Source organism: Aminobacter sp. BE322, assembly GCF_050433525.1.
Taxonomy (GTDB): Bacteria; Pseudomonadota; Alphaproteobacteria; order Rhizobiales; family Rhizobiaceae; genus Aminobacter.
In genome coordinates this window covers 1-226,297 of sequence record NZ_JBNPXB010000002.1, presented here as the reverse complement: position 1 = coordinate 226,297, position 226,297 = coordinate 1, and the positions used below count along the sequence as shown (strand labels likewise).

214 protein-coding genes, 1 tRNA gene and 3 riboswitches (1 of these 218 cut by a window edge) are annotated in these 226,297 nt (G+C 66.6%); of the genes, 86 read left to right on the top strand and 129 right to left on the bottom strand.

The features are described from left to right. Window positions 1-320: the 3' portion of an Hsp20 family protein gene (locus tag J2X50_RS05125; RefSeq protein ID WP_429092365.1), read on the top strand. Its footprint begins 148 nt before the window's first position; only the last 320 of its 468 coding nucleotides appear in the window; its start codon lies off the left edge, out of view; the stop codon is at window positions 318-320. A gap of 73 nt (window positions 321-393) precedes the next feature. On the opposite strand, the gene J2X50_RS05120 is transcribed toward J2X50_RS05125, so the two are convergent. Next, window positions 394-1,446, bottom strand: a complete 1,053-nt coding sequence (locus J2X50_RS05120) for a threonine aldolase family protein (protein ID WP_429092362.1) — start codon at window positions 1,444-1,446, stop codon at window positions 394-396. A 487-nt stretch (window positions 1,447-1,933) separates the two neighbouring features. On the opposite strand from J2X50_RS05120, the gene gltB reads away from it, so the two are divergent. Together gltB and J2X50_RS05110 are read left to right on the top strand one after the other, a co-directional pair. Further along, entirely contained in the window at window positions 1,934-6,664 is a 4,731-nt protein-coding gene (gltB, locus tag J2X50_RS05115; RefSeq protein ID WP_429092360.1) for a glutamate synthase large subunit, read from the top strand. 115 nt (window positions 6,665-6,779) lie between these two features. Continuing rightward, window positions 6,780-8,234, top strand: coding sequence for a glutamate synthase subunit beta (locus tag J2X50_RS05110; RefSeq protein WP_429092357.1), 1,455 nt, complete (start codon window positions 6,780-6,782; stop codon window positions 8,232-8,234). Between the two features lie 67 nt (window positions 8,235-8,301). Here the strand turns inward: J2X50_RS05110 and J2X50_RS05105 are convergent, their stop codons facing one another. Both J2X50_RS05105 and J2X50_RS05100 read right to left on the bottom strand, forming a co-directional pair. Next, the gene (locus tag J2X50_RS05105) at window positions 8,302-9,534 is read right to left on the bottom strand and encodes an SGNH/GDSL hydrolase family protein (protein ID WP_429092355.1); all 1,233 of its coding nucleotides are present in this window, start codon (window positions 9,532-9,534) and stop codon (window positions 8,302-8,304) included. 16 nt (window positions 9,535-9,550) lie between these two features. Then, window positions 9,551-10,777 (bottom strand): lytic murein transglycosylase, encoded by a 1,227-nt coding sequence (locus J2X50_RS05100; RefSeq protein WP_429092352.1) that lies wholly within the window; start codon window positions 10,775-10,777, stop codon window positions 9,551-9,553. A gap of 245 nt (window positions 10,778-11,022) precedes the next feature. Between J2X50_RS05100 and galU the strand changes: the two genes are divergently transcribed. Both galU and bluB read left to right on the top strand, forming a co-directional pair. Continuing rightward, a complete protein-coding gene (gene galU / locus J2X50_RS05095; protein ID WP_429092349.1) occupies window positions 11,023-11,910 on the top strand; it encodes a UTP--glucose-1-phosphate uridylyltransferase GalU in 888 nt (295 codons plus the stop codon). Window positions 11,911-11,979: 69 nt separating this feature from the next. Continuing rightward, window positions 11,980-12,162, top strand: a riboswitch (cobalamin riboswitch). 47 nt (window positions 12,163-12,209) lie between these two features. Beyond that, window positions 12,210-12,941, top strand: coding sequence for a 5,6-dimethylbenzimidazole synthase (gene bluB / locus J2X50_RS05090; protein WP_429092833.1), 732 nt, complete (start codon window positions 12,210-12,212; stop codon window positions 12,939-12,941). Here the strand turns inward: bluB and J2X50_RS05085 are convergent. After that, window positions 12,938-14,584 carry an outer membrane beta-barrel protein gene (locus J2X50_RS05085; protein WP_429092346.1) on the bottom strand — a complete coding sequence of 549 codons (1,647 nt, stop codon included), beginning with the start codon at window positions 14,582-14,584 and terminating at the stop codon, window positions 12,938-12,940. The two genes, bluB and J2X50_RS05085, sit on opposite strands and share 4 nt — an antisense overlap. A gap of 205 nt (window positions 14,585-14,789) precedes the next feature. Between J2X50_RS05085 and J2X50_RS05080 the strand changes: the two genes are divergently transcribed. Beyond that, window positions 14,790-15,788 carry a KpsF/GutQ family sugar-phosphate isomerase gene (locus J2X50_RS05080; protein ID WP_429092830.1) on the top strand — a complete coding sequence of 333 codons (999 nt, stop codon included), beginning with the start codon at window positions 14,790-14,792 and terminating at the stop codon, window positions 15,786-15,788. Window positions 15,789-16,040: 252 nt separating this feature from the next. Here J2X50_RS05080 and J2X50_RS05075 read toward each other — a convergent pair whose 3' ends face one another. From J2X50_RS05075 to J2X50_RS05050, 6 genes are all read right to left on the bottom strand, one after another. Then, entirely contained in the window at window positions 16,041-16,505 is a 465-nt protein-coding gene (locus J2X50_RS05075) for an NfeD family protein (protein ID WP_429092343.1), read from the bottom strand. A gap of 25 nt (window positions 16,506-16,530) precedes the next feature. Further along, the gene (locus tag J2X50_RS05070; protein ID WP_429092340.1) at window positions 16,531-17,475 is read right to left on the bottom strand and encodes an SPFH domain-containing protein; all 945 of its coding nucleotides are present in this window, start codon (window positions 17,473-17,475) and stop codon (window positions 16,531-16,533) included. 145 nt (window positions 17,476-17,620) lie between these two features. Continuing rightward, window positions 17,621-18,679: a ferrochelatase gene (gene hemH / locus J2X50_RS05065; RefSeq protein ID WP_429092337.1), complete on the bottom strand. Its 1,059-nt coding sequence runs from the start codon at window positions 18,677-18,679 to the stop codon at window positions 17,621-17,623. A 222-nt stretch (window positions 18,680-18,901) separates the two neighbouring features. After that, window positions 18,902-20,800: a 5'-nucleotidase C-terminal domain-containing protein gene (locus tag J2X50_RS05060; RefSeq protein ID WP_429092334.1), complete on the bottom strand. Its 1,899-nt coding sequence runs from the start codon at window positions 20,798-20,800 to the stop codon at window positions 18,902-18,904. Between the two features lie 132 nt (window positions 20,801-20,932). Further along, entirely contained in the window at window positions 20,933-22,186 is a 1,254-nt protein-coding gene (locus J2X50_RS05055; protein WP_429092331.1) for a phenylacetate--CoA ligase family protein, read from the bottom strand. 141 nt (window positions 22,187-22,327) lie between these two features. Further along, on the bottom strand, window positions 22,328-22,711 hold the full coding sequence (locus J2X50_RS05050) for a hypothetical protein (RefSeq protein WP_429092328.1): 384 nt from the start codon (window positions 22,709-22,711) through the stop codon (window positions 22,328-22,330). A gap of 269 nt (window positions 22,712-22,980) precedes the next feature. Between J2X50_RS05050 and J2X50_RS05045 the strand changes: the two genes are divergently transcribed. The 3 genes from J2X50_RS05045 to J2X50_RS05035 are packed head-to-tail and all read left to right on the top strand — an operon-like array spanning window position 22,981 to window position 25,234. Further along, on the top strand, window positions 22,981-24,408 hold the full coding sequence (locus tag J2X50_RS05045) for a PTS galactitol transporter subunit IIC (protein ID WP_429092325.1): 1,428 nt from the start codon (window positions 22,981-22,983) through the stop codon (window positions 24,406-24,408). A gap of 55 nt (window positions 24,409-24,463) precedes the next feature. After that, window positions 24,464-24,925 carry a PTS sugar transporter subunit IIA gene (locus tag J2X50_RS05040; RefSeq protein ID WP_429092322.1) on the top strand — a complete coding sequence of 154 codons (462 nt, stop codon included), beginning with the start codon at window positions 24,464-24,466 and terminating at the stop codon, window positions 24,923-24,925. Window positions 24,926-24,946: 21 nt separating this feature from the next. Next, window positions 24,947-25,234, top strand: coding sequence for a PTS sugar transporter subunit IIB (locus J2X50_RS05035; RefSeq protein WP_429092319.1), 288 nt, complete (start codon window positions 24,947-24,949; stop codon window positions 25,232-25,234). A gap of 70 nt (window positions 25,235-25,304) precedes the next feature. Here the strand turns inward: J2X50_RS05035 and J2X50_RS05030 are convergent, their stop codons facing one another. From J2X50_RS05030 to J2X50_RS05000, 7 genes are all read right to left on the bottom strand, one after another. Next, window positions 25,305-26,750, bottom strand: coding sequence for a homospermidine synthase (locus tag J2X50_RS05030; RefSeq protein WP_429092318.1), 1,446 nt, complete (start codon window positions 26,748-26,750; stop codon window positions 25,305-25,307). A 139-nt stretch (window positions 26,751-26,889) separates the two neighbouring features. After that, complete coding sequence (locus J2X50_RS05025; RefSeq protein ID WP_429092316.1) at window positions 26,890-27,810, bottom strand: heme-dependent oxidative N-demethylase family protein; 921 nt, start codon at window positions 27,808-27,810, stop codon at window positions 26,890-26,892. Then, window positions 27,807-28,100 carry a type II toxin-antitoxin system RelE/ParE family toxin gene (locus tag J2X50_RS05020; RefSeq protein WP_429092313.1) on the bottom strand — a complete coding sequence of 98 codons (294 nt, stop codon included), beginning with the start codon at window positions 28,098-28,100 and terminating at the stop codon, window positions 27,807-27,809. Before J2X50_RS05020 ends, J2X50_RS05025 begins: the two co-directional genes overlap by 4 nt. Further along, window positions 28,097-28,387: a CopG family ribbon-helix-helix protein gene (locus J2X50_RS05015; RefSeq protein ID WP_429092310.1), complete on the bottom strand. Its 291-nt coding sequence runs from the start codon at window positions 28,385-28,387 to the stop codon at window positions 28,097-28,099. The genes J2X50_RS05020 and J2X50_RS05015 overlap by 4 nt, the downstream gene beginning before the upstream one ends. Window positions 28,388-28,446: 59 nt before the next feature. Then, the gene (locus J2X50_RS05010) at window positions 28,447-29,115 is read right to left on the bottom strand and encodes an aminotransferase class IV family protein (RefSeq protein ID WP_429092308.1); all 669 of its coding nucleotides are present in this window, start codon (window positions 29,113-29,115) and stop codon (window positions 28,447-28,449) included. Beyond that, the gene (locus tag J2X50_RS05005; protein WP_429092305.1) at window positions 29,064-30,218 is read right to left on the bottom strand and encodes an aminodeoxychorismate synthase component I; all 1,155 of its coding nucleotides are present in this window, start codon (window positions 30,216-30,218) and stop codon (window positions 29,064-29,066) included. Before J2X50_RS05005 ends, J2X50_RS05010 begins: the two co-directional genes overlap by 52 nt. Window positions 30,219-30,242: 24 nt before the next feature. After that, window positions 30,243-32,078 (bottom strand): M3 family oligoendopeptidase, encoded by a 1,836-nt coding sequence (locus J2X50_RS05000; protein ID WP_429092302.1) that lies wholly within the window; start codon window positions 32,076-32,078, stop codon window positions 30,243-30,245. Window positions 32,079-32,219: 141 nt separating this feature from the next. Here J2X50_RS05000 and J2X50_RS04995 point away from each other — a divergent pair, with 141 nt between their 5' ends. Together J2X50_RS04995 and J2X50_RS04990 are read left to right on the top strand one after the other, a co-directional pair. Next, the gene (locus tag J2X50_RS04995) at window positions 32,220-33,731 is read left to right on the top strand and encodes a sigma-54-dependent transcriptional regulator (protein WP_429092299.1); all 1,512 of its coding nucleotides are present in this window, start codon (window positions 32,220-32,222) and stop codon (window positions 33,729-33,731) included. A gap of 391 nt (window positions 33,732-34,122) precedes the next feature. Next, entirely contained in the window at window positions 34,123-35,802 is a 1,680-nt protein-coding gene (locus J2X50_RS04990; RefSeq protein ID WP_429092297.1) for a DUF882 domain-containing protein, read from the top strand. Between the two features lie 102 nt (window positions 35,803-35,904). Here the strand turns inward: J2X50_RS04990 and J2X50_RS04985 are convergent, their stop codons facing one another. Together J2X50_RS04985 and J2X50_RS04980 are read right to left on the bottom strand one after the other, a co-directional pair. Then, the gene (locus J2X50_RS04985; RefSeq protein WP_429092294.1) at window positions 35,905-36,543 is read right to left on the bottom strand and encodes a 2-dehydro-3-deoxy-phosphogluconate aldolase; all 639 of its coding nucleotides are present in this window, start codon (window positions 36,541-36,543) and stop codon (window positions 35,905-35,907) included. Between the two features lie 97 nt (window positions 36,544-36,640). After that, window positions 36,641-37,510, bottom strand: coding sequence for an N-acetylmuramidase domain-containing protein (locus J2X50_RS04980; RefSeq protein WP_429092293.1), 870 nt, complete (start codon window positions 37,508-37,510; stop codon window positions 36,641-36,643). Between the two features lie 171 nt (window positions 37,511-37,681). Here J2X50_RS04980 and J2X50_RS04975 point away from each other — a divergent pair, with 171 nt between their 5' ends. The 3 genes from J2X50_RS04975 to J2X50_RS04965 all read left to right on the top strand — a co-directional run bounded on the left by J2X50_RS04975 (window position 37,682) and on the right by J2X50_RS04965 (window position 40,505). Then, a complete protein-coding gene (locus J2X50_RS04975) occupies window positions 37,682-38,614 on the top strand; it encodes a rhodanese-related sulfurtransferase (RefSeq protein ID WP_429092290.1) in 933 nt (310 codons plus the stop codon). 99 nt (window positions 38,615-38,713) lie between these two features. After that, window positions 38,714-39,469, top strand: a complete 756-nt coding sequence (locus J2X50_RS04970; RefSeq protein WP_429092287.1) for a tellurite resistance TerB family protein — start codon at window positions 38,714-38,716, stop codon at window positions 39,467-39,469. 280 nt (window positions 39,470-39,749) lie between these two features. Next, window positions 39,750-40,505 carry an SDR family oxidoreductase gene (locus J2X50_RS04965; protein ID WP_429092284.1) on the top strand — a complete coding sequence of 252 codons (756 nt, stop codon included), beginning with the start codon at window positions 39,750-39,752 and terminating at the stop codon, window positions 40,503-40,505. Window positions 40,506-40,564: 59 nt separating this feature from the next. On the opposite strand, the gene J2X50_RS04960 is transcribed toward J2X50_RS04965, so the two are convergent. Continuing rightward, window positions 40,565-41,749, bottom strand: a complete 1,185-nt coding sequence (locus tag J2X50_RS04960; RefSeq protein WP_429092282.1) for a pyridoxal phosphate-dependent aminotransferase — start codon at window positions 41,747-41,749, stop codon at window positions 40,565-40,567. An 83-nt stretch (window positions 41,750-41,832) separates the two neighbouring features. Here J2X50_RS04960 and J2X50_RS04955 point away from each other — a divergent pair, with 83 nt between their 5' ends. From J2X50_RS04955 to denD, 3 genes are all read left to right on the top strand, one after another. Further along, window positions 41,833-42,519 (top strand): GNAT family N-acetyltransferase, encoded by a 687-nt coding sequence (locus tag J2X50_RS04955; protein WP_429092279.1) that lies wholly within the window; start codon window positions 41,833-41,835, stop codon window positions 42,517-42,519. A gap of 177 nt (window positions 42,520-42,696) precedes the next feature. Further along, a complete protein-coding gene (locus J2X50_RS04950; RefSeq protein ID WP_429092277.1) occupies window positions 42,697-42,903 on the top strand; it encodes a hypothetical protein in 207 nt (68 codons plus the stop codon). A gap of 1 nt (window position 42,904) precedes the next feature. Then, window positions 42,905-43,879 carry a D-erythronate dehydrogenase gene (gene denD, locus J2X50_RS04945; RefSeq protein WP_429092275.1) on the top strand — a complete coding sequence of 325 codons (975 nt, stop codon included), beginning with the start codon at window positions 42,905-42,907 and terminating at the stop codon, window positions 43,877-43,879. Here denD and J2X50_RS04940 read toward each other — a convergent pair. Together J2X50_RS04940 and J2X50_RS04935 are read right to left on the bottom strand one after the other, a co-directional pair. Beyond that, window positions 43,876-45,312 (bottom strand): ATP-binding protein, encoded by a 1,437-nt coding sequence (locus J2X50_RS04940; protein WP_429092273.1) that lies wholly within the window; start codon window positions 45,310-45,312, stop codon window positions 43,876-43,878. The two genes, denD and J2X50_RS04940, sit on opposite strands and share 4 nt — an antisense overlap. Continuing rightward, window positions 45,309-46,025, bottom strand: a complete 717-nt coding sequence (locus J2X50_RS04935) for a response regulator (RefSeq protein WP_429092271.1) — start codon at window positions 46,023-46,025, stop codon at window positions 45,309-45,311. The genes J2X50_RS04940 and J2X50_RS04935 overlap by 4 nt, the downstream gene beginning before the upstream one ends. A 90-nt stretch (window positions 46,026-46,115) precedes the next feature. Between J2X50_RS04935 and J2X50_RS04930 the strand changes: the two genes are divergently transcribed. Next, entirely contained in the window at window positions 46,116-46,538 is a 423-nt protein-coding gene (locus J2X50_RS04930; protein ID WP_429092268.1) for a hypothetical protein, read from the top strand. A gap of 41 nt (window positions 46,539-46,579) precedes the next feature. After that, window positions 46,580-46,837 (top strand): hypothetical protein, encoded by a 258-nt coding sequence (locus J2X50_RS04925; protein WP_429092265.1) that lies wholly within the window; start codon window positions 46,580-46,582, stop codon window positions 46,835-46,837. 137 nt (window positions 46,838-46,974) lie between these two features. Here the strand turns inward: J2X50_RS04925 and J2X50_RS04920 are convergent, their stop codons facing one another. The 4 genes from J2X50_RS04920 to J2X50_RS04905 all read right to left on the bottom strand — a co-directional run bounded on the left by J2X50_RS04920 (window position 46,975) and on the right by J2X50_RS04905 (window position 50,911). Beyond that, on the bottom strand, window positions 46,975-48,039 hold the full coding sequence (locus tag J2X50_RS04920; RefSeq protein WP_429092262.1) for a nickel/cobalt transporter: 1,065 nt from the start codon (window positions 48,037-48,039) through the stop codon (window positions 46,975-46,977). Window positions 48,040-48,043: 4 nt separating this feature from the next. Then, window positions 48,044-48,703 carry a DUF1007 family protein gene (locus J2X50_RS04915; protein WP_429092260.1) on the bottom strand — a complete coding sequence of 220 codons (660 nt, stop codon included), beginning with the start codon at window positions 48,701-48,703 and terminating at the stop codon, window positions 48,044-48,046. A gap of 62 nt (window positions 48,704-48,765) precedes the next feature. Beyond that, a complete protein-coding gene (locus tag J2X50_RS04910) occupies window positions 48,766-49,680 on the bottom strand; it encodes a LysR family transcriptional regulator (protein WP_429092258.1) in 915 nt (304 codons plus the stop codon). A 4-nt stretch (window positions 49,681-49,684) separates the two neighbouring features. Next, complete coding sequence (locus tag J2X50_RS04905; RefSeq protein ID WP_429092255.1) at window positions 49,685-50,911, bottom strand: amidase; 1,227 nt, start codon at window positions 50,909-50,911, stop codon at window positions 49,685-49,687. Between the two features lie 545 nt (window positions 50,912-51,456). Between J2X50_RS04905 and odc2 the strand changes: the two genes are divergently transcribed. Beyond that, complete coding sequence (odc2, locus tag J2X50_RS04900) at window positions 51,457-52,590, top strand: ornithine/lysine decarboxylase (protein WP_429092252.1); 1,134 nt, start codon at window positions 51,457-51,459, stop codon at window positions 52,588-52,590. Between the two features lie 162 nt (window positions 52,591-52,752). Next, a complete protein-coding gene (locus J2X50_RS04895) occupies window positions 52,753-53,319 on the top strand; it encodes a GNAT family N-acetyltransferase (RefSeq protein ID WP_429092250.1) in 567 nt (188 codons plus the stop codon). Between the two features lie 237 nt (window positions 53,320-53,556). On the opposite strand, the gene J2X50_RS04890 is transcribed toward J2X50_RS04895, so the two are convergent. From J2X50_RS04890 to J2X50_RS04700, 39 genes are all read right to left on the bottom strand, one after another. Beyond that, window positions 53,557-53,841, bottom strand: coding sequence for an SCP2 sterol-binding domain-containing protein (locus tag J2X50_RS04890; RefSeq protein ID WP_429092247.1), 285 nt, complete (start codon window positions 53,839-53,841; stop codon window positions 53,557-53,559). Window positions 53,842-54,005: 164 nt separating this feature from the next. Further along, window positions 54,006-54,536 (bottom strand): hypothetical protein, encoded by a 531-nt coding sequence (locus tag J2X50_RS04885; RefSeq protein ID WP_429092244.1) that lies wholly within the window; start codon window positions 54,534-54,536, stop codon window positions 54,006-54,008. After that, the gene (locus J2X50_RS04880) at window positions 54,533-54,940 is read right to left on the bottom strand and encodes a hypothetical protein (RefSeq protein ID WP_429092241.1); all 408 of its coding nucleotides are present in this window, start codon (window positions 54,938-54,940) and stop codon (window positions 54,533-54,535) included. The genes J2X50_RS04885 and J2X50_RS04880 overlap by 4 nt, the downstream gene beginning before the upstream one ends. 10 nt (window positions 54,941-54,950) lie before the next feature. After that, the gene (locus J2X50_RS04875; protein WP_429092239.1) at window positions 54,951-55,535 is read right to left on the bottom strand and encodes a rod-binding protein; all 585 of its coding nucleotides are present in this window, start codon (window positions 55,533-55,535) and stop codon (window positions 54,951-54,953) included. A 62-nt stretch (window positions 55,536-55,597) separates the two neighbouring features. After that, the gene (locus J2X50_RS04870; protein ID WP_429092237.1) at window positions 55,598-55,984 is read right to left on the bottom strand and encodes a hypothetical protein; all 387 of its coding nucleotides are present in this window, start codon (window positions 55,982-55,984) and stop codon (window positions 55,598-55,600) included. Between the two features lie 2 nt (window positions 55,985-55,986). Then, on the bottom strand, window positions 55,987-56,670 hold the full coding sequence (gene fliR / locus J2X50_RS04865) for a flagellar biosynthetic protein FliR (RefSeq protein WP_429092828.1): 684 nt from the start codon (window positions 56,668-56,670) through the stop codon (window positions 55,987-55,989). Window positions 56,671-56,735: 65 nt separating this feature from the next. Beyond that, window positions 56,736-58,826, bottom strand: a complete 2,091-nt coding sequence (gene flhA, locus J2X50_RS04860; protein WP_429092233.1) for a flagellar biosynthesis protein FlhA — start codon at window positions 58,824-58,826, stop codon at window positions 56,736-56,738. A 767-nt stretch (window positions 58,827-59,593) separates the two neighbouring features. Beyond that, window positions 59,594-60,535 carry a bifunctional helix-turn-helix transcriptional regulator/GNAT family N-acetyltransferase gene (locus J2X50_RS04855; protein ID WP_429092230.1) on the bottom strand — a complete coding sequence of 314 codons (942 nt, stop codon included), beginning with the start codon at window positions 60,533-60,535 and terminating at the stop codon, window positions 59,594-59,596. A 471-nt stretch (window positions 60,536-61,006) separates the two neighbouring features. Then, entirely contained in the window at window positions 61,007-62,647 is a 1,641-nt protein-coding gene (locus J2X50_RS04850; RefSeq protein ID WP_429092227.1) for an MFS transporter, read from the bottom strand. A 135-nt stretch (window positions 62,648-62,782) separates the two neighbouring features. After that, on the bottom strand, window positions 62,783-63,049 hold the full coding sequence (fliQ, locus tag J2X50_RS04845; protein ID WP_340036707.1) for a flagellar biosynthesis protein FliQ: 267 nt from the start codon (window positions 63,047-63,049) through the stop codon (window positions 62,783-62,785). Further along, the gene (gene flgD / locus J2X50_RS04840; RefSeq protein WP_347965981.1) at window positions 63,046-63,471 is read right to left on the bottom strand and encodes a flagellar hook assembly protein FlgD; all 426 of its coding nucleotides are present in this window, start codon (window positions 63,469-63,471) and stop codon (window positions 63,046-63,048) included. The genes fliQ and flgD overlap by 4 nt, the downstream gene beginning before the upstream one ends. Then, complete coding sequence (gene flbT, locus J2X50_RS04835; RefSeq protein WP_429092223.1) at window positions 63,471-63,911, bottom strand: flagellar biosynthesis repressor FlbT; 441 nt, start codon at window positions 63,909-63,911, stop codon at window positions 63,471-63,473. Before flbT ends, flgD begins: the two co-directional genes overlap by 1 nt. Beyond that, entirely contained in the window at window positions 63,908-64,255 is a 348-nt protein-coding gene (gene flaF / locus J2X50_RS04830; protein ID WP_340036710.1) for a flagellar biosynthesis regulator FlaF, read from the bottom strand. The genes flbT and flaF overlap by 4 nt, the downstream gene beginning before the upstream one ends. A 22-nt stretch (window positions 64,256-64,277) precedes the next feature. After that, window positions 64,278-65,324 (bottom strand): flagellar hook-associated family protein, encoded by a 1,047-nt coding sequence (locus J2X50_RS04825; RefSeq protein ID WP_429092220.1) that lies wholly within the window; start codon window positions 65,322-65,324, stop codon window positions 64,278-64,280. 3 nt (window positions 65,325-65,327) lie between these two features. Beyond that, window positions 65,328-66,782 (bottom strand): flagellar hook-associated protein FlgK, encoded by a 1,455-nt coding sequence (flgK, locus tag J2X50_RS04820; protein WP_429092217.1) that lies wholly within the window; start codon window positions 66,780-66,782, stop codon window positions 65,328-65,330. Between the two features lie 34 nt (window positions 66,783-66,816). Beyond that, a complete protein-coding gene (locus tag J2X50_RS04815) occupies window positions 66,817-68,082 on the bottom strand; it encodes a flagellar hook protein FlgE (RefSeq protein WP_340036713.1) in 1,266 nt (421 codons plus the stop codon). Window positions 68,083-68,155: 73 nt separating this feature from the next. Continuing rightward, window positions 68,156-68,824 (bottom strand): response regulator transcription factor, encoded by a 669-nt coding sequence (locus tag J2X50_RS04810; protein WP_340036714.1) that lies wholly within the window; start codon window positions 68,822-68,824, stop codon window positions 68,156-68,158. A 215-nt stretch (window positions 68,825-69,039) separates the two neighbouring features. Further along, window positions 69,040-69,624, bottom strand: a complete 585-nt coding sequence (locus J2X50_RS04805; protein WP_429092825.1) for a transglycosylase SLT domain-containing protein — start codon at window positions 69,622-69,624, stop codon at window positions 69,040-69,042. Beyond that, window positions 69,560-70,837, bottom strand: coding sequence for a flagellar hook-length control protein FliK (locus J2X50_RS04800; RefSeq protein WP_429092214.1), 1,278 nt, complete (start codon window positions 70,835-70,837; stop codon window positions 69,560-69,562). Before J2X50_RS04800 ends, J2X50_RS04805 begins: the two co-directional genes overlap by 65 nt. Next, the gene (locus tag J2X50_RS04795; protein WP_429092211.1) at window positions 70,834-72,180 is read right to left on the bottom strand and encodes a chemotaxis protein MotC; all 1,347 of its coding nucleotides are present in this window, start codon (window positions 72,178-72,180) and stop codon (window positions 70,834-70,836) included. Before J2X50_RS04795 ends, J2X50_RS04800 begins: the two co-directional genes overlap by 4 nt. Beyond that, window positions 72,177-73,514: a MotB family protein gene (locus J2X50_RS04790; RefSeq protein ID WP_429092208.1), complete on the bottom strand. Its 1,338-nt coding sequence runs from the start codon at window positions 73,512-73,514 to the stop codon at window positions 72,177-72,179. Before J2X50_RS04790 ends, J2X50_RS04795 begins: the two co-directional genes overlap by 4 nt. Continuing rightward, window positions 73,511-74,131: a hypothetical protein gene (locus tag J2X50_RS04785; protein WP_429092205.1), complete on the bottom strand. Its 621-nt coding sequence runs from the start codon at window positions 74,129-74,131 to the stop codon at window positions 73,511-73,513. Before J2X50_RS04785 ends, J2X50_RS04790 begins: the two co-directional genes overlap by 4 nt. Then, window positions 74,131-75,756, bottom strand: coding sequence for a flagellar basal-body MS-ring/collar protein FliF (gene fliF, locus J2X50_RS04780; RefSeq protein WP_347965972.1), 1,626 nt, complete (start codon window positions 75,754-75,756; stop codon window positions 74,131-74,133). The genes J2X50_RS04785 and fliF overlap by 1 nt, the downstream gene beginning before the upstream one ends. A gap of 121 nt (window positions 75,757-75,877) precedes the next feature. Further along, window positions 75,878-76,750, bottom strand: a complete 873-nt coding sequence (locus tag J2X50_RS04775) for a flagellin (RefSeq protein ID WP_429092202.1) — start codon at window positions 76,748-76,750, stop codon at window positions 75,878-75,880. Between the two features lie 412 nt (window positions 76,751-77,162). Continuing rightward, entirely contained in the window at window positions 77,163-77,945 is a 783-nt protein-coding gene (locus J2X50_RS04770) for a flagellin (protein WP_347965970.1), read from the bottom strand. A gap of 268 nt (window positions 77,946-78,213) precedes the next feature. Next, a complete protein-coding gene (gene fliP, locus J2X50_RS04765; RefSeq protein WP_429092199.1) occupies window positions 78,214-78,945 on the bottom strand; it encodes a flagellar type III secretion system pore protein FliP in 732 nt (243 codons plus the stop codon). Next, complete coding sequence (locus J2X50_RS04760; protein ID WP_429092196.1) at window positions 78,942-79,433, bottom strand: flagellar basal body-associated FliL family protein; 492 nt, start codon at window positions 79,431-79,433, stop codon at window positions 78,942-78,944. The genes fliP and J2X50_RS04760 overlap by 4 nt, the downstream gene beginning before the upstream one ends. Window positions 79,434-79,441: 8 nt before the next feature. Further along, window positions 79,442-80,149, bottom strand: a complete 708-nt coding sequence (gene flgH, locus J2X50_RS04755; protein WP_429092193.1) for a flagellar basal body L-ring protein FlgH — start codon at window positions 80,147-80,149, stop codon at window positions 79,442-79,444. Next, window positions 80,146-80,697 carry a MotE family protein gene (locus J2X50_RS04750; RefSeq protein WP_429092190.1) on the bottom strand — a complete coding sequence of 184 codons (552 nt, stop codon included), beginning with the start codon at window positions 80,695-80,697 and terminating at the stop codon, window positions 80,146-80,148. The genes flgH and J2X50_RS04750 overlap by 4 nt, the downstream gene beginning before the upstream one ends. 8 nt (window positions 80,698-80,705) lie before the next feature. Beyond that, entirely contained in the window at window positions 80,706-81,977 is a 1,272-nt protein-coding gene (locus J2X50_RS04745) for a flagellar basal body P-ring protein FlgI (protein WP_429092187.1), read from the bottom strand. Continuing rightward, window positions 81,974-82,450, bottom strand: coding sequence for a flagellar basal body P-ring formation chaperone FlgA (gene flgA / locus J2X50_RS04740; RefSeq protein WP_429092822.1), 477 nt, complete (start codon window positions 82,448-82,450; stop codon window positions 81,974-81,976). The genes J2X50_RS04745 and flgA overlap by 4 nt, the downstream gene beginning before the upstream one ends. A 2-nt stretch (window positions 82,451-82,452) precedes the next feature. After that, window positions 82,453-83,241 (bottom strand): flagellar basal-body rod protein FlgG, encoded by a 789-nt coding sequence (gene flgG / locus J2X50_RS04735; RefSeq protein WP_347965964.1) that lies wholly within the window; start codon window positions 83,239-83,241, stop codon window positions 82,453-82,455. 11 nt (window positions 83,242-83,252) lie between these two features. After that, window positions 83,253-83,564 (bottom strand): flagellar hook-basal body complex protein FliE, encoded by a 312-nt coding sequence (locus J2X50_RS04730; protein ID WP_429092185.1) that lies wholly within the window; start codon window positions 83,562-83,564, stop codon window positions 83,253-83,255. Then, window positions 83,561-83,980 (bottom strand): flagellar basal body rod protein FlgC, encoded by a 420-nt coding sequence (gene flgC / locus J2X50_RS04725; protein ID WP_340036729.1) that lies wholly within the window; start codon window positions 83,978-83,980, stop codon window positions 83,561-83,563. Before flgC ends, J2X50_RS04730 begins: the two co-directional genes overlap by 4 nt. A 5-nt stretch (window positions 83,981-83,985) precedes the next feature. Further along, complete coding sequence (gene flgB, locus J2X50_RS04720) at window positions 83,986-84,366, bottom strand: flagellar basal body rod protein FlgB (protein WP_429092182.1); 381 nt, start codon at window positions 84,364-84,366, stop codon at window positions 83,986-83,988. A gap of 82 nt (window positions 84,367-84,448) precedes the next feature. Beyond that, a complete protein-coding gene (locus J2X50_RS04715) occupies window positions 84,449-85,078 on the bottom strand; it encodes a hypothetical protein (RefSeq protein WP_429092179.1) in 630 nt (209 codons plus the stop codon). Next, window positions 85,062-86,462 (bottom strand): flagellar protein export ATPase FliI, encoded by a 1,401-nt coding sequence (gene fliI, locus J2X50_RS04710; protein WP_429092176.1) that lies wholly within the window; start codon window positions 86,460-86,462, stop codon window positions 85,062-85,064. Before fliI ends, J2X50_RS04715 begins: the two co-directional genes overlap by 17 nt. 8 nt (window positions 86,463-86,470) lie before the next feature. Next, entirely contained in the window at window positions 86,471-87,193 is a 723-nt protein-coding gene (flgF, locus tag J2X50_RS04705) for a flagellar basal-body rod protein FlgF (protein WP_429092173.1), read from the bottom strand. Window positions 87,194-87,200: 7 nt separating this feature from the next. Continuing rightward, window positions 87,201-88,322 (bottom strand): DUF1217 domain-containing protein, encoded by a 1,122-nt coding sequence (locus J2X50_RS04700; protein ID WP_429092170.1) that lies wholly within the window; start codon window positions 88,320-88,322, stop codon window positions 87,201-87,203. Window positions 88,323-88,474: 152 nt separating this feature from the next. Between J2X50_RS04700 and motA the strand changes: the two genes are divergently transcribed. Genes motA through J2X50_RS04670 form a run of 6 tightly spaced genes read left to right on the top strand, consistent with a single transcriptional unit; the run spans window position 88,475 to window position 93,343 of the window. Continuing rightward, window positions 88,475-89,350: a flagellar motor stator protein MotA gene (gene motA / locus J2X50_RS04695; protein WP_429092168.1), complete on the top strand. Its 876-nt coding sequence runs from the start codon at window positions 88,475-88,477 to the stop codon at window positions 89,348-89,350. 36 nt (window positions 89,351-89,386) lie between these two features. Continuing rightward, a complete protein-coding gene (locus tag J2X50_RS04690; protein ID WP_429092165.1) occupies window positions 89,387-90,319 on the top strand; it encodes a FliM/FliN family flagellar motor switch protein in 933 nt (310 codons plus the stop codon). 42 nt (window positions 90,320-90,361) lie between these two features. Beyond that, window positions 90,362-90,754: a flagellar motor switch protein FliN gene (fliN, locus tag J2X50_RS04685; RefSeq protein ID WP_429092162.1), complete on the top strand. Its 393-nt coding sequence runs from the start codon at window positions 90,362-90,364 to the stop codon at window positions 90,752-90,754. A gap of 44 nt (window positions 90,755-90,798) precedes the next feature. Beyond that, the gene (locus tag J2X50_RS04680) at window positions 90,799-91,809 is read left to right on the top strand and encodes a flagellar motor switch protein FliG (RefSeq protein WP_429092159.1); all 1,011 of its coding nucleotides are present in this window, start codon (window positions 90,799-90,801) and stop codon (window positions 91,807-91,809) included. A gap of 20 nt (window positions 91,810-91,829) precedes the next feature. Beyond that, window positions 91,830-92,909 carry a flagellar biosynthesis protein FlhB gene (gene flhB / locus J2X50_RS04675; RefSeq protein WP_429092156.1) on the top strand — a complete coding sequence of 360 codons (1,080 nt, stop codon included), beginning with the start codon at window positions 91,830-91,832 and terminating at the stop codon, window positions 92,907-92,909. After that, on the top strand, window positions 92,906-93,343 hold the full coding sequence (locus tag J2X50_RS04670; protein ID WP_429092154.1) for a hypothetical protein: 438 nt from the start codon (window positions 92,906-92,908) through the stop codon (window positions 93,341-93,343). The genes flhB and J2X50_RS04670 overlap by 4 nt, the downstream gene beginning before the upstream one ends. Window positions 93,344-93,447: 104 nt before the next feature. On the opposite strand, the gene J2X50_RS04665 is transcribed toward J2X50_RS04670, so the two are convergent. The 4 genes from J2X50_RS04665 to J2X50_RS04650 form a co-directional block, all read right to left on the bottom strand. Continuing rightward, window positions 93,448-94,128 carry a helix-turn-helix transcriptional regulator gene (locus J2X50_RS04665; protein WP_429092152.1) on the bottom strand — a complete coding sequence of 227 codons (681 nt, stop codon included), beginning with the start codon at window positions 94,126-94,128 and terminating at the stop codon, window positions 93,448-93,450. Window positions 94,129-94,205: 77 nt separating this feature from the next. Then, window positions 94,206-94,907: a helix-turn-helix transcriptional regulator gene (locus J2X50_RS04660; protein ID WP_429092149.1), complete on the bottom strand. Its 702-nt coding sequence runs from the start codon at window positions 94,905-94,907 to the stop codon at window positions 94,206-94,208. Between the two features lie 426 nt (window positions 94,908-95,333). Next, the gene (locus J2X50_RS04655) at window positions 95,334-96,365 is read right to left on the bottom strand and encodes a histone deacetylase family protein (RefSeq protein ID WP_429092146.1); all 1,032 of its coding nucleotides are present in this window, start codon (window positions 96,363-96,365) and stop codon (window positions 95,334-95,336) included. After that, window positions 96,362-97,036, bottom strand: a complete 675-nt coding sequence (locus J2X50_RS04650; protein ID WP_429092143.1) for a TetR/AcrR family transcriptional regulator — start codon at window positions 97,034-97,036, stop codon at window positions 96,362-96,364. Before J2X50_RS04650 ends, J2X50_RS04655 begins: the two co-directional genes overlap by 4 nt. Window positions 97,037-97,291: 255 nt before the next feature. Between J2X50_RS04650 and J2X50_RS04645 the strand changes: the two genes are divergently transcribed. The 7 genes from J2X50_RS04645 to J2X50_RS04615 all read left to right on the top strand — a co-directional run bounded on the left by J2X50_RS04645 (window position 97,292) and on the right by J2X50_RS04615 (window position 105,498). Next, the gene (locus tag J2X50_RS04645; RefSeq protein ID WP_429092141.1) at window positions 97,292-98,968 is read left to right on the top strand and encodes an amidohydrolase; all 1,677 of its coding nucleotides are present in this window, start codon (window positions 97,292-97,294) and stop codon (window positions 98,966-98,968) included. Window positions 98,969-99,091: 123 nt separating this feature from the next. Further along, window positions 99,092-100,186 carry an ABC transporter ATP-binding protein gene (locus tag J2X50_RS04640; protein WP_429092138.1) on the top strand — a complete coding sequence of 365 codons (1,095 nt, stop codon included), beginning with the start codon at window positions 99,092-99,094 and terminating at the stop codon, window positions 100,184-100,186. Between the two features lie 3 nt (window positions 100,187-100,189). Further along, entirely contained in the window at window positions 100,190-101,110 is a 921-nt protein-coding gene (locus J2X50_RS04635) for an ABC transporter permease (RefSeq protein ID WP_429092135.1), read from the top strand. After that, on the top strand, window positions 101,103-101,903 hold the full coding sequence (locus tag J2X50_RS04630; RefSeq protein ID WP_429092133.1) for an ABC transporter permease: 801 nt from the start codon (window positions 101,103-101,105) through the stop codon (window positions 101,901-101,903). Before J2X50_RS04635 ends, J2X50_RS04630 begins: the two co-directional genes overlap by 8 nt. 17 nt (window positions 101,904-101,920) lie before the next feature. Next, complete coding sequence (locus J2X50_RS04625) at window positions 101,921-102,955, top strand: extracellular solute-binding protein (RefSeq protein WP_429092131.1); 1,035 nt, start codon at window positions 101,921-101,923, stop codon at window positions 102,953-102,955. A 137-nt stretch (window positions 102,956-103,092) separates the two neighbouring features. Then, entirely contained in the window at window positions 103,093-104,289 is a 1,197-nt protein-coding gene (locus J2X50_RS04620; protein WP_429092129.1) for a serine hydrolase domain-containing protein, read from the top strand. Between the two features lie 30 nt (window positions 104,290-104,319). Continuing rightward, entirely contained in the window at window positions 104,320-105,498 is a 1,179-nt protein-coding gene (locus J2X50_RS04615; RefSeq protein ID WP_429092127.1) for a serine hydrolase domain-containing protein, read from the top strand. Between the two features lie 94 nt (window positions 105,499-105,592). On the opposite strand, the gene J2X50_RS04610 is transcribed toward J2X50_RS04615, so the two are convergent. The 4 genes from J2X50_RS04610 to J2X50_RS04595 all read right to left on the bottom strand — a co-directional run bounded on the left by J2X50_RS04610 (window position 105,593) and on the right by J2X50_RS04595 (window position 109,411). Next, window positions 105,593-106,612 carry an aldose epimerase family protein gene (locus tag J2X50_RS04610; protein ID WP_429092124.1) on the bottom strand — a complete coding sequence of 340 codons (1,020 nt, stop codon included), beginning with the start codon at window positions 106,610-106,612 and terminating at the stop codon, window positions 105,593-105,595. Between the two features lie 88 nt (window positions 106,613-106,700). Beyond that, the gene (locus J2X50_RS04605) at window positions 106,701-107,918 is read right to left on the bottom strand and encodes an NAD(P)/FAD-dependent oxidoreductase (protein ID WP_429092122.1); all 1,218 of its coding nucleotides are present in this window, start codon (window positions 107,916-107,918) and stop codon (window positions 106,701-106,703) included. A gap of 13 nt (window positions 107,919-107,931) precedes the next feature. After that, complete coding sequence (locus J2X50_RS04600) at window positions 107,932-108,249, bottom strand: MocE family 2Fe-2S type ferredoxin (RefSeq protein WP_429092120.1); 318 nt, start codon at window positions 108,247-108,249, stop codon at window positions 107,932-107,934. 73 nt (window positions 108,250-108,322) lie between these two features. After that, entirely contained in the window at window positions 108,323-109,411 is a 1,089-nt protein-coding gene (locus tag J2X50_RS04595; protein ID WP_429092117.1) for a fatty acid desaturase family protein, read from the bottom strand. A 162-nt stretch (window positions 109,412-109,573) separates the two neighbouring features. Here J2X50_RS04595 and J2X50_RS04590 point away from each other — a divergent pair, with 162 nt between their 5' ends. After that, on the top strand, window positions 109,574-110,605 hold the full coding sequence (locus J2X50_RS04590; protein ID WP_429092114.1) for a LacI family DNA-binding transcriptional regulator: 1,032 nt from the start codon (window positions 109,574-109,576) through the stop codon (window positions 110,603-110,605). 22 nt (window positions 110,606-110,627) lie between these two features. On the opposite strand, the gene J2X50_RS04585 is transcribed toward J2X50_RS04590, so the two are convergent. Together J2X50_RS04585 and J2X50_RS04580 are read right to left on the bottom strand one after the other, a co-directional pair. After that, a complete protein-coding gene (locus J2X50_RS04585; protein ID WP_429092112.1) occupies window positions 110,628-111,611 on the bottom strand; it encodes a glycosyltransferase family 2 protein in 984 nt (327 codons plus the stop codon). Then, window positions 111,605-112,177 (bottom strand): dTDP-4-dehydrorhamnose 3,5-epimerase family protein, encoded by a 573-nt coding sequence (locus J2X50_RS04580; RefSeq protein WP_429092110.1) that lies wholly within the window; start codon window positions 112,175-112,177, stop codon window positions 111,605-111,607. The genes J2X50_RS04585 and J2X50_RS04580 overlap by 7 nt, the downstream gene beginning before the upstream one ends. 225 nt (window positions 112,178-112,402) lie before the next feature. On the opposite strand from J2X50_RS04580, the gene J2X50_RS04575 reads away from it, so the two are divergent. The 11 genes from J2X50_RS04575 (at window position 112,403) to J2X50_RS04525 (ending at window position 125,570) form a co-directional block, all read left to right on the top strand. Further along, entirely contained in the window at window positions 112,403-113,224 is an 822-nt protein-coding gene (locus tag J2X50_RS04575) for a TIM barrel protein (protein WP_429092108.1), read from the top strand. 299 nt (window positions 113,225-113,523) lie between these two features. Further along, the gene (locus J2X50_RS04570; RefSeq protein WP_347965933.1) at window positions 113,524-114,462 is read left to right on the top strand and encodes a substrate-binding domain-containing protein; all 939 of its coding nucleotides are present in this window, start codon (window positions 113,524-113,526) and stop codon (window positions 114,460-114,462) included. Between the two features lie 100 nt (window positions 114,463-114,562). Beyond that, window positions 114,563-116,101 carry a sugar ABC transporter ATP-binding protein gene (locus J2X50_RS04565; RefSeq protein WP_429092106.1) on the top strand — a complete coding sequence of 513 codons (1,539 nt, stop codon included), beginning with the start codon at window positions 114,563-114,565 and terminating at the stop codon, window positions 116,099-116,101. A gap of 32 nt (window positions 116,102-116,133) precedes the next feature. Continuing rightward, complete coding sequence (locus tag J2X50_RS04560; protein WP_429092103.1) at window positions 116,134-117,177, top strand: ABC transporter permease; 1,044 nt, start codon at window positions 116,134-116,136, stop codon at window positions 117,175-117,177. Window positions 117,178-117,275: 98 nt separating this feature from the next. Further along, window positions 117,276-118,265: an inositol 2-dehydrogenase gene (iolG, locus tag J2X50_RS04555; protein WP_429092101.1), complete on the top strand. Its 990-nt coding sequence runs from the start codon at window positions 117,276-117,278 to the stop codon at window positions 118,263-118,265. Between the two features lie 170 nt (window positions 118,266-118,435). Then, entirely contained in the window at window positions 118,436-120,364 is a 1,929-nt protein-coding gene (locus J2X50_RS04550; protein ID WP_429092098.1) for a bifunctional 5-dehydro-2-deoxygluconokinase/5-dehydro-2-deoxyphosphogluconate aldolase, read from the top strand. Between the two features lie 65 nt (window positions 120,365-120,429). Continuing rightward, entirely contained in the window at window positions 120,430-122,280 is a 1,851-nt protein-coding gene (iolD, locus tag J2X50_RS04545; protein WP_429092095.1) for a 3D-(3,5/4)-trihydroxycyclohexane-1,2-dione acylhydrolase (decyclizing), read from the top strand. Window positions 122,281-122,621: 341 nt separating this feature from the next. After that, window positions 122,622-123,539, top strand: coding sequence for a myo-inosose-2 dehydratase (gene iolE, locus J2X50_RS04540; protein WP_429092092.1), 918 nt, complete (start codon window positions 122,622-122,624; stop codon window positions 123,537-123,539). Between the two features lie 160 nt (window positions 123,540-123,699). Continuing rightward, window positions 123,700-123,903, top strand: a complete 204-nt coding sequence (locus J2X50_RS04535; protein ID WP_429092090.1) for a DUF3329 domain-containing protein — start codon at window positions 123,700-123,702, stop codon at window positions 123,901-123,903. A gap of 6 nt (window positions 123,904-123,909) precedes the next feature. Continuing rightward, window positions 123,910-124,722: a 5-deoxy-glucuronate isomerase gene (gene iolB / locus J2X50_RS04530; RefSeq protein WP_429092087.1), complete on the top strand. Its 813-nt coding sequence runs from the start codon at window positions 123,910-123,912 to the stop codon at window positions 124,720-124,722. A gap of 41 nt (window positions 124,723-124,763) precedes the next feature. Continuing rightward, a complete protein-coding gene (locus tag J2X50_RS04525) occupies window positions 124,764-125,570 on the top strand; it encodes a 3-methyl-2-oxobutanoate hydroxymethyltransferase (RefSeq protein ID WP_429092084.1) in 807 nt (268 codons plus the stop codon). A 21-nt stretch (window positions 125,571-125,591) separates the two neighbouring features. Here J2X50_RS04525 and J2X50_RS04520 read toward each other — a convergent pair whose 3' ends face one another. The 5 genes from J2X50_RS04520 to J2X50_RS04500 form a co-directional block, all read right to left on the bottom strand. Beyond that, window positions 125,592-127,211 carry a GNAT family N-acetyltransferase gene (locus tag J2X50_RS04520; RefSeq protein ID WP_429092081.1) on the bottom strand — a complete coding sequence of 540 codons (1,620 nt, stop codon included), beginning with the start codon at window positions 127,209-127,211 and terminating at the stop codon, window positions 125,592-125,594. A 28-nt stretch (window positions 127,212-127,239) separates the two neighbouring features. After that, window positions 127,240-128,577, bottom strand: a complete 1,338-nt coding sequence (locus tag J2X50_RS04515; protein WP_429092079.1) for an HlyD family type I secretion periplasmic adaptor subunit — start codon at window positions 128,575-128,577, stop codon at window positions 127,240-127,242. A gap of 12 nt (window positions 128,578-128,589) precedes the next feature. Next, a complete protein-coding gene (locus J2X50_RS04510) occupies window positions 128,590-131,097 on the bottom strand; it encodes a type I secretion system permease/ATPase (protein ID WP_429092077.1) in 2,508 nt (835 codons plus the stop codon). A gap of 21 nt (window positions 131,098-131,118) precedes the next feature. Next, a complete protein-coding gene (locus J2X50_RS04505; RefSeq protein ID WP_429092075.1) occupies window positions 131,119-133,146 on the bottom strand; it encodes a type I secretion protein in 2,028 nt (675 codons plus the stop codon). A gap of 131 nt (window positions 133,147-133,277) precedes the next feature. Further along, entirely contained in the window at window positions 133,278-135,095 is a 1,818-nt protein-coding gene (locus tag J2X50_RS04500; RefSeq protein ID WP_429092072.1) for a hypothetical protein, read from the bottom strand. A gap of 828 nt (window positions 135,096-135,923) precedes the next feature. Between J2X50_RS04500 and J2X50_RS04495 the strand changes: the two genes are divergently transcribed. Together J2X50_RS04495 and J2X50_RS04490 are read left to right on the top strand one after the other, a co-directional pair. Continuing rightward, window positions 135,924-136,616, top strand: coding sequence for a helix-turn-helix transcriptional regulator (locus tag J2X50_RS04495; RefSeq protein WP_429092069.1), 693 nt, complete (start codon window positions 135,924-135,926; stop codon window positions 136,614-136,616). A gap of 7 nt (window positions 136,617-136,623) precedes the next feature. Beyond that, window positions 136,624-137,106: a hypothetical protein gene (locus J2X50_RS04490; protein ID WP_429092066.1), complete on the top strand. Its 483-nt coding sequence runs from the start codon at window positions 136,624-136,626 to the stop codon at window positions 137,104-137,106. A 50-nt stretch (window positions 137,107-137,156) separates the two neighbouring features. Here the strand turns inward: J2X50_RS04490 and J2X50_RS04485 are convergent, their stop codons facing one another. After that, window positions 137,157-137,717: a transglutaminase-like cysteine peptidase gene (locus J2X50_RS04485; RefSeq protein WP_429092063.1), complete on the bottom strand. Its 561-nt coding sequence runs from the start codon at window positions 137,715-137,717 to the stop codon at window positions 137,157-137,159. A 188-nt stretch (window positions 137,718-137,905) separates the two neighbouring features. Here J2X50_RS04485 and J2X50_RS04480 point away from each other — a divergent pair, with 188 nt between their 5' ends. Then, window positions 137,906-138,400, top strand: coding sequence for a hypothetical protein (locus tag J2X50_RS04480; RefSeq protein WP_429092060.1), 495 nt, complete (start codon window positions 137,906-137,908; stop codon window positions 138,398-138,400). Between the two features lie 106 nt (window positions 138,401-138,506). Here the strand turns inward: J2X50_RS04480 and J2X50_RS04475 are convergent, their stop codons facing one another. Further along, window positions 138,507-140,099: an ABC transporter substrate-binding protein gene (locus J2X50_RS04475; RefSeq protein WP_429092058.1), complete on the bottom strand. Its 1,593-nt coding sequence runs from the start codon at window positions 140,097-140,099 to the stop codon at window positions 138,507-138,509. A 177-nt stretch (window positions 140,100-140,276) separates the two neighbouring features. On the opposite strand from J2X50_RS04475, the gene J2X50_RS04470 reads away from it, so the two are divergent. Continuing rightward, window positions 140,277-140,546 carry a hypothetical protein gene (locus J2X50_RS04470; RefSeq protein ID WP_429092055.1) on the top strand — a complete coding sequence of 90 codons (270 nt, stop codon included), beginning with the start codon at window positions 140,277-140,279 and terminating at the stop codon, window positions 140,544-140,546. Here J2X50_RS04470 and J2X50_RS04465 read toward each other — a convergent pair. Beyond that, the gene (locus tag J2X50_RS04465) at window positions 140,529-141,452 is read right to left on the bottom strand and encodes a LysR family transcriptional regulator (RefSeq protein WP_429092052.1); all 924 of its coding nucleotides are present in this window, start codon (window positions 141,450-141,452) and stop codon (window positions 140,529-140,531) included. The genes J2X50_RS04470 and J2X50_RS04465 overlap by 18 nt on opposite strands. A gap of 100 nt (window positions 141,453-141,552) precedes the next feature. On the opposite strand from J2X50_RS04465, the gene J2X50_RS04460 reads away from it, so the two are divergent. The 16 genes from J2X50_RS04460 to J2X50_RS04385 all read left to right on the top strand — a co-directional run bounded on the left by J2X50_RS04460 (window position 141,553) and on the right by J2X50_RS04385 (window position 156,907). Further along, complete coding sequence (locus J2X50_RS04460; protein ID WP_429092050.1) at window positions 141,553-142,707, top strand: muconate/chloromuconate family cycloisomerase; 1,155 nt, start codon at window positions 141,553-141,555, stop codon at window positions 142,705-142,707. 4 nt (window positions 142,708-142,711) lie between these two features. Continuing rightward, window positions 142,712-143,002, top strand: a complete 291-nt coding sequence (gene catC / locus J2X50_RS04455) for a muconolactone Delta-isomerase (RefSeq protein ID WP_429092047.1) — start codon at window positions 142,712-142,714, stop codon at window positions 143,000-143,002. Between the two features lie 88 nt (window positions 143,003-143,090). Next, window positions 143,091-144,017, top strand: coding sequence for a catechol 1,2-dioxygenase (gene catA / locus J2X50_RS04450; RefSeq protein ID WP_429092044.1), 927 nt, complete (start codon window positions 143,091-143,093; stop codon window positions 144,015-144,017). Between the two features lie 61 nt (window positions 144,018-144,078). After that, on the top strand, window positions 144,079-145,449 hold the full coding sequence (gene benA, locus J2X50_RS04445; RefSeq protein WP_429092041.1) for a benzoate 1,2-dioxygenase large subunit: 1,371 nt from the start codon (window positions 144,079-144,081) through the stop codon (window positions 145,447-145,449). Window positions 145,450-145,542: 93 nt separating this feature from the next. Further along, a complete protein-coding gene (gene benB / locus J2X50_RS04440) occupies window positions 145,543-146,034 on the top strand; it encodes a benzoate 1,2-dioxygenase small subunit (RefSeq protein ID WP_347965907.1) in 492 nt (163 codons plus the stop codon). Between the two features lie 20 nt (window positions 146,035-146,054). Next, complete coding sequence (gene benC, locus J2X50_RS04435; RefSeq protein WP_429092039.1) at window positions 146,055-147,074, top strand: benzoate 1,2-dioxygenase electron transfer component BenC; 1,020 nt, start codon at window positions 146,055-146,057, stop codon at window positions 147,072-147,074. After that, window positions 147,071-147,859 carry a 1,6-dihydroxycyclohexa-2,4-diene-1-carboxylate dehydrogenase gene (locus tag J2X50_RS04430; protein ID WP_429092036.1) on the top strand — a complete coding sequence of 263 codons (789 nt, stop codon included), beginning with the start codon at window positions 147,071-147,073 and terminating at the stop codon, window positions 147,857-147,859. The genes benC and J2X50_RS04430 overlap by 4 nt, the downstream gene beginning before the upstream one ends. Before the next feature lie 105 nt (window positions 147,860-147,964). Beyond that, on the top strand, window positions 147,965-149,305 hold the full coding sequence (locus tag J2X50_RS04425) for an MFS transporter (RefSeq protein WP_429092034.1): 1,341 nt from the start codon (window positions 147,965-147,967) through the stop codon (window positions 149,303-149,305). Window positions 149,306-149,424: 119 nt separating this feature from the next. After that, entirely contained in the window at window positions 149,425-150,639 is a 1,215-nt protein-coding gene (locus J2X50_RS04420; RefSeq protein WP_429092031.1) for an ABC transporter substrate-binding protein, read from the top strand. 46 nt (window positions 150,640-150,685) lie between these two features. Next, window positions 150,686-151,558 carry a branched-chain amino acid ABC transporter permease gene (locus tag J2X50_RS04415; RefSeq protein WP_429092028.1) on the top strand — a complete coding sequence of 291 codons (873 nt, stop codon included), beginning with the start codon at window positions 150,686-150,688 and terminating at the stop codon, window positions 151,556-151,558. Between the two features lies 1 nt (window position 151,559). Beyond that, window positions 151,560-152,561: a branched-chain amino acid ABC transporter permease gene (locus J2X50_RS04410; RefSeq protein WP_429092025.1), complete on the top strand. Its 1,002-nt coding sequence runs from the start codon at window positions 151,560-151,562 to the stop codon at window positions 152,559-152,561. Then, window positions 152,551-153,309 (top strand): ABC transporter ATP-binding protein, encoded by a 759-nt coding sequence (locus tag J2X50_RS04405; RefSeq protein WP_429092022.1) that lies wholly within the window; start codon window positions 152,551-152,553, stop codon window positions 153,307-153,309. The genes J2X50_RS04410 and J2X50_RS04405 overlap by 11 nt, the downstream gene beginning before the upstream one ends. Beyond that, on the top strand, window positions 153,306-154,019 hold the full coding sequence (locus J2X50_RS04400; protein WP_429092019.1) for an ABC transporter ATP-binding protein: 714 nt from the start codon (window positions 153,306-153,308) through the stop codon (window positions 154,017-154,019). Before J2X50_RS04405 ends, J2X50_RS04400 begins: the two co-directional genes overlap by 4 nt. Window positions 154,020-154,029: 10 nt before the next feature. Next, window positions 154,030-154,872, top strand: a complete 843-nt coding sequence (gene pcaD, locus J2X50_RS04395) for a 3-oxoadipate enol-lactonase (protein WP_429092016.1) — start codon at window positions 154,030-154,032, stop codon at window positions 154,870-154,872. 4 nt (window positions 154,873-154,876) lie between these two features. After that, entirely contained in the window at window positions 154,877-156,352 is a 1,476-nt protein-coding gene (locus J2X50_RS04390) for a benzaldehyde dehydrogenase (protein ID WP_429092013.1), read from the top strand. Between the two features lie 75 nt (window positions 156,353-156,427). Then, window positions 156,428-156,907: an SRPBCC family protein gene (locus J2X50_RS04385; RefSeq protein WP_429092010.1), complete on the top strand. Its 480-nt coding sequence runs from the start codon at window positions 156,428-156,430 to the stop codon at window positions 156,905-156,907. Window positions 156,908-157,024: 117 nt separating this feature from the next. On the opposite strand, the gene J2X50_RS04380 is transcribed toward J2X50_RS04385, so the two are convergent. From J2X50_RS04380 to J2X50_RS04365, 4 genes are all read right to left on the bottom strand, one after another. Then, window positions 157,025-157,264 carry a hypothetical protein gene (locus J2X50_RS04380; RefSeq protein WP_429092007.1) on the bottom strand — a complete coding sequence of 80 codons (240 nt, stop codon included), beginning with the start codon at window positions 157,262-157,264 and terminating at the stop codon, window positions 157,025-157,027. Between the two features lie 203 nt (window positions 157,265-157,467). Beyond that, the gene (locus tag J2X50_RS04375) at window positions 157,468-157,884 is read right to left on the bottom strand and encodes a DUF411 domain-containing protein (protein WP_429092819.1); all 417 of its coding nucleotides are present in this window, start codon (window positions 157,882-157,884) and stop codon (window positions 157,468-157,470) included. A gap of 93 nt (window positions 157,885-157,977) precedes the next feature. After that, the gene (locus J2X50_RS04370) at window positions 157,978-159,444 is read right to left on the bottom strand and encodes a multicopper oxidase family protein (protein WP_429092004.1); all 1,467 of its coding nucleotides are present in this window, start codon (window positions 159,442-159,444) and stop codon (window positions 157,978-157,980) included. Window positions 159,445-159,576: 132 nt separating this feature from the next. Continuing rightward, window positions 159,577-159,930, bottom strand: coding sequence for a hypothetical protein (locus J2X50_RS04365; protein WP_429092002.1), 354 nt, complete (start codon window positions 159,928-159,930; stop codon window positions 159,577-159,579). A gap of 427 nt (window positions 159,931-160,357) precedes the next feature. Between J2X50_RS04365 and J2X50_RS04360 the strand changes: the two genes are divergently transcribed. The 3 genes from J2X50_RS04360 (at window position 160,358) to J2X50_RS04350 (ending at window position 163,033) form a co-directional block, all read left to right on the top strand. Then, entirely contained in the window at window positions 160,358-161,056 is a 699-nt protein-coding gene (locus J2X50_RS04360; RefSeq protein ID WP_429092000.1) for a hypothetical protein, read from the top strand. A 335-nt stretch (window positions 161,057-161,391) separates the two neighbouring features. Then, entirely contained in the window at window positions 161,392-162,456 is a 1,065-nt protein-coding gene (locus J2X50_RS04355; protein ID WP_429091998.1) for a porin, read from the top strand. Window positions 162,457-162,472: 16 nt separating this feature from the next. After that, window positions 162,473-163,033 (top strand): glycosyltransferase, encoded by a 561-nt coding sequence (locus J2X50_RS04350; protein WP_429091996.1) that lies wholly within the window; start codon window positions 162,473-162,475, stop codon window positions 163,031-163,033. Here the strand turns inward: J2X50_RS04350 and J2X50_RS04345 are convergent. The 11 genes from J2X50_RS04345 to J2X50_RS04295 form a co-directional block, all read right to left on the bottom strand. After that, window positions 162,987-163,667, bottom strand: a complete 681-nt coding sequence (locus J2X50_RS04345) for a hypothetical protein (protein WP_429091993.1) — start codon at window positions 163,665-163,667, stop codon at window positions 162,987-162,989. The genes J2X50_RS04350 and J2X50_RS04345 overlap by 47 nt on opposite strands. Beyond that, on the bottom strand, window positions 163,654-164,832 hold the full coding sequence (locus J2X50_RS04340; RefSeq protein ID WP_429091991.1) for a hypothetical protein: 1,179 nt from the start codon (window positions 164,830-164,832) through the stop codon (window positions 163,654-163,656). Before J2X50_RS04340 ends, J2X50_RS04345 begins: the two co-directional genes overlap by 14 nt. 266 nt (window positions 164,833-165,098) lie before the next feature. Then, window positions 165,099-165,269, bottom strand: a complete 171-nt coding sequence (locus J2X50_RS04335; RefSeq protein WP_429091989.1) for a hypothetical protein — start codon at window positions 165,267-165,269, stop codon at window positions 165,099-165,101. Between the two features lie 36 nt (window positions 165,270-165,305). Next, window positions 165,306-166,139 carry an ATP-binding cassette domain-containing protein gene (locus tag J2X50_RS04330; RefSeq protein ID WP_429091988.1) on the bottom strand — a complete coding sequence of 278 codons (834 nt, stop codon included), beginning with the start codon at window positions 166,137-166,139 and terminating at the stop codon, window positions 165,306-165,308. Then, a complete protein-coding gene (locus J2X50_RS04325; RefSeq protein ID WP_429091986.1) occupies window positions 166,132-167,169 on the bottom strand; it encodes an ABC transporter ATP-binding protein in 1,038 nt (345 codons plus the stop codon). Before J2X50_RS04325 ends, J2X50_RS04330 begins: the two co-directional genes overlap by 8 nt. Before the next feature lies 1 nt (window position 167,170). Further along, the gene (locus J2X50_RS04320) at window positions 167,171-168,067 is read right to left on the bottom strand and encodes an ABC transporter permease (protein WP_429091984.1); all 897 of its coding nucleotides are present in this window, start codon (window positions 168,065-168,067) and stop codon (window positions 167,171-167,173) included. Next, entirely contained in the window at window positions 168,064-169,071 is a 1,008-nt protein-coding gene (locus tag J2X50_RS04315) for an ABC transporter permease (protein WP_429091982.1), read from the bottom strand. Before J2X50_RS04315 ends, J2X50_RS04320 begins: the two co-directional genes overlap by 4 nt. Before the next feature lie 56 nt (window positions 169,072-169,127). Then, a complete protein-coding gene (locus J2X50_RS04310) occupies window positions 169,128-170,702 on the bottom strand; it encodes an ABC transporter substrate-binding protein (protein WP_429091980.1) in 1,575 nt (524 codons plus the stop codon). 79 nt (window positions 170,703-170,781) lie between these two features. After that, a complete protein-coding gene (locus J2X50_RS04305) occupies window positions 170,782-174,633 on the bottom strand; it encodes a hydantoinase B/oxoprolinase family protein (RefSeq protein WP_429091977.1) in 3,852 nt (1,283 codons plus the stop codon). Window positions 174,634-174,651: 18 nt separating this feature from the next. Further along, window positions 174,652-175,389: an IclR family transcriptional regulator gene (locus tag J2X50_RS04300; RefSeq protein WP_429091974.1), complete on the bottom strand. Its 738-nt coding sequence runs from the start codon at window positions 175,387-175,389 to the stop codon at window positions 174,652-174,654. Between the two features lie 224 nt (window positions 175,390-175,613). Beyond that, complete coding sequence (locus tag J2X50_RS04295; RefSeq protein ID WP_429091971.1) at window positions 175,614-176,768, bottom strand: M20 aminoacylase family protein; 1,155 nt, start codon at window positions 176,766-176,768, stop codon at window positions 175,614-175,616. A gap of 166 nt (window positions 176,769-176,934) precedes the next feature. Here J2X50_RS04295 and J2X50_RS04290 point away from each other — a divergent pair, with 166 nt between their 5' ends. Next, the gene (locus tag J2X50_RS04290) at window positions 176,935-178,110 is read left to right on the top strand and encodes a M20 aminoacylase family protein (protein WP_429091969.1); all 1,176 of its coding nucleotides are present in this window, start codon (window positions 176,935-176,937) and stop codon (window positions 178,108-178,110) included. A 35-nt stretch (window positions 178,111-178,145) separates the two neighbouring features. Here J2X50_RS04290 and J2X50_RS04285 read toward each other — a convergent pair whose 3' ends face one another. After that, window positions 178,146-178,994, bottom strand: coding sequence for a LysR family transcriptional regulator (locus tag J2X50_RS04285; RefSeq protein ID WP_429091967.1), 849 nt, complete (start codon window positions 178,992-178,994; stop codon window positions 178,146-178,148). A gap of 157 nt (window positions 178,995-179,151) precedes the next feature. On the opposite strand from J2X50_RS04285, the gene J2X50_RS04280 reads away from it, so the two are divergent. After that, entirely contained in the window at window positions 179,152-180,618 is a 1,467-nt protein-coding gene (locus tag J2X50_RS04280) for an MFS transporter (protein ID WP_429091964.1), read from the top strand. Window positions 180,619-180,686: 68 nt separating this feature from the next. Here J2X50_RS04280 and J2X50_RS04275 read toward each other — a convergent pair. Continuing rightward, window positions 180,687-180,763: transfer RNA gene (locus J2X50_RS04275), tRNA-Met, on the bottom strand. Between the two features lie 240 nt (window positions 180,764-181,003). Here J2X50_RS04275 and J2X50_RS04270 point away from each other — a divergent pair. Beyond that, window positions 181,004-181,960, top strand: a complete 957-nt coding sequence (locus J2X50_RS04270) for a Gfo/Idh/MocA family protein (RefSeq protein WP_429091962.1) — start codon at window positions 181,004-181,006, stop codon at window positions 181,958-181,960. An 85-nt stretch (window positions 181,961-182,045) separates the two neighbouring features. Here the strand turns inward: J2X50_RS04270 and J2X50_RS04265 are convergent, their stop codons facing one another. Beyond that, window positions 182,046-182,426, bottom strand: coding sequence for a YkvA family protein (locus tag J2X50_RS04265; protein WP_429091959.1), 381 nt, complete (start codon window positions 182,424-182,426; stop codon window positions 182,046-182,048). 11 nt (window positions 182,427-182,437) lie between these two features. Then, window positions 182,438-183,628, bottom strand: a complete 1,191-nt coding sequence (gene mnmA / locus J2X50_RS04260) for a tRNA 2-thiouridine(34) synthase MnmA (protein WP_429091956.1) — start codon at window positions 183,626-183,628, stop codon at window positions 182,438-182,440. 267 nt (window positions 183,629-183,895) lie between these two features. Here mnmA and J2X50_RS04255 point away from each other — a divergent pair, with 267 nt between their 5' ends. Continuing rightward, a complete protein-coding gene (locus J2X50_RS04255; RefSeq protein WP_019173843.1) occupies window positions 183,896-184,171 on the top strand; it encodes a DUF1153 domain-containing protein in 276 nt (91 codons plus the stop codon). 318 nt (window positions 184,172-184,489) lie between these two features. Here J2X50_RS04255 and J2X50_RS04250 read toward each other — a convergent pair whose 3' ends face one another. Beyond that, entirely contained in the window at window positions 184,490-184,867 is a 378-nt protein-coding gene (locus J2X50_RS04250; RefSeq protein WP_429091953.1) for a flagellar export protein FliJ, read from the bottom strand. A 453-nt stretch (window positions 184,868-185,320) separates the two neighbouring features. Between J2X50_RS04250 and ctrA the strand changes: the two genes are divergently transcribed. Continuing rightward, window positions 185,321-186,016: a response regulator transcription factor CtrA gene (gene ctrA, locus J2X50_RS04245; protein ID WP_340036833.1), complete on the top strand. Its 696-nt coding sequence runs from the start codon at window positions 185,321-185,323 to the stop codon at window positions 186,014-186,016. Between the two features lie 66 nt (window positions 186,017-186,082). Here the strand turns inward: ctrA and J2X50_RS04240 are convergent, their stop codons facing one another. Further along, entirely contained in the window at window positions 186,083-186,451 is a 369-nt protein-coding gene (locus tag J2X50_RS04240) for a response regulator (RefSeq protein WP_429091950.1), read from the bottom strand. A gap of 203 nt (window positions 186,452-186,654) precedes the next feature. Continuing rightward, window positions 186,655-187,284 carry a histidine phosphotransferase ChpT gene (gene chpT / locus J2X50_RS04235; RefSeq protein WP_340036835.1) on the bottom strand — a complete coding sequence of 210 codons (630 nt, stop codon included), beginning with the start codon at window positions 187,282-187,284 and terminating at the stop codon, window positions 186,655-186,657. A gap of 326 nt (window positions 187,285-187,610) precedes the next feature. Here chpT and J2X50_RS04230 point away from each other — a divergent pair, with 326 nt between their 5' ends. Together J2X50_RS04230 and J2X50_RS04225 are read left to right on the top strand one after the other, a co-directional pair. After that, a complete protein-coding gene (locus J2X50_RS04230; protein ID WP_429091948.1) occupies window positions 187,611-188,192 on the top strand; it encodes a DUF1134 domain-containing protein in 582 nt (193 codons plus the stop codon). 105 nt (window positions 188,193-188,297) lie between these two features. After that, complete coding sequence (locus tag J2X50_RS04225) at window positions 188,298-189,416, top strand: hypothetical protein (RefSeq protein WP_429091945.1); 1,119 nt, start codon at window positions 188,298-188,300, stop codon at window positions 189,414-189,416. Window position 189,417: 1 nt separating this feature from the next. Here J2X50_RS04225 and J2X50_RS04220 read toward each other — a convergent pair whose 3' ends face one another. The 5 genes from J2X50_RS04220 to J2X50_RS04200 form a co-directional block, all read right to left on the bottom strand. After that, entirely contained in the window at window positions 189,418-190,221 is an 804-nt protein-coding gene (locus J2X50_RS04220) for a TrmH family RNA methyltransferase (RefSeq protein WP_429091942.1), read from the bottom strand. Between the two features lie 58 nt (window positions 190,222-190,279). Further along, a complete protein-coding gene (locus J2X50_RS04215) occupies window positions 190,280-190,576 on the bottom strand; it encodes an ArsR/SmtB family transcription factor (protein WP_340036838.1) in 297 nt (98 codons plus the stop codon). A gap of 131 nt (window positions 190,577-190,707) precedes the next feature. Then, window positions 190,708-191,517: a HugZ family protein gene (locus J2X50_RS04210; RefSeq protein ID WP_429091938.1), complete on the bottom strand. Its 810-nt coding sequence runs from the start codon at window positions 191,515-191,517 to the stop codon at window positions 190,708-190,710. A 149-nt stretch (window positions 191,518-191,666) separates the two neighbouring features. After that, window positions 191,667-192,428, bottom strand: coding sequence for a 3-hydroxyacyl-CoA dehydrogenase (locus J2X50_RS04205; RefSeq protein WP_429091936.1), 762 nt, complete (start codon window positions 192,426-192,428; stop codon window positions 191,667-191,669). Between the two features lie 67 nt (window positions 192,429-192,495). Then, on the bottom strand, window positions 192,496-193,032 hold the full coding sequence (locus J2X50_RS04200; protein ID WP_429091933.1) for a GNAT family N-acetyltransferase: 537 nt from the start codon (window positions 193,030-193,032) through the stop codon (window positions 192,496-192,498). Window positions 193,033-193,304: 272 nt separating this feature from the next. Here J2X50_RS04200 and J2X50_RS04195 point away from each other — a divergent pair, with 272 nt between their 5' ends. After that, window positions 193,305-194,294, top strand: a complete 990-nt coding sequence (locus tag J2X50_RS04195; protein WP_429091930.1) for a glutathione S-transferase family protein — start codon at window positions 193,305-193,307, stop codon at window positions 194,292-194,294. 308 nt (window positions 194,295-194,602) lie between these two features. Here J2X50_RS04195 and J2X50_RS04190 read toward each other — a convergent pair whose 3' ends face one another. Beyond that, entirely contained in the window at window positions 194,603-195,121 is a 519-nt protein-coding gene (locus J2X50_RS04190; protein ID WP_429091928.1) for an NUDIX domain-containing protein, read from the bottom strand. 38 nt (window positions 195,122-195,159) lie between these two features. On the opposite strand from J2X50_RS04190, the gene J2X50_RS04185 reads away from it, so the two are divergent. Beyond that, window positions 195,160-196,089, top strand: a complete 930-nt coding sequence (locus J2X50_RS04185; RefSeq protein ID WP_429091926.1) for a metallophosphoesterase family protein — start codon at window positions 195,160-195,162, stop codon at window positions 196,087-196,089. On the opposite strand, the gene J2X50_RS04180 is transcribed toward J2X50_RS04185, so the two are convergent. The 7 genes from J2X50_RS04180 to J2X50_RS04150 form a co-directional block, all read right to left on the bottom strand. Beyond that, on the bottom strand, window positions 196,079-196,684 hold the full coding sequence (locus J2X50_RS04180) for a hypothetical protein (RefSeq protein ID WP_429091923.1): 606 nt from the start codon (window positions 196,682-196,684) through the stop codon (window positions 196,079-196,081). The genes J2X50_RS04185 and J2X50_RS04180 overlap by 11 nt on opposite strands. A 79-nt stretch (window positions 196,685-196,763) precedes the next feature. Beyond that, complete coding sequence (locus J2X50_RS04175) at window positions 196,764-197,573, bottom strand: alpha/beta fold hydrolase (protein ID WP_429091920.1); 810 nt, start codon at window positions 197,571-197,573, stop codon at window positions 196,764-196,766. 123 nt (window positions 197,574-197,696) lie between these two features. Then, window positions 197,697-199,430 carry a tetratricopeptide repeat protein gene (locus tag J2X50_RS04170; protein WP_429091918.1) on the bottom strand — a complete coding sequence of 578 codons (1,734 nt, stop codon included), beginning with the start codon at window positions 199,428-199,430 and terminating at the stop codon, window positions 197,697-197,699. A gap of 217 nt (window positions 199,431-199,647) precedes the next feature. Further along, on the bottom strand, window positions 199,648-201,354 hold the full coding sequence (leuA, locus tag J2X50_RS04165; protein WP_429091915.1) for a 2-isopropylmalate synthase: 1,707 nt from the start codon (window positions 201,352-201,354) through the stop codon (window positions 199,648-199,650). A gap of 314 nt (window positions 201,355-201,668) precedes the next feature. Beyond that, complete coding sequence (locus J2X50_RS04160) at window positions 201,669-202,751, bottom strand: AbrB family transcriptional regulator (RefSeq protein ID WP_429091912.1); 1,083 nt, start codon at window positions 202,749-202,751, stop codon at window positions 201,669-201,671. Between the two features lie 57 nt (window positions 202,752-202,808). Beyond that, window positions 202,809-203,513 carry a Stf0 family sulfotransferase gene (locus J2X50_RS04155; RefSeq protein WP_429091910.1) on the bottom strand — a complete coding sequence of 235 codons (705 nt, stop codon included), beginning with the start codon at window positions 203,511-203,513 and terminating at the stop codon, window positions 202,809-202,811. Between the two features lie 5 nt (window positions 203,514-203,518). Continuing rightward, a complete protein-coding gene (locus J2X50_RS04150; RefSeq protein WP_429091907.1) occupies window positions 203,519-204,772 on the bottom strand; it encodes a glycosyltransferase in 1,254 nt (417 codons plus the stop codon). 45 nt (window positions 204,773-204,817) lie between these two features. On the opposite strand from J2X50_RS04150, the gene J2X50_RS04145 reads away from it, so the two are divergent. Continuing rightward, a complete protein-coding gene (locus J2X50_RS04145; RefSeq protein ID WP_429091904.1) occupies window positions 204,818-205,540 on the top strand; it encodes a hypothetical protein in 723 nt (240 codons plus the stop codon). 142 nt (window positions 205,541-205,682) lie between these two features. Then, the gene (locus tag J2X50_RS04140) at window positions 205,683-206,672 is read left to right on the top strand and encodes a Bug family tripartite tricarboxylate transporter substrate binding protein (RefSeq protein ID WP_429091902.1); all 990 of its coding nucleotides are present in this window, start codon (window positions 205,683-205,685) and stop codon (window positions 206,670-206,672) included. Window positions 206,673-207,292: 620 nt separating this feature from the next. Here J2X50_RS04140 and J2X50_RS04135 read toward each other — a convergent pair. From J2X50_RS04135 to J2X50_RS04105, 7 genes are all read right to left on the bottom strand, one after another. After that, window positions 207,293-208,249 (bottom strand): cation diffusion facilitator family transporter, encoded by a 957-nt coding sequence (locus tag J2X50_RS04135; RefSeq protein ID WP_429091899.1) that lies wholly within the window; start codon window positions 208,247-208,249, stop codon window positions 207,293-207,295. Window positions 208,250-208,314: 65 nt separating this feature from the next. Beyond that, window positions 208,315-210,504 carry an anthranilate synthase gene (locus J2X50_RS04130; RefSeq protein ID WP_429091896.1) on the bottom strand — a complete coding sequence of 730 codons (2,190 nt, stop codon included), beginning with the start codon at window positions 210,502-210,504 and terminating at the stop codon, window positions 208,315-208,317. Between the two features lie 241 nt (window positions 210,505-210,745). Beyond that, window positions 210,746-211,753 carry a FecCD family ABC transporter permease gene (locus J2X50_RS04125; protein WP_429092817.1) on the bottom strand — a complete coding sequence of 336 codons (1,008 nt, stop codon included), beginning with the start codon at window positions 211,751-211,753 and terminating at the stop codon, window positions 210,746-210,748. 53 nt (window positions 211,754-211,806) lie between these two features. Continuing rightward, a complete protein-coding gene (locus tag J2X50_RS04120; RefSeq protein WP_429091893.1) occupies window positions 211,807-212,751 on the bottom strand; it encodes an ABC transporter substrate-binding protein in 945 nt (314 codons plus the stop codon). A gap of 23 nt (window positions 212,752-212,774) precedes the next feature. Then, window positions 212,775-213,590 carry an ABC transporter ATP-binding protein gene (locus tag J2X50_RS04115; RefSeq protein WP_429091890.1) on the bottom strand — a complete coding sequence of 272 codons (816 nt, stop codon included), beginning with the start codon at window positions 213,588-213,590 and terminating at the stop codon, window positions 212,775-212,777. A 101-nt stretch (window positions 213,591-213,691) separates the two neighbouring features. After that, a riboswitch (cobalamin riboswitch) is annotated at window positions 213,692-213,902 on the bottom strand. A gap of 33 nt (window positions 213,903-213,935) precedes the next feature. Next, complete coding sequence (locus tag J2X50_RS04110; RefSeq protein WP_429091887.1) at window positions 213,936-215,102, bottom strand: MFS transporter; 1,167 nt, start codon at window positions 215,100-215,102, stop codon at window positions 213,936-213,938. 195 nt (window positions 215,103-215,297) lie between these two features. Further along, window positions 215,298-217,745 (bottom strand): membrane-bound PQQ-dependent dehydrogenase, glucose/quinate/shikimate family, encoded by a 2,448-nt coding sequence (locus J2X50_RS04105; RefSeq protein ID WP_429091884.1) that lies wholly within the window; start codon window positions 217,743-217,745, stop codon window positions 215,298-215,300. A 165-nt stretch (window positions 217,746-217,910) separates the two neighbouring features. Here J2X50_RS04105 and J2X50_RS04100 point away from each other — a divergent pair, with 165 nt between their 5' ends. Both J2X50_RS04100 and J2X50_RS04095 read left to right on the top strand, forming a co-directional pair. Continuing rightward, window positions 217,911-218,366: a MarR family winged helix-turn-helix transcriptional regulator gene (locus J2X50_RS04100; protein ID WP_429091881.1), complete on the top strand. Its 456-nt coding sequence runs from the start codon at window positions 217,911-217,913 to the stop codon at window positions 218,364-218,366. A gap of 217 nt (window positions 218,367-218,583) precedes the next feature. After that, the gene (locus J2X50_RS04095; RefSeq protein WP_429091879.1) at window positions 218,584-219,354 is read left to right on the top strand and encodes an isocitrate lyase/PEP mutase family protein; all 771 of its coding nucleotides are present in this window, start codon (window positions 218,584-218,586) and stop codon (window positions 219,352-219,354) included. Window positions 219,355-219,409: 55 nt separating this feature from the next. Here the strand turns inward: J2X50_RS04095 and J2X50_RS04090 are convergent, their stop codons facing one another. Together J2X50_RS04090 and J2X50_RS04085 are read right to left on the bottom strand one after the other, a co-directional pair. Further along, window positions 219,410-220,792: an FAD-containing oxidoreductase gene (locus J2X50_RS04090; protein ID WP_429091876.1), complete on the bottom strand. Its 1,383-nt coding sequence runs from the start codon at window positions 220,790-220,792 to the stop codon at window positions 219,410-219,412. After that, window positions 220,789-221,253, bottom strand: coding sequence for a DUF4126 domain-containing protein (locus J2X50_RS04085; RefSeq protein WP_429091873.1), 465 nt, complete (start codon window positions 221,251-221,253; stop codon window positions 220,789-220,791). Before J2X50_RS04085 ends, J2X50_RS04090 begins: the two co-directional genes overlap by 4 nt. A 152-nt stretch (window positions 221,254-221,405) precedes the next feature. Here J2X50_RS04085 and J2X50_RS04080 point away from each other — a divergent pair, with 152 nt between their 5' ends. The 3 genes from J2X50_RS04080 (at window position 221,406) to J2X50_RS04070 (ending at window position 223,547) form a co-directional block, all read left to right on the top strand. Continuing rightward, the gene (locus J2X50_RS04080; RefSeq protein ID WP_429091871.1) at window positions 221,406-221,954 is read left to right on the top strand and encodes a sugar O-acetyltransferase; all 549 of its coding nucleotides are present in this window, start codon (window positions 221,406-221,408) and stop codon (window positions 221,952-221,954) included. 56 nt (window positions 221,955-222,010) lie between these two features. Further along, window positions 222,011-222,155: riboswitch (FMN riboswitch) on the top strand. Between the two features lie 76 nt (window positions 222,156-222,231). After that, entirely contained in the window at window positions 222,232-222,705 is a 474-nt protein-coding gene (locus J2X50_RS04075) for a 6,7-dimethyl-8-ribityllumazine synthase (protein WP_429091869.1), read from the top strand. Window positions 222,706-223,070: 365 nt separating this feature from the next. Beyond that, the gene (locus J2X50_RS04070) at window positions 223,071-223,547 is read left to right on the top strand and encodes a GFA family protein (protein ID WP_429091867.1); all 477 of its coding nucleotides are present in this window, start codon (window positions 223,071-223,073) and stop codon (window positions 223,545-223,547) included. On the opposite strand, the gene J2X50_RS04065 is transcribed toward J2X50_RS04070, so the two are convergent. Continuing rightward, a complete protein-coding gene (locus tag J2X50_RS04065) occupies window positions 223,544-224,236 on the bottom strand; it encodes a winged helix-turn-helix transcriptional regulator (protein ID WP_429091865.1) in 693 nt (230 codons plus the stop codon). The two genes, J2X50_RS04070 and J2X50_RS04065, sit on opposite strands and share 4 nt — an antisense overlap. 168 nt (window positions 224,237-224,404) lie before the next feature. Between J2X50_RS04065 and J2X50_RS04060 the strand changes: the two genes are divergently transcribed. Continuing rightward, window positions 224,405-225,577 (top strand): acyl-CoA dehydrogenase family protein, encoded by a 1,173-nt coding sequence (locus J2X50_RS04060; RefSeq protein WP_429091863.1) that lies wholly within the window; start codon window positions 224,405-224,407, stop codon window positions 225,575-225,577. A gap of 78 nt (window positions 225,578-225,655) precedes the next feature. On the opposite strand, the gene J2X50_RS04055 is transcribed toward J2X50_RS04060, so the two are convergent. After that, a partial coding sequence (locus tag J2X50_RS04055; protein WP_429091861.1) for a formate--tetrahydrofolate ligase occupies window positions 225,656-226,297 on the bottom strand: 642 nt, incomplete at its 5' end.

Here is a 226,297-nt window from a genome sequence, read left to right as displayed (position 1 = left end):
TCAGCATGGCGGTTGCCGGCTTCTCGGAGACCGAGATTTCGATCGAGGCCCACCGCAACGTGCTGACGGTCAAGGGCGAGCGCAGCAACGAAGGCACCGGCGAAGGCTCGGAACTGCTCTATCGCGGCATCGCCTCGCGCGCCTTCGAGCGCCGCTTCCAGCTCGCCGACCATGTCGAGGTCGTAGGCGCCAACCTCAAGAACGGCCTGCTGCACATCGATCTGAAGCGCACCATTCCGGAAGAGCTGAAGCCTCGCAAGATCGAGATCTCGGCCGCTTCGGCCAAAGCCAAGCAGATCGAGGCCAACACGGTCAACTAAGGACCGATCCTCCCAAGGAGAAAAGGCGGCGCCTTCGGGTGCCGCCTTTTTCGTTTGCGTGGGCTGCGCAGGACTATAGGTCCAGCAGGTCACCGAGGCGGCCGATCTCGTCCGCGGTGGTGGCGAAGCTGGTGACGAACCGGTAGAGCGTCTCGCCTTCGCCGAGCTGGCCCGCGAGGGCTGCCGGCACATTCCAGTCGTAGAAGGCGGCACCGGCCTCGAGCGCCCTTGCCGCGGCCGCCCTGTCGATGATGGCGAACACCTCGTTGGCCTCGGGGCGCCAGGCGAGGCGCGCCACCTTCGAGCCATCGAGCACGCCGGCCAGCCTGTTCGCCATCGCATTGGCGTGGCGGGCCGTCTCCAGCCACAGACCGGCGTCGAAATAGGCGTCGAACTGCGCCGAGATGAAGCGCGACTTGGAGAACAACTGGGCCGAGCGCTTGCGCAGGAAGTGCATTTCCCTGGCGCGGTCGAGGTCGAACATGACGATCGCCTCGGCGCACCAGCAGCCGTTCTTGGTGCCGCCGAAGGAGACGATGTCCACACCGCGCTTCCAGGTCATCTCGGCCGGCGAAACGTCGAGCGAGACCAGTGCGTTGGCGAAGCGGGCGCCGTCCATGTGCAGCGGCAGGCCGTGGCGCCTCGCGACCGCCGAGATGGTCGAGATGTCGTCGAGGCCGTAGACGGTTCCGACCTCGGTCGACTGGGTCATCGAGATCGCCGTGGGGCGCCCGCCATGGACGTTTTCCGAGGCGAAGCGGCCGACCGCGCGCTCGAGGTTGCCGATGTCCATGCGGCCGAGCGGGCCGTCGACCGGACAGAGCCGCGACCCGGCGGAGAGGAACTCGGGCGCGCCGCACTCGTCCTCGATGATGTGCGCCTCGCGATGGCCGAAGGAAATGCCGCCCGGCTTGCCGTAGGCGGCGAGCGCAAGCGAGTTGGCGGCAGTGCCCGTCGCCACGAAGAAGACCGCGACCTCGCGCTCGAAGACCTCGTTGAAGCGCTCGTACACCTTGCGGTCGAGGTCGCCGTCGCCATAGGCGCGGCTGAAGCCGGCAGCGCTCACCGAGAGCCTTTCCGCGATCCTGGGGTGGGCGCCGGCCCAGTTGTCAGATGCGAAAAACATGTCGTCCGTCCGTAACCTGGCTGTGGGAGAGTGTCCCGAGCTAGAGCGGATTTGACCGTCTGCATCAAGTCCGATGCCGTGAAATCGATTGTGGCAGCGAAAAACCGACTTTGACCGAGTGTTCAAAAATTACGCGGCATGCGTGTCCGTTGTAATTTTCTGTCTCCGGCGGCGCGGAAAATTCGTGAATCGGTCTTGTGCGTATTCAAGAATTCTGTCATACGAAATTTAGGACAGTAGTGCTGTCTTATTTATCTGCCCAAAGCGGAACGGATTTGGCGTATGATGACGCCACGTCCGTCTGCCGCCGCGAGCAGGGGTCAGTGGCCGAAGCGGAGCCTTTCCGCTCTGTCGCCCCGACTGGCGGTTCGGTGCCGGCCAACGGCACTGCGCCGCAAGCATATCGAAGCATCAAAAGGTGAGCGGATCGGCACGTAGCCGTCCCAAAGCGAAATGCCCGGACCGGGCCGGAATGGAGAGAGAGACGATGACGGAGTTGACGCCATCTGTGACGACGGGTTTTGTGCCGGCCGCGCAGACGAAAGCGGCCAACAATAAAACCGATCATCTCCGAACCGCCACCGGCTATGCAGCGCATGGCCTCTACGATCCGCGCAACGAGCACGACGCCTGCGGCGTCGGCTTCATCGCCCAGATGAAGGGCGTGAAGTCCCACCAGATCGTCAAGGACGGTCTGTTCATGCTCGAGAACCTGACGCATCGCGGCGCGGTGGGTGCCGACCCGCTGGTCGGCGACGGTGCCGGCGTATTGGTGCAGATCCCCGACACCTTCTTCCGCGAGGAGATGGCCAGGCAGGGCATCGAGCTGCCGCCGTCCGGCCAGTACGGCGTCGGCCACTGGTTCATGCCGCAGGATGCGGCGATGCGCGACCATATCGACGAGATCATCCGCGAGTCGGCGCAGTCGGAAGGCCTGCCGCTGATCGGCTTCCGCGACGTGCCGGTCGACAACGCCTCTTTGTCGAAGGCGCCCGAGATCGTGGCCGCCGAGCCCTATCACCGCCAGGTGTTCATCGGCCGCACGCCCGACATCGAGGACGACGAGGAATACGAGGCCCGCCTCTATCTGCTGCGCAAGGTGATCTCCGGCCGCATCTATGCCGAGAACGACAACAAGGACGTCGGCGCGTATTGCGTGTCGTTGTCGGCGCGCACCATCGTCTACAAGGGCATGTTCCTGGCCAACCAGGTCGGCGCCTATTACAAGGACCTCAGCGATCCGCGCTTCGAGACGGCGCTGATCCTCGTCCACCAGCGCTTCTCGACCAACACCTTCCCGTCGTGGAAGCTGGCGCATCCGTACCGCATGGTCGCCCACAACGGCGAGATCAACACGGTGCGCGGCAACAACAACTGGATGGCCGCGCGCCAGGCGTCGGTCGACAGCGAGCTGTTCGGCAACAACATCTCCAAGCTCTGGCCGATCTCCTACGAGGGCCAGTCGGACACGGCGTGCTTCGACAACGCGCTCGAGTTCCTGTTCCAGGGCGGCTACAAGCTGGCGCACGCCATGATGATGCTGATCCCGGAAGCCTGGGCCGGCAACAAGTCGATGGATGCCGACCGCAAGGCCTTCTACGAGTACCATGCGGCGCTGATGGAGCCGTGGGACGGCCCGGCGGCGGTGTGCTTCACCGACGGCCGCCAGATCGGCGCCACGCTCGACCGCAACGGCCTGCGTCCGGCCCGCTACATCGTCACCGACGACGACCGGGTGATCCTGGCCTCTGAAGCCGGCGTGCTGCCGGTCGACGAGAAGAGCATCGTCAGGAAGTGGCGCCTGCAGCCGGGCAAGATGCTTTTGATCGACCTGGTCGAGGGCCGCATCATCTCGGACGAGGAGATCAAGTCCGAGATCGCCAACAAGCACCCCTACAAGAAGTGGCTGTCCAACACCCAGCTGATCCTGGAGGAGCTGAAGCCGGTGGAGCCGCGCGCCCTGCGCAAGGACGTGTCGCTGCTCGATCGCCAGCAGGCCTTCGGCTACACCCAGGAAGACACCAAGCTCCTGATGTCGCCGATGGCGACGACCGGCCAGGAAGCGGTGGGCTCCATGGGCACCGACACGCCGATCTCGGCGATGTCGGACAAGTCGAAGCTGCTCTACACCTACTTCAAGCAGAACTTCGCCCAGGTCACCAACCCGCCGATCGACCCGATCCGCGAGGAACTGGTGATGAGCCTGGTGTCGTTCATCGGCCCGCGCCCGAACATTCTCGACCTCGTCGGCACTTCCAGGCGCAAGCGCCTCGAGGCACGCCAGCCGATCCTCACCAACGCCGACCTGGAGAAGATCCGCTCCATCGGCCACACCGAGGAGAGCTTCGACACCAAGACGATCGACGTCACCTATGCGGCCAGCGAGGGCGCTGCCGGCATGCAGGGTGCCATCGAGCGCCTGTGCGAGCGTGCGGAAGCCGCCGTCGCCGGCCGCTACAACATCATCATCCTGTCCGACCGCCAGCTCGGCCCGGATCGCATCGCCATCCCGTCGCTGCTGGCGACGGCGGCCGTGCACCATCACCTGGTCCGCAAGGGCCTGCGCACCTCGGTGGGCCTGGTGGTGGAATCGGGCGAGCCGCGCGAGGTGCACCACTTCTGCTGCCTGGCCGGCTACGGCGCCGAGGCGATCAACCCGTATCTGGCCTTCGACACGCTGACCGACATGCACAAGCGCGGCGATTTCCCGCCGGAGGTCGACGGCTCGGAAGTCGTCGGCCGCTACATCAAGTCGATCGGCAAGGGCATCCTCAAGGTCATGTCCAAGATGGGCATCTCGACCTACCAGTCCTATTGCGGCGCCCAGATCTTCGACGCCATCGGCCTGAAGACCGACTTCGTCGAGAAGTACTTCACGGGGACCGCGACCAACATCGAGGGCGTCGGCCTGGACGAGGTCTCGGCCGAGACCGTGGCGCGCCACACCTCGGCCTTCGGCGAGGATCCGGTGCTGCGCAATTCGCTCGACGTCGGCGGCGAGTACATGTACCGCATGCGCGGCGAGGCCCATATGTGGACGCCGGACGCGGTCGCCTCGCTGCAGCACGCCGTGCGCCAGGGCTCGTGGTCGACCTTCAAGGAGTTCTCCGCCCAGATCGACAGCGAGACGGCGCGTGCCCAGCAGATCCGCGGCATGTTCCACATCAGGTCGGCGGAAGAGGGCGGCCGCAAGCCGGTCGCGATCGACGACGTGATGCCGGCCGCCGAGATCGTCAAGCGCTTCTCGACCGGTGCCATGTCCTTCGGCTCGATCAGCCGCGAGGCGCATTCGACGCTGGCCGTCGCCATGAACCGGATCGGCGGCAAGTCGAACACCGGCGAGGGCGGCGAGGAGCCGGACCGCTACCTGCCGCTGCCCGACGGCTCGGCGAACCCGGAGCGTTCGGCGATCAAGCAGGTGGCCTCGGGCCGCTTCGGGGTGACGACCGAATACCTGGTCAATTCCGACATGATGCAGATCAAGGTGGCGCAGGGCGCCAAGCCCGGCGAGGGCGGCCAGCTGCCCGGCCACAAGGTCGACGCGACGATCGCCAAGACCCGCCACTCGACGCAAGGCGTGGGCCTGATCTCGCCGCCGCCGCACCATGACATCTATTCGATCGAAGATCTGGCGCAGCTGATCTACGACCTGAAGAACGTCAACCCGGCGGCCGACGTGTCGGTCAAGCTGGTGTCGGAAGTGGGCGTCGGCACGGTCGCGGCCGGTGTCGCCAAGGCGCGCGCCGACCACATCACGATCTCCGGATATGACGGCGGAACGGGCGCTTCGCCGCTCACCTCGCTCAAGCATGCCGGCAGCCCGTGGGAGATGGGCCTCGCCGAGACGCACCAGACGCTGGTGCTGAACGGCCTGCGTTCGCGCGTCGCGCTCCAGGTCGACGGCGGCCTGCGCACGGGCCGCGACGTCGTCATCGGCGCGCTCTTGGGCGCCGACGAGTTCGGCTTCTCGACCGCGCCGCTGATCGCGGCGGGCTGCATCATGATGCGCAAGTGCCACCTCAACACCTGCCCGGTTGGCGTCGCCACCCAGGATCCGGTGCTGCGCAAGCGCTTCAAGGGCACGCCCGAGCACGTCATCAACTACTTCTTCTACGTGGCGGAGGAGGTGCGCGAGCTGCTGGCCAAGATGGGCTTCACCCATATCGACCAGATCATCGGCAACAGCGACCTCCTGGAGAAGCGCGAGCTGATCAACCACTGGAAGTCGCGCGGGCTGGACTTCTCCAAGGTGTTCTACAAGCCGGATGCGCCCGCCTCGGCGACGCACTGGACCGAACGCCAGAAGCACCCGATCGACGACGTGCTCGACCGCAAGCTGATCGCCGAGGCGAAGTCGGCGCTCGAGGCGCGCCAGCCGGTGAAGATCGAGACGACCATCCGCAACGTCGACCGCTCGGCCGGTGCGATGCTGTCGGGCGAGGTCGCCAAGCGCTTCAAGCACAAGGGCCTGCGCGAGGACACCATCTCGGTGAAGCTGACCGGCACCGCCGGCCAGTCCTTCGGCGCCTTCCTGACGCGCGGCGTGTCGTTCGAGCTCGTCGGCGACGGCAACGACTATGTCGGCAAGGGCCTGTCGGGCGGCCGCATCGTCATCCGTCCGCCGGAGGACAGCAAGATCGTCGCCGAGGATTCGATCATCGTCGGCAACACTGTGCTCTACGGCGCCATCGAGGGCGAGTGCTACTTCCGCGGCGTGGCCGGCGAACGCTTCGCCGTGCGCAACTCGGGCGCGGTCACCGTCGTCGAGGGCGTGGGCGACCACGGCTGCGAGTACATGACGGGCGGCGTGGTGGTGGTGATCGGCAAGACCGGCCGCAACTTCGCGGCGGGCATGTCGGGCGGCGTCGCCTACGTGCTCGACGAGGAGGGCGATTTCGCCGAGCGCTGCAACATGGCGATGGTCGAGCTCGAGCCGGTCCCCGAAGAGGACGACATGCTGGAGAAGCTGCACCATCATGGCGGCGACATCGCCCACAAGGGCCGCGTCGACGTGTCGGGCGACATGACCCGCCACGACGAGGAGCGCCTGGTGCAGCTGATCTCGAACCACATGCACTACACCGGTTCGAGCCGCGCCAAGCAGATCCTCGACGACTGGGCGAGCTACCGACCCAAATTCCGCAAGGTCATGCCGGTGGAGTACCGCCGCGCGCTGATCGAGATGGAGCGCATGAGGATGAACGTCGCGGCCGAATAGCCGCGACCATCCAGCCGGCGAGGTGCCTGCGGGCGCCCGCCATCGCATGCTTCATTAGAAGTGGTGGAATTCTACGCCCGCGCCGAGACGCCGGGCACGACCGACGAGAGTTACGATGGGCAAGGTTACAGGTTTTCTCGAGATCGACCGGCAGGTGCACAAGTACCAGCCGGCTTCCGACCGCATCCGGCATTTCCGCGAATTCACGCTGCCGATGTCGGACAAGGAAGTGGAAAAGCAGGCGGCGCGCTGCATGGACTGCGGCATCCCGTTCTGCCACGGACCGACGGGCTGCCCCGTCCACAACCAGATCCCGGACTGGAACGATCTGGTCTACAACGGCGACTGGGACAGCGCGATCCGCAACCTGCATTCGACCAACAACTTCCCGGAATTCACCGGCCGCATCTGCCCCGCGCCCTGCGAGGAGGCCTGCACGCTGAACCTCGAGGACATCCCGGTCGCGATCAAGACCGTCGAGCAGGCGATCGCCGACAAGGCCTATGAAGGCGGCTACATCCGTCCCTATCCGCCGGAAAAGAAGACCGGCAAGCGCGTGGCCATCATCGGCTCCGGCCCGGCGGGCATGGCGGCTGCCCAGCAGCTCGGCCGCGCCGGCCACGAGGTCCATGTCTATGAACGCGAGAGCCGCCCCGGCGGCCTGCTGCGCTTCGGCATCCCGGACTTCAAGATGGAGAAGCATTACATCGACCGCCGCGTCGAGCAGATGGCGGGCGAGGGCGTGACCTTCCACTGCGGCGTCAATGTCGGCGTCGACAAGAAGGTTTCCGAGCTCCTGGCCGAGTTCGACGCCGTGCTCTACACCGGCGGCTCGGAAACCCCGCGCCCCGCGGGCATTCCGGGCGACGACCTCAAGGGCGTGTTCGACGCGATGCCGTACCTCGTGCAGCAGAACAAGCGTCTCGGCGGCGAGGACATCCAGTCGGTGGCATGGCCTTCCGAGCCGATCCTCGCCGGCGGCCAGCACGTCGTCGTCGTCGGCGGCGGCGACACCGCGTCCGACTGCGTCGGCACCGCCTTCCGCCAGGGGGCGGTGCGCGTCACCCAGCTCGACATCCGCCCGCAGCCGCCGGAGAAGGAGAACAAGCTCTCCGTCTGGCCCTACTGGGCGACAAAGATGCGCACCTCCTCGTCCCAGGCCGAGGGCGCGCAGCGCGAGTTCCAGGTGGCGACGCTCGAGTTCATCGGCGAGGACGGCCAGCTGACCGGCGTGAAGTGCTGCGAGGTCGACGAGAAGCGCAAGCCGATCCCGGGCACGGATTTCGTCATCCGCGCCGACCTCGCCTTCATCGCCATCGGCTTCGCCGGCCCGATTTCCGGCGGCGTCACCAAGGAGCTCCAGGGCAAGCTCGAGATCACCACCGACGCGCGCCGCTCGTCCAACGTCGCGGCCAACGAGCAGGACTACAAGACCAACATCGACAAGCTCTACGTCGCCGGCGACGTGCGCCGCGGCCAGTCGCTGGTGGTCTGGGCGATCCGCGAAGGCCGCCAGGCCGCGCATGCCATCGACGCTGCACTGATGGGCTCGACGGTGCTGCCGCGCTGACGCGTGGCCGGCTCTCCAAAAAGATGAAGGCGCCGAGAGGCGCCTTTTTCGTTCCAGGGACGTCCAGTTACCGCTTGATCGCGGTCGTGGTCTCGCTGCCGGGCGCCGCCGGCAGCTTCTTCGGCGGCCAGGAGAAATCGTCGACGCGGCCGGGCGGTGCCGCCGGCGCCACGCCCTGCACCACCAGCTTCCCGCCCGGCGAATTCGGATCGCCCGGGGAGGCCGCCTGCCCGCCCATCAGCTCCGTCCCGCCGTCGAGCTCGGGGTCGGAGAGCGACACCGGCACGGTCCGGTCGATATTGACCGGCACGTTGAGCTCGCCGGGCGTCGCCTGCGGCAGGCTCGCCGGCACCGCGACCTCGGTGCCCTGCGGGGTGATGCCCAAAAGCTTGTTCAGCGGCTTTTCGGCATAGAAGGCGAGCTTGCGCTTGCCGGCGCGGGTGACGTTGATGCCGTCGTCGGAGCGCAGGCGCACGGGCTGGCCGTTGATGTCGGGGCCGGAGGTGACGAAGGCGCCGTTCTCGTCGACGAAGCCGTCCCAGACATCGACGAACTCCTTGCCGGAGGCTTCCGTCACGGTCCTGTAGATGTCGTTGAAGGCGAGCATGTCGGTGCTCATCTTCGACGACTTGAACGCCGGCATGCCGATCCAGAGGAACGGCACCTTGGTGTCGCTCAGCGTCTTTGCGAACTGCTCGGCGCGTGCCGTGTATTCCTTCATCCAGGCCGGGCTCATCGCCGGTTCGCGGTTTTCGCCGACCCGCATCTGCTGGCGGTCGTTGGAGCCGAGCATGACCACGACGACGGCCGGCTTCTCCTGGGCGATCAGCTCCTGGGCCTTCTCCGGCCAGTTGTAGTAGTCGTCGCGGACGAAGCCGGACGAGCCGCTGGTCCTGTCGACGATGCGGATCTTGGCGTTCTCGGCGAAGACCGTGCTCAGCCCCTCGGCGATGCCGGCGCCGAGGAAGTCGCCGATCACCAGCACGACACGCGCGTCGGGCAGCTTCTCCACCACCGGCAGGGCCGGCTCGGCCGGCTTGCTCACTGCAGCCGCCTTGGGCTTGCGCGGCGCCTTGCGGATGGTTTTCCGAGGCCTGACCTGCGGTTCCTCGTAGATGTAGGGGTCGATGCGCGGCTCGCGGCGCGGCAGGAACAGGTCACGCAGCGACCAGCGCCGCAATATGCCCTCCTGGGCAAGGGCCGGGGAGTGCGCGGTCATGGCGGTCAGCGCGACCGCCACCGCGACCGCAGGCATCGTCAGGCGCAGAACGATGGTGTTCGGGCGACGCGTCGATGCCAAGCACAACCTCCGCTGGCTAATTCTGCCGCAGCTTCTTGAGCACTTCCATGCTCGGATGGCCGTCCTGCGTCAAGCCCAGCTGCGCCTGGAACGCCTTGATGGCCGAGCGCGAGCCTTCGCCGATCTTGCCGTCGGCCTTGCCGTCGTAATAGCCGCTCTCCGACAGCCGCTGCTGCAGTTCCTGCTTCTCGGCGAAGGACAGCTTGGTGAACGGGCGGCTCCAGTCCTGCACCAGTCCGCCATACCCGGCGATCTCGTCGGCAAGCAGCCCGACCGCGAGCGCATATTTGTCGGCGTTGTTGTAGCGCTTGATCACCTGGAAGTTCTTGGTCATCAGGAAGGCCGGCCCCTGGCGGCCGTCCGGCACCTTCAGCGTCGCGACGTCCGAGCCGCGCCTGAACGCCTTGCCGTTGGCGCGCTCGACGCCGAGCGAGGCCCACTTGTCCAGTGTCGTCGAACCGCTGGGGAACTTGCGGCCCTCGGGCAGCACCACCTCGTAGCCCCAGGTCCTGCCGACCTGCCAGCCGTTCTTCTTGAGCAGGTTGGCGGCGGTGGCGAGCGCGTCGGGCACCGAATTCCAGATGTCGCGGCGGCCGTTGCCGTCGGCGTCGACCGCATAGGCCTGGTAGCTGGTCGGGATGAACTGGGTATGGCCCATGGCGCCGGCCCAGGAGCCCATCAGGTTGCTTTCCTTGATGTCGCCGCGCTGCAGGATCTTGAGGGCGGCGATGAGCTGGGTGCGGGCGTATTTGGCGCGGCGCTGGTCGCCATAGGCGAGCGTCGCCAGCGAGCGCACCACGTTGCGCATCACCTTGTCGTTCTTGAGGATCTCGCCATAGTTCGATTCCATCGACCAGATGGCCAACAGCACGTAGCGGTCGACGCCGTAGGCAGCCTCGATGCGGTCGAGCCAGGGCTTCCACTTGCGCGCCATCTCGCGGCCGGTGGCGATCGACTGGTCATGCACGCGGTTGTCGAAATAGTCCCACACCGGGGCGGTGAATTCGGGCTGGAAACGCGCCTTTTCCAGCACTTCGGCATCGGCGGAGGTGATGCCGCGGAAGGCGCGGTCGTAGGTCGAACCGGAAATGCCGTTGTCGGCTGCGACCGAACGGAAGCTCGCCACCCAGCGCTGGAACCCCGGCTCGGCGGCGGCGGGACCTGCAGGCAGCAAAAGCGCCAATGAAATGCCGGCGATTGCGGCGGCGCTGGCGAGGGCCCGGGCGGTCTTGCGAAGAGGCATTCTTTCCTCCTTGGAGAGATCAGAAAGTCGATTCATCGCCGAAGCCGGTTATCAATCAGTTTACCATAGTCCTCCGGGGGAACGAAAAGCCGCCTGCCGAATTGTCCAGGGCCAGTCATCTCGATCAAGTTCGCGTGATCGCTGGTCTTGCCCGCCGTCCCCGAATATGTGAACGCATTCAGTATTCATCAATTGGGGCGTGACAGTGTCCACGCCCGGTACATGCAACCATCGGACGAACACCCATGAAACGAGTTCGCAAGGCAGTATTTCCTGTCGCAGGTCTGGGCACGCGCTTCCTGCCCGCCACCAAGTCGATACCGAAGGAAATGCTGACCGTCGTCGACAAGCCGGTGATCCAGTACGTCGTCGACGAGGCGCGCGAAGCAGGCATCGAGCACTTCATCTTCGTCACCGGCCGCAACAAGGCGGTCATCGAGGACCACTTCGACGTCCAGTTCGAGCTCTACGACACGCTTGCCCAGCGCGGAAAGGGCGAACAGCTCGAAAGGCTGCAGCGCCTGCAGCCGGCGCCGGGCCAGACCTCGTTCACCCGCCAGCAGGTGCCGCTCGGCCTCGGCCACGCGGTCTGGTGCGCGCGCGAACTCGTCGGCAACGAGCCGTTCGCGCTGCTTCTGCCCGACATGATCATGCAGTCCGAGAAGAGCTGCATGCGCGAGATGGTCGAGCTCTACAACGAGACCGGCAACAACATCATCGCCGTGCAGGAATGCGATCCCGCCGAGGCGCACAAATACGGCATCGTCGGCAAGGGCGATACCGTCCATACCGGCTTCCGCATCGACGGCATGGTGGAGAAGCCCAAGCCCGGCACGGCGCCGTCGAACCTGTTCATCAACGGCCGCTACATCCTGCAGCCGGAGATCTTCGGCATCCTCGCCAACCAGGAGCGCGGCGCCGGCGACGAGATCCAGCTCACCGACGCGATGCTCAAGCTCGAGAAGCAGCAGGCCTTCTACGGCTATCACTACCGCGGCCGCACCTTCGACTGCGGTTCGCCGGAGGGTTTCGTCGAGGCCAACGTCGCCTTCGCGCTGTCGCGCGCCGATATCAACGAGCGCATGGCTGGCGTCATCGAAAGCCTGCTCGGCGAGATGAAGCCGGGTCGCTGACCTTCCCATGAATGTCGCCCGCGCGTCAGATTTGGGCGCGCGGCGCGGTGGTTTTCGGCCTCAGGGCCGTGTAGACATGTGCTGCCAGGTGCCCGCAGCGATGCGGGAGAATCGGGAACACGGTGCAAATCCGTGGCGTGCCCAACGCTGTGAGAGGGACCGCATCGGCAAAAGCCACTGTCCGCAGGACGGGAAGGCGCCGGAGGCGGGTTGAACTCGAGCCAGAAGACCGGCCCGGCAGAAATCGTCCACCGCATGGTCAGGCGGCGGAAACCGATATGCTCGCCAGGGGACACGCGATGCCGGCCGACCATACCCATGCCATTACGGGCTGTTTCGATGCGGCGGCGCAGCATGCCGTGTACCGCGCCATCTTCACGCGCCGCGACGTGCGCAGCCATTTCCTGCCCGATCCGATCGACGATGCCCAGCTGGCGCGCCTGCTGATGGCGGCACATCACGCGCCCTCGGTCGGCTTCATGCAGCCGTGGAACTTCATCGTCATCCGCGATCCTGGCCGCAGGGAGCAGGTGCGCGAGCTCTTCCTCGCCGCGCGCGGGCAGGAACTGCCGCACATCGCCGAGGAGCGGCAGGCGCTCTACCGCAAGCTCAAGCTCGAAGGCATCGCGGAGACGCCGCTCAACCTGGTCGTGACCTGCGACCGCAGCCGGTCGCAGCACTCGCCGCTCGGTCGCTGGCACAACCCCGAGATGGACCTCTACAGCACGGTCTGCGCGGTGCAGAACTTCTGGCTGGCGGCCCGTGCCGAGGGCATCGGCGTCGGATGGGTCAGCATCCTCGACCGCGAGGCGCTGAAAAGGCTGCTCGGCATTCCCGAACACGTCACGCCGGTGGCCTATCTGTGCGTCGGCCGCGTGTCGGAGTTCGCCGCGCGGCCGGACCTGGAGCGGCATGGTTGGGCAAGCCGCCTGCCGCTCGCCGATCTCATCATGAGCGAGGTCTATTCCGGCCCGGGCGAGGAGGTGCTGAAGGCCGCCATTTCGACGATGTCGGCCACCGGGAAGACCTAGCGCTGTACCCTCAGCCCGACGAACACGCTGTTGGTGCTGCTGTCGCGGCCGGCGCGCGTGCTGTCGAGCGCTTCGTGCCTCAAGCGGCCGGTCAGGCCGGCGTAGCGGTTGAGCCACCAAGTCAGCCCGGCTTCCGCGGTCAGCGTCAGCTCGCGCTCGTCCGAGCCGGCATAGTCGCGCCAGCCTGTGCCGGCCGCGGCAAACCCGGTGAGGTTGGCCCGCATCTGGCGTTCGACCGCGAGGCGCCCGGAATAGAGCACCGAGCCGCTCTGGCCCGGCGTCGTCGAGCCTTCCACCACGGTCGTGCCGGTGAGGCTGACGATGGTGCCGCGGATCGGCGACCAGCGGAGATCGGCCGCGAGCGTGGCTGCGGAAATCGTGTCCAGGCGGTCGTCGTCGAAGTCCTCGGCGATCCAGCCCGCCGAGACCTCGCCGCCGAATTTCTCGCCCATGTCGATCTCGACGCCGGCGCGCGCGCCGACACGGTTCGACGAGCGCTCGAAGTCGGCGGTGTCGAACCTGAGGTCGTAGACGCGGCGGCCGAACTCGACCTCGCCGAAGGGGATCAGGGCCGGCGAAATCTCGTAGCCGGCGCGCAGGCGGCCGGTATAGAGCGTGGAATTCCGGTCTTCCTGCGACAGCGTGCCCCCGACGGACAGTTCGGCGTCGTCGAAGCGCTCGTTGGTCACTTCACCGGTGGCGGCAAGCCGAACCTTGCCCACGTCCTTTTCCAGACCCAGGCTACCGTCGAGCGTGCGCCGCAGGGGCCGCGAGACAGTGTCCTCGATCACCACCGGCGACGTCGCCGATTCCGGCCTGACATTGTAGCCGAGCGTGCCGATGGCGCGGAAACCGTCGGTCAGGTCGAGTTCGAGCCGCCCGTCGATGCCGCCCGTGGCCTCCTCGAGTTCCTGCCCGGAGACGGATTTGCGGAAGGTGCCGTAGGCGTCGATCGTCGCCGAGTGGCGCTCCCAGTCGGAGACGGCGTTGAGGCGAAGCGCGGTTTCGGAAAGCACCGCCGACTTGCCGTTGGCGCTCGAATCGGCGTTCGACGTCGCCGTCACGCCCTGTTCCAGGCTGGGCCGCAGCACGAAGCTGCCGACGCGGATGCCGGGTGCCGCGAACGGATAGTCGTCGCGCGGCACGTAGCGTCCCTCGATGGCCGACTGGCGCCGTGCCTCCGAGCCGCTGGTCGGGGCAAATTCAGAATCGACCGTTCCCTGGCGCACCGCACCGGTGGTCAGGTCGCCGTCCGGCTCCGCCGGCGCCTCCGGCCCGCTCGGCGGCGACGGGCGCGCAGCCGTACCCGCGCTGAGGCGCCTGCGGGCCGCCTCGGCGCGCTGCCGGGCCGTGGTCGGGGGTAGGGCATAGGTCGAGGCGGACGCCGGGTCGGCGTTCGGCGGCTCGCTGAATATGTCGGCCGTCTCGCCGCCCGGCTGGTCGGGAACGGCCCCGGGGCTCGCGGGCTGATATGTGTCCTGGTTCTGCTCCTGGGCAGCTGGGGCCGGCTGCACGGCCGGGCGCTTGCGCCACATCAGCGCGTCCCGGACCTGGGTTTCGCTGACCGCGCCGCGCAGGCCGGCTTCCTGGGCCTGGGCGGGGAGCAGGCACGCCATGGCCGCCACGCCTGCCGTCGCCAGCAAGGCGCATATGCGCGCACCGTTTGGCCGTCCCATTCGCTCCGACAAGACCCGTTCCATTGCCACCAATGCCCCGCAGGCGCATGGGCGCCGTGCTTAGCAACTCGTAAATCGCCATGGTTAACGGAGCGTTTCGCTGGCGCGCCGGAAGGGCAAACGGGGGGCGATAGTGATGGACAGCCGGCTTGCGACGCGCTAACGCATGCGCATGCACGCTGGATCGCTGAAAAAAGAGCCGGACCCGCAGGCCTCGATTGCCTCGGCGCTCCGTACGATCGCCACCGAGCAGGTCGGAATCGCCGCTCTCCTCGCATCGCTGGAAGGCCCGCTGGCCGCGCCGTTCGCGCGCGCTGTCTCGGTGCTTGGCCAGCTGAATGGCCGCGCCATCATCACCGGCGTCGGCAAGAGCGGCCATATCGGCAGGAAGATCGCCGCCACCTTCGCCTCGACCGGCACGCCGTCCTATTTCGTCCACCCGGCGGAAGCCATCCACGGCGACCTCGGCATGATCACCCGGGACGATGCGATCGTCGCCATCTCATGGTCGGGCGAAACCGCCGAGCTCAAGGGCATCGTCGGCTATTCGCGCCGCTTCTCCATCCCGCTGGTGGCGATCACCGCGGGCGAGACCTCGGCGCTGGCGCGCCAGGCCGACGTGGTGCTGCTTCTGCCGCGCACGCCGGAGGCCTGCCCGCACGGGCTGGCGCCCACCACCTCGACGCTGCTCCAGCTGGCGATAGGCGATGCGCTGGCCGTGGCGCTGCTCGAGGCGCGCGGCTTCACGCCGGATCATTTCCGCACGTTCCATCCCGGCGGCCAGCTCGGCGCGAGCCTGATGCCGGTCGGCGAGCTCATGCATACCGGCGACCGCATGCCCGTCGTCACCATCGGCACCAAGATGCCGGAGGCGGTCCGCACGCTGTCGCAGAAGCGCTTCGGCTGCGTCTGCGTCGTCGACGCGGACGGCAAGCTGGCCGGCATCATCACCGACGGCGACCTCTCCCGCAACCTCGACCGCAACCTGGTCGAGACGAGGGTCGAGGAGATCATGACGACGCGGCCAAAGACCGTCCCGCGCCAGATGCTGGCCGGTGCCGCGATCGCGCTCCTGAACGAGAACAACATCGGCGCGCTGATTGTGGTCGAGGGCGACCGCCCCGTCGGCCTCGTGCACTTCCACGACCTGCTCCGGATCGGCGCGGCTTAGGATCTTTTCCCGGATATCGTGCCTTTGTCTTCAGGCGATTGGCTGAGACGTGCCCGTAGCCCTCATGGTGAGCCTGTCGAACCACGAGGGCGCTAGATGACGGCGCACGCCCCCTTGTTGCGACCTGAAAATCCTCGCTTCGAAGCTGGTGAGTTCGCAGTGCCCAGCGCCCTCGTGGTTCGACAGGCTCACCATGAGGGCTACGTCCCGAGGGCTCGGATCAGCTGAACACTCGGCTCTTTGAGATGGCCATCAGACAGCTTCCACCACCAGCTCCAGGTCGGTGTCGCCGGCGGCGACGACGCGCACCTGCGTGCCCGCCGGCAGGTCCGGACCCGAGACGCGCCAGGTCGTGTCACCCAGCTTGATGCGGCCGCGGCCCTCCCTGATCGGCTCGGCAAGGGTCGCGGTGCGCCCGACCATCTGCGCGCCGCGCCGGTTGAGCAGCGGCTGGTCGCTGGCCTCGCCATTGCTGCTCATGATCTTCTTGCCGGCGTAGGCCGCGACCAGGGACAGGGCGAGGAAGACCAGCACCTGGACATGCCAGGTCCAGGCGGCCCAATCCCAGAGCTGCAGCGACAGCGCCCCGGTCAGCAGTGCGGCAATGCCGATCCAGAGCAGGAAGAAGCCGGGCAGCACGATCTCCAGGACCAGGAGGACGAGGCCCAGCACCATCCAGTTCCACGGCCCGAGTTCCGCAATGACACCTGCCAGCATGATCGCCTCCCGCTGCCCGCGCCGGTCAGTTCTGTTCCGGCGGAATCCTGGGCGTGCGCGACGCCGGGCGCTGGCCGCTCGGGGTATCGCCGCCGAACACTTCCTTGGCGATGGCGCCGATGCCGCCGAGCGAGCCGATCAGCGACGAGGCCTCGATCGGCAGCAGCACGACCTTGTTGTTGTTGGCCGAACCGATCTTGGCCAGCGCCTCGGTGTATTTCTGGGCGACGAAGTAGTTGATCGCCTGCACGTCGCCCTTGGCGATGGCCTCCGACACCACCTGGGTGGCGCGCGCTTCGGCCTCGGCGGCGCGCTCTCGCGCCTCGGCGTCGCGGAAGGCGGCTTCGCGGCGGCCTTCCGCCTCCAGCACCTGGGCCGCCTTCAGGCCCTCGGCCTCGAGGATCTGGGCGCGCTTGTTGCGCTCGGCCATCATCTGGCGGGCCATCGACTCGACCAGGTTGGCCGGCGGGTTGATGTCCTTGATCTCGACGCGGGTGACCTTGATGCCCCAGGGGTGCGCCGCCTCGTCGACGACGCGCAGCAGGCGCTCGTTGATGGCGTCGCGATTCGACAGCAATTCGTCGAGGTCCATCGAGCCCATCACCGTGCGGATGTTGGTCATGGTCAGGTTGAGGATGGCGTTCTGCAGGCCCGCGACCTGGTAGGCCGCCTGCGGCGCGTTGAGCACCTGGTAGAAGGCGACGCCGTCCACCGCCACGATGGCGTTGTCGCGGGTGATCACCTCCTGCGTCGGCACGTCGAGCACCTGCTCCATCATGTTCATCTTGGCGCCGATGCGGTCGACGAAGGGAATGATCAGGTTGAGGCCGGGCGTCAGCGTGCGGGTGTATCGGCCGAAGCGCTCGACCGTGTAGTTGTAGCCCTGCGGAATGGTCTTGATGCCGGTGAACAGCAGCAACAGCACCAGGATGACCAGGACCGGAATGATGATGTCGAGACCAGTGAACACCGTTCGGAACTCCCCCGCGAGTTGAGCACTGCGATTCGGATGAACGCAGAGCGCGATGCCGAAAGACTTAAGGGCCTTTCAGCATCGTTACAATGACATGGGGGGCTAATGTTTTGGGCGGGCGCGTGCCGAGAAGGCGGGGGTCTCAGACCCAGCCCATCAGCTCGCGGCGGGTGATCGCCTCGATGACCGCCATGCCTTCCGGACCGTCGTTCAGGCAGGGGATGTGGGAGAAGTTCTTGCCGCCGGCATGGTGGAATATCTCGGCGTTCTCGCCGGCGATCTCCTCCAGCGTCTCGATGCAGTCGGCCGAGAATCCCGGGTTGACGATGGCGATCGACTTCACGCCTTCCCTGGCCAGCCGCTCGACGGTCTTGTCGGTATAGGGCTGCAGCCACTCCTGCGCGCCGAAGCGCGACTGGAAGGTGGTCATCAGCTTCCTGTCGTCCATGCCCAGCCGCTCGCGCAAGAGCCGCGTCGTCTTCACGCAATGGCAGTGGTAGGGGTCGCCGCGCTCGAAATAGGGCTTCGGGATGCCATGGTAGGAGGCGAGGATCACCTCCGGCTCGAAGTCGAGCCTGGCCAGGTGCTGCTCGATCGAGCGGGCCAGCGCCTCGATGTAGACCGGCTCGTCGTAATAGGCGGGCACGGTGCGGACCGCCGGCATGGCGCGAATCTGCATCAGCGCGCGGAACAGCTGGTCGCTGGCGGTCGCCGTCGTCGTCGCCGAGAACTGCGGGTAGAGCGGGAACATGACGATGCGGTCGCAGCCCTGGGCGATCAGCTTCTCGACCACGCTCTTGGTCGACGGGTTGCCGTAGCGCATGCCCCATTCGACCACGATGTCCGGCAGGTCGCCCAGCGCCGCGGTGAGCTTCTCGGCCTGGCCGCGGGTGTAGGTGCGCAGCGGGGATTCGTCGCGCTCGGTGTTCCAGATCTTCCTGTAGTTCTCGCCCGACTTCTTCGGCCGCGTGTTGAGCACGATGCCGTAGAGGATCGGGTACCACAAAAGCTTGGGCATCTCGATGACGCGCGGATCGGAGAGGAATTCGCGCAGGTAGCGCCACATCGACTTCCTGTCGGTACCGTCGGGGGTGCCGAGATTGACGAGGAGCACGCCGACCTTGCCCTTGCGCACGGTAGGATGGCCGCCGGGAAGCGGGCCGAGCGCCTTGGCCGATTTGTCGTCGATCGTCGTCGTCATGTCGATTCGGTGTCTCCGTTGGCGGGATACCTAGTTGAACGGGGCGGCCGTTCAATGTCGCGTCTGGCCGCACCTTCGCAAGGGAGTAGGGCATTGGGGCAGTAAGGGAGTAGGGCAGTGCGTTTGCCCTACTCCCTTACTGCCCAATTCCCCTTCCAGATACCCGGAATGCGAATGCCCGCCCGGCAGGCCGGGCGGGCATGCCAGGTCAGGCTTGACCTATCAGTTGGCCGCCGGGATTGCCAGCGTGCCGCCGATCTGCAGGTCCTTGGCCTTCGCGTCCGGATTGGCCGCGGCGATCGCCTGCCACTTCGTGGGGTCGCCGAGATAGGTCTTGGCGAGGTCCCAGAAGGTGTCGCCGGCGGCAATCGTGTGCGTCTTGCCGCCGCCGGATGCGGCCTGCGCGGTCGCGGCGGGCGCAGCTGCGGCAGGCTTTGCCGGTTCGGCCGTCGCGGCTGCCGCTTCCGCCGGCTTTGCCGGTTCTGGCGTGGCGGGCGCGGCCGCCACGGTCGCTGCGATCTCGGTGATGCGGCCGTCGAGCTTGGGCGTGAACGGACGGTTCTTGGCCAGATAGTCGGCGACCACCTGCTCGAGGCTCGGGCCGTAGTCGTAGGCCTTGGTGGCGTTGGCGGCAAAGATCTTGTAGCCGTCGCCGCCCTGGCGCACGTAGTTGTTGGTGGCGACGGTGTAGACCTTGGCGTCGTCGAGCGGCACCCAGGCGCCGCCCTCCATCGTCTCGATCGACTTCAGCCGTCCGCCATTGGGCGCCACCGACTTGTCGAAGGAATATTTCAGGCCTGCCACCTGCGGGAACTTGCCCTTGCCTTCCTCGATCTCGGAGAGGCCGGCCTCGAGCGAGGCGCGCAGGTTGGCGCCGGAAAGCTGGAAGGTCGCCAGCGTGTTCTGGAAGGGCAGCACCGTCAGCACCTCGCCCATGGTGACCACGCCCTTGTCGATCGAGGCGCGGATGCCGCCGCCGTTCTGGATGGCGATGGTGACGCCCTGGTCCTTGACCCGGTCGAGGATGGCGTCGGAGATCAGGTTGCCCATGGCGCATTCGCGGGCGCGGCAGTTCTCGCGGCTGCCGTCGATCTGGTCGGTGGTCTCGGCGACTTCCTTGTTCTTCAGCTCCTCGATCGGGGCGCCGAGTTCCTTGATGCGGGCGAGCACCGCCTCGTCGGGCTTGATCGAATTGTCGAGATAGATCGGGTCGCCCTTGGCCTCCTTGACCACGCCGTTGTCGTCGAAGGTGACGGTGAACTCGCCGAGATATTTGGAATAGGACGCGGCCTGCGTCACCGGCACCTTGTAGCCCTCGGGGTTGTCGACCATCGTCGGGTAGGGCCCTTCGGCCTTGGGGTCGGTGTTCGACAGCAGCGAATGCGAGTGGCCGCCGACGACGACGTCGACGCCGGGGATCTTGGCGATCATCTCCTTCTCGCGCGGATAGCCGATGTGGGTGAGGGCGATGATCTTGTTGACGCCCTCTGCCTTCAGCTTCTCGACTTCGGCGGTGATGTTCTTGATGTCGTCCTCGATGGCGATGTTCGGGCCGGGCGAGGCGACTTCGGGCGTGTCGTTGGTGACGGCGCCGACGATGCCGATCTTCTGGCCGCCGACCTCGACCACGATCGACGGCTTGATGCGGTCGCCGACCTTGGACTGGGCGTTCGGCTTCACGTTGGCCGACAGCACCGGGAACTGGATCTTCTCCAGGAACGGCACCAGCGCGTCCTCGCCGTCGTCGAACTCGTGGTTGCCCACGGTCATGGCGTCGAACTTCATCTGGTTCAGGAACTCGGCCTCGGCCGCGCCCTTGTAGGTGGTGTAGAACAGCGAGCCCTGGAAATTGTCGCCGCCGTTGAGCAAAAGCACGTTCTGGCCTTCGAGCTTCTTGCGCTCCTGGGCGATCGCCGTCACCAGGCGCGCCGCGCCGCCGATGCACTCGCCCTTGCCCTCTTCCTCGGACGAGCAGGTGGATTCGAACTTGTTGTTGCTTTCGATGCGGCTATGCCAGTCATTGATGTGAAGAATGGTCAATGTGTAGTCGGCGAAGGACGGCGCGACGGAATATCCGAACGCCGATGCCGACAAAGCCGCTATGGCAGCCAGTCTCTTCATAATGAATTCTCCCGAATGACCCCCGCAAGGCGTTTATCGCCCTTCGCTTGACCGGAATGTTGCACATTCCCGCCGACATGTTCACATTCCGAAAATTCGGATGCAAGGGGAATTGCGGGCCTGCTTGCCGGTCTATTTCGAGTAGTCGCGCTCGTCGGCAATGACCTTGCCGTCATTGGGCAGGGCGCCCCTGGCCACCACCTCGACCTTGCCGCCGAGCTTGGTGATTTCGCGCAGCGTCGCCCCGATACGCTCCGCCGCCGGTACGTCTGCGCTGGCCGGCTCGACCTGCAGCACCATGGCATCGCGGTCGCCGTCGCGACTCACCACCAGCCGCGCCCTGCCGATCTCCTTGTGCCGGCTAACCAGCTCGGCGATCTGCCTGGGGTCGACGAACATGCCCTTGACCTTGGTGCGCTGGTCGGCCCGGCCCATCCACCCCTTGATGCGCAGGTTGGTGCGGCCGCAGGGCGAGCTCCCCGGCAGCACCGCCGACAGGTCGCCGGTGCCGAAGCGGACGAGCGGGTAGGCGGGGTTGAGGCAGGTGACGACCAGCTCGCCGACCTCGCCGTCGGCAACCGGGTCGTCGGCGCCGGGACGGACGATCTCGACGATCAGGTCCTCGTTGACGATCATGCCGGGATGGGGCGTGCCGTCGTCCGCCACGCTCTCGTAGGCGATGACCCCGAACTCGGCGGTGGCATAGCATTGCAGGACCGAGACGCCGCGCTCGCCATATTCCGCCCTCAGCGAGGGGAACAGCGCACCGCCGGACACCAGCCCGATACGGATCGACGACAGGTCCTTTCCGATGTCGGCGGCGCGGTCGAGCATCAGCTTGAGGAAGTCGGGCGTGCCGCAGAAGACGCCCGGCCCAAGGCTCGCCGCCGCCTCGACCTGCATGTCGGTGTTGCCGGTTCCGGCGGGGAAGACCGTGCAGCCGAGTGCGCGGGCGCCCTCGTCGAGCACGAAGCCGCCGGGCGTCATGTGATAGGCGAAGGCATTGTGGACGACGTCGCCGGGGCGCACGCCGGCGGCGAAGAAGGCGCGCGCCGCGCCCCAGGGGTCGGCGCCGAAGCCTTGCGGTTCCCATAGGGGACCGGGCGAGTGGAAGACGCGGCTGCCGCGTAGCGCGGCAAGGTCGGCGAAGCCGCCGAAGGGCGGGTTCGCGGCCTGGAATTCCATGAGCTGGGACTTGCGAAGCACCGGCAGCCGCGCCAGGGCACGCCTGTCGGTCAAGGCCGCGACATCGAAGCCGTCGAGCCAACGCGCAAGGCCCGGCGCGGCGACGGCGGCCTTGGCCAGGAACCGGGGAAGGGCGGCAAACAGCGCCGCTTCGCGCGCTTCCGGGGCTCGGGTTTCGCTGTCGTCGAAATGCTCGGCCATGGAACCTCCCGTCGTGACAGGAAGGTTATCGCAACAGCCCCGTGCCCGCGCAAGCGGGCACAAAGTAGGGATTGGGATGCCCGCGCAAGCGGGCACAAAGTAGGGATTGGGATGCCCGCGCAAGCGGGCACAAGGTCGGTATCAGGCGGCGCGGCGGGTGAGCGTGAACTGCTGGCCCGCGGAGCTCGTGCAATTCAGCTGGTTCACCGAGATCAGCAGGCAGTTGAAGCTGATCGGCGACTGGCGAATGAGCGAGGTGCCGTTGATCTGAACGGCATTGGCGCCGGTCATGATGTAGGTGCCGTCGGACAGCCTCTGGCCGGTGTCGGTGGCGACCGTCTGGAAGGCGCCGTTCTGGAAGGTCGAGAGACCGGTTCCCTTGGCGTCGATCCAGGCGCCTTCAACGCCCGTCGGGGCCGGCCTGCCGGGGCCGCCGCCGCCGGGGCCGCTGGTCGAGCAGGCAGCAACCGCGGCCGCAAGCAGGGCAAGCACTCCGGCCGAATAGAGTTTGCGCGAAGTCGTCATCAAGTAATCCTCTCCTCAGTCCGCATTTCTTCAATCGCCCGATTTGACGATGAAGGCAAGGCTCGGTCGGGCCAGTTCGGCGATCGCCGGCACTTGCCATGCCATCTCGGGAAAGACTGTTGACGCGCTGCAACAGGGGCGACGCGCCGCCTGTACCGGACATGGCGGCCGCATGCGATTGACATGAACGTGAATCCGGATAACTTTCGTATATTGTGATACACAAATGTTCTGGACTGATGTCGGGAACGGTTTCGGGGGGAGACAGCATGGATGCGTTCTTGGCCGGCCTCAAGTCGGCGGTGGACACGCTTGGGGCAACGGTTCTGTTGCCGATCGTCATTTTCGTCATCGCCGTGGTTCTCGGCGCCAGGGTGGGCCGGGCATTCCGGGCCGCCATCACCATCGGCGTCGCCTTCATCGGCATCAATCTCGTGCTCGGCCTGATGCTGGGCTCGATCGGCGACGTGGCCAAGGCCATCGTCACCAACACCGGCATCCAGCGCGACATCGTCGACGTCGGCTGGCCGTCGGCTGCGGCCATCGCCTTCGGCTCGTCGGTCGGCCTCTGGGTCATCCCCATAGGCATCGCCGTCAACGTCGTGCTGCTCTTGCTGCGCTGGACGCGCACGCTCAACGTCGACGTCTGGAATTTCTGGCACTTCGCCTTCGTCGGCTCGCTCGCGACCGCAGCCACCGACAGCCTGGCCTACGGCCTCGCCGTCGCGGCACTGGTCGCCGCACTCGCGCTGCTCTTCGCCGATTGGTCGGCCCGCGCCGTGCAGCAGTTCTACGGCATTCCCGGCGTTTCGGTGCCGCATCTGGCCTCGGCGCAGATCCTGCCCATCGCCATCGTGCTGAACTGGATCATGGACCGCATTCCCGGCATCAACCGCATCAATATCTCCACCGAGACCATCGAGAAGCGCTTCGGCGTGTTCGGCGAGCCGGTGGTGCTGGGCCTGATCATCGGCCTCGTGCTCGGCGTCATCGCCTACTACAACGCCGGCGACTTCGGCACGGTGCTGTCCAAGGTGCTGACCACCGGCATGACGCTGGCTGCGGTGATGCTGCTCCTGCCGCGCATGGTGAAGGTGCTGATGGAAGGCCTGCTGCCGGTGTCGGATGCCGCCCAGGAATTCGTGCGCAAGCGCACCGGCGACCGGGAGCTGCTGGTCGGCCTCGACTCGGCGATCCTGATCGGCCATCCGGCGGCGATCTCGTCGTCGCTGATCCTGGTGCCGATCGCCATCGTGCTTTCGGTGATCCTGCCCGGCAACCGCGTCATCCTGTTCGCCGACCTCGCCGTCATTCCGTTCATCGTCGCCATGACCGCGCCGCTGCTCAAGGGCAACGTCTTCCGCATGGTCGTGGTCGGCACGATCACGCTTGCCCTCGGCTTCTATGTCGCCAACGCGCTCGCGCCGCTGTTCACCAGCGCTGCCGTGTCGTCCGGCTTCGCCATGCCGGCGAACGCGGTGCAGATCACCTCGGTGGTCGACGGCTTCCTCTGGATCCCCTACGTCATCATCGAAGCGATCAAGTGGCTCGGCGTCGCCGGCCTGGTGCTGCTGGCGCTGGTGATCGCGGTGCTCTTCGGCCTCTACCGCCGCAACGTGGCTGGCTGGGAGCGGGCGGCGGGCGCCGAGGCCGGTGACGTCGAAGCGAACGGAGAGCCGCGGCTCGCCAACGGCTGATCGAAACCCAGGAGCCGGCCGCAAACGGCCGGCTCCATCGGAAATGGAGACCGCAATGCCCCGAACCCTCATGAGCCACATCGATCCCGGGGCTGTCGCCCTTGGCGTCGAGGCAAGCAGCAGCGAGGAGGTGATCCGCCTGCTCGCCGGCAGGCTGGAGACGCTCGGGTGCGTCAAGCCGAGCTACGCCGATGCGGTGGTCAGGCGCGAAGCCGCCATGCCGACCGGCCTGCCGCTCGGCCGCGATGAGAACGTCGCGATCCCGCACACCGATCCCGAGCACGTGCTGAAGCCGGGGATCGCGCTCGGCGTGCTGTCCCAGCCGGTCACTTTCGCCAACATGGAGGACCCCGACGAGGCGGTTCCGGTGGGCATCGTGTTCCTGCTTGCCATCAACGACAAGGACAAGCAGATAGACATGCTGCAGGAAATCATGGACACGATCCAGAGCGAGGAGGCGCTGACCGGCCTCAAGAACGCCAGTACGCTCGAAGACATCGGCTCCATTCTGAATTGATAGACGGACGGGAAATTCTCGATGGCCAAACAGAAGACCATACTCTTTGCCTGCGGCACCGGCGTCGCCACTTCGACGGCGGTCAATTCGACGGTTACCGAGGCGATGAAGGCGAGGGGGCTCAGCTTCAACGCCATGCAGTGCAAGGCGACCGAGGTGGCGAGCCTCGCCGAGAGCGCCGACCTCATCGTGTCGACGACGCCGATCTCCGCGTCGGTGAAGATTCCGGTGATCAAGGGCCTCGCCTTCCTCACCGGCATCGGCAAGGACAAGGCACTCGACGACATCGAGGCCGAACTGCGCAAGTGACGGCAGCTTTGACGCTTCAAGCAAAAAGGGCGCCTCGCGGCGCCCTTTCTCGTTTCCGGAATGCCGCCGTTCAGCGCACCAGGATGTTGCGGAACTGCCAGGGGTCCTCGAGGTCTAGATCCTCCTCGAACAGGCCGGGACGGCCATCGAGCGGGGTCCAGTCGGTGTAGTGGCCGTTGACCGGGCCGAGATACTGCTGCTGCACTTCGAGGCAGCGCTTGTAGTCCATCTCGTCGGCCTCGACGATGCCGGCCTCGGGGTTCTCGAGCGCCCAGACCATGCCGGCGAGCACGGCGGACGTCACCTGCAGGCCGGTGGCGTTCTGGTAGGGGGCGAGCTTGCGCGCCTGTTCGAGCGTCAGCTGCGAGCCGTACCAGTAGGCGTTCTTGTCGTGGCCGTAGAGCAGCACGCCGAGCTCGTCCTTGCCGTCGACCAGTTCGTCCTCGTCAAGCACGTGATGGACCGGCTGCGGCTTGCCGGCGGCGCCGAACATCTCGTGCATCGACAGCACCGCGTCGTTGCAGGGATGGTAGGCGTAGTGGCAGGTCGGCCGGTAGCTCACCTTGCCCTTCTTCGAGCGCACGGTGAAGAAGTCGGCGATCGAGATCGCTTCGTTGTGCGTGACCAGGAAGCCGTACTGGGCACCCGGCGTCGGGCACCAGGTGCGGACGCGGGTGTTGGCGCCCGGCTGCTCGAGATAGATCGCCGCCTTGCAGCCCTTCTTGAACTTCTTGGCGTTCTTGGGCTTCCAGGTCTCATGCGTGCCCCAGCCGAGTTCGGCCGGCTGCAGGCCTTCGGAGATGAAGCCTTCGACCGACCAGGTGTTCCAGAACACGTTCATCGGCTTGGGGTTCTTGGTGCGCTGGGTGTCGCGCTCGGCGATGTGGATGCCCTTGACGCCGGCCTTCTTCATCAGCGCGGCCCAGCCCTCGCGGTCGTGCTGCTCGGGTTCGTCGAATTCGTGGCCGAGGTCTTTTGCCAGGTTCACCAGCGCCTGCTTGACGAACCACGAGACCATGCCCGGGTTGGCGCCGCAGGTCGAAACCGCGGTCGGGCCGCCCGGATGCTTGCGCTTTTCGGCGAGCAGGGTTTCACGCAGCGCGTAGTTGGTGCGGTCGGCGTTGCTCGCCTCGTTGTCGAAATAGAAGCCGAGCCACGGCTCGACGACGGTGTCGACATAGAGTGCGCCGAGCTTGCGGCTCAGGTGCATGATGTCGACCGAGCCGGTGTCGACCGAGAGGTTGATGCAGAAGCCCTGGCCGCCGCCATTGCTCAGCAGGGGCGTCAGCAGCTCCTTGAAATTGTCCTTGGTTACCGCCTCCTGGATGAATTTGATGTTGCGCTCATCCGCGAGTTTCCGGTTTTCGCCGCTGGGATCGATGATCACCATACGCGACTTGTCGAACTTGAAATGGCGTTCAATGAGGGGGAGCGTTCCGCGGCCGATCGAACCGAAGCCGATCATCACAACAGGACCAGTAATCTCACCGTAAACGGGCCATTTTTCATTCGCCATTTTTTATGGCACTCCTTCTCACACCAAAAGAGCCGGGCCATGATTGGCCCGGCTTCAACGGCTAAACCATACATGCTTGTCACAATAAAGCGAATCCGGGTCCCAGATGCTGTGGGAACCGGACGTTATGCCGCTATGGTTAGCCGGCGCGCGCCATGCCGTTGAGGAAGGCGACCAGCCTGTCGCAGTCGGCGGTCAGCCCCTTGTAGTCGAGCTGGTCGCGGTCGAGACCGGTCAGTTGCTCGGCGAAGGACGCGGCGAGTGCGGCACGATCCGGGTGCCTAGCCAGAACCGCCAGCGGGTCGAGATGGATGCGGATGGTGAACAGGATGTCGCCCGAGGCGGGCAGCTTGCGCAGCGTCTGCCGTTCGACCCGGATGAAGGCGTGGCCGGCGACGTCGCCGCCGGGAAAGGTCGAGTCCGTCTCGGCCGAACGGGCGATGCGCCGGCGGTCGGAGAGCGGGTGGTAGAGCTCGCCATTGGCCTGGACCGACCAGTTGAAGCGCTCGACCAGCACGGCGAGCTTGTCGAACATGCGGGCGATCAGTTCGGCCATGCGGGTTCCGGGGCCGAAGCCTGGCACCGGGCCGTGGATGTCGTGGATCGCCTTTCCGAACTTCTCGGTCAGCTTCCACGAGGAAGGAAAGCACAGCGAACCGGCAGCCAGCCGCCAGCCATCCTCGCCCTGGCTCATCAGGATCAGGTCTTCCTGCACCAGCCGCGATGCGGCGATGAGCGGATTGTCGCCGGGGTTTTCGACATCGATGGTGCGGCCCGTGCCGGCGATCGCGCAGCGGCCGTTGTCCAGCCGGTAGGTGTCGGGGAAGCGTTCGGTCAGGTGCGCGACCAGCAGACCCAGCACTTCCTTCTGCGCCGCCAGCGTGTCCGGCTCGGCGACGAAGACCTTGTCGGGGATTTCGGCGTAGAGCCTGTCCTTCTCGGCGAGATAGGTCCCGAGATGGCCGTCGAGTTCGATCCAGTCGCGGGCCTCGGCCTGCTTCAGGCCGATTGTGAAAGGCTTCGAGGTGCCGTCAAAGGGCGTGTGGGTGGGGGAAGTCATTGGGGAGGCCACTCCGGCGGACGGTTACGCCGCGTGTGGTAGATGCGAAGGATCTCGACGGTGCCGTTTTTCAGACGGTAGGGGATGATGTAGGGCAGGCCGGGGACCACCCATTCACGAGTGGCGGCGCCTGCGGTCGGGCGGCCGATATCGGGCCGCGACTCGATCAGTTTCAATGCCTTGATGAGGCGCTCGGCGACCTTCTGCGCAGCATCTGGGTCGTCCGCTGCGATGTAGGCCCGAAGCTCGGCAAGGTCGCGTACAGCTCGTGGGAGGAGCCGCAGCTTCACGATTTTTGGGCGGGCACGATGTCGGCCTCAGGGACGGGAAGCTCGTTTTCCGTCCCCCAAGATGCGAGCCAGTCCGTAACCCGCGCGCCAGATACGAAGACACCTTCGTCGGCCTCGTTTTCTGCTTCGCGCACAGCAGCGAGATACGCCTGCTGATCGCTTATGTAGGTCGCCACGGCCTCCTTGATGACGAACGCACGTGATCGCTTCGTCAGCTTGGCGTATTCATCCACTTCGCTGCGAAGGTCGTCGGGCAGTCTGATGGAAAAAGTGGATTCGCCGGGCATGACCAATCTCCGTCAACACATGTGAACACAATGTGTGGCACACGCCTTTGAGAGTCAAATCAAGCCTTCACCAACCTTGCAGCGATGAGCCCCCGGAGCGAGTTGCCGACGAAGATCTTCGATGCGCCCGCGAGGTCGTCGACGGTAAGCCTGGCCTCCACCGCCTCGCCCCTGTCGATCATCTCGCCGCGCAGCACCCCGGCAAGCAGGCCGCAGGCCAGCGCAGGTGTTTTAAGCGGGCCGCCGTCGCCCATGTCGAGGAAGACGCTGGTGATAGTTCCTTCGCAGACCTCGCCCGCCTCGTTGAGCAGGATGACCTCGTCGGCATCCTCGCGGGCGAATTCCGTGCGGGCGGCGTCGTAGGCCTGCCGGCGCGTGGTCTTGTGGCGCAGCAGCGCGTCGGTGGAGGAAAGCCGTGTCGCGGCGATGCGCAGCGTCCACACGGTGTCGGGCGGAAGCGGCACGAAGGCCTGCGCAGTCACCTCGGCCTTGCCGCCTGCCGAGAGCGTGAGCCGCACCCTGAGCGGCGCGTCGCCACCGACGGCTCTTGCCAAAGCCTGCTCGACCGCGGTCCGATCGCAGGCAAAGCCGAGTACCGCGGCCGAAGCCGCAAGCCGGGCGAGGTGCCGTTCGCCGCGCAGGAAACCGCCCTGCGGCTCCCAGCGCAGGGTTTCGATCAGTTCGAAGCCGGCACCGAGCCGGTCGCGAAGCGCGCTTTCAGAAGACATTCCGCATACTCCGCTTCCGCCGTGGAATCGAACACCACGCCGCCGCCGACATTGTAGACGGCCTCGCCGTCCGGGAAGAGCGTGATGGTGCGGATGGCCACGTTGAAACGCATGGTGCCGCCGGGTGCGATCCAGCCGATCGAGCCGCAATAGACGTCGCGGGGCGTGCCTTCGAGATCGTGCAGGATTTCCATGGCCCTGATCTTCGGGGCGCCCGTGATCGAGCCGCAAGGGAAGAGGGCGGCGAAGATGCGCTCGATGGAGAGGTCGGGCAGAAGCTTCGCCCTGACGGTGCTGACCATCTGGTGCACGGTCGGATAGCTTTCGATGCGGAACAGTTCGGGCACGTCGAGCGTGCCGACCTCGCTGATCAGCGAAATGTCGTTGCGCAAAAGATCGACGATCATGCGGTTTTCCGCCTGGTTCTTCTCGTCGTTGCGCAGGAACTCCCTGAGTTCTGCGTCCTCCTCGGGCGTCTTGCCGCGCGGCGCGGTGCCCTTCATCGGATGCGTCTCGATCCAGCCGTCCGCGTCGATCTCGAAGAACAGTTCGGGCGAGCGCGACAGCACCACCGGCCCGCCGAGCGAGACGAGCGAGCCGTATTTCACCGGCTGCCGCGCAATCAGCGCATCGAAGGCGTCGAGCGGGGTGCCCGACCATTGCGCCTTCACCGGGAAGGTCAGGTTCGCCTGGTAGCAGTCGCCCTGGCGCAGGTGCTGGTGGAGGCGCCTGAAGCGGCTTTCGTAGTCGGATGCCGACCAGGTGGCGCGGGCATCGAAGATCGGGCCATTGGTGGCGGGCCTTTGCGCCTGCTGCCGCATGCGGTCCGACGGCTGGTCGAAGACGCCGAGACAGACGAGCGGCGTGCGTCGCCCCTCGGGCAGCAGCGGCCGGAGCTTCGGCTCGAGCAGGTAGCCCGCTTCGTAGGAAAAATAGCCGGCGAGCCACTTTCCGCTGTCATGCGCGGCTTGGGCTTTTTCGAGCGCGGGCAGGAAATCGCCGGCGTGATGCGCGACGATGATCTCGTCCGGCGCCTCGAACAGCAGTTCCTGGCCGGCGGGATCGTCCCGGAACAGGACGAAGGGTGGAGCAAGGTCTGTCATGATTTCAGGAGGCGAAGCGCCGGCTCAGTCCAGCGCTTCCAATTCGTCGATGAGGCCGCTGATGACGGCGAGGCCCTTCTGCCAGAAGGCCGGGTCGGCGGCGTCGAGCCCGAAGGGCTTCAGCAGCTCCGAGTGGTGCTTGGTGCCGCCGGCGCGCAGCATCTCGAAATACTTGTCCTGGAAGCCGCGTTCGGCGTTCTGGTAGACCGCGAAGAGCGAGTTCACCAGGCAGTCGCCGAAGGCATAGGCATAGACGTAGAAGGGCGAATGGATGAAGTGCGGGATATAGGCCCAGAACACCTCGTAGCCGTCGCGCAGCTTGATCGCGGGCCCCAGGCTCTCGGCCTGCACCTCCAGCCAGAATTGGCCGAGCCGGTCGGCGGTCAGCTCGCCGTTCTTGCGCTCGGCGTGCACCTTGCGCTCGAACTCGTAGAAGGCGATCTGGCGCACGACCGTGTTGATCATGTCCTCGACCTTCTGGGCCAGCATCGCCTTGCGCTCGCGCCTGTCGGTGGTGCGCTCGAGCAGCGAGCGGAAGGTCAGCATCTCGCCGAACACGCTCGCGGTCTCGGCAAGGGTCAGCGGCGTCGAGGCCATCAGCGCGCCCTGGCCGGCGGCCAGCACCTGGTGCACGCCGTGGCCGAGTTCGTGGGCGAGCGTCATCACGTCGCGCGGCTTGCCCATGTAGTTGAGCAGGACGTAGGGATGCGCCGACGGCACCGTCGGGTGGGCGAAGGCGCCCGGCGCCTTGCCCGGGCGCACCGGTGCGTCGATCCAGCGGCGGTCGAAGAAGGTGCGGGCGATATCGGCCATCTCAGGCGAGAACTTGCCGTAGGCGGTCAGCACGGTGTCCTTGGCATCGCCCCAGCCGATGCTCGCCTGCGGCGTCTCGGGCAGGGGGGCGTTGCGGTCCCAGTGGTTCATCGTCTCCATGCCGAGCCACTTGGCCTTCATCGCATAGTAGCGGTGCGACAGGCGCGGATAGGCCTCGCGGACGGCCGCGGCCAGCGCGTCGACGACCTCGCGCTCGACGCGGTTGGCGAGATGGCGTGAATCGGCGATGTCCTGGAAGCCGCGCCAGCGGTCGGAAATTTCCTTGTCCTTGGCCAGCGTGTTGGTGATCAGCGTGAAGACGCGCAGGTTCTTGCGGAAGGTCGCGGCCAGCGCCTCGGAGGCAGCCTTGCGCACCTCGCCGTCGGGGTCCTGCAGCTTGTTCAGCGCCGGCTCCAGCGTCAGCTCCTCGCCGCCGACGTCGAAGCGCAGCTCCGTCATCGTCTCGTCGAACAGCCGGTTCCAGGCGCCGCGTCCGGTGATCGACTTCTCGTGGAAGAGCTGCTCGACGCGATCCTCGAGCTGGTAGGGCTTGTCCTTGCGCAGGTCGAGTACCCAGGGCCGGTAGTGGCCGAAGCCGGCGTCGGCGTCGAGCGCCTCGAGGATCAGCTCGTCGTCGACGAGGTTGAGCTCGAGGGCGAAGAACAGCAGATGCGCGCTGGCATCCGTCATCTTCTCCTGGATGTCGCCGTAGAGCTTGGCGCGCTTGGGATCGGAGGTGTCGCCGGCATAGATCAGCCCGGCATAGGAGACGACGCGGCCGATCAGTTCCTCCAGCGCCTCATAGGAGCGCATCGCTTCGCCGAGGCCGCCGGACGCGCCGCGCCCGGCCTCGACGGCGAGCGTGCCCTTCCACCTGGCTTCGAAGGCTACGGCGTCGGCGCCGGCCTTGTCGATGTCGCGTCGAAGGTCAGGCGATTCCATCCCGGCGTAGAGGTCGGAAAGGTCCCATTCGGGCAAATCGCCGAGCGCGGCCGCACCCCTGGCGGCCGCGGCAGCCTGCATCTCCTGCCCGCAAATCCAACGCATTGCGACTTACCTTTCGCTTCCCTCGGCCGTCCGTTCAAATCCTAAGGGATTCGTTCACTGGCTTTTTTGAAACCTTATTTAGAACCCTGTGCCAGGATGATCCACATCCAATCGGCATCGACAGGCATATTCCGGACATACATGGCAGGTTCGATTCTCATAGTCGATGATGATCCGGTGCAGCGTCGCCTGGTCGACGCCGCGGTGACGAAATTCGGCCATTCGGCGATCGTCGCCGAGGGCGGAGAAGCGGCGCTCCAGGTGCTCGACGGAGCGCGCGGCGGCGACGTCGGGGTGATGATCCTCGACCTGTCCATGCCGGACCTCGACGGCATCGGCGTGCTCAAGGCGATGCGCGAGCGCGGCATTTCCATTCCGGTCATCGTGCAGACCGGGCAGGGCGGCATCGACACCGTCGTTTCGGCGATGCGCAACGGCGCCTTCGATTTCGTGGTCAAGCCGGCCTCGCCCGAGAAGCTGCAGGCCGCGATCACCAGCGCCCTGAAGGTCGAGGCGGTCGAGGACACCGTCCGGCGTTCGGCGCGGCGCGGCAGCGGGCTTCTGACCTTCCGCGACCTGGTCACCAGGAGCCCGGCCATGGACCGGGTGATCAGGCTCGGCCAGAAGGCGGCGGCATCCAACATCCCGATCCTGATCGAGGGCGAATCGGGCGTCGGCAAGGAACTCGTGGCGCGCGCCATCCAGGGCTCGGGCGACCGGCGCTCGAAGCCCTTCGTGACCGTCAATTGCGGCGCCATCCCGGAAAGCCTGGTGGAAAGCATCCTGTTCGGCCACGAGAAGGGCTCGTTCACCGGCGCCACCGAAAGGCACACAGGCAAGTTCGTCGAGGCCAACCAGGGGACCCTGTTCCTGGACGAGATCGGCGACCTGCCGCTCGACGTGCAGGTCAAGCTGCTCAGGGCTGTGCAGGAGGGCGAGATCGATCCGGTCGGCGGCCGGGCCACGGTCAAGGTCGACATCAGGCTGATCTCGGCCACGCACCGCAACCTGCTGGAGCAGGTCAAGGACGGGAAGTTCCGCGAAGACCTGTTCTACCGGCTCAACGTCTATCCGATCTTCGTGCCGCCGCTGCGCGAGCGCCGCGAGGACGTCGCACTGCTCGTCGGCCACTTCATTTCGCGCGTCGCGCCCGCCAGTTCGCATGGCCGGATTCCGGCGATCTCCGAAGGCGCGCTGGCCCTGCTCCAGGCCTATGACTGGCCCGGCAACATCCGGCAGCTGGAGAACGCGGTTTTCCGCGCCTGCGTGCTTTCCGAGGGCGACGTACTCACCGAAGAGGAGTTTCCGCAGATCCGCGCCCAGGTCGAGGGTACCGTCGATCTCGGCGGCGAGGCGTCGCCGGCCGGCCAGGCGCAGCTCGCCAACGGTCATGGCCAAGCGTCGCAGCCGACGCCCCCCGCGCCCGCGGCACCTGCGCGGCCGGGAACGCTGCGCGCCATAGACGAGCGCGGCAACGTCCGGCCGCTGGCCGACGTCGAGTTCGAGATGATCCGGCTCGCGATCGACCACTACAACGGCCAGATGAGCGAAGTGGCGCGCCGGCTGGGCATCGGACGGTCGACGCTCTACCGCAAGCTCAAGGAGTACGGAATCGATCCCGAATCGGGGCGCTCGCCAGGGCTGGCGTCGTGACATATTTCCCGCAGTTGCGGCGAATTGTGGCGACGCCTGCCGATTGGGCCTTGCCTGTCGTTTGCATGACGCATGCGACCAGGCGCCGCCATGGCGGCGTTAATCGCCATTTGTCGCTATAAACCAGCGGTTTACCACAACAGCCGGCGATTCCCATTTGAGGCGGCTACGCCATGGTGTTACCGCATTTGGCCTTCAATAAGCAGGCATTAACCATTAGGATCGATATTCGGACGCGATTCCACAGCGTGTCCGGGCTTCAAATCCGGGGACAGATGGCAGCCTAACAGGGCCTTTTGATTTGAACAGGATCGAGAACACCGAAGGGCGTCACTCGAAATCGAATGTCTGGCGTAAGTGGCTCTCGGCCGCGATGCTCGCCGTCGGTTTCATGGCAGCTTCACAGGCACCAGCAGCCGCCGAAGTGCGGACGCTCAAGCTCTATTACATCCACACCGGCGAGAAGGCCGAGATCACCTACAAGCGCAACGGCAAGTTCGATCCTGCCGGGCTCAAGCAGCTGAACCAGTTCCTGCGTGACTGGCGCCGCAACGAGCCCACCAGGATGGATCCGCGGCTGTTCGACGTGGTGTGGGAAGCCTATCGCGCCACCGGCGCCACGGGCTACATCAATGTCGTGTCGGCCTATCGCTCGCCGGCGACCAATTCGATGCTGCGCAGCCGCTCCAAGGGCGTCGCCGAGAAGAGCCAGCACATGCTCGGCAAGGCGATGGACTTCTTCATCCCCGGCGTGCCGCTCAAGAAGCTGCGCGAGGCAGGCCTGCGCATCCAGGCCGGCGGCGTCGGCTATTATCCGCGTTCCGGCTCGCCCTTCGTCCACATGGACGTCGGCAACGTGCGCCATTGGCCGCGCATGAGCCGCAAGGAACTGGTCGCGGTCTTCCCGAACGGCAAGACGCTGCACGTGCCTTCAGACGGCAAGCCTCTGCCCGGCTTCGAGCAGGCGCTGGCCTCCTATCAGTCGCGCAAGCAGAGCGGCAATCTGGCGCTCGCCGCCGTGTCGTCCTCGCCATCGTCTTCGTCGCGGAGCGGCGGTCTGCTGGCCGCGCTGTTTGGCGGCGGCGGTGCCGACGAGGAAGAGGATACCGGCGAAACCGAAGTCGCCGCGGTTGCCAAGCCGGCGGCGCCCGCCCGGCAGGTCGCTTCGGCACCGGCAAAGGCCAGGTCCGAAATCCAGATCGTCGCGCCGGAGAATGCCCGCCGCGCCGACCTGCCGCAGATCGCCGAGGAGACCCCGGCGGCCGATGAGGCTCCGGAGACCATCCTGGCCTCGCTGCCGGCGCGCAGCGTGCCGCTGCCCGGCGCCGCGCCGCGGCCGCAGGGCGAAGTCGGCATGGCGACGGCGCAGAACGTGCCGTTCGGCAACGCGTCCGCACCCTTGAGCGCAGGCGAACTGGCCGGCTCGGCCGAAGAGCAGATCGCCGCCGACGTGCCGCTGCCGACCTGGCGGCCGAAATACACGCCGCCGGCCGAGTTGAAGCCGGAAGGCGAAGTGCTCATGGCCCTCGCCGGCGACGATCAGTCGGCAGTCGCCAGCGACGTGCCGCTGCCTTCGGCACGTCCGGACGCGATGACCGTCGAGGCAGCGCTTGCCGCCGCCGACGACATCCCCGCCGAGGACGAGGCCGAGTTCGCGGTTGCATCGTTGAGCGAGCCGCGCTCGGTGTTCGACGAGCCGCAAGGGGCGGCCGTCGCCGCGCCGAAGCCTGCGGCGCAGGCCCTGGCGGCCGTGTCCGAGACGGCTGCCGCGGGGGTGAAGACCACCCGCAAGTCCTCGCGGCCGATGGCTGCGGAAGCCAAGCGCGATCCCAAGACCTTGGTCGTGGCCGCCGCTCCCGACGCCGCCCGCTGGGCACTCCGCAGCAGCGAGCAGGTGGTCACCGTGACCACCAACACCAAGGCTCCGGGCTTCGCCTACAACATGGTCCGCACCGCGCCGAAGGAGGTCTATACGGCCGGCTTCCAGCAGGAGAACCAGATGGCGGAGGCCAACCGCTTCTCCGGTAGCGCCGTGAAGTTCCTTTCGGTGGCGCGCTTCCAGTCCAAATGATCGGGACGCGCCGCCTCAGGCGGCCCTGGTCCCCGACGAAAAAGCCCCGGGAAACGCTCGTTTCCCGGGGCTTCTCGCTTTCGATGCGAAGCTTCGGCTACCTCACCGGCGCAGCTTGTAGGCCTCGGCCGCCAGCGCCTCGATGCCGGCCCAGTCACCGGCCTTGACCATGTCGTCGGGCGCCACCCACGAGCCGCCGATGCAGACCACGTTCGGCAGGGCGAGGTAGTCGCCGGCGTTCCTGGCCGAGATGCCGCCGGTCGGGCAGAACTTGACGCCGGCGATCGGCGAGGCGAGCGCCTTGAGGAAGGCTGCGCCGCCGGCCTGCTCGGCCGGGAAGAACTTGAGGAAGTCGAGGCCGGCCTCAAGCGCGCCCATGATCTCGCCGGGCGTGATGGTGCCGGGCAGCAGCGGCACGTGGCTCGCCGCGCCCGCGGCCACGAGTTCGCGCGTCAGGCCGGGGCTGACGATGAACCTCGAGCCGGCGGCCTCGGCCTGTTCGAACTGGCGCGCGTTGAGGATGGTGCCGGCGCCGACGATGGAGTCCTCGACTTCGCCAGCGACGCGGCGGATGGCTTCGAGCGCCTCGGCCGTGCGCAGCGTGATCTCGATGGCCCTCAGGCCGCCACGGGCAAGCGCGCGGGCCAGCGGCACGGCGTCGGCGGCGCGCTCGATCTTCAGCACCGGAATGACCGGCTGGCCATCCAGCAGCGAAAGCAGTTTCTGGGTCTTGCTGGTCATGGCGGCACCTCTCTTGGATTTTTCAACCGATTTAACAGACCGCGACCGGCAAGTCCACGAAGCGTGGCAGCGACATGGTGATGCGGCCGAACGGTCACTATGGTCGCCGGAAGGCCCCGCCGAGCCAAGACCTGATTGTACCCCAGAATCCGCGCGCCGGCGCCGGCGGCGGCTTCAAGAGCGCAGCCCGGGTCTGCGGGCCGGCGATGCCGTCGGCCGCAAGCCCGCGGGCCTCCTGGAACCGCTTCACCGCCGCGGCCGTGCCGGGGCCGTAGATGCCGTCGGTATCGACCGGGTAGCCGAGCGCGAGCAGCGCTTCCTGCAGCTCGGCCACCGGTTCGCCGCGCGAGCCAATCTTCATCGTCTCTTCGCCATGTGCCGGTCCGTCGACCTGTCGCCGGTAGGCTTCGGCGAGCTTGACGTCGTAGCCGTTCTTGCGGAAGCCCGGGCCGTTGTAGCCGTGCCCCACTGCCTCCCAGTCGTGCCGGTTGAGTGCCTCGGTCAGGCCGGCCTTGTCGATGTAGCGCGCCATCAGCCGTGCCTGGCCTGCGGCGCCGGAACGGGCCTCCGTGACGAGCCCGTCGACATCGTCGAAGCCGAGCCATTGCCAATGTGCGCCCATCACCTGGCCAAGCCCCCAGGAGGTCGATTCATAGGCGGCACGGCGATCGATGGTTGCCGCCCGTTCGATCATCTGCCAGCGCGCCGCCTGGCCGCGCGGATTGGCGACTTCGCCGGCCACGGGCGAGGCAAGGCCGGCCGCGCGCGCCTGCGCCTGCCGTTCCCCCGAAAGCCGGCGGTCGAAATAGTGCCCCTCGAAGCGGATCAGGGGTTCCTTGCGCCCGTCGATCCTGGCGAAGACCTGCCCGCCGCTCTCGATCTCGGCGATGGCCAGCAGTGCCGCGCCCTCGATCCCGAACTCCGTTGCCGCCTTGTCGATTTCCGCCGCTGTTTCCCTGCTGAACATTCCGTCCCGGACTCCGTTTGCCGGCGCGATTGTCACCCGGCCCAATAGGGGTGTTGAAAGGTATTTTTGCATTCCGCCATCCGCGACACATGGCGCGACTCGGCAACCCTCTGCAATCGCTGCATTCCGGCCCGCATTGAAAAAGCGAGGTCGAGGCGCTAGGGCACAGGCATGAAAGATTTATCCACACCCGCGCCCGGCTTCCGCGTCGCAGCCCTCTACCGCTTCTGCCGGCTGGAACGCTTCGAGGAGCTGCGCCAGCCGCTTGCCGCCTTCTGCTGCGCGCGCGGCATCAAGGGTACCCTGCTGCTCGCCTGCGAAGGCATCAACGGCACGGTCGCCGGCACCGGCGAGGCGATCGCAGCCCTGGTGTCGCATCTCGAGGCGATCCCGGAATTCGCCGGCCTCGAAGTCAAATACAGCAGCGCCGCCGAAATGCCATTCCACCGCATGAAGGTGCGGCTCAAGCGCGAGATCGTCACCATGGGCGTCGAGGACATCGACCCGCTCAGGAGCGTCGGCGCCTATGTCGAGCCGTCCGCCTGGAACGCGCTGATCTCCGACCCCGACACCGTGGTCGTCGACACCCGCAACGACTACGAGGTGGCGATCGGCACCTTCACCGGTGCGGTCGACCCGCACACCACGAGCTTCCGCGATTTCCCCGCCTGGGTCGAGGCGCATCGCGGCGAGCTCGAGGGCAAGAAGGTGGCGATGTTCTGCACCGGCGGCATCCGCTGCGAGAAGGCGACCGCCTATGTGAAGTCGATCGGCATCGACGAGGTGTTCCACCTCAAGGGCGGCATCCTCAGATATCTCGAGGAGGTGCCGGCCCAGGAGAGCCTGTGGGCCGGCGAGTGCTTCGTCTTCGACGAGCGCGTTTCGGTCGTCCACGGCCTGGCCGAGGGCGAGGCCGAGCTTTGCCGCGCCTGCCGCCATCCGCTCATGCCCGAGGAGCGGCTGTCGCCCAAGTACCAGGCGGGCGTCTCGTGCCCGCATTGCCACGAGCTGCGCAGCGACGAGGACCGCGCCCGCTACGCCGAACGTCATCGCCAAGTAGAACTGGCCGAGGAACGCGGCTCGGGACGCCACATCGGCAGTTGATTGCCGGGTCCCGCATGATCTTGCCAAATTTGGCGAGCGTCATTGTATTGTCGCGATCGTCCGCCTACCTCAACGCTACAGTCAAAACCGGAGGCATCCATGCTCGACCCCAAGAAGCTGCTTGACGATCTCCTCGGCTCCAAGATCCCGGGGACGCAATCCACCGTGCGCGAAAAGGCCGGGCAGGCGACCCAGCTCGCCAAGGACAATCCGCTCGCGGCGGGCGCGCTGGTCGCGGTGCTCCTGGGAACCGGCGCCGGCCGCAAGGTCACCGGCTCGGCCCTGAAGATCGGCGGCCTGGCGGCGATCGGCGGCCTCGCCTACAAGGCCTACCAGAACTATAAGGCCGGCAATGCGCCGCAGCCTGCGGCGCCGAACGCCGAGCCCGAACTGCTGCCGCCGCCGGCCGACAATTCCTTCCATCCCTCGCAGGCGCCGCAGGGCGAGACCGAATTCGCGCTGACGCTGATCCGCGCGATGATCGCCGCGGCAAAGGCGGATGGCCACATCGACGACGAGGAACGCAAGAAGATCGGCGACAAGCTCAGCCTGTCCGGCATCGGCTCCGACGCCGAGCAGTTCCTGATGGCCGAACTCGATGCGCCTCTCGATCTCGACGCCATCGTGGACGCCGCGCAGACCGACGCCCAGAAGCTCGAGCTCTACACCGCCTCGCGCCTGGCCATCGATCCCGACACCCGCGCCGAGCGCGGCTATCTCGACCTGCTCGCCGGCCGGCTCAAGCTGCCGGACGCGCTGGTCGACCATGTCGAGGCGACCGTGTCGAGCGTGAAGGTGCCCGCGTCCGAGCCGGCCGCGCCCAGCGCCAATCCGCAGGTCAACCCGCGCTGGTGATGCAGCCAGGGGAGCGGCGAGGCCCTTAGGATGCGGTTTTTCGCGTTAAGGATTTGTTAACCGAGCAGGCGCATGCTTTTCCTACTCGGATCGGCTCTCCTCCTCCCAAGCACGGTTCGACGGAAAACTGGGCGGTCGCCAATGACCGCCCTTTTTGTGTATCGGGACCGGCCGAACGTCTTGGTGCCAACTGGTTTGCTTCAACCGTTGCGCTAGAATATTGGGCACCATGAATGACCCGTCCGCTGGCGATCGGTCATTGCAGGGGAGGAGCCTCATCATGGCGAGCAAGAAGGTTGCAGTCGTTACCGGCGCGGGCAAGGGCATCGGCAAGGCGGTGGCCACGGCCCTGCTGCAGGACGGATGGAACACGGTGTTCTGCGGCCGCAGCAAGAGTGCGCTCGACGACGCGATCGCCGAAGCCGGCAAGACCGACGCCAGGGCGCTGGCCGTGGTCTGCGACGTCACCAGGGCCGACCAGGTCGACGACATGTTCGAGACCATCACCGAGGCCTTCGGCCGCGTCGACCTGCTCTTCAACAATGCCGGCATGGGCTACAAGGCGAGCACCATCGACGAAATCCCGGTCGAGGCGTGGAACGACGTGGTGGCGGTCAACCTGACCGGTTCGTTCCTGTGCGCCCGCGCCGCCTTCGCCGCCATGCGCCGGCAGGAGCCGATGGGCGGCCGCATCATCAACAACGGCTCGGTGTCGGCGCATGCGCCGCGCCCGGGCTCCGTGCCCTACACCGCCACCAAGCATGCGATCACCGGCCTCACCAAGACGATCGCGCTCGACGGCCGCCCCTTCGACATCGCCTGCGGCCAGATCGACATCGGCAATGCGCTGACCGAGATGGCCATGCCGATGACCGTCGGCGTCCAGCAGGCCGACGGTTCGATCGCGGCGGAGGCGGTGATGGACGTCGACCGCGTCGCCGAGGCGGTGGTCTACATGGCCGGCCTGCCGCTCGACGCCAACGTCCTGTTCATGACCGTGATGGCCACCAAGATGCCTTATGTCGGGCGCGGCTAGCGCATTTTGCAGCCAGACGGAACCGTCTGGCGTCGCACGAATGCGGCCCAGAAAAACAGCTATTTCGCCAGGAACGCTTCGATCCGCTCCAGCGCGCGCAGGATGTTCTCCTCCGAATTGGCGTAGGACAGCCTGATGTAGCCTTCGCCGAGGATGCCGAAGTCGGGGCCGCCGATCAGCGCCACGCCCGCCTCCTCGAGCAGCGCCGAGGCCAGCTTCTTGGCCTTCCAGCCGGTCTCAGAGACGTTGGGGAAGGCGTAGAAGGCGCCCTTCGGCGTCACGCAGGAAATGCCGGGGATGGCGTTCAGCCCCTCGACCACGATCTTCCGGCGGTTGTCGAAGGCGCGCATCATCCTGTCGACGTCGTCCTGCGGGCCGTCGATGGCCGCAATGCCGGCATACTGGCTCGGCGCGTTGACGCAGGACCAGCAGTTGACGGCGAGCTTGCGCACCTTGTCGTAGAGGTGGCCGCCCTCGCGCCCGTTCGGCCAGATCGACCAGCCCATGCGCCAGCCGGTCATCGCCCAGGTCTTGGACCAGCCGTTGAGGATGATCAGCCGGTCGCGGATGTCGGGATAGGCGAGCAGGGAGGCGTGGCTCTCGCCGTCATAGGTCATGACGTCGTAGATCTCGTCCGACAGGATCGCGACATGCGGGTGGGCTTCCAGGCCCTTGACCAGCTTGGCGATCTCGACCCGCGGGGTCACCCCGCCCGTCGGGTTGGCCGGCGAGTTGAGGATCAGCAGCCTGGTCTTCGGGGTGATCAGCGACAGCGTCTCCTCGGCTGAGAAGGCGAAGCCGTTGGCCTCGTGGATGGGCACCGGCACCGGCGTCGCACCGGTGAACTCGATCATCGAGCGATAGATCGGAAAGCCGGGGTCGGGGTAGAGGATCTCGGCGCCCGGTTCGCCGAACATCAGGATCGCGGCGAACATGGTCGGCTTGCCGCCAGGCATGATCATCACGCTCTCGGGCGAAACCTCGACGCCGGTGGTGGTGAGCGTGCGCCGCGCCACCGCCTCGCGCGTCGCCAAAAGGCCGTTGGCCGGGGTGTAGCCGTGGTGGCCGTCGCGCAGCGCCTTGATCGCCGCCTCGACGATGTGCTCGGGCGTGCGGAAATCCGGCTGGCCGATGCCGAGATTGACGATGTCACGCCCTTCATGCAGCAGCGCCGTGGCGCGGGCCAGCACGGCGAAGGCGTTCTCCTCGCCGAGGCGGTCGAAGGCGGCAATGGTTTGGAGCATTCCGGCTATCCGTCTGGTTCTTTCGTCAGGTTTCGATTTTTGGGAGAGTGGGGCCGGCCATGTCAAACAGTTTGGAGACTATCTTGTCCGAGAATTTGCAGGAGTGGAAACCGCGGCCGCGCCCGGAACGCATCGTTCTCGACGGGCGCTACGTCCGGCTCGAACCGCTCGACCCGGCGAAGCACGCCGACGGCCTCTTTGCGATGGCGACCGCCGAGGATGCCGAGGGCCGCTTCCGCTGGCTGTTCGACACCAAGCCCGGCGACCGCGCGGCCTTCCAGCCGTGGCTGGACAAGTCGGGAGCGAGCGAGGATCCGCTGTTCTTCGTGGTCGTCGACAAGGCGAGCGGCAAGATCGCCGGACGGCAGACCCTGATGCGCATCGACCCGGCCTACGGCGTCATCGAGATCGGCAACATCTACTGGAGCGACCTCGTCGCCCGCCGCCCGGCGGCGACCGAGGCGCAATATCTGTTCGCACGCTACATCTTCGACGAGCTCGGCTATCGCCGCTACGAGTGGAAGTGCAACGACCGCAACGAGCCGTCCAAGCGTGCCGCCGAACGCTTCGGCTTCAAGTTTGAGGGCATCTTCCGCCAGCACATGGTCGTCAAGGGCGAGAACCGCGACACCGCCTGGTATTCGATCGTCGACAAGGAATGGCCGGCGCTGAAGCGCGCCTACGACGCCTGGCTCGATCCGGCGAACTTCGGTGCCACAGGCCGGCAGAAGCGCCGGCTCGAGGATTTCCGCGCCGAACTCGGCGCCTGAGGAGGCGCGGCATGCTGCCTCAACCGCCGCTTCTCCCGGTTGCAGGCCGATGCCGAGGCTTGCCAAGTGCCGTGGCATCCCGCATGCAACGTTGGCTCGGGTCCCGTGCCGGGGCGTGAGTAGGAATGTCGCGAAGCCTGCACAAGCTTTGCGAGGCAACGCATAGGACCGCCGTCCATGGACACGAATAACCGCAATGCGGCCATCGCCGCCCTCTGGATCATGATCGCCTTCGGCGTCGTGGCGTTCCTGATGCCCAAGATCATGCTGGCCGTCGGCGACTATTCTACCGTCGCGGCCGGGGCGATCGCGGTGTTTTTCGTGCTGGCCTTCTTCGGCGTCTTCTGGCTGCGGGGCCGCGCCCAGCGCAACAAGGGCAACTGAGATGCGCGTGCTGATCACCGGCGCGGCCGGCATGATCGGCCGCAAGCTCACCGCTCGCCTCGCCGCCCAAGGCATGCTCGCCGGCAGGCGGATCACCGCGCTCGACCTGCACGACATCGTGCCGGCGCCGGCGCCAGCCATCGAAGGTGTCGCCGTGCGGACGCTCACCGGCGACCTCGCGGCAGCCGGCGCGGCCGAAGCGCTGGCCGCCGGACGGCCTGACATCGTCTTCCACCTGGCCGGTGTCGTGTCGGGCGAGGCGGAGGCCAATTTCGACCTCGGCTACCGCGTCAACCTCGACGGCACCCGCGCCCTGTTCGATGCGCTGCGGCTCGCCGGGCATGCGCCGCGCGTCGTCTTCACCTCGTCCATCGCGGTCTTCGGCGCGCCTTTCCCGGAAATCATCCCGGACGATTTCCACCCGACGCCGCTTACCTCCTACGGTACCCAGAAGCTGATCGGCGAGGCGCTGCTCGCCGACTACACCCGCCGCGGTTTCTTCGACGGCATCGGCATCCGGCTTCCCACCATCTGCGTCCGCCCGGGCAAGCCCAACAAGGCGGCGTCGAGCTTCTTCTCCGGCATCATCCGCGAACCGCTCGCCGGGCAGGAGGCGCTGCTGCCGGTGCCGCGCACCGTGCTGCACACCCATGCCAGCCCGCGTTCGGCGGTCGGCTTCCTCGTCCATGCCGCGGGCATCGACGGCGGCCTCGTCGGCCCGCGCCGCAACCTCACCATGCCCGGTGTCGCCGTGACCGTCGGCGAGCAGATCGAGGCGCTGCGCCGCGTCGCGGGGGAGGCGGCCGCGCGGCTGATCCGCGAGGTTCCCGACGCGACGGTCTGGGCGATCGTGAAGAACTGGCCGACGCGATTCTCGGCCGAGCGCGCGCATGCGCTCGGCTTCCGGGCGGAGCAGAGTTTCGACGACATCATCCGTGCTCATATCGAGGACGAACTCGCCGCGCCCAGCCGCTAGCCCTGTTCCGCCGCCCTGTGTTGCGGAGCTGCCGCCACCGGCACGGTCAGCTTGGCGCTCAAGCCGCCGCCGGCCCTGTTCTCCAGCGTCACCTCGCCGCCGAAGCGCCGCGCGATGTTGCGGGCGATGGTCAGGCCCAGCCCGAAGCCGCCGGTCTGGCGGTTGCGAGAGGCTTCGATGCGGGTGAAGGGCCGGAATATCGTTTGCAGCTGCGCTTCCGGGATGCCTGGGCCCTCGTCGTCGATGGTGAGCAGGATGCGGCTGTCGTCATGAGCAAGCGCGAGCTTCGCCTTGCCGCCATATTTGACGGCGTTGTCGACCAGATTGGTGATGCAGCGGCGCAGGGCGACCGTATCGCCCATGCAGATCAGCCCACGCGCGTGCTTGCGGGCGCCTTCGAAGCTGACATGCGGATTGGCGTCGGCGATGGAATCGACCAGCGACCAGAAATCGATGTGCTCCGGAGCTTCGCGATTTGCCTCGTAGGTGGCGAAGTCGAGCACCGAAGACGAAATCGCCTCGATGTCGGCAAGGTTCTGCATCAGCGAGGTGCGCAGCGGAGAATTGCGCAGCAGTTCGAGGCGCAGCCGGATGCGGGTCAGCGGCGTCCTGAGGTCGTGGGCAAGCGCGGCCGCCAGCAGTTCGCGGTCCTCGACATATTCGCGCAGTCGCCCCTGCATGGTGTTCACCGCCCGGGCGGCGGATTTGTACTCGCTGCTGCCTCGCTCCGGCAAAGGTGGGCTCTTGAGGTCTTCGCCGATCCGGTGGACGGCGCTTTCGAGCGCCCGATAGGGGGCGGTCAGCCGGCGCAGCGCCCAGATCGACAAGAGCACCACGAGGGCGGCGGCCGAGCCGAACAGGGGCAGGCTGCCGACATCGAGAACCGGGCTGACCGGCGTCGCCTTCATGGTGAAGTTGAGCCACTGGCCGTCCTTGAACTCGATCGAGGCGACGAAGGTGTCGGCGGTGGTGAAGTCGGTCGACCAGTCCACGAGTTCGCGCTCGACGCTGCCCATGTCCGAACTCGGCTCGACCGCCTGCTCGACGGGGTTGCCGTGCGCGGTTTCGCGCCGCACCCGCGCTTCCTCGACGCCATATTTGGCAAGCCGGCCGACGATGATGTCCTCCAGTTCGGCCATTTCGTCGTCGACGGGAATGGACGAGGTGATGGCGGGCGCATCGGTTGTCGTCAGCACGTGCGGCGGGACCGAAAGGCCGGCTGCGATGCGGGCGCGGCCTGCCGGGCTTTCCGCATACATCAGCTTGGTGAGCGACAGGGCCCTGTCGTTGAGGCGCAGCAGGTCGAGTACGTTGTTGGAGGCGATGCGCTCCCGCGCCGCGATGGAGAGTGTCGAAACCTGGATGGCGAGCAGCCCGGCAATGACGATCAGGAGCACCCAGGCGGGCAGAGACCGAGGCAGCAGCCATTTCATTCGGCGACGACCTCGGGCACGAACTGGTAGCCGCCGCCGCGCACTGTCAGCACCAGCCTGGGCGAACGCGGATTGTCCTCCATCTTGCGGCGCAGCCGGCTTACCAGGATGTCGACACTGCGGTCGTAACTGTAGTCGCCATTCTGGTTGGACAGTTCGACCAGCTGGTCGCGGCTGAGTACGCGTTGCGAGCTGCGGACCAGCGTGTGCAGCAGGTTGAACTCCGCGGTGGTCAACTCGACGCGGACATCGTCTGGCCGCATCAGCCTGCGGCGCGCGGCGTCGAGGGTCCAGCCGGCGAATTTGAACAGCTGCGGAACCGCGCGGTGCGCTGCGCCGCCGGCGCTGGGGCGGCGCAGCACTGCGCGGGCGCGGGCCAGGAGTTCCCGGGGGTCGAAGGGTTTGGGCACGTAGTCGTCCGCCCCCATCTCGAGCCCGACGACCCGGTCGATCGTCTCGGTCACCGCCGTCAGCATGATGATCGGTATCTTGGAATGGGTGCGCAGGTCGCGGCAGATGTCGAGGCCGCTTTTTCCCGGAAGCATGATGTCGAGGATGATGAGGTCGACCGGCGCGCGGCGCAGCTCTGCCTGCATCTCGTCCTCGTCGCGTGCGGTCGATACCCGCATGCCGTGCCTCTGGAAGAACTCCTGCAGCAGGTCGCGGATTTCCTTGTCGTCGTCGACGATCAGAACGTGAATTTCGGCTTTCAAGGCAGATTATCCAAAGGCTCGTCGAATCGAGATCGCGCCCAGACCTTGTCAAAATAAGGCCGCGAACCAGCCCCTGGCAGCAATTTTCAGGTGGCGGCGGGGCCGGGGAGGCCACTGTTACAAGCCAGAAACAAAACTCTGCAAACCGGAAAAGCAGGCGACAAGCGGCTCCGCGATAACCGCCCCACTGCTTCAGTGGTCGAGGGCATCGGAACCGACATGCGGAAACTTGTGACCAGTTCGATGATCGTACTGCTCGCGGCGCTTTCGCTTGGCGCGGCCGACGCTTCGACGCAGACGACAGGCACGATCACCCGTGCCGATCGCTGCAACAGGCTGCAGCAGCAATTCGCTGACGAAATCACCCAACATGCCAAGGCGAAACGGGCCGCCGAGGCAAAGGCTCTTCAGAAAAAGGCGGTGAAGTTCTGTGCCGGCAAGCAGCAGGCCCAGGGCATCCGCGCCTATGCGACAGCGCTGAAGATGCTTGGAGTGCAGCCGATCGAACCCTGACCGGCGAGCTCACATAGCCCCTCGTGCAAAGGAAACTGGACATGACCACCAACAAGCCCCTCCTGACCGCCCTCGGCCTCGCCGTTGCCCTGGCCTTCTCGGCTCCGGTGCTGAGCGCCAGCCCGGCAAGCGCCGCAGGTGCTACCGCCGCCGCCCCGGCCGCCAGCCAGTCGACGACCGCGACCGCGGCCACGACCGCTCCGGTGGTCAAGAAGGTTGCCCATCACAAGAAGGTCAAGCACCACAAGAAGCACAAGAAGGTCGCTGCCCCGGTCGCCAAGAAGACCACCACGATGTGACAGCCGAGCCACGCGGCACGGCAAGAATTCCGCCCTGGCAGCCGCAACTCCAGGGCGGATTTTCTTTTGCGTCGGTTCGAACGGCCTGCCGGCGGGCGTCGCGCCCTTGCCGGCCGTTTTTATGCGGCTGAAATGCGTCAGGCCTTGAGGCTGGCGGCCAGGAGCACGAGCCCGAGCAGCATCACCAGGGCCGCCCCGCCGATCTCGATGGCGTTGTGGATGCGGTTGCCGGCGCGGCCGTCGCCGGCGAAGGCCACGGCCCAGTTCTTGGCCGTCACCGCCGTCACGGCGAGCGCCGAGACGGTGATCGCGGTGCCGAGCGCCATGGCGAAGACCGACAGGACACCGCCGGCCCAGAGCCCGTTGAGGAAGGCGAAGCTGAGCACGATCAGCGCGCCCGAACACGGCCGGATGCCCACCGCGGCGACCGCCGACCATGCCGCCCTCCAGTCGAATTCCTTGCCCTCGAGCAGCTTCGGGTCGGGCGCGTGCGAATGGCCGCAGGTGGCGCAGACCTCGCCTTCGCCGTGGTGGTGATGGCCATGGTCGTGGCTGTGATCGTGGTGGTCATGGCCGCAGTTCGCATGGTCGTGATCATCATGCCCGTGGTCGTGGGCATGGGCCGCCGACAGGCTGTGCACCGGCTGTGCGCCGCGCAGCATCGGGCGCAGCTTGCGCCACAGCAGCCAGGCGCCGAAGGCGGCGATCAGCGCATAGCTCGCAGTTTCCAGGAACCACGTCGCGTTGGTCATCGAAACCGAGGTGCCGCGCAGTACCAGGAACACCAGCGTCATCATCACGACCGCGGTGATGCCCTGCAGGAAGGCCGAGACGAAGGACAGCATCACGCCGCGCTTGAGCGCCACCTCGTTGGCGAGCATGTAGGACGAGATCACCGCCTTGCCGTGCCCCGGGCCGGCGGCATGGAACACGCCGTAGGCGAAGGACAGGCCGACCAGCACCCACACCCCCCCGCCGCCGTCGCGCATCGCCTTCAGCGCGCCGGTCAGCGAGCGGTAGAACTGCTGCTGCTGGAGATTGATCCAGTTGAGCATGCCGGAGAACATGCCGGTCGAGGGCACCACGGCCTCGTTGTTGCCGATGCCGAGCGAACTCTGGGCATGCGCATACCCGGCAAACAGCGTGAGCACATAGCCGAGCGCCAGCAGCGCGAACACCAGCCGGATCGTCGTCTTCTTCACCGCATCACCCCTTGGCCTGGCAGTTCAGTTCCAGCTTGGTGGCGAAGATCTTGCTCATGTCCGTGCCGGCGGGATCGTTGAAGAAGGCATCTGTCAGGCTCGCCTGGTTCTGGGCGATCGCCTCGTCGGGATCGGGCCGGATCACCTGGCGGGTGCAGGTCGCCGGCAGGTTCGCGACCGACATGTTGGCGTCGTCGGTGAAGTCCATCGCCGTGTAGAAGGTCGGGTCGTAGACGCCGAAGTCGAGCTTGCCCGCGAGCTGCAGCGGCTCCTTCGGTTCCGCCTCGAACAGGATGATGAGCTGCTGTTCCTCGAAATTGGCCATCAGGTTGGCCGGCGGCTTCATCGCCACGTCCTTGCCGTCATGGGTCACGACCTGGAAGTAGTTGTACTCGCCGATGGAGTCGAAAACGGTCTTCGACACCTCGGCCAGCTCGCCGTCGTCCAGCTTGAGGTCGGCGTTCTTGTCGAACTCCATCAGCACCGTGCTCGAGAACAGATCGTCGAAGCGCCACAGATGGCGCAGCGCCTTGACGGTGTTGTCCGGGTTGAGCACGACGTCGAGCCGCGCTTCGGCGAAGACGTGCGGATGCACGCTTGCCGGTATCGTGGTGGCGAGCAGGGCTGCTGCTGCCAGCGCCGTCCTACGGATGTTCAGAATCATTGCACCGGTCTGGAGGTTGGTCGAAGCCGACAGTTACCAGAAAGCTGGCGAAAGTGGGACCTTCATCCCGCATGCTTGGACTCGCAGGGATGGATCTTGAACCACTGCACCAGGAAGTCGACGAAGACGCGGACCTTGGCCGGCAGGTAGCGGCGATGCGGGTAGACGGCGAAGATGCCGCCGCCCGACAGCTGGCGGTCGTCGAGTACCGGTATCAGCCTTCCCGCCGCGATGTCGGGGGCGGCGATGAAATCGGGCAATATGGTGAAGCCCAGCCCCGCCACGGCTGCGGCGCGCGCCGCCATCGGGCTGTTGACTTCGATTGGGCCGCTCACCGAAACGGTCGTGGTGTCGCCGGCGTCGCCGCTGAAGGGCCAGTTGGACAGCCAGCGGCCGTTGGTGTCGACGATGCAGGGCACGTTGGCGAGATCGGCCGGGCGCCGGGGTATGCCGTATTTCTCGATCAGCTCCGGAGAGGCGCAAAGCCTGACGCCGAAAGGCGCGAGCCGCCGTGCGATCAGCGACGAGTTCTCCAGCCGCGAGATGCGGATGGCCATGTCGAAGCCTTCCTCGACCAGATCGACGAACCGGTCGTCGAGGTGGATTTCCAGCACGATGTCGGGGTGTTCCTTGGCGAAGTCGATGAGCGCGTGGCCGATCGGCGCGTCGGCGAAGGTGCGCGGCGCCGACAGCTTGATGCGGCCGCGCACGTCGCCGGAGGATTCGCGCACGTCGTCGGCGAGGCTGTCGACCTCGCGGATGATCTCGGAGGCGCGCCGGTAGTAGGTGTGCCCCGCCTCGGTCAGCGAGAACTGGCGGGTCGTGCGGTTGAGCAGCAGCGCGCCGAGTTCGTCCTCGAGCTCGCGCACATATTTGGACAGCAGCGCCTTGGAGCGGCCGATCTTGCGGGCGGCGGCAGAGAAGCCCTCGGCCTCGACCACGTCGATGAAGGCGCGCATGCGGGTCAGCGTGTCCATGCTGTCAGTCCTTTGAGGATGTGCCGGAGGCGGCCGCGAGCACGCGGCGTCCGAGCGAAATCAGCGCGAGGTCGCTGCCGGCCGGGCCGAGCAGCGACAGGCCGAAGGGTGCGGCGTCGACCATGCCGATGGGCAGCGTGATCTGCGGAAAGCCCGACAGGCCCGACAGGCACAGGAGCTTCAGCGCCCGTTCGCGATAGGCGATCAGGTCGTCGTGGGTGCCATTGGCCAGCGGCGCCGCTCCCGGCACGGTGGGCAGGACCAGGAAGCCGTCGCCGCCCAGGAGCGCGGCCAGTTCCTCGCGGAAGGCGTCGCGCCTCGCGGTTTCGGCGTCGTAGCTCGCAGCGTCGAGGGCAGCGCCGTATTCGAAGCGCTCCTTGACGCCGGGGCCGAGGTGGCGGTCGGCAGACGAGATCCATTCGCCGTGCACCTGCCAGGCCTCGTAGGCCTGGACCTTGCGGAAGCACCAGTAGAGCTCGTCGAGGGAGGCGCCGGGCGTGGTTGCCGGCGAGGTGTTGCCGATTGCGCCCTCGGCCACGCCGCGCAAGCGGTCGTATTCGGCGATTTCGGCGGGGCCGGCCAGCAGCGCATCGAGCATGTCGAGCCGCAGCGGGCGGGACAGCTGCCCCTCCGGCAGGAGATGAGGGGCGGCAACGCCGTTGCCGAGCAGAACCTTCGCCACCGCCTCGTAGGTGTCGATGTCCTTGGCGAACCAGCCGAAGCAGTCGAGGCTCGGCGCCAGCTTCATCGCGCCGTCGAGCGAAATCAGCCCGTGGGTGGTGCGCAGGCCGATCAGGCCGCAGAAACTCGCCGGCGCCCGGATGGAGCCGCCGGTGTCGGAGCCGACGGCAATGTCGGCGAGGCCTGCCGCCACGGCCGCGGCCGAACCCGAAGACGAGCCGCCGCTGACGCGGTTGGGCGCGGCGGGGTTGACCGGGTGCGGAAAGTGGGCGTTCTGCCCCATCAGCGAGAAGGCCAGTTCGTCGGTCTGGGTCTTGCCGACGAATCGCGCCCCGGCATCGAGAATCACCTGCACGGACGGGGCCGTGCGCTGCGCCGGCGGGCCGCTTTTCGCCATTCCGGGATTGCCGCAGCCGGTCACCAGCCCGGCGACGTCGTAGATGTCCTTCACGGCCAGCCGCTGACCCGCCAGCGTTCCATTTTCTCCATTTGGAACAGAGACTTGCGGAAGGTCCAGGAAGGCGTTGAAGGGGTCGGACGTCACCAGCATTGTTTGAAACCTGTGTACGATCCGCTCAACATTGTTCGATGAACCGATTTTTTCAAGGCGGGGTTTGATTTTCGATTGATTGTGACAGGCGAGGTGCATATATCCCCGCTTGCCCAAAGTCGCACGTGCCTGTGGGCGTCCCCCGATCCTCGAATGGCGAGGCAATCGGGACGGTACCCGGGAAGTAACGAGCCCGGTCGGTTCAGCGGCCAACCGCAGATCCGAGGACGCCTTGAAGCAACGACGGTGCGGGCCTTTCTGGTGTCTGCCGATCGTCCATAGATCGGGGTTACTGAAGAGGCACACCTTCATTGCCGGCAGTGCGGACGGGTCTCCCATCCAAGCCAAGGCAGACAAAGCGAGCATACGCTGCAAGGCGTTCGCTCATCGCCGCGTGACAACGCGTTCATGGTTCCGGGTTCTCCACAGGCCGGGTTCGTGGGCAGTCGTCATGCACTTTGTCCACTGCGGGACAGACCGGTCGAAGCAACGACCGCCCGCTGCTTGAGCTTTGCGCGGACAGGCCCGCGCGAATGGAGAGACCTATGGCCACTCAGCGCATCCTCGATTTCCTCGCCACCCGACGTCCGTCCGGCCCCTGCCTCGTCGTCGACCTCGATGTGGTGCGCGACAACTATCGCGCCTTCGAGAAGGCTCTCCCCGATTCCAAGATCTACTACGCGGTGAAGGCAAACCCGGCGCCGGAAATCCTGCGCCAGCTTGCTGCGATGGGCTCGTCCTTCGACACCGCGTCGGTTGCCGAGATCGAGATGGCCATGGATGCCGGCGCGCCGGCCGAGCGCATCTCTTTCGGTAACACGATCAAGAAGGAGCGCGATGTGGCGCGCGCCTTCGAACTCGGCATCCGCCTGTTTGCCGTCGACAGCGTCGAAGAGGTGGAGAAGGTCGCGCGCGCCGCTCCCGGCGCGCGCGTGTTCTGCCGCGTGCTGACCGACGGCGAAGGCGCCGAATGGCCGCTGTCGCGCAAGTTCGGCTGCGCGCCGGCGATGGCCGTGGACGTCCTGCGCCACGCGAATTCGCTCGGCCTCGGCGCCTATGGCGTTTCGTTCCACGTCGGCTCCCAGCAGACCGATCTTTCGGCCTGGGACCGTGCGCTGGCCGACGCCAAGATGGTGTTCGAAAAGCTCGCCGAGGAGGGCATCGTGCTCGGCCTCGTCAACATGGGCGGCGGCTTCCCGACGCGCTACCTCAAGGACGTGCCGGCGGCGCAGGCCTACGGCCAGGCGATCTTCGAGTATCTAAGCAAGCACTTCGGCAACAACATCCCGGAGACGATCATCGAGCCGGGCCGCGGCATGGTCGGCAACGCCGGCGTCATCAGGTCGGAAGTCGTGCTGATCTCCAAGAAGGCCGACAACGACAACGTGCGCTGGGTGTTCCTCGACATCGGCAAGTTCGGCGGCCTCGCCGAGACGATGGACGAGGCGATCCGCTACCCGATCGTGACGGCCCGTGATGCGGACGAGAAGTCGCCTTGCGTCCTCGCCGGCCCGACCTGCGATTCGGCCGACGTCATGTACGAGAAGGCGCCCTATCCGCTGCCGCTGTCGCTGACCATCGGCGACGAGGTGCTGATCGAAGGCACCGGCGCCTACACGACCACCTACTCGGCGGTCGCCTTCAACGGCTTCGAGCCGCTCCGATCCTACGTGATCTGACGGCTCGAAACGGCGCAACGCGCCGGAGCCGTTCAGATCACCCCGGCGGGCGTACTTTTCAGTGCGCATGATCCTACCTCGACCTTTGGTCTCGGATACATGCGCCAGCGCCCGACGGGTTCGCTTGTGGAAACAGATCTCCGCTCGTGAAGGATCGCGGAAATGAACATCGAAGAAGTTGCCAAAACCTCGCCCGACATCGCGATCGTGGCCGAAACCCCTGCCGACATCTCTGCGCGCGAGGCCCTTCTCGACCGCGCCATGGGCCCCAAGCGGCGCAAGAAGTCGTCGGAGAAGCTGCGGCGCGGCCGCCGCCCGTCCGAGGGGCTGGCCTTCGTCGCGCGCGACGAGGCGGGCGCCGTGGTCGGTACCGTGCGGCTGTGGGACGTGCGCCTGGGCGAGGGCGGTCCGGCAGCGCTGCTGCTTGGCCCGCTCGCCGTCGATCCAATGGTCAAGAGCGCCGGCATCGGCTCGGCCCTGATGCGCCATGCGGTGGCCGAAGCCGGACGGCTCGGCCACCGCGCCGTGCTTCTGGTCGGCGATGCGCCGTATTACGCGCGTTTCGGCTTCACCGCCGACAAGACCGGGCAGCTTTCGATGCCCGGCCCCTACGAGCGCGAGCGGTTCCTGGCTCTGGAACTCGTTGCGGGTGCGCTGGACGATGCCCGCGGCGTGTTGAAGGCCGCCGGCCGCAAGCCCAGAAGCGAGCGCGCGACGCTGGCCGCCTGATTTCCCCTGCCTTGGGGCGAACTGTCGGATCCGCCAATCTTGCAATGAAACAGAGCCGGCGTTGCGGCCGGCTTGCCCTCCCCACAAGGGGGAGGGTCGATCCCCTCAGCGGATCGGGGTAGGGGTGCCGGCCTTGGCGCCGGCACTCATTCCCAACCGGTTGTGTGAACCCGATGGCTTGTGGCGACGGGGCTGCCCCGACGAGAATGGCGCGGCCCGAGCCGCGCCTGTTCGGGATCAGCCGAGCAGCTTGCTCAGGCCCATGGCGACGCTCATGTCGCCCTCGACCTTGATCTTGCCGGTCATGAAAGCCATCGTCGGGTTCAGGTCGCCGGCGATCAGCGACTCCAGATCGTCGAGCGACAGCTTGATCGTGCAATCCGCCGGGCCGTCGGTGGTCGACAGGGTGCCGCCGTCGATGACGATGACGCCGTCGCCGCCGGTGTCGAACTTCACCGAACGGTCGAAGCCGGAGCTGTCCACCCTGGACTTGATCTTATCCGCGACTGCCTGAATGCCCATGGCTCTCTCCTGAACCTCTGAAAATAGGGCGCCTCGCGCCCGGCCTCCCCGGACCATCCGGATAGCGCCGGCAACGTCACAGGACTGGTTAGGCTATAGCCGGCAATTGACGTTTACGTCAACGTAGTTTTGCCTTGCCCTGGCGGCGGCGGGCATCGCAAGGATCAGTGTGAGGTCGGCGGGGGCGCGGCCTTCTTGGCGGCCTCGGCCTCGGCGGCCGACGTTTCGCGACGGCGGACGGCGTTGTCGCGAATGTCGTCGGGCGTCAGGAACTCGACCTGCTCGACCAGCACTTCCTGTACGAGCTTCTCGCCGATCCGGGCGTTGATGCTGTCGCGGATGCCGTTGCGGAACGCGTCGAGGTCGAGCTTGTCGTATTGGGTGAAGTCGATCTGCGGATTGCCGTAGAGATAGGAATAGACCTGGTCGGAGATCAGTGCGGCTGCCGGCACCGACATCTTGGCGGCTTCCTTGGGCTCGACGGTGTAGACCAGGCGGGTGAGGAAGTAGCCCTGGACGCGCTGGTCCTTGAGCAGCGGCACCGAGATGACGTCGGTCTTGACGTAGTCCAGGCCGCCGAGCATCGGCTTTGCCGGGTCGACGGGTGGTTTGTTGGCCGCGGCCTGGAACGAATAGAACACCGCGCCGAGCGTGACGGCGACAATCCAGAGGGCCGCCGCGATGAACTTGATCACCGCGCCCATCCGAATTCGCTGGCCGAGTAGGTGCCGTCTGCCTCGGAACGCTGGATGGCGTCCTTGAGCAGGCTGGCGACCTCGCCGACGGCGCTGAGGTGAGCGAGGATGGCGCGCTCGTTGGCGACGAGCTTGTCGCGCAGGCGCTCGACGCCGATCTTGAGGTCGGCCGGGAAGTCTCCTTCGAGGCCCTTGGTGGCGCGGGTCAACTCGTAGAGATAGCGGCTCTTGCGCGCGTTCGACGCCTTGATGTCGAAGCGGACGTCGGTGCGGATGGATGCGGTTTCCTCCTCCACCGCATCCTCTATGCGGCTGATGATGATCCCGAGATTGCCGGGCATCGCGGCGCTGGCGGCTTCGGTGGCGGCCAGGAGGCCGGGCCGGTATTCGGACATTTCCGACATGTCTTACCCTCTACAATTCGGTGTCATTGGCGGCAGAGACGGTGCCGTCTCCGGCGAGAGATTGCAGCATCTGCCGCTGCATTTGCTGGAGCAGCGCCGTCGCCTGGCTGGCCTGCTGGTCGAGTGCTGCCTGTTCGGGACCGCCGGTTACGACGCCGACCGGAACGGCCTTTTCTTCCTTGACGTAGTAGTCGCGCATGACCTGCTTGGCGATGCCGATGCCGCCGCGCTCGGCGACGGTGTCGGCGAGGCGCTCGGCCATCATGGACTTCCACATGTCGCCGGCCATGCCCTGGCCGTAGACGCTTTCGGTGTTCTTCGGCAGCATGTTCTCGATGAAGGTCTGCAGCACCATCGCCTCGAAGCGCTTCATGCTCTCGGCGGGAGCCGCCTTGTCCGGCTGGCGTTCGAGCCCGGCCGCGACCGTATCGCGCGTCAGGCTGCCTCCCGGGATCGCCGGCGTCTCGCCGAGCGAGAAGGTGCCTGCCGCGGCACCGGCGCGGTTCGCAAGGGCCGCGCGCGCGGCCCGGACGCCGGCCGGCTCGGCAGCCTTGGCTACGTCCAGAACAATGTCGCTGGGTGGGGAGATCGCCAAGCCGGCTCGCCTCTCTCGGGTTTCGTTACCGCTGATTGTGGTTGGTCAAGCTTGCGGCAACCTTACTTGTCTTCGCCTGACCTTCTCTCAATGATTTCCAGACGTTCCCGGTCGGCGCTGTGGCGCTCGTCCTGGCGGCGGACGTCGCGGTAGGCGCGCTCGACAATGTTGGTGCGGGCGGTCGCCGTCGCCACCTTGGCGGCCTCGACGCCGGCAAGGCCCATGCTGAGCTGCTGCCTGGCGAGCGCCGCCGAGATGCGCTGGTGATAAAGCTCCGGAAACAGCTGCGGCATCGGGCTGTCGCCGCCGAAGGCTTCCGTCAGCGCCTGCGCCTCCGTACCGGCGGCGACCGCCTGCGCGACAAAGCCGGCGTGACGGGTCTCGTGCAGCGCCTTGAGCTGTTCCTGGACCCTCACGAGTTTCTTCAGCCTGTCCCGGCGCTGGGTCATTCCTATCTCCCGATGGTGATGTCGACGAAGCCGTCGGCGAACAGGCTGAGCATGGTGCCCAGGCCGAAATAGATGAGCACCAGGCCGCCGGCGACGACGAAGGGCAGCGAGATGAAGTAGACCGGGATCTGCGGCGTCAGCTTGTTGACGAAGCCGATCGTCAGGTTGACCAGGATCGCATAGGCGACGAACGGGCTGCCCAGCCTGAGCACCACCATGAAGCTCTCGGCAAGCGTGTCGGTGACGTCGACGAGGGCGGCCTGCGGATTGAACAGCATGTTGACCGGCGCGACCTTGTAGGACGCGACCAGCGCGCGGATGACCTCGTGGTGGAAGTTGAAGACGAAGAGCAGCATCAGCGCCGAGAACGAGATGATCGATGCGAGCGCCGTCTGCGGCTCGTTCTCCTCGATGGCGCTGCCGCCGATGCCGTTGAAGCCGATCAGCATGGCGATGGCCGAGCCGATGAACATCAGCGCCAGGATGTAGAGCCGCGCCATCAGGCCGATGAGGCCGCCGATCAGCAGTTCGGAGGCGATCATCGGCATCAGCACGCCGGGCCGCGGGTCGACGAAGGGCGCGATCTGGTCCCAGAGGTGGACCAGCAGCCCGCCGGTGGCGGCAAGCGCCACGAACAGCCGGATGTGGAGCGAGACGCGCGCGCTCGACAGGCCGGGCATCAGCATGAAGCAGGCGCCGATGCGGCAGAAGGCGAGGAATGCCGCAAGGACGAGACCTTGCGCGGCGGCGTTCACGAGATGGTCCCGAGTACGCGCAGTTCGACGCCCTTGGCGATCTCGACATGGCTGAGCACCGGCAGGGTCGGGAACAGCCGTTCGATGATCATGCGGACATAGGGGCGCGCGTCCGGCGCGGTGACGATGACGAAGCGCTCGCCGGCCTCGAGATGGGTGCGGATCGCCTTGGACGCGTCCTGGCCGAACTCCTCGAGCTGGCGCGGGTCGATGTCGAATTCGCGCACCTCGCCCTTGGCGTCGCGCTTGAGGCTCTGGTGGAAGGCGAGGTCCCAGCGGTTGCCGAGGCGCAGCACCTTGAGCGCGCCGCCTTCGCTGAGGTCGCCGCAGATCTGCTGGGCCATGCGGATGCGCACGTGCTCGACGATCTGCTCGGTGCGGCGCACATGCGGGGAAATCTCGGCGATGGCCTCGATGATGAGATGCAGGTTGCGGATCGACACGCGCTCGGCGAGCAGCAGCTTCAGCACCGCCTGCAGTCCGGGATAGGTGATGTGCGAGGAGCAGATCTCGTCCGCGAGCTTGCGGTATTCAGGGTCCTGACGGTCGAGCAGGGCCTTCATGTCCTTGTAGGACAAAAGCTGCGGCAGGTTGTTGCGGATCACCTCGGAAAGGTGGGTGAGCAGCACCGACATGTTGTCGGCGAAGGTGAACTGCTCGCGTTTCAAATCCTCGGCGAAGGAATCGAGCACCGAGAAGGCGCGCATGCCGAAGGCCGGCTCGCGCACCTCCTCGCCGGGGATGTCGGGCATTTCGCGCGAGCCGAGCAGCACCATGAGTTCGCCGACGCGCATCTGGTATTCGGCGACGACGGTGCCGTGGATCTTGATCTGGTAGCTCTTCGGCGGGATCGAGAAATCGTCGGTGAGCCGCACCTCCGGCACGACGAAGCCGTACTGGGTGGCGAACTTCTTGCGCATCTTGGCCATGCGGAAGGCGAGTTCCTGGTGCGAGGACAGCAGCCGCGTCGACAGCTGCTTGCCGATCAGGAGCTCGATCTCGGCGGTGGCGAGCGAGGCCTTCACCGAGTTCTTCTCCTCCTCGACCTTGGCGTCCTCGGCCTGCTTCTTCTCGGCTTCGGCGGCGGCGACGCGGCGGTTGTGGCGCAGCGGGATGATGTAGCCGAGTGCGGCCATCGCGGCTGCCAGGCTGACGAATGGGAACATCGGCAGGCCAGGCATCAGCGCGAGCAGGAGCAGCAGGCCGGCGGCGACGTAGAGCGCGCGCGGATAGGCGCCGAGCTGGCCGAAGACGGCCTGGTCGGCCGAGCCGCGGGTGCCGCCCTTGGACACGAGAAGGCCGGCGGCGAGCGAGACGATGAGCGCCGGGATCTGGGTGACCAGGCCGTCGCCGACCGACAGCTTGATGAACACGTCGGCGGCTTCGCCCATGCCCATGTCGTGGCGGAAGTAGCCGATGGCGATGCCGCCGACGATGTTGATGGCGGTGATGATGAGGCCGGCGACGGCGTCGCCGCGGACGAATTTCGAGGCGCCGTCCATCGAGCCGAAGAAGGAGCTTTCCTCCTCCAGTTCGCGGCGGCGGAGCTGGGCCGTCTTGTCGTCGATCATGCCGGCGGAGAGGTCGGCGTCGATCGACATCTGCTTGCCGGGGATGGCGTCGAGGGTGAAGCGGGCGCCGACCTCGGCGATACGCGTCGCACCCTTGGTGATGACGATGAAGTTCACCACGATGAGGATCAGAAAGACGATCAGGCCGATGACGAAATCGCCGGACATCACGAGGTTGGAGAAGCCGGAGATGACGTAGCCGGCGGCCGCGGTGCCCTCGTTGCCATGCGACAGGATCATGCGCGTGGTGGCGATGTTGAGCGACAGGCGCAGCATCGTCGCGATCAAAAGCACGGTCGGGAAGGACGAGAAGTCGAGCGGCCGCTGGATCCACAGCGCCACCATCAGGATCAGCACCGAGATCGCGATGGAGAAGGCGAGGCCGATGTCGATCAGGAAGGCCGGGATCGGCAGGAACAGCACTGCCAGGATGACGACGATGCCGAGCGCGAAGAAGACGTCGCGACCGTTCTTCTTGGGGGTGCCTATCGCCGAGATGGATTCGCTGATCGCCATGACTTACCCGATCGAATGCCGCCGCGACCCATGCCACGGCCGCCTGACCCTAGTTCTTCAAGCTTGCGCGAGGGTGGGAGAGGGGGCGGCGCGACGCGCTGCCTCGGGCGACCCCGCACCGATCCTCAAGGGGCTGTAACGTCTCATCCTTCCCGCCCCCCTCTGCCCTGCCGGGCATCTCCCCCGCAAGGGGGGAGATTGGCAGCTTCGGCGTCTCACCCTTTTCTGCCTCTCCTTAAGGTCGGGACCTCGGTGACGGCCCGATCTCCCCCCTTGCGGGGGAGATGGGCGGCAGCCCAGAGGGGGGTGCTGTCCCGCATGCCTATCCATTGCCACGCTCGCTTTCGCGCCTGGCCATTGTCAAAGAACACTCCCTTTGCGGGAGGTGGTTCGGGAAGCGGGGCGCGAGGCCGAGCCTTCCGATAGATTGATACGTGGCGCGAACCCCGCGCCCCGCCCGGTGTCTGTCCCTCGGTCGGCCGGTCACAGGTCCGTCCCACGGTCTTTTCGTGGCCTGAACCCGCGGCTTCTCCGCACCCTCCGGCACCCGCCATCCGCGGCGCGCGCCGGACGACGCCGGCCTGTCGACGGGCCCTCGGAGCCACGGCTACCGCAGCCGTGGCGGGAGGTCACCGCCGCCCTCCCTGACACCCGGTGCGCACCAGGTCCCGACAAGGGCGATGGCACAAGGATACGGGAGGTTTTGCAGGGGGTGGAAAAACGGGAGAATTTCTCCACGCGGTCTGCTGACAGAGTTCCTGACAAATTCAGTCCGGGGCAGGGCCGCCCCCGAGATCCAGTTCCCAGGTCTGGCCGACCAGGTCCTTGCCGAAGGAGTGGTGGGGCGCCTCGTCGACGAGCCTGAAACCGGCGCGCTGGTAGAGGCGCCGGGCCGCGGCGAGCACGCTGTTGGTCCAGAGCACGAGCCGCTCGTCGCCGACGGCGCGGGCGCGCTCGATGCAGGCGTCGACGAGCCTGGCGCCGACGCCGGCACCCCGCGCTTCCGGCTCGACATAGAGCAATCGCAGCTTCCCCAGCCTCGGCCGGTCGCCGCGCACCAGGAACACCGACCCCACCACGCGGCCGTCGATCTCGGCCACCCATGCCGCGTCGTGGGCGGGGTCGAAGGACTGAACGAAATCGGCGAGGATGCGCGCGGCGAGCGCCTCGTAGTCGCCGTTCCAGCCATATTCCTCGGCGTAGAGGACGGCCTGCCGGTGGGTGATCCAGCCGAGGTCGCCGGGTTTCAGATCGCGCAGCAGCATTTCGCGGGCACTCCCAGGTTCGAATATCCGAGTGATGTCCTTGACGGCCGAGACCAGGCCCTTGCGCTGATCCGGCGGCAGGCCGTCGAGCAGGGAGCCCATCGCCTGGCGCGCGCTGCGCTCGAGCCCGGCGAATGCCTTGCGTCCGGCGGCCGTCAACGAAATCGGCCGCCGCCGTCCGCCCTCGGGATGGCCTGCCGTCTCGACCAGTCCGCGGCCGGCAAAACGCTTCAGCGTGCGGCTGAGCTGGCCCCGATCGAGGTCTAGGGCGCGCATGACCTCGGCCGCCGTGGGGGCCGTGCGGTGGGCCAGCTCGTAGAGGATACGCGCCTCGGTCAGCGTGAACGGGCTCTTGTCGAGGTGGGCGTTGAGCAGGCCGAGGCGACGGGTGTAGAGCCGGTTGAAGGCGCGAAGTGCGGCTATGTCGGGGTGTTCGTCGGTCATGTGCGGTTGTCCGGTATATGTTGACTCTATCAACAATTATTTGTTGATAGAGTCAACACGAGGTTGGGAGGCGGAGTTGCGATTTGACCGGCACGGTACCCCCACCCCTAACCCCTCCCCACAAGGGGGAGGGGGATTCTGTGGCACGCCGTCACGCACCAACTGGCTAAGATTTTGGCGACAACGGCGGCGAGCACGTCCCCCTCCCCCTTGTGGGGAGGGGGTATTCACAGACGATGCGGCTGAACGGTCGTCGGCGTCTCATTCCTTCCCACCCCCCCCTGGGCTGCCGCCCATCTCCCCCGCAAGGGGGGAGATTGGCAGCTCCGCCGTCACGACCTGGAAGAAAATTGTCCCGCCGTGAAGAAGCTGTCCACGTGCAAAGGGGGCATGGCATGGATACTGGGGGCTCCGCGACGGCGCTTGGCGCCTCGCCGCCCCGGGATGACGACCGCTCGTCGGCAGGCGGTCTCAATGCAGGTCGATCGGGCCCTTGGGGGTGACGACGGCGGCGGCGAGGGAGGTGGGGCGCTCGATGACGCGGCGGACGCGCGGCGGCTGCGGGCCGCTGTGCAGCGCCCGCAGGCGGTCGCCGATCTCGGCGTCGGCATGGGTGGCGCGCTGGTTGTGGCGGACATATTCGAGCCAGGTCGGGGTGTGGTAGCACTCGACCCAGACCTCCGGATTTTCGATGTCGCGGGCGAGCGTCCAGTGGCGGGCGCCGTCGCGGCGGCGGACGCGGCGGCGTTCGGCCATGGCCTCGAGGAAGGCCGGCACGTCCTCCTCGCGGATGATGAACTCGATGGTGATCTCGATGGGGCCGCTGCGCGGCTGCACGTCGAGCGCCAGATGCGGCTCGCGGAAGCGGTTGAGCGGGTCGAGGTTGAGCACGGTGTGCTCGGGCAGCGGCAGAAAGAGCCCGATGGCCGCGCCGACCAGCATGACGAGGCCGGCGGCGACCAGTGCGGTGGCGGGACCCTGGCCCTCGGCGACCAGGCCCCAGACCCAGCTGCCCAGCGCCATGCCGCCGAAGGTGGCCATCTGGTAGATCGACAGCGCCCGGCCGACCACCCAGCGCGGCGTCGACATCTGCACCGAGATGTTGAAATGCGACAGCGCCAGAACCCAGCAGGCGCCGCCGATGAGCAGGCCGGCGCTGGTCAGCCAGGCGTTCGAACTCCAGGCCGCGATCCAGCTCGACAGGGCGAAGCCGATGAAGGCCGAGCGCACGATGGCCTCGCTGGTCATGCTGCGGCGGATGCGGCCGCTGATCAGAGCGCCGCCGACCGCGCCGATGCCGAAGGCGCCGAGCATGATGCCGTAGGTGAGCGGGCCGCCGGCGACGAGGTCGCGCGCCACCAAGGGCAGCAGCGCCTGGATGACGACCGCGGTGAAGCCGAAGGTGAAGCTGCGCAGGAGCACCTTGCCGATGTTGGGCGACATGGCGATGTAGCGGAGCCCGGCGCCCATGGCCTGGCCGAGCGTCTCGCGCGGCAGCGTGCTCCCGGGATAGTCGGGGCGCCAGCGGAACAGGACGAAGATCAGCGCGAAATAGCTCAGCGTGTTGACGGCGAAGGCGGCCGCGGCGCCGGCCGCGGCGACGATGATGCCGCCGATGGCCGGGCCGACGCTGCGCGTCATGTTGAAGCCCATGGAGTTGAGCGCGACCGCAGCCGGCACGACCGGGCGGGGCACCATGTCGCCCACCGAGGCCTGCCACGAGGGGTTGTTGAGGGCGGTGCCGCAGCCGATGAGGAAGGTGAAGGAGAGCAGCAGCCAGGGCGTGATCAGGCCGAAATAGGCGACCAGGGTGAGCAGCGCCGAGACCGCGAGCATGAAGCACTGGGCGGTGAGCATGACGCGGCGGCGGTCGTAGCTGTCGGCGAGCGCGCCCGAGGCGAGCGAGAACAGCATGATCGGCAGCGTGATGGAGGCCTGGACCAGCGCCACCATGTCGGAGGAGGTGGCGATCGAGGTCATCAGCCAGGCGGCGCCGACGGACTGGATCAGGCCGCCGAAATTGGAGCCGAGGCTTGCGAACCAGACAGAGCGGAAGATGCCGTGCTTGAGTGGCTCGAGCGCCGAGCCCTGCTCGATCTTGTGGTCGTCCATGCGCCACAGCCGGCCCAGCCGGCTGCCCTCGTTCTGAATCGCGTTGGGACGACTAGACCACGATCGGGCGGCGGGGTGAACCCATTTGTCGGCCGCGGCATGGGCCAGCAGGGGCGCCGGCGCTGGCCAGCCGCGTCAGAAGCCGGTTTCGATGCGCTCGAAGATGACGTTGGTGAAGGACGAGATCTGGGCGCCGATGAACGGGCCGGTGAGCGCGGTGACCAGCAGGATCGCGACGATCTTGGGCACGAAGGTGAGCGTGATTTCCTGGATCTGGGTCAGCGCCTGGACGAGCGCGATGCCGACGCCGACGAGCATGGCCACCGCCACGGCAGGTCCCGAGGCGGTCAGCACGGTCCAGATGGCGTACTGGACCAGGTCGAGGGCATCGGCCTCGTTCACGCCGGCGTGGCCTTGATCGAGACCCCGGGATTGATGACGACCTGCTTGCCGTCGGTGAGCACGGCGACGACGCCGTCCTTGAACAGGCGCACCTCGGCGACGACGCCGGAGGTCTTGCCGTCCGGCGAGGTGACCGTCCGGCCGATCAGCGCGTCGGCCTGGGCGAGCGCCGAACCCTGCAGGATCTGGTCGAGCCGCGAGTTCATCTGCACCGACTGCTCGACCTGCGAGAAGGTGGCGAGCTGCGCCACGTATTCGGTGGAGTCCATCGGCTTGGTCGGGTCCTGGTTCTTCATCTGCGCGACCAGCAGCTTGAGGAACGAGTTGTAGTCGACCTGCGCCTTGGACGCCGCCGACTGGGTGCCCGAGGCGGTCTTGGTGCTGGTGCCGACGGGCGGGGTGGTGGTGTAGTCGATGGCCATCAGAATGTGCCTCCGGCGGCGGCGCGTGCTGTCGGCTGCTCGGCTTCGGTGCCGGCCATGACGCGCCGTTCGAGTGGATAGAGCGAACGTATGGTCCTGAGCGCCTCGTAGACGTGATCCTCGGCGACGAGACGGTCGACGTGCTTGAGGCTCGCCAGGATCTCGGGGTCGTCGAAGGTGGCGAGCAGCAGCGGCAGCGAGCGCCGGAACATTTCGCGCGCGTCGCCGGCGCCGTCGGGATCGATCAGCATCACCTGCAGGATGAAGTAGAGCTGGCGCAGCGGCGTCGAGGCCTGCTCGGGCTGCAGCACGTGGCCCTCGAGCAGGAACTGCACGTCGTTGAGCAGCTCGAGCGAGACCTTGCGGTCGACGCGGATGACCGCGCCGTTGACGTAGATCTTCTCGTTGGCCTTCAGCGAGATCTTCAGGGTGTTCTTCATTGGATGCCGTCGCGGATGATCTGCGAGACCTCGATCAGGCCGTCGAAGCTGTCGCGGCGGCCTTGGCGAATGTCCTCGGCCTCGCGCAGGAGCCACAGGCCGATGGAGATGAGGTTGGCGCGCAGCTCCTTGGGCAGGGCGTTCTCGGGGTTGCCGAGGTCGTCCATCAGCGAGGTCCAGATGCGGTTGGTGAAGTTGAGCGCCTCGACGGCCTCGCGCGACTTGGGGCCGGCCTCGTTGGCCTTGATCAGCAGCTCGACCGAACGGCTGAGCAGCTGGCGTTCGCGATCCCGCGCGTCGGCGACGGAATCGGTCTGAATGTCGGCATAGGAGAATTGATACATATGCGTCTCTTTGGCTTGCCGTTCAGGACAGGTAGTTGAGGATGCTCAGCTGCTGGATGCGGGCGGTGATGGCGTAGGATTTCTCGATCTGCGACAGAAGTTCGGAGACCCGGTTGGAGGCCCGGTAGGGATCGACGCCCTCGGTATCGAGGATGTGGCGCTCGAACAGGTCCATCTGCATCTTGATGCGGTCGGTGGCGCCGCTGACGCGCTGCTCGATGATGCCGGTCTGCGCCTCGAGCTGGCTGATCTCGCCGATGGCGACGCCGATGGTCGAGACGGCGCGGTTGACCAGCACCTTGCGGGCGGCATTGCCGACATTGCTGTCGAGCAGGTCGCCGACGACCGCCGACATCATGGCGATCTTGCGGATGCCCTCGTCGTTGGCGCTGACCGAGGTCTCGGTGGTCTCGTTGAGCGTGATGCGGCTGGTGATGCCCTGGTCGGTGGCGTTGGACCAGGTGCCCTGCCAGCCGGCGCCGAGGAACATCGGCTCGACGACGGTGGTGAGGAAGTCGTCCATCTGGGCGGCGGTGATGCCCTGCGCCGCCGGATCGTCCTTGGCGAAGGTGAAATAGCTGGCGAAGGCCGCGTCGAAGGCTGCCTTGGCGGGCGAGCCCGGCTCGAAATCGTTGAGCGGCCTGACGTCGGTGTTGGTGCCGGCGAACAGATATTCGCCGTTGAGGCTGGTGTTGAGCACCGAGGTCAGCGTGTCGAGCGTGCTGCGCGCGCTCTTCTGGGTGAGCGCGTAGGCCGCGTCGCCGGAGGCCGAGCTGGTGAGGCTCGACAGGAACGACTGGGCGGCGTCGCCGATCTGGATGAGGCCCTTCTGCGTGGCCGCCAGCCGCGACGAGACCAGGCCGTTGGAATCGACGATGCCGGAAAGCCGCTCCAGGTCGCGGTTGAGGGTGACCGACTGGGCCGTGCGGGCGCCGAGCGCCAGGCCCCTGTCGGCGACGAAGCCGGTGGTGGCCTCCTTCTGAACCCTGGTCAGTTCGGCCTGCTGGCGCAAGATCGAATAGCGCAGTGCGCTGGAGACCGCCGAGGACGAGACGAAGGTGGTTTTCATCGACTACCTCACCGCCGCAAGCAGGGCCTGCAGCATGTCGTCGACCGCCTTGATGAGGCGAGCCGAGGCCTGGTAGGCCTGTTCGAGGTCGAGCAGCAGCGACATCTCGACGTCGACATTGACGGCGGTCTCGTTGGATAGCGCCTCGGCGGTGCGCACGGCGAGCGCCTCCTTCGTCTCGGAAGCGGCCGAGGCCTGCTTGCGCATGCCCTCGAACCAGCCGATGGCATTGGTGGTGAAGTCGCTGAGGCTCGAATTGGTGCTGATGCCGGCCGCCGGATCGAAGGCCATGGGCTCGCCGATGCGGTCGCCATAGGCGATCAGCAGTCCGGCGTAGGAGGCGTTGTTGGCCGGGTTGCGGTTGTAGGCCGCGCCGTTGATGCCGCCGTCGCGCAACAATTTCGGATTGCCGCCGGCGAGCGGATCGACAGCCAGGCTGAGGCTGATCGAGCCGGCGAGGCCGTTGACCAGCGTGCCGGCGGGCGGCACGGCGGGCGAGCCCGGCCAGGTGAACAGGCCGGTGGCGTCGGGCGATCCGGCCGCCGTTTCGCGGAAGGCGGTGATGAGGCCGCGAGCCGTCTCGTCGAGCTGCGCCTGCATGGTGACGGCGACGCTGTCGCGCAGCTGCAGCATGGCGGCGAGCTTGCCGGCCGCGTCGGTGTTGGCGCCGGTTCCGGGCTGGAGCGGCACGCCGTCGATATAGACCTTGTTGCCGGGCGCGCCAGGGGCGTAGCCGGCCGAGGGCGAGAAGCTGACGGCGCGCGGCACGGTCTCGAACAGCGTGATGCCGTCGGTGGTCGTGATGACCATGTCGTTGTCGCCGCGGGTGAAGGTGGAGACCGGAACGATCTCGGAGATCTGCTTCAGGATCGCGTCGCGCTGGTCGAGCGAATCGTTGACGTCGCGGCCTGTCCGCGTGCCGGCCATGATCGCCTTGTTGGCCTGCTCGAAATCCGAAAGCAGCTTGTTGAGATCGTAGACGGCCGTGGCGATGTCGCCGTCGGTGCTGGTGCGGAAGCTCTGGATCGCGTCGCTGCCGTCGTTGAGCGTGCGCACCACCTGGCGGGCGGCGTCGACGGCCGCCACGCCGAGGTTCTGGTTGGAGGGCGCGGCGGAATAGAGCTGCATCGCCTCCTGGAACTTGCCGAGCACGGTGGCCGGCGAGGTGGCGTTGTCGCTGCCATTGACGTCGAGCGTAAGCCGCTGCAGGCCGGCGAGCAGGGTGCTCTGTCCGGAGAAGGAGGCGAGCGCCGAGAGGTTCTGCCGGAACAGCAGGTCGTTGGTCACGCGCTGGATCGCGACCACCCGCGCGCCGGGCCCCGTGCTCGACAGCAAGGCCGTTCGGCGCGCGTAGTCGGGGTTCTGCGCTTCCGAGACGTTGCGGGAAACGGTGCTGGTCTGGCGCGAGGTGTTCTGGAGCGCCGATTGGGCAATGCTGAGAGCAGACGTCAGGGACATGCGCAGTCTTTCGCGGGCCTAGGGCCCGTCAATCCTATCTCTTCAGGTTGACGAGGATATCCATGAGGTCCGCGCCGGTTTGGAAGACCTTGGAATTGGCGGTGTAGTTGCGTTGGGACTCGATCATGTTGGTGAGTTCCTCGGCGATGTCGACGTTCGAGTTCTCGAGCGCGCCCGACACGATCTTGCCGTTCTTGCCCTCGGTCGGCCAGCCGATGCTGATGGCGCCCGAATCCGCGCTCTGGCCGAAGACGTTGCCGGAGATGACGGTCAGCTTGTCGGGGCTCGGCACGTTGGCCATGGCGATCGAGAAGATCGCCTTCATCGAGCCGTTGGCGTACTGGGCATAGACGGTGCCGTCCTTGTCGATCTCGATGCGCTCGATCTTGCTGAGCGGGCTGCCGTCGAGCACGGCCTTGGAGACGCTGTAGGGCGCGTCGGCCTGGGTCATGCCGGACAGGTCGATGGTCAGCGGGGCGCCGCCCGGCACCGTCAGGGTGATGTCGGTCGCACTGCCCGCGGCAAGCTTGCCCGCCGCGTCGAAATCGAGCGTCTCGGTGCTGAGGGGGCCGCTGGCATAGGGGAAGCCGCCGCCGGCTGCCGCCTGCGCCTGGTCGAACACCGCGACCTCCCACTCACCGGCGGCCGTCTTGGTGAGGTAGACGTCGAGGATGACCTGGCCGCCGCCGCTGTTGTAGGCGACGAGCGAGGATTTTGCGGTGTAGGCCGGCGTGGCGCCGCCCGCACCGTTGGCGGACGGCAGGTTGGCCGCTGCGACGGGGTTGGCACTGCTCGGCAGGTTGGCCGCGAACTTGCCGTTTTCGCTGGCAGCCCATTGCGGCGTCGTGTCGTCGATCCTGATCGGCGCGATGTCGCCGGGGTTGACCGGCGCATCCGGACGCGGGCCGTTGGCGAGGTCCCAGCCCAAGAGCCTGTAGCCGGCGGTGTTGACGAGGTAGCCGTCCTTGTCGGGCACGAAGGCGCCGGCGCGGGTCAGGAACGAGGTGCCGCTCGGGTCCTGGACCACGAAGAAGCCGTCGCCGTCGATGGCAAGGTCCGTCACCGAGGTGGTGTACTGCAGCGCGCCCTGCTTGCTGATCGAGTTGATCACCGTGGTGGTGACGCCGCCGGAATTGTAGCTGCCGGCGGTGCTGGGCAGCACCAGCGACGAGAATTCCGTCGAGGCGCGCTTGTAGCCGGTGGTGCTTGAATTGGCGATGTTGTCGGCAACCGTCGAGAGCCGGTTCGCCTGGGAGTTCATCCCCGACACGCCGGTCCGCATCATTCCGTAGAGGCTCATCGATGGTCTCCCCAAATCTCATGCCACGAGAGCAAGCTACGTGGCATGTCTTGCGCGAGGCTGGCGGCTCAGGTCAGACGATCAGGCGGTAGCCGAGGAAGCGCTTGGAATCGATCGGGTCGTGGCCGAGACGCTCGCGCAGCTTCTTGCGCAGCTTGCTGATGTGGCTCTCGACGACGTTTTCTTCGACTTCTTCGTCGAAGACGCCATAGATGGCGTTGAACACCTGGGTTTTGGTGACGCGGCGGCCGCTATTGCTTGCCAAGTATTCGAGAATGCGGCGTTCGCGGCGCGGCAAGGGCAGCGGCTCGCCGTCGATCTCGGGATCGCGGCCATCCATGAAGATGCGCATCGCACCGATCTGGGTGAAGCCGGTGTCCTCCTGGGCGCGGCGGCGGATCGCCGAGATGCGTGCCAGGATCTCGCGGATGTGGACCGGCTTGCGAATGACGTCGTCGACGCCTGATTCGAAGAGCTTGAGGGTGTTTTCGAGGTTGTTCTGCTCGCTGAGCGCGATCACCGGCGCCTTGGTGCGGTCACGCAGCTGGCGCGGCGAGATGGCGCCTTCGCGGCAGTCGCCGATGAGGAAGGCGCGAACCGAGCGGAGATCCTCGTCGGGAGCGCTCGAAACCCATTCGCCGAATTCGGTGGAGCGGAAGCCCGCGCAAGCCACGCCTTCCCGGTCGAAAAGCGAATTATATCCCTTGGTGACGAGCTCGCGCTCGTCGACAACCACTATCATCGGCCCCGCCTCCGAATCGAAAAGTTAATGCCCCGTTAACCAATCGGTAGCGGTCGCCGGCGGGTGTCTCCAATCGCGAGATTTTGCCTATATTTTTTGGGGAGTCGTGAATCGCGCAGGTTGCAGCACTGCACGACATGCGTGCAGCGGCAATATGGTTCCAAAAATGTGGTCGACGGCCCCGCCGGCGGACGGGGCGCTGGGTTTGAAGACGCCTAGGAGTTGCAGAAGCTCCTGGCGTTCGAGGTCCATTGGACGAAGCCGGCGGCGATCATGTTGGCGATGACGCGGCAGACGTAGCGCTTCTGCGCCGGGTCGTTGTCGGGGCCGGCATGGTAGCGGGCGACGGCCATCGACCAGCTCTCGTGGCGCTTGCGCAGGCCGACGAGGAAGCGCGCGGCGTAGTCGACGTTGAGGCGCGGATCGAGCATGTCGCGGACGCTACGGAACTCGGCCGCGTGGTAGCGGAAATTGATCTGCATGCAGCCGAGGTCGATCAGGGTCTTGCCTTCGCTTCGCGCCGCCTCGAACGCCGCGAGGGCTTCGGCCGGATTGCGTGGAAACACCGCTTTTCCTTCTATATTCAATGCATTGGGCTGAAGACTGCCCTTCTTGCCGGTCTCGGTGAGGCCGACCGCATAGAGGATGCCGACCGGCACGCCGTAGCGATCGGCGGCGCGCAGGATCTCCGGCTCGCACGGATTGACGGCAGCGGACGCCGAGGCCAGCGGAACGCTAGATATAGAGGCTGCTGCCAGGACGGTTAGGGTCAAGCGTCGAGATATTGCGCAGGTTGCCATCTTCATCCGGTGCTCTCCGTCCTGCCTGGCCGCTGCCCGATCCGCCGCCCTCGCTGCCCGTGCCGCCCGACTGGAAGGCCGGCTGGTCGCGTCCGCCCGCCCCACCCGCGAAGGCCGATCCATCGTTGCGGGTCTGGGTGCCGGCGCTGGCCTGAGGCTGCTGGATGGTGAGGCGATCGACCTCGAAGCCGAGCCCGCGCAGGGCACTGGCGAGCGCCTCGCGATCGGCCGAGAGGCGCTGGTAGGCCTCGGCGTTCTCCACCTCGATCTCAACGCTAAGTTGCTCTCCGGAGAGGCGCAGGCTGGCCGTGACCATGCCCAGCTCGACGGGCCGCAACTGGATCTTGAGCACGTGCGTGGCGCCCGGCGCGGAAGTGGCGTTGTGGACCTGCGCGGCCGCGGCGGCCGACGTCGCCGGCGCTCCGGAGGCGATGGCGAGCGCCAGTGCGCCGGTCGTCCCGCTCGGGCCGGGGGTTGCGGGTGCCGGAATGAACTGCTCGGCAACCACGGAGACGCGGGCAGGGGCGGCCGGCTGGTCCGCCTGGCCGGACTGCTGAGCCGGCCGCGGCCTGTCGGCATCGACCACGATGTCCTTAACCAGCTGGCCGGGTGCTTCGCCCGGGGTGGCGCCCGGCTTGTCCGAACCGCGCGCTTCGGCCGACACGGCCATGCCGGGCGGCGGCGAAATGCCGTCGGAAGGATTGCGCGGCGGCAGGCCGGCGAGCACGAGCGACGGGCGGCTGGCGGCGGGCGTTTCGCCCGAGGCGCCGGGATGGCTTTCGGCTGCGGCTTCGCCATCCTCCGAGGCGGCGTTCGCCGGCTGGCTCGCGGCCTTGCGCAGTTCGCTAAGGGCTATGAGCAAGGGCATGGCGGCGCCCGTCGCCTCGTCTGGTGTCTCAGGCTCGGCACCGGTTTTGGCAGGCGAGGCCTCGTCGGACGGGCTTGTCTCGGCGTCCTCGACCGGGGCGGCGATCGCCGGGAGCTCGGGCCGTTCGGCGGCGGACGATGCTTCGGCCAGCCGTTCGAGCAGCTGCTGCAGACGCTTGCCGTGCGGCGCTTCGGCGCCGACCTGGCCTTTGGGCGGCTGCTTCGGTTGGAGCAGGGCGCTGCCGAAATCCGCGGCCTCTTCGTCGCCCGCGAGGGCGGAACGGCCGGCAGCGGGCGCCTGCCTGGCGAGCGGGCCGGCCAGCGCCGGGCGGATGGCGTCGGTCATTTGGGGGAGCCTCCGAGAAGTTCGTCGATGGCCTCGAGCTTGCGGCGGGCGTCGATGATCTTGGGATCGCTCGGCTCGGCAGCGGCCGGCTGAGCGGCAATGGGTGTGGGGTCGGTGACGGCGGGCACGGCGGGTTCGCGGATCGTCGTGGGCGCGGCCGCGGTGGCTTCGGGCGCGGGCTCCATGGCGTCCGGCACCATCGGGTCGGCGGGAGCGGCGGTGTCGATGTCGATCGAGGCCGGCGGCAGGTCGCCGATGTCGGCGGGCGGGGCTCCGGTCGGCGAGCCGGTGGGCACGCCCGACACCACCTCGGAGGCCACCGCCTCGGCGGCGTCGAGCAAAGCCCGGTCGCCCTTGGACAGTTTCTCGCGGTCGATGCCCTCAAGCTTGCCCAGCATCTCCTCGACGGAGCCGGAGGTGACGGCGGACAGCCCGGAATAGAGCTGGGTGCGCGGGTCGGCGTCGTTGCGCTGGCCGTCGCGGCCTTGCTCGGCCTTGCGCGAGGCGTAGGCGGAAAGCTCGGTGAGGCCGTCGATGGCGGCGCGGCGGGCGATGCGCAGGTAGACGACCTTCTCCTGCTCGGCGTCCATCATGGCGGTGATGTCGGCCAGCGCGTCGAGATTGATCTGGCCGTTCAGCGTGACGACGCCCGCAACGAAGGCATCGGCGAACTGGCTGGCGTAGGGCGAGCGCAGATAGGCGCGGACATATTGGGTGGAGTTGCGCAGGAAGCGGCCGCCGTCGGCGAGGCGGGGGGCGAGGCCGACCGAGCGGCGCAGCGCCGCCTCCTCGACGAGGGTCCCGGGGGCGAGCAGGCGCGCCTGGTCGAACAGCTCGACCGCCGTCTCCGGCGTCTCGGTGATCGCCACCGAGCCCTTGACCAGGGCGAGGAAGGCGCCGAGCTCGGAGGTCTGCGCCAGCGGCTCGACGGCGGCGAGCGCGGCGATGGTGCCCTTGGGCTTGCCGCGCAGATAGTCGATGACGCCCTGGGCCATGGTCCGGTCGGCCTCTTCGAGGGTGAGGCGCGACACGACCTGCTCGATGGTGACGGGGTTGCCGCCGCTCATGGCGTAGATGAGCAGGGCGCGGAAGTTCTTCTTGTCGCTGAACTCGCCGGGTTCGGCGGAGCGCATGCGCTGGTCGGTCAGCTCCAGCAGCTTGCGCTGCATCGGCAGCGAGGCGAGGTCGCCGGCGGCGATGCGGTCCTGCACCAGCTGCAGGCAGCGTACCATCTGGTAGGGTTCGAGCGCCGGCGCCTCGGCGGCGCGCGCAGCGCCGGGCGCGACGGCGGCGAACAGCGCGACAAGGGCAGCGGCGCCGGAGAGGGTCGCCACCAGCCTCATTCGCCCTCCTCCAGCAGGATCTCGATGCGGCGGTTGACGGCCGCGTAAGGATCGGCCGGGTCCTTCAGCTTGCGGTCGGCGAAGCCGGCGACCTCGACGATGCGCTTCTCGTCGAGGCCGGCGCGCACCAGCATGTAGTAGGCCGAGTGGGCGCGGGCGGTGGAAAGCCGCCAGTTGTCATAGGTGCCGCCCTTGAACGGACGCGCGTCGGTATGGCCGTTGATCGAGACCTTGCCATCATGGGCGGCGATGGTCTTGGCGATCTTCTCCATGGCGTGGACGAGCTCGCGGCGCGGCACCGCGGAGCCGATCTCGAACATGCCGAAATCGAGCTGCTCGGTGACGGAGATGACGACGCCCTTGTCGGTGGCGACGACGGACAGGCCGTCGGGAAGCTGTTCGCCGGGCTTGAGCGCCTCGGCCAGCTCGCGGCGGATGGCGTCGGCCTGGTCGATGGTGTCCTGGGTCGGCCGGTCGTCGGGCTTGGCCTCGGGCTTGGCGGGTGCCGTGGCGAGGGCCTCGGCCTCGGCGGCATCCGGCTTGGGAGCGTCGCCGGCCGTCTCGGCCTTCTCGCGCGCCGCCGCGGTCGGCGTCGGGGTCGCGGGCGGGACCTGCTCGGCGGCGGCGCCGGGCTGAGCCTCCACCGCCTTCACGGCCGGCGGGATCTCCGAGCGGGCGGTCTTGTCGCCGGGCTTGGCCGGCTCGCCTTCGAGGGCGGCGCGCTCGGAGCTCGCCTCGGCCGCGGGCGTCGCCACCTGCTCGGTCCAGAAGTCCGGCGCGAAGGGATCGCGATAGGCGTCGCCGCCCGAGGCGCCGGTCGCGGGGCCGGCCTCCTGCGCGCCGCCGTCGCCCTTGTCGGAGACGTTGGCCTTTTGCCCGGTGTCCTGCGCGATCTCGGCGAGCACGGCGTAGGGGTCGCTGAACAGCTGCTCGTCGGAGCGCTTCACCGTGTCGGCGGCATCGACGGAGTTCTGCTCGGTGGAGGGGCCGGCATTGCCGCGTCCGTCGGTGCCGGCCTTGTCGCTCGCCTGCTGGGGGTCCTCGGCGGTGAGGCCGACGGAATTGGGCCCGTCGCCGAGCTCCTCGATGCCCTTGCGGCTGGCGTTGCGGTCGACCAGCTTGACCGGATTGAAGTAGCTCGCGACCGCCGCCTTGGTCTGCTCGTTGGCGGCGCTGATCAGCCACATGACGAGGAAGAAGCACATCATCGCCGTCATGAAGTCGGCGAAGGCGATCTTCCAGACGCCGCCGTGGTGGGCCTCGTCATGGTCGCCATGGTGGCGCCTGACGATGACGATCTCGTGCCGCGGTTCGCTGTCGTTGGCGATGCTCATGGCAAGGTCTCTGAAAGGGCGGCGGACCATTCGCCGAGGCGGGTCTCGAACAGGCTGTCGTCGATGGCGACGCTGAGGTCGAAGCCGGCGGCCTCGGTGAAGTCGACGCCTTCGGCACGCTCGCCCAGGGCGGCGGCGAGCGCATCGAACATGAATTGCGGCCCGCTGACCTTGATGCGCACGGCGTCGCGGTCGGCCAGGGCCGCGAGAATGGCGGCGGCGAGCGCATCGATGGAGCGGCCGCGGATGTCGTCGCTGACCAGCCCGGCGATGACGCGTGCCGCCGCATCGGTGGTGAGGTGGACGAGGCGCGCCTCCATGTCGCCGATGCCGGCCGTGATGACGGCGCCCGCATCGGAGCCGAGTCGGGCGCCCAGTGCCGCAAGTTCGGCTCCGTGACGCTGGCGCTCGGCCTCGAGCGCTGCCTGATGCTCCTGGGCGAGCCGCGCCGCGAGCGCGGCCTCGGCTTCGGCGACGGCCGAGGCGACCAGCGCGGGCACGTCGAGGTCCGGCACCGGCTTGGGATAGGCGGCGCCCGCCGGCTGCGCGGGCTCGGCATCGCGCGGGGCGTGCGGCGCGAAGTCGGTCAGCCGTTCGAACAGTGCGGCGATGGACATCAGGCGGCCTCCGCGGCGGCCCATTTGCGCAGGATGAGCGCGGTGCGTTCCTCATTGAGGTCGACCATGCGGGCGAGCCTGTCCTGCGGCGCGGGACGCAGCTTGTTGCGCAGGTCGTCGATGGCGTTGGGGCGGGCGCCGGGCAGGGCCGGCGGCGCCTCGGCGGCGGCCTCCGGCGTCGGCAGCGAACGCTGCACCTCCTCGAAGCTCGGGCCGGCCAGCGCGGGCGTCGCCGGCTTGGACAGCGCGGTCGCCATCGGCCTCAGGCCGAAGAAGGCGACGAGGAAGACGACGACGATGAAGGCGGCTGCGTTGATCATGGTGCCGGCGTACTGGCCGATGGAGGCGAGCACGCCCGGTCCGGAAACCTCCTCGCCCTCGAGGCCGTCGATGAACTCCACCGCCGAGACATTGATGCTGTCGCCGCGCTTCTCGTCGAAGCCGGTGGCGGAGGCGACCAGCTTCTGGATGTCGGCGACGCGGGCGGCGATCGCCTCGGGCGTCGCGTTCTGGCCCAGCACCGCGGCGAGGCGCTGCTGGTTGACGACGACGGCGATCGACATCTTGGTGACGGTGTAGCCGTTGGAGACGGTGGCGATGCGCTTGGAGTTCATCTCGTAGTTGGTGATCTCCTCCTTGCGGTCGCTGGCCGAGCTCGACTGCGGCCCCTCGGTGGCGGTCGCCTCGGCATCGGGCAGGTTCTGCTCGACGGTGGTCGGGGTGGCCGACTGCTTCTGGTTGCTGTTTTCGTTGGCGCGCACGACCTGGACCGAGCGTTCGACGCGCGAATCCGGATCGAAGATGGTCTCCTCGGTCTGGCGCGAATCGGTGTTGACCTCGGCCTTGACGCTGGCGCGGAAATTGTCCGAGCCGAGATAGGCGGCGAGCGCGCGGCGGATGTTTTCCTCGATCTGCGTCTCGACGGTGCGCTCGACGCCGATGGCGCGCGCGGCACTCGAATTGCTGGGATCGTCGCCCGAGGCGAGCAGGTTGCCGCCGGCGTCGAGCACGGTCACGCGCTCGGCGTCGAGCCCGGGGACAGCGGCGGCGACGAGATGGCGGATCGACAGGGCGGACTTCTCGGCGTCGGCGTTTGCGGCTCGGATGACCACGGACGCCGAAGGCTTCTGCTCGTCGCGGCGGAAGTTCGCCCGTTCGGACATGACGATGTGGACGCGGGCGGCCTTGATGCCCTCGATCGACTGGATGGTGCGGGCGATCTCGCCTTCGAGGGCGCGGACGCGGGTGACCTGCTGCATGAACGAGGTGAGGCCGAGCGAGCCGACATTGTCGAACAGCTCGTAGCCGGCGTTGGCGCTGGTCGGCAGGCCCTTCTCGGCCAGCAGCATGCGCGCCTTGGCGGTGGAGCCGGCGGGCACGAGCACGGTGGTGCCGTCGGAGGCGACGTCGAAGCCGATGCCGGCCTCGCTCAGCACCATGCCGATCTGGTTCACGTCCGAGCGCTCGAGACCGACATAGAGGGTCTCGTAGGCGGGACGGTTGAGATAGACCGACGCCACGCCGACGATGGCGAGCACAAGGGCGGCGATGCCGCCGAGAATCGCGAGCCGGCGCGGGCCGAAGCTCTGCAGATTGGCGACGATGCTCTGGATCTGTTCGGGCACGTGCGAAGGCTCCCCGCAATATCTTCCACGGAGACCCTAGAACTCGAAGCTTGTGCGAAAATGAAATGGGCCGCGCGGGAGGCGCGGCCCATCGAGATTGGATGCGGGTTCGGGCGGCCGGTCAGCCCTTGAACAGGGAGAGGATCGCCTGCGAATTGGAGTTGGCGATCGACAGCGCCTGGATGCCGAGCTGCTGCTGCACCTGGAGCGCCTGCAGGCGGGTCGATTCCTTGTTCATGTCGGCGTCGACGAGCTGGCCGACGCCACGGTCGATGGAATCCATCAGCTTGGAGACGAAGTCTTTCTGCAGGTCGATGTGCGACTTGGCGGCGCCGAGCTCGGAGGCGGCCAGGGTCATCGACGTCAGCGCCGTTTCGATGTCGGCAAGGTAGCCGTCGATGTCGGCGTCGGTGCCGTTGGTCTCGACGTCGATGGCCATGATGTCGGTGGTGATCGGCTTGGGCGTGCCGTTGGCCGCAAACAGCGTGATGTTGGTGATGTCGATCGAGATCTTGCCGAGGGTGACGGTGCCGTCGGCGGCGCGGTTGTAGGAGGAGACGATCTCGACCGGGCCCGGGTCGTCGGTGGCGAGCATGTTGGAGCCGGCATAGCTTGCGCCCACCGCTGCGCTCTTGAGATGGACCTGCAGGGGGGCGATTTCGCCCTGGATCTGCTGGCGGATGTCGAGGCCCTGGCCGCGCGCGGTGATCAGCTTCTGCTTGATGTCGTCGATGACGCCGATGACGTCCTTGAGGGCGGTGTAGGCAGTGTCGACCTTGCCCGCGCCGAGGCCGAGCGCGTCCTGCACGGACGAGTTGGCCTTGTTGTCGGAACGCATGGTGGTGGCGATGGACCAGTAGGCGGCGTTGTCGGACGCTTCGGCGACGCGATAGCCGGTCGAGATGCGCCCCTGGGCGGTCTGAAGCGCCTTGTTTGTGGAGCTCAGGCTCTGCAGCGCGGTCATCGCCGACGCGTTGGTCATGATACTGGACATCGAATGGGCCCCCCTCTGTCGATCTGCGCCTCGCGGGCGCGTGCCGATTGCGGTTTCCGTCCGCTCCGCCGATGACGCGGGCCGAACCGGCAGTGCAATTGGTTAACCACGACTAAACAACTATGGTTAACGGCGAATTAACGACGACGCGGCACGCGCCAGCGCACGCGTGCCGTCGGCGGGAATCTACCGGAACTGAGCTTGTGCGTGGCTATCTGGGAGCGGGGGCGCGGAGGCGTCCACGGGCGGCGACCTGTCGGGCGCAGGATGCGACCGGAACCAGACCAGGGCAATGCCAAAAAAGGCAAACCGGGCCGCACCTTGCGGTGCGACCCGGCGTTCGATCCACATGCCTGAGACGGCTCGGATCGATATCGATGCGGGCGCGGCGAACCGCGCCCGTCCGATATTGTTAGCCGCGGAACAGCGACAGGAGCGACTGCGAGCTCGAGTTGGCGATCGAGAGCGCCTGGATGCCGAGCTGCTGCTGGGTCTGCAGAGCGGCCAGACGTGCCGATTCCTTGTTCATGTCGGCGTCGACCAGCTGGCCGATACCGCGGTCCATCGAGTCGATCAGCTTGCTGGTGAACGACTTCTGCGAGTCGACGCGGGTCTTGGCCGCGCCGATGCCGGCGGCAGCCGTCTTCATCGCGTCCAGGGCGGTCTCGACGGTCATGGTGTCGGTCGCGGCAGCCAGCGCGGCTTCGAGATCGTAGGCGGCAACCGTCATCGTCGTCGGAGCGGCGCCCGGCTGGTAGCCGGTCACGATGTTGGCAGCCGTGCCGCCGGTCTCGAGCATGTTGACGCCCTGGAAGTCGGCGTTCTGGGCGATCGAGGTGACCTGGGCCTTCAGCTGGGTGATTTCAGCGTCGATGGCGGCGGTGTCGGTGCCCGGCGTTGCACGAGCAACGTACTTGGCCAGGATTTCCTTGGTCTTGTCGATGGCCTCTTCGAGAGCGCTCGAAGCGGTGTCGAGGATGGCGGCGCCGAGGCCGAGGGCATCCTGCACGGCGCTAAGGGCGCCGGTCTGCGAACGCATGCTCGTGGCGATCGACCAGTAGGCCGCGTTGTCCGAAGCGGTCGAAACGCGCTGGCCGGTGGCGATGCGGTTCTGGGTGGTCTCGAGGTTCTTGTTGGTGCTCGCGAGGGTCTGCAGCGCCGTCATTGCGGACGCGTTGGTGAGAAGGCTAGCCATGAGCCCTGTTCCTTGTACACAAATTTTATGAGGAACATGCCGGAAAACCACCGGCTCGGGCGAAGCGGCATCATGCCTATGGCCATCTGTCGTGGCCAACTCGCCCTGTACCGCGATCTAACGGGCGACTTCCTACCAAAGGTCTAAATAGTATGGTTAACCTGTGTTAACCTGCTGATTTTTTTACAGGAATGCACGTTTGACGCGCGGCGGTGCAACCGGCGCGCGACCTGACTTTCGGTATGCGGGGGGAGGAAGCTCGGCTGAGCTACGTGAACGATCTCACCAGGCTGCCGACGAGCAGGTTCCAGCCGTCAATGAGCACGAAGAACAGGATCTTGAAGGGCAGCGACACCACCGTGGGCGGCAGCATCATCATGCCCATCGCCATGGTGATGGTGGCGACGATGAGGTCGATGACGAGGAAGGGCAGCACGATCAGGAAGCCGATCTCGAAGCCGCGGCGGATCTCGGAGATCATGAAGGCAGGGACGAGGATGCGCAGGTCGACCTTCTCCTCCGACACGACCTGGCCGCGCTCGCGGGCGAGATCGGCGAAGAGGGCGAAGTCCTTGTCGCGGACGTTGCGCATCATGAAGGTGCGGAAGGGGTCGGAAATGCGGTCGACCGCCTCGGCCTGGGTGATCTGGTCGTCCATCAGCGGCTTTACGCCGCTCTGCCAGGCCTGATCGAAGGTCGGCGCCATGACGTAGAAGGTCATGAACAGCGACAGCGAGATCAGGATGAGGTTGGCGGGCGTCGACTGCAGGCCGATGCCGGTGCGCAGGATCGAAAACGCGATGACGAAGCGGGTGAAGCTCGTCACCATGATGAGCAGGCCCGGCGCGACCGAAAGCACGCTGAGCAGGCCGAACATCTGGATGATGTAGCCGACGGTGGCGCCGTCGGCCTTGCCGATCGCGCTCAGGTCGAGCTGCTGGGCGCCGGCGGGAAGGACCGTGGCGGCCAGGATGGCGGCGGTAGCCAGAAATTTCTTCATTCGAACAGCAACGTCCTGATCAGGACTTCCTTGACCTTGCCGCCGCTGCGCAGCGCGGCGCGCTCGTCGAGGTCGGTCTTGAGCTGGCGGAGCGCACTGGCGCCCTGGATCTGGTGGATGCGCAAGGTGCGGGCATAGGCGAGCAGATCCTGGTGGATACGCTCGGCCATTTCCGGCGGCTGCGGCTCGGTGAGCACCAGCGAGACTTCGAGGCGCACCCACATGGTGTCCGGGGCGGCCAGGTTGGTGGTGATCGGGGCGAGCTGCACCAGTGTGCCCTTGGCCAGTCGCTCGTCGCCGCCTTCGCCGGACTTGTGCGACGGCGATTCCGCGGCCGGCTTTTCGGCCGGCTTGCTCTTGTCCTGGAGATAGGCGCCCGACAGCCAGCCCATGCCGACGGCGGCGGCGGTCATGAGCACGAGGATGACGATCTGCACGACAACCGAGGGGCCGGCCTTGCGCGGGAGGGGCTGTTCGACGGTCGACATGGGCGCGCCTAGAACGGGAGGACCTGGTCGAGGAACTGCTGGCCGTAGGGCGGCTGCTGGACCTCGCTCAGGCGGCCGCGGCCGCCATAGGAAATGCGCGCCTCGGCGATGCGCTCGTAGGGGATGGTGTTCTCCGGTCCGATGTCGGACGGGCGCACGATGCCGGCGATGGTGAGAACGCGCAGTTCGGCGTTGACGCGAACCTCCTGGGAGCCGCGGATCATCATGTTGCCGTTGGGCAGCACCTCGGTCACCACGGCCGCGACGAGCAGGTCGAGCTTCTCCGACCGCGAGGTGGCGCCGTCGCCGGCGAATTTGGATTCGGAATCGACGTCGGCATCGGCCGAACCGCCGGTGCCGGCGCCGTCCCATTCCATGTTCATGCCGAGCCCGATCTTGCGATTGGAGGTGCGCGAGCGCTCGGATTCGTTCTTGAAGCGGGCGCGGTCGTCGATCTGGATCCTGACGGTCAGGATGTCGCCCGGCTGCAGGGCGCGCGGATCGGTGAACATGCGGCTCTGCTTGTCCTGCCACAGCGAGAAACGCTTGACCGGTGCGGCGGGCGCCTCGGGGTAGCGGTACATCGCCGAGCTGCCGTCGTCGATGCCGGAGCCGACCGCCGACATTGCGGGTTCCTTGTTGATCTCCTTGAGATTGGCGGCGCAGCCGGCGAGGACGCCGGCGAGCGAGGCCGCGAGGAGGGCGTTTCTGGTCATGAGGGGTCTTCCCGGCGCGTGGCGCTCGCCATGACGCGGGTGAGCTCCGCGGCCGACTTGCTTTCCATTTCGTTGAGGATGACGCTTGACTTGCGGGCGTCGAGCTTCATCAGGATGGCCGAGGCGAGCTCGACATTGAGCTTGGAAAGGCGCTCGGCGGCGGCGTCGGGTTTCATGCGCGAATAGATCTGGACGAGGTTCTCCTCGGCGCGGGCGAGGAACACCTCGCGGCGCTTGAGCCAGGTCTCGTATTCGCTGCGCTTCTCCTCGAGGGCGGCGAGGCGCTGGTCGACGTCGGCCTGCAGCTTCTTGAGTTCGTCCGCCTGGATGGCATAGCGGCGGTCGCGGGCGGCGTCGGCGATGTTGGAGCAGAAGCGCTCGACCTCGCTGGGCGCGGCCGGAGCGACGCGTTCGCCCGAGGCCTCGGGGCCGTCGAGCACCTGGCGCACCTCCTGGGCATGCGACGGGGCGGCGCCCATCAGCACCGCCGCGACGGCGGCCGCGGCGAGCGCCCGGCTGCGGAGTGGAAGGGGAATGACGTTCGCCATGACGAGCCCTATTGCACAACCAGTTCGGCCTGCAGGGCGCCCGCGGATTTGATGCCCTGGAGGATGGAGATGATGCCGTCGGGCTTGACCCCGAGGCGGTTGAGGCCGGCAACCAGGGTCTGCAGGTCGGGGCCGTTGAGCAGGCCGACCTTGGAGCCGGGACGCTCGGCCTCGATGACGGTGAAGTCCTCGACCGCCGTCTGGCCGCGCGAGAAGGGCTCGGGCTGGACCACCCGCGGCTGCTCGGTGATGCGCACGGTGAGTGTGCCGTGGCTGATGGCGACGCGCGAGACCTTGACCTCGTTGCCGATGACGATGGTGCCGGTGCGCTCGTCGACGACGACGCGTGCGGGCGCATCCGACTTGACGAGCAGGTTCTCGAGCTCGGCGTAGAAGCGTGCGGTGGAGATGCCTTCGGGCTTGCGCACGATGACGGCGCGCGAATCCTGCTCGCCGGCGACGCGCTTGCCGAAACGCTGGCGGGCGTAGCTGTTGATGGCGTCGGCGATGCGCACGGCGGTGGAGAAGTCCGGATTGAGGAGCTGCAGGGTCAGGACGTTCTCGTCGACGAAGCGAGCCTTGACCTCGCGCTCGACGATAGCGCCGTTGGGCACGCGGCCGGCGGTCGGGGTGCCCTGCGTCACGGATTCGGCCGCGCCCTGGGCGTTGAAGCCGCCGACCAGCATGGAACCCTGCGCCACGGCGTAGATCTCGCCGTCGGCCGCCTTGAGCGGGGTCATGACGAGCGTGCCGCCGGCCAGCGACGAGGCATCGCCGAGCGAGGAGACGTTGACGTCGATGCGCGCGCCTGCCTGCACGAAGGCGGGCAGGTTGGCGGTGACGATGACGGCGGCGACGTTGCGGACGCGGGCGCGGCCATCCTCGGAGGCGACGCCGAGATTTTCGAGCATCGCCCTTATCGACTGCTCGGTGAAGGGCGAGTTGCGCAGGCTGTCGCCGGAGCCGTTGAGGCCGATCACCAGGCCATAGCCGACGAGCTGGTTGTCGCGCGCTTCCTGCAGGACGGCGATGTCCTTGATGCGGACGCTGGCGAGGTTGCCGCCGCCGTTGAGGGTGGTCAGCCGGCCGGGGTCGTCATAGGCGCCGGCCATACCGCCGCGCTCGCCGAGACCGGCATAGTCGTTGCCGCTGCCGCCGTTGCCGACAGGCTTGCCGCCGGGCTCCTGCAGCTCCGAAATCGGCGTGCCCTCGGGGCCGTCGGCATAGGCTGCCTGCAGGCCGAGGACGGCGACCGCCGCGAGTACCAGCCTGCGGATCATGTCGCACCTACGCGGATGGAGCCGTCGGCCATGACGGTGCCGGTGAGGATCTTGCCGCTGTCGACGTTGCGCACCTTGACCTGGTCGCCGGCGGCACCCGGGTCGAGGGCGACGGCGGCGGCCGAGATCGTCAGCGCGCCGGCCTCGAAGACCACCTGGACCGCGGCGCCGCGGTCGACCAGCCAGGGCTGGCGCAGCGCGCCCGCCGCGACGTAGCGGCCGGGCAGCAGCGTGCGCTTGGCGACCTTGCCGTCGAGCTCCTCGGCGCGTGTCGCGACCCCGTCCGGGCGCACCTTGCCCGGCTTGAGCGTGACTTCCCGGAGCGACGACATGACGACCGTCTCTCCGGGATAGATGACGCGGTTGGGGACGAGAACGACCTCCTGCGCGTGGGCCGCGCCGGCGCCGCCGAGCATGGCGAGCGCGAGCGCTGCCGCGCGGATGCGAGGGAGGGCGTGGCGCTGCCGCATCATGCTCACCGGATGTTCTTGGAGACGACGGCGGCCATTTCGTCGGCCGCCTGGATGACCTTGGAGTTCATCTCGTAGGCGCGCTGGGCCGAGATCAGCTCGGTGATTTCCTTGACCGGGTCGACGTTGGAATTTTCCAGGTAGCCCTGCTTGACCGTGGCGAAGCCGGGGTCGCCGGGGATGCCGTCGATGGCCGGGCCGGAGGCCTCGGTCGCCTGGAACAGGTTGTCGCCGAGCGGCGCGAGCCCCGCCTCGTTGGCGAAGTTCGACAGCATCAGCTGCCCCTGCTGCACGAGATCCGTCTGGCCGGCGACGCGGGCGAAGACCTGGCCGGAATTGTTGACGACGACCTCGGTGGCGTTGGGGTCGATGGTGATGCCGCCGGTCACGACATAGCCGTCGACGGTGACGAGCTGGCCGGTGGCGTTGGTGTTGAAGGAGCCGGCGCGGGTGTAGAGCGTCTCGCCCTCGGGCCCGTCGATCTGGAACCAGCCCTTGCCGGTGAGTGCCATGTCGAACTGGTTGCCGGTGCTGGTCAGGCCGCCCTGGACGTGGACGTTGCGGACGGCCGCGGTCTTGACGCCGAGGCCGATGCTGACGCCTTCCGGCACGATCGCGGCGTTGGCGCGGCTGGGGACGCCCTGCATGCGATCGACCTGGTAGAGCAGGTCGGAGAATTCGGCGCGGGCGCGCTTGTAGCCGGTGGTGTTGATGTTCGCGATGTTGTTCGCGATCACCTCGAGATTGGTCTGCTGGGCGTTCATGCCGGTGGCGGCGATGGAGAGGGCTTTCATCTTCGTGGTCCTCAGATGCCCATGCGGCTGACTTCGAGATAGGCGGTGACGATCTTGTCGCGGATGGCGATCGCGGCCTGCAGCGAACGCTCGGCGGTCATCACCGCATCGACCACCTCGCGGGTGTCGGCGTGACCCTGCATGCCGGCGATCGACATCTGCTCGGCCTGGCGCAGCGTCGCCGCGGTCTGGGTGGCGGCGTCGGCAAGGGCTGCGGCGAAGGAGGAAGCGACGTCGCCGGTGGCGGCGCGCGCCGCTTCCGGAACGATGCTCGTCGGCTTGCTAAGTGCCTGCGGGCCGAGCGGGCTGATGGTACCGATCACGACTGGCTCCTCATAAGGTCGATGGTCATGGAAATGAGATCGCGCGCCTGCTTGATGACCTGCAGGTTGGCTTCGTAGGACCGGTTGGCCTCGTTCATGTCGGCCATCTCGATCAGCACGTTGACGTTGGGCATCTTGACGTAGCCGTTGGCGTCGGCGGCCTGGTTGCCGGGCTGGAATTCGAGCGGGAACGCCGACTGGTCGTTGCCGATGGCGGCGATCTCGACGGTCGAGCCGCCGGTCGCGCGGTCGAGCTCGGCGGCGAAGCTGATGGTCTTGCGCCGATACGGCTCGGCGCCGGGCGTGTCGCCGGTCGACTGCGCGTTGGCGAGGTTTTCCGAAACGATGCGGAGCCGTTCGGACTGGGCGCCGAGGCCGGAGCCGGCGATCTTGAGTGCTGCGCTCAGCGGATCCATGGCATTCAGGCCTTGCTGCTCAACATGACCATGCGGTGGAAGGCCTTGACGACGGCCGTGTTCAGCTCGAACGAGCGGCGCACGTCGCCGGCCTTGATGAGTTCGCTTTCCAGCGCCACCGTGTTTTCGGAGGGCAGCACGGCGGTGTCTGGTTCCTGCTGGCGGACGGCGTAGTTCGCGTCGGTGGCGCCGCCGCCGAGATGCCCGGCCTGCGTCGCGGTCATCGCCACGCGCGTGCGGTCGAGAACCTGCTCGAAAGGCTCGACGTCGTTCGCCCGGTAGCCGGGCGTGTTGGCGTTGGCGACGTTGCCGGCGATGGTCGTCTGGCGCACCGAGAGCCAGCGAGCCTGCTGGGCGGCCAGATCGAAGAGGTTGACGGGGTCCATGGAAATCTCCGAGCAGATTTCCAAACACTATTGCCCCAGTCTTGCGCGGGCCTTGCGCGCGTCCGCAGGCGCCTGCGGACGGTCAGCGCTGGAGCTCGACCACGTCCTCGCGGGAGGTGACGAGAACCCATTTTCCGTCGCGCTGCTCGATGGAGGCGACGCGGCTCGAGTCGGGCAGGACGGAGCCGCGCTGCACCACCCAGAGCCCGCTCTGGTCCTGGACCATGGCGCGGCCGTTGGCGACGTGCACGAGGGTGAAGTTGACCGCCGGGCCGGGGAAGGGCTGCTGTTCGACGCCCGGCACGCCGGGGCCCTCGTCCTTGTCGGGGCGCAGCGAGCCGGTGGCGAACAGATCCAGCTGCATCGGCGGGATGTCCTCGACCGACATCGGCGCGCCGACGCGCTCTACCTGCTGGCCGAGCGCGAGCGGAACCGATTGTTCGCTCTGCCCGTCGCCGGCGAATTTCAGCGCGCGCACGCCGAATTTTTCCGGATTGAAGAAGATGTACCAGGGGAAGAGCGCGCTCGCGAGGCCGATGGCGATGCCCAGGCCGGCGATCATCAGGTCGCCGCGACGGTCGTTTCGGCGCGCGGGCGGGGCGAGAATGATGGTGCGGCGCTTCATCCCGAGGCGTTGGAGCAGGGTGGCCGGCTTCTGGTTCGAGCCGATCATGTCCAGCAGTTCGCTGGCCGGATCATTCCGCCTGAACATTGGCTCTATCCTTGGCTTTCAGATGGCGGGCGAGGTCGGAGAACGGGTCCGGCGCGGAACCGTCGGACGGCGACTGTGCCAGCGCCTCGTAGATGACCGGGACCTGGCGCACGGCGAGATCCAGTTCGGGATCCGCGCCGGGCTGGTAGGCACCGAGCAGGCGGATGTCGCGCGTGTCCTCGAAGCGCGAGATCATAGCCTTGAGTTTGCCGACGAGCACGCGCTCGTCCGGCGTCCAGGCCTTGCCGGCGAGGCGCGAGATCGACGACAGCGGGTTGACCGGCGGATAGCGGCCCTGCTCGGCGATCGAGCGGTCGAGCACGATATGGCCGTCGAGGATGCCGCGCACGGAATCGGCGACGGGGTCGTTGTGGTCGTCGCCGTCGACCAGCACCGAGATGATCGCGGTGATCGAGCCCTTGCCCTCGACGCCCGGTCCGGCGCGTTCGAGCAGCTTGGGAAGCTCGGTGAAGACGGACGCCGGATAGCCGCGCGCCACCGGCGGCTCGCCCGCACCGATGGCGACCTCGCGCAGCGCGTGGGCGAAACGGGTGATGGAATCGAGCACCAGCAGGACGCGGTCGCCGCGGTCGCGGAAGTGTTCGGCGACGCGCATGGCGGTGTCGGGGGCGCGGCGGCGCATCATGGCGCTCTCGTCGCTGGTGGCGACGACGGCGATGGTCTTGGCCATGGAGGCTGCGCCGATCGTGTCCTCGAGGAATTCGCGCACCTCGCGGCCACGCTCGCCGATCAGGGCGACGACGACCGTGTCGAACGCATCGGCGCCGGCCAGCATGGCAAGCAGCGTCGACTTGCCGACGCCCGAGCCGGCGAAGATGCCCATGCGCTGGCCGAAGCAGAGCGGGGCGAAGATGTCGATGACGCGGACGCCGGTGCGGAAGCCGGTGTCGACGCGCTGGCGGGCGAGCGCTGCCGGCGGCGCCACGGCCGCTCCGCCCGGCGAGGCGCTGCGGATCAGCGGCGGGCCATGGTCGATGGGACGGGCGAGCGCATCGATGGCGCGGCCGCGCCAGCTCGGATGCGGTGTGACGGCGATCGGGCCGCGGGTGAAGACGGCATCGCCGACGCCGACGTCGCCGCTGCTTTCATAAGGTGCGACGAGCACCTCGTCGCGGCCGATCTGGACGATCTCGCCGCGCCGGCCGAGGCCATGGCCGCCGTGCTCGACGATGTCGCCCAGCCTTGCACTGGTAGAGAGGCCGCGGACCTTGTAGTGCGTCGGCGCGATCTCGGTGACGCGGCCTCCACGCCGGACGAGCATGCGGTCGTCGGCGAAGCGGCGCCGGACTTGCTCCAGCGCCTCGAGCCGGTTGTCGTGTGCCGGGGGCAGGTCGGTGCGGATCGCGGGCAGGGGGGTGCTCACCTGGCGGCCTATTTGGACCCGAGGGTCTTGATGGCGTCGGAGAAGGAGGCGTCGGTCTGGCGAATGAGCGCGGCCGTGTTCTCGAAGGCGCGCTGCACCATGATGAGCTTGGTCATCTCCTTGACCGGGTTGACGTTGGATTCCTCGACGAAGCCCTGCGCGACGCCCGCCGCCATGCGGTCGACGACCGGCTCGGGCGTTCCCGGGGGCACCACGCCCGAATTGCCGTAGCGGACGAAGTTCGGGCCGGGCTTGAATTCGTAGAGGCCGATGGCACCGACCAGCCGCCCGTCCTGGCGCAGCGAGCCGTCGGCGCCGGCCTCAGGCGGGCCGGCCCGCGGATCGAGCTGCATCGGCGCGCCGCCGGCGTCGAGCACCGGATAGCCCTCCAGCGTGACCAGCTGTCCGTCCTGGGTGAGCGTGAAGCGTCCGTCCCGGGTCATGACGGTGCCGGCCGGCGTCTCGATGCCGAACCAGGCGTCGCCGCGGATGGCGAAGTCGAACGGATTGGCGGTCTGGGTCAGGCCGCCGCTCTGGGTCGAGAGGTAGGTGTCGCCCGGCGATGTGAAGGACACCGACTTGTCGCCGATACCCGAGACGACGTCCTCGAACTTCACGCCGGTGGCGCGGAAGCCGACGGTGGACGAATTGGCGACGTTGTCGGCGATGGTGTTCAGGCGCTTTTCGAGCGCCACCTGGGCCGACAGCGCGACGTAGAGACCGTTCTGCATGATGTCCTCAGAACCTCAGCTTCTGCATGGCGAATATGAGGTCGGTGGAGACCCCGTAGCTTGCCGGCCTGCCGAACAGGATGCCGGCCGACTGCTGCACCGGCGAAGTCGGGTTGGCGATCTCCCACATGCTGGTGAAGCGCTTGAGGAAATCGCCGAGCTTCTTCGGATTGGAGAAGTCGGTGACCTTCAGCCGCTGCTCGAAATGCTTGACCTGCAGGTCGACGTCGGCGGAGGCGAGCGAGTCGGGCAGGCCGAGCGCGGTGCGCACGACCTTGGCCAGCGCCTTGTCGGCAAGCACCTCGTAGAAGTTGGTGAGGGAAGGCGCCTTGCGCTGGAAGTAGAGGGCAAGCCGCACGCCTTCGTTGGTCTGGCCGGCGTCTTCCTCGAGCGTCTGGCGGACGAATTTCTCGGTTGCCGGCTTCTGCGCCGGATTGGTGGTAGTGGCGTCGGCGCCGTAGGCCTCGAAGTTGAAGGCGGCGGCGAAGGCCGCGTAGCGCTTGTCGGCCATCTGGTTGGCGAAGCTCTTGGGGTCGCGCACGCCGCCGACCAGCACCCTCTCCATCATCTCCTTGTTGGCGATGGAGGATTCGAGGCCATAGGCCTTCATGGCGAAGGTGTAGAGCCGGGTGTCGGCCATGAACTCCTTGGCCGATTTCACCTTGACGATGTTGTCGAGGTAATACTTGACCTCCTGCTGCACGGCCGCGGCATTGGGGTCGCCCCCGCCGAGCTTGACCGCGGCCAGGTATTTGTCGACCGCGCCCTGCTGGGCCTTGTTGTAGACGGTGGCGCGGGCGCCGAGGTCGGCGAAGTTGAAGCTCTTGGCGAATTCGACGTAGCGCTTGTCGGACAGCTTGTTGGCGAAGCTGTCGGGATCGGTGACGCCCTCGCGCAGCACCTTGGCCATGAAGGCCTTGGCGTAGGCCATGTCCTGCAGGCCGAAGGCCTTCATGGCGTAGCGGAACAGCCGGTCGTTCTTGACGAACTCGTCGACGCTTTTAACCTTGGTGATGTTCTTGAGGTAGTATTCGGTCTCGCGCTCGACCATCGGCCGGGACTCGACGCGGTCGAGCGCCTTGTTCAAGTCCCTGGCGATCAACTGGTAGCTTGAATAGGTATTGAGCACGCCGTGGCCCCTTCCGCCGCAGGATAGTCGGGCAAAACTACGCGCGAATGCTTGCGCGAGGCTGAATCGGGTCGCAGCGCCATTTCAAGCCTCACACAAGGCACGACCGCTATCGCTGTCTGCGTATTGCTTTCAATGCGGAAGGACCTGCGGTGGGCATTCTAATCGGACTCGTCGTGACGCTTGGTTGCGTGCTGGGCGGCTTCATGGCCATGGGCGGCAAGGTCAGCGTGCTCATGCAGCCGTGGGAGGCCGTCATCATCGGCGGTGCCGCGCTCGGCACCTTCCTGGTCGCCAACCCGATGTCGACGGTCAAGGACACGGGCAGGGGCATCATCGAGGCCTTCAAGCAGTCGGTGCCGAAGGAGCAGGACTATCTCGAAACGCTCGGCGTGCTGCACAGCCTGATGCGCGAACTCAGGACCAAGACGCGGTCGGAGGTCGAGGCGCATATCGACAACCCCGAGGAATCGACGATCTTCCAGGCCTTCCCGACAGTGCTGAAGAACCACGACCTGACGCACTTCATCTGCGACTACTGCCGCATCATCATCATCGGCAACGCCCGCCCGCACGAGATCGAGGCGCTGATGGACGAAGAGATCCAGACCATCCGCTCGGACAAACTGAAGTCGTACCACGCGCTGATCGCGGTCGGCGACGGCCTGCCGGCGCTGGGCATCGTGGCCGCGGTGCTGGGCGTGGTCAAGGCGATGGGCGCGCTCGACCAGTCGCCGGAAATCCTCGGCGCACTGATCGGCGCGGCGCTGGTGGGCACCTTCCTCGGCATCTTCCTGTCCTATGCCCTCGTCGGTCCGATCGCCGCCAAGATCAAGATGGTGCGCGAGAAGAAGAACCGCCTCTACATCATCGTGAAGCAGACGCTGCTGGCCTATATGAACGGCTCGCTGCCGCAGGTGGCGATCGAGTTCGGCCGCAAGACGATCTCGTCCTACGACCGGCCGTCGATCGACGCGGTGGAGCAGAGCACGCTCAACACCGGCAATCTCGAGAAGAAGGCGGCCTGAGCTTATGCCGGACGCTGACGAAGGGCGTGTGACGTCATGAGCACTACCGCTAGCCCGGCGGAATCGCGGGACCTGATCATCGAGCGCCTGCTTGGCGACACCGGCGAGCCGGCCAAGGTGCACTCGGCCGCCCGCCGCCTGGCGGAGCGCTCGGCCCCGGCGATCGCCCGGTTCCTGACCGAGATGCTGCCCGAGCAGGTCTTCGTCGAGGTGGCGGAGGTCAAGCTCGGCCGCATGGCCGACGCCAAGGCCGGCAAGGCCAACCAGGCGATGGCGGTGGCGATGACCCCGACCTCGCCCGATGGGCTGGTGATGACGCTCGACCCGCAGGCGATCGCCATCCTCGTGAACGTGCTGTTCGGCGGCGACCCGAGCCGCGAGGTGGCGCCGATCGACCGCGACCTGTCGTCGATCGAGCTCGGCGTCGTCACCATGGTGTTCCAGGACATCGGCCGCGCCGTCAACGCCCAGGGGCCCGATGGCGGGCTAGGCGTGAAGCTGCCGGTCGCCGACGCGATGACCGGCACGGAGATGAAGAAGCACGTGTTCCGCGACGGCCCGTCGGCGCGCGTCGTGCTGTCGATCTCGACGGCGGCGTCGCGCGGGCTGCTGACGCTGACCCTGCCGCAGCGCATCCTGATCGAGGACAAGCGCGGCAAGGCCGAGAAGGACGCGGCGTCGCCGCCGACCACGGAATGGCGCTCGCGCTTCTCCGACGAGGTGATGCGCTCGACGGTGCGGCTCGAGGCGTCGATGCCGCTCGGGCGCATGACGCTGGGCGAACTGACGCGGCTCGTGGCCGGCCAGGTGATCGAGCTGCCGCAGGACGTGCAGTCGAACGCTGTCATCGGCACGCGCGGCAAGACGCTGTTTGCCTGCGAGTTCGGCAAGCTCGGGCAGAACTACACCGTCCGCATCCGGCGTCCCGCCGACGCGGACGACACGATTGAAGGGATCGTCGCGGGCTGAGGCGGATCGCCCCTGCCGTGACCGAGAGAACTGGAGAACATCATGAGCAAGGCGCAGCCGAAGCCCGAGGTCGAGAAGCCCGAAGCAGCCGTCGAGGACGAGCAGCTCAACCGCGCCATCGAAGAGCTGCGCGGCGTGCTGAGCGAGGAGGAGAAGCGCCCCGAGGCGCTGCGCAACGCGCCCTCCGGCAGCGTCATATTCGACATCCCGGTCGAGGTGCAGATCGTGCTCGGCAGCACCGAGATGGCGGTGTCCGACCTGATGACGCTGCAGAAGGGCTCGACGGTGGCGCTCGACCGCCGCATCGGCGAGCCGGTCGACGTCGTCGTCAACGGCCGCCGCATCGCGCGCGGCGAGATCACCGTGCTCGAAAGCGATCCGTCGCGCTTCGGCATCCGCCTGACCGAGATCGTGGCCGCCACCAAGAGCGCCTGAGGGAAATCCGGCGTGCTCTTCCAGCTTTCGAGAAAGGCCTGCGCATGAATCCGCTGTCGACGCTGACGCGGCCGCAAAAGGCAGCAGCCATACTGGTGGCGATGGGCAAGCCGTCGGCGAGCCGGCTGCTCAAGTTCTTCAAGCAGGACGAGCTGAAGGCGCTGATCGAAGGCGCCAGGCTGTTGCGCACCATTCCGCAGGCCGACCTGGAGCGGATCGTGGCCGAGTTCGAGGCCGAGTTCACCGAGGGCGCGGGCCTGCTCGATTCGGCCGACAAGATGGACACGATCCTCAACGAGTCGCTGTCGCCGGAAGAGGTCAACGCACTGATGGGCAAGGGCAAGCCGGTGGTGGAGAAGGACACCACCCCGCCGGTGTGGCCGCAGCTCGAGAAGCTGGAGCCGGCCCAGATCGGCACGTTCCTCGCCAAAGAGCACCCGCAGACCTCGGCGATGATCCTGTCCAACCTCGCGCCCGCCTATGCCGCGAGCGTGGTGCTGACGCTGGAAAAGCCGCTGCGCATCGAGATCATCAAGCGGATGATGGAACTGGCCATCGTGCCGGAGGCGGCGACCAGGCTGGTCGAGAACCAGATCCGCAGCCGCGTGCTGACCGAAAGCGCCCAGAAGGACACCTCGGCCGGGCAGACCCGCGTCGCCAGCGTGCTCAACGAGCTCGACAAGTCGCAGCTCGAGGAGGTGATGAGCGACCTCCAGGAAGGCGGCCTCAGCGACCTCGACGCCATCCGCGCCCGGCTGTTCTCGTTCGACGACATCCCGCTGATGACGCAAAAGGCCCGCGTCGCCCTGTTCGACGGGCTGTCGACGGAACTCGTGACGCTGGCGCTCAGGGGCACCCCGCTGCAGATCGCCGAGGCGGTGCTCTCGTCGATCGGCGCGCGCTCGCGCCGCATGATCGAATCCGAACTCAGCCAGGGCTCGGAAGGCATCCAGCCGGCGACCATCCTGCAGGCCCGCAAGACCATCGCCTCCACGGCGCTGCGCATGGCGAACGACGGGCTGCTCGAGCTGCCGTCGGCGCTGGACGCCGCCTGAGCCTCAGCTCTGGGTGAGCCATGTCCGACAGCGTCGACAAGGATTCAAAAACCGAAGAGGCCACAGAGAAGAAGATCCGCGACACCATCGAGAAGGGGCAGCTGCCGCACTCGAAGGAGATCGCCATCTTCACCTCGTTCGTGGCGATCCTGGTCTACACCGTGTTCTTCGCCGGCGAGGCCGTGGCCGAACTGGGCGCCTTCCTGTCGAACTTCCTGGAAAAGCCCGAAGCCTGGCCGCTCGGCACCGAACGCGACGTGATCGAGCTCTACCGGGCGGTGATGATGGAGATCGGCCGCGCGGTCGCGAGCCTGCTGATGCTTTTGGTCGTCGCCGGCGTCGGCGCCTCGATCTTCCAGAACGTGCCGCAGTTCGTCGGCGAGCGCATCCGGCCGCAGGCTTCGCGCATTTCGCTGTTCCAGGGCTGGAAGCGCATGTTCGGCGCGCAGGGCTTCGCCGAGTTCCTGAAATCGCTCGGCAAGCTCGTCCTGGTCATCCTGGTGCTGACCTTCGTGCTGTCGGACGACCACCGCCGCCTGCTCGCGGGCATGATCACCAGCCCCGTCGCCTTCGCCACGGTGATCCGCGGCATCGCCATCGACATTCTGGTGGCGATCGTCTTCGTGATGGCGGCGATCGCGGTCGCCGACATCGTCTGGTCGCGCTTCCACTGGCGCGCCGACCTGCGCATGACCAAGCAGGAGGTGAAGGACGAGCTGAAGCAGTCGGAAGGCGACCCGATCGTCAAGTCGCGCCTGCGTTCGCTGGCGCGCGACCGCGCCCGCCAGCGCATGATGGCGGCGGTGCCGCGCGCGACGCTGGTGATCGCCAACCCGACCCATTTCTCGATCGCGCTGCGCTACGTGCGCGAGGAGGATCCCGCGCCGGTCGTGCTGGCCAAGGGGCAGGACCTGGTGGCGCTGAAGATCCGCGAGATCGCCCGCGAGAACGGCATCCCGGTGTTCGAGGACGTGGCGCTCGCACGTTCCATGTACAAGCAAGTTTCGGTGGATAATGTCATCCCACCTCAATTCTACCAGGCGGTCGCCGAGCTCGTTCGCGTCGTCTACGGAAACAAGGGCCAACGCAGGACACCATGAATCGTCAGCCACATGCAACGTCCCGGGAAATGATCGTCGCAACCGCCATCCAGCCAGTGGTGCGCGAATTGCGCCTTGTCGACATCGCCGACTACATCGCCTTCATCCGCCTGGAGCATTTCGCCTGCCTGGCCGACCTGGTCGATTCAGCGGCAGAGATGTACTTCATGCCCGGCGCGCTGCGGCTCGGCCTCGGCGGCGAGGCACAGGTGTGCTGGACCGGCAGCCCGCGCATCGTGCTCGACCTCGAGCTCAGGCCGGAAGGGGCGGCGGTCTATTTCCAGCTGTCGATGACGGCGAACAACGCCTCGGTCGAGGTCCATTACGTGTCGTTCGAGAAGCCCGACCCGTCGCCGGAGAAGAACACCGAATATCTCGCCGCCGCGATCGAGCAGGCGATGATCCGGCGGACGCCGCGGGCCGAAGCGGCCTGAGGCTGGACCCCGCGCTTCCAGGCGGAACCGCCCGAGGCGGGAAAGATGTCCTGGAATCAAGGAGCTGGGGCGTCTTTTGCGGGTTCGTTCGAACGCGCGGGCGCTCAGTCGATCAAGCCCAGCCGCAGCGCCTTGGCGACCGCGTGCATGCGGTTGACGGCGTTCAGCTTCTGCGTCGTCTGGGTGAGGTACTGGTTGGCGGTGTGGACCGACAGCTTGAGCAGCTTGGCGATCTCCTCGCTGGTATAGCCGCGCGAGGTGAGCTTGAGGCACTCGAGTTCGCGCCGCGACACGGCCGGCAGCTTGCCGTCGCGGGCAGGGCTCATGCGCGCGACGGCCTCGAACAGCGAGAAGCAGTGGGCATGAAGGGCATGCAGCGAACGGGCGTCCGGAGCGAGGTCGGGTCCGCCGAAGATGAACAGGCCGGCCTGGCCGCGCTCGGCATAGACCGGGAAGGCGATGCCCCGGCCGATCTGGGCCAGCGGCTCGATGCGGCTTGCCCAGGCAAGCGCTGAAAGGGATGTCTCGGCGGCCGCGTCGTCGGCCCACCAGCACGGCGCGGTGGACTGCCGGGCATGACGCAGCAGGTGCTCGCCGATGCCGCCGCCGAGCAGGCGCGCGGCGGACATGGTGCTGGGGTAGTCGGAATCGAAGCAGGGCACCAGCCGGCTGCTGTCGGACGACGTCCCTGCGAAGCAGAGCGCGAAGTCGCGGGCGCCGAGATCGGCGGCGATCCAGCGGCAATACCTTGCAGCGTCGGCAAGCGTGACGGTGCGGTCGGCCATCGGGTTCGCCGGGCGACCCGGGCGCTGATCCTGGACGGGCCGTGCTACGGAGGCGAAGTGTCTGGCGTGGGCGTAGGTCAAATGATGCCACTCCTGATCGCGGTCGCAATCGCCATGGCGCGGTTGCTGGCCGACAGCTTCTGGATCGCGTGGGTGATGTAGCTGTTGACGGTGTTGGACGAGACGCCGAGGATCAGCGCCACTTCCTCCGTCGTCTTGCCTTCCGACACCCAGAACAGGCACTCGCGCTCGCGGTCGGACAGCGGGTCGCGCAGCGTCGCCGCGGCGAGGATGCCCTGCGCCTGGGACAGGGCGTAGCAGCATTCGATCTGGGCGCGCGGCATCAGTGCGGGGTCGATCCGCCCGGCCTCGCCGGCGGAGAGCAGCATGAACAGGCGCTGGCGCCCGACATGCAGGCGCAGGGCGAAGATCTCGGCATGGCCGAGGATGTCGAGCAGCTTCGCCTCCTCGCCGCCGAGCAGGGCGGGAGCCTGCGAGGCGATCAGCCCCTGCGGCTGGACGCCCGGCGCGCTGGCGAAGGGTCCCTGTGCGAGGCTGGCGATGAGCGCGTGGCCGGCGATCTGGATGGCGTCGTAGATCCAGTTGGAGGCGACGATCTGCAGGTTGTCACGGTCCTGGTCCTGGGAGATGGCGACGAGCATGTAGCCGTCGGCGCCCACCTCGTCGGCCAGCCCCATGAGGAAAGCAGTGAGATCGCTGCGCGATGCGAGCCTTGCTGCGACGGTCGTCTGTTCGTGGCGGGCTGCGGGGGCGATCATTTCAGAACTGGGCCGGAATCCGTGGGAGGCCGGAAAAGGCCGCTGCCCCTTCCGGTCGAAAACGCTTCACTTGAGACGAAAAAACGCCACACAAGCGCCTGGGGCGCCGATCGGCCGAATCCGTGCTGGTCGCGCGAAACCTGACGCGCTCTCACCCGAGGAAAACCTCGGTTTTTCAGAGAGTTGGTGGTTCGCCGCGCCCCCCGTGGACCGGCTGATTCGGGTTCAATTTACCTGCTCGCGAATCGCTCCGCAAACGGAATTGACAAAAAGTTAATTCAGAGTCCGCCACGAGACTCAGGGGAGGGTTTTTCGCCTGCCGGTCGGCTCTTTCGCTGCCCCCTCACGGTCTCGGGGCTTCCGCTCGCAGGGTTTGCTCGGCGTGCCGCCGACCCTCCCCACGAGGGGGAGGGCAGGTCAGCCGCGTCAACGGCCCTCGAAGCCGGTGAGCACGCCGATGGCGTTGACGCCGATCTCGTCGACGGCGTAGCCGCCTTCCATGACGAACAGCGTCGGCAGGCCGAGCTTGGCGATGCGGGCGCCGATCTTGGGGTAGTCGGCGCTGGTCAGCTTGAAGTGGCTGATCGGGTCCTTCTCGAAGGTGTCGACGCCGAGCGACACCACGACGACGTCGGGCGCGTAGGCGGCGAGCTTGCGGCAGCCGTCGTCGAGCGCTTCGCTCCACCTGTCGAAGGAGGTGCCGAAGGGCATCGGGTAGTTGAGGTTGAAGCCTTCGCCCTCGCCTTGGCCGCGCTCGTCGGCGTGGCCGAGGAAGAACGGATACTCGGTCATCGGGTCGCCATGCAGGTTGATGACCTGGACGTCGGCGCGGGAATAGAAGATCTCCTGCGTGCCGTTGCCGTGGTGGTAGTCGACGTCGAGCACCGCAACGCGCCTGGCACCCTGGTCGCGGAACCATTGGGCGGCGACTGCGGCGTTGTTGATGTAGCAATAGCCGCCCATGAAGGCCGCGCCCGCATGATGCCCCGGCGGACGGCAGAGCGCGAAGGCGGCGCGCTCGCCGGCCTTGACCAGGGCAGCCGCGGTGAGCGCCACGTCATAGGACGACTTGATCGCCTCCCATGTGCCCTTCACGAAACTCGCGCCGCCGTCGAAGGAATAGAAGCCGAGCAGGGCCTCGATGGTCCTGGGGCGGACGTCGCCGCGCAGGCCGCGGGTCGGCCAGGCGAAGGGGATGGCCGAACCGGACTTGCCGGCGGCTTCCCACTGCGGCCAGACGGTCGGCAGGAAGTCGATGTAGTCGGCCGCGTGCGCGCGCTTGGCGGCCGCGAGGTCGTGGACCTCGGGCGCAACGATATCCCCCAGCTTTTGACTTTCGACCCGCGCCCTGATGATCTCGGCCCGCGAGGGTTTTTCGAAGCCGGGCACGATGGCGCCGGCGACAAGCTCCATCTGGCCGCTATGGCCGGCATGGAGCGGCGAAAAGACTGTCTTCATGAAAATCCTTCCTGGCTTTGGTTGAAATCGAGATAGGGGGCGACCAGGGCGAGCCACATGGTCTTGACGTCGTCCTGGATGAGATCGAACGCCTTGCGGTCGCGCTTGAGGCCGATGAGGCGGCAGACGTGGCCGACCTCCATCATCACCACGCCCAGCCGGCTGGCGACGTCGTCCCGGAGTGACGGGTTCACATGCCGAAGCCAGGCGGCGTAGAGGGCGATGATCTGCTCGTCATATTCGTTCTGGATGGGCCGGAGGTCGGGATTGCCGGTGATGGCCTCGATGACCGGCATCAGGTTGGCGTTGTCGAGATAGAGCCTGGAGGTGTCGACGAAGAGCTTGTCCACCTCTCGCTGGAATTCGTCGCGGCTGGTGGGGCGGGGAGCCTCTATGCGCTTGGCGATGACTTCTGGAAAGGCGCCCAGCCAGCGTCGGGCGAGGTCCAGAAGGATGGCCTCCTTGTTGGGGTAGTACTGGTAGACCGAGCCGACCGACAGGCCGGCGCGCTGGGCAATGGCGAGCGTCGTCGGCGTCTTGGTCCCTTGCTCCCTGGTCAGGGTGAGGGCGGCATCGAGAATCCTGTCGACGACCTTGCTCGACCGCTCCTGTCGCGGCTTCTTGCGCGGTTTGAGCGCCGTCGTGGTCTTCCAGTTGAGACTGCGATTCACGGAATGACTTCTCGCTCCCTGCTCGCTTGCACCACGCGGGCTGCGTCCTCCACAACGCATCCAACAAATCCCGCATATTGACAAACGCGAATAATTAGTCGCATTTTTTCTCGGCGCTGTCTGTAGGGAAACTACTGGAATTCCTTGGGCGGCGGACGGCTTCAGGCTTGCTGTCGGATTGCGCCATTCCGTCGGAATGGCGGGCGACCGATGCGGGTCCGAGCGGTCCCAGTCAGTCAAGTGCGCGGAGTCGCGATGTCTGTCCAAACGGTTGGTAAAGCCGATCTGATCGTCATCAACGGCCGCGTGTTGACCATGGACGCGACCCGGCCGGCGGCCGAAGCGGTGGCCATCAAGGGCGGCCTGATCGCCGCCGTCGGCGACAACTCCGCGATCGAAGCGCTGCGCGGCCCCGACACCAAGGTGATCGACGCGCGCGGCGGCTCGGTGGTGCCGGGCTTCATCGAAGCGCACATGCACCTGTTCTCGGGCGCAGCCGAACTCGCGCATCTGCAGCTTCTGGGCGTGCACGGCTTCGAGGCGCTGCGCGAGGCGGTCCAGGCCTATGCGGCGGCGCGGCCCAACCAGCGCATGCTGGTCGCCCAGGGCGCCGACTACACCATCCTCGGCAGCGAGCGGGTGACCAGGCATCACCTCGACGCCATCCTGCCGGACCGCCCGTTCGTCATGGCGGCACCGGACCACCACACTATGTGGGCCAACACCAGGGCGCTGGAAATGGCGGGCGTGCTGCACGGGCTGGAGCTTACCCCCGGCAACGAGATCGTCATGGGCGCCGACGGCCTGGCCGCGGGCGAACTGCGCGAGAACGAAGCGTTCAACCCGGTGCTCAAGCTCGCCGGCGAGGGACGCGTGCGGCTGGGGCTGTCGACCGGCGGCGAGCCCGACCCGATGCCCTCGGCGGAGGAGCGGGCCGGCGACCGCGCCATCATGCGGCGCGGCCTCGACTGGTGCGCGCGCCACGGCATCACCTCGATCCAGAACATGGACGGCAACTACTACCAGCTCGAGCTCCTGTCTGAGATCGAGGCCGAGGGCGACCTGACCTGCCGGGTCAAGGTGCCGTTCCACTACAAGAACTTCATGACGCTCGACATGCTCGAAAAAGCGTCCGACATGGCCGAGCGCTACGCCGGCGAATGGCTGTCGTCGGGCATGGTCAAGCTGTTCTACGACGGCGTGCTCGATTCCTGGACGGCGGTGATGATCGAACCCTATGCCGACCGGACGGACTGGGTGGGCGAGCCGCTGTTTGCGCCGGAAGAATTCAAGCGCATCGCGGTCGAGATCGACCGGCGTGGCCTGCAGATCGCCGTGCATTCGATCGGCGACGGGGCGGTGCGCGCCGTGCTCGACGGCTACGAGGCGGCCGCGAAGGCCAACGGCAAGCGCGACAGCCGCCACCGCGTCGAGCATGTGGAACTCACCACGGCGACCGACATCGGGCGCTTCGCCGATCTCGGCGTGATCGCCTCGATGCAGCCTCCGCACCCGCCCGGCGCGATGACATTTCCGCTGGAGCCGACGGTCTCGCGCATCGGCCGCGAGCGCTGGCCCTACGCCTATCCAACGCGCAGCCTGATCGAGGCCGGCGCGCATGTGGTGTTCGCCTCCGACTGGCCGGTGGCGCCGATCGACCCGATCGAGGGCATGCAGGCGGCGATGCTGCGCAAGCCCTGGGCGGAGGATATGCCAGACCAGAGCGTTTCGCTGCGCCAGGCGCTGGCCGGCTACACGGTCGAGGGCGCCTATGCCGAGTTCATGGAGGACAGGAAGGGCAGGCTGAAGCCCGGCTTCCTCGGCGACCTGGTGGTGCTTTCGGCCGACATCGAGGCGACCGATCCGGCCGTCTTGCACGAGGTGCGGCCGGTGACGACGATCTGCGGGGGCAGGGTGACCTACCAGGCCTGACGGCGTGCCGGCGGCCTGGCGAGTGAAAGAGAGCCGTTGTTGCCAAGCCTTGCGGGCTGTGGTGACAATCGAACGGGGAACAAGTTCCGCCAACAAGGCGGACAAGACAATGGGGCGTATTGCGTGCCGGACACACCGGGTAGGAATGCGATCGAGGTTCGCGGAGTTCGCAAGGTCTACGGGACGGGGGAGGCGCAGGTCGCTGCGCTGGACACCGTCTCGGTTTCGATCAGGGAAAACGAGTTCTTCACGCTGCTGGGGCCATCGGGCTGCGGCAAGACCACGCTGCTCAGGCTGATCGCCGGCTTCGACTTCCCGTCCGAGGGCGAGATCATGCTCTACGGCCAGGACATCGCGCCGCTGCCGCCCTACAAGCGGCCGGTCAACACGGTGTTCCAGTCCTACGCGCTGTTCCCGCACATGACGGTGGCGCAGAACATCGGCTTCGGGCTCGAGATGCTGGGCAAGCCGCGCGCCGAGATCGACGCGCGCGTCGCCGAGATGCTCAAGCTGGTGCGCATGGAAAAGCTCGCCAAGCGGCGCACCAGCCAGATCTCCGGCGGCCAGCAGCAGCGCGTGGCGCTGGCCCGCGCGCTCGCCCCGCAGCCCAAGGTGCTGCTGCTCGACGAACCGCTGTCGGCGCTCGACTACAAGCTGCGCAAGGAGATGCAGATCGAGCTCAAGCGCCTGCAGCACGAGACCGGCATCACCTTCATCTTCGTCACCCACGACCAGGAGGAGGCGCTGACCATGTCCGACCGCATCGCGGTGATGTCGGCGGGCAGGATCCTGCAGGTTGGAACGGCGCGCGAGATCTACGACCGGCCGGCCGAGCGCTTCGTCGCCGACTTCATCGGCGAAACCAACTTCCTCGACGCCCGCATCGTCTCGGTCGACGGCGGCAAGGCCAACGTGACGCTGAAATCGGGCGCCACGATCGCGGCCACGCTGCCCGAGGGCTTCAGGCCGGACGGCAGCGCGACGGTGGTGATCCGCCCCGAGCACGCCAGGGCGGTGAAGGACAAGGGCGACATCTCGGGCGCGGTCGAGAACGTCGTCTATTTCGGCACCGACACGCATGTGCACATCAAGCTGGACGACGGCGCGATCTTCACCGTGCGCCAGCAGAACACGCGCGGATCGGCGGCCGACTTCGCGCGCGGCGAGCGCGTCGGCATCGTCATCGGCGACGATGCGGCCCAGATACTCAAGGACTGAGCCATGGCGACCGCAGCCGAAATCGAAAAACAGGCGGAGGCGCGGGAGACGAGAAACCGCTGGCTTCTGTCGGCACCGGCGCTGATCATCATCCTGCTCGCCGCCTCCGGCCCGCTCCTGATCGTGCTCATCTACTCGTTCCTGACGCCCGGGCCCTATGGCGACGTCGAGTGGAAATTCTCCACCGAAGGATGGATCTCGGTCTTCCTCGAACGCGACATCTTCGACGACACGCTGGCGCTTGCGAGTTCCCACCTCACCATCTTCTGGCGGTCGCTCAGGCTCGCGCTGATGGCCACCGTGGCGACGCTGCTGTTCGGCTTCCCGACCGCCTATTTCATCGCCACGCGTTCGGAGCGGACGCGCGACGTCTGGCTGTTCCTGATCACGATCCCGTTCTGGACGAACCTCTTGATCCGCACCTTCGCGGTGCTGCAGGTGATCCGCAACGAGGGCATCATCAACACGGCGCTGATCAAGCTCGGCATCGTCGACCAGCCGATCCAGATGCTCTACACCGACTTCGCCATCATGGTGGGCATGGTCTATGTCTACCTGCCGCTGATGGTGCTGCCGCTCTACGCCAGCATGGAGAAGCTCGACTTCCGCCTGGTGGAGGCCGGCTACGACCTCTATGCCTCGCGCTGGCAGGTGCTGAGGCGGATCATCTTCCCGCTGGTCAGGCCCGGCGTGGTCGCCGGCTCGATCCTGGTCTTCATCCCCGCCATCGGCGCCTATGTGACGCCGAGCGTGCTGGGCGGCGGCAAGAACATGATGTTCGCCAACCTGATCGAGCTGCAGTTCGGGCAGGGACGCAACTGGCCGCTGGGCGCGGCGCTGTCGATCACGGTGATGGCGATCGTCATGGTGGCGCTGCTGGTCTATGTCCGCAACACCTCGGGCTCGGAGGTGCGCCATGGCTAAGCGCTTCTCGATCCGGCAGCAGACCGGCTTCACGGCGATCGCCACGGCCTGCTTCGTGCTGCTCTACGCGCCGATCCTGGTGCTGGTGGTCTACGCCTTCAACGAGTCGAGCTCGGTGACCGACTGGGGCGGCTTCTCGCTGCGCTGGTTCGTCTCCGCCTGGGCCAACCAGCAGGTCGTCGACGCCTCGTGGCGGTCGCTCAAGATCGCCTCGTCGGCTGCCATCATCGCCACCATCGCGGCGACCATGGCAGCACTGGCGACGACGCGGACGCGGCCCTACCGCGGACTCACCTTCAAATACGCCTTCATCAACCAGCCGCTGATGGTGCCCGAGATCGTCACCGGCGTGGCGCTCCTGATCTTCTTCTCGCAGATCAAGATCGCCAGCGGCTACACGGGCCTCGGCTACCTGATCGCCGCGCATACGGCCTTCTGCATCCCCTTCGCCTACCTGCCGATCCGGGCGCGGCTCGAGAACATGGACCTGACGCTCGAAAGGGCCGCGGCCGATCTCTACGCCACGCCCTGGCAGGCGTTCCGGCGGGTGACGCTGCCGCTGCTGTGGCCCGGCATCATCGCCGGCCTGATGCTCGCCTTCGTCATCTCGCTCGACGACGTGGTCATCACCGAGTTCGTCAAGTCGGGCGGGCAGGACACCCTGCCGACCTACATGCTGGGGCAGATCCGCCGCGGCATCACGCCGGAGGTCAACGCGATCTCGACCGTCTTCCTGCTCTTGTCGGTCGTCATCGTCACGCTGTTCTTCTTCTTGAGCAGGAAACAGGACTAATCAACGGGAGTGCAATGATGAACCTGAAATCCATGTCGATGGCCGCCGGCCTGGCGCTGCTGGCTTCGACCAGCCTCGCCTCGGCGGCGGGCGAACTCAACATCTACAACTGGGGCAACTACATCAGCCCCGACATGATCAAGAAGTTCGAGAAGCAGTACGACGTCAAGGTGACGGTGACCGACTACGACTCGAACGACACCGCGCTCGCCAAGGTGCGCCAGGGCGGTACCGGCTTCGACATCGCCATGCCGTCCCAGACCTTCATCCCGATCTGGATCAAGGAAGGCCTCATCCAGGAGACCAATCCGGGCCAGATGGAGAACTTCAAGAACGTCTCGCCGGAATGGGCCAACCCCGACTTCGACCCCGGCCGCAAATACTCGGTGCCGTGGGCCTGGGGCACGATCGGCGTCGTCGTCAACACCGATACCTACAAGGGACCGGCCGACAGCTGGGGCGTCATCTTCAACACGCCCGAGGAGCTGAAGGGCAAGGTCAACGTCGTTCCCGAGATGAACGACGTGATCTTCGCCGCGATCAAATATGTCGGCGGCGAGCAGTGCACCGACGACAAGGCGGTCCTGAGGAAGGTGCGCGACACGCTGGTGGCGGCCAAGCCGAACTGGATCGCCATGGAGTACAACACCATCGAGAAGATGGGTGCCGGCGACTTCAAGGCGACCAGCGACTGGAACGGCTCGGCGCTGCGCCAGCGCCTCGCCAATCCGGCCATCCACTACAGCTATCCCAAGGAGGGCTACGGCCTCTGGAGCGACAACATCGTCGTGCTGAAGGAAGCTAAGAACGTCGAGAACGCCAAGCTGTTCCAGAACTTCATGATGGATCCGGAAAACGCGGCGATGAACTCGGCCTTCCACCGCTATGCCAACGGCATCGCCGGCTCGGACAAGTTCATGCCGGCCGACATGAAGGATGCGCCGGAAGTGATCATTCCCGAGGCTGAAAAGGCACGCGGCGAACTGCAGCGCCTGTGCTCGCCGGAGGTCCAGGCGCTCTACACCAAGATCTGGACCGAACTGCAGAAGTAAGGGCTTTCCCTTATCCCCGTCCACGGGGAGAGGTGCCCGTGAGGGACGGCGCCAGGCTCGAAGCGGTCGCGCGGCCCCTCATCTGACTGCCGGCATCCTCTCCCCGCAAGCGGGGAGAGGAGATGGGTTGAGATGCCATGAGCTCCTACCGCAACAGTGAAAGCCACCCGCCGATCATGCAGGGCTCGCCGCCGGCGATGCCGGTGCCGAAGACGGCGTGGGACATGCCGCCGTGGAACCGCTGGGCCTTCCAACATGTGCGCGAGATCGTGCCGACGGCCGAGGTGTGGCGCGGCGAGGGGCCGGTGCGCGAGCTGCCGCGCGCCGAAACCGATCTCGACCAGCTGCCGGTGAGCGACAGCACGGGCAAGCCGACGACGCTTACGGGCCTGCTCGACGAGACCTATACCGACGGCTTCATCGTGCTCAAGGACGGCAAGATCGCCTATGAGCGCTATTTCAACGCCATGACGGCGCGCACGCCGCACCTGTCGCAGTCGGTGGCGAAGTCGGTGACGGGCACGGTGTTCGGCATCCTTGCCGGGCGCGGCGTCGTCGACCCCAAGAAGCTGGTGACCGACTACTTGCCGGACCTGGCCGCGACCGGCTGGAACGGCGCCACCGTCCAGCACGTGCTCGACATGACCACCGGCGTGCGCTTCAGCGAGGCCTATACCGATCCCTATTCCGACATCGGCCAGGTCGACGTCGCCTGCGGCTGGAAGCCGGTGCCGGCGGGCACCGACCCGGCGTTCAAGTGGCCGCGGCATGTGTTCGAGCTGATCCTCGGCCTGACCGAGACGACGCGGCCGCATGGCGCTGCCTTCGAATACCGCTCGATCGAGACCGACGTGCTCGCCTTCGTCATGGAACGCGCGACCGGCAAGCGCCTGGCGCAGCTGGTTTCCGAGGAGCTGTGGCAGAAGATCGGGGCGGAGGAGAGCGCCTACTTCACGGTCGACAGCGCCGGCTATGCGGTGGCCGACGGCGGCTTCAACGCGACGCTGCGCGACTATGCCCGCTTTGGCCAGACGATCCTCGAGGACGGCGCCGGCATCGTGCCGGCCGACTGGATCGCCGAGACGCGGCGGGGCGTGCACGGGTCCAACTACAGCGCCTCGATGCCCGAGGGCAGCTACCGCAACCAGTTCTGGATCGAGGACCCGCGCTCGCGCGCGCTGATGTGCCGCGGCGTGTTCGGGCAGCTGATCCATATCGACTGGGACACGGGGATGGTGACGGTGAAGCTGTCGACCTGGCCCGAATTCACCTCCGTCGCCTATTCGGTGGCGACGCTCAAGGCCGTGCACGCGATCGCCGACGCGCTCGCCTGACCGGCAGGATACCAGCAGCAAGGAAAGATCATGACGCCACCCACTGCGTTCGAACGCATGTTCGGCTTCGCCCGCAAGGACGTGGCGCTCGGCAACTGGCGCGAGCAGCCGTTCAACCGCTGGGCCTTCCAGAATGTCGGCGAGATGGTGACGAGCACGCGCTTCGCCGCGCGAGAAGGCAACCTGGAAGCCGCACCCGTCGACCTTGGCGGCGTGCTCGGCGAGACGCTGGACATCGGCGGCAGCAGCGAGACGGCTCTGGCGTTCCTCGAACGCTCCTCGACCGACGCGCTGACGGTGATGAAGAAGGGGCGCTTCGTCGGCGACTGGTTCGCGCCGACGATGAAGCCTGAATCGCGGCACATCATCTTCTCGATCTCGAAGTCGCTGACGGCGATCCTGGCGGGCGCCCTCGAAGGCGAGGGCAAGCTCGATCCGGACGCGCCGGTGACGGCCTACGTGCCGGAGGCGGCGGGCTCGGTCTATGCCAATGCGACGGTGCGGCACGTGCTCGACATGACCGTCAGCCTCGATTTCGAGGAGGCCTATCTCGATCCCGAGAGCCTGTTTGCCCGCTATCGCCGGGCGACGATGTGGAACCCCGGCGGCGGGGCGGAATCTTTGCGCGAGTTCCTGGTCTCGCTCAAGCAGCTGGACGAGCCGCATGGCCGGACCTTCCGCTACCGCTCGCCCAACTCCGACCTGCTCGGCATCATCGTCGAGCGCGCGTCGGGCCAGCGCTACGCCGAGCTGATGGCGGAGAAGCTGTGGCGCCCCGTGGGGGCCAAGCGCGACGGCTTCGTGACCGTCGACAAGGAAGGCACGGCGCGCGCGGCGGGCGGCGTCTCGGTGGCGGTGCGCGATCTCGCCCGCGTCGGCGAGATGATGCGGCAGGGCGGCACCGCCGAGGGCGGGCGCATCGTGCCGCAGGCCTGGGTCGAGGACACCATCCACGGCGGCGACGCCGGGGCCTGGCAGCGCGGCACCATGACCAACCTGTTCGCCACCGGCCGCTACCGCAACAAGTGGTACCAGACCGGCAATGCGTCGGGAGCCTATTGCGGCATCGGCATCCACGGCCAGTGGCTCTATGTCGACCCGAAGGCGGAAGTGGTGATCGCCAAGATGTCGTCGCAGGCGCTGCCGGTGGACGATCCGCTCGACCTCGACAACGTCGCCTTCTTCGAGGCGCTCTGCGCGAGGGTGTGAGGGCGCTGGCTTTCGGGTTCCGTCGATACCCCCACCCCGATCCGCTGCGCGGATCGACCCTCCCCACGAGGGGGAGGGTAAGGCACCCGCCCGCCTACTCCACCATCGAGAACCGGTACTCGGTCACCTGCGAGTAGATCTCGCCGGGCCGGAGCACGGCGCTCGGGAAATGCGGGTGGTTGGCGGCATCGGGGAAACGCTGCGGTTCGAGGCAGAGCCCGCCATGGCGCACGCCTTCGACGCCGCCGCGCAGCGGCGGGGCGACGGGCAGGAAGCCGCCATCGTAGAACTGCAGCCCCGGCTCGGTGGTCCACAGGTCGAGACGGATGCCGGAGTGCTGTCCCTCCAGCCGGGCGGCATGCCAGGGCTCGGCCACCGGCTGCATGGCGAGCACGAAATTGTGGTCGTAGGCCGCATGCGCACCGTCGGGTCCGTTGCGGATCGGGCGAAGCTCACGGAAGTCGAATGGGGTTTCGTCGACAGCGAGCACGTCCCCGGTCGGCGTGTTCCGCATGTCGACCGGCGTGTAGGCTTCCGCCGCGATCCTGAGGCGGTGGTCGAGGACGGTGCCGCCGCCGTCGAGGTTGAAATAGGCGTGGGTGGCGAGGTTCATCAAGGTCGGTGCGTCGCTGCGCGCGCCGAGCGCGATGCGCAGCCGGCCGGCGTCGACCGAATAGCGGCAGGTGGCGATCACCTTGCCCGGATAGCCCTGGTCGCCGTCGGGCGAGGCGAGCCCGAGCAGGACGGAATCGTCGCTGGCGTCGACCACCGTCCAGTTGCGGCGGAAGAAACCGTCCGAACCGCCATGCAGATGGGTGCGGCCGGCCTCGTTGAGGTCGAGCTGGTGCTCTGTGCCGTCGAGGGTGAAGCGGCCGCCGGCGATGCGGTTGGCGCAGCGGCCGGCGATGGCGCCGAAGAAGGCGCCATGGGCCAGGTAGCCGTCGAGGCTGTCGAAGCCGAGCACCACCGAACGCGGGCCGTCGGGCGTGACGACGACCAGGTCGGCGAGCGAGGCGCCGAAGGTGAGGATGTTTGCCGCGATGCCGTCGGCGGCGATCGAAATCGCCTCGACGACCGAGCCGTCCGGCATCCGCCCGAATTCGCTGACCGGCATTTCCAGCCCCTCCCAAACGAGGCGGCCGCCCGCCTCGCCACAGAGTCCCGGAATCCGCGGCGATTCTCAAGCCGCCTCGCGGCCAATTTCAGGCGGCGAGCAGGCTCTTGAGCTTGACCGAGGCGGCGGCCAGGGCGGCCGGATCGGGTCGGGCCTGCTTGCCGATCAGCATCTCGGCGAGGCGGATGTCGCGGGCGACCGCATTGTCCGGGCCGATGCCGCTGGCCGCAGCCAGGCGGCCGTCGTGCTTGAGATGGAACAGGATGAAGGCGCCGTCGTCGAGGTCGCGGCGGATGGTGCGCTCGCCCTCGTCGGGCAGGCCGGCGATCTGCAGGGTGAGGCCGTACTGGTCGGACCAGAACCAGGGCACGCAGGCATGGGCTTCCTCGGCGCCCAGCATGTTGCGGGCGGCGAGCCCGCCATGTTCCTGGGCGCTGCGCCAGGCCTCGAGGCGAACGCGGCGGCCGCCATAGACGGCGAGCGGGAACGAGCAGCAGTCGCCGGCGGCGAAGATGTCGGGGTCGGACGTGCGCAGCCGGGCGTCGACCGAAATGCCGTTGTTGAGGGCGAGGCCGGCGGTTTCGGCAAGGGTGGTGACGGGCACCGCGCCGATGCCGATGACGGCGAGGTCGGCATCGATGATCCTGCCGCTGGACAGCGCGATGCGCACGGTCTCGCCGTCGTCTTCGATCGAAGCGATGCCGTCGCCGCAGACGATGTCGACGCCCTCGGCGACATGGGTGTCGTGGACGACTTCTGCGATTTCCCCGGGCACGCCGCGCATGAGGATGCGCGGCTGCGCCTCGATGACGGTGACTGCGGCGCCGAGCTTGCGGGCCGAGGCTGCGAGTTCGAGACCGATGAAGCCGCCGCCGATAATGGCGATGCGCACGCCTTCCCGGAGATTGCGGCGGATGCGGAGCGCGTCGTCGAAGGTGCGGAGATAGACCGAGCGGGAGCCAAGTCCGGGAAGGGGCAGCTGGCGGGGTACTGCGCCAGTGGCGATCAACAGCTTTTCATAGGCAAGGTCGGTGCCGTCAGCGAGCCGCACTGAGCGGTTGGCGCGGTCGATGCTGGTGGCTGATGTCTCGCCCTTCAGGTCGATGCGGTGCTCGGCGAGGCGGGCGGCGTCGGCGATGGCCTTGATCGACGGCGTGTCGCCGGTCATCGCTTCCTTGGAGAGCGGCGGACGTTCATAGGGCAGGTGGGGTTCCGCGCCGACGAGCGTGACGCTGCCGTCATAACCCGCCTCGCGCAGGGCGAAGGCGGCGCGCGTGCCGCATTCGCCGGCCCCGATGATGACCATTCCCGCGCGCACGTCAGTTGCCCAACTGGATGAAGACGCGGCCGTCGTCGACCTTGACCGCATAGGTCCTGAGGTTGACGCAGACGGGCGCGCCGCGGGCGGCCCCGGTCTTGTAGTTGAAGCGGCCGTTGTGCTTGGGGCACTCGATGATGTCGCCCATGACCAGCCCCTGCGACAGGTGGATCTGCTCGTGGGTGCAGAGGCCGTCCGTGGCGAAGAACTCGTCCTCGGGGCTGCGGTAGATGGCGAAGCTGCGGCCCGCATGGTCGAAGCGGATCACGTCTTCCTCGTCGATGTCCTCTGCCGCGCAGGCGTCGATCCAATCGCTCATTACTCTTCTCCCTGGGGTTTCGAAAAGCGGGGCGGCTGGGGGCCGCCGCCCCGGAGGCGCGCCTTGGGAGGCGTTACTCGGCGGCGAGTGCGGCCTCGCAGTGGAGTTCCCCGCGATAGGGCCGCGCCGTCGGCGGCAGCTCGCGCCTGACGAAATAGTCCTCGTTGCGGAGCTGGCGGACAAAGGCCGGCAACATCTCGCGGTAGCCGGCCCAGATGGACGGGCTCGGTGCCGGCAGGTCGTGCTTGATCATCTCATGCAGCTTCGGCAGCGCGTGATAGGGCACCATGGGGAACATGTGGTGTTCGACGTGGTAGTTCATGTTCCAGTAGACGAAGCGGCTGACCGGGTTCATCAGCACGGTGCGGCTGTTGAGGCGGTGGTCGACGACGTCGTCGGCGAGGCCGCCATGCTGCAACAGGCCGGTGAGCACGTGATGCCAGGCGCCGTAGAGGCGGGGCAGGCCGATCAGCAGCAGCGGCAGCCATGAGCCGAGATAGAGCGCGAGCGTTATTGTGGCCAGGTAGATGGCGAGCCAGATGCGGGCGATGCGGATGGCACGGGGCCGCTCGCTCTCGGGAATGAAGGTCTTTTCCTCCGTGCCGATGATGCCGGCGGCGTTGCGCACCATGTCGACCATGGCGTGCCAGGCGTCGAGCAGGCCGAAGAAGTTGAGCACGACGCGCAGAAGGTCCGGCGGGCGCATGACGGCGATCTCCGGGTCGCGGCCGACGATGACGGTGTCGGTGTGGTGGCGGGTGTGGCTCCAGCGCCAGGTCACCGGGTTGCGCATGATCATGAAGCTGGCGATCTGGTAGACCGCGTCGTTCATCCAGGGTGTCTTGAAGGCGGTGCCGTGGCCGCATTCGTGCCAGCGGGAGTCGGTGGCCGAGCCGTAGAGCACGCCGTAGCAGAGGAAGAAGGGCACGCACCACCAGCTGCCCCAGAGGGTCGCGCCGGCGGCACCGAAGGCAGCGAGAAGGCCGAGCCAGATCGCCGCGTCGCGGATGGCAGGCGCGTCTGAGCGCTGCATCAGCTCCTTCATCTGCTTGCGGGGGATGTCGGTGTGGTACCACTCGGCGGCGGCGAGGCCACTTTCGACGGCGCGGCGGGCGCTTTCTCCCACAAGGCTGTAGTCGCGCGCCGAAGGCGTCACGGTCATGGCTCTCTCCCTGGAAGTCGGGAACGGTTCCGCGATGGGCGCCGGAGATCGTTCACTGCAAGGATGGTAGCCCATGATGCGGATTTTGCAATCATATCATGATAGAATATATCATTTTCTATCATGGCGGGTTATGATTGGCGCGAACTCCTGGAAGCGGACATGAGCAAAAGGCCCACCATCACCGATCTCGCCCGCGTGTCGGGTGTCAGCGTCGCAACCGTCGACCGGGTGCTGAACGGGCGCCTGCCGGTGCGCGAGGAGACGCAGCGCCGCGTCTACGAGGCGGCGACCGCAATCGGCTATCACGCGGCGGGATTGATCGCGCAGCGCATGCGCAAGGAATTGCCCGAGTACCGACTCGGCTTCGTGCTGCTGCGGCCGAAGGATGTGTTCTATCGCGCCTTCGCCGGCGAACTGGAGAAGGCCATTGCCCAGGCGTCGGGTTTCCGTGGCACGGCGACCATCGAATTCGCCGATACACTCGCGCCCGAAGAGATCGTCGAGCGATTGCGGCGGCTGGGGGCAAACTGCGATGCGGTGGCGCTGGTCAGTCCCGACCATCCGACGGTCACGGCTGCGGTGGCCGAAATGAAGGAGCGCGGCATCCCCGCCTTCTCGCTGCTGTCGGACTTCGCTACCGGCGTGCGCGAAGGCTACGTCGGCATCGACAACCTCAAGGTCGGCCGCACGGCCGCCTGGATGATCTCCAAGTGCGCGCGCCGGCCGGGCAAGGTGGCTCTGTTCGTCGGCAGCCACCGCTTCCACGGCCACGAGCTGCGCGAGATCGGCTTCCGCGCCTTCTTCCGGGAGCACGCGCCTGAGTTCACGCTGCTTGAGACCATCGTCAACCAAGAGTCCCACGAGATCACCCGGGAGGTGCTGGGCGATCTGCTCAGGCAGCACGACGATCTCGTCGGCTGCTATGTGGCCGGCGGCGGCATCGAGGGGGCAATCTCGGCGCTGCGACAGGTCAGGCCCGATCCTCTGCCGGTTCTGATCTGCAACGAGATCACGGTCGATACCCGCGCGGCCCTGGCCGACAATCTCGCAGTCATGGCGATCGCGACGCCGCTGCAGCCGCTGTGCCGCGAGCTCGTCGGCCTGATGGCGCATGCGGCCGAGGACGGGCCGGCGAACGCTCCCGGGCAGACTTTCCTGCCATTCGACATCTACCTGCCGGAGAACATCTGAGGCGGCTCGCCGTTTAGCCGGCTCAGCGGGCCAGGCGGCGCCGGAGATTCCTCGGGATCCTGCCGATCTCGGCGACCACGCGCCGGGCCATCGACTTGGGCGGCCGGGAGGGCGCGGCGGCCTGCGCGGTGGCAAGCGCATCGAGGGTCGCGTGGGCGCCCTGGATGTTTCCCCATGCCAGGCGCGAGACCAGGTCGCCGGAAGCGCGCCGGGCTCGGGCCGGCCAGTCCGGCTCGCCGCGCATCAGTTGCGCATAGGCTTCCTGCTCCGTTCGATCCGGTGCGACTGGCACCCGCAGTTCGGCGGGCCACCAGGGCACGTTGTCGGCGATGTGGAGCCAGGCCGCCAGCTGCGGCATCCCGGAATGGCGCGAGCCCTTCCTGCGGGCGCTGAAGTGCAGCATGGTCGGCGTCCTGCAATGAGTCAGCGGCGAGCCCGGCTTGGCCGAGATGATGCGCTGCCAGAGGTGCCAGTCAGCCGCCGCCGGCACGTTTTCCGGCCACGCGTCACGGCGGGGCAGGGCATCCGCCTTGTAGAGGAAGCAGCTCGCCGGAATGCTGTTGGCCCGGCGAAAGGCCTGCATCTCGTCGGGAAACTCCAGATTGGTCAGGAATGGCGCGGCGATGCCGTCGGTGGAGACCCAGAGCGACTGGCCGTAGGTGATGGCGGCGCCGCCCTCGAGGCCCTGGAGCAGGATTTCGAGATGGTCCGGGAACAGAAGGTCATCGTCGGCCGCGAAGCCGATCAGCTCGCCGCGGGATTGCCGCAGGGCGACGTTGCGATTGGCGTAGCCGAAATGCGGCGCCTTGGGCAGGTCGAAGAAGCGGACCCGCGGATCGTCGAAGCGGCGAACCGCCTCTGCCGTGCCGGGCACCGCCCCGTCGCCGACGACGAGGAGTTCGAAGTCGCCGAATGTCTGGTCAAGGACGGACTCGATCGCAAGCCCGACGACGTCGGGCCGGCAGTGCGTCGGCATCAGTATGGAGACGAGGGGACGGCTCACCATCCCCTGGCGTCACCGAAGCTGTGGGGGATGAGATCGGTGTCGAGAGGCAGGCGATATTTGTCCGGCTTCGAATGGTCGTACTGGATGGTCGGGAAGTTGACCACGACGACGTCGGTCGTGCCGATGTTGCGATCCGCGTGCCAGACGAATTTCGGGACGTTGACCAGCCGCGGCCTGGCGCCCGACAGGTAGACCTTGCAGATCTTGCCGAAGGTGCTCGAGTCCGGGCGCGGGTCGTAGAGGACGAGCTCGAGTTCGCCGCTGATGACGAAATAGCGGTCCTCGTGCAGCTTGTGCAGGCCCCAGCCCTTCACCAGGCCGGGGCGAATGGTGAACACATAGGAGAACACCAGCGGATCGGGATGCCAGTTCCAGCGCGGGTCGTAGATTTCGGTGACGCTGCCGCGGTCGTCGTCATGCCTGATGCCTTCCCGAACGGACATGCCGTCCAGCAGCGGAGCGATGCTTCGACGGTTGTCGTCGACGGTGCGCTGGTCCTGCACCGAGGCCTCCAGCATCGCCGCCAGAATCCGTTCCCGCTCGGCCCTCTCGGTTTCCGTCGTCATGTCATTCCCCCACCCAAACCTCCGAACGCATTTGCCACGTTCTCGGCGAGTCTCCAAGAGTGTCCCGTCGCAGGAACTTCCTGGCCGGCCGCCTGAACGAGAATCTATCAGGAATGATGGGTTTCTCGCCACTAGATGGATTGACTATTCCGTTCTAGGCGAAGAATGGAATGAAACGGCTGCCGACGAAGCTGCCGCGGCAGGATGGCCAAGGAGGAACCCGGCATGTCCACGACCAGCAAGCTGACATTCGCGCTGAACCACATGGTGGCGCCGGAGCTGAAGCCCGCCGCGTTCTTCGCGCTCTGCCGCGAACTCGGCATCAGCGACGTCGAAATCCGCAACGATCTTGCCGGCAACGCCATCGTCGACGGCACGCCGGCCGGTGCGATCAAGGCGCTGGCGGCGGAAAATGGAATATCCATAACAAGCATCAACGCGCTGCAGCGCTTCAACGAGTGGAATGCCGCGCGCGAGGCCGAAGCCATCGAACTGGCCGACTATGCCCGCGACGTGGGCGCCAGCGCCCTGGTCCTGGTGCCGGTCAACGACGGCACCGGGCAGGCGGACGGCGAACGCCAGCGCAACCTCAGGACGGCGCTGTCGGCGCTCAAGGCCATTCTCGGCGACCGCGGCGTGCGCGGCCTGGTCGAGCCGCTCGGCTTCGAGATCTGCTCGCTGCGTTCCAAGCGCGAGGCGGCCGAGGCGATCGAGGATGTCGGCGGCACGGCCACGTTTCGCATGGTGCACGACACCTTCCATCATCATCTCGCCGGAGAGCCGGACCTTTTCCCGGGGATGACCGGGCTAGTGCATGTCTCCGGCGTCGACGATCCGGCGGTGACGGTGCCAGACATGCGCGATCCGCACCGCGTGCTGGTCGATGCTGGTGATCGCCTCGACAATGTCGGCCAGATCCGGGCGCTGATCGCCGGCGGCTACCAGGGCCTGCTCTCCTTCGAGCCGTTCTCGCCCGCCGTGCACAGACTGGCGGATCCTCGCGCCGCGCTCGCCGAGAGCATCGCGTTCATCCGCGCGCGGACCTGAACAATCTTTCCGGCAAGGCGATCACCGCGGGTGGCCGTCCGTCCGCGGCCCGCGCTTACGCAAGTTTGATCGGCGGACTATGGAATGTCTCTTGACGTTCGACCGGAATATGGAATAAACATTTCATATAGAAAAAGCACGGCCCGAACATTCTGAATTGGGCCGGCCATCGGGAGGCGGGTGCCGCACCGACATCGCAGAGGAGCGATGGTGGCGCCCGTGGAAATGGGCCTTCGGCAGAGCCGCGGGCTTCCGGCGTATGGGGTGCAGCCGGGCACCGTTCGTGGAGGAGAGTCATCATGAAGAAATATTTGCTCGGCGCCGCATTGTCGGTGCTGCTGGCGGGAACCGCGTTTGCCGGCGACATCGGCGTCAGCATGGCCAATTCGGACACCTTCCTGACCGTGCTCCGCAAGGGCATCGAGAAGGCGGCGGCGGACGCCAGCCAGCCGGTGGTCATCGAGATCGCCGACGACGACGTCAACAAGCAGCTTTCGCAGGTGCAGAACTTCATCGCCGCCAAGGTCGATGCCATCATCGTCAATCCGGTCGACACCTCTGCCACGGCGCCGATGACCAAGCTTGCCAACGAAGCGGGCATTCCGATCGTCTACGTCAACCGCGAGCCGATCGACGTCGGAGCGCTGGGTGCCAAGGGTGCCTTCGTCGGCTCGAACGAGGTCGATTCGGGCACGCTGGAGACCAAGGAGGTCTGCCGCATCCTCAAGGAAGCCGGCAAGACCGAGGCGGGCATCCTGATCATGGTCGGCGACCTCGCCAACCAGGCAGCCGTGATGCGCACCAAGGACATTCACGATGTGAATGCCGGCAGCGAGTGCGGCGTCAAGCTGAACGTCATCGACGAGCAGACCGCAGGCTGGGATCCGGTCAAGGCACAGGACCTGATGACCAACTGGATCGCCGCCGGCCACAAGCCCGACGCCGTGATCTCCAACAACGACAACATGGCCATCGGCGCCATCAACGCCATGAAGGCGGCCGGCTGGGACATGAAGGACGTGATCGTGGCCGGCGTCGACGCCACCCAGGAAGCGCTCGCCTACATGAAGGCCGGCGACCTCGACGTCACCGTGTTCCAGAACGCGGCGGCGCAGGGCGGCGGCGCGGTCGACACGGCCATGAAGCTCGCCAAGGGCGAAGCCGTGACGTCGCCGGTCTGGGTGCCGTTCGAGCTGGTCACCCCGGCGAACATGGACCAGTACACGACCAAAAACTGATATGATCCGCGGAATGCGCCGTCGCCGGACGGCGGCGCATTTTCCCTGAAGGACTATGCCCCGCGCAGGCGCCGGGCCGGGCCTGGGAGGACCGATCGCCATGCACAGCACAGGTATGATGGAAGCGGCGCCCGCAGGTGGCGCCGCGACGGACGCCGGCTACCTTCTCGAGGTCGAGAACGTCCGCAAGGAGTTTCCCGGCGTGCTTGCGCTCGACAACGTCCAGCTCAGGCTGAAGCGCGGCAGCGTGCATGCGCTGATGGGCGAGAACGGGGCCGGCAAGTCGACGCTGATGAAGATCGTGGCCGGCATCTACACGCCCGATTCCGGCAGCTTCAAGCTGCGCGGCCAGGACATCCGCCTCAAGGGGCCGCTGGACGCGCTCGAGAACGGCATCGCCATGATCCACCAGGAACTCAACCTGATGGCGCCGATGACGGTGGCCGAGAACATCTGGATCCGCCGCGAGCCGACGACCAGGCTGGGCTTCGTCGACCATGGCGAGATGCGGCGCAAGACGGCCGAACTGTTCAGGCGGCTCAACATCGACATCGATCCCGACGTGCAGGTGGGCACGCTGACGGTGGCCAGCCGCCAGATGGTCGAGATCGCCAAGGCGGTGTCCTACGAATCGGACGTGCTGATCATGGACGAGCCGACCTCGGCCCTGACCGAGCGCGAGGTCGACCACCTGTTCACCATCATCCGGGCGCTGCGCGAGCAGGGCAAAGGCATCATCTACATCACCCACAAGATGAACGAGCTGTTCGAGATCGCCGACGAGTTCTCGGTGTTCCGCGACGGCAAGTACATCGCCACCAAGGCCTCGACCGAGGTGACGCGCGACGACATCATCAGGATGATGGTCGGCCGCGAGATCACCCAGATGTTCCCCAAGGAGGACGTGCCGATCGGCGACGTGGTGCTGTCGGTGAAGGGGCTGACGCTCAAGGGCGTGTTCCAGGACGTCTCCTTCGACGTGCGTTCGGGCGAGATCCTCGGCATCGCCGGCCTGGTCGGCTCGGGCCGGTCGAACATCGCCGAGACGGTGTTCGGGGTGACCCCGGCGAACGCCGGCACCATCGAGCTGTTCGGCAAGACGGTGCGCATCGACAGCCCCTCGACGGCGATGAAGCACGGCATGGCGTTCCTGACCGAAGACCGCAAGGAGACAGGCTGCTTCCTTCTGCTCGACATCCAGGAAAACACCCAGATGGCGGTACTGCAGTCGGGCTATGTGAAGAGCGGCTTCGTCAAGCAGAAGCAGCTGAGCAAGGACTCCGTCGAGATCAGCTCGGCGCTCAGGGTCAAGACGCCCGACATGGCCGAGCCGATCATCAACCTGTCGGGCGGCAACCAGCAGAAGGTGCTGATCGGACGCTGGCTGCTGACCAAGCCGAAGATCCTGATCCTCGACGAGCCGACGCGCGGCATCGACGTCGGCGCCAAGGCGGAAATACACCGGCTGATCTCCAAGCTCGCGGGGCAGGGCGTGGCGGTCATCATGATCTCGTCGGAAATGCCCGAAGTGCTGGGCATGAGCGACCGCATCATGGTGGTGCACGAAGGCCGCGTCACCGGCTTCCTCGACCGCACTGAAGCCAGCCAGGTCAAGATCATGGAACTCGCGTCGCACTGAGCGGTGCCAAGAACCACAAGGGTGGAAGAACCATGTCGACGAACGAGATTGCGGGACCCGCAAACGTCATCGGAAGCAAGAAGCGCCTGCCGCCGGAGGTTTCGATCCTGGGCGTGCTGATCGGCATCGCCATCGTCTTCGAGATCCTCGGCTGGATCCTGGTCGGCGACAGCTTCCTCATGAACAAGCAGCGCCTGTCGATCATCATCCTGCAGGTGTCGGTGATCGGCATCATCTCGGTCGGCGTGACCCAGGTCATCATCACCGGCGGCGTCGACCTGTCGTCGGGCTCGGTGGTCGGCCTCGTCGCCATGGTGGCGGCGAGCCTCGCGCAGACATCGGCCAACCCGCGGGCGGTCTACCCCTCGCTCACCGACATGTCGCCGATCTGGGCGATCCTCGCCGGCCTCGGCGTCGGCCTGCTCGCCGGCTTCGTCAACGGCACGCTGGTGGCCAGGACCAAGATACCGCCGTTCATCGCGACGCTCGGCATGATGGTGTCGGCGCGCGGCCTCGCCAAATGGTACACGCTCGGCCAGCCGGTAGCCCTGCTCGACGACAGCTTCACCTGGTTCGGCAAGAGCTTCAACGTGCTGGGCTTCCCGCTGCCGCTGCCGGTGATCATCTTCCTTCTGGTCGCGGTGGTCTTCCATGTCGCGCTGGGCTACACGCGCTACGGCAAGTTCACCTATGCCATCGGCGCCAACCCGCAGGCGGCGCGCGTTTCGGGCATCAACATCGGCGGCCACCTGATCAAGGTCTATGCCATCGCCGGCCTGCTCTCCGGTCTCGCCGGCGTGGTGACGGCGGCGCGCGCCGCGTCGGGCCAGCCGGGCATGGGCGTCGCCTACGAACTCGACGCGATCGCGGCCGCGGTCATCGGCGGCACCTCGCTGTCGGGCGGCGTCGGGCGCATCACCGGCACGGTGATCGGCACGATCATCCTCGGCGTGCTGACCTCGGGCTTCACCTTCCTCAAGGTCGGCGCCTACTATCAGGAAATCATCAAGGGCATCATCATCGTGTCGGCGGTGATCATCGACCAGCACCGCCAGAACAAGCGCAAGAAGGCGTAAGCTAAAACAGGCCGCCCGGCACCCGTCGGCGGGCGGCCCCATCCCCACAGATCAAGATTGCAGGCCCGGACGGCGCGGGCCACGGAAATGAGGTTGTCATGACAGTTCGGTTCGGTGTCCTGGGCGCAGGCCGCATCGGCAAGGTCCACGCCAAGGCCGTTGCCTCCAACCCGCAGGCGAAGCTGGTTGCGGTGGCCGATGCCTTCGAGAAGGCAGCCAACGATCTCGCCGAGGCCTATGGCTGCGAGGTTCGCTCCATCGATCAGATCGAAAAGGCGTCGGACATCGATGCGGTGGTGATCTGCACCCCGACCGACACCCATGCCGACCTGATCGAGCGCTTTGTGCTCGCCGGCAAGGCGGTGTTCTGCGAGAAGCCGATCGACCTCGACGCCGCCCGCGTCGAAAAGTGCCTGGCCGTGGTCGAAAAGGCCGGCGGCACGCTGATGGTCGGCTTCAACCGCCGCTTCGACCCGCATTTCGCCGCCGTACGCAAGGCGATCGACGACGGCGCCATCGGCAAGGTCGAGCAGGTGGTGATCACCTCGCGCGACCCGGGCCCGCCGCCGGCGGAATACATCACCCGCTCGGGCGGCATCTTCCGCGACATGACCATCCACGACTTCGACATGGCGCGCTTCCTGCTCGGCGAAGAGCCGGTGGCGGTGACGGCGACGGCCTCGGTGCTGGTCGACAAGAAGATCGGCGAGCTCGGCGACTTCGACAGCGTCTCGGTGATCCTGGTGACGGCGAGCGGCCGGCAGTGCGTGATCAGCAATTCGCGCCGCGCCACCTATGGCTACGACCAGCGCATCGAGGTGCATGGCTCCGACGGCATGGTGTCGGCCGAGAACCAGCGGGCGGTGTCGATCGAGGTCGCGGGCGCGCTGGGCTATACCCGCCCGCCGCTGCACGACTTCTTCATGACCCGCTATACCGAGGCCTATGCCAACGAGATCGCAGCCTTCATCGCCTCGGTGACCAAGGGTGCCAAGATCTCGCCCCACGGCAAGGACGGCCTGATGGCGCTGAAGCTGGCGGATGCGGCGCTGAAGTCGGCCAAGGAAGGCAAGACCGTCCGGCTCTGAACTGTCGGCACTGGGCGCCTCGGGGGTAAGTGGCCTCGGGGCGCACAGTCACAATCTGTCGATGGAATGAAAATTCCGGTTGACGTACTATTGGAATTGAAATTGCATTGTGTGGCCTGCGAGCAGACGAAGCGGGCAGGCCGGCGCGGCGGAGCGACCGGGAGGACAAAATGACCGACCCCAAGAACCAGCCTACACTCGACGTCATCACCATCGGGCGCGCGTCGGTCGATCTCTATGGCCAGCAGACCGGATCGCGGCTGGAGGACGTGGCGTCCTTCGCCAAGTCGGTCGGCGGCTGCCCCGCCAACATCGCCATCGGCACCGCCCGGCTCGGCCTGCGCTCGGCGCTTTTGACCCGCGTCGGCGACGAGCACATGGGCCGCTACATCCGCGAGCAGATGCTGCGCGAGGGCGTGTCCGACAAGGGGCTCGTGACCGACAAGGAGCGGCTGACGGCGCTGGTGCTTCTGTCGGTCGAGAACGACAAGACCTTTCCCCTGATCTTCTATCGCGAGAACTGCGCCGACATGGCGCTGTCGGAAGACGACATCGATCCTGCCTTCATCGCATCCTCCCGTGCGATCGTCGTCACCGGCACGCATTTCTCGCGGCCCAACACCGACGCCGCCCAGCGCAAGGCGATGAAGCTGATCAAAGAGGCCGGCGGCAAGGTGGTGTTCGACATCGATTACCGCCCGAACCTCTGGGGCCTCGCAGGGCATGCCGCGGGCGAGAGCCGCTACATCGCCTCCGACAAGGTGTCGAACCACATCAAGGGCGTCTTGGCCGACTGCGACCTGATCGTCGGCACCGAGGAAGAGGTGCTGATCGCCTCGGGCGAGAGCGAGCTTCTGGCCGCGCTGAAGACCATCCGCTCGCTGTCCAACGCGACCATCGTGCTGAAGCGCGGGCCGATGGGCTGCATCGTCTATGACGGGCCGATCGCCGACGACCTCGAGGCCGGCATCGTCGGCAAGGGCTTTCCGATCGAGGTCTACAACGTGCTGGGTGCCGGCGACGCCTTCATGTCGGGCTTCCTGCGCGGCTGGCTGGGCGGCGAGAGCCTGGCAACGGCTGCGACCTGGGCCAATGCCTGCGGCGCCTTTGCCGTGTCGCGGCTGCTGTGCTCGCCGGAAATCCCGACCTCCGACGAGCTGCAGTTCTTCCTCGAGAACGGCAGCAAGGAACGCGCCCTGCGCAAGGACGAAGCGATCAACCACGTGCATTGGGCGACGACGCGCCGGCACGAGATCCCGTCGATGATGGCGCTGGCCTGCGACCACCGCATCCAGCTGGAGGACATCGCCGCGCGCACCGGCGCGGATGCCCGGCGCATCCGCGACTTCAAGGTTCTGGCGGTGAAGGCGGCGGCCAAGGTGGCCGATGGCCGCGAGGGCTACGGCATGCTGATCGACGAAAAGTTTGGCCGCGAGGCGATGTTCGAGTTCGCCCGCCATCCTTTCAGCTGGATGGGGCGCCCGGTGGAGTTGCCCGGCTCGCGGCCGCTGCGCTTCGAATTCTCGCAGGACATTGGTTCGCAGCTGGTCGAGTGGCCGGTCGGGCACTGCATCAAGTGCCTGTGCTTCTACCATCCCGACGATCCGGCGGAGCTCAAGGCCGAGCAGCAGCAGAAGCTGCGCGCGCTGTTCGAGGCCGCGCGGAAGGTGGGGCGCGAATTGCTGATCGAGATCATCGCCGGCAAGCACGGCAAGCTCGACGAGAACACCATTCCGCGCGCGCTGGAGGAGCTCTATGCGCTCGGCATCAAGCCGGACTGGTGGAAGCTCGAGCCGCAGGCGTCGGCGGCCGCGTGGAAGAAGATCGAGGCGGTCATCACCAGGAACGATCCCTATTGCCGCGGCGTGGTGTTGCTCGGGCTCGAGGCGCCGCTGGCCGAACTCGAGGTGGCCTTCGCAGCGACTGCTGACGCCCCTGTCGTCAAGGGTTTCGCGGTCGGGCGCAGCATCTTCGCTCATGCGGCGGAACAGTGGCTCGGCGGCAAGATGACCGACGATGCGGCGGTGGACGACATGGCCCAGCGTTTCGAACAGCTGACCACGGCATGGCTTGCGGCGCGGGACCGTCGGGCGGCATAAATCGAAAGATAGCTGTAGCGAAGCCGGCATCCTCGGATGCATCGCTGCAGCGGGAGGAGAAGACGATGACCAAGACCGTTCGCCTGACCATGGCGCAGGCGCTGACGCGCTACCTGACGCGGCAGATGACCGTGATCGACGGCAAGAAGCTGCCGCTGTTCGGCGGCGTGTGGGCGATCTTCGGCCATGGCAACGTCGCCGGGCTCGGCGAGGCGCTCTACCAGGTGCGCGAGGAGCTGCCGACCTATCGCGCCCACAACGAGCAGGCGATGGCGCATGCGGCGATCGCCTTCGCCAAGGCCAATTTCCGCCAGCGCATGATGGCTGCGACGAGCTCCATCGGCCCCGGCGCGGTCAACATGGTGACGGCGGCGGCGCTTGCACACGTCAACCGCCTGCCGGTGCTGCTCCTGCCGGGCGACGTGTTCGCCAACCGCTTGCCGGATCCGGTGCTGCAGCAGGTCGAGGACTTTGGGGACGGCACGGTGTCGGCCAATGACTGCTTCCGCCCGGTGTCGCGCTATTTCGACCGCATCACGCGGCCCGAGCAGATCGTCCCGGCCCTGGCGCGCGCCATGCAGGTGCTGACCGATCCGGCCGAATGCGGCCCCGTCACGCTGTCCTTGTGCCAGGACGTGCAGGCCGAGGCCTATGACTATCCCGAGAGCTTCTTTGCCGAGCGGGTGTGGACGCCGCGCCGGCCGCGCCCGGACCGCGACGAATTGGCGACTGCGGCCGAGGTGCTGAAGGCGGCGAAGAAGCCGCTGATCGTGGCCGGCGGCGGGGTGCTTTATTCCGGCGCGTCGGATGAACTCGACCGTTTCGTGCAAGCCACCGGCATCCCGGTCTGCGAGACGCAGGGCGGCAAGTCGGCGCTGACCGACGAGCACGGGCTGAACATGGCGGCGGTCGGCGTGACCGGCACGGAGGCAGCAAACCGGCTGGCCGAGGAGGCCGACGTGGTGCTGGCGGTCGGCACGCGGCTGCAGGATTTTACCACGGGCTCGTGGGCGCTGTTCAAGAATGAGGGCAAAACCATCATCGGCCTCAACGTGCAGGCGTTCGACGCCGGCAAGCACCGAGCATTGCCGTTGGTCGCGGATGCGCGCGAAGGGCTCGCGGAACTCGGAGACGCGCTTGCCGGCTACAAGGCGCGGGCGTCATGGACCGAGAACGCCAAGGCCGGCAAGGCCGAGTGGCGCAAGGCCGCGGCCAAGGTGACGGCTGCGACCAACGCAGCGCTGCCCTCGGACGCACAGGTGATCGGCGCCGTGCAGCGGACGCTTGGCTCCGACGTCATCGTGCTGCATGCCGCCGGCGGCCTGCCGGGGGAGATGCACAAGCTGTGGCAGGCGGGCGGACCCGGCTCCTACCATTCCGAATACGGCTTCTCCTGCATGGGCTACGAGATCGCAGGCGGCCTGGGCGCCAAGATGGCGCGGCCGGACAAGGAGGTCGTCATCATGATCGGCGACGGCTCCTATCTGATGCTGAACTCGGAGATCGCGACATCGGTGATGCTCGGCCTCAAGCTCACCATCGTGCTGCTCGACAACCGTGGCTATGGCTGCATCAACCGGCTGCAGATGGCCACCGGCGGGGCCAACTTCAACAACCTGCTGCGTGACACCAGGCACGAGATTCTGCCCGACATCGACTTCGTCGCCCATGCGAAAAGCCTGGGCGCAAATGCCGAGAAGGCGGCGTCGATCGCCGATCTCGAAGCGGCGCTCGACCGCGCCCGCAAGAGCGACCGGACGACGGTGGTGCAGATCGATACCGATCCGCTGATCTCGACCGGCGAGGGCGGCCACTGGTGGGATGTCGCGGTGCCCGAGGTGAGCCCGCGCGCCGAGGTCAACGCCGCGCGCAAGGGCTACGAGGAAAAGCTCAAGCTGCAGCGGGTGGGGGACTAAAGCTTGGCCTGTGAGGCTGGCGCTGCCCCTCACTGTCCTGCCGGACATCTCTCCCCGTAAACGGGGAGAGACACGCTGGCCGCACTGATTTCGCCAATCGGCACCGCCGGCAATGATTGGCGGAGGCGGTGACGACAGCCACTCTCTCCCCGCCTGCGGGGAGAGATGTCCGGCAGGACAGTGAGGGGGCAACGCCGAGGATCTAACCCTCCCCCTTGTGGGGAGGGTCGGCGCGAAGCGACGGGGTGGGGGTACCCGGCGTCGCACTCTGTGATCATTACCCCCACCCGCGCCTGCGGCGCGACCTCCCCACAAGGGGGAGGTAAGAATGGAGAACTGACGTGAAAGCCAAACTGGGCATGTCCCCCATCGCATGGTGGAACGACGACCTTCCGGAACTGAGCGATGACGTGTCGCTGGAGGAGTGCCTTCGACAGTCGCGCTCGGCGGGTTTCACCGGCATGGAGCAGGGGCGCCGGTTCCCGAGCACGCCAGAGGCGATGCTGCCGATCCTGAAGAAGGCGGACGTGACGCTGTGCGGCGGCTGGTTCTCGGGCACACTGGTCAACGAGGAGCTGGCGGCCAACAAGGACCGCATCCAGCCGATGATCGAGCTGTTCAAGGCGGTCGCAGCACCCTGCATCGTCTATGGCGAGGTCGGCCGTTCGATACAGGGCGACCGCTCGAAGCCATTAGCGACAAAGGCGGTGCTCTCGGACGACGAGATGAAGGCCTATGCCCGCAAGCTGACCGAATTCGGCGAATGGTGCGCGGAGCAGGGCATGCCGCTGTCCTATCACCACCACATGGCGGCGGTGGTGCAGTTCGAGCACGAACTCGACGCCTTCATGAAGCATTCGGGCGAGGGAATCCCGCTTCTGCTCGACGCCGGCCATCTCGCCTTTGCCGGCGGCGACGTGCTGCGCGCCATCGACCACCACCACAGGCGCATCAGCCACGTGCATGTGAAGGACGTGCGTTTGGACGTCATCAAGGGGCTCGACTGGACCAGGCAATCCTTCCTCGACGCCGTGGCGCTGGGCGCGTTCACGGTGCCGGGCGACGGCTCGCTCGACTTCGGCAGGATCGTGCAGAAGTTCGCGGACTACGGTTACGAGGGCTGGTTCGTGGTCGAGGCCGAGCAGGACCCAAGGAAGAACCCTCCGCTGAAGATGGCCGAGGTCGGCCATGCCGAGCTGATGCGGGTGATGACGGCCGCCGGCTACACGGTGGAGACGCAGGGCTTTCCTGCCGCATGACCCCGAAAGTCGAAGCCGATTTTCGGTCGAGGTCATGCGATGGTCCAAGGTGTTGCGGCGTCCTTTGCGCGTCTCCGACGCGCGGCGCCGTAATGCTTGAGGGCTGTCGCCGAGCCGGTTACGATCCCGGAGTGTCGACCGGCGAGGCAGTACGCAATTGATGAACGACCAGAACCATCCGTTCCTCAGGCCGCTGTGGCGGCGCATCGTGCTCGTCGGCATCTGCGCGGCGTGGTCGGCCCTGGAGTTCGCCACCGGCTCGCCCTTCTGGGGCACGCTGGCGGGCGGCATGGCAGCACTCGGCGCCTACCAGTTCCTGATTGCCTACAAACCCGGCGACGACGCCGCCCCCGACAAGGAGTGAGAGACCATGTCGAAACTCTTGATCAAGCCGAAGCACGGCGCGGGCCGGGCGATCCACGTCACCCCGGAGACCGCCGGCTGGACCTATGTCGGCTTCGACCTGCACAAGCTCGAGCCCGGCGATACCTATGGCGACTGGACCGCGGACCGCGAGACCTGCCTGGTGCTGGTTTCGGGCAAGGCGCATGTGCGGGTCGGCGAAGACGATCTCGGCACGCTGGGCGAACGCATGTCGCCCTTCGAGGGCAAGCCGTGGTCGGTCTACGTGCCGGCCGGCGGCGACTGGTCAGTGCGGGCCGAAACCAATGTGGAACTGGCGGTGTGCACGGCGCCCGGCCTGAACGGCGGCCATCCGGTACGCATCATCGGGCCCGACGACGTCAAGCAGGAGGTGCGCGGCAAGGGCACCAACACGCGCTACGTGACCAACATCCTGCCCGAAAGCGAGCCGGCGGATTCGCTGCTGGTGGTCGAGGTGATCACGCCCGGCGGGCACACGTCGAGCTATCCGCCGCACAAGCATGACGAGGACAACCTGCCGGCGGAATCGCTGCTGGAGGAGACCTATTACCACCGCCTCAACCCGCCGCAGGGCTTTGCCTTCCAGCGCGTCTATACCGAGTTCGACGATACCGGCCACCGCGAGATCGACGAGGCGATGGCGGTGGAGGACGGCGACGTGACGCTGGTGCCCAAGGGCTACCACCCCTGCGCCGCCTGCCACGGCTACGACCTTTACTATCTCAACGTCATGGCCGGGCCGGTGCGGACGTGGAAGTTCCACAACGCCAAAGAACATGAGTGGCTGCTGAAGGCCTGAGGGCCGACGGTCAACACACTTCCGTAACCGAGGACCAAACGATGGCACGCAACAGGCCAACGGTCGCCGACCTGCGCGCGCTGAAAGGCAAGCGCCAACTGTCGAAACTCCGGGTGACGACGCTGGAGGAGGCGGAAGCCGCCGAGCGCGCCGGCATCGACCTGTTGTCCGTGACCTACGGGCTGATGCTCGACAAGCGTTTCCGCGACGCCGCGCCGACCTGCTTTGCCGTGCCCGGCGACGAATACGGCATGACGGGGGCGACGACCGACGAGATCCTGCGCACGGCCGTCAAGCTGAAGGCGGCGAGCGCGGATGCGGTCTACTGCTCGGCGAGCGCGCAGACCATCCGCAGGCTGGCCGACGAACGCATTCCGGTGTGCGGCCATGTCGGGCTGATCCCGACGCATTCGACCTGGACCGGCGGGTTCCGTGCCGTCGGCAAGACCGCCGAGACGGCCGAGCTTGTGTGGCGCCAGGTCAAGGACCTGGAGGCGGCCGGGGCCTTTGCCGCCGAGATCGAGGTCGTGCCGGCGGAGGTGGCGACGGCGATCTCGAAACGCACGCCGCTGGTGCTGATCTCGATGGGCGCGGGCGCCGGCTGCGATGCGCAGTACCTGTTCGCCGAGGACGTGCTCGGCCTCAACCGCGGCCACACTCCGCGCCATGCCAAGGTCTACCGCAACCTCGCCGCCGAATATGACCGCATCCAGCAGGAGCGCATCGCCGCGTTCAGGGAATATGCCGCCGACATCGCCAGCGGCGCCTATCCGGCGGCCGGCCACACGGTCGGCATCGATGCCGAGGAAATGCGCCGGTTCGAGGCCTTCCTGGCGCAGCAGCCCTGACGCAAGGCTCCGCGCGCCAGACTACGGCCCCGGCATAGGCGGGCGCGGGGCTGCCGGGCGGGGATCGAGCATGATGTAGCTCGGCCGGGCGCCCTGGCGGAAGCGCCGGAGCAGCACCCTGGTCTTGACCAGCAGGCTTTCGTCGCGCTGCGCGCCCTCCAGCCTGCGAACCAGATCCTGCAGCACCTCGACCGCCTCTTCGATGCGATCCAGGGCGCCGAGGCTCTTGCCGAGGGAAAACTGCGCGGCCGAAAATTCGTCGTTGCGGGCGAGGGACTTGCGAAACGCGGCCACCGCGCCGTCGTGGTCATCCAGGGTCTGCAGTGCCGCCCCCAGCCTGAACCAGACCTTGGAGGCGTTGGGCGAAACCGCCGATAGCCGGGCATAGAGGTCACGCGCCTCGCGGTGGTCGCCCTTGGCCGAGACCAGCTGGCCGAGCCCGTAGAGCGCGCGGGCGTAGCCGGGATCGGTGCCCAGGATCTGGCGGTAGCCGCTCTCGGCGCGCGCGAGTTCGCCCCGTTCGTGGAACCGCTGCACCTCCCCATAGACGCCATCCAGCGAGCGCGGATCGAGGCGGTCGCCGAAGTTGCGGCCGCTCTTGGTATGGATCATGGCGCAGTGGATCCGGCTCTCGGTCACGCCGAAGGCGAACTTGTAAGGCTCGTCGCCGCGCAGGAAGTCGTAGCTTGTGAAGCCGCGTCCGATGGCGGTGCGGATGCTGTGGCCGTGGAGGATGAGCCCGACGGGTATCGAGGTCACCGTCTCGTCGCGGCCGGCGATGAAGAACAGCATCGCCTTCTTGACCGGGTCGACGAAGCTGGCGACCGCGCCGAGCGGCCGGTCGCCCTGCCAGAGCACGGGCATGTAGAGCGCCCCCGTTTCGAAGCCGTCGCGCAGCACGACGCGGTTGTGGCGCAGGATGGAGCTCAGCCTGCCTCCCTTCCGCTCGCCCCATTTCAGCCGCCAGAACTCGAGCAGCGTCTCGATGTCACGATGGCTGGTCAGGGCATCGGCCTCGGTGATGCGCAATTCGCCGGCGTCGACCTTGCGCAGGAAGCGCCGCAGCTTCTGCCGGGTGTTGGTGCTCAGCACCTCGTCGAGATAGGTCTCGAAGCTGTCGGGCAGGCTTGCCGCGAAGCAGCGGCAATTGTCGACATTGTCGGCCTTGTTGACGCGGCTGAATTCGCGCAGCGCCAGCGTCTCGTCGGGGAAGGCGGCGAGGAATGCCTTCAGCCTGCCCGTCGACATGCGGACGTTCTCGAGATGCAGCCGGGTCCAGCCCATGCCGCAGAGGTGGCGTGCGAAGGCCTGCATCGCCCGGCCGGCGTGGCTCGGCGCGCACAATGCGCCGGTGTAGTCGGCGGCGTAGTTGCCGGCCATGTTGATCTCGTTGAAGAAGTGCCCGGTCTTGTTGTTCATGCGGGTGCGCAGCCGCAGCGGCAGCAGGCCGACATAGGCCGAGCCGGGCCCGCCATGGCGTGCCGCCAGGATGAACCAGGTGCCGTCATAGAGGCGCAGGTAGCGCGACAGCCAGGTCCAGGAGAGGAAGAACTGCGCCTCCGGGTCGCTCTCGTAGAGCCGGTCCCAGTTTTCCCTGAGCTCGGCGAGCCGCTTCGGATCGGTGATGACGTCGACCTGCATGGTCTGCCCCCGTTCGAGGTGTTTCCGCTCACCGCTCCATGAACGCCCGCGACATGCTGTCGGCGATGGGCTTGGTGAGATAGCTGAAGAAGGTGCGTTCCTCGGTCTGAACCAGGACCTCGGCGGGCATGCCGGGGGTGGGAGTGAAGCCGTGGACGCGGGCGATTTCGCTGGCCGGCAGGCTGATGCGGGCGAGATAGATTTCCCGGGCGACCGGCGTCGAGTTGTCCGGAAGCGCGTCCGCCGAAACGTAGATCACCTTGCCGTCCAGCACCGGGGTGGTGCGCCGGTTGAGCGCCGTCAGCCGCACGGTGGCATTCTGGCCGACCTGCACGTTGTCGATGTCGGTGCGCGAAACCTGCGCCTCGATCACCAGCGGCACGTCCGACGGCAGGATCTCCAGGATCGGCTTGCCGCTTTCGATGACGCCGCCCGGCGTGTGGTAGTACATCCGCACGATGGTGCCCGAGACCGGCGCATTGATGGTGACGCGGTTGAGCACGCTCTTGGCCTCGCGCAACTGCTCGCGGACGGTGTCGAGGTCGCCTTCGAGGCCCTGGAGCTGCTCGAGCGCCGCCTGCTTGTAGGCGTCCTCGGTCTGGGTGATCTGCTGTTCCAGCTTGACGATCTGGGCGCCGGTCTCCGAGACCTCGGCGACCAGCCTGCCGATCTGGCCCTCTGCCTCGGCCATGGCGCGCTGGATCACCTTGATCTCGGTGGCGCGCAGCAGGCCCTTGTCGAGGAGCGTCTTCTTGCCCGCATATTCCTCTTGCATCAGGGCCAGCTGCCGCCTCACCGCGTCCAGTTGCTGCTGGTAGCCGTCGGCGCGGTAGCGGAATGCGGCGATGTTCTGCTGGAGCAGCCCGATTTCGCTCTGCAGCTTGCTGCGCGCCGCATCGAAGGTGAGCTGCTGGCCCTCGACGATCGGCTTGATGTCGGGATCGGCCACGTTGTCGACGACGCTCGCGGGGTAGGCGATCGCCGGTGCCCGGGCAACTTCGGCGTTGAGCCTTGCCGCGATGGCGTCGAGGCGCACCTGGCGCAGGAACAGCTGGCGCTCGTTGGCCTGCGCTGCGGTCTCGTCGAGGCGGACGAGCGGTTGGTCGTAGGTGACGCGATCGCCCTCGCTGACCAGGAGCTCCTTGATGATGCCGCCTTCGAGATGCTGCACGATCTTGTTCTGGCCGGAGGCGACAAAGGAGCCCTGCGCGATGATGGCCGCGGCGAGCGGCGCGGTGAAGGCCCAGGTGCCGAAGCCGCCGAACGTCACCGCGATGAGCACCAGTCCGATCCTGGTCTGCCTGGAGATCGACCGCGGCACGTCGGCGTACCATTCAATGTCGTGAATTCTGACCACGTCGCTCATCGCAATGCCCGCCTATGGAATCTGATGGCCGAACGAGCCGCCCTCGATGCTCAGGCCGCGCTGGGCGAGAGCCTGCAGCACGTCCTGGCGCATGCCGAAGAGGGCCACCGTTCCGTTGACCAGCAAGAGGATCTTGTCGACGCTCTGCAGCAGCGCCGGCCGCTGGGTGATGGTGATGACGGTGATCTTCTGTTCTTTCGCGTGCTGGAGGGCGCGGGCCAGGGCGGCGTCGCCGGCCGCGTCGAGGTTGGAGTTCGGCTCGTCGAGAACGACCATCCTGGGATTGCCGAAGAAGGCGCGCGCAAGGGCTATGCGCTGCTTCTGGCCGCCCGACAGCGGCGCGCCGTCGGCGGCGACGAAGGTCTCGTAGCCGTGCGGCAGCGTGGCGATCATCTCATGCACGTCGGCGAGCTTGGCGGCCTGGAATATCTCGGCGTCGCCGACGTCGTCGCGCATGCGCGCTATGTTGGCCTTGATCGAGGCGGGGAACAGCTGGACGTCCTGCGGCAGGTAGCCGATGTTCTCGCCGAACTGGCGCTGGTCCCAGTTGCGCAGGTCCATCAGGTCGAGGCGGACATTGCCCGAGGTCGGCAGGATGGAGCCGACCAGCATCTTGCCCAGCGTCGTCTTGCCGGCGCCGGAATTGCCGATGACGGCGAGCGAATCCCCGGGCGCCAGCGAGAAGGTGATGCCGTTGAGCACGACCCGCTTGGTGCCCTGCGGCACGAACAGCAGGCGCTCGACGTCGAGGCGGCCTTCCGGGCGCGGCAGGCGCAGGCGCTCGAGGTTGAGCGGGGATGACTCCAGCAGGCTGGCGATGCGGCCATAGGCGGCGCGCGACTGCACCACCTGGTTCCAGCCTTCGATGGCGCCCTCGATCGGCCCGAGCGCCCGGCCGGCGATGATCGAGGCGGCGATGACCATGCCGCCGCTGAGGTGGCCGGCGAGGGCAAGGTGGGCTCCCCAGCCCAGCATGGCTACCTGGGTGAGCAGGCGCACGGCCTTGGAGGTCGAGGCGAAGGCGATGTTACGGTCCTGGGCGATGACCTGCGCCCGCAGGGAGCTCGCGGTGTCCTTGCCCCAGATGCGCGCGGCCTCGGGGATCATCGCCAGGGCGTTGATGATCTGCGAATTGCGCGACATGGAATCGAGATGCAGGTTCGCCTTGCTCTGATGCGCGTTGGCCTCGCTGAAGGGCGCCTCGGTCGAGCGCTGGTTGATGATGGTGATGATCAGCAGGATCAGCGACGTCGTGACGACGATGAAGCCGAGATGCGGGTGGACGAGGAAGACCGCCAGCACGAAGAGCGGCGCCAGCGGGGCATCGAGCAGCGACAACAGCGTTCCCGAAACCAGGAACGAACGCAGCTGGCCGAGGTCGCCGAGCGTCTGGTACTCGCGCCCCGTGCCATGCAGGGCGGCGCGGGCGGCGGCGCTGAGGATGGGGGTGCCGAGCTGGGCGGCCACCTCCACCGCCGTGCGCATCAGGATGAGGCGGCGGATGGCGTCGAATATCGCCTGCAGCATCACGGCACCGACGATGACGACGGTCAGCATGATCAGCGTGTCGACCGAGCGGCTGGTCAGCACGCGGTCGGAAATCTGGAACAGGTAGAGCGGGATCGCGAGCACCAGGACGTTGCTGGCGAGCGTGAACAGCATGACGATCAGCAGGTTTCGCTGGACGATCTGCTTGCCGGTCTTGAGCGAGGCGGAAAAGTCCACCGGGCCGAGCCGCTTGTGGAAGGCGTCGCCGCCGCCACCGCCGCCGCCTCCACCGCCGCGATCGATGTCGCCGCCGGTCGGGCCGTTGGTGTCGGGAAGCTTCTCCGCCCTCACCGGAACGGTATCGGCGTCGATGTTCACCGTGCCGGTCGGCACCGGCTTGTCCTTCATGTCCGGCCGAGGCTCGGAAGGCTCGGCGTCCCGCATCTCGGGAATGGGCGAGCCTGTCGCGGCTTCGACGGCAGGCTCCGCTGGCGGCTCTGCCGGTTGCGGGGCTTGCGGCGGCGGTGTGATCGAGGCTTCGGGGGGAGTTGCCGGCTCGGGCCGGTCGTCGGCCTGCGCGGGTGGAAAAGGCTTGGGCAGGGCCTGCGTGGAAGGGATGCCCTTCTGCGGGGCCGCGGCGCCTTCGGGGCGCTTGACCGGTGGCCTTGGCACGGGCTGGGGCGGATGCGTCGCCTCCCAGGCCGACCTGGCCGACGATGTTTCGGCTTTCGGCGGCTGATGGGCGCTGCGCGCCGGCTCGGCCGGAACCGGCGGCGTTGCCTTTTCGGGCTGCGGCGCCGGCTCGCCCGGCGTGGCGCTTGCGACCTGCTTCAGCTCGCCGACGACATTGTCGATGTATTTCTCGAGCCTGTCGATCGCGGCTTCCTGCGGGGCCACGGCGCTGGAGAGCCGCTGCTCCGGCAGGGGAGCGGGCGCGGCGCGCGACGGGTGAGGGGCAGGACGATCTTCGCCTTCGCCGCCTTCCGGCACATCGTGGAATTCGCTCCAGCCGTGGTCGCGATCGTCGGTCATCTTGCGATCCTTTCGGCCCGGTCAGGCGAGCATGTTCTGCATGACGTCGACCGTGCCGGAATCCGCCGGCAGCGGAACGGCATGGTCGGCGTGCGGGTCGGGGCCGGTGTCTTCGGAGCCGTCGTCGAGGAAGGCCACCGCCTCGTTGACCAGCACGTCCGGATCCTGGGCGCCCAGGTTCGGATCGCTGGACACGAGTTCCGCCTGGATCAGGACTTCGTCGGAATAGCTCTCGCCGCCGACATAGGTCTTGGTGGTGCCGTCGACGTCGACGATGCCGGCGAAGTTGACCAGTTCGTTGCTGCCCGTGGTGACCGTCCACTGTGCGTCCGGCTGCGCGGCAAGCTCGTTCATGGCGACCGCGACCTGGTCGCTGTCGCCGAGCACGGTGGTCTGCTTGATGAATTGCAGATTGTAGATGTCGCCGGAAATGTAGAGCACGCGCAGCACGCCGATGCCGGCGAAGGCGCTGTCGTGCAGGACCTGGTTGGGCAGGTCGTCCTTGCCGGCGGCGAGGTTGTCGGCCGCCTTCTTGTAGAAGCCGGGCAGGTTCTCGTCGTCGTTGCCCTGGCCGATATTGACGATGGCCGCCTCGTTCCACAGCAGGTTTCCCGCCGTCGAGAGCGCGCCGCCGCCGGTCGTCTCGAAACCGGGCACCGCGCCCAGATGATCGTTGTCGATCAGGAGGTTGAGCTGCTGGATGATGTTGGCGTCGTAGATGTTGCCGCCGACGATGATGAGGTCGTAGTAGTAGCCCAACTCGCCGAGCGACACGTCGTTGACGGCCGTGTTGTCGCCGGTGGAGACCACGGTCTTCACGCCCGACGACGACAGGATGCAGACGTCGCCGTCCATCATGAAGGCGTACTGGTCGATCCAGTTCAGCATGATGAGGTCGCCGGAAATCTCGGTGACGACATAGTAGGACGGGAAGCCCGCGGGGGCATGGCCGGCATTGGCCGCTTCGGCCTCCGGATCGATGCGCTGGAAGCTGGCGATGTTGAAGGTCTCGTCGATGTTGTCGGGACCGACCCGCCAGCCGTTCAGGCTCGCGCCGACGCTGTCGGTGTCCGAGACGATGTTGATCTGGATCACGGCGTTGAGCTCGACATGGTCGCCGACCGCGGCAATGACGCCGGACGAGGCCCAGTCGTTGGTGATGACGGCCGAGTTCACGACCGTGTTGCCGCCGCTCTCGAGCTCGACCGAGGGGGCTATGGAGCCATCGCCCCAGCCGGCCATGAAATCGGACGAACCGGGCGATGCGCTGAAATCGAGCTTGTCCGGCCCGCCGTCTTCCTCGTCCTTGAGGAAATCGGCGTAGTCCTCGAGCTGGGGCGCATCCCCGTCCTGGACTTCGACGCCGTTGACGAAGGTGCCGTCGATGACGCCGTCCTTGACGACGACGACTTCGGCGTCGCCGTGGCCGTCGGCGGTGAAGCCGTCCAGCCGCGCGACCGCGGTCGTCACGAGCGTGCCGATCTCCTCGGGCGTTCCGGGCAGCGTCAGGTCGTCGATCGGCGAAAGGTCGGCGGCGGCCGTCTGCAGCATGTTCATCTGGAGGTCGTCGGCTGGCGTCGGCGTGAACTTCAGGCCGCTGCCGCCGGCGCCGACATAGTCGGCATCGGACAGTCGGATGTCCTGGCTGACGATGATCGGCAGCGATCCCGGCGGCACGATGGCCGGCAGCACGATGCCCGACGAGGCAAAGGGGACATGGGGAACGTTGAAGCCGGGATAGAAGATGTCCGGCACGTGCGGGGCGGGAATCTCGGGCGGCGTGAACCACACGTTCGACCACACCGTCGTCACCACCAGCTCCGGCGGCAACCCGAGATAGGGAACATGCGGATCGAAGTCTTCGAGATCGTGCCGCGCATCCACCTTGACGGCGACGCCGTCATGGTCGGAGGGCTGGGCGTCCTTCGCCTGACTGGCCTTGAACTCGTCGTATGCCTGTTTCTGACGAGCCTCTTCGATCGTGGTGTCGAACAGTCCGATGAAGTGAGCGATCGCCTCGGTGACCTTGTCCAAATAGACCGAATTCACGTGCGTTGCCTCCGGAATGGGAACCTACGGTCGGCCGGACCCGGGCACGCTTCGCCGACCAGGAGGACTGCGCGGGAAACCCGCGCAGTCCGTTTGGATCACTCCGCCGCAGCGGAGTTCACCGATCGCGGCTAGGTATTGGAGCCGGAGCCGTCCTCGCCACTGAGCGTATGGTCGTAGTCGCCACCGACCACGGTCATGTCGACCGTGTTGCCCTGCAGGTTGGCACCCATCACGATCTGCTGGTTGAAGGCGCTGGTGTCGATGATGGCATCGGCGCTGGCTTCGCTGTGGCCGGTGACATAACCGTCGTCGCCGTTGTAGGAGCCCCACATTCCGCCATCGCCGCCGGCGCCGCCGAAGCCGCCATTGGCCGTGCCACCGGCGCCGCCAGCGCCGCCGTCGCCGCCCCAGACGTCGCCGACCTTGGCGTCGCCGCCGTAGCCGTCGGCCCAGGCGCCACTCAGCGCATGGCCGCCTTCGCCCCCCCAAGCCGTCGCCGCACCGCCGGTGCTTGCGCCACCGGTCGCGTCGCCGTTCATGGCGTAGCCGCCGAGACCGTCGCCACCACCACCGCCGCCGCCGCCGGTACCGCTGCCCGAGCCGGAGCCCGTGCCGGTACCCGTACCGGTGCCGGTGCCGTCACCGCCGGTCGAGAAGGAATCGCCGGCCGTCGATGTCGCGTCGCCGCTGGTCGCCGTGGCGTCGCCCGTGCCGCCGCCACCGCCACCGCCGCCGCCGCCACCGCCGCCGCCGGTATTGCCGGCATCGCCGCCGTCGCCCTCGGCGTCACCGCCGAAGCCGAAATTCAGGATGGGCACGATCGGCACGATGGCATCGATGCCATTGCCGCCGTCACCCTCGGCGTCGCCGCCTTCGGAATCACCGCCGTCGCCGCCGCTGCCGCCGTTGCCGCCATCGCCGCCGTCACCGCTCTCGGCCTTCGCCTCGTCGGAATCGGCCTTGGCATTGCCGCCGTCGGAGTTGGCTTCACCGCCGAGCCCGGCGCCGAGGCCGAGGCCGAGCCCGAGGCCGAGGCCGACGCCCGTGCCGTCGCCACCGCGACCGCCTTCGTCGCCTTCGCCCTTGCCGCCCGTGGCGTCGTTCTTGCCGTCGCCGCCGTCGCTGTCGCCGCCTTCGGCCTTGGTGTCACCCTTGGCGTCGCCGCCGAGCGCGGCACTGAGTGCCAGGCCGCCAGTGCCGTCGCCGCCGTCGGCCTTGCCGCCCTTGGTGTCGCCGCTGTCGCCGCCGTCGCCGCCATTGGCCTTGGCGTCGCCGCCCGAGCCGCCGCCGCCGCCGGTGTCGATGCCGTCACCGGCCGAGGCGAAGCCGCCCTTGGCGTCCAGGTCCTGGGTGAAGGTGCCTTCGTTCTTGACGGTCGCCTCTTCGAGCTTGTCGTCGTCGGACATCTCGGCGATCTGGTTGATGACAAAGGCGTTGTTGCCATTGCCGTTCAGCGAGCCGTTGAGGATGTCCTTGAAATCGACGTCGTCACCGGGATCGTAGGTGACGTTGCCTTCCTTGGAGATGAGCAGGGTGTCGATGTCGCCGCCCGCGGTGTCGATGTCGGCGAAGTCATCGTCGGAGTGATCGTCGCTGAGAACGCCTTCGGCCTTCAGGTCGACCTTGACGTCGACATCCACGTCGACCTTGGTCTCGTTCTTGTTCTCGTTGACGTTCTTGTTTTCGGACTCGTTCTGGTTCTCGTTCTCGGACTTATTCTCGTTTTCGTTCTTGTTGTCGCTGTCGTTGTAGTTGTCCGAGTCGTTCTTGTTCTCGGACTCGTTCTTGTTTTCGTTCTCGTTGGAATTGTCGGTGTCGTTCTTGTTTTCGTTCTCGTTCTTATTCTCGTTTTCGTTCTTGTTTTCGGACTCGTCGCCGTAATCGTGAGAATCGCCAGGGAACTGCAAACCGAACGCACTGATATTGCCGTTGTTCCTGTCAGACATCGTCGTGTCCTCGGTTGGGACCGCGCCTGCCGGACCGTTGTCATCTTGCAGACGGCCTTGGGCTTCGCGCGGACGTCGCCTCTATTTTCCATCTGGGGAATGCCTGGATCGTCGGCCGTGGGGACTTGCAGCCGCAGATCCCATGCCTGTCTGGATGGCCTCTACCTCCTCTTGCTGGGCGAGGGCCTGCGCCCGGAAATCTTCACAATTCCGTGAATGGCGAGCCCTTCACGAATGGCCGTGTCACTCGGAATCGCGGTTCTGGTTGCGCTGCGCCCTCGCTGGCGAAACCCGGAAAGTCTGTGGCTGCGGCCCCGAAATTGTAAGCTGACACTTCGCGCTAGGCATTTCGGGCGATGCGGCAAAGGATTCGCCGAGTGCGGACAAGGCAGAACGGCGGGGGCGCGGTTGTACTTCTTGCGGCCCGTCCGGTTCGAACAATTGCTTGTGCCGCAAAGAACAGCGCGGCTTGGCCGCTATGCTTTGCAACCTTGCGGCAGCGGCATGCGTCAACCAGCGGGCGTGAGCCGGCGCGGGTTCACGAATGCAACGGGGGACTAATCCGTAAGGGGGGCAGGGCAGCCGGAAGCATTAGGCCGAAGGAGCCTGCTAGCTCGTCTTGCTTATACCGAACCGGCAATGACCGGTATATGATCCACACTCGTTTCCCGCCGCGCGGCACGCCGGGAGTAGCAGTCTATTGCGGGACAGAGGACGGGAGGCCTCATGTATCGGGTAGCAGTTGCAAGCGCGCGCCGCGCTGCCGGGGGCACTGTCTCTGGCCAAAAGTCTTTCAAGACGCTGCTGATCGTGGCTCCGGCAGATTTCGTGTCGGAATCGCTCGTCTATGCGATCGAGCGCGAATTCCCCTGGATCGCCGTGGAACAGGTGCCGTCGCTGGCGGAGGCCTGCGCGGGCTTCGACTGTCCGGTCGCGCTGATCCTGCTCGAGGCCGAGCAATTGCCCGAGGTGGCGGCCCATTCCGAGCGGCTGGCGCAATTGCATCCCTTTGCCCAGATCATGCTGATTCAGGACGACGGCCGCCACGAAGTGTCGATCAAGGACGTGGTGGTTGCCCGCAACATCCGCGGCGTACTGCCCATGAACCTCAAGCTCGACGTGTGGCTGTCGGTGGTGCGGCTGGTGCTGCGCGGCGGCGAATATTTCCCGCTGTCGCTGTTCGAGCCGATCATGGAGCGGCGGCCGCCGAACGCCGACGAGCTCGACGAGCATCCGGTGCGGCGCGTCCCCGACGGCGACCAGGAAGACTTCTACGAACTGACCGACCGCGAGCTGCAGATCCTCGGCATGGTCGCGCGTGGGCTGCAGAACAAGCTCATCGCCGCCGCACTCGGACTGTCCGAGCACACGGTCAAGATCCATCTCCACAACATCATCACCAAGCTGGGCGCCCACAACCGCACCGAGGCGGCGGCGATCTATCACGAACGGAGGGAGGCGCTCGGCGACCGCGGCCCGGACGACGCAGCGGCGATACGGGCGCCGCAACCCACGGCATGAGCCTGCAATGCCCCGCTTCCAGGACGTCCTGCTCATCGTCGGCCAGCTGAACTACACCTGGACGAACACCGAAAGCCTGCTGATCTACCTCATTGCAGGCCTTGCCCAGGTGGACAAGGAAACGGCGATCATCATCTTCCTGACGCTGAACACGACGCGGGCACGGCTCGACCTGGTCGAGCGGCTGGCGAAGCTGCCGAAGACGCCGGCCCCATGCCGCCAGTCGATCCTTTCGGTGACCGAGCAGCTGACGCACCAGTCCAAGCTCCGCAACAAGTACAGCCACTGCATCTATTCGTTCGACGAGACCGGCACGCGCGCCAGCACCCAGCTGATGCGCGTGTTCGACAGCAAGGACGAGGTCCACTACGGCAAGCACGAGGAACTCGACGATACCGAGATGCGCCGCATCAGCGCCTCGATCGAGGCGATAAGGGACATCAACCGGCAGATCTGGAAGATCGTCGAGGACAACCGGTTTCCGCACTAGCCGGTGCCGTTCCGGTCGAGCCGGAACGGCACGTCATGCCGCGGCGGACGTCAGGCGCCGATGCGCATCCACCTGCCGGTTTCCGACTGCGACTGCCGCGCGAAATAGCGGTAGGGCGTTCGCGACCAGTTCTTCACCGAGTTGTTGAGGTTGTCGAGGATGAAGTCGCCCTTGTCGGTGCGCACGGTGAGGACCGTGTGGCCGATGCCGCGATAGGTGGCCACGGTGAGCAGCAGCGTCGAGGCCGGCCAGCCGCGCTTGCGCAGCTCGTTCTTCTTCAGGATGGCCAGATCCTCGCAATCGCCCACTCCTGTCGTCGGCAGCCGCCAATCGTCCTCGCGACCGACGGTTTCGGCGTCTTCGCGCTGGCGGATGCTGCTGTTGACCGAGGCGGTGACCTGCTTGAGTTCCTCCATCTTGGCCCCGGTCAGCGTCGCGGTCCTGGCGGACCCGGCCGTGCTGCACAGGTGCGGCTGGCTGGCGCAGAAGGCGTTGGCGGCCGGCGGGGCGAAGGCATAGCCGACCGTGCTCATGCTCGATCCGGACGAGTTCGTCTGGCTGCAGGCGGCCGCAATGAAAGCGGTCGCCAGCAGTGCCACTGGCGTTTTCATGTGTTGTCCCCTCTCTCCTTGGACGACACTTAGACAGCATATTAGAAGATGATAACGCAACCCCGGCGGGTGGTTGTTGCACGGTTTTCAAAAGGATGTATGCTTAACAAGATGTTTCCGCTTGTCGGAACATTTGATCGATAGCGCCAGTTTGGGGACGGGCGCGTTTTTTCCCTCAGGAGGAAGAAATGAGGACGTTCCCGACCTGCGCCCGCAGGATTGATGCGATTCTGCTGATCTCTTCGGCCTTGGCCGCAACCTTGCCAACCGGCTTTGCCTCAGCCCAGAACAGCCTCCGGCCGCGGATGGCGGCGGCCGCGTGCCAGCCGCTGACCCGGGACAACTTCGAGATGTGCTGCATCGCGCTCAACCGCCGCAGCATCCTGTCGTCGGAGCAACTGGCGCAGTGCCCGCCGCTGACCACCTCGGTCATCTCGGCGGTGCTCGCCGGCAGTGAAAACGACGGCAACGACGGCGGAACCGGCAGCGACGGCGGCTCCGGCGGCACCGACGACGGCTCCAATGGCGGGAATGGCGGCGGCGGCTCGGGCGGCAGCGGAGGCTCCGGAGGCTCGGGCGGTAGCGGCGGCTCCGGTGGCAGTGGAGGTTCAGGTGGCGGTGGCGGGAGCGGCGGTTCGGGTGGCAGTGGCGGTTCGGGCGGCTCTGGCGGCAGCGGAGACTAAGCCAGGCCGCTTCCGAGCGGACATCCCGTGCCGGGCGAAGCCGAAGCGGGCGGTCGCCCGGCCGGTGACACCGGGTCGTGTTGCCCGAGGGTGATCGACGGGACGCTTACGGCGTCTTCGAGACGGCCGAGTAGCGGTCGTCGGAGAAGGTCGTGCCCATCACCAGGCCCTTGACCCTGGCGCTCACGGCCACCTTGCGCACCTCCTGGAACATGAAGATGAAGGGGGACGTGTCGGTATGGACCTTCTGGATCGCCTCGTACATGGCCTTGCGCTTGGCGGTGTCCTGTTCGCGGACGGCCGCCATCGCATCGGCCGAAAGGCCGCGGGAATTCCAGCCGAAGCGGTCGGCCAGGCTCTCGGAGCCGTCCGGGGCGTCCTGCTTGTTCACCACGAAGGCCTTGGCGTTGGAGTGCGGGTCGGGATAGTCCGGCCCCCACAGGCCGAGCCAGATGTCGAGGTCGTGCTCGCGATAACGCTTCAGCCATTGCTGCCCGTCGACGACCACGAGATTGAGCGTCAGGCCGGCCTTGGCCATGTTGGCCTGGATGGCCTTGGCGAAGTCGGTGTAGGGCAGGGTGTCCCAGACCACCATGTCGAGCGAGAAATCGCCGGTGACCCCGCCTTCGGCCAGCAGCGCCTTGGCCTTCTCGACGTCGTAGCTGTAGGGGTTGTAGTCGACCGCGCCGAGAAAACCCTTCGGCACCAGCGTCTGGTGCACCTCCATGGTGCCGCGCGACACCGCATCGGCGATCCCCTTGTAGTCGACCAGGTATTTCATCGCCTGCACCACCTTGGGATTGGCGAGATACTGGTTCCGGACGTTGAGGCCCATGTAGTAGATGTTGCCGGAACGGCCATACATGGTGAACAGGCCCGGGTTCTTTTCGACCGCGTCTAGATCGTCCGGCCGCAGCCTGTTGGCGATATCGACCTCGCCGGCTTCCAGCATGCGGCGCTGGTCGGTGCTTTCGGCGACGTGGCGAATGAGGATGCGGTCTATGCCGGGCTTGTCGCCCCGATAGTTTGGGTTGCGCTCGAGCAGGATCGACTGCTTGGGCTCCCATTTGGCAAGCGCGAAGGGGCCTGAGCCGGCGGAGTTGCTGGCCTTGAGCCAGCCATTGCCGTAGTCGCCGTTCACCTCCTTCGACTTGACCAGCTTGCTGTCGACGATGCCGCCCATATAGGACGACAGGCAATAGAGCAGGAAGCTCGGCGAATAGATGTCGGCGACCTGGATCACCAGCGTGCTTTCATCGAGGGCCTTGATGCGGTCGTCGACATTGTCCGGCGAAAAGCCGAACTGGCCGATGATGAAGGACGAGCGCGACTTGAGGTGGATCACACGGCGCAGCGAATATTCGGCGTCGTAGGCCGTTACCGGGTTGCCGGACGCGAACCTGGCGCCCGGGGTGATCTTGAAGGTGAAGGTCTTGCCGTCCGGCGAAACCGACCAGCTCCTGGCCAGCACGCCGACGATCTTGGCCGGGTCGTTGGGGTCGAAGCTGACGAGCGGCTGGTAGATCTGGCTGCTGGTCAGCACGCCGCCGACTTCGCCGATCTCGCCGGGATCGAGGGTCATGACGTCGTCGATCGCATCCGCCACGACGAGCGTGTCGGGCGGGGTGCCGGCCCGTGCGACCGCAATCCCCAGAACCGCGCCAACGACCGCGACGGCGATGGCCTTGAGCAAACGCATGCTGTCTCCCCTCCAGGCGGGCGCCCGGCCACGGCTCGCAGGCGCCGCTTCCGCGATCACGCCGGCAGTCGATACGTCCTCCGCAATACGCCGGAGAGAAATTCGTCTCAACCGTTCAAATCGCGAAATGCTTACATGCAATATTCTGCATGCATATGTCATAGTCTAGGCGTGCCGGTGGCACTGTTCTCGCTGCCTGTGGAAGAGATCGCGGCCCTGAACCGCGAGCGCGGAAGACGTCCCGGCGTAGGAGCAGCGCGCGCCGCACGTGACCTCGAGCTTGCCGTCGATCTGCGCCATGTCGCCGCCGGTGCCGATCCCTTCCTGCGGACGCGGATCGACGATTGCGCGACCGCGCTCGATGAGGCGGAACGGGCGGGCTACGACGAAGGGGCGGCGCGGCTGCGTGCGGCGATGCAGGCCGCCCGCCTACCACGTGACGTTTGACAGGCGCAGCCAGGGCGGGTTGTCGGCATACATTTCCCGGATCAGGCCCTTGATCTCCTCGATGCGGCCCGAGCGGTCATTGCGCCGGTAGCTCATGATCACCGGCGAGGTGGCGGTTTCGTCGGACAATATGCGGTAGCAGACGTCGTCGGTACGCTGGCGTTGCGCCGCCACCGGCAGGATGCAGACGCCGATGGCGGCCGCGACCAGCCCGAGCGCGGTCTGGATCTCGCGCACTTCCTCCACCACCCCGGGCTCGACGTTGAGGTCGGCGAACAGCGCCAGCACTTCGTCGGCGAAGCTCGGACGCGGCTTGGAGGGGTAGATCACCAGCGTCTCGCCGGCGATGTCGCGGAGCGCCATCGGCTCGGGCGACAGCGATTTGGGGTGGCCCTTCGGGAAGGCGACCACCAGCCTTTCCTCGCGCAATGTGATGCGCTCGACATCCGGGTCGCTCAGCCGCACCCGACCGAAGCCGAGATCGATGCGACCGTCCTTGAGTGCCGCGATCTGCTCCACCGACATCATTTCGCGGATCTCGATGCCGAGCTCGGGCCAGCGCTCGCGCATGCGCCGGACGAGATCGGGGATGCCGCTGTAGAGGGTGGAGCCGACGCAACCGATGATGAAGATCTCGCGGCGCGACTGCGCGATGCGGCGCGTCTGCTCGCGGATGTGCTCCATCCTAGCCAGGATCTGGGTCGCCTGCTCGTAGAAGAAGCGGCCGGCATCGGTGAGCGCCAGCGGCCGGCTGGAGCGGTCTATCAATGTTGCTCCCAAGGTATCTTCCAGTTGCTGGATCTGCCGGCTGAGCGGCGGCTGCGCGATGTGCAGGACCTCAGCGGCCCTTGAGAAATTGCGCTCGCGGGCGACGGCGACGAAATAGCGGAGCTGGCGCATGTCCATGGCACTATACCTTCCGGGTATCGAATCCGACCGAGATAGTCTTGGACCCTTTGCCGTCTCAGGGCTAGCGTCATGGCGAGAGTTTCGGAGGAGACTATCCGTGAAATCCGACATCCGCATCATCGAGATCGAGACGCTTATCCTTGATCTGCCCACCATCCGGCCGCATGCGCTGTCGATGGTTACGATGAGCGGCCAGACGATGATGATCGTCAGGCTGCGCTGCTCCGATGACGTCGTCGGGCTCGGCGAAGGCACGACGATCGGCGGCCTGGCCTACGGGTCGGAAAGCCCCGAGAGCATGAAGCTCACCATCGACCGCTACATCGCGCCGCTGCTCGTCGGTGCGGACGCAACCCGCGTCGGGCTGGCGATGGACACGGTCAATGCCGCGGTGAAGGGCAACCACTTCGCCAAATGCGCGATCGAGACGGCGCTGCTCGACGCACAGGCGCGCCGCTTCGGCCTGCCGCTGTCGGAATTGCTGGGTGGTCGCCGGCGCGACAGCCTGCCGGTGGCCTGGACGCTGGCCTCGGGCGACACGGCGAAGGACATCGACGAGGCCCAGCGCATGCTGGAGGCCCGCCGCCACAAGGATTTCAAGCTCAAGATCGGCAAGCGTCCGGTGGACCAGGACGTGTCGCATGTGGCGGCGATCCGCAAGGCGCTGCCGGACTTCGCCAGCGTCCGCGTCGACGTCAACATGGCCTGGCGCGAGCGCGAGGCGCTGCATGGGATCGCGGCCCTGGCCGACGCCGGCTGCGTGCTGGTCGAGCAGCCGGTGCATGGCGTCGAGCCGCTCGCCCGGCTGCAGGCGAAGTCGACCATAGCCCTGATGGCCGACGAGATCCTGACCGGTCCCGAAAGCGCGCTTGCGGCTGCCGCAAAGCACGCCGGCGACGTGTTCTCGATCAAGATCGAGCAGGCAGGCGGTCTCTTCGCTGCCGGCAAGGTGATCTCGATCGCGGAAGCGGCAGGCATCGCCGTCTATGGCGGCACCATGCTCGAAGGCCCGATCGGGACCATCGCGGCGGCGCATCTGTTTGCCGGTGTTCGCAGCCTCGAATGGGGCACCGAGTTCTTCGGGCCGCTGCTCCTGACCGAGGAACTTTTGACCGAGCCGCTCGGCTATGCCGACTTCGAGCTCAAGGTTCCAGCCGGACCTGGCCTCGGAATTGAACTGGACGAGGCGGCGGTCAACCGCTTCCGCCGCGACGGCAACAAGGCGCCCGCGTCGCTGCGGGTGGTTGGGTGACATCATGCTGTTCCATGTCGAAATGACCGTCGAACTGCCGCACGACCTTCCCGCCGAAGTGGCCGATCGCCTCAAGGCGACGGAGAAGGCCAGGGCACAGGAACTGCAGCGGAGCGGCAAGTGGCGGCACCTTTGGCGCATCGCCGGGCGCTACGCCAATGTCAGCATCTTCGACGTCAGCGGGCCGGGCGAGCTGCACGAGATCCTGTCCGGGCTGCCGCTGTTTCCGTTCATGAAGATCGAGGTGAAGGCGTTGTGCCGGCACGGTTCGGCGATCGCCGACGACGGCGCCTGACGCCGCAAGAGATTTCCGCCGGCAAGGGAGAGCGGGCGGGGAAAGTTCAGTCAACACGTAACAATGCGAGCCAGAAAGGGAGGTTCCCATGTCCAGCAAGCTCATTGAAAAGTCAGTCATCGACGATCTCGCCAGCCGCGCCAGCGGTCTCGACCAGCCAGGCGGCAACCAGCGCCTGAAGACCATCGCCAACCGGCTCCTGGCCGACCTGTTCACGGCCATCGACGACCTCGACGTCAGCATGAACGAGGTCTGGAGCGCGGTCGCCTATCTCGGCCAGGCAGCGCGCAACAACGAACTCGGCCTGATCATGCCGGGCATCGGCCTCGAGCATTTCCTCGGCCTGCGCCTCGACGAGGCGGAGCGCCGTGCCGGCCTCGCCGGCGGCACCTCGCGCACCATCGAAGGACCGCTCTACATCGCCGGCGCGCCGCTCTCCAAGGGCACCGCGCGTCTCGACGACGGTTCCGACAAGGGCGAGGTCGTGTTCATGCAGGGCCAGGTCCGTGACCAGGACGGCAAGCCCGTCGCCGACGCCATCGTCGACGTCTGGCACGCCAACACGCGCGGCAACTATTCGCATTTCGATCCGCAGCAGGCCGCCTACAACCTGCGCCGCCGCATCCAGACCGACGCCAACGGCCGCTATAGCTTCCGCTCGATCATGCCGAGCGGCTATGCCACGCCTCCGGATGGCTCGACCGAGCAGCTGATGTTCGCCTTCGGCCGCCACGGACACCGTCCGGCGCATATCCACTTCTTCGTCTCGGCGCCCGGCTACCGCCACCTGACCACGCAGATCAACATCGAGGGCGACGAGTACCTGTTCGAGGACTTCGCATTCGGCACCCGCGACGACCTCATCCCGCCGGTCACCCGCGTCAGCGATCCCAAGGTCCTGGCCGAGCGCCAGGTGCAGGAGCCCTTCGCCTCGATCGACTTCGACTTCGTGCTGGTGCCCGAGAAGGAGGGCGTCGTCGACACCGTGGTCGAGCGCGAGCGCGCTTCGGCCTGACAGCAGCAACCGGCGCGCCGAGGAGAAGGCGGCGCGCCAAGCTCTCGTGGAGGATTTCAAGATGCTGGACTCAATCGCCAACCGGCACATCGAGGAAACGCTCGAGGCTGCCGTGGTCGACGACCCCGCCACCGGCGCCTATCGCTGCCGGCGGGACATCTTCACCGATCCCGACCTGTTCGAGCTGGAGATGCGGCACATCTGGGAAGGCAACTGGGTCTATCTCGCCCATGAAAGCCAGATCCCCAACGCCAACGACTTCCTGACCGGCCATATCGGCCGCCAGCCGATCGTCATCTCGCGCGACCGCAAGGGCGATCTGCACTGCTTCCTCAACGCCTGCTCGCATCGCGGTGCGATGGTGTGCCGCCACAAGCGCGGCAACAAAAGCACCTATACCTGCCCGTTCCACGGCTGGACCTTCTCCAACAGCGGCAAGCTGCTCAAGGCCAAGGACCCCGACGGCGCCGGCTATCCCGAGCAGTTCAACAAGAACGGCTCGCACGACCTGACCAAGGTGGCCCGCTTCGAGAGCTATCGCGGCTTTCTGTTCGGCAGCCTGAATGCCGACGTGCTGCCGCTCGAACAGCATCTCGGCGAGGCGGCCCGGATCATCGACATGATCGTCGACCAGTCGCCCGACGGGCTGGAAGTGCTGCGCGGCGGCTCGACCTATGTCTATGACGGGAACTGGAAGCTGCAGACCGAGAACGGCGCCGACGGCTACCACGTCTCGTCCGTGCACTGGAACTACGCCGCGACCACCAACCATCGCAAGGACGCGCTGGCGGCCGCCGCCGGCGTCGACGTCACCCGCGCCATGGACGCCTCGTCCTGGGCCAAGCAGGGCGGCGGCTTCTACTCGTTCGAGCATGGCCATCTCCTGCTCTGGACCCGCTGGAGCAACCCGGAGGACCGGCCGCTGGCCGAGAAGCGCGGCGAACTGACCGAGCAGTTCGGCCAGTCCTGGGCCGACTGGATGATCGACCGCTCGCGCAACCTGTGCCTCTACCCCAACGTCTACCTGATGGACCAGTTCTCTTCGCAGATCCGCATGTACCGCCCCATCTCGGTCGACAAGACGGAGGTCACCATCTACTGCATCGCGCCGAAGGGCGAGGGTGCCGAGGCACGCGCCCGCCGCATCCGCCAGTACGAGGACTTCTTCAACGCCTCCGGCATGGCGACACCCGACGACCTCGAGGAGTTCCGCTCCTGCCAGATCGGCTACCAGGCACGGCAGGCGGCATGGAACGACCTCAGCCGCGGCGCCACGCACTGGATCGAGGGCGCCGACGAGGGCGCCAAGGCGATCGGCCTGAAACCCCTGCTGTCCGGGGCCAAGACCGAGGACGAGGGGCTGTTCGTGATCCAGCACAAATACTGGAAGGAGACGCTGGAGAAGGCGATCGGCCGCAACCCGACCGACTGATCGAGCCCCGGGCGGCGGGACCGAACGCGCCGCCCTTTCAAAGCAAAAAGCCCGCACGGCGCGGACCGAAGACGGTCCGCGGAAGGAGACGTCATGACCATTTCACGCCAAGAGGTGGAAGAGTTCCTCTATCGCGAGGCCCGCTTCCTCGACGACCGGCAGTGGGACGAATGGCTCGCGCTCTACGCCCCGCATGCCGAATTCTGGATGCCGTCCTGGGACGACGACGAGACGCTCGTCGAGGACCCGCAGACCGAAATCTCGCTGATGTACTATCCCACCAAGCAGGGGCTGGAGGACCGCATCTTCCGCATCCGCACCGAGCGCTCCAGCGCCACCAGCCTGCCGGAGCCGCGCACCATCCATCACATCTCGAACGTCGAGATCCTGGAACAGGACGCGGAGAAGCTGCAGGTCCGCTTCAACTGGCTGACCTTCAACTTCCGCTACAAGACCACCGATTCCTACTACGGAGCGTCGTTCTACACGCTCGAGAAGGGCGAGGGCGGGCTGAAGATCGCCCGCAAGAAGGTCGTGCTGACCAACGACTACATCCACCACGTCATCGACATCTACCACGTCTGACAGCCAGGGAGGATCGAGCCATGGCACACAGGATAGCCTTGAACTTCGAAGACGGCGTCACCCGCTTCATCGAATGCGACGGCAACGAGGTCGTGGCCGACGCAGCCTACCGGGCCCGCCTCAACATTCCGATGGACTGCCGCGACGGCGCCTGCGGCACCTGCAAGAGCAAGTGCGAGTCCGGCCGCTTCAGGATGGGCGACTACATCGAGGACGCGCTGACCGAGGACGAGGCCTCCGAAGGTTTCGTGCTGACCTGCCAGTTCCGCCCCGAGAGCGACTGCGTCATCAGCATCCCGGCGACGTCGGCGCTGTGCAAGAGCGGACCGACGGTGTTCGAGGCCGAGATCGCCGACGTGCGCAAGCTCTCCGACACCACGATCGGCTTCACCGTGGCGCTCGACCAGCCGGAGGCGCTCAGCTTCCTGCCCGGCCAGTACATGCAGGTGTCGGTTCCGGGCACGGCCGAGAGCCGGGCCTATTCGTTCTCGTCCTGCGTCTCGGGCGGCCGCGCCGACTTCCTGGTGCGCAACATCCCGGGCGGGCTGATGTCGACCTATCTGTCCAGCCAGGCGGCGTCCGGCGACAGGCTGACGCTGCGCGGTCCGGTGGGCGCGTTCTACCTGCGCGAGATCCGCCGGCCGACGTTGTTTCTAGCCGGCGGCACGGGGCTCGCGCCCTTCCTCGCCATGCTCGAACATCTCGACGACGAGGGCGGTCCGGCCCATCCGGTGCGGCTGATCTATGGCGTGACGCGCGACGTCGACATGGTCGAGGTCGAGAAGCTTGCCCGCTTCGCGGAAGCCATGCCCAACTTCAGCTACGACGTCTGCGTGGCCGACAAGGACAGCGCCCACAGCCTCAAGGGTTTCGTCACCGATCATTTCGGCGCGGCCGACCTCAACGACGGCGAGGCCGACGTCTATCTCTGCGGTCCACCGCCGATGGTGGATGCCGTGAAGGCGCATTTCGACAAGATCGGGGTCAAGCCGGCCTCCTTCCACTACGAGAAGTTCCTCGCGGCGGAGGCAGCGGCATGAGCGGCCGGGCGCAGCGTTTCGCCGGCAAGGCGATGGTCGTCACTGGAGCGGCCCAGGGCATCGGCCGCGAGGTGGCTACGCAAGCGGCGGCCGAGGGCGCGCATGTGGCGCTAGTCGACCGCTCCGACCTGGTCAAGGAAGCCGCGGCCGAGATCGTGGCGGCCGGCGGCAGGGCGGTCGCCATACTTGCCGACCTCGAAGGCTGGGCGGGCGCGCTGGGCGCGATCGAGCAGGCGCGCGCCGCGCTCGGACGCGTCGACGTGCTGGTCAACAATGTCGGCGGCGCGATCTGGATGCGGCCTTACGAATATTTCGACGATACGCAAATCGAGGCGGAGATCCGCCGGTCGCTGTTTCCGACCATGTGGTGCTGCCGCGCCGTGCTGCCGCTGATGATCGAGGCCGGCGGCGGGTCGATCGTCAACGTCTCGTCGATCGCCACGCGCGGCATCAACCGCGTGCCCTATTCGGCGGCCAAGGGCGCGGTCAACGGGCTGACGGTGGCAATGGCGATGGAGAATGCCGAGCGCGGCATCCGCGTCAATGCGGTGGCGCCGGGTGGCACCGAGGCGCCGGCGCGCCGCATTCCGCGCAACACCTCGGCCCAGGACGAACGCGACGCGGCCTGGATGCAGGAGGTGGTCGACCAGACCAAGGCCACCAGCTTCATGAAGCGCTACGGCACGCTCGCCGAGCAGGCCAACGCCATCCTGTTCCTTGCCTCCGACGAGGCCTCCTACATCACCGGCACGATCCTGCCGGTGGGCGGCGGCGACAGCGGCTGAGGCGGCTCGCGGCAGGGCAGGGGTCCGCGCCGCTGAACGCTTGAAAGAATGCGGCGGGAGCTTCGCCGGAACCATCGACTGCAAGTTCCCCCAGGAGGAATGAAAGTGCGAAACGCCAAACTGGACATCAGACAGTTGCTCGACGAACGGCCGGTGAGCGGCCTGCAACTGCGGGTCTTCTTCCTGTGCTTTCTCGTCGCACTGCTCGACGGCTTCGACACCCAGGCCATCGCCTATACCGGTCCGGCGATCGCCAAGGCCTTCGGCATGTCGCCGGGCGACATGACCTACATCTTCATCTCCGGCACGCTGGGCATGGCGCTCGGCGCCATGGGCCTCGGCATGATCGGCGACCGCATCGGCCGCCGCAGCGCCATCCTCGGCTCGATCGTGCTGTTCGGCGTCTTCTCGCTGGCCATCGCCTTTGCCCAGTCGCCGACCCAGATCGTGGCGCTGCGTTTCCTGACCGGCCTCGGCATGGGCGGCGCGACGCCGGTGCTGCTCGCGATGGCGGCCGAATACAGCCCCTCGCGCCTGCGCGGCGCAGTCCTCACCGGCGTGCTTCTCGGCCTGCCGGCCGGCGCCATGGTCGGCGGCGTGCTCGCCGCCGGCTGGATGCCGGTCATCGGCTGGCAGGGCATCTACATCGTCGGCGGCGCGATCCCGCTCGCCGTGCTGCTGGTCTGCCTGGCGTTCCTGCCGGAATCGGCCCAGTTCCTCGCCTCGCGCGGCCGCCCCGACGACGTTTCCCGGGCCCGCGTCCTCGTCGCCCGCATGATCGGAAAGCCGGTCGCACAAGACACGGCCTTCACCGTTCCGGCGGCGGTCGCAAAGGGGTCGGTCGGCGCGCTGTTCACCCCGGAGTTCCGCACCAGCACGATCGCCATCTGGGCCATCTACCTGCTCAACTGGATCGCCTGGTTCATGTTCCTGCTGTGGCTGCCGACGGCGCTGACCAGCATGGGCCTCGACCAGCCGACCGCGGCCCTCGGCACGGTCATGGTCAACGCGGCCTTCATCGTCTTCGCCATTCCGCTGTCGATCGTCCTGCCGCGCATCGACGTCCGCCGCACGCTGACGGTCATGTTCGTCATCGGCATCGCGGTCTGCGCCGGGCTGGCGCTGGTGAACACCAACTGGACCGTGGTCTTTGCGCTCGTCGCGGCAGCCGGCTTCGGCATCGGCGGCCAGCAGATCGCGCTGAACTACCTCATCTCCAGCACCTATCCGACCGAACTGCGCGCCACCGGCACCGGCTGGGCGATCGGTATCGGCCGCACCGGCGCCATCGTCGGCTCGGCGGCTGGCGGCTGGCTGCTGCAGGCGGGCGGCACCAGCGGCTATTTCGCCGGTCTCGCCGTGCCACTGATGCTCGCGGCCGTCGCCGTGGTCCTGGTGCGCACGCGCCGGCAGGCACCGGTGGAGGCTTTTGCCGGAGGCCATTGAACCTTTGCGCCCTGGGGCCGGCGCGACCCGGTCCCAGGGTCGATTGCGGCTGGGTGCAGCGAGGAGGAGGCCTCGCGCACCGACAACCTGTCGAACGACAACAAACGGAGGAGTGTGAAATGACCAACATCAAGTCCACAGCGCAGACCCTGGCGATGACGCGCAGGAACTTTCTCGGCGCAACGGCAGCCGGCGCCGCAGGCCTTGCCCTCGGATTTCCCAAGCCTGCCATTGCCCAGGGCGCAGCTTTGAAGGTCGGGCTGATGCTGCCCTTCAGCGGCACCTACGCCAAGCTCGGGCAGTTCATCGAGAACGGCTTCAACCTCTATGTCGAGCAGAAGTCCGGGATGCTCGGCGGGCGCAAGGTGGAGTTCATCCGCCTCGACGACGAGTCCAAGCCCGAAACCGCGACCGACAACATGAACAGGCTGGTCAGCCGCGACAAGGCCGACGTGGTGATCGGCACCGTGCATTCCGGCGTCGCCATGGCGATGGTCAAGGTGGCGCGCGACACCGGCGTGCCGCTGATCATCCCGAATGCCGGCGCCGACGAGGCGACGGGCCCGCTTTGCGCGCAAAACATCTTCCGCACCTCGTTTTCCAACTGGCAGCCGGCCCATCCGATGGGCAAGGTGGTGTATGACGAAGGCCACCGCAACGTGCTCACCATCACCTGGCGCTACACCGCAGGCCAGCAGATGGTCGGCGCCTTCACCGAAGGCTTCGAGGCGGCCGGCGGCAAGGTCGTCGAGGCGCTGACGCTGCCATTCCCGGAAGTCGAATTCCAGGCATTGATCACGCAGATCGCCACGCTGAAGCCCGACGCGGTGTTCGCGTTCTTCGCCGGCGGCGGGGCGGTGAAGTTCGTGACCGACTATGCCGCTGCCGGCCTCAAGGGCAAGATCCCGCTCTACGGCACCGGCTTCCTGACCGACGGCACGCTGAAGGCGCAGGGCGACGCCGCCACCGGCATCCGCACCACGCTGCATTATGCCGACGACCTCGACAATCCGGCCAACAAGGCGTTCCTGTCGGCCTTCCAGGCCAAGACCGGCGAGGCGGGCGACATCTACGCCGTCCAGGGTTTCGACGCGGCGGCGCTGCTGGAAGCCGGCCTCGTGGCCACCGGCGGCGATGCCTCGGCGCGCGAGGCGCTGTTTGCCGCCATGGCGGGCGCCAAGATCGACAGTCCGCGCGGGCCGCTCAGCTTTTCTCCCGCGCACAACCCGATCCAGAACATCTATCTCCGCGAGGTCCGCGACGGGCGCAATGCCTTCGTCTCGGTCGCCGGCGAAGCGGTGCGGGACCCCGCGCGCGGCTGCCGCATGGCCTGAACGGCGGGCGCCATGCGCCCGCTCCCCTCTCGGACAGGAGACAGTCATGGATATCGGCACCTTCGCCATCCAGCTCCTCAATGCCGTCCAGTATGGGCTCGTGCTGTTTCTCGTCGCGAGCGGCCTGACCCTGGTGTTCGGCATCCTCGGAGTGATCAACCTCGCGCACGGCGTCTTCTACATGCTCGGCGCCTATCTCGCCTGGTGGCTGACAGTCGCCACCGGCAATTTCGCCGTCGGCATTCTTGGCGCCTTCGCCATCAGCTTCGTCGTCGGGATGGCGCTGGAGAGCGTGTTCATCCGCAGGCTCTACGGCCGCGACCACCTCTCGCAGGTGCTGCTCAGCTTCGGCCTGATCCTCGTCGTCGACGAACTGCGCCAGATGCTGTTCGGCCGCGACGTCCAATCGGTGCCGCTGCCGGAATGGCTTTCCGGCTCGCTGCCGCTGACCGACGTGCTGAACTATCCGGTCTATCGAATTGTCGTCAGCCTGTTTTGCCTGGCGATCGCTGTCGGCATCTTCCTGGTCATCCGCCGCACCAGGATCGGCATGGTGGTGCGCGCCGGTGCCGAGAACCGCGAGATGACGCGCGCGCTCGGCATCCCGTTCGACAGCGTCAACCGCTACGTCTTCGCCGTCGGTATCGCGCTTGCCGCACTGGCCGGCGCTGTCATCGCGCCGATCTCGACGGTGTTCCCCGGCATGGGTGACGGCATGCTCATCCTGTCCTTCGTGGTGGTCGTGCTCGGCGGCATCGGCTCGGTGCCGGGTGCCGCCATCGGCGCGCTGCTGATTGGGCTGATCGACACCTTCGGCAAGGTGTTCATGCCCGAACTCGCCGGCATCCTCGTCTACGTGCTGATGGCCGCGGTTCTGATCGTGCGTCCCACCGGCATCCTCGGCAAGCGGGAGGTCTGAGATGCAACCCCTGTCTTCGCGCACCCATCTTGCGCTGCTTGCAGCCGTCGTTGCAGCGGCGATGCTCCCGGTGCTGGTGCCCGACTACTACGTGCAGTTCGCGGCCAAGGTGCTGATCCTCGGCACGCTGGCCATGGCGCTGAACCTCGCCGTCGGCTTCGGCGGGCTGGTCAGCCTCTGTCATGCCGCCTTCTTCGGCCTGGCCGGTTATGCGCTGGTGCTGGCCGCCCCCGAATACGACGCGCCGTCGTTGCTGCTGACACTGCCGCTGGCGGTGGCGGTTGCCGCCGCCGCGGCGCTGGTCATCGGGCTCCTGTCGCTCAGGACGCGCGGCGTCTACTTCATCATGGTGACGCTCGCCTTCGGCGAGATGCTGTTCTTCCTGTTCCACGACACCCCGGTCGGCGGCGGCTCGGACGGCCTGTTCCTGTACGTCAAGCCGGTGCTGTCGGTGGGCGAGACGGTGCTCGTCGACCTCGACAATCCCGTGACCTTTTACCTTGCCGCCCTGGCAGCAGCGGCAGGGACGTGGTGGCTGATCCGGCATCTTCTGTCGACGCCGTTCGGCGACGCCCTGACGGCGGCGCGCGACAACGAGCGGCGGGCGCTGGCGCTCGGCATCCCGGTGTTCCGCGTCCGGCTCGTCGCCTTCGTGCTGTCGGCCGCGCTGGCCGGTCTCGCCGGCTATCTCTCGGCGGCCCAGTTCGGCTTCGTGGCGCCGCAGATGCTCGGCTGGCATCTCTCCGCCACAGCCCTGGTGATGGTGGTGCTCGGCGGCACCCGCCGCGTCGCCGGGCCGCTGGCCGGCGCCCTGGTGGTGACCGGGCTCGAGGAGGGGCTGAAGTATTTCATCGACGATTGGAAGCTCGTCTACGGCCTGATCATCATCGCGCTGGTGCTGGTCGCGCCCGGCGGTCTGCAGGACCTGGCACGGCTCGCCGGCCTCGGCAGGCGCGCAGGCACGCCCGCGCTCAACCTGAAGGAGGCGAACAATGCCGGCTGACGTTCTGGAAGCCCGTGGCCTCGGCAAGCGTTTCGGCGGGCTTACCGCCTGCGCGGACGTTTCGCTCAGCGTGCGCGAAGGCGAGGTCCATGCCGTCATCGGTCCCAACGGCGCGGGCAAGTCGACGCTCATCAACCTGTTGTCGGGAGATCTCAGGCCGACCGACGGCAAGATCCTGCTCGATGGCCGCGACGTGACCGCGAGCGGGCCGCACCAGCGCTGCCAGGGCGGCATCGGCCGCTCCTACCAGAAGACCACGATCTTCCCCGACCGCACGGTGTTCGACAACGCCCGGCTGGCCGCGCAGGCGACGCGGCCCGGGGCGCTGGCCATGCGCTGCGACGGCAAGCGCCGCGCCGACGTGCGCGAGGCGGCGATTGCCGCGCTCGCCGAGGTCGGCCTCGAAGGTCGCGCCGACACCCCGGCCCGGTCGATGAGCCATGGCGAACAGCGCCAGCTCGAGGTCGCCATGGTGCTGGCCACAGCACCCCGGCTGGTGCTGCTCGACGAGCCGCTCGCCGGCATGGGGCACGCCGAGGCGCGCCGCATGACCGGGCTGATCGCCTCGCTGAAGGCGGGCAGGGGCGTTCTCCTGGTCGAGCACGACATGGACGCGGTCTTCGCCATAGCCGACCGGCTGACCGTCATGGCCGACGGCAAGGTCATCGCCTCGGGCACCGTCGACGCCGTCAGGCGCGATCCGGTGGTGCGGGCCGCCTACCTCGGAGAAGCGGAGGAAGTGGCATGAACATGCTCCTGACAGTCGAGCGGCTCGAGAGCTTCTACGGGCCGAGCCAGATCCTCCACGGCGTGAGCCTCGCCGTGCGCCCCGGCGAGCAGGTGGCGCTCATCGGCCGAAACGGCATGGGCAAGACCACCTTGCTGCGCTCGCTGATGGGGCTGGTGCCGCGTGTCCAGGGAACCATCGAGCTGAACGGCAGTTCGATCCGCGGCAAGAAGCCGGAGGCCATCTCGCTGGCCGGCGTTGCCTTCGTGCCCGAGGGGCGTGGCGTCTTCGGCTCGCTTTCGGTGATCGAGAACCTGGTCATGGCGTCGCGCGCCGGCCGCAACGGCAAGCGCGGCTGGACGCTGGAGCGCGTGCTGCAGGTGTTTCCGCGCCTCGCCCAGCGCCGCGGCAATGGCGGCCACCAGCTTTCCGGCGGCGAGCAGCAGATGCTGACTATCGGCCGGGCGCTGATGACCAATCCCGACATCATCCTCATCGACGAGGCGACCGAGGGTCTGGCGCCGCTGGTGGCGGAAGAGATCTGGAAGACGCTCGCCGTCATCCGCGGCGAGGGCATCGCCACCATCGTCGTCGACAAGGACATCAAGAACCTCGCCAAGGTCGCCGACCGGATGGTGGTGATGTCGAAGGGAGGCGTCGAGTTCGACGGCACGCCGGTCGAGCTGCTGGCGCAGCCCGAGCTGCTCGAACGCCATCTCGGCCTGCACTAGGGCGCACATCATGTCATTCGCCAGAAGCAACGGCATCGTCCTCCATTTTCGCCGCGCCGGCCGCCGGGGCGGCCCCCGGATCGTCTTCGCCAATTCGCTCGGCTCGGACCTGGCGATATGGGACGAGGTCGCCGACGCGCTCGCCGCCGATTTCGACCTCTTGTTCTACGACAAGCGCGGCCACGGGCTGAGCGAGGTCGCACGGTCACCCGGCGGCATCGCCGGCCATGCGGACGACCTCATCGGGCTGCTCGACCATGTCGGCTGGCAGAGTGCCGCCCTGTGCGGCCTGTCGGTCGGCGGGCTGATCGCGATGGAGCTCGCGGTGCGGGCGCCGGAGCGGGTGGAAAAGCTGGTGCTGATGGACACGGCGGCCAAGATCGGCACGCCGGAGGCCTGGAACGCCCGCATCGAGGCCGTGCTGCAACGGGGCGTGGCGGCGATCGGCGACCAGATCATGGAGCGCTGGTTCTCCGCTTGCTTCCGCAAGGCCGAGGCAGATGCCTTCGCCGGCTGGCAGCGGATGCTGGAGCGCACGCCGGCTGCCGGCTATGCCGACACTTGCCGGGCGCTGCGCGACGCCGACCTGACCGGCGCGATCGCCGCAATCGCCGCGCCGACGCTGGTGATCGCCGGCGAAGAGGACCAATCGACCCCGCCGGAACTCGTTGCCGACACGGCGCGGCGAATTCCCGCTGCGACCTTCCGCACGATTGCCGGCGCCGGCCATCTGCCGTGCATTGAGCGTCCGGGCGAGGTGGCCAGCCTGCTGCGCGGATTTCTTTCCAGGAATGGGCGGCTCCATGCCGCCAAGCAGGGCGGCCAGGCGTCGCAACCACAAGACAAGGAGTGAAAAGATGGACAAGGCAGTCTCATCCCCCAGGCTGATCAAGGGCGAGCACGTCGACGGGACCGTCTATTCTGACGGCTGGCAGCGGACCAATCAGGCGGCCGACATCGTCGAGCCGGCGACGGGCGCGGTGCTCGGCCGCATCGGCATGGCATCGGCCGGCAATGTCGCCAAGGCGTCGGCGACGGCGGCCAGGGCGCAGCGCGACTGGGCTTCCGCCAGCTACGATGCGCGGGCGGCGGTCATCCGCAAGGCAGCAAGCCTGCTCGAAACGCACTTCGCCGACGTGGTCGAATGGCTCATCCGCGAAAGCGGCTCGGCGCGCGGCAAGGCCGAGTTCGAGACGCAGCTCAGCATCAAGGCGCTGAACGAGGCGGCAGCACTCGCCTCGCAGCCACAGGGGCTGGTGCTGCCCTCCGAAACCGGCCGGATGAACCTCGCCCGCCGCCGCCCGCTCGGCGTCGTCGGCATCATCTCGCCGTTCAACTTCCCGCTCTACCTCGCCATGCGCGCGGTGGCGCCGGCGCTCGCCGTCGGCAATGCCGTGGTGCTGAAGCCCGATCCGCGCACGGCGGTCTGCGGCGGACTGGTCTTTGCCGCCCTGTTCGAAAAGGCCGGCCTGCCCGAGGGGCTCCTGCATGTGCTGCCGGGCGCCGGCGAAGCGGGTGCGGCACTCGTCGCCGAGCCGAACATCGCCATGATCCAGTTCACCGGCTCGACCAAGGCCGGCCGCATCGTCGGCGAGAACGCCAGCCGGCATCTCAAGAAGGTGTCGCTCGAACTCGGCGGCAAGAATACGCTGGTCATCCTCAAGGACGCGGATCTCGAGCTGGCGGTGAAGAACGCCGCCTGGGGCGCCTGGCTGCACCAGGGCCAGATCTGCATGTCGTCCGGCCGCATCCTGGTCGAGGCGCCGATCTTCGAGGCGTTCATCGAAGCGCTCGCCAAAAAGGCGAAGACCTTGCCGGTCGGCAATCCGGCGACGGACAACGTCGCGCTCGGCCCGATCATCAACAAGGCCCAGCTCGACCATATCGACCGCGTGGTGAAGACCTCGGTCGATCAGGGCGCGCGGCTTCTGGCCGGCGGCACCTATGACAAGCTGTTCTACGCGCCGAGCGTGCTCGCCGGCGTCAAGCCGGGCATGGCCGCCTTCGAGGAGGAGGTGTTCGGGCCCGTCGCCTGCGTCACGTCCTTCAACGGCGACGACGAGGCGGTGGAACTCGCCAATCGTACCGAATACGGCCTGTCGGCGGCGGTGATCTCGCCCGACATCGGCCGCGCCATGGCGATCGGCGACCGGCTGCGCGCCGGGCTGCTGCACATCAACGACCAGACGGTGAACGACGAGGTCATCAACCCGTTCGGCGGGGTGGGCGCTTCCGGCAACGGCACCAGCATCGGCGGCCCGAGCAACATAGACGAGTTCACCCAATGGCAGTGGCTGACGATCCGCAACGCCCCGCCGGCCTATCCGTTCTGAGCGATGACCATGCCCGGGGCGGCAATGCCGCCTCGGGCGCCTATACATCGAAGTCAAATTCATGGAGGAGGAACCATGCACACGAACACCGTGACGCCGGATCGCGCAATTCTGCGCTATGCATCCCGGATCGCCCTCGATGCCGCGCCGCAGCGGGCCTGGGATGCGATCAAGGATTTCGACGGCATCCATCTCTGGCACCCGGCAACCGAGGGGACCGTGCTGCTGGTCGGGGAAAACGGCAAGCCGCTGGCCGTCAGGGAATTCCAGGTGAAGGGCGGCGGCTTCGTCATCAGCGAGCTGCTGGCCTATGACGAGGCGCGCAAATGGTACCGCTACCGCATCGTCAAGACCAGCCTGCCGCTCAGCAACTATGTCGCCGAGATGTGGGTGGAGCCGGGCGAGGCGGGAGGCAGCGTGGTGCTGTGGTCGGGCGAGTTCCAGCGGCCCGCCGGCAGCGCCGAACCCGCCGAGGCCGACCGCGCCACCGCGGCCCTGGTGCGGGATGTCTTCGAAGGAGGACTGGCGAACCTGCCGGCCGTCACGGCGCGCTGAGCGCGGCTCGCTTCAAGGCTCGGCGGGAACTATCGTATCGGTGCTGTGGTTGGAAGTGTACCGAGCCAGGCGAATTGATCGCTTCGGCATGCCGGTCACTTCAATCGAACCGGTTCCTCAGTGGGTTGGTCGCTTGCCGCGGGCGGCGCCGGGAGCCGGAACTCCGCGGCCGGGCTCGCCTGGTTCTGCGCGCAGGATGATCCTGTAGGCGGCGTTGGCGCCTCCGCTCTCCGGACCGCCGCAGAGACACTCCAGCGCGCGCAGCAGCAGTTCGGCGACGTCATCCTGTCCGATGCTGATGGCCACCCTGAATGCCGCGACGATCGCTTCGTCCAGCGCAGGTTCTTGATGTGCCATGGCTCCGGCTTTCATAGTTCAAAGGTGGGCCTTTCGGCTGCTGGAAGGTCAATGGCATTTTCAGCCATCTCATTGCGTCGAACGCCCGCCATCGCGTGCCACGAGGAGACCCGTGGGCCTCCTCGAAGTCAGAGTGCCGGCACTGCGGCCCGTCACAAGAGAGGCGGATGCCCTGAGAAGTAACTCATCCTGTTCATCGCCCGTCATTCCGTCGCATAGACCGCAGGCTCTCCGCCGGTCTTGGGAAGGGCATAGACAGTGAAGGGCTCGGTCTTCTCGCCGCCCATGCCCGGCGATCCCATCGGCATGCCGGGAAGCGAAATGCCGGCAATTTCGGGCCGCTCGGTGAGCAGCTTCTCGACGATCTTCACCGGCACGTGGCCGTCGACGACGTAGCCGTCGACGAAGGTCGTGTGGCAACCCTGGAAGTCGGCCGGCACGCCGGCCTTGCGGCTGATCTCGGCGAGATCGTTGCTCGGCTTGACCTCCACCTCGAATCCATTCTGGCGCAGATAGTCGGCGTAGCCTTCGCAGCAGCTGCACTGCGGGTTCTTGTAGAGCACCGCCTTGCGCACCTCGGCGGCATGGACGGCGGTGAGGCTGGTTGCGAGAAGAGCCATGGTGGCGAGAATTCTAAGCATTTTTGTCTTCCTTTCGATGTCGTTGATCGAGTTGGCGGGGGCGGGTGAAATCTGTCGTCATGTCCTCTCCAGCTATTCCACGCGGAGAACCGTCATCAGGCCGGCGGTCTGGTGGTCGGTGACATGGCAATGCAGCATCCAGTCGCCGGGGTTGTCGGCGACGAAGGCGATGTCGACGCTGTCGTCGGGAGCCATGAGGACGGTGTCGGCCCACTGGTTGTTGGGGACGGCCACACCGTTCCGGCTGAGTATCCGGAAGCTGAAGCCGTGCAGGTGCATCGGATGCCACCAGGCGGTCCGGTTGCGCAGGGTGACGAAGTGGCTCCGCCCTCTTGCGAGGGTCACGAGCGGCTGCATTCCGGCGTGACCGTCGCCGGTCATGGCGGTGCCGTTGATCGACCAGACGGCCTGGCCGTGTGTCGTGCCGCCCATGCCGCCGGACATCATCTTGCCCATGCCCTGCATGCCGGCGCCGCCCTGCATGTTGTTCATGCCGGGCATGCCGCCCTCGAGCAGCAGCTCGTGCCGTGTCGCGTCCCGGACATCCGGTTCCGGCAGCGGGTTGGGCGGCAGGCGGAGCGGCGCATCGAGCGGGTTTTCGCGCAACGGCGGTCGGCCGGAGTAGGCGAGGCCGGTCAAGTCATAGGCGAGCCCTGCGTAGAAGTCGTCGCGGATCGCGTAGCGCTTTCCCGGCTCGCCCTGCATGTCGATGACGAGATCGATGCGCATGGCTGGACCGAGCAGCAGGCGGCCATCCGCCGGCTCATGCGGATCGCAGGGCTGGCCGTCGACGGCGACGACGACGGGCCTGTGGCCCTCGAACCGCAGGGCCATGATGCGGGCGAGCGAAGTGTTGACGAGGCGCAGGCGGATGCGCTCGCCGGCCCGCACTTCCAGGTCGGCAGGCGCTCGCCCGTTCAGCGTCACCGTGTTGCCGACGCGGCCCGACATCGCCGCTTCCATAGGGTTGCCGAAGCCGGGGGCGATCTGCCCTTCCGTGTCCAGCCGCCAGTCGCCGAGCACCCAGAGAAGGTCGCGGTCGACCTCGATCGGCTCCGCCTCCTCGACGATCAGGGCTCCCGCCAGGCCCCGGCCAAGCTGCTGCAGGCTGTTGGCGTGGGGGTGATACCAGAAGGTGCCGGCATCGGGCGGCGTGAACGCGTAGAGGAAGCTCTCCCCCGGCCGGATCGGCGGCTGGGTCAGGCCCGGCACGCCGTCCATGGCATTCGGCAGCCTGATGCCGTGCCAGTGGACGGTCGTGTCTTCGCCGAGCCCATTCTCGACCTGGATGCGGACGGGCACTCCCTGACGCAGGCGTATCTCCGGGCCGGGGATTCGCCCGTCGTAGGACCAGACGGCCGTTTCCGGAGCGTCGCTTCCCTTCAGGCGAGCGCGGCCGGGAGCCGGCCCAATCCGATATTCCGTCGTCGGCGCAGCGTTCCCCGCACTCGTCTTCAGGCCAGTGGCCGCGACGGCAAGGCATGCACCTGCCCGAAGGAGGGCCCTCCGGGACATGCCGAAATTCAACAAATCAGTCATTCCAAACCTTCCGCATTGGTCGTGCATGGGCGGTGCACAGGCGAAAGCCTGGCCGGCCATGGGCAATTCACATCAGGCCCAGCAGGGGGCGGATGTTTGCGACACGCTCGGAAGCCCTGGGGGCTTCCCCGTTCAGATCAGCGCGAAAGGTTTGGGAGGATGAGGGTCGGGAACCGCCGCTCGTCCGTCCGGCTCGGCCGACAGGCTCGGAGCCGGTTCGGATTGCGGCGCCACTATGTCGTAGGCAACGGGTGTGGGCAACAGGCCCGCAAGCGGAACAGCACAGGCGTAAGGACAGGGCATGGCCTTGCCGTTGTCCGTCCCCTTGTCCGGGCATCCGATGCAGTCGCCGTCCATCGGCATGCTCATATCCGACATGGTCGTCATCTTGACCGACATGTCGCTGGCCTGGATGGGAGACACGCTCAGCCCGGCGGCAAACATGACCGCCAGACAGAAAGCCAATGCGCGCCTCAGACCGAGCATCCCGGAATATTATAGTGCCGGAGACGACTTCTCAATCCGTCGTGATGCGACGCGGCGGCGCATCGGATCTCGTTGAGAGCGGCCCTGTTCGTCGACAATGCTCGCGACATCGTCCGGATCGACCATGTGGACCGCCTGGAAGGCGTTGTAGGCATGAATTTGTGTACCTGCTGGGCAGGTCGACCGCCCGGGCGGGGACGCCTGGGTGATCATGGAAGGCGACATCGAAGGGAGGAAATCGATGAAGTGGTTCCGAGCAGAAGCCGCAATGGCGGCCGTTGCGCCATTCGCCATTGCAGCAGCGCCGTTGAACTAGCAGCGGCTATCGATAGCCGACCGAGGGGATCCGGAGCTCCAAACAGTCAATTGAGCTCCAGGACAGGCATTCGAGATCCACCCACCCAAAGAAGTGGAGGAATAGACCAGCATGAATGAAGAGATTCAATCTCGAATTACTAATATAATAGATGATCTGACGGTGTCATTATCAAATGAAATAAAGAAGATTGTCAACAATGACGTATTTCATTTTGATGGGTATCTCGCCGCTGGAAAAATCCCTGGCGAAAGCGGGGCGACTGCGGATTGTGCCTCGCAACTGAGCCTGCAATCCCTGGAGGGCATGCGGCCTGACCTGGCAACCCTGGCGTCGCAGTTCGTTCGTGCGCTTGCCGCAGAGGCCGCGCGAATGGCGAACGACGGCGGTGGCGCCAACAGCCCGGCCGCGTCGACGACCGGCACTTCATTCCCAAATCAACTGAGCAGCGGCGACCTGGAAGCGATGGTCATGGAGGACTGGGCGGGTCGCGTGGCGGGCTCGACCTATCTGGAGGAACACCTTCGGATACCGCGATCGACCCTGCATCGGTGGTATCGCGGCAACGAAGTCGTCGCCTTGCGCAAGGGCCGCCAGCGTCATGTGTTTCCGCTGGCCCAGTTCGTCGACGGAAGACCCGCGTCGGGCATTCGCGAAGTGCTTGCGCATATCCCGCATCCGCGGCTTGCCTGGTTCTGGATGATCCAGCCTTCGCCCAGGCTCGGCGGCCGCATTCCGATCGAGCTGCTCAAGCAGGACATCGTGGCCGACGTCATAGCCGCGGCGAAGGAACATTCCGCCACATCCTGATTGTCGTCAGCATGCCGAAAAGCCACGAGAATATCTGAATAGAGCGCACGGATTGTAATTTAAATAATAAACGTTCCGTTTGTTCCAAATGTATATTATGTATTATTCGTACAGAAAATGTGATCTTTATGTCACTATTATATTAGAATCATATACAATATTTCGAGCTTAATGATGTTTTGTTTTTGAAGAATCGCAGCGGCTGTATATGGAACCATTCCTGGAAATGGAGATCGATCTGATCGCGTTTCCAGTCGCCGAGGGCGCGGGAGGTATTTCTCGAATTGAGAAAAGGTTTCGTGCCGTTGTTTATTTCTTTTGCTTGAGGATACTTGATGGACATCAAGAGACTTGCTCTCAGTTCCGCTGCGGCCCTGCTCGCAGTTTCCGGCGCCCGTGCGGCCGACGCTGTCGTCGTCGCCGAGCCGGAACCGATGCAATACGTCCGCATCTGCGACGTCTATGGCGCGGGGTTCTACTACATCCCCGGCACCGAGACCTGCCTGAAGGTAGGCGGCCTGGTTCGCTATCAGATCGACTGGTCGGACAACGATGACGGGTGGCGGAAGTACTCGGCCGCGCGCCTGAAGCTCGACGCGCGTTCGGAGACCGAATACGGCACCTTCCGTCGCTACATCGAGCTGCACTGGCAGAACGACGGCGGCGAATTCACGCCCACCTACAGCGACACCACCGCCATGTGGATCCGCTATGCTTACTTCGAGCTCGGCGGCCTGATGATCGGCCGCAACGACACGCTGTTCGACGGCGGCGTCGACGGCGAGTTCGACAAGGGCGGCGGCACCTTCATCAACCAGATCCGCTATACCTTCGACGCCGGCAACGGCATCGCCGTGTCGGTCGGCCTGGAAGAAGAGCGCACCAACTACGACTACGTCCCGCTCGTCACCGGCAAGGTGTCGATCGCCCAGGGCTGGGGCTCGGTCAACCTCTATGCCGGCTATGACGATCGCTTCTCGGAGGTCGCGCTCAAGGGCATCGTGAACGTCAAGGCGACGGACGCCGTGACGCTGCAGGCGATTGCCACCTACGAGACGGGCGCGACCTGGTTCGGCCTGCTTGCCCCGTATTCCGGCTACGAGTGGTCGGTCGGCGGCTACGTCAAGTACACCGTCAACGACCGCCTGTCGGTCGGCGCCGGCGGCCAGTACTTCGGCGACCGCCACGCCGGCGACTTCGCCACCAACGAGACCGTCGAACTCGGCAACGACGACTGGGCGGTCGGCGCCGTCATCGACTACAAGATCGTCGAGAACCTGAACGCCAAGCTGGCCCTCAACTACAATGACGGCGACAGCTACGAGGGTATCGATCCGGTCACCGGCGTGGAGCGCGACGGCTCGTTCAGCGGCTTCCTGCGGCTCGACGCCTCGTTCTGATCATCTGATGCAATGAATGGTGCAAACCCGGCGGCAACACGCCGGGTTTGTTCTTTTGGGCGACCTGCCTCAAGGCGGTGCCTTGCTGAGCCGGATGGAGGCGGACGGCAAAGTAGGCAGGCTGCTGGTTCGACGACATTTGCACGCGACGCGGGAACTTTTCGGCGGCGTTGTCGATTTGAATCGGATGCGGAACCAGGCGATCCAGATCGTGCGGTCGAGGCGGAAACCGCCTCGATACTCGTTCGTCATCCCGGTCTACAACGAAGAGGAAGTCCTGCCGCTGCTGGTCGAACGCATCGGCGAGCTGTTCTGCCGGCTGGACGGCGAGGCGGAGGCGATCTTCGTCGACGACGGCAGCCGGGACGGCAGCGTGGAGCACCTCAGGCGCTCCCTGGAGCATGAACCGCGGTTTCGGCTGATCGAGCTCTCCCGCAACTTCGGCCACCCCGCGGTGCTGGTCGGATGGCTCGGGCTGCCTCCGGCATTGCCCATCGTCCTGACGTCGCTGCTGGTCCCCGTCGTCAACTTCATCCTGCTGAGCCGATGGGTGTTCGCGGGCCGGGAGCGCCGGTAGCCCGGCTCCGTGCCACGGGCTCGTCGAGGCGCAGCGAGATCAGCTTGATCGCGCGCTTGTAGATGTCGCTGGCCGAGCGGTTGGGCGGCATGGCGTCGGGATATTGCAGGGTGACGTCGAGGATACTGCCATGCGCGAGCGCGGCCGACGGGACGGCAAAGGAAACCATCCTCGTTTCCGGTCCCTTGAGGCGGATCTCCCCGGCGACAATGCCGTTGACGAGAAACCGCACCCGCTGCTCGAACCGGGGCGGACGGAGAACCGGCGTGAGTTCGAGCGTGGCGACGACGGTGGTGCCCACGCCAGGGAGTTCCAGGCGAAGCCTCGAGTTTTCGCCCAGTGAATGGGTGCCGTCGCCGGCCGGGCCCGACCAGCCGCAGACCTTGAAGCCGGTCGCGCGCTTTTCTCCGTCGCGGCGAAACGAGATCGTCTCGCCGAACATGTAGCGTGCCGAGGAATCGCGATTGAGGCAGGTCGTGGTCCGGTCGATGTAAAAGGCGCGGTAGTCGGCGTCGACGCGGGGATTGAGCGCGACCGCCAGGATGGCTGCCTCGGCCGAGGCCAGCGAGGCTGCCGGCGCGTAGCCGCCCAGCCGGGCGAGCCGCAAGGCGCGCGGGCCGCTATACCAGGGCAAGGTGGCCTCCCATCCAGGCTTGCGTCACGAGGTAGCATCCGACTAGTGCAAGGACCAATGCCGCCAGCCAGAGCGGCGCGGGGCGTGACATGAGCTGTGCCGAGAGCATGATGAGCGGGGCGAGGGCGCCGACATATCTGACCATCGACGACAGGTTGGTGATCAGCGGCAGGACGATGCACAGTGCGCAGAACAGCGCCGCCTCATACTGCCGCCGCAGCGCCAGCGCCGCGCACAGCGCCAGCCCGACGATGACGGCGAGCGCGCTCCATTGCGGCGCGCTCGGCAGGAAGCCGCCTTTCGGCATGGCCGAGATCCCCTCCCACAGATAAAGGACAGGATTGCCGGCAACGCGGCCGAATGCACGTTGCACATGCACGAAGGCAAATCCGTCGCCGACCGTGACATGCAGGAACAGCATGTAGGCGAACAGGCCAAGGGGCGAGACGAGGATCGCGACCAGCAGCCGCGGCCTCGCCAGCACCCAGGCGGGAAAGGACGCGAGCGCGGCGGTCGGGTGGTGCGACCGGTAGTCCTGGTACATCCTGATGACGGTCGCGACGACGATGAAGACCCCCACCAGCCGCGTGGCCGACAGGAGCGCCGAAAACGCGCCTGCGGCGAGGTAGTTCGGGCGTTTCAATGCCAGGAAGACGCAGGAGGTCAGCAGGACGAAGAGCGGCTCCGTCAGCACGCTGGTGAACTGAAACGACAGCGGACCGCCGAGCAGGAAGGCTGAATAGAGCGCGTAGGCCCTGAGGTCTCTCTCGAGCAGCGGCCAGGCGGCCAGGCAGGCGGCGTAGGCGGCAGCCATCGAGGCAAGCACGGCGGCCCAGAGCAGGGGCAGGGACGATAGATCGCCAAGGCCCCTGACCAGCAGCGGATACAAGGGGAAGAACGCCCAGCGCCCGACATTGCTGCGGTTCGGTATCGGGAATCCTTCGTAGCCCTTCTCCGCGATGCCGAGATACCAGGAGCAATCCCATCTGCAGAGCGCTCGCATATAGGCGGAAAGGCCGGGCTCGTCGGACAACGAGACGAAGGCCGCATAGCGGAGCGCCATGCCGGCAAGCAGGAACAGCAGCGGAATGGCGAGGACGGTCGCCAACTCGGCATGGCGCTTCGAGACCGACTGCAATCTCGGGATGGCCGGCTCGGTTGTCACGCCATTGCCTCTTTTACGGTAGCGACGCACTCACGCCGCGGCAGGCCCGATCGCTCTCTCCCGAGTTGTCTCGCGCGGCCGGATCTGGCGACACTCACCAACGGCGCGAAGGAACTCTGGTTCCCGAAGCGAAGTCAGTGGGGCCTATGGGAAGGTGGGGCCTGGATGAAATGCGCCTCACAGGGAAACTGCCAGCCGCCTCACCGGCAGGGATCGCGCGGGATCAGTTCCCTGCGCCGTGCCGGCCATGGTCGGCAGGCCGCCCGCTATTCGATGATCTGGACGATCTTGCGGGTGCCCGGGTCGACCAGCACGGTCCGGTTGTCGACATAGCTGTAGCTGGCGCCGAGGTCGGACGCATCCGGTGGCGTAATCTCGATCCGACACCTGCGGTTCGCGGATGAAAGCCGATGGTGCCGGTGGCTTTCTCGGCTCAAATGCACGCGCCAAAGTGTTCGGCGCGCAGAGTGGGACTATGCGCCAATGCCGGCGTTCGCCGGACCGGCCGGCACCTTCACCTCGGGCATCGCGCCGATGAGCATGCGGGCATATTCGCTCTTGGGGGCGTCGAAGATATCGGCGCAGTCGCCCTGTTCGACGATTTCGCCGCGGTTGATCAGCGCCACGCGGTCGCAGAGATAGCGCACCACCGCCAGGTCGTGGCTGATGAAGAAGTAGGTCAAGCCGAGACGATCCTGAAGTTCGCACAGGAGGTTGAGGACCTGAGCTTGCACCGACACGTCGAGCGCCGAGGTTGGTTCATCGAGAAGCAGCAGCTCCGGTCCCGAGGCGAGGGCGCGCGCGATGCAGATGCGCTGGCGCTGGCCGCCCGAGAACTCGTGCGGATAGCGGTGGAGATGCTGCGGCCCCATGCCGACGAGCGAAAGCAGCTCGGCGGCGCGGTCGCTGCGCTGCTTGCCGGTCAGCCCCAGGGTTTCGTGGTGGATCACCAGGGGCTCGGTGACGATATCGTAGACGGACATGCGTGGATTGAGCGACGCATAGGGATCCTGGAACACGATCTGCACGCGGGAGCGCATCCGCCTGAGCTCGGCGTCGGAAAGCCTCCCGAGATCCTGGCCCTGCACGCGGATGCTGCCCGAGGTCGGCGTCTCGAGATGCAGGATCGAGCGGGTGAGCGTCGTCTTTCCCGAGCCGCTTTCGCCGACCAGGCCGAAGCTTTCGCCCTTGCGGACGGCGAGCGAGACATTCTTCAGCGCATGGACCTCGGCCGACTTGCCGAAGATGCCGCGACGTCCGGGATAGATTTTCGAGACGTTGTCGATTTCGAGCATGATGTCACTCATGGACAAGCGCCTCCATCTCGGCCACGCGGATGCACGCTGCCGAATGATCGTTGCCGACGGGGACCGGCGCCGGCACGGCCGCGGTGCAGGCAGGCAGTGCGAACTGGCAGCGCGGGGCAAAGCGGCAGCCCGGCGGCGGCGTGATCAGGTTCGGCACCGAACCGGCGAGCCCGCGCAGTTCACCACGTTTGGTTTCGCGGGTCGGGATCGCCGACATCAGAGCGCGCGTGTAGGGGTGGACCGGGTTGCCGATCACCGCCGCGACCGGACCGCTTTCGACGATGTTGCCGGCATACATGACCGCGACGTGGCTGCAGGTCTGGGCGACGACGCCGAGGTTGTGGGTGATGAGCACGACGCCCATGTCGAAGTCTTTGACGCTGTTCTTGATGAGTTCGAGGATCTGCGCCTGGACCGAAACGTCGAGCGCCGTCGTCGGCTCGTCGGCAATGAGAAGGTCGGGGCGTCCGATCAGGGCCATGGCGATCAGCACGCGCTGGCGCATGCCGCCGGAGAACTGATGCGGATAGTCGTCGAGCCGCGCCAGCGCGTTGGGGATGCCGACGCGCGCCAGCATCTCGCCGGCCAGCTTGCGTGCGGCCTGGCGGCGTTCGCGCCGGCCGGCACCCGCCGGGCAGCCGATCACGCCCGGATCGTGTTCGGCCGCGGCCAGCGCCACGTCGACGAGCTGTTCGCCGATGCGGAAGGCCGGATTGAGGTTCGTCGTCGGGTCCTGGAAGATCATGCCGATGCGCTTGCCGCGCAGGCGCTGCATCTGGGCCGGGCTGAGCTTGAGCAGGTCCTGGCCTTCGAGCAGGATCTCGCCCGCGCTGTAGTGGGCCGGCGGCGTGGGCTGCAGCCGCGAGACCGACAGGCCGGTGAGCGACTTGCCGCAGCCGCTTTCCCCGACGAGACCCCAGATCTCGCCCCGGTTCACGGTGAGGTTGATCCCGTTCAGCACATGCGCCCGGCCGTCGAAGCTCGACATCCTGAGGTGCAGGTCGCGGATCGAAAGGAGAGGAGGGGTCATGTCAGCGCCTCGCCTTCGGATCGAGGACGTCGCGCAGGCCGTCGCCGAGAAGATTGAAGCCGAACACAGCCAGGAACATCGCCATGCCCGGCGCCATCGCCGTCCACCAATAGTCGGGCATGTAGGAGCGCGAGACCGAGAGCAGCGTGCCCCATTCCGGCGTCGGCGGACGAACGCCGATGCCTATGAAGCCGAGGCCGGCAACGGTGAGAATGGCAAAACCCATGTCGAGCGACATCTTGACGATGATCGGCGAGACGACGTTGGGCAGGATGTGGCGGAAAAGGATGCGCTTGGGCGTGGCGCCGAGCGCGCGGGCTGCGGTCACATAGACTTCCTCGCGGGCTGCCAGCACCTCGCCGCGCACCAGTCGCGCATAGCCGGGCCACCACGACAGGGCGATGGCGATGACCATGTTGCCGAAGCCCGAGCCGAGGGCCGCGGCGATCGCCATGGCAAGGATCAGGCCGGGGATGGTCAGCGTGAGGTCGGTCAATCGCATCAGCACCTCGTCGACCCAGCCACGGGCGAAGCCGGCCACCGCGCCGACCAGCGTGCCGATTACCGAGCCGATGAGCACGACGCCGAAGCCGGCGAGCACCGAAACGGTCGTACCGGCCATGACGAGCGACAGCACGTCCTGGCCCAGTTCGTTGGTGCCGAAGGGGTGGGCCGCAGACGGCGCCAGGAAGCGGGAGGCCGTGTCGACGCTGCCCGCGACCTGATCGGGGTAGGGGGCAAGAACGGTGCCGAAAATCGTGAAGAAGATCACGATCGCGACAATGCCCGCACCGAGCAGGGACAGCCGGCTCTGCGAGAAGCGGAACATGGCGCGGCGCAGCCTGTCCCGACGAGGCGTGGCGAGGTCGTCCGCAATGTTGTGCCCGGTGGTGGTCATGAGTAGCGGACCTTGGGGTTGATGACGCCGTAGAGCAGGTCGATGACGAGGTTGGCGAAGACGAAGAGCAGGCCGATCACCAGCGCGACGCCGATCACCGGCATCATGTCCTGCGACACGATGGCCTTGGTGGCGTAGAGGCCGAGGCCCGGCCAGTCGAACACGGTTTCGACCAGCACCGTGCCGCCGAGCAGCCAGCCGAAATAGAGGCCGATCACGGTCAGCGTCGCCGAGACCGCGTTGCGGGCGACGTATTTGGTGATGATCTTCCTCGACGGCAGGCCGAGCGCACGGGCGGTCATGACATAGTCCTGCTGCATCACCTCGATGGTCGAGGAGCGCATCATGCGCATGATGGTGGCGAGCGGCGAAAGCGACATGGCGATGGCCGGCAGCGCCAGATGGCGAAGCGACATGAAAAAGGCATTCCAGTTGCCGGCGATCAGTGAATCGATGGTCAGGAACCCCGTGACGAAGCGCGGCGGAATGACCACGATCGGCAGGCGTCCGCCGAGCGGCAGCCACATGAGCCACATGGCAAAGAACAGCTGCAGGAGGAGGCCGAGGAAGAAGCGCGGCATCGAGATCGCGCCGATGGCGCCCACCTGGGCAAGATAGTCCGGCCAGCGATTGCGCCATACGGCGGTGACGAGGCCGAGCGGGATGCCGACCGCGACGGCGATGAACATCGCAGCGAACACGAGTTCGAGGGTCGCAGGCAGGTAGGCTTTGATATCGGCGGCGACGGGACGGCGGGTCAGCAGAGACGTGCCCAGGTCTCCATGGACCAGGCCTGAGACGTAAGTGCCATACTGCACCCAGATCGGCTGATCCAGGCCGTATTCCACGGCGAGCGCCGCGATCTCGGCTTGAGTGGCGTTTGGACCCGCGGCGAGCGCAACCGGATCGCCCGGCAGAAGACGGGCAATGCCGAACATGATGACCGTCAGCCCGACGATGACCGGTATGAGCAGCAGGAGCCGCCGCAGGATGAAACGCAGCATTGCCGATGTCCTCTGTTAGGGATTTGGCGGGCCCGGAGGCCCGCCAAATATTCGACTTAGCCGAGCGACAGGCCCCAGGCCTCGATCGCGTTGGAGGCGACCGGCGTGAAGTGGTAGTCCTTCACCGTGTCGCGCATGGCGAGCTTGCGGCGCTCCAGCACGCCGAAGACGTCAGGCGCATCCTCGACGACCTTCTTCTGGAATTCGCCGTAGATCGCCACGCGCTTGGCCTGGTCGATCTCCTTGCGCCCGGCCTCGATGAGGGCGTCGACTTCCGGGTTCTTGTAGACGGCGTTCTGCCAGGCGCCATTGCGCGAGGAGTGGTAGGCCGCATAGGCGATGTTATCCGGATCGCCGTAGTTGGCCGTCTGGTAGACCGGGAACAGGTCCGGGAAGGTTTCGGGCGACTTGCAGGCGGCCACCATGTCGGGCCAGTTCATCGGCACGATCTCGAGCTCGATGTTGAGCTGCTTGAGGCTGTCGAGCATGATGAGTGCCCAGCGGCGCTGCTGCTCGAGACCCGAGACGTGGAACATCCGGAGCTTGAAGCCGCCTTCGGGCTTCGCCGACTTCGCCATGAATTCCTTGGCCTTGGCCATGTCATTGCCATAGGCGACCAGATTGGCGTCGAAGCCGAGGATTCCCTTCGGCAGCGGGCCGTTCATCAGGTCGGCATAGCCCGCCGCGTCGAGGATCGCCTGATAGTTCGTGGCATAGGAAATCGCCTTGCGCAGGTTGATGTCGGCGCAGGGGCCTTTCTGCGTGTTCATCTTGATCGAGAAGGTGCGGTATTCCGGCTCGATGACGCTGACGACGCCGGGCGCATTCTTGAGCGCGTCCATGTCCTCGCTGGTGAGATCGGTGGCGATATGGGCCTCGCCGCGCTGGATCATCAGCCGCTGCGTGGCGGTCTCGCGCACGATCTGCCAGATCACGCCTTCGAGATTGCCGCCGCCGGCCTGCCAGGCTTCGGGCGCGCGGGCGAGCTGGTAGAGCGTGCCGACCTCGGCACGGGCCACGGCGAAGGGGCCGGAGCCTGCGGTGCTGGTCATCAGGTAGGTTTCGCCGGCGTCGCTGCCGAGATTGGCCTCGACCACCGCCTTCTCGACGATGAAGATCCAGGGCAGCACCTGAAGGAACGGCGCAAACGGCGCCGCGAGCTTGAATTTCACCGTGCCGGCGTCGACCGCCGTCACGCCCTCGGCGGTGACGATGTCGCGGATCATCCACGAATTGCCCTTGGCGAGCTTCAGCGCGCGGCCGAAGGAATAGACCACGTCGTCGGCGGTGACGGCGTTGCCGGAATGGAACTTGGCGGCCTTGTTCAGGACGAAGGTGTATTCAGTGCCGTCGGGGCTGACGGTCCAGCTTTCGGCGATGCCGGGAGCCGGCACCGGCGGATTGCCGGAGATGCGCACCAGCGGGTCGTAGACGTTGCGCATGAAGAAGGACGCGGAATAGCCCGTCGCGGTGTGCGGATCGAAGTTGGGGATGTCCTGGCCGGCGGCGATGATCAGGACGCCGCCCGACTGTGCCAGCAGCCGGCGGGGGAAAACGGTGGTGGCGAGGCCGACGCCGGCGAGGGCCAACAGGCTGCGCCGCGAGATGTTGAACTGGTCAGAGGCTTTCATTGCATTGCTCCATGTCGATATCTGGTCGTCGTTGCGAATGGGCGGCGCCAAGCGGGGCGCCGCCGGATCTGATGGGGCGCTAGGCCCAGGCCACGTTTTCCTGTGGCGCGACAGTGCCGGGAATTCCCGGCTCCTTGCGATAGTTGAGATCCACATGGTCCGGCGTCACGAAGCCGAGGGCGAGGTCGCGGGCGATCGCCGCGGGCTCGCGTTCCGCGGAGTGGCCGTAGCCGGAGCCACCGGCGAGCACGAGTTCCACCACCTGGTCGGTCCGGTGCAGCGAAACCAGCTCGCCGGTGCCGCAATCGCGCAGCACATGGCCGTCGGTGGAGAGAACGCGCCCGCGTGCCCCGCCGCCGGCCTTGCCGCCGAACAGACCCTCGATCGGATTGTCGACGCCTTCCGGATAGACGGACACGAGCATCTCGAGCCCGTCCTCCTCACGCTTGCGGAAGCGCACCACCTGGCCGAGCCCGCCCCGCTTCTTGCCGGCCCCGCCGCTGTCGGGGAGGAATGCCTTCTCCAGCACCAGCACCGGCACGCGGCTTTCCATCAGTTCGATGGAGGTGTTGGCGGCCGAGGTCGGCCAGAGCAGGGAGGAATGGCCGTCGCCGCGCTCCGAGCCACCCTGTCCGCCGCCGCAGAAGAGCATGTCCGAATAGAACTGCCCGTCCCTGGTCTGGCCGTAGACGTTGGCTGCGACCGCAAGTCCTGTGAAGGACTGGACCATCTCCGGCGAGGCCGCGGCAAGCGCGGCGAAGATGTTCGGCGCGAGATACCAGCCGGTGCGCGTGCGCAGGTTCACGGCCGCCGGATAGGTCGGGTTCAGGATCGAGCCCTCGGGCGCTGTCACGGTGAACGGGCGATAGCACCCGGCATTGCCGCGCACCGTTGGCGTCAGCATGCACTTCAGCGGGTAGGTCGCATGCGCCGCCGTGTAGTTGAGCGTGGAGTTCAGGCCGCCCTGCGGCAGCTGCGGCGGGGCGCCGTCGAAATCCACCGTGATCGCATCGCCTTCGACCTTCACCAGGACCGGATAGCTGATCTTCTCGCCCAGCGGGTTGTTGGTGATGACCGAGCGGTACTCGCCATCGGGCAGCGCCCGGATCGCGTCGCGCATTGCCTTTTCCGACAGGCCCTGGACGACCTCGGCCAGCGCGCCCAGATCATGCATGCCGTAGTCGTGCATGAAGGCGTCGAGCCGTTCCGCGCCGAGCGCGTTGGCCGCGACGAAGGAGAAGATGTCGCCCAGGACCTGCTCGCCGTTGCGGACGTTCTGGCGGATGAGCTGGATCAGCGTCTCGTTCGGCTTGCCCGCCTCGAAGATCTTCATCGGCGGGATCTGCAGGCCTTCCTCGTAGATCTCGCGGGCATGCAGCGAGTCCTTGGTGCCGCCGATGTCAGAGACATGGCCGACGGTCCCCATCAGGCCGACGAGGCGGCCGTTGCGGAAGGCAGGCGTGACGATGGCGATGTCGAACAGGTGTCCGGCGCAGAGCCACGGGTCGTTGGTGATCAGCACGTCGCCCGGCTTCAGCGTCTCGGCCGGATAGCGCGCCAGCAGCGCCTTGACCGCGCGGGGCAGCGTCAGGTTGAAGACCGGCATGGCGCGCGGGCTGTGGGCAAGCGTTTCGCCGTCCTTGTCGAGCAGTTCGCAGGCAAAATCCTGCGCCTCGGCGATGACCAGCGAGAACGCGGTGCGGCACACGGTCAGCCACATCTCCTCGACCACGTTGACGAGGCGCGACCACATGATTTCGAGGCCGATCGGGTCGCCCTTGATGCGCGCCACGGCTTCAGCCCTCGACATGTCCGCGGAGACAAACGTCTCGACGGCCTTGAGAGCACCGACCTTTACGCAAAGATTCTGGCCGGCGTCGATCGTCACGCTGTCCGACGGGCCGATGACGGTGGTGGATTCCCGTTCCTCGATGATCGCCGGTCCGGGGATGGTGTCGCCGGCCCGAAGCGCATAGCGGTCGTAGACCGCGGTCTTGAACTCTCCCTCGTCGAACCAGCAGGTGCGGTGCCCCTTGATCCGGGCCGCGGTATCGCCGCCGCCCGTGGCACCCGTCAGCGAAAGCTGAGGCGTGGGGCCCGCGACGCGAACGCGGAAATTGACGGATTCGAAGCGCGCGCCCTCGAAAGGTGCGGCATAGCGGGCCGAATAGGCGCGAACGAAGGCCTCGCGGATCGCCGGCAGGTCGGCTTCGCCGAGCGCGGTGACCGGAAGCGGCACGCTGATGTCGTGCATCTGCCCGACGAGCCGCATGTCGGCGCTGCGCTCGACCACGGTATCCCCCGGCTCGATGCCCGAGCGGGTAAGTTGGTGGCGACCTTCGTTCTCGAGGTCCGCCAGCAGCCCGTTGACCGCCTCGGCATCGAAGCCGGGCTTCAGTTCGACGCGCAGCGACCGCACGCCTTCGAAGGACAGCGGAGCGGCGAGGAAGCCGAGCGCGGACGCGGCGCCCGATGCAGGCGGGATCAGCACCGAGCTGATGCCCATGGCGCGCGCCACGTCGACCGCATGCGCAGGGCCGGCGCCGCCGAAGCCCACCATGGAGTATTCGCGCGGGTCCTTGCCGCGTTCGACGAGGTGGACGCGCGCCGCCGAGGCCATGCTTTCGACGACGACCTTGTGGATGCCGAGCGCGGCTTCTTCGATGGACAGGCCGAGGGGCTTGGCCACATGCGAAATCGCAGTGCGGGCGGCCTCGAGGTCGAGCTTCATGCGGCCGCCGAGGAAGAAGTTTGGATCGTAGTAGCCGAGCGTGAGGTTGGCGTCGGTGACGGTCGGCTGCTTGCCGCCCATGCCATAGCAGGCCGGGCCCGGATCGGAGCTCGCGGAATGTGGCCCAACCTTCAAGAGGCCGACGTCGTCGATGGCCGCGATCGAACCGCCGCCGGCGCCGATCTCGATCATCTCGATCACCGGCGCCTTGATGGGCAGGCCCGAGCCCTTGACGAAGCGATGGACGCGCGCGGCCTCCATCATCGGCGAGATCTCGGCGCGGCCGTTCTCGATCATGCAGGCCTTGGCGGTGGTGCCGCCCATGTCGAAGGAAATGACGTCGGAAAGCCCTGCACCGTGACCGAACAGTGCGGTGGCGAGCCCGCCGCCCGCCGGACCGCTTTCAAGCAACCGGATCGGGAAGTCGCGCGCGGTTTCGAGCGACATGAGCCCGCCGGCGGAATGCATGAGCCGCAGCGAGCCGGCGAAGCCTGCGCTGCGCAGGGATTTCTCCAGCTTGGTCAGGTAGCGGTGCATCAGGGGCTGCACGAAGGCATTGGCGCAGGTCGTGACCGTACGCTGGTATTCGCCCATTTCCGCCACGACTTCGCTCGACAGCGAGATCGAGAGTTCGGGGAAGGCGGCCCGGATGATCTCGGCGGCGCGACGCTCGTGCGAAGCATTGGCGTAGGAATGTATGAAGGCGATGGCCACGGCTTCGCAGCCCTTGGCGACCAGCGATTTCGCCGCCAGCAGGACCTGGGCCTCGTCGAGGGGTGTTTCCACCTCGCCCGAGGCGTTCATGCGCTCATCGACCTCCAGCCTGAGGTCGCGGCTGACCATCGGATCGGGGAACGAGACGAAGAGGTCGTAGATGTCGTAACGCTGTTCCGTGCCCATCTCGAGCAGGTCGCGGAAGCCGCGCGTCGTGATGAGGCCGACCGGTGCGCCCTTGCGCTCGATGACGGCGTTGGTGACCAGCGTCGTGCCGTGGACGATCTCGCCGACGTCGCCATGCGTGATGTCCTGCAGTGCAAGCAGCTCCTGCAGGCCAAGAAGGGCGGCCTGGGAGGGGTCGTGCGGCGTGGTCAGCCGCTTGTGAAGCGTGACGGAGTGGTTCTTGCGGTCATAGAGCACGAAGTCGGTGAAGGTTCCACCGATGTCGAACCCCACGCGCCAGCGGTTCGGGAGATCGCTCATTCCATGATGTCCTTTTGTTCAGATCCGGGGGGCGACGAAGGCGCTGTCGCCCAGGTCTTCGGCAATGCGGGCAGCCCCTCTTGCGAGGGCCGCGATCATCTCGTCGCGACCTTTGTCGTCCACGAGGGCATGGGGGTAGACGATGCAAAGGCTGACTGCCTCGTCGGTACGGGGATCGGCGACGGCGATCGCGATGGCGTCGACGCCGGGCGTCGCCTCCTGGCTCGAATATGCGAAACCTTGATGCCGCACTTTCGACAGCTGGTCGGTCAGGTCCGCCAGCGCGCCATGCCCGGCGTAGAGCGCGCGCACCTCATCCTCGCCGAGTCGTGCCAGAAGCGTCCTGCCGGTCGCGCTGAGATGGGCGGGCAGCCGGCGGCCGATATTGCTGACGACGCGCAGCGCGTTGGTGCCCTGGAAGTCGGCCACGGCAGTCACTTCCTTGCCGTCGCGAACGGAAATGTAGCCGGTGTGTCCGAATGTGTTGCTCGCTTCGGCGACGACTTCGCTGGCCCTGCCGATCAGCACCGATGAGCGGCGGTAGGCGGCAGCGAGGTCGAGCATCAGGCGGCCCGGGCGATGGCGATGGGTATCACCGATCGTCTCGAGCATGTTGGCCTCGCGCATCGCCTTCAAGAGACGCGAGGCGTTGGCCTTGGGCATGCCGAGCATCCGCACGACGTCCGAAACCGTGAGATCGGGACAGTCGTTGCCGAAGCACCTCAGCACGTCCGCGGCATTCTGCAGGACCGACATTGCTCCTCCGAGTCGTTCCATAAAATGGAACTTGAGTTCCATATAATGAAACTAATGCTCTCGTCCGTTCATTCGGTCAAGCTAAAAAAATGAGCCGACTTCCCGAGGCAACGGGCCGTCGGCGGCATGGGGTCGCACACGCAAAGCTCCGCCCGGCCCGGCGATGACGCCGAGGAAGGCTAAGTCCTCAGATCAAGGAATTGATTTTGCTGGCGCAGTTGCCGTCAGGCGGCGCCGCGCACCTCGACGAGGCGGGCCAGCAGGCTGGCGCCGACCGGCAGGATCGTGTCGTCGAAAATAAAGCCGGGATTGTGCAGCGGAACGGTGCCGCCATGGCCGAGATTGAAGAATGCGCCGGGCACGACGCGCAGGAGATCGGCCATGTCCTCCGATCCCATGGTGAGCTCGGCGTTCGGCTGAGCCTTTTCGCCGACGATCTCTCGTGCGACTTCGATGAGGTTGCCCACCCGTTCCGGATCGTTGGATAGGACGTCGAAGATGTTGCGGATGTCGGCCACGATTTCGATTTCGTGGGCGAGGGCGAAACCGGCGCAAAGCTTGCGGATGCGGTTCTCGATCATCACGCCGTCGGCTTCGTCGAAGTAGCGGAAGGTGCCGCGCAGGACCGCGGTCTCCGGGATGACGTTATAGGCGGAACCGGCATGGAACTGCGTGACCGAAACCACGGCGGGATGCGTCGGGTCGGTGTTGCGCGAGACGATCTCCTGCATCTCCTTCACCAGGCCCGAGCCGATGGTAATGGGATCGCGGCTGGCCTGGGGCATCGCACCGTGGCTGCCGCGGCCATGCAGCGTGATGTCGAAGAAGCTCGCGCCGGCCTGCGCCTTGCCCGGCCGGATCGTCAGTTGCGAATGCCCCTGGTAGGGAGAATTGTGCATTCCATACAGCTCGTCGCAGGGGAAGCGATCGAACAGGCCGTCGCGCAGCATGGCACGGGCGCCGCCGAGCCCTTCCTCCGCCGGCTGGAAGATCAGCACGGCACGGCCCGCGAAATCGCGGTTGCCGGCGAGGTATCGCGCGGCACCTAGCAGCATGGTGGTGTGCCCGTCGTGACCGCAGCCGTGGAAGACGCCCGGGTTCTTCGACGCATATGCCAGGTTGGTCAGTTCCTCCATCGGCAGGGCATCCATGTCGGCCCGCAAGCCGATGCTGCGCCCCGGTCGCGTCCCTTCGATGACGCCGACCAGGCCGGTTCCGCCGATGCCGCGCTCGACGGTGACGCCCCAACTGGCGAGCAGATCCGCCACGCGCTGGGAAGTGCGATGTTCCTCGAAGCCCAGTTCGGGGTGCTGGTGGAAGTCCCGCCGTATCGCGGTGAGATCGTCGGCGAACTGGGCAATCTGTTCAATCACGGGCATGGCGGTACCGTCAGTCTTGGTTTGGGCCAGTCTGTCGCACTGGCGTATTGTGAAGGCAAGCGTTTCATTTTAGGGCGTGGGCATACGTTGTGCGCGCAAGCGTCGGCGCGGAAAGCCTGCGGTTTGCTGCGCATTCAGCCCTTCCAGCCGACAGAAAGAGGACGAGATGCCGACCACGGACACGATCGAAGCCATTGCCGAAGAAGCCGCCCAGTGGCGCCGCCACCTGCACGAGAATCCCGAGCTTCTGTTCGACCTGCCCAAGACGTCGGCCTTCGTCACGGAGAAACTCAGGTCGTTCGGCTGCGACGAAGTCGTCACCGGAATCGCGAAGACGGGCGTTGTCGCCGTGGTGAAGGGCAGGCTGGGCGAGGGGCGCACCATCGGCTTGCGCGCCGACATGGATGCGCTGCCGATGAGCGAGCAGACCAACCTGCCGCACGCCTCGAAGATCGACGGCAGGATGCACGCATGCGGCCATGACGGCCACACCGCGATGCTGCTCGCCACCGCGCGCCATCTCGTCTCCACGCGGGATTTCGCCGGAACGGTCGTGCTCATCTTCCAGCCGGCCGAGGAGGGTGGCGCCGGCGGGCGCGTGATGATCGAGGAGGGGCTGTTGGAGCGCTTCGGCATCGAGGAGGTGTTCGGCATGCACAACGAGCCGGGCCTGCCGGTCGGTTCGTTCGCGATCCGGCCAGGGCCGATGCTGGCAGCCGCCGACCGCTTCGTCGTCACCTTGCGCGGCAAGGGTGCCCATGCCGCCTCGCCCCATGAATCGCGCGACCCCGTCCTGGTCAGCGCCCATCTGGTGACGGCGCTCCAGTCGATCGCTTCGCGCCATGTCGACCCCTTCGACCCGGTCGTCGTGTCGGTCACCTACATTTCCGGCGGCAATGCCGCAGCACTGAACGTCATTCCGGAGCAGGTCGTCGTCGGCGGCACGATACGGACGGTCGATCCGGCCACGCGCAAGGCCATCGAGCAGCGTTTCAGGGACATCGTCGCCAACACCGCCCGGCTCTTCGAGGCCCAGGCCGAAATCGACTGGCGCCCCGGTTACCCGGTCACGGTCAACGACCCGGAGATGACCAAAGTCGCGATCACGGCCGCCTCGCAAGTCGCGGGATCAGACCGCGTCAACGGCAATTGTCAGTGCACGATGGGTGCGGAGGATTTCTCCTACATGCTGGAGAAGCGGCCCGGGGCGATCATCTGGCTGGGCAACGGCGACTCTGCCGGGCTGCACAATCCTGCCTATGACTTCAACGACGGCGCCATCCTCCATGGCGTTCGCTACTGGACGGCGCTCGTTGGTGAGAGATTGGCGCTGCCCGGCTGAGCGATGACCGCGGGATGGAGGCGGAGTGCTCGGCGTCAGGCGCCCAAGAATCGGGCACTCAAGATCCCGCTCATCTCGTCGGTGAGTTCGCCGACCAGTCCGCCTCTCTCCCAGGAGTAGATCGAGACCACCATCGGAGGTTCCATGCCGAAGTCTGGCGATTGCCTGACCTTTCGGCCCTTCGTGGTTCCGACGGGGAGCAGCGAAAGGCCGAGCCCCGCCTCGACGGCCGAAAGCACGCTTTGAAGGCTGCTGCTGGTGAAGGCGACGTACCAGCGCCTGCGTTCGCGCTCGATACGCTCGAACATGGCGTCGCGGTATAGCCCTCCCGGCGGGAATGCCACCAGCGGCAGCGGATCCGAAAACAGGATGTCGGGATCGGCTGATGCAAACCAGGCGATGGGCTCGGGAAACGTGGCGAAGTGGTCGGAACTGGCCGCCGCTTCCTTGACCACCACGATGTCGAACTCGCCGCCGCGATAGCGCCTGGTCAGGTCGAGGCTCAGCCCGGTCGTGACGTCGATGCGCACCTGTCTGTGGCGGTTTGCAAGGGCTGCAAAGACCCGCACCATCTCGGGCGTGGCGATGTCGTCGGGCATCCCGACCCTCATCGAAGTCGTGCCGGAAGTGTCCGCCAGCAGGCTCAGCGCCTCGGTCTGCAGGGCAAGGATGCGGCGTGCATGGCCGAGCAGCCGTTCACCCGTCGCGGTCACGCGAACCGGTCTGGCCGCCCTGTCGATCAGTTCCCGCCCGACGGCGTCCTCCAGCCGTCCCAGTTGCTGGCTGATCGTCGACTGGGTCATGTGAAGACGTTCGGCCGCCGTGGTGAAGCTGCCGCAATCGACGATCATCACGAAGGCTCGCAGCAGCCTGGGATCGAACATGTCCCTCCATCCAATTTCTGCATGAAATTTATCAAAACATCTAATTTGCGCATGCAAAACGCAAGAACTAACCGTCCGTGTCCGCAATAGGCGGGCCCCAAGCTTCCTCCATTGAAACGATATGGCGCCGAAGCGGGCATCGCACGAGGGCAGACACGTGTTCGCATTCCGGCTCAAGCATGTTCCGACCCCAGGTGAGGGCCTGCCTCTGCCGGAACGGACGATCGCCGCCGTGGCCGTGATGATGAACGTGTCCATGGCCAATCTCGACGTGGCCATCGCCAACACCGCCCTCCCGACGATCGCACGAGACATCGGCGCCACCGAAGCCCAGTCGATCTGGGTGGTCAGTGCCTACCAGCTGGCGATGGCCGCCTCGCTGCTGCCTGCTGCCGCGCTTGGAGAAATCATCGGGCTGCGCCGCATCTCGATGTGCGGGCTCGTCCTGTTCACGTTTGCCTCGCTCATCTGCGGTCTTGCGCCATCGCTCGAGTGGCTGGTTGCGGGGCGCATCCTTCAAGGCGTGAGCGCGTCCGGAATCCTGGGCATCGGCCTGGCGATGACCCGGTTCATCTTCCCGCAAGCCATGCTCGGGCGCGGCATGGGGCTCAACGCCTTTGTCGTCGCGACCTCCTTCGCTGCAGGACCATCGGCAGCTTCGGCCATCCTCAGCATGACGAGTTGGCATTGGCTGTTCCTGGTCAACGTGCCCATCGGCATCGTCGGCATTGCAATGGGGCTATACGCCCTTCCTGCTACGCCGCGCAGCACCCGCCGGTTCGACGGCCTGGCCGCGGGGCTTTGCGCCACGTTCCTCGCCTCGACCGTCTTTGCCTTGAGCACGGCAACGCAGGGCGCCCCATGGACGACACCGGCGCTGGCGACACTTGCCGCCGCAGGCAGCCTGGCCCTGCTGATGAGGCGCCAGGCTGGTAGCCCGGCACCGATCCTGGCGGTCGACCTGCTGCGCCGGCCGATGTTCGGGCTGTCGGTGCTGACCTCCTTCCTGGCCTTCCTCGCGCAGACGGTGGCCTTCGTGTCGCTTCCCTTCATGCTCCAGGCTCTCTACGGCTATTCTCAGGTGGAGACGGGTTTTCTGATCACGCCTTGGCCCGCGGCCGTCGCATTGGCGGCACCCTTGGCGGGCCGTCTGTCCGACCGGGTGCCGGCGGGAGCGCTGGGCGGCGTCGGGCTGGTTGTCCTGAGCCTCGGGCTGGTCCTGCTCGCCACGCTGCCGAACGCGCCGACCGCTATCGATATTGCCTGGCGCATGGCGTTCTGCGGCTTTGGCTATGGGCTTTTCCAGTCGCCCAACATGCGGGCGATCATGACGGCTGCGCCACGCGAGCGAAGCGGCAGCGCGGGCGGCATGTCCAGCGTCTGCGGCGTCTTGGGGCAGTCCTTCGGCGCCGGCCTGGTGGCCGCCCTGTTCACGTCGCTTGGCTCTCCCGGCGCGGCGATAGCGATGTGGGTTGCTGCGGCCGCTGCGCTTTTGGGCAGCATGGCGAGTCTGTCACGGCTGGGGGTGACGACAAACGGCGCAACCGAGCGAGCGTTAGCCGACAGGGACGCTCGACCGGGTGCCGTTGCGGCCGGCAAGCGGCAACTCGAGGCTTCCGAATGAGCAAGCCGACGATGCCATCGACAACCGTTCGGAGCGTTGTCAGGTCTCCGGTCGTATATTTGGGGACTTGGTAGCGGGAGAGGGACTTGAACCCCCGACCCCAGGATTATGATTCCCGTGCTCTAACCAACTGAGCTACCCCGCCAGGGCCGGCGATGGTCCGATCTTCCACCCTCGGATGGGGCAGGCGTCGAAGCGTTCGCCAAGGTCGGGCGGATATAAGGTTGGCGGGGCGAACCTGTCAAGCGCGGATGACGGCTTCATTTGCGAAATTCGCAAGTTGCTGTTTCTTCACGTCTTGGGCCGAAATGGCACGGGCTGCGGGGTTGAGTTCACCCTCGGCGGCGATTATGTCTGCCGCAGATTTTCCCCAGGAAAGAGCCCGATGAAACCGCGTATTGCAGTCCTTGGATGCGGCTACTGGGGCGGCAACCACATCCGCACCCTGAAGTCTCTCGGCGCACTCCATGCCGTCTCCGACGTCGATCCGGCGCGCGCGCAACGCTTTGCCGGCGAGCATGGCTGCATCGCCGTCACGCCCGACGAGCTGATGGTGCGCGACGATGTCGATGCCATCGTCATGGCGCTGCCGCCGCAGTTCCATGCCGATTTCGCCGTGCGCGCGGTCGAGGCAGGCAAGGACGTGCTGGTCGAGAAGCCGATCGCGCTGACGGTGGCGGACGCCGAACGTGCAGTCAAGGCCGCGCGGGACAACGGCCGCGTGTTCATGACCGGCCATGTGCTGCGCTTCCATCCGGCCTTCGAGGGCCTCAAGGCGCTGGTCGACAGCGGCGAACTCGGCGAGGTCGGGTACATCCACTCCCACCGCCTCGGCCTCGGCAAGTTCCACGCCGAGAACGACGCGCTGTGGGATCTCGCGCCGCACGACCTTTCGATGATCCTCGCCATCACCGGCACCGACCCGGTCGAGGTCCGGGGCGAGGGGGCGGCACTGCTCAACCACCTCAGCGATTTCGCGCATCTGCACATGCGCTTTCCCAACGGCCTGCGCGGCCATCTCTTCGCCTCGCGCCTCAACCCCTATCGCGAGCGCCGCCTGTCGGTGGTCGGCACCAAGGCGATGGCGGTGTTCGACGACGTCGAGCCGCAGGAGCGCAAGCTCGCCGTCTACCGCCACGCCGTCTGGCAGGAGGATGGCGGGTTGTGGACGTCGACCATGAAGGACCCGACCTACATTCCGATCGAGAATGCGATGCCGCTGACCCGCGAGCTCGAGCACTTCATCCACTGCATCGAAACGCGCGAGGAGCCGCGTACGGGCGGCGACGAGGCGATCGGCGTGCTCAGGATCCTGACGGCCGGCACGGTTACGCACGACTGAGGTTAGGGGAGTAGGGAAGTAAGGGAATAGGGGAGTAGGGGAGTAGGGGAGTAGGGCGGTGTTGCCCAGTGCCTCCTCTGCTGCCCTATGCCCCTAGTGCCCTGACCGCCCACCATCCCGCCAGGGCGAGCGAAGCCATCCACACCACGACGACAAAAGCGAGGCCGGCCATGCTTCGCGGCCTGGCGGTGATATCGGCTGCCTGGGCGCGGAAGCCGGCCATCAGCTCGGCCGGGATCATGCGGATCACCAGCCAGATGCCCAGAGGCACGATCAGAAGGTCGTCGAGATAGCCCAGCACGGGCACGAAATCGGGAATGAGGTCGACCGGGCTCAGCGCGTAGGCTGCCACGCAGGCGGCCGCGACGCGGGCGTGCCAGGGTGTCAGCGGGCTGCGCGCGGCAACATAGAGCGCCACCACGTCGCGCTTCAGCTGCCGTGCCCAGCGCTTGGCCGCTTCCAGCATCGGAGTGGAGGTTATTCCGCCGCGATCGGGCCCGGCATGGCGGCCAGCTTGGTCAGCATGGCCTCGGCGTCGGCGCGCCGCTCGGAGCGCTCGATGAAGCCGCCGCCGAAGACGCGCGCCTCGTTGCCGTCGTCGGAATAGAGCACGCAGGCCTGGCCGGGGGCGATGCCCGACTCGCCGTCCGACAGCTCGACCCAGGTGGCGCCGTTCTGGTGGTGCAGCACCGCCGGGCGGGGCGGGCGCGACGAGCGCACCTTGGCGAACATCTCGAGGCCGCCTGCCGGCACCTCCGCAAGCTGCCCGTCGCCGAGCCAGTTCATGTTGCGCAGGAAGATCTTGTGCGTCTCCAGCGCCTCGCGCGGGCCGACGATGACGCGCGCCCGCTCGGCATCGATATGCACGACGTAGAGCGGCTCGCCCGAGGCGATGCCGATGCCGCGGCGCTGGCCGATGGTGTAGCGCAGGATGCCCTCGTGGCGGCCGAGCACGCGGCCGTCGATGTGGACGATGTCGCCGGGGTTGGCGGCGGTGGGCCGGAGCTTGGCGATGATGTCGGAATACTTGCCCTGCGGCACGAAGCAGATGTCCTGGCTGTCCTGCTTGGCGGCGACCGTCAGGCCCATGCGCTCGGCAGCGGAGCGGACGTCGGGCTTGGACATGCCGCCGAGGGGAAAGCGCAGATAGTCGATCTGCTCCTGCGTGGTGGCGAACAGGAAGTAGCTCTGGTCGCGGTCGGCGTCGACCGGGCGGTAGAGCGCGCGGTGGGCGCCGTTCTGGCGCGAGCGGATGTAGTGGCCGGTGGCGAGCGCATCGGCGCCGAGTTCTCGCGCGGTGGCCAGAAGGTCGGCGAACTTGACAGTCTGGTTGCACGACACGCAGGGGATCGGCGTCTCGCCGGCGACATAGCTCTCGGCGAACGGGTCGATCACGGCCTTGCGGAAGCGCTCCTCGTAGTCGAGCACGTAGTGCGGGATGCCGAGCGTCTCGGAGACGCGGCGGGCGTCGGCGATGTCCTGGCCGGCACAGCACGAGCCGGCGCGATGGGTGGCCGCGCCATGGTCGTAGAGCTGCAGCGTCACGCCGACGACGTCGTAGCCTTCCTGCTTCAGCAGGCCCGCGACCACGGAGGAATCCACGCCGCCCGACATGGCAACGACCACGCGGGTGTCTTCGGGGCGTCCGGGAAGGTCCAGGCTGTTCATCGGGATTGCGTTCCGCTGTCTATGGTCGGCTCACTGCCAATGGCTGCAATATAGGTCAAGCATTGCCGCGGTGCCACCCACGCCGGGCAGGCGCGCCGCGCGGCGCGAAAAACCAGGCAATCGGGCTGATGGTTAAAATGCGGACCGATGCTCTAACGGTCCGTTCAGGTTCGTTACTTACCCCTTAGCCTACGCTTAGGCAATTTTTAAAGCTGTGGCGTTAGTGTGGCGGGTGATTGGGTCTTTGAGTTTTTAGTAGAGAGTACGATGACCGATCTGGTTAGACCGCGTGTCAAATATGTCATCGGGCCTGACGGCAGCCCGCTTACGATTGCCGATCTGCCCCCGAGCAACACACGCCGGTGGGTTATCCGCCGAAAGGCGGAAGTGGTTGCCGCCGTCAGGGGTGGGCTGCTCAGCCTCGACGAGGCGTGCCAGCGCTACAAGCTGACGACCGAGGAGTTCCTCTCCTGGCAGGCATCCATCGACGAATACGGCCTTGCCGGCCTGCGCACCACGCGCATCCAGCAATACCGTCACTGACACCGGCCGCAGAGGCCAATCAATGGAAAGGGTGCGGCACGCCGCACCCTTTTTCGTTTCCGCGCCTTTTTTCATTTCCGACAAGGCGAAACTCAGAGCGTCAGCTCCACCTTGCCTTTCGGCTTCGTCGCCAGGAAGTCATGCGCGGCCGCGGCCTCTTCCAGGGGCAGGCTCAGATCAGGGTATGGGCGGCGCAGCTTGTGCCGGAGATACGCGGCGCGCGGGCGCGGCCGCCTGCCGGGGAGGGCGAGCTTGCGGATCTGGATGCTGAGGTGGCCGGCTGAGGGCCACGCACCTGCCGAATGTTCGTCGGCTGGGCTAGCCGATCATCGCGCTGCGGCCGCTGCTGTCGGCGTCGCGTGCGTTGCGGTCGCGCGTTTCCAGCATTTCCGCCTTGGACAGCTCCGCTTCAGCTTCGGCGAGTAAGGCTTCAGCTGCGGCGCGCTGTTGCGCCAGGTCATGTTGGGAGTTCTTCAGATTGTCGCGGCGCTGGCGCGCGGCCTTGGCGAACGTCGGATAGGCGAAATGATTGAGATCGGTGATCCCAGCCTTCTTTTCCTCGGCGACGATCTGCAATTCCAGTTCGTTCGCCATTCGATCGAATTCGGCGATCATCGAATCAAGCTGCATCAGTTGCCGGCGCTTTTCGTTCACCTGAAACTGCTTGAGCCTGACCAGGTTCTCCCGTGACTTCATGACGCGATACTCCCGAACACCGAAAAACGCACTCCAAATCGCCCGCCACCGCGCAACGGAGCCGCGCTGCGGACGATGTGACCCCGAATGGCCGGCAATGGAAAACAAACTTTTAAAGTTTTTCTCCGCCGGTAACCATTCGTTTACGGGCATCGTTAATCATATCTCGCGAGACTTAAGGCCCGGTAAAGATTCCAGTTTTTGGCGTGACCGGGCAGGGGCGGTCTCCGGAGTCGCTTAGGCAACCTAGTTAATGCATGGCGTTAAGATGTTGACCGTGTGATTCATGTTTAGATTCAAGAGGGTGTATCCGCCGGTTAAAATTTCTGATATGGTCTTCCATACGAAATTAGGTTTTGTTAACCATTCGATGGCAGCCTCCGATTCAAGCACGCACTGCGCCGGCGTGAATTGGACCGCGAAGACATTCCGGCAGCAGAAAAGGGGATTTAAATGCGCGTTCTGCTGATAGAAGACGACAGTGCAACCGCACAGAGCATCGAACTGATGCTCAAATCGGAAAGCTTCAACGTCTATACGACCGATCTCGGCGAAGAGGGCGTCGACCTCGGCAAGCTTTACGACTACGACATCATTCTCCTCGACCTGAACCTTCCGGACATGTCCGGCTACGAGGTTCTGCGGACGCTGCGCCTGTCCAAGGTCAAGACGCCGATCCTGATCCTGTCCGGCATGGCCGGTATCGAGGACAAGGTGCGCGGCCTCGGCTTCGGCGCCGACGACTACATGACCAAGCCTTTCCACAAGGACGAACTCGTGGCGCGCATCCATGCCATCGTCCGCCGTTCGAAGGGACACGCCCAGTCGGTCATCATGACCGGCGACCTGATCGTCAATCTCGACGCCAAGACGGTCGAGGTCGGCGGCCAGCGCGTGCACCTGACCGGCAAGGAATACCAGATGCTGGAGCTGCTCTCGCTGCGCAAGGGCACCACGCTCACCAAGGAAATGTTCCTCAACCATCTCTATGGCGGCATGGACGAGCCGGAGCTGAAGATCATCGACGTCTTCATCTGCAAGCTGCGCAAGAAGCTCGACGCCGCTTCGGGCGGCCAGAACTTCATCGAGACGGTCTGGGGCCGCGGCTATGTGCTGCGCGAGCCGGAAGACCTGCGCGAAATCGCCTGACTACGCTTCCACCTCGGTCAAAGCCCGGCCTTCGTGCCGGGCTTTCTTTTTTGACGTCGGCGCTGCTCAGGCGGCGACCGAGAAGGCATTGAAGCGGTCGAGCAGTTGCGGCCGCGTGAACGGCTTCAGAAGGTAGCCCTGGGCGCCGGCGCGCTTGGCGCGCATGATGGCGCCGACGTCGACCTCGGTCAGGCAGATCGCGATCTGCGGCTTGACCCGTCCGTGCATGGCGCGGACGCGGCGGATGAAGTCCACGGCGCTCATGTCCTCGAGCGCGCTGTCGACGACGATGATGTCGGGCATGTCGAAGGAGCACATGTCGAGACCCTCGGCGCCGGTCGCGGCCTCGACCACCGACATGTCGGGGCTGCTCAGGATGCGCTTGGCGACCCTGCGGATGACGCTCGAATCATCGACGAAAAGGCAGCGTTTCATTTCCCGTTCCTCTTTGCGGGACCGGGCGCGGCGGGCGCGCCTGGGTAATCGGCGCAACTTAGCGCGGGCCCGTAAAGAAGCCGAAAAGCCGAATGGTAAAATTCTTGCAAAGGCCGCCGGCCAGGGCGGTGCAGCCGCCTCTCGGCTGGCACGGCTACCCCTCAGGCGAGCGCAGCCGTCGCAGGTCGTTTGCCCGAGGCGCCCTATTCGGCGGCGAGGATGATCTCTTCGGGCGTTGCATGGATCGAGATGGTCATGCCGGCCTCGCGGGCGAGCAGCAGCGTGTAGTAGGGCTGCACCGAATGCGCGTCGATCGGCTCGTCCGGCTTGTGGCCGGAGTGCAGTTCGAGGAACTTCGGCGGCACGCGCAGCATCGGGCCCGAGGCCGAAAGCGTGAACTTCGGCGCGGTTTCAAGGTTTTCCAGCGTCACGCCGAGCTTGCCGCCGCGCGGGATCGCGGCATTGGCGACGAGCAGAAGGTTGAGCAGCAACTTGACCTTGTTCTTGGGCAGGAGCGCGCGGCCGCCCGTCCAGGTCAGTTCCGGCTTCTCGTTCTTGAGGAACGAGGTTGCGACCGCTTCGGCGTCGCCGGTGTCGATCAGCATGCCGGCGGAGCCGGCTGCGCCGAAGGCGATGCGGGCGAATTGCAGGCGCGCCGAGGCGTTGCGGGCGCTGGCGCGGATGAGGCGCATGGCGTCCTCGTCGGCGCCGCCTTCGTCAAGCAGTTCGAGGCCGTTGTTGATGGCACCGACCGGGGAGATGATGTCGTGGCAGACCCGGCTGCACAGCAAGGCTGCGAGATCGGGGGCGGAAAGCATCATCAGTTCGGCCATAAAACGGCATCCTCGGGCAACGACATTGCGATATGACGAGGCCGAGTAGCCCGCAATGCGAATCAGGGCCGGCCTGCTGCACTCTTGGTTACACAGCGCCGTCGCGCCGGGCAAGGAACAGCAGGCAACGGCGGGGAGAAATAGCTGGGCTTGGGCGGATTTCGGCCTGCTTCCCGCCTTCGAACCGCCATCTTCATGGGCGAGCTTAATCGTTGAAAAAGGATTGCGGCATAGTTTGCCGAAGTTGGATTCGTCAGCCGCCGGAAAGAGCGGCAGCGTATTCGGGGCGTCGGAGAAAGTGTGCTCTCTGACGGAGATTTGGAAGTATGATTTCCCGTTTCTATGGCCGGACGTTCGCCCGGCTCTTTGCCGCGATGTTCGTCCTTGCCGGCGTGCTGGCGTTCACGACATCCGCGTCTCGCGCGCAGGAGTATACTGCGCAGGAGATCCTCGATTCCGGTCACCGCTTCTTTGGCTCGACGTCGGGCGGCCTGGCCAGCGTCGTCGAGAAGATATTCTCCTCCTATGGCCTTCCGAACGGCTACGTGCTCGGCGAGGAGGGCTCCGGTGCCTTCATCGGCGGCCTCACCTACGGCGAAGGCACGCTCTACACCAAGAATGCCGGCGACCATAAGGTGTTCTGGCAGGGTCCGTCGCTGGGCTGGGACTTCGGCGGCCAGGGCTCGCGCCTGATGATGCTCGTCTACAATCTCGACGACGTGAACAACCTCTACGATCGCTTCGCCGGGGTCGCCGGCTCGGCCTATGTGGTCGCGGGCGTCGGCTTCAACGTGCTCAAGCGCGGCAATATCCTGCTGGTGCCGGTGCGCACGGGCGTCGGCGCGCGCCTGGGTATCAACCTCGGCTACCTCAAGTTGACCCAGCAGCCGACGTGGAATCCGTTCTGATTGTGTGAAGAACAGGGCGCCCGGCGCCGCAGCATTTGCAGCGGCGCTGGATTCCTGCCATGGGGACGTGGCAAACTCGCACCTGTCCGCAATGGGTAAAGTGCCTTGGTCCAGTCGATCCTGTTCTTCGTTCTTGGTTTCCTGGTCGCCGGGTTCCTCGTTCTTTTGATCGCCCCGTCGGTGTGGCGGCGCGCGGTCACGATGACGCGGCGCCGGGTCGAGGCGAAGCTGCCGATGACGCTCGACGAGATCCGGGCGGAGAAGGATGCGCTGCGCGCCACGCATGCGATGGAGCTGCGCAAGGTCGAGGTGCAGCTGAGGGCATCCCAGGAAAAGGTGCTGTCCCAGTCGGTCGAGCTCAGCCGCAACCGCGAGGCGCTCAAGACCCTGTCGGACGACCAGGCCGCCAAGAGCCGCGCCGTCACCGATCTCGAAGAGGCGGGCGGGGACCTGCGCAGCGAGATCGGCAGGCGCGACGATCAGATCAGGCAGCTGGCAGGCAAGCTCGCGGAGGCCGAAAACCTGCTCGAACAGCGGGTCCGCGAGATCGACAGCCTGGGCGAACTCTACGAAGAGGCGAGCCTGGCATCCTCCAACAGGCAGATCGAGCTGGCGAGCCGCGACAGCGAGATGGGCAAGCTGTCGGACGACATGTATGCGCTGCGCAGCCAGCGCAAGGACGTCGACAATCGCCTGAAGGACCTCGAAGCGGACAACAAGGCCGTGCGCGATGCGCTCAAGGCCGAGACCCGGCGCGCCGGCGAACTCGACAAGAAGCTCGAACGGATGCTCGCCTCGCTCAGCGACCGCGACGACAAGCTCGAGCGGCGCGAGAGCGAACTCGCCCGCCTGCGCGAACGGGTCAAGGGAGCGGCCGAGGCGCCCGCCAACGGGGCGGCCTACGAGACCGGGCTCTCGGCCGAGCGGGAGCGGCTGGAGGCGCGGCTTACGACGCTGGCGCGGGAGAACAAGCGGCTGAAGGGCGAACTCGCCGGAGCGAACAGGGAAACGCCCTCGCCGAACCAGGATGCGCTGCTGCGCGAGCAGATGCACGAGCTCGCCGCCGAGGTGGTGGCGCTGACCGCCAGGCTGGAGGGGCCGGATTCGCCGATCGAGAAGGCGCTGTCGGCCGAAGGCCCCGCCCCCGCGTCCGGCGGGCGCCCCGCCGCGATCAGCCTCGCCGACCGGGTTAGGGCGCTGCAGAAGGCGCTGCCGGCGGAGTAGGCTAGTCGCCTGCGTCGGAGAAGTGGTGCAGCGCGATCGCCGAGGCCGCTGCCACGTTGAGGCTGTCGAAGCCCTTTGCCATCCGAATCCGCGCCGTCGTCAATCGCGCCAGCAGGGCAGGGGGAAGCCCTTCGCCCTCGGTTCCGAGATAGAGCGCCAGCCGCTGCGGCCGCGGCAATTCGCGGATTTCCTGCCTGCCTGCCGGTGACAGCGCCAGCTGCGCGAAGCCATGGCGGTCGAGCGCATCGGCGATTTCGTGGGATTCGCCGGCGATCGCAAAGGGCACCTTGAGCGCGGCGCCCACCGACACCCTGATCGCCTTGCGGTAGAGCGGATCGCAGCAGCTTCGATCGAGCAGCACGGCGTCGGCGCCGAGGGCCGCGGCATTGCGGAATATGGAGCCGATGTTGTCGTGGTTGGAGATGCCGACCGTGACCACCACCAGGGCGCGCTCGGGCAGGCCCGCCAGCAGTGCTTCCGCGCCCGGCCGGTTGCCCCTGCGGCCGATGGCCAGGATGCCGCGGTGCATGTGGAAACCGGCGATCGCATCGAGGACGGCCGCCGGGGCGACGTAGACCGGCAGGTCGGGCGGCGCCAGGCTCAGCGTTTCGGCCATTCCCGCCAGGCGGTTTTCCAGGACCAGGACGGTCTCGGCCTCGAAGCGGCGGGCGGCAAACAGCACGTTGAGCACGACCTTGCCTTCGGCGACGAAGCGCCCCTCGCGCCCGACGAGGTCACGCTCGCGTATGTCGAGGTAGGCTGCCACGCGCGGATCGGCGGGATCGTCTATGCGGATGATGTTCATCAGCGGTCCATAGCGGAGGGCAGGCCGCCATGGGAGTCCGGAACGCTTGAAATGGATTTCAGGCGTCTTCGAAAATGCCTTCCAGCGTGCCCAGGAGCTTGCGCACGGCCTCGGACTTGCACGTGTAGTAGATCATCTGCCGGTCGCGGCGCGTCTCGACAAGGTCTTCGTTGCGCAGGCGCGCGAGATGCTGCGACAGCGCCGACTGGCTCAAGGACACCTTCTCCGCGATCGCACCCACCGACATTTCCGTGTCGAGCAGGTGGCTCATGATCAGCAACCGCTTTTCATTGCCCATCAGCGTCAGCAGAGAGGCCGCGGCTTCCGCATTGGCCGCCAGTTTCTTGGGTTTCATGGATTCCCCGTGTATCCGCAATGCTTTCCAGCGTCATGGGGGCAACAACGCCGAATTGTGACGCCAGAACGCACAATGGAATCATCGAACGATCAAGCGTTCACAGCACAAAACAGCTTTCCCCCAAAAGATCAAGACTTTGTACGGTATTCCATACCGCGGTTTGCCCCTTCCTGTTGCGCAACTGCCGCGCGTCCCTGTTTTGCCATCGCGACGAGGACGCTGCGCAGATCGTCGGCAGCGTCCAACATCCGAGGGAAAAGCACCCGCCCGGTCTCGTCGCCCATGGCAAGGTCCATGCCTTCCGGATCGAAGCCGGTGAGCATCCAGCCCTTGCCGGCAAGCTTGCCGAAACTGCCGGCGTAGACGTCGATCGCTTCGCGATGGTCGGCGTTCATGTGATCGAGGGCGGACTGCTCCGCAGCGGCGATCTCGTCCACGGCCGGGCCGCCCAGCACCAGGTCGTCGCGGCCAAGCAGATAGGCCTTGCCGAAGCCTGCATTGAGATTGGCGCGTTCGAGTTCGAGGCGGAACAGCGCGAAGTCGCCAAGCCCGGCATAGAGCTTCGCCTTCGGATTGCGATTGAGGTAGCGCCGCTCGGCGCGCGCCTGCTCGGGCGTGCCCCTTTCGAGCCGGACGGCACGGCAGAAGAGCGTGATGCGCGCATAGGCGAGCGGGTCGCCCTTGCCGATTTCGCCGACCAGCAGCGAGCAGCGCGGGTCGGCGACGATGGCGCGGGTGTGGGCGGACAGGCCGGAGATCAGGATCAGCGGCGTGCCGTCGACGTCGGTTGCCGTGCCCACGCGGCTGGCAAGGGGAAAGCCGGTTTCGGGCTCGGCGACGGCGAGCGCGCCATGGCGTGCCGTCCGCATCAATGCGCGCGCCAGGCCGACTGCCGCCGCATCCGTCTCGCGTATGACATCCTTCTTGCGCTCTGCCACGACTGCACCGATCAAAATATGACTGTACGAATCTACTTAAAGTCGAGGTCCGTCGATTTGGCAAGGGGCTGCTGTTAGCGAAATGAATACAGCCCCGGCGCATCGCGACCGGGGCTGCATTTTACCAGGCTTTCGAGCGGCGGCGGCGGTTACTTGGGCGCCATGCGGATCGCGCCGTCGAGGCGGATGGTCTCGCCGTTGAGCATCTGGTTCTCGATGATGTGCAGCGCCAGCGCGCCATATTCGGACGGTTCGCCCAGGCGCGGCGGGAAGGGCACGGCGGCGCCGAGCGAGTCCTGCACCTCCTGCGGCATGGCCGCCATCATCGGCGTCTTGAAGATGCCGGGCGCGATGGTGCAGACGCGGATGCCCGAGCGGGCGAGGTCGCGGGCGATCGGCAGGGTCATGCCGACGACGCCGCCCTTGGAGGCGGAATAGGCGGCCTGGCCGATCTGGCCGTCATAGGCGGCGACGGAGGCGGTGTTGATGATGATGCCTCGTTCCCCGCCGGCGAGCGGGTCGAGCTTGGCGGCCGCGTCGGCGAACAGGCGGATCATGTTGAACGAGCCGAGCAGATTGACCTCGAGCACCTGCCGGAACACGCTGAACGGATGCGGGCCGTCCTTGCCGATGGTCTTCACACCGACGGCGATGCCGGCGCAGTTGACCAGCATGCGCGCGGTGCCGAGCCTGGCTGCGACTTCGGCGAAGGCGGCGACCGCGCTTTCCTCGTTGCTGACGTCGCAGCGCACGGCGATGCCGTCGATGTCGGCTGCGACTTTTTCGGCGCGTTCGAGGCTGAGGTCGAGAACGGCTACCTTGGTGCCCTTGGCTGCAAGTGCCCGTGCGGTTGCCTCGCCAAGGCCGGAGCCCGCGCCGGTCACCACTGCGATCTGCCCGTTTGGATTCATGTCAGCCTGTCCTCTCCTGCTATGGATGAATTAGGAAGATGGGCCGCCCGGGCAAGCCTTGTCGAGGCTAGGCCGGCTCGGCCGTCCGGTGCGGTGTCTTGGCATGGTCGGCGTGGCAGACCTCGCCGGTCAATTCCGCCACCGCACCGGGCACGATTTCGTGGGCGAGCAGTCGGTTGAGGTCGACCGGGCGCGGCATCTCGATCTGACCACGCGGGATGCGGGCGAAGCCGAGGGGGCCATAATAGGGCTCGTCGCCGACGAGGACGACCGCCGGCTCGCCGGCTTTCGCCGCAGCGCCCAGCGCCATCGCGACGAGTTTGCGGCCGATGCCCATGTTCTTGAAGTCGGGCCGGACCGCGAGCGGCCCCAGCATCTGCGCCCGGCCTGCGCCGGCGGCGATCGGCGTCATCCTGACCGAGGCGATCACCTGGCCGCCATGCATGGCGACGAAGGACAGCGAACGGTCGTGCGGCCCGCCCTCGCGGATCTTGTAGGCCGCGCGCGCGAAGCGGCCCGGCCCGAATGCCTCGGCGTTGATCTCATCGATTTCGAGGTCGTGCGCCGGGGCTTCCGGCAGATAGGTGACGTCGGCGAGGGTCATGTTCTTTGCAGTCCGGGATCGTGGGATGAGGTGCCGCGGGCATGCCGCAGCAATCGCAAGTCAGCGCTTCAAGCGCGTGCGCTCATTCGTCGTCGGTCGAACCGGATCTTTGCAATGCTCTGTGACATCGACATGCCCGCTAGCATCATTTTCGGCGTCCGTCCATCGTGCATTTGGCCGATGTGCGCTCGGCGTTGACGATCCGTTCAACGTGTCGCCCTTCGGCTTTGGCTCCGGCTGCCCTACATCGTGGCAAACGAAAGGATGTTGCGATGGGACTGCTGGTCGAAGGCAAATGGCAGGACCGCTGGTACGACACCAAGTCCACCGGCGGCAAATTCGTGCGCTCGCATGCGCAGTGGCGGGACTGGATCACGGTCGACGGCAAGCCCGCTCCAGGGCGGACCCGTGGCTTCAAGGCCGAGCCGGGGCGCTATCATCTCTACGTGTCGCTTGCCTGCCCGTGGGCGCACCGCACCTTGATCTTCCGCGCCCTCAAGGGGCTCGAGGACATCATCTCGGTCTCGGTCGTGCACCATTACATGGGCGAGAACGGCTGGACCTTCCTGGCCGAGGACGGTGCCACCGGCGACACGCTGTACGGGCTCGACTACCTGCACCAGATCTACACCATGGCCGATCCGACCTATTCGGGCCGCGTCACGGTTCCGGTGCTGTGGGACAAGAAGGAGAAGACCATCGTCTCCAACGAATCCTCCGAGATCATCCGCATGCTGAACTCGGTCTTCGACGAATGGGGCGACGCTTCGCTGGACTTCTATCCGGAAGCCCTGCGCGGCGAGATCGACGCGACCAATGAACTCGTCTACCCCTCGATCAACAACGGCGTCTACCGGGCCGGCTTCGCCACAACCCAGGCCGCCTACGAGGAGGCGTTCAACGAGTTGTTTGCCGCCCTCGATACGCTGGAAGATCGCCTGTCGCGGCAGCGCTACCTGGTCGGCGACCGGCTGACCGAGGCCGACTGGCGGCTGTTCACGACGCTGGTGCGCTTCGATCCGGTCTATGTCGGTCACTTCAAGACCAACCTGCGCCGCATCGCCGACTACCCGAACCTGTCGAACTACCTGCGCGAACTCTACCAGGTGCCGGGCGTTGCCGAGACCGTCAACATGCTGCACATCAAGGCGCACTATTACGGCAGCCACGCCACCATCAACCCGACCGGCATCGTGCCGGTGGGGCCGGAACTGGACCTCGATGCCCCGCACAACCGCGGGAAGTTGCTGAAGGCGGCTTAGGCTGCTTTCGCCGGCTGTGTCCCTTCGAGGACCTCTCGCCGCCGTTGTCGCAAGCTACTTGACGGATGTGCGAGTGTAGTGGACGGCGCGCTGGTTCAATTCGGCAAGGAAGCCCCCCACTCCGTCGCGCTACGCGCGCCACCTCTCCCCCTGCCCGAGGAAAGGCGCCAACATCGCGACCGTGCTTCCTCTCCCCCGTCGAACGGGGGAGAGGTGGTTTGCGAAGCAAACCGGAGTGGGGGTCGACCTCTTCCTGAAGTCAGCAGTGCAACCCCGAAGGACGCACCGCAACTCTAGCCGCCCCTAGCTCACCAATACGGCGACGCCTCAACCCCGTCGAAAACTTCGGCCAACCTGCGGCGCGTTGCCGGCGTCGTGCCCTCGGGCAGCGCGTCGAGCCGGAAGAAGCCCGCCTCGGCGATCTCGCGGTCGGGCAGCTTCGGCCGGTCCTGGCTGAAGGCCTCGATCAGGTAGAGCGCGACATGGTCGCGCCTGGTCGCCTGCTTGTTGAGATGCATCGACCTGAGCACCGGCGGGCCGGCGAGCGTGATGTTGCCTTCCTCCTCCAGTTCGCGCGCGAGCGCTTCGACGAAGGTCTCGCCGACCTCGACGCCGCCGCCGGGCAGCTGCCAGCCGGGCACGTAGGTGTGGCGGATCAGGAACACGGAGTTGGTGGCGGCAGCGTGGACGAGGCCGCGCACGCCGAGCGTCATCGGCCGTCTGAGCAGGAAATAGACATGGAACAGGCGCCCGCGCAGCCGCGACCAGGGGCTTTGCCGCAGCGGGAGCGGCTTGGTGACGCCGGCGCCCATCAGGCGCGACGCCATGGGTGGAAAGCCATGAACGCGTAACCTAAAAGGGAATGATGTTCAGGCTTGCGCATATTTCCGACGTCCATCTTGGCCCGCTCCCGGATGTAACCTATCGCGACCTCGCGTCCAAGCGCATGGTCGGCTACGTCAACTGGCAGCGAAACCGCCGCCGCCATCATCATGACGGCGTGGTCGACGCGATCGTCGCCGACATGAAGGCACAGGCGCCGGACCATCTCGCGGTCACCGGCGACCTCGTCAACCTGGCGCTCGACGGCGAGATCGAACTGGCGCGGCTGTGGCTCGAAACGCTCGGTGCGCCCAGCGACGTCTCGGTGGTGCCCGGCAATCACGACGCCTACGTGCCCGGCGCCTTCGACAAGGCCTGCCATGCCTGGGCGCCATGGATGCGCGGCGACGGCGTCGAAGGCCCGCTAAGCCGCACCAGCTTTCCCTATCTCAGGGTGCGCGACAAGGTTGCGCTCATCGGCGTGTCGACGGCGCGGGCGACTGCACCTTTCATGGCCAGCGGCTTCTTTCGCGAAGGGCAGGCCGAGCGGCTGGCGCGGATTCTCGAGCAAACGGGCAGGCGCGGCCTGTTCCGCGTGGTGATGATCCACCATCCGCCCGTCCGTGGCGCCGTCGGCCAGCACAAGCGGCTGTTCGGCATCGGCAAGTTCCAGAAGCTTGTCCGCAGGCATGGCGCCGAACTGGTCCTGCACGGCCACTCGCATCTTCCGACCCTGCACTGGATCGAAGGGCGCAACGGGCCGGTCCCGGCGGTCGGCGTCGCCGCCGCGGGGCAGGCGCCCGGCGGCCACAATCCGGCGGCGCAGTTCAATCTGATCGACATCTCGGCGGAGGAGGGGGGCTGGCAGGTGCGGCTGACCCGGCGCGGCCTCACCGGGCCCTCGCTGCCGCCGTCGGAGATCACCAGCCTCGACCTCCTGTCGCCCGAGGCACGTGCGCTGGTCAGAACCTGACCCCGGCCGCCATACCCAGCCAGTAAAGCGCCGCCATGAGGGCGATGCCCGCCACCGCCCCGGCGACGATCAGCCCGAAGCCGGACAGCAGGTTCGGCCAGAGCGGCCGCTCGGGCGCGCGCGCCGGCGCATGCGCCTCGGAAGCCAGCACGCGGGCGAAGTCCGGCAGCGCGGATTCCGTACCGCCTTCCATCATCTGCTGCCGTTCCACGATGCGTTCGGCGATGTAGCGCGTCACCTGCTCGGCGACGCGTTTCGGATCGGTCGATTCCGCCAGCACCATCCTGCCGGTACGGGTATCGCGCAAGAAGCGATAGGTACGGCGGTCGCGGCCGAGCGCGACATGGCTGACGGCGTCGATCCAGAGTCGCGGCTGCAGGCCGGACGAAATGGTGAAGTCGAAATAGTCGATCGCGGCGGGAACATCGGCGAAAACCGGCTCGAGCTCCGCGGCCAGCAGTTCGAGCCGCATGCGGTGGGCGTCGCGCAGGTCGACGACGACGTCGCTGCGGTCGGCGGCGGCGTTCTTGACGTCGCGAATGGCGTCCGACAGCACGCCTGCCGGCTTCATCGCGGTCGCTTTGTCGTCCTGCATCGGTTGGCGTCCCGAGTGGCCATGGGCACGCCATAACATAGGTGCGATCGCGGCGGAATTGTATCCCTGCGGCGCGGTGCTATCGCCCGAACGCCTCGCGCTCGTCGCAGGCCGGCTGTGGCCGCCGGCGCCGCCGGGTCATCCGGCGGATGATGTCGGCGACCAGCTCCGGCGTCTCTTCGGGCAGCATGTGGCCGACCTCGAGCACGTGGTGGACGAGGAAGCTCGGCGGCAGATTGTCCGCGTGGCTGTAGGGCAGCACGGCATCGTCCGTGCCCCACACGACCATCGTGGGCATCGTGAGCGTGGCCATCATCTCGCGCGGTATCGTGCCCTGGCGGCCGCTGGCCGTCATCGTCGCGGCAAGGGCTACCAGCTTCTCGGTCTGGCCGAAATGCCGCCGCATGTCGGCGAGATGGCGTACCGCGGCCTCCGGGACTTTGCTGTCGGGGCTCGACATCTCGGCGAGGCAGGCACGGATCTCGTCGGCGGAAACAGCCGCGGCGTAGCGCTTGAGCAGCGGCGCATTGATCTCGGGGCCATATCCGCCGGGCGCCAGCAGGGTCAGCGACGCCACCCGGTCGGGTTCCAGAAGGGCGGCGAGCGTCGCCACCGCACCGCCCATCGAATGGCCGACGAAATGAGCGCGGTCCATGCCGCGGGCCGCAAGGTCCGCCAGCACCGCCTGCGCGGCCAGCTTCGCAGGTCCCGCATTGGGAAAATCGAGCGATCGGCCATGGCCCGGCAAATCATAGGCGATCGTCGTGAACGAGTCCTCTAGCTTCCCTGCAATGTCGTCCCAGAGATTGCTGCAACCGCCGAAGCCGTGAAGCAATACCACTACCCTGGTGCCGATCCCCCGAACGGCCGCATGAATGGAATGGTTCATTTTCCCTTTATAGAAAGCCCTGGCCGCATAGAGTGTAGTAACGACGGCCAAAAAAGTAAACTATACCGGTAGTCGTCTGTGTCCAGACGACAGGCCGGTTCAATCTTGCGGCGGGGAAATATTTCAGCTCTGCTGGCCGAGGCCGGCAGCACGGAGCGCCTTGGTGAGCGACCTTGTCAACTCATCGGGATACTTGCGCTTGGCGAAGGAGGCCGCAGGATCGGCGGCGAAGTCGGGGTAGGCCGCCGTGAGTTCCTTCGCCAGTTCCGAGGCCAGCTTCTCGTCACCGACGAATTGCGCGGCGATCAGGCGCGCCGCCATGTAGTGCGATCGTTTCGCTGAGGCCAGCGAGTTGGCCGCGCGCGCCGCGGCGTAGCGGTTGCCGAGCATGAATTCGCCAAGGAACAGTCCATAGTCCCACCAGCCGGGATGCGCGCTCGTGCTGTCGACGGCGCGCTTGATGATGGGCACACCGTCGCTGTAGCTGCCGGACAGGATGAGAGCGTAGCCGTAGGCCGCGGCCATGGTGAGGTCGTAGGTGTTGAGCTCGTAGGCCTTCTGCATCCAGCGGATGGACTCGGCGCGGTCGCCGATCCGCGACTGGAGATAGCCGAAGGCACGGTGCGCATAGGGGCTGGTCGCGCCCATCTGGACGGCGGTGTGGGCAAGTGCCAGCGCGCCGTCGGCGGACGCGTTCTCGGGATATCCGTATCCGTCGGTCACCGCCTCCAGTTGCAGCGACGCCATTTCCGAATAGACGACGGGCGACATTGCGCCTCGCGCCGCCAGCGTCTCGAGGCACTGGTAGGCGGACTTCTGCTTGGCAGCGCTCTGTTCCAGGTAGTAGTCGTCGCTGAGCAACAGGCAGCTCATAAGGCCCTTCTGCAGGCCGTTCTGCTCGATATAGCCGTAGATCATGCCGGACACGGGGACGGTTGCGGTCACGATCTCGGCGATGCGGTCGTCCAGCGCATCCGCCTGGACATCGGCGGCGGCCAGCACGCGCGACATCAGGATCCTGCCGGTTGCCATGTGCTGGAGTTCGATCAGCACTGTTCCGGCATCGGGGCCGGGGTTGACCGTGAAGTCGAAATCCGTGGCATCCTCGCGGCGCGCCGTGTCCGAGCGGTCGCGCGCGATCAGGTCGATGGTGTCGAAACCCGAAAGTGCCGATCTCAGCACCGTCGCCACTCTCGACATGTCGCCCTGATCCGTGGCCTGGTGGATGTGCACGGCCGGCAACTGGTCGACCGTACCGGTGATGCTGCTTGTCGAACCGCGGAAATCGGAGACCGTGGTGGTGTCGCCGGCAGGGCCGAAGTTGCGGAACACCAGGATGCCGAGCATGACGATGACCAGCGCCATGGCGGCCCAGAAGAACTGCAGCTGCCGCCTGACGCCGGGCACTGAATCGAGCGGCGGCGGGTCGGCCTGCTGAGGCTCGGCCTCGTGGCGGGCGGGTGCCGCCGGCGCTGCGTGCGGCTGCTCCGGCGCGGCCGCCTCATGCGCGCCGTTGGGCATTACCTCGTAGCTCGGAACGTAGCTGCCGCGCGGAATGACGACGCGGATCGGGTCGGCCACGCCTTCCACGGCATAATATTGGGCAAGCAGTTCGCGCAGCCGGCCGGCCTGCACGCGCACCACGGCGTCGGTCGCAGAATCGAACTCGGCGTCCTTGCCGAACACGTCGACCGCGATGGCAAACCCCTTCAGCCTCTCGGCCTCGCCGGCGAGTTCGCGCTCGATCAGGTAGCGCAGCAGCTTGCGTGCTCGCTCCGACCTGGCGAAGGTCTCACTGGCAATAAGCCGCTCCAGCGCTTCGCGCACTGCGGGGGCGGCAGGCGTGGAGGCAACCAAGGAGTGACCCTTTTCGAACCGGCACTAACGGCACGATCATAGTCGGCTGGCCGGCTCGCACAAGCTTGCCGCGCCACGATGGACGAGCGCCCCGCCCGTTATCCACGGGCGAGGCGCGTGCAAACGCATTCAATCTTCTGTTAACCTTAACGCTGCGGGGCGATTGCAGTGCAGCGGCTGTCGGCCACGCCGTACGGCCGACAGCGTCCATCGCCTCCTATCGGCGGGCGAGAATCCGGTTCGCCGCCGACACCACCGCCTCGAGCGAGGCCGCCACGATGTTGGTGTTGATGCCCGCGCCAAACAGGCGTCCGCCCGGATGTTCCACTTCCATGTAGCAGATGGCGGCGGCGTTCGAGCCGCGCTGGATCGAGTGCTCGGAATAGTCGAGCACCGACAGGTCGATGCCGAGGTGACGGGAAAGCGCATCGACGAACCCGTCGATCGGACCGTTGCCGGTGCCGGTGATCGTCATTTCCTTGCCTGCGTCGACGATGGTCGCCTCGACGACGCGGCGGCCCTTCATCACCGCATCGGGGAAGGTCTGGTGGTCGACGAACTTCAGGCGTGCGCCCGGCTGGTCGACATAGACCTCGAGGAAGCGCTCGTGGATGCGCTTGGGCGAAACTTCCTTGCCCTCGGCATCGGTGATCGCCTGGATGTCCTGGCTGAACTCGACCTGCAGGCTGCGCGGCAGGTTGAGGCCGTAGTCGGCCTGGAGCACATAGGCGATGCCGCCCTTGCCCGACTGCGAGTTGATGCGGATGATCGCCTCGTAGCTGCGGCCGACGTCCTGCGGGTCGATGGGCAGGTAGGGAACCTCCCACAGCTCCTTGTTCGCCTTCTTGAGCGCTTTCATGCCCTTGTTGATGGCGTCCTGGTGCGAGCCGGAGAACGCCGTGTAGACCAGCTCGCCGACGTAAGGATGGCGTTCCGGGATCTTCAGCTGGTTCGAGTACTCGTAGACGTCCTTCATCCGGTTGATGTCGGTGCAGTCGAGCTCGGGATCGACCCCTTGCGTGTACATGTTCAGCGCCAGGGTGACGACGTCGACATTGCCGGTGCGCTCGCCATTGCCGAACAGCGTGCCTTCGACGCGGTCGGCGCCTGCCATCAGGCCGAGCTCGGTGGCGGCGACGCCGGTGCCACGGTCATTGTGCGGGTGCAGCGAGATCAGCAGGTTGTCGCGGTTGTCGAGCTGGCGGCACATCCATTCGATGCGGTCGGCATAGATGTTGGGCGTCGACATCTCGACCGTCGAGGGCAGGTTGACGATCAGCTTGTTGTCGGCCGTCGGCTGCATGATCTCGGTGACGGCGTTGCAGATATCGAGCGCCACCTCGAGTTCGGTGCCGGTGAAGCTCTCGGGCGAATACTGGAAGCGGTAGCCGCCGCCGGCCTTGGCGGCCATGTCGGCGATCATCTTGGCGGCATCGGTGGCGATGCGCTTGATGCCGGGCACGTCCTTTTCGAACACCACGCGGCGCTGCAACTCGCTGGTCGAGTTGTAGAAATGCACGATCGGCTTGTTGGCGCCCTCGAGCGCTTCAAACGTGCGGGTGATCAGCTCGGGCCGGCACTGCACCAGGACCTGCATCGACACGTCGGCGGGCACGTTGCCTTCCTCTATGGTCCAACGGGCGAAGTCGAAGTCGGTCTGCGAGGCCGAGGGGAAGCCGATCTCGATCTCCTTGAAGCCCATGTCGAGCAGCAGCTGGAACATGCGCGCCTTGCGGTCGTGGCCCATGGGATCGACGAGCGCCTGGTTGCCGTCGCGCAAGTCGACCGAGCACCAGATCGGCGCCTTCTCGATGCGCTTCGACGGCCATGTGCGGTCGGCGAGGTTGAGGGTCGGGTAGGGCGCGTATTTCCTGGCCGCGTCCGGCATGCCCTTTGTACGGCCGATGGGTTCTCTCACGTTCATCTTTTTCACTCCTGCGCGCGCCCTGGCCGATCCGGCGCCGGCAGCGCGCTCATGCTTGGTTCTTCAGGGTCTTTGGATGGCAAGGAGCGTGCGCCTGCGCGGCTTGTCGACCGCCGGGCGCTCCTTCAGCGAGCCCGGCGATCGCCGATAAGGCCGAGAAGAAGAAGAGCAGAAGAGAGGGCGCGCAGCGTCTCGCCCGCAAAAGCGGCCGGACGGGAAACGGTGTGAACCTGGCGCGAATTCATGGCGCTCTCTTACAGGAGCGGCTTTTTTCGCGCAAGGGGAGCCGGATGGCGTCGCTCATTTCGTGCTGGTCATTCCCTGACGGCGCGGGCAACCAGCCGCGCCAGGGCGGGCCCGAAAAGGAGCACGATCAGGAAGCGCAGCATCTGCAGCGTCAGCACGAAGGACAGGTCGACGTTGTCGGCCGCAGCCGCGATGATGGCGATCGAATCCATGCCGCCCGGGCTGGTCGCCAGATAGGCGGTCAGCGGGTCGACGCCGAGAAGCCCGTGCAGCCCCCAGGCGAGCAGTCCGCAGAAGGCCATCAATGTCGCGATCGAGCCGATCACCTGGGGCAGGGCGCGGGCCGCGTGGCGTAGGATCGGGCGGGTGAAGTTGAGGCCGATCGTCCAGCCGATCAGCGCGTAGCCGATCGCCAGCAGCCATTCCGGCAGCTGCAGCACCACGCCGAAGCCGAGGTTCAAGGTCGCGCCGAGCACCATGGCGCCGACGAAATAGGGCGAGGGGATGCGCAGCAGGTAGCCCAGCGCGCCGCCGACGATCGCCACGCCGAGCATCGCGCCGAAGGCGGGCCATTCGATCGCCGGGAACCATTCGACGGCCCCTGCGTCCACGCCCGACGTGTCGACCCAGAGCCGCGCGACGAGGGCGGCTGCGACCGAGACCATGATGACGCGCAGATACTGCATGAAGGCGACGAGGCGCGAATCTGCGCCGAAGGCGTCCGCCATCAGCACCATGGCGGTCGCGGCACCCGGAGCCGAGCCCCACACCGCCGTGGTGCCGGGCAGCACCTTGAGCCGCGAGATGAACCAGCCGAGGAAGCTCGACGCCGCGATGGTGGCGATGGCCGTGCCGAGGAAGAGCGGCCATTCGGCGGAGAAGGTGGCGAAGATGCCGGGAGAGATCGAACTGGCGACCAGGCAGCCGATCAGCGCCTGTGCCGAAACGAACAGCGGCCTCGGCACGCGGATGCTGGCGCCGTTGCTGCCGAGCGCGATCGCCACCAGCATCGGGCCGACCAGCAGCGCCGCCGGCAGGCGAACCAGTTCCAGCATGCCCGCAAGCAGCACCGAACAGCCGAGCAGAAGCGCCCATTGCTGCCAGGGTTCGAGCGCGGCGAGCGGGGCGTGTGAGGGCGTTTCGGGCTTCATGGGGCCTGTCTTAGCGGGAAAAGGCCGCCGACGTCAGTCCGGCGGCTGCGCCGATCATCAAAGATCGTCTACGAAGTTGAGATTTCGGCATTCACGGAGAAACCTGCTTCGCCAAGCTTCCGTGGAAGAGTCGCGCTGAATGCGCACCTGGACCCGGGTAACGTCCGCAAGGATTCCGGTTTTTAGCCCTACTTGTAAGGCGACCCTGTCTACCGCCAACTGTGGATTTGCGACCGCATCTTCGTAAACGAGTCTGACTGGCTGAAGTCCGTTGCGGGCGAAGAATGTCTCCCAACGCGCATTCTCCTTGGCGATCGCGGTCAGGCTAGCCATTATCTTGCGGCTGTCGAAAGTTGGGTCCTTCCGTGCACTCTGTGTGTGCCGGTATTGACCCGTCTGTTCTGCTTTCGCCCATGAAATCGCCTGCCCCAAGAGATCCCGTCTCGTGAGGAAAACAAAATGCAGCTTGGGCAAATGGCGTGTCCATTCGACCTTGCCAGCGATCCAGTCGTGCTGATGAGCAAAAAGCTTTAGACCGTAAATCCCATTGGAGGTCGCGCCCATCGTAGTAATGCGCCGCAGTTGATCGTGCGGATCGTCTGGATATGTGGGATCGTCGAAGAAGCGCCGGCCAGGGCCGTTGAAATACTCAAGCGGTCGTCCGAGCAGCTCCGTGCCAGCCAATAGTTGGCAGAGGTAATTGCTGCCAGACCTGGGCGCCGTACAGATCGCGTAACCTTGGGATACCTGTGTTGCGCCCATAGTGCTCACCGCTTCCTAAGCGTTTTGGGCACGAGCGCCTGCTTGAGGCGTCGACCAATTTCCCAACCAGTTTTGTGGTTTATGTTACGCAGAGCGACGTCCAGGACGGTGCTTTGCGGCGTATCGAGCCTCGTACTCAAGGCCTTGAATTCTACGCCGAGCATGGTCGCGACCTCTCTCGCAAGGGTATCAAGTGGCTGAGCAGCCAGTTCGGTAGGTTGGGGCGGCTCAATCCAAAGTCCGAGATCTTTGGCGACATGTCTCCATTTGCGGTCCGATGTCGTGACTGTGAGCTCTTCGATCCATTTTGCCGTCGCCAGAGCCACGCTTTCCGGTGCTGGGGATGGTCGGCCGATGGCGCGTTGGTAAACGTCAAGATGCTCCGAGATGAACTTGTCGACACCCGCCACGTTGCGCATTTCCTGCGCGACCAAAGCTGTGTCGTCGGCATCGTAGCGGCCAATGGCTTCGTCCAACCTCTCGTCGGTGACGGCAAGGGCGAGCAGGCCGACGCCCAAGTTCAGGCGCCGCCAGGACGCTAGATTGCTACTGGTAAGCATGCCAGCAAAGCCTCGCTCGTCGCAGACGATCACTGCGCAGCCGACCGCGGCTGCCTCGATCGCCATGCGAGCGGTTGCGAAAACGAGGTCGTAGCCGCCGAGTACGGTTTCAAGTTTGGTGACGAACTTACCGGTCCCGCGGCCGAGCTCATCGAGTTCGAGGCCGGCCCTCGCGCAGGCCGCGCGCACTGCTTGGCGATGGCCCTGGTTCTTGGTCAGCAGCAGGGCCTTCTTTGGTCTCGTCGGCAAAGGCGGCCGCCGCTTGAAGCGTTCCAAATCGACGGCGTTGAAGACGACTGACAGTCGGTCGGGATCGACGCCGCGCTCCAGACATTTGGCGGCGCAGCGGTCGTCCACGGCGATCACCTCGCGAATCTGCGAGTGCGGCAGTGGCACTTCCACTTCGAAGTATGAACTGTGGCAGGCGTAAACGACGGGTACTTCCGGAAACCGAGCCATGGCGATCAGGCAAGGCGTCAAATGTTGCCCGTGTATGACGTCCGGTGTTTCGGTGATCGCTTCGACGCGGTCCACGACCTGGAAGCCGCGGCTTCTCATAAAGTCAGCTTGTTCTCCCAGGGCAGGCGCGAGAATGACGGGATAATGCCCTGCGCGCCTCAATCCTTCAGCCAAGAGTTGTACGACATTCTCAGATCCCGAGTAGCTCTTCAAAAAAAGATTGGTTATGAGGATGCGCACTTTAGCTCCTCTGCATGTGTTTCTGCATGGCGGGTAAGACAAGCTATGACGACGATTCTGATCCTAGCTCATCCGGGACATGAACTCCGCATCTTTCATTGGATGGAGCGCGTACGTCCGATTGTCTGCATATTGACGGACGGATCCGGTGGAATCCAATCGTCACGGCTAGAATATTCGCGTCAAATGCTGGCGCTGGCCGGGGCAACTCCGGGGCCTGTCTTTGGAGCGATGTCAGATAAATCTTGGTACCAGGCAATTCTTGCCAAGGACGACGGGCCGTTTCGCGATGTCGTGGACAGGGCGGTTTGCTCTGTTGATACAGCTTCATCTGTCACTGTCGTTGCCGACGCCGTGGATGGATACAATCCCGTTCACGATCTAACTGCCGCGATCGGTGAAGCAGTCGCGGCGCAATTGAAAGGCCGGGCAGCGAATGTGAGCTTCTTGGCGTCAGCGGCAGTCCCGGGCGTCGCAGGCAAAATTAGCGTGGACGTGACGCTCGACGATGCTGCTCAGGGGCGCAAGCGCGCTGCCGTGGCTGCCTATGCGCCGCTGGCTGAAGAGGCGCGGCGCATTTTCGAGGAAGCTCCGGAGTCGTTTGGACGTGAAGTGCTGATCCAACAGGATTTCGACTGGCCTGACGATTTCGAGCCGCACTGGGAGACCTTTGCACGCGAACGCGTGGCCAGCGGACGTTATGTCGATCCGATCACATACCGCAGCCATGTCCTGCCGGTCGCCCGTGCGATCCTAGGCCGGGAGTAGTTCGTCTCGGCACAACGGGAAATGGCTGCCTGCACGGCGCTCGACCTTCATCATCAGTTGACAGCGTATGCAAAGTTCATACGCTCCCTCGTCCAAGCGGCTGGCAAGGAGGTGCCGCCGCACAGATGGGAGATGCGCACCGATGACTTCGAAATTCACCCGCCGCATGGCGATGGCCCTCGGGCTTTCCGCCGCCTCGCTGCTCGCTGTCGGGGCGCAGGCAACGGCCCAGCAATTCCCCGACCGCCCGGTCACGCTCGTCGTGCCCTTCGCCGCAGGCGGGTCGACGGACGTCGTGGCGCGCATCATTGCGCAGAAGATGTCGGACGATCTCGGGCAGCAGGTGGTGGTCGAGAACGTCGCCGGAGCCGGCGGCAATATCGGCGCCGACCGCGTGGCGCGCGCCGAGCCGGACGGCTACACCATCCTCATGGGTACGGTCGCCACCCACGCGCTGAACCCGCTCATCCTCAAGACCAAGCCATATGACCCCGAGAAGGACTTCACCCCGGTCTCACTCTTGGTCGTGGTGCCCAACGTGCTGGTGGTCAATCCGGAACTGCCGGCCAAGACCGTGCAGGAACTGATCGCCTTGCTCAAGGCGGACCCCGAGAAATACGCCTACGCCTCGTCCGGCAACGGCACGCCGCTGCATCTCTCCGGCGAACTGTTCAAGGCCATGGCCGGCGTCAACATCCAGCATATTCCGTACAAGGGGGCCGGACCGGCGCTCAACGACGTGGTCGGCAACCAGGTGCCGATCATGTTCGACAACCTGCCGTCGTCCTCCCCGCACATCAAGTCGGGGACGCTGCGGGCGCTGGGCGTCACGACCGCCGAGCGCGCGCCGTCGTTCCCGGACGTGCCCACCATCGCCGAGGCCGGCGTGCCGGGCTACGAGACCTACACCTGGAACGCGCTGTTTGCGCCGGCCGGCACGCCGAAGGAGATCGTCGATCGCCTCAACGCCTCGGCCAACAAGGCGATGAAGGATCCGGCGGTCATCGAGAAGATGAACGGCTTCAGCGCCAGGATCGTCGGCTCGACGCCGGAGGAACTCGGCGCCCATGTGAAGGCCGAGCTGGCCAAGTGGGAGCCGGTCGTCAAGGGCGCCAACATCAGCATGGAATGATGTTTCCATCGACGAGCGCCCGGCCGTGCGGCCGGGTGCTTCGTGCCCAGGAACATGAGGCAGAGCGGTAGCCGGCCGCTGACGCAGGCGATCGGCGAATTGTCGAGTCGTTGCACGCGGTTGGCCGTGGCGGCTGCCATGCCGATTCAAGCCGACCCGACGGCGCTGAGGTCGACGCCGGGAGCCCGCAATACAGCCGGGGCATGCCGGCGTCTGCCAAATTGCCTTGTCTTGCAGGCGGTTGAGGCTCTTCGCTGCCAATCCGATTCAGGCAGTTGAGGTCGTGTCCGTAGGTGCCTCCAGGCCGATGCCGCGCCGAAACCGCAGACCGGTCTCGATTCTGCCCGTCCAGGCCGTCGGCATGCCCGACGCATCGTTGCCTGCGCGTTCCAGACAGAGCCGATTTCCGGAGAATTCCGCTGGTTTCCGCACGGCACGGGTTACTAGCGACCAGGACCGGGGTTAACGGGAATCGACAAAAGTTCCATGGAGCGGCTTGTCCCTGAGCCGCGACCACTAACCAGCCGGGGGGCTGGGCGCATCGGTTCGAGCTCGGCAGTTGCTTGGGCCGATGCGCATCCCCTGAAAATCCTGCGGGGCGGAGGTCCCCGCGGCGCCGTTCAGGCGAAGGGGACCGCGACAGTGCCCTTGGGCAGCTTTGCCTCGTCGTCCGGCTCGACGTGGATGATGACACGGACCGACGGGATCACGGCCTTCAGCGCGTCTTCGATTCGGTCGCAGATGACGTGGCTGTCGCCCACCGTCATGCCGGCGTTCACCACCAGGTGGAACTCGATGAAGGTGGCGCGGCCGGCGATGCGGGTCTTGAGGTCGTGCACCTCGAGTGCCCCCTTGGAATTGGCCGAGATGATATCGCGGATGCGCATGTGTTCGTCGAGATCGACGGCGCGGTCCATCAGCCCGTCGACCGACGAGCCGACCACGTGCCAGCCCTGCCACAGGATGTTGAGCGCCACGATCACGGCAAGCACCGGGTCGAGGATCTGCCAGCCGGTGACGATCGCGGCGACCAGGCCGACGAGCACGCCGAACGAGGTGACCACGTCGGTCATGATGTGATGGCCGTCGGCGACCATGGCGGGCGAACGTTCGGCGCGGCCGACCCGGATCAGGGCCGCGGCCCACATCGCATTGAGCACGGCGGCGAAGCCGTTGATGCCGAGCCCCAGCCACGGCTGCTCGGCATTCATCGGCGTGCCCCAGCTGCGCCAGACCTCGAACAGGATCAGGAAGGCGGCCACCATGATCAGCACGCCTTCGAGCACGGCCGAGAAATACTCGGCCTTGTGGTGGCCGTGCTGGTGGTCCATGTCGGCCGGCTTGTGGCTGACCTTGATCGCCCAGAAGGCGGCGACCGCGGCGACGACGTTGACGATGGATTCGAGCGCGTCCGAATAGAGCGCCACGGAGCCGGTCAGCCACCAGGCGATGAATTTCAGCCCCATCACCCCCGAGCCGATGATGATGGACCAGAAGGCGAGCCTGGCGATCCGCTGCTTGGCGGAGGTCGTCTGGCTGGCGCCGGCCGGAGATCTCTGCGTTTCGGTCTGGGTCATGGTCTCGCTTGGTAACGGGCCCGCCCCGCGGCGCGCGGCCACGGAGCGAACGGGGCAAATCGGGGCTAGGCGGCCTTGTCCTTGGCCTTGCGCGGCATGTGCGCGACGACGTTCTCGATCATGCGCATGCCTGCGTCGTGGCCGAGCGTCATGATCGATTCGGGATGGAATTGCACCGCCGCGATCGGCTCTTTCCTGTGCTCAAACGCCATGATCACGCCGTCCTCGGTTTCCGCCGTGACGACGAAGTCTGCCGGCAGCCGCACCGGGTCGGCGAAGATCGAGTGGTAGCGGCCGACGGTCACCTCCTTGGGCAGGCCCGAGAAGATGATGCCGGGCTTGGAGACGCGGATGCGCGAGGGCTTGCCGTGCATCGGCACCGCCAGCTGGCGCAGCTCGCCGCCATAGGCTTCGGCGAGTGCCTGCAGGCCGAGGCAGACGCCGAAGATCGGCAGGTCGCGGTCGCGGGCCTTCTTGATGGTCGCGGCGGTGTCGAAATCCTTCGGCGTGCCAGGTCCGGGGGAGAGCACCACGAGATCGGGCTTGATGCGGTCGAATATCTCTTCCGGCACCGGCGAGCGCACGGTCGACACGTCGGCGCCGGTCTGGCGGAAATAGTTGGCGAGCGTATGGACGAAGGAGTCCTCGTGGTCGACGAGCAGGATCTTCACCCCTTCGCCGACGCGCGCGGTGGTGCGCTCGGTGCCTGCGGAGTTGCCGGTCTTGGCGTCGCGGATGGCGGAAAGCATGGCTGAGGCCTTCAGTTCGGTTTCGGCTTCTTCTTCTTCGGGAACGGAATCGTAGAGCAGGGTGGCGCCGGCGCGCACCTCGGCGATGCCGTCCTTGATGCGGATGGTGCGCAACGTCAGGCCCGTGTTGAGGTCGCCGTTGAAATGCACCATGCCGATCGCCCCGCCATACCAGGCGCGGGGGCTCTTCTCGTTGTTCTCGATGAAGCGCATCGCCCAGAGCTTGGGCGCGCCGGTCACCGTCACCGCCCAGGCGTGACTCAAGAACGCGTCGAAGGCGTCCATGCCTTCGCGCAGCCGGCCCTCGATGTGGTCGACGGTGTGGATCAGGCGCGAATACATCTCGATCTGGCGGCGGCCGATGACGCGCACCGAGCCCGGCTCGCAGACGCGGCTCTTGTCGTTGCGGTCGACGTCCGAGCACATGGTGAGCTCGGACTCGTCCTTCTTGGAATTCAGCAGTTTGAGGATCTGCTCGGAGTCCGAGATGGCGTCGTCACCGCGCTTGATGGTGCCGGAGATCGGGCAGGTCTCGACGCGGCGGCCGTTGACGCGCACGAACATCTCGGGCGATGCGCCGATCAGGTATTCGCCTTCGCCGAGATTGATGAAGAAGGAATAGGGCGAGGGGTTGATGTTCTTCAGCCGGCGCGAAATCTCCGAAGGTGCGGTCTCGCAGCGCTCGTAGAACATCTGGCCGGGCACGACCTCGAACAGGTCGCCGCGCTTGAAGCTGTCCATCGCCCGGCGCACCAGCTGGGCGTATTCGCCGGGCTCATGGTCGCCGCGCGGCGGGATGCGGTCCGGGGCCTTGAACGGCTCGACGACGCTGTCGCGCGCGATGCCTTCGGTGGAAAAGCCGTCGCCGGCATAATCGTAGCGGTCGTGCCAGGCCTTGGCCGAATAGTGGTCGACGACCAGCACCTCGTCGGGCAGGAACAGCACCAGGTCGCGCTGGCTCTCCTTGCGCTCGAGCTTGTGCTCGACCGGGTCGAACTGGAAGGCGAGGTCGTAGCCGAAGGCGCCGTAGAGGCCGAGATTGCTGTCGGCGTCGGTCTTGAACAGGGCGGTGACGGCGCGCAGCACGGTGAACACGGAAGGCACGCGCGAGCGCTCTTCCTCGGTGAAGACGCGGCCGGGCCTTGCCACCTCGAGCCTGATCAGGCTGGCCGACGTCTCCCCGATCGTCACCTCGGCGAGGCTGCCGAGCGTCTTGCCGATGACGGGCAGCAGTGCCTTGCCGCGGGCGTTCAGCGCCTCGATCTTCATCGAACGGCCGTGCGCGGAAATCACCAGCGGCGGGTCGATGATGGCGGTGTCCCATCGGGTGTAGCGGCCGGGATATTCGTAGTTGGAGGAAAACACCGCGCCGCGCCGGCTGTTCAGCCCGTCGATATAGGCCTCGATCGCCCCGGCATAGGCGGTCTCATGGCGCTCGCGGGTGATCGCGATGCCACCTCCGGTGACAAAGCGCTCGGCGCCGTTTTCAAGGATTTCCACCGTCATTCCCGTCTCCATCTCTTGCCGCTGGAGGTTCCGGAGCTGGTTCGAAAAAAGCAAATGGCCGCCCGGAACTTCCGTTGCGGCCACCACAATTTTCACGCGCACGCGCTTCAAGAGGCCGCTGTCAGCTGGCCCGCCACCAATTGTTCTGGAGCGAAGTCGTGTTCATGCGAAATCCATAGCGGCGAAAAACAGGGGCTGCAACAGGATTTGCGCTGTGTTGCTTTGCATTACCAACTGGCGCTCAGTTTGTGACCCGGCGGCGCATCAGGGCGACGAACGCCACGCCGCCGATCAATCCGGTGAGGATGCCGAGCGGCATGTCCTGCGGCGGCAGCACGGTGCGGGCGGCCATGTCGGCCGTGACGAGGAAGATGGCGCCGACCAGGGCCGACAGCGGCAGCACGCGACGGTAGTCGCCACCCACGGCGAGCCGCACGACATGCGGGATCATCAGCCCGACGAAGGCGATGACGCCCGAATAGGCGACCGCGCTGCCGGTGAGCACGGCGCAGACCACGAAGATGACGAGGCGGAAGCGTCGCGCCGGCAGCCCCAGCGCGGTGGCGCTCTCGTCGCCGAGCGTCATGGCGTTGAGGTTGCGGGCCTGGGTCAGTAGGTAGCCGCCGCCGCCGGCGAGCGCCAGCAGCGGGTAGGCCAGTTGCTGCCACTGCGCCAGGCCGAGGCCGCCGAGCATCCAGAAGATGACCATAGGCGCTGCCCGTGGATCGGCCAGGAAGATCAACAGGTTGCCGGTCGCGGTTATGATGAAGCTGACGGCGACGCCGGCCAGCACGAGTTGGCCGGCCGAGTGTGCCCGCGTCAGATTGGCGACCATCAGCACCAGGGCGGTTGCAGCCAGCGCGCCGGCGAAGGCGAACAGCGGCACCGTGATCGGGCCGAACACCATGCCGGCGTGGAGAAGAGCGAGGATCGCCCCCAGCGCGGCGCCCGAGGAGACGCCGAGCAGATGCGGATCGGCGAGCGGATTGCGCGTCACCGACTGCAGCGCCGCGCCCACGACCGCGAGCGAGGCACCGACGGTCGCCCCGAGAATGACCCGCGGCGCGCGCACATCCCAGACGATGTTCTCGCGGCCGCTCGACCAGAAGACCTCGACGCTGCCCGGCGCGAGCTTGTTGGCGATCACCCCCCAGACCGCGTCGAGCGGGATCGCCACCGAACCCACGCCGATCGCGACGATCATCGTGACCGCCAGCAGTGCCGCGAGCCCGGCGATCAGCGCCGGCATGGCGTGGATCAGCGCATGCCGGGGGCCCTTGACGAAATTCCGGTGCGACACGGTCAGTCGGCCCGGAACGCTTCGGCCAGGCGCTTGATCGCCGCGATGTTGCGCGGGCCGGGCGTGGCCTCGACATATTCGAGCACGACGAAGCGGTTGCTCCTGACCGCCGCAATGTCCTTGAAGGCCGGGTTGGAGCGCATGAAGGCGATCTTCTGCTCGGCCGTCACCTCGCCGTAGTTGACGATGACGATGACGTCCGGATTGCGTTCGATCACCGGTTCCCAGCCGATCTCGGCCCAGTTGGCCTCGACGTCGTCGGCGATGTTGACGCCGCCGGCCGCCTCGATCATCGCGGTCGGGATGGCGTAGCGGCCCGCGGTGAACGGCTTCTGCTCGCCGGAATCGTAGAGGAACACCTTCACCGGTCTGTCGAGCGGCGGCAGCTTGGCCTGGAAATCGGCGAGATCCTGCTTGTAGCCTGCCACCAGCGCCTCGGCCTTGTCGCGCACCCCGAAGATCGTGCCGAGGTTGAGGAGGTCGACATACATGTCGTCCATCGACGACTTTTCCCGCTCCATGACGTGGATGCAGCTCTCCGTCAGCTCGTATACGGCGATGCCGAAGGGCGCGAGCGTGTCGGGCGTCACGGCGCCGCCGACGCTCATGCCGTAGTTCCAGCCGGCGAAATAGAAATCGGCGTCGGCGCCGAGCAGCACCTCCTTGCTCGGATATTGCGGCGCGAGTTCCGGCAACTGGCCGATGTCCTTGCGAATGGCCGCGTCGATCTTGTTCCAGCCGGAAATGCCGGAATAGCCGACCATGCGGTTGGCCAGGCCGAGGGTCAGCATCATCTCGGTCAGGTTGATGTCGTTGGACACCGCGCGCTGCGGCGGGGCGGCGAAGGTCACGTCGCGGTTGCAGCTCCTGACGGTGACCGGAAAGTCATCCGCCAGGGCGGTGGTGCAGGTCGCAAGGACTGCGGCGGCAAAAATCGTCAGGCGCATGGATGCTCCTCGGCTTGGCGGGTTCAGCGTTCGAGATGGAAGGAAAAGCGCGGGCGGCCGGTGACCGGGTGATCGTCGAGGGTGGCGCCCACGGCGAAGTTCTCGCGGATGCGCTCGGGCGTGAGGATGTCGGCCGGCTTGCCGCAGGCCACCGTGCGGCCGCCGTCCATGACCAGCACGCGGTCCGCATAGGCCGAGGCGAGCGCCAGGTCGTGCAGCGAGACCACCACGGTGCAGCCGAGATTGCGAAGCAGTTCGAGCACTTCGAGCTGATGGCGGATGTCGAGGTGATTGGTCGGCTCGTCCAGGATCAACAGGTCGGGCCGCTGCACCAGGGCGCGCGCGATCATGGCGCGCTGCTTCTCGCCGCCCGACAGCGAGCCGAAATCGCGCGCGGCGAGGCGGGTGAGGCCGAGCAGGGACAACGCAGCCTCGACGCGAAGATAGTCGTCGGCCGCGGTTCCGACGCGGGCGGCGTGCGGGGTGAGGCCGAGCTCGACGATCTCGGCCACGGTCAGGCCGAAGTCCGAGGCCGGCTCCTGCAGCACGGTGGCGATGCGGCGGGCGCAGTCGCGCGGCTTCATTTTCCAGATGTCCTTGCCGTCGAGCCTGACCGTGCCACCGGTCGGCCGGTGGTAGCGGTAGAGGCAGCGCAGCAGGCTCGACTTGCCGGCGCCGTTGGGGCCGACGATGGCCAAGAGCTCCGCCGGTGCGACGCGCACGGTCACGGGCTGGAGGATCGGCTTCGACGCGCGCGGGCCCCATGAGAGGCCGTCGAGTTCGAGCAATGCCGGGGTGGAGCCTACGAGGCGACTAGGGCCGTGGACGCGATCGAGCATGCCCTGTCTCCGTGACGTGGCGGAGGGGGCGGAACGATCCGATCGGCGATCCGAAAAAGGCAGTCGCAACCATCATCATCTCCGCGGCACACCCCGGCCGGTTGAATTCACCTGATGATGGCAGGTCTCCTGGCTTGCGGGTTTCGGCGCCTCGGAGCCTTCCCGGCCTTGCGGCCAGTGGCATTCTTCCGGCTTGCTATCCGCTCACAGTTGCGGGGGCAGCCACGGTTTCGCGTCGACGACGTCTCACCGTGTTCCCATTTAATCCGCTGCCCGAACCAGGCAGCAGGAACCATCGCCGCTGTGGCTATCGCAACGGCAGTGCGCTGGCAAGCCGGGAAAACGTCATGCCGCCTGCTGGATTGCGTCACGCCGGTCGAGCGCGAAGGAAATGACGGCCACGGCGAAGGCGGAAAGCGCGATCGCCGCGCCGACGAAGGGCAGGTCGGCATAACTCACGCCCATCGAGATCGCCGCACCGCCCGCCCAGGCGCCGGCGGCATTGCCGGCGTTGAAGGCGCCCTGGTTCAGCGTGGCGGCGAGGTTCGGTGCTTCCGAGGCGGTCTCGACGACGCGCATCTGCATCGGCGGCACGATGACGAAGGTGATGACGCCCCAGAGGAAGACGAGCAGGATTGCGGCAGGTGCCGAATGGCTGAGGCCGGCGAAGGCGACGTGGATCATGGCCATCACCACGAGCGCGCCGATGGCCGTCGGCATCAGCTTCCAGTCGGCCAGCTTGCCGCCGACGATGTTGCCGATGGTCATGCCGCCGCCGAACAAAAGCAGGATCCAGGTGACGGAATCGACCGACAGGCCGGTGACGTCGGTCAGGATCGGCTTGATGTAGGTGAAGACGGCAAACAGGCTGCCCGAGGCGAGCGCCGAGATGATCATGGCGAGCCACACCTGCAGCTTGCCCAGCACCTTGACCTCGCCTGCCACGCCGCCCTTGCCGGGAGGGGCGACGCCCGCCGGCACCAGAAAGGCAATCGCCGCGACCGAGATCAGGCCGATGACGACGACGGCGTAGAAGGTCATGCGCCAGCCGAAGGCTTCGCCGAGCGCCGTGCCGCCGGGCACGCCGAGGATATTGGCAAGCGTCAGGCCGGCGAACATCAGCGCAATCGCGCTGGCACGCTTGTTGGCCGGCACCAGGCTTGCCGCCACCACCGAGCCGATGCCGAAGAAGGCGCCGTGGCCGAGGGCGGTGACGACGCGCGCCGCCATCAGCGTCCAGTAGGTGGGGGCGATGGCGCAGAGCAGGTTGCCGAGCACGAACAGCGAGGCAAGCCCGATCAGCACCGGCTTGCGCGGCAGTCTCGCCGTGCCGATGGCGATGATCGGGGCGCCGATGACCACGCCGAGCGCATAGCCGGTGACCAGAAGGCCAGCCGCCGGGATCGAGACGCCCAAGTCGGCGGCGACCTCGGGCAACAGCCCCATGATCACGAATTCGGTGGTACCGATGCAAAAAGATGCAACGGCCAGAGCGAGGATCGGCAAGGGCATGGATGGACTCGGGGGAGTTGAAACGATTTAGGTCGACAGTTTCCTTAAGTCGGCCGCCGCGCAAGCGATTTTGGTGCATTGCAGCAATGCATGGAATGCATGGCAGGCATGCGGAAGGGGGTCTGGCACGGCCCTGGTCGCCAGAAATGAAAAGGGGCGCCGAGGCGCCCCTTCCGATGTCGATGCAGTCGGAACTCAGTTCTGCTTGGGCAGCCTGTAGGCGACGATGTAGTCGCCGCGGTCGGGCGACTGGCGCGCGCCACCGGCGGAGATGACGACGAACTGGGTTCCGCTTTCCGGCGACACGAAGGTCATCGGCGTGGCCTGGGCGCCGACGGGCATGCGGCCCTTCCACAGCTCCTCGCCGGTCTCCACGTCGAGGGCGCGCAGGTAGTAGTCCTGCGTGCCGGCGTAGAAGACGAGGCCGCCGGAGGTGGCGATCGGGCCGCCCAGCGTCGGCATGCCGATCGGGATCCCGAGGCCCGTCTTCATGCCGAGCGGGCCGGTGTCCTCCAGCGTGCCGGCCGGAACCTGCCAGGCGATCTGGCGGGTCTTGAGGTCGATGCCGGTGAAGGTGCCGTAGGGCGGCTGGTGGCAGGGAACGCCGAGCGGCGACATGAAGCCGTTCTTCAGCGCACCATAAGGCGTGCCCTTCTGCTGCGACAGCCCGTCATGCGCTGCCGAGCCGCCATAATTGTCGGTCTCCTCGCGCGGCATCAGCTGGGCGAACTGCGGCATGCGGATGTCGTTGACGATCAAAAGGCCACGGGCCTCGTCGATCGCAGCACTGCCCCAGTTCATGCCGCCGTAGTAGCCGGGGAAGATGATCGAGCGGGTCAGGCCGGGAGGCGTGAACTCGCCCTCGTAGCGCATCTTCTTGAACCCGATGCGGCAGTAGAGCTGGTCGAAGGGCGTCGCCCCCCACATCTTTGCCTCGGTGAGAGGTTCGGCACCGATTGTCGGCATGCCCACCGAATAGGGCTGTGTCGGCGCCAGGAAGTCCTCCGGCACGCCGCCGGTCTGCGGCACCGGGCGCTCCTCGACCTCGGCGATCGGCTTGCCGTCGCGGCGGTCGAGCATGAAGATCTGCCCGCGCTTGGTGATCTGGATCAGCGCCGGCACGGTGCCGCCCTTGCCGTCCGGCACGTCGTAGAGTGCGGGCTGGGCGGGAACGTCGTAGTCCCAGATGTCGTGGTGCACGGTCTGGAACTTCCAGCGCTCGCGGCCCGTGGCGATGTCGAGGGCGACGACCGAGGCGGTGTAGTCCTCGGCGGCCTTCGAGCGATGCGCGCCGAAGAAGTCGGGCGTCGCGTTGCCGGTCGGCAGGTAGACGAGGCCGAGCGCTTCGTCATAGGCCGGCGTCGACCAGACGTTCGGTGTGCCGCGCGTGTAGCTCTCGCCTTCCGGCGGCAGCTTGGTGATGGCGGGGTTGCCGAGATCCCAGGCCCAGACCAACTCGCCGGTGCGGGCCGAAAACGCGCGCACGGCGCCCGAGGGCTCGCCGGTCTCGACATTGTCCCACACCCAGCCGCCGACCATGATCAGGTCGCGGGTGACGGTCGGGGCGGAGGTCTGGAAGTAGAAGCCGTCCTTGATCTCGCCCATGCCGGTCTTGAGATCGACGATGCCGCCATTGCCGAAGTCCTGGCACAGCTCGCCGGTCTTGGCGTCGAGCTCGATCAGGCGGGCGTCGATGGTGGTCATGACGATGCGCGACGCGCAGGCGTTGGCCGCCTGGGCGACCGGGGTGGCTGGTGCGATCGGGCTGGCCGGTGCCAGCGGATCGGCAGGGGCGGAAGCTTCAGCCGGAGCTGCGGCTTCGGTCTGCTCCGTTGCCGGTCCCGGCTCGTAGTAGCTCACGCCGCGGCAGCGCTGCCATAGCGGCGACTTGGCCTTCGGGTCGAACTTCCACTTCACTTCGCCCGTGTCGGGGTTCAGCGCATGCACGATGTTGGTGGGCGAGCAGGTGTAGAGCGTGTCGTCGACGAAGAGCGGCGTGTTCTGGTCCTGCGCGGTTCCCGCCGGCGTGTCGCCCGTACGGAACGTCCAGGCGACCTCGAGCCTGTCGACATTGTCGCGGTTGATCTGGTCGATCGGGGCATAGCGCGTGCCCGAGGGCGTGCGGCCGTAGTGGCGCCAATCGGTGGCGCTGGCAGCGGCCGGGGGGACGGTGGCCGCGGGCTCGGCCGAGGCCAGCGCGTTGCGGGTCACGCCATGCGGGGCAAAACCGTAGAAGGCGGTGGCCGCAAGGGCTGCGACCAGCAGGCCGGCAAGTGCGAACGGCCCGCGTTTGCCGGTGCTGGTCGGGAAGAGGGGGGCGAGCAACAGGGCCGGGATGGCGATGACGGCTGGCGCCACGAGGCGCGGGATCAGCGGCCAGAATTCGAGGCCGGATTCCCACAGCGCCCAGGCGACGGTCGCCAGGAAGACGAAGCCGTAGAGCCAGAGGCCGGCCTTGCGGCGCATGACGTAGAGGATGCCGGAGGCGATGACGCCGAGGCCGGCGAGCGCGTAGTACCACGATCCGCCCAGGCCGATCAGTTGGACGCCGCCATAGACGAGCGGTGCCCCGATGATGACCATGAGCAGACCGAATAGAACCAGGAGCCAGCCGCCGCTCCCGCTTTTCTGAAGTTCTGCCATTTTGATTACCTGCGAAATTGTCAATCGGTTCGATGCGGCCCGTGCGGGCGGCGCCGGCTGCGATCGTCCTGCTGGACGTGCGGGCATGTCTCCTCGGCCATCACCACGGTGCCTCCGAGCAAGAATCTAATCGCATCCTAATAGATAATATGCTATCTTTCTTGGATGTCCAACGGGTCCTCCGCGCGCGCCGGTTTCGGCAAGCATCTCATCGCCGTCGCCAGGTTGTGGCGTCGTGCCGCCGACCGTGCGCTCGACGATTGCGGCCTGTCGCATGCCACCGCCATGCCGCTCGTCACCCTCTCGCGCCTCGGCGACAACCGTCGCCAGGGCGTGGTCGCCGATCATCTCGGCCTCGAGGGGCCGTCGCTGGTGCGCACCGTGGATATTCTGGTGGCAGACGGCCTGATCACGCGCATGGAGGATCCCGGCGACCGGCGGGCCAAGATCCTGTCGCTGACCGATGCCGGCCGCGCCCGCGTGGTCGAGATCGAGCGGATCTTCGAGCGCCTGCGCAACGATCTTTTGGCCGGCGAGGACGAGGCCGAGCTGCAGCGCGCCGTCGCCCTGCTCGAACGGCTGGAGAACAGGCTGCTCGCCGCCGAACCCGACGAGGACTGACGCCCGTCGTCTGGCGTTTCAGGGGAGGGGCGGCCCTCGACCTGGACGGGACCATTGCGGCAGTTGATGCGTGACCTGGAAATTGCCGCGATGGTCCCGACCCAGGCAACAGTGATTACCCCCGTCTCTGGCAACTCACTTACCGCATTCTGCGCTATGGCCAAGACGCCTCACGCTGATAGGTTCCGGCCTTCAGTCACCCAAAGAGGCGAATTCCATGACCAGCCAGATCGACAAGGCCAAGGCCTTCCATGCCCTGCACGTGAAGGGCGACCCGGTGGTTCTCTACAACATCTGGGATCCGGGCAGTGCGGCAATCGTCGTCAAGGCCGGCGCCAAGGCGATTGCCACGGGCAGCTGGCCGGTGGCCGCCGCTTTCGGCTTTGCCGATGGCGAGAAGATTCCCCTCGACCTGGCGCTCTACAACATGCGCCGCATCGTCGCCGCGGTTGACCTGCCCGTCACAATGGACCTCGAAGGCGGCTATGGCGTCGAGCCCGAAACGGTCGCCACGACGGTGACGCGGGCGTTGGCGGAAGGCGTGGTCGGCTTCAACTTCGAGGACCAGATCGTCGGCGGCAGCGGCCTGCACGACGTCGCCGTCCAGGTGAAGCGCATCGCGGCGGCCGCCGACGCCGTCAGGGCATCCGGCATCCCCGCCTTCATCAACGCCCGCACCGACATCTTCCTGAAGGCCAAGCCCGACGAACACAGCGACGCGCTGGTCGATGCCGCGATCGAACGAGCAGAGGCCTATGCAAAAGCCGGCGCGCACGGCTTCTTCGCGCCCGGTCTCGGCGATGAGAAGCTGACCGGCCGGCTCTGCCGCGAGGTCGAGCTGCCGGTCAACATCATCGCGCTCGCCCACGTGCCACCGAAGGCGAAGCTCGCCGAGCTCGGCGTCGCCCGCATCAGCTACGGCCCGGTGCCCTACCGCCAGATGGCCGAATGGCTGGAGGCCAAGGCGCGCGCGGCCATCGAAGGCTGAGCCCCAGTTTCGATGGACAAAAAGTGCCGTGCCGGCCCCTGCGTCCACGCGGCACTCAGCTCAGCGGCTTCAGCTCCTGCGCGATCGTCGGCAACAGCTCCGACACAGTCGGGTGGATGTGCACGGCGCGTTGCAGCGTCTCGATCGGCGCCTTGGCGTACATCAGGCCGAGCACGGCGTGGATCGCCTCGTCGCCGCCGGTGCCCAGCACCGAGGCGCCGAGGATCTGCCGGGTCTCGGCGTCGACCAGGATCTTCATGAAGCCCTGCGTCTCGCCTTTCTCGACGGCGCGGCCGACGCGCGTCATCGGCCGCTGGCCGGCCAGCACCTTGCGGCCCGACTTGCGGGCGGCGGCCTCGGTCATGCCGGCGCGACCGAGCGGCGGGTCGATGTAGAGCGCATAGGCCTCGACGCGGTCGCCGACCTTACGCCGGTCGTTGTCCAAAAGGTTGGCGGCGACGATCTCGAAATCGTTGTAGGAGGTGTGGGTGAAGGCGCCCTTGCCGTTGCAGTCGCCCATGGCCCAGATGTGCGGGACATTGGTCCTGAGCTGGTCGTCGACCTCGACGTAGCCGCGCTTGTCGGTGGTAACACCCGCCTTGTCGAGGCCGAGATCGTCGGTGTTGGGCTTGCGGCCGATGGCGAGCAGCACGTGGCTTCCGGTCACCGCGCGGTCGCCCGAGCTGCAATCGACGCCGACGGTCACGCCGTCGGGATGCGGGGCAAAGCTGATGCACTCGGCGTTCAGCCTGAGCGCGATGCCCTCGTTTTCGAGGATGCCCTTCACCGCCTCGGAGACGTCCTCGTCCTCGCGCGAGATCAGCCGCGGGCCCTTTTCCACCACCGTCACCTGCGAGCCGAAGCGCCGGAACATCTGGGCGAATTCCAGCCCGACATAGCTGCCGCCGACCACCACGAGATGGCGCGGCAGGAAGTCGACCTCCATCATAGAGGTGTTGGTCAGGTAGGCGACGTCGTTGACCCCGGGCATTTCGGGGATGTTGGCGCGGCCGCCGACATTGATGAAGATGCGTTCGCCCTCCAGCACCTCGTCGCCGACGCGCACCTCGCGCGGCCCCTCGAAATGGGCATGGCCGCGATAGAGGGTGCAGCCCTTCATGCCGGCGATCCAGCCCTCCAGGTTGGCGCGGGAATCGACCGTCACCTTGTCCTTGCGCGCCTTCACCACCTTCATGTCGACGGAGACATTGCCGGTCGAGACGCCGTAATCGGCGCCGGTGCGGGCGAGATGCGCCGCATAGGCGCTCGCCACCATGGTCTTGGTCGGCTTGCAGCCGGTGTTGACGCAGGTGCCGCCGACCAGCTTGCGCTCGATCAGCGCCACCGTCTGGCCCGCGGCCGTCAGCCGCCCGGCCAGCGGCGGCCCGGCCTGGCCGCAGCCGATGATGATGGCGTCGAATTTTTTCGCCGCGGTCATGCGACGAGGCTCACGATCAGAAGCGCGCCGAGGATCGCCACGGCATCCTCGATGAGCGCCGCCGGCAGGTCCTTGCCGAACGATTTAGCCAGGCTGGCTCGAGCGGCCGCGCCGCCGAGCGTGCCGAGGATGGCGCCGATGACGCCCGCTGCCAGCCCGCCGACGGCCGCGCCGCCCACCGTGCCGATGACGGCGCCCGACAGCGCGCCGGTCAGGATGCGCGCGCCGAACTGCTGCGGCACCTTGCGGCTCGGCGTCGACGGCAGTTGGTCGGTGACGAGCTCGACCAGCGCAAGCACGGTGAAGATCGCCACCGCGATCCAGTGGCCCATGAAGCTCGCCCATGTGCCGGCGAGCGGCAGCCAGCCGAGCCAGGCGCCCCAGGCGACTGCCGTCGGCGCGGCCATGGCCCTGAGCCCGGCGACGGTCCCGATGAGCAGTGCGAGCAGGTAGATCGCCATCCGTTGTCCCCCTGGTGGATGTGGCCGTTACCGGAAGTGCACTTCCGCCGAAGGCTAGCACAGCTAGACGGTTTCGCCAGAGGCAGGCGGCTTCGACCTTTGCAGCAGGGCGCGTACTATGGTTGGCTGGGCGAGGACGGAAAGGGCCGCGCATGGCTGCGAGCGAACGTGAAAAGATGGCCGCCGGCGAGTGGTACACTTGCCTCGATCCCGAACTCGACGCGCTGCGCCTGGCCGCCGCCAACGCCGTCTTCGAGCACAACTCGCTGCCGCCTTTGGCACGCGGTGATTTCGCCCCCGCTCTGCGCGCCCTGCTCGGCACGGTGGGCGAGGGCGCCCGCATCGAGGCGCCGTTCCACTGCCCCTACGGATTCAACATCCATCTCGGCGAGAACGTGTTCCTCAATGCCGGCTGCACCATCCTCGACACGGCACCGGTGCGCATCGGCAAGGGCACCATGTTCGGGCCCAAAGTGCAGGTCTATTGCCCTGAGCACAGCAAGGACCCGGTCAAGCGCCGCGCCGGCCTGGAGATCGGCCGCCCGGTCACGATCGGCGACAACGTCTGGATCGGCGGCGGCGCCATCATCCTCGGCGGCATCGAGATCGGCGACGACGCCATCGTCGGCGCGGGCTCGGTGGTGACGAAGAACGTGCCGGCCGGGGCGACCGTCGTCGGCAATCCGGCACGGGTTCGCTGAAACTATTATTCCTGCCGTTGACAGTCCGGCCGGCCCCCGGCATATCGACAGGGCAAATATGTTCTCAGGGCGGGGTGAAAGTCCCCACCGGCGGTAAGGGTCTCGGCCCAAGCCCGCGAGCGCCTCCCGGCAACGGGAGGGTCAGCAGATCCGGTGCAAATCCGGAGCCGACGGTCACAGTCCGGATGGAAGAGGACGATAGGGCGAGCGGTGGCGCATGCCGCCGGGAGTCCGTGTCGTGCGTCCTGATTCTGGTTCGAAACGGAAGGATGGACCCATGAATCAGCAATCCCCGAAAGACTTCGATACCCGCCGTGTCGCCGTGATCCGCGCCCGCTGGCATGCCGACATCGTCGACGAATGCGTGAAGGCCTTCGGCGCCGAGATCGAACAACTGTCGGGCGGCCGCATCGCCGTGGACGTCTACGACGTGCCCGGCGCCTACGAGATCCCGCTGTTTGCCAAGACGCTGGCCGAGACCGGCCGCTACCAGGCGATCCTCGGCACCGCCTTCGTGGTCAATGGCGGCATCTACCGCCACGATTTCGTGGCGCATGCGGTGCTCGACGGCATGATGAACGTGCAGCTTCAGACCGGCGTGCCGGTGCTTTCGGCGGTGCTCACCCCGCACAACTACCACGACGGCGCCGAGCATCACCGCTTCTTCTTCGACCACTTCAAGGTCAAGGGCAAGGAAGCGGCCAACGCCTGCGTCGAGATCCTCAAGGCGCGCGCCCTGGTCGTCGCCTGAGGCGACCGCATCAGCCCGGCTCTCCCTCAAGGGGAGGATTGGCAGCCGGCACGTCACCCCCACCCCTGACCCCTCCCCACAAGGGGGAGGGGAATCTGGTGCGCCAGCTCCTACTTGCGCCAATCCTTGATGTTTTCGCCAAAGCGGCGACGATCTGGTCCCCCTCCCCCTTGTGGGGAGGGGCCAGGGGTGGGGGTATGAGGTCGCTGCCGCTCCTTGATGTGATTGCCCAGCACAAATAGGAAGTGGTCGGTCGTTGATCGCCCCGCCTGCGATGGCGCGCCGCACCGAAAAGGCGATCGTGGCCCTAGGCTTCGGGCAGTCGGCATCGCATGATGCGACAAGCATCGGACAAGGAGCCCGTCATGTCGTCCATTCCACTGCCGCTCAAAGGTTCCTGCCGCTGCGGCCGGGTCGAGATCGAGGTGTCGAAGCCGCCCATCGCTACCGCCGCCTGCCATTGCCCGGGCTGCCAGAAGATGTCGTCTTCGGCCTATTCGCTGACGGCGATCGTGCCGGCCGACGGGTTTGCGGTGACCAAGGGCAAACCGGTGATCGGCGGGCTGCGCGGGCCGGAACTGCACCATCATTTCTGCGATTACTGCAAGACCTGGATGTTCACGCGCGTCGAGGGCGTCGACTGGTTCGTCAACGTGCGGCCGACCATGCTGGAGGACACGGCCTGGTTTCGCCCGTTCATGGAGACCTTCACGAAAACAAGGCTGTCCTTCGCCGAGACGGGTGCTGCCAGGAGTTTTCACGAGTTCCCGGCGATGGAGGAACTCGAGCCGCTGATGCAGGAGTACCAGGCCTGGGCAAAGGCAGGGGAAGCGTCGAGCTAAGGCACACGGCGCGACACCGGCGCGAAGCTGCTCAGGCCCAGCCAGGCCTGCATGGCGCCGGCGATGCGGTCGTCGCCGTCGAGTTCCAGCCGGCCGGAATCGATCTCCTGGCTCAGCCGGGCGAGGCCCATCCACACCGCCGTCATGCTGCGCAAGGAGCCGGTGACCAGCAGGTCGACCTCGAAGCCGGGGTCGGAATTGCAGAGGTCGACCGTACCTTCTTCGACCACCAGCCACCAGTTCTGCTGCGCCTTGCTCACTTCGGGGTACAGAAAGTGAATCGTGCAGCGCTGCGGCGGCAAAGGCTCCGGGTTGAGGTTGCGCCGCATGTCCCACATCAACAGCGAAGGGTCTAGATTCCTGAGGGTTAGCTGGCTTTCCACCCAGCGGTGACCCCATTCGCCCAGGCCGAGGATGACCGGACGCAGATCCTCGCCGGCCTCGGTCAGGCGGTATTCGACGCTGCCCGAGCTGCCGCGCTCGGTCTGCACCACGCCGGCGCGTTCGAGCTCCTTCAGCCGCTTGGACAAGAGTGCCGGCGACATCCTGGGCACGCCGCGGCGCAGGTCGTTGAACCGGCTCGATCCCATCAGCATTTCGCGCACGACCAAGGTCGTCCAGCGCGTGCAGAGGATCTCCGACGCCATCGAAACCGGGCAAAACTGGCCATATCCGCCGCGATCGCTCATCTCGCACCAGTCGCAGGGGGATCGGACCTTATAGCGCGAATGCCGGCTTTCCGCACCTAGCCCATAGGGTTGACTGGCGGACTGGCCGATTCAGTTCCTGAACTGGACCCGGCTGGTCGTTGGCGCGATGTTCCGCCCCGACCTGCCGGTCAACCAGGAGACGACTTGATGAGAAGTCTTGAAAACATGACGACGGGAAGCACGGGTGCTGCAACTGAGGTCCCGACCGATGTCGTGGGCGTCGCCCATGATCTCGCACCCGTCCTTGCCGAACGTGCTCCCAAGTTCGACGAGGGCGACCGTTTCGTCGCCGACAACTACGTGCTTCTGAAGGAAGCCGGGCTCGTCCAGGCCGGCGTGCCGCTCGAACTGGGCGGCGGCGGGGCCGGCATCGCCGAGCTCTGCGAGATGCTGCGCATCCTGGCGCATTCATGCGGTTCGACCGCACTCGCTTTCGCCATGCACACACACCAGGTCGCGATACCCGCCTGGCGCTGGCGTCACCAGAACGTCGCCGCCGTCGAGCCCCTGCTCAAGCGCGTGGCGACCGAGAGGATCATCCTTCTCTCCAGCGGCGGGTCCGACTGGATCGGCGGCTCGGGCAAGGCCGAGAAGGTCGAGGGCGGCTACCGCATCACCGCGCGCAAGGTCTTTACTTCGGGCGCGGTCGCGGGCGACATCCTGATGACCGGGGCGATCCACTGCGCCGACGACGGCACCGAAAATGTGATCCATTTCGGCGTGCCGATGCGGGCGCCGGAAGTCAGCGTCATGGACAATTGGCGTACCCTGGGCATGCGCGGCACCGGCTCGAACGACGTCGTCATCGACGGGCTGTTCATCCCGGATGCTTCCGTCGCCTTCTCGCGTGCCGCGGGGCACTGGCATCCGGTGTTCCAGGTCATCTCGACCATCGCCTTCCCACTGATCTATGCGGTCTATCTCGGGGTCGCCGAAGGCGCCCGCGACATCGCCGTCGAGACCGCCAGGAAGAAGCCGGCAAGCGAGACCGCGCTCAATCTGGCCGGGCGCATGGACACGGCCCTGCGCGCAGCCCAGCTGGCGCACCGCGCCATGGTCGAGGAGGCCGAACGCAATGCGCCTTCGGCAGAAAGCGTCAACGAGGTGATGATCGGCCGCTCGCTGGTCGCCAGCCACGGGCTGGAAGTGGTGGAACTCGCCATGGAACTTGCCGGCGGGGCGTCGTTCTACCGCGACCGCGGGCTCGAGCGCCGCTTCCGCGACATGCAGGGCGCGCGCTTCCATCCGCTGCAGGCCGGACCGCAGGCCCGCTATGCCGGGGCGATGGCGCTCTGCCTGCCGGTCGACGCGATCTTCTGAGGCAAGCCGCCAACAAGGATCGGCCGCCGCGATTTCTCGCGGTGGCCGAATTCTTGCCATAGCTGGCGAACCAGGCCCTCAGAACAGGCCTTCGATCTGGCCCTGTTCGTTGAGGAAGATCTTCTCGGAGGAGGGGACCTTGGGCAGGCCGGGCATGGTCATGATCTCGCCGCAGATGGCGACGACGAAGCCGGCGCCGGCCGACAGCCTGACCTCGCGCACCGGCACCACGTGGTCGACCGGGGCGCCCCTGAGGTTCGGGTCGGTCGAGAACGAGTACTGGGTCTTGGCCATGCACACCGGCAGGTTGCCGTAGCCGGCCGCCTCCCACGCATGCAGCTGGTCGCGCACGCTCTTGTCGGCGATCGCCTGCGAGCCGCGGTAGATGCGCTTGACGATGGTGTCGATCTTGTCGAACAGCTTCATGTCGTCGGGATAGAGCGGGGCGAACTGCGCAGCGCCGCTTTCGGCGAGGCTCACCACCTTCTTGGCCAGCTCCTCGATGCCGGCCGAGCCCTTGGCCCAGTGCTGGCACAGGATCGCTTCCTCGCCCATCTTGGCGACATAGTCCTTCATCGCCTGGATCTCGGCGTCGGTGTCGGAATGGAAGTGGTTGATGGCGACGACCGCCGGCACGCCGAACTGGCGCACGTTCTCGATGTGGCGGCCGAGATTGGCGCAGCCCTTCTTCACCGCCTCGACGTCTTCGCGGCCCAGGTC

Coding starts and splice junctions, on each gene's coding strand:
- J2X50_RS04750 (WP_429092190.1), bottom strand. CDS start 80,697: ATGGCGAACGTCATTCCCCTTCCACTCCGCAGCCGGGCGCTCGCCGCG.
- ctrA (WP_340036833.1), top strand. CDS start 185,321: ATGCGCGTTCTGCTGATAGAAGACGACAGTGCAACCGCACAGAGCATC.
- pcaD (WP_429092016.1), top strand. CDS start 154,030: ATGTCATTCGCCAGAAGCAACGGCATCGTCCTCCATTTTCGCCGCGCC.
- J2X50_RS04795 (WP_429092211.1), bottom strand. CDS start 72,180: ATGAGGCTGGTGGCGACCCTCTCCGGCGCCGCTGCCCTTGTCGCGCTG.
- fliP (WP_429092199.1), bottom strand. CDS start 78,945: ATGAAGAAATTTCTGGCTACCGCCGCCATCCTGGCCGCCACGGTCCTT.
- J2X50_RS04430 (WP_429092036.1), top strand. CDS start 147,071: ATGAGCGGCCGGGCGCAGCGTTTCGCCGGCAAGGCGATGGTCGTCACT.
- J2X50_RS04595 (WP_429092117.1), bottom strand. CDS start 109,411: ATGACCGTGACGCCTTCGGCGCGCGACTACAGCCTTGTGGGAGAAAGC.
- J2X50_RS04420 (WP_429092031.1), top strand. CDS start 149,425: ATGACCAACATCAAGTCCACAGCGCAGACCCTGGCGATGACGCGCAGG.
- J2X50_RS04410 (WP_429092025.1), top strand. CDS start 151,560: ATGCAACCCCTGTCTTCGCGCACCCATCTTGCGCTGCTTGCAGCCGTC.
- flgA (WP_429092822.1), bottom strand. CDS start 82,450: ATGATGCGGCAGCGCCACGCCCTCCCTCGCATCCGCGCGGCAGCGCTC.
- J2X50_RS04135 (WP_429091899.1), bottom strand. CDS start 208,249: ATGACCCAGACCGAAACGCAGAGATCTCCGGCCGGCGCCAGCCAGACG.
- J2X50_RS04775 (WP_429092202.1), bottom strand. CDS start 76,750: ATGTCCAGTATCATGACCAACGCGTCGGCGATGACCGCGCTGCAGAGC.
- J2X50_RS05045 (WP_429092325.1), top strand. CDS start 22,981: ATGGATGCGTTCTTGGCCGGCCTCAAGTCGGCGGTGGACACGCTTGGG.
- J2X50_RS04350 (WP_429091996.1), top strand. CDS start 162,473: ATGGTGCAAACCCGGCGGCAACACGCCGGGTTTGTTCTTTTGGGCGAC.
- J2X50_RS04105 (WP_429091884.1), bottom strand. CDS start 217,745: ATGGCAGAACTTCAGAAAAGCGGGAGCGGCGGCTGGCTCCTGGTTCTA.
- J2X50_RS04565 (WP_429092106.1), top strand. CDS start 114,563: ATGCACAGCACAGGTATGATGGAAGCGGCGCCCGCAGGTGGCGCCGCG.
- J2X50_RS04785 (WP_429092205.1), bottom strand. CDS start 74,131: ATGTCCATCGCCGCACTGTTCGAACGGCTGACCGACTTCGCGCCGCAC.
- J2X50_RS04960 (WP_429092282.1), bottom strand. CDS start 41,749: ATGCTCCAAACCATTGCCGCCTTCGACCGCCTCGGCGAGGAGAACGCC.
- J2X50_RS04320 (WP_429091984.1), bottom strand. CDS start 168,067: ATGACCACCACCGGGCACAACATTGCGGACGACCTCGCCACGCCTCGT.
- J2X50_RS04290 (WP_429091969.1), top strand. CDS start 176,935: ATGCCGACCACGGACACGATCGAAGCCATTGCCGAAGAAGCCGCCCAG.
- J2X50_RS04985 (WP_429092294.1), bottom strand. CDS start 36,543: ATGACCAGCAAGACCCAGAAACTGCTTTCGCTGCTGGATGGCCAGCCG.
- J2X50_RS04515 (WP_429092079.1), bottom strand. CDS start 128,577: ATGAGCGACGTGGTCAGAATTCACGACATTGAATGGTACGCCGACGTG.
- J2X50_RS04160 (WP_429091912.1), bottom strand. CDS start 202,751: ATGAAGCCCGAAACGCCCTCACACGCCCCGCTCGCCGCGCTCGAACCC.
- J2X50_RS04060 (WP_429091863.1), top strand. CDS start 224,405: ATGAGAAGTCTTGAAAACATGACGACGGGAAGCACGGGTGCTGCAACT.
- J2X50_RS04100 (WP_429091881.1), top strand. CDS start 217,911: ATGTCCAACGGGTCCTCCGCGCGCGCCGGTTTCGGCAAGCATCTCATC.
- J2X50_RS04180 (WP_429091923.1), bottom strand. CDS start 196,684: ATGCAGGACGACAAAGCGACCGCGATGAAGCCGGCAGGCGTGCTGTCG.
- J2X50_RS04330 (WP_429091988.1), bottom strand. CDS start 166,139: ATGAGTGACATCATGCTCGAAATCGACAACGTCTCGAAAATCTATCCC.
- J2X50_RS04910 (WP_429092258.1), bottom strand. CDS start 49,680: ATGGACACGCTGACCCGCATGCGCGCCTTCATCGACGTGGTCGAGGCC.
- J2X50_RS04905 (WP_429092255.1), bottom strand. CDS start 50,911: ATGCTGGTGACGTCCGACCCCTTCAACGCCTTCCTGGACCTTCCGCAA.
- J2X50_RS04560 (WP_429092103.1), top strand. CDS start 116,134: ATGTCGACGAACGAGATTGCGGGACCCGCAAACGTCATCGGAAGCAAG.
- fliN (WP_429092162.1), top strand. CDS start 90,362: ATGAGCAAGGCGCAGCCGAAGCCCGAGGTCGAGAAGCCCGAAGCAGCC.
- J2X50_RS04670 (WP_429092154.1), top strand. CDS start 92,906: ATGAATCGTCAGCCACATGCAACGTCCCGGGAAATGATCGTCGCAACC.
- hemH (WP_429092337.1), bottom strand. CDS start 18,679: ATGACGACGACGATCGACGACAAATCGGCCAAGGCGCTCGGCCCGCTT.
- J2X50_RS04490 (WP_429092066.1), top strand. CDS start 136,624: ATGCCCCGCTTCCAGGACGTCCTGCTCATCGTCGGCCAGCTGAACTAC.
- J2X50_RS04075 (WP_429091869.1), top strand. CDS start 222,232: ATGAATCAGCAATCCCCGAAAGACTTCGATACCCGCCGTGTCGCCGTG.
- J2X50_RS04620 (WP_429092129.1), top strand. CDS start 103,093: ATGAGCTCCTACCGCAACAGTGAAAGCCACCCGCCGATCATGCAGGGC.
- benA (WP_429092041.1), top strand. CDS start 144,079: ATGCTGGACTCAATCGCCAACCGGCACATCGAGGAAACGCTCGAGGCT.
- J2X50_RS04645 (WP_429092141.1), top strand. CDS start 97,292: ATGTCTGTCCAAACGGTTGGTAAAGCCGATCTGATCGTCATCAACGGC.
- catC (WP_429092047.1), top strand. CDS start 142,712: ATGCTGTTCCATGTCGAAATGACCGTCGAACTGCCGCACGACCTTCCC.
- J2X50_RS04125 (WP_429092817.1), bottom strand. CDS start 211,753: ATGCCGGCGCTGATCGCCGGGCTCGCGGCACTGCTGGCGGTCACGATG.
- J2X50_RS04110 (WP_429091887.1), bottom strand. CDS start 215,102: ATGCCCTTGCCGATCCTCGCTCTGGCCGTTGCATCTTTTTGCATCGGT.
- J2X50_RS05055 (WP_429092331.1), bottom strand. CDS start 22,186: ATGGCCGAGCATTTCGACGACAGCGAAACCCGAGCCCCGGAAGCGCGC.
- J2X50_RS04580 (WP_429092110.1), bottom strand. CDS start 112,177: ATGACGACGGAAACCGAGAGGGCCGAGCGGGAACGGATTCTGGCGGCG.
- J2X50_RS04325 (WP_429091986.1), bottom strand. CDS start 167,169: ATGACCCCTCCTCTCCTTTCGATCCGCGACCTGCACCTCAGGATGTCG.
- flgK (WP_429092217.1), bottom strand. CDS start 66,782: ATGTCCCTGACGTCTGCTCTCAGCATTGCCCAATCGGCGCTCCAGAAC.
- J2X50_RS04615 (WP_429092127.1), top strand. CDS start 104,320: ATGACGCCACCCACTGCGTTCGAACGCATGTTCGGCTTCGCCCGCAAG.
- J2X50_RS04295 (WP_429091971.1), bottom strand. CDS start 176,768: ATGCCCGTGATTGAACAGATTGCCCAGTTCGCCGACGATCTCACCGCG.
- J2X50_RS05035 (WP_429092319.1), top strand. CDS start 24,947: ATGGCCAAACAGAAGACCATACTCTTTGCCTGCGGCACCGGCGTCGCC.
- J2X50_RS04665 (WP_429092152.1), bottom strand. CDS start 94,128: ATGGCCGACCGCACCGTCACGCTTGCCGACGCTGCAAGGTATTGCCGC.
- J2X50_RS04810 (WP_340036714.1), bottom strand. CDS start 68,824: ATGATAGTGGTTGTCGACGAGCGCGAGCTCGTCACCAAGGGATATAAT.
- flhB (WP_429092156.1), top strand. CDS start 91,830: ATGTCCGACAGCGTCGACAAGGATTCAAAAACCGAAGAGGCCACAGAG.
- J2X50_RS04140 (WP_429091902.1), top strand. CDS start 205,683: ATGACTTCGAAATTCACCCGCCGCATGGCGATGGCCCTCGGGCTTTCC.
- J2X50_RS04130 (WP_429091896.1), bottom strand. CDS start 210,504: ATGACGGTGGAAATCCTTGAAAACGGCGCCGAGCGCTTTGTCACCGGA.
- J2X50_RS04310 (WP_429091980.1), bottom strand. CDS start 170,702: ATGAAAGCCTCTGACCAGTTCAACATCTCGCGGCGCAGCCTGTTGGCC.
- flgD (WP_347965981.1), bottom strand. CDS start 63,471: ATGGCCATCGACTACACCACCACCCCGCCCGTCGGCACCAGCACCAAG.
- J2X50_RS04690 (WP_429092165.1), top strand. CDS start 89,387: ATGAGCACTACCGCTAGCCCGGCGGAATCGCGGGACCTGATCATCGAG.
- J2X50_RS04305 (WP_429091977.1), bottom strand. CDS start 174,633: ATGAGCGATCTCCCGAACCGCTGGCGCGTGGGGTTCGACATCGGTGGA.
- flgG (WP_347965964.1), bottom strand. CDS start 83,241: ATGAAAGCCCTCTCCATCGCCGCCACCGGCATGAACGCCCAGCAGACC.
- galU (WP_429092349.1), top strand. CDS start 11,023: ATGAAACGAGTTCGCAAGGCAGTATTTCCTGTCGCAGGTCTGGGCACG.
- J2X50_RS04745 (WP_429092187.1), bottom strand. CDS start 81,977: ATGATCCGCAGGCTGGTACTCGCGGCGGTCGCCGTCCTCGGCCTGCAG.
- J2X50_RS04525 (WP_429092084.1), top strand. CDS start 124,764: ATGGCACGCAACAGGCCAACGGTCGCCGACCTGCGCGCGCTGAAAGGC.
- J2X50_RS04190 (WP_429091928.1), bottom strand. CDS start 195,121: ATGGCGTCGCGCCTGATGGGCGCCGGCGTCACCAAGCCGCTCCCGCTG.
- J2X50_RS05000 (WP_429092302.1), bottom strand. CDS start 32,078: ATGCGTTGGATTTGCGGGCAGGAGATGCAGGCTGCCGCGGCCGCCAGG.
- flgF (WP_429092173.1), bottom strand. CDS start 87,193: ATGCAGAACGGTCTCTACGTCGCGCTGTCGGCCCAGGTGGCGCTCGAA.
- J2X50_RS05005 (WP_429092305.1), bottom strand. CDS start 30,218: ATGACAGACCTTGCTCCACCCTTCGTCCTGTTCCGGGACGATCCCGCC.
- J2X50_RS04980 (WP_429092293.1), bottom strand. CDS start 37,510: ATGTTCAGCAGGGAAACAGCGGCGGAAATCGACAAGGCGGCAACGGAG.
- iolB (WP_429092087.1), top strand. CDS start 123,910: ATGTCGAAACTCTTGATCAAGCCGAAGCACGGCGCGGGCCGGGCGATC.
- gltB (WP_429092360.1), top strand. CDS start 1,934: ATGACGGAGTTGACGCCATCTGTGACGACGGGTTTTGTGCCGGCCGCG.
- benC (WP_429092039.1), top strand. CDS start 146,055: ATGGCACACAGGATAGCCTTGAACTTCGAAGACGGCGTCACCCGCTTC.
- J2X50_RS04400 (WP_429092019.1), top strand. CDS start 153,306: ATGAACATGCTCCTGACAGTCGAGCGGCTCGAGAGCTTCTACGGGCCG.
- J2X50_RS04970 (WP_429092287.1), top strand. CDS start 38,714: ATGCTCGACCCCAAGAAGCTGCTTGACGATCTCCTCGGCTCCAAGATC.
- J2X50_RS04610 (WP_429092124.1), bottom strand. CDS start 106,612: ATGCCGGTCAGCGAATTCGGGCGGATGCCGGACGGCTCGGTCGTCGAG.
- J2X50_RS04995 (WP_429092299.1), top strand. CDS start 32,220: ATGGCAGGTTCGATTCTCATAGTCGATGATGATCCGGTGCAGCGTCGC.
- J2X50_RS04365 (WP_429092002.1), bottom strand. CDS start 159,930: ATGCTCGGTCTGAGGCGCGCATTGGCTTTCTGTCTGGCGGTCATGTTT.
- J2X50_RS05120 (WP_429092362.1), bottom strand. CDS start 1,446: ATGTTTTTCGCATCTGACAACTGGGCCGGCGCCCACCCCAGGATCGCG.
- J2X50_RS04120 (WP_429091893.1), bottom strand. CDS start 212,751: ATGCGCCTGACGATTTTTGCCGCCGCAGTCCTTGCGACCTGCACCACC.
- J2X50_RS04405 (WP_429092022.1), top strand. CDS start 152,551: ATGCCGGCTGACGTTCTGGAAGCCCGTGGCCTCGGCAAGCGTTTCGGC.
- J2X50_RS05010 (WP_429092308.1), bottom strand. CDS start 29,115: ATGTCTTCTGAAAGCGCGCTTCGCGACCGGCTCGGTGCCGGCTTCGAA.
- J2X50_RS04085 (WP_429091873.1), bottom strand. CDS start 221,253: ATGGCGATCTACCTGCTCGCACTGCTCATCGGGACCGTCGCCGGGCTC.
- J2X50_RS04065 (WP_429091865.1), bottom strand. CDS start 224,236: ATGAGCGATCGCGGCGGATATGGCCAGTTTTGCCCGGTTTCGATGGCG.
- chpT (WP_340036835.1), bottom strand. CDS start 187,284: ATGGCCGAACTGATGATGCTTTCCGCCCCCGATCTCGCAGCCTTGCTG.
- J2X50_RS05030 (WP_429092318.1), bottom strand. CDS start 26,750: ATGGCGAATGAAAAATGGCCCGTTTACGGTGAGATTACTGGTCCTGTT.
- J2X50_RS05015 (WP_429092310.1), bottom strand. CDS start 28,387: ATGCCCGGCGAATCCACTTTTTCCATCAGACTGCCCGACGACCTTCGC.
- J2X50_RS04415 (WP_429092028.1), top strand. CDS start 150,686: ATGGATATCGGCACCTTCGCCATCCAGCTCCTCAATGCCGTCCAGTAT.
- J2X50_RS04095 (WP_429091879.1), top strand. CDS start 218,584: ATGACCAGCCAGATCGACAAGGCCAAGGCCTTCCATGCCCTGCACGTG.
- J2X50_RS04635 (WP_429092135.1), top strand. CDS start 100,190: ATGGCGACCGCAGCCGAAATCGAAAAACAGGCGGAGGCGCGGGAGACG.
- J2X50_RS04090 (WP_429091876.1), bottom strand. CDS start 220,792: ATGACCGCGGCGAAAAAATTCGACGCCATCATCATCGGCTGCGGCCAG.
- fliR (WP_429092828.1), bottom strand. CDS start 56,670: ATGCTGATGCCCGGCCTGTCGAGCGCGCGCGTCTCGCTCCACATCCGG.
- J2X50_RS04070 (WP_429091867.1), top strand. CDS start 223,071: ATGTCGTCCATTCCACTGCCGCTCAAAGGTTCCTGCCGCTGCGGCCGG.
- J2X50_RS04485 (WP_429092063.1), bottom strand. CDS start 137,717: ATGAAAACGCCAGTGGCACTGCTGGCGACCGCTTTCATTGCGGCCGCC.
- J2X50_RS04465 (WP_429092052.1), bottom strand. CDS start 141,452: ATGGACATGCGCCAGCTCCGCTATTTCGTCGCCGTCGCCCGCGAGCGC.
- flgH (WP_429092193.1), bottom strand. CDS start 80,149: ATGACCAGAAACGCCCTCCTCGCGGCCTCGCTCGCCGGCGTCCTCGCC.
- J2X50_RS04680 (WP_429092159.1), top strand. CDS start 90,799: ATGAATCCGCTGTCGACGCTGACGCGGCCGCAAAAGGCAGCAGCCATA.
- J2X50_RS04585 (WP_429092112.1), bottom strand. CDS start 111,611: ATGGTGAGCCGTCCCCTCGTCTCCATACTGATGCCGACGCACTGCCGG.
- J2X50_RS05060 (WP_429092334.1), bottom strand. CDS start 20,800: ATGAAGAGACTGGCTGCCATAGCGGCTTTGTCGGCATCGGCGTTCGGA.
- J2X50_RS04770 (WP_347965970.1), bottom strand. CDS start 77,945: ATGGCTAGCCTTCTCACCAACGCGTCCGCAATGACGGCGCTGCAGACC.
- J2X50_RS04385 (WP_429092010.1), top strand. CDS start 156,428: ATGCACACGAACACCGTGACGCCGGATCGCGCAATTCTGCGCTATGCA.
- J2X50_RS05080 (WP_429092830.1), top strand. CDS start 14,790: ATGCACGCTGGATCGCTGAAAAAAGAGCCGGACCCGCAGGCCTCGATT.
- J2X50_RS04895 (WP_429092250.1), top strand. CDS start 52,753: ATGAACATCGAAGAAGTTGCCAAAACCTCGCCCGACATCGCGATCGTG.
- J2X50_RS04285 (WP_429091967.1), bottom strand. CDS start 178,994: ATGTTCGATCCCAGGCTGCTGCGAGCCTTCGTGATGATCGTCGATTGC.
- odc2 (WP_429092252.1), top strand. CDS start 51,457: ATGGCCACTCAGCGCATCCTCGATTTCCTCGCCACCCGACGTCCGTCC.
- J2X50_RS04195 (WP_429091930.1), top strand. CDS start 193,305: ATGGGACTGCTGGTCGAAGGCAAATGGCAGGACCGCTGGTACGACACC.
- J2X50_RS04655 (WP_429092146.1), bottom strand. CDS start 96,365: ATGAAGACAGTCTTTTCGCCGCTCCATGCCGGCCATAGCGGCCAGATG.
- J2X50_RS04480 (WP_429092060.1), top strand. CDS start 137,906: ATGAGGACGTTCCCGACCTGCGCCCGCAGGATTGATGCGATTCTGCTG.
- J2X50_RS04255 (WP_019173843.1), top strand. CDS start 183,896: ATGACCGATCTGGTTAGACCGCGTGTCAAATATGTCATCGGGCCTGAC.
- J2X50_RS04205 (WP_429091936.1), bottom strand. CDS start 192,428: ATGAATCCAAACGGGCAGATCGCAGTGGTGACCGGCGCGGGCTCCGGC.
- J2X50_RS04800 (WP_429092214.1), bottom strand. CDS start 70,837: ATGACCGACGCCATCCGCCCGGCGCTGGCCGGCCCGCTCGCCAGGCAG.
- flaF (WP_340036710.1), bottom strand. CDS start 64,255: ATGTATCAATTCTCCTATGCCGACATTCAGACCGATTCCGTCGCCGAC.
- leuA (WP_429091915.1), bottom strand. CDS start 201,354: ATGAACGTGAGAGAACCCATCGGCCGTACAAAGGGCATGCCGGACGCG.
- J2X50_RS04155 (WP_429091910.1), bottom strand. CDS start 203,513: ATGGGCGCAACACAGGTATCCCAAGGTTACGCGATCTGTACGGCGCCC.
- flgB (WP_429092182.1), bottom strand. CDS start 84,366: ATGGACCCCGTCAACCTCTTCGATCTGGCCGCCCAGCAGGCTCGCTGG.
- J2X50_RS05110 (WP_429092357.1), top strand. CDS start 6,780: ATGGGCAAGGTTACAGGTTTTCTCGAGATCGACCGGCAGGTGCACAAG.
- J2X50_RS04965 (WP_429092284.1), top strand. CDS start 39,750: ATGGCGAGCAAGAAGGTTGCAGTCGTTACCGGCGCGGGCAAGGGCATC.
- J2X50_RS04715 (WP_429092179.1), bottom strand. CDS start 85,078: ATGTTCAGGCGGAATGATCCGGCCAGCGAACTGCTGGACATGATCGGC.
- J2X50_RS04855 (WP_429092230.1), bottom strand. CDS start 60,535: ATGACCGACGAACACCCCGACATAGCCGCACTTCGCGCCTTCAACCGG.
- J2X50_RS04315 (WP_429091982.1), bottom strand. CDS start 169,071: ATGCTGCGTTTCATCCTGCGGCGGCTCCTGCTGCTCATACCGGTCATC.
- J2X50_RS05100 (WP_429092352.1), bottom strand. CDS start 10,777: ATGCCTCTTCGCAAGACCGCCCGGGCCCTCGCCAGCGCCGCCGCAATC.
- J2X50_RS05050 (WP_429092328.1), bottom strand. CDS start 22,711: ATGACGACTTCGCGCAAACTCTATTCGGCCGGAGTGCTTGCCCTGCTT.
- J2X50_RS04145 (WP_429091904.1), top strand. CDS start 204,818: ATGACGACGATTCTGATCCTAGCTCATCCGGGACATGAACTCCGCATC.
- mnmA (WP_429091956.1), bottom strand. CDS start 183,628: ATGAACAGCCTGGACCTTCCCGGACGCCCCGAAGACACCCGCGTGGTC.
- benB (WP_347965907.1), top strand. CDS start 145,543: ATGACCATTTCACGCCAAGAGGTGGAAGAGTTCCTCTATCGCGAGGCC.
- J2X50_RS04825 (WP_429092220.1), bottom strand. CDS start 65,324: ATGAAAACCACCTTCGTCTCGTCCTCGGCGGTCTCCAGCGCACTGCGC.
- J2X50_RS04185 (WP_429091926.1), top strand. CDS start 195,160: ATGTTCAGGCTTGCGCATATTTCCGACGTCCATCTTGGCCCGCTCCCG.
- J2X50_RS05075 (WP_429092343.1), bottom strand. CDS start 16,505: ATGCTGGCAGGTGTCATTGCGGAACTCGGGCCGTGGAACTGGATGGTG.
- J2X50_RS04790 (WP_429092208.1), bottom strand. CDS start 73,514: ATGAGCATCGCCAACGACAGCGAACCGCGGCACGAGATCGTCATCGTC.
- J2X50_RS04550 (WP_429092098.1), top strand. CDS start 118,436: ATGACCGACCCCAAGAACCAGCCTACACTCGACGTCATCACCATCGGG.
- J2X50_RS04360 (WP_429092000.1), top strand. CDS start 160,358: ATGAATGAAGAGATTCAATCTCGAATTACTAATATAATAGATGATCTG.
- J2X50_RS04925 (WP_429092265.1), top strand. CDS start 46,580: ATGACCACCAACAAGCCCCTCCTGACCGCCCTCGGCCTCGCCGTTGCC.
- J2X50_RS04500 (WP_429092072.1), bottom strand. CDS start 135,095: ATGTCTGACAGGAACAACGGCAATATCAGTGCGTTCGGTTTGCAGTTC.
- J2X50_RS04880 (WP_429092241.1), bottom strand. CDS start 54,940: ATGTCGGAAATGTCCGAATACCGGCCCGGCCTCCTGGCCGCCACCGAA.
- bluB (WP_429092833.1), top strand. CDS start 12,210: ATGCCGGCCGACCATACCCATGCCATTACGGGCTGTTTCGATGCGGCG.
- J2X50_RS04535 (WP_429092090.1), top strand. CDS start 123,700: ATGAACGACCAGAACCATCCGTTCCTCAGGCCGCTGTGGCGGCGCATC.
- J2X50_RS04815 (WP_340036713.1), bottom strand. CDS start 68,082: ATGAGCCTCTACGGAATGATGCGGACCGGCGTGTCGGGGATGAACTCC.
- J2X50_RS04520 (WP_429092081.1), bottom strand. CDS start 127,211: ATGCAGGTCGACGTCATCACCGATCCGAAGCGGCTCGCCGAGCTCAGG.
- J2X50_RS04570 (WP_347965933.1), top strand. CDS start 113,524: ATGAAGAAATATTTGCTCGGCGCCGCATTGTCGGTGCTGCTGGCGGGA.
- J2X50_RS04390 (WP_429092013.1), top strand. CDS start 154,877: ATGGACAAGGCAGTCTCATCCCCCAGGCTGATCAAGGGCGAGCACGTC.
- J2X50_RS04625 (WP_429092131.1), top strand. CDS start 101,921: ATGAACCTGAAATCCATGTCGATGGCCGCCGGCCTGGCGCTGCTGGCT.
- catA (WP_429092044.1), top strand. CDS start 143,091: ATGTCCAGCAAGCTCATTGAAAAGTCAGTCATCGACGATCTCGCCAGC.
- J2X50_RS04990 (WP_429092297.1), top strand. CDS start 34,123: ATGGCAGCTTCACAGGCACCAGCAGCCGCCGAAGTGCGGACGCTCAAG.
- J2X50_RS04915 (WP_429092260.1), bottom strand. CDS start 48,703: ATGATTCTGAACATCCGTAGGACGGCGCTGGCAGCAGCAGCCCTGCTC.
- J2X50_RS04760 (WP_429092196.1), bottom strand. CDS start 79,433: ATGTCGACCGTCGAACAGCCCCTCCCGCGCAAGGCCGGCCCCTCGGTT.
- flgC (WP_340036729.1), bottom strand. CDS start 83,980: ATGGATCCGCTGAGCGCAGCACTCAAGATCGCCGGCTCCGGCCTCGGC.
- flhA (WP_429092233.1), bottom strand. CDS start 58,826: ATGGCGATCAGCGAATCCATCTCGGCGATAGGCACCCCCAAGAAGAAC.
- J2X50_RS04870 (WP_429092237.1), bottom strand. CDS start 55,984: ATGACCCAGCGCCGGGACAGGCTGAAGAAACTCGTGAGGGTCCAGGAA.
- iolD (WP_429092095.1), top strand. CDS start 120,430: ATGACCAAGACCGTTCGCCTGACCATGGCGCAGGCGCTGACGCGCTAC.
- J2X50_RS04805 (WP_429092825.1), bottom strand. CDS start 69,624: ATGGCAACCTGCGCAATATCTCGACGCTTGACCCTAACCGTCCTGGCA.
- J2X50_RS04370 (WP_429092004.1), bottom strand. CDS start 159,444: ATGACTGATTTGTTGAATTTCGGCATGTCCCGGAGGGCCCTCCTTCGG.
- J2X50_RS04270 (WP_429091962.1), top strand. CDS start 181,004: ATGAAACCGCGTATTGCAGTCCTTGGATGCGGCTACTGGGGCGGCAAC.
- J2X50_RS04575 (WP_429092108.1), top strand. CDS start 112,403: ATGTCCACGACCAGCAAGCTGACATTCGCGCTGAACCACATGGTGGCG.
- J2X50_RS04080 (WP_429091871.1), top strand. CDS start 221,406: ATGGCTGCGAGCGAACGTGAAAAGATGGCCGCCGGCGAGTGGTACACT.
- J2X50_RS04660 (WP_429092149.1), bottom strand. CDS start 94,907: ATGATCGCCCCCGCAGCCCGCCACGAACAGACGACCGTCGCAGCAAGG.
- J2X50_RS04175 (WP_429091920.1), bottom strand. CDS start 197,573: ATGAACCATTCCATTCATGCGGCCGTTCGGGGGATCGGCACCAGGGTA.
- J2X50_RS04605 (WP_429092122.1), bottom strand. CDS start 107,918: ATGGTCATCATCGGGGCCGGCGAATGCGGCACGCGCGCCGCCTTCGCC.
- J2X50_RS04380 (WP_429092007.1), bottom strand. CDS start 157,264: ATGGCACATCAAGAACCTGCGCTGGACGAAGCGATCGTCGCGGCATTC.
- J2X50_RS05025 (WP_429092316.1), bottom strand. CDS start 27,810: ATGACTTCCCCCACCCACACGCCCTTTGACGGCACCTCGAAGCCTTTC.
- denD (WP_429092275.1), top strand. CDS start 42,905: ATGCGCGTGCTGATCACCGGCGCGGCCGGCATGATCGGCCGCAAGCTC.
- J2X50_RS04300 (WP_429091974.1), bottom strand. CDS start 175,389: ATGTCGGTCCTGCAGAATGCCGCGGACGTGCTGAGGTGCTTCGGCAAC.
- J2X50_RS04230 (WP_429091948.1), top strand. CDS start 187,611: ATGATTTCCCGTTTCTATGGCCGGACGTTCGCCCGGCTCTTTGCCGCG.
- J2X50_RS04355 (WP_429091998.1), top strand. CDS start 161,392: ATGGACATCAAGAGACTTGCTCTCAGTTCCGCTGCGGCCCTGCTCGCA.
- J2X50_RS04200 (WP_429091933.1), bottom strand. CDS start 193,032: ATGACCCTCGCCGACGTCACCTATCTGCCGGAAGCCCCGGCGCACGAC.
- J2X50_RS04375 (WP_429092819.1), bottom strand. CDS start 157,884: ATGGCTCTTCTCGCAACCAGCCTCACCGCCGTCCATGCCGCCGAGGTG.
- iolG (WP_429092101.1), top strand. CDS start 117,276: ATGACAGTTCGGTTCGGTGTCCTGGGCGCAGGCCGCATCGGCAAGGTC.
- J2X50_RS04215 (WP_340036838.1), bottom strand. CDS start 190,576: ATGAAACCCAAGAAACTGGCGGCCAATGCGGAAGCCGCGGCCTCTCTG.
- J2X50_RS04975 (WP_429092290.1), top strand. CDS start 37,682: ATGAAAGATTTATCCACACCCGCGCCCGGCTTCCGCGTCGCAGCCCTC.
- J2X50_RS04890 (WP_429092247.1), bottom strand. CDS start 53,841: ATGGGCATTCAGGCAGTCGCGGATAAGATCAAGTCCAGGGTGGACAGC.
- J2X50_RS05040 (WP_429092322.1), top strand. CDS start 24,464: ATGCCCCGAACCCTCATGAGCCACATCGATCCCGGGGCTGTCGCCCTT.
- J2X50_RS04240 (WP_429091950.1), bottom strand. CDS start 186,451: ATGAAACGCTGCCTTTTCGTCGATGATTCGAGCGTCATCCGCAGGGTC.
- J2X50_RS04940 (WP_429092273.1), bottom strand. CDS start 45,312: ATGAAATGGCTGCTGCCTCGGTCTCTGCCCGCCTGGGTGCTCCTGATC.
- J2X50_RS04630 (WP_429092133.1), top strand. CDS start 101,103: ATGGCTAAGCGCTTCTCGATCCGGCAGCAGACCGGCTTCACGGCGATC.
- J2X50_RS04475 (WP_429092058.1), bottom strand. CDS start 140,099: ATGCGTTTGCTCAAGGCCATCGCCGTCGCGGTCGTTGGCGCGGTTCTG.
- J2X50_RS04510 (WP_429092077.1), bottom strand. CDS start 131,097: ATGACCGACGATCGCGACCACGGCTGGAGCGAATTCCACGATGTGCCG.
- J2X50_RS04220 (WP_429091942.1), bottom strand. CDS start 190,221: ATGAACATCATCCGCATAGACGATCCCGCCGATCCGCGCGTGGCAGCC.
- J2X50_RS04250 (WP_429091953.1), bottom strand. CDS start 184,867: ATGAAGTCACGGGAGAACCTGGTCAGGCTCAAGCAGTTTCAGGTGAAC.
- J2X50_RS04590 (WP_429092114.1), top strand. CDS start 109,574: ATGAGCAAAAGGCCCACCATCACCGATCTCGCCCGCGTGTCGGGTGTC.
- J2X50_RS04265 (WP_429091959.1), bottom strand. CDS start 182,426: ATGCTGGAAGCGGCCAAGCGCTGGGCACGGCAGCTGAAGCGCGACGTG.
- J2X50_RS04850 (WP_429092227.1), bottom strand. CDS start 62,647: ATGGACGACCACAAGATCGAGCAGGGCTCGGCGCTCGAGCCACTCAAG.
- flbT (WP_429092223.1), bottom strand. CDS start 63,911: ATGAAGAACACCCTGAAGATCTCGCTGAAGGCCAACGAGAAGATCTAC.
- J2X50_RS04950 (WP_429092277.1), top strand. CDS start 42,697: ATGGACACGAATAACCGCAATGCGGCCATCGCCGCCCTCTGGATCATG.
- J2X50_RS04115 (WP_429091890.1), bottom strand. CDS start 213,590: ATGCTCGATCGCGTCCACGGCCCTAGTCGCCTCGTAGGCTCCACCCCG.
- J2X50_RS04600 (WP_429092120.1), bottom strand. CDS start 108,249: ATGAGCGATTGGATCGACGCCTGCGCGGCAGAGGACATCGACGAGGAA.